The following is a 173,469-nucleotide window of genomic DNA, read 5'->3' on the forward strand; positions in this document are numbered from 1 at the left end:
TTGAGCTTTGATCAAAGTGAAGCAATCTACTTTATAATCAAGGGAGCATTCAAGATTGCTTCAACGCTCCACTCACTTACGACTTTCGCAATGACGGCATCCTGAGGGGCGTGAATTTTCCGAAACATGTACCACATCGTCATTGCGAACATTTGAGCTTTGCTCAAAGTGAAGCAATCTACTATATAATCAACAAAGCATTCAAGATTGCTTCAACGCTCCACTCACTCACGCCTTTCGCAATGACGGCATGCTGAGGGGCGTAAATTTTCCGAAACATATACCACATCGTCATTACGAATATTTGAGCTTTGCTCAAAGTGAAACAATCTACTTTATAATCAACGAAGCATTCAAGATTGGTTCAACACTCCACTCAGTTACGCCTTTCGCAATGACGGTATCCTGAGGGGCGTAAATTTTCCGAAACATGTACCACATCGTCATTGCGAACATTTGAGCTTTGCTCAAAGTGAAGCAATCTACTTTATAATCAACGAAGCATTCAAGATTGCTTCAGCGCTTCACTTCGTTACTTGTTTCGAAACGTGTGGGCTGTGGTATATGACCACATTCTATAGAGACGAAAAAGCCACTTGGTTAAAAGTGGCTTTTTCGATAAAGTATTAAATTTAATCTTGAATATCAAATACTGCTTTGATGGTTGTAATATCATTTTTATCAACATTCTTATTAGCTAACGCTTTCGCATCAATCATAGTGAACTTGAAATAATATACATCCTTATCGATAATGGGTACGTTGGTAGTCCCTTCACTAAACATAGATACTGTAATACCTCCTGTATACTGATCAATTTCATATATCTTACCATCTAATGTAGCTGGTAGTGTCTGCCAGGATTGTTTATTGTTGGTAGACATCTGAACAACCACAACACCATTTCCTGCGAGGTATTGGTCTATTTCTTTAATTTGAAATTCCAGGCTATAACCTTTTTTACCCGCCGCGTTTGTGAAAGCTACCCAATCACTTTTTTTAACGCTGTATGAAATTGATCTCGGTGTATAGACATCATTATTCTCAACCGTTTTAGTACACGCTGTCATAATCATAGCAATAGCGAATATGGCAATAAATCCAGATAATATTCTTTTCATAGTTTTTATTTAAATTGTTAGTAATACGATTTTATATATGTTGGTTTGATGACATCTGAAAGTAAAAGATTAATGGTTTGCAAAATATATTTTATCCGAAGAACAAATAAGCCAGCCCGATCGCCGTGCACACACCCACCAGGTCTGCCAGCAGCATAGCGCCGATTGAATACCTGGTATTCTTTATGCCAACAGCGCCAAAGTACACGGCTATTACATAAAAAGTGGTATCCGACGAACCCTGCAAAATACTCGACAACCTTCCGGCAAATGAATCTGCTCCGAATGTATTCATAGTATCAACCATCATGCCACGTGCGCCGCCGCCACTCAAAGGTTTTATTAAAGCAGTGGGGAGTCCGTCTACAAAGCGTGTATCTGTACCCAGCCAGGAGAACAACGTCTTGAAGCCGTCAATAACAAAATCAAATGTGCCGCTGGTACGCAACATGCTGATAGCAACCAACATACCAACCAGGTAGGGAATAATTTTTACCGACACATCAAAGCCCCCTTTAGCGCCTTCAATGAAATTATCAAAAATATCTACTTTCTTATAGATGCCTCCAAGCAGTATCAGCAGAAAGATCAGCAATATCAAACCATTACTCAATATGCTGGAAAAGCTCTGCAGTTCGGTTGATGAAAGTTTGGTAAGAAACAGCACCAGCGCGCCGATCACTGCCGACAAACCGAGTATCCAGGCGATGACCACCGGTTGCAATAAATTTATTTTTTGTTTAAATGACACGATCATCAAGGCGGCCATGGTTGCGGCAAAAGTGGCTATCATGGTTGGGATAAATATTTCCGCAGGGTCGTGCGAGCCCATCATGGCCCTGATGGCAATAATACTTACCGGTATCAGTGTAAGCCCGCTGGCATGCAGGCACAAAAACATTACCTGCGCATTGGATGCACGCTCTTTGGACGGGTTCAGCTCCTGCAGGCTCTCCATAGCTTTGATGCCGAAAGGTGTTGCCGCATTATCCAGGCCTAAAAGATTGGCTGAAAAATTCATCATCATATGCCCGATGGCGGGGTGGTCTTTAGGCACTTCGGGGAATAATTTTGTAAAAAACGGGCCGATGATGCGCGATAAGAACCTGATGCCTCCCGCCTTTTCGGCTATAGCCATAAAACCCATGAACAGCGCCATGATCCCGATCAGCCCCAGGCAAAGCGTTACGGCAAACTTCGCTGTTTCTATTACACCGTCTACCGGCCGGATCCTGGCATTCAGCACCTCCTGGTAGGTCCGGCTTTTTAAGTTAGGGTTGGCAAGGGCCAGCAACCTGAGTGAATCGTCGGAAGTATTGTTTACCACCACAAAATCTGCCTGCTGCAGGTTCTCTGCTCTTTGAAAGCCATACTTTTTTACAACGTTGGAAAAGCTGTCAATCGTGGCAAAGCCCTTATCTGCCGGTATGCCAATAGGGTAGTAATGCTGCACATCTTTGCTGGTACCAGAAACCATTTTGCCGAAAACATCCTTGTTGCCGGGTACAAAAAAAGTTTTGTAGCTCGCAACAAGTATAGAAATTACTATAAAGGCAGTCCAGATTTTGCTTAATGTCATGTTGTAAATTTAATATCCTAAAGAGCCAAACGTTTACAAAAATGCTCCTGCGGAAACGATACCTCTATTTCGCGGTCAAATATAGCATAAACCGTGCTACCTGACCCGGTCATGGAAACATACAAGGCGCCGGCGTCAAGGAGTTGTTTCTTCACTGCTTTAATACCGGGATACCAATGCATTGCAGGTTCCTCAAAATCATTAACAATATTGCCCTGCCATTCTTTTAGCGGAAGTTGTATCAGCTCCCGTAAATTTTGTATTGGTTTTTGCGGCCTGATCAGTGAAAACGCTTTCCCTGTATGAATGTGAATGCCGGGATTGACCAGCACAAGATAATAACCGGACAGATCCAGGTTGATTTCTTCCATTCTTTCACCACGGCCGCTTGCATAGCATGGCTTGTTCCTGATAAAAAAAGGACAATCGCTGCCAAGCTCCAATGCCAGCTGCTCCAGTTGCTGAGAAGAAAGATTCAGCCTTAATTTTTCATTGAGCAACTTCAGTGCATAAGCCCCGTCAGCGCTGCCTCCGCCCAGGCCGGCGCCCATCGGGATGTTTTTAAGCAAATGCATTTGCAGGCTGAAATGATTTTGCATCTTATCTTTTACCAGTTCATACGCCTTGTGGCAAATATTGTCTTCCTTGTTGCCCTGTACCTCAAGCCCGGAAGTTTCTAATAAAAAAGGCGGCAACGCAGCATCTTTCGATACAATCAGCTCCAGCACATCATAAAAAGGTACAGGATAAAAAATGGTTTCCAGGTTGTGAAATCCGTCTGTACGTTTTTCAGTAATGTTTAGGCCGATATTTATTTTGCAGTTGGGGAAAGAAACCATTAGCAGTGAGTTAAAGCGCTATTTTCTTCTGTTAATTTCATCTCTGATAGCGGCTGCTTTAATATAATCTTCTTTTTCCAGCACATCGTCCAGCATTTTCTGCAGGTCTTCAAGGGAAAAGATCTGCAGGTCGTCTTTTGATGCAGTCTCTGAAGGATTTACTACCGGCCTTGGTTCCGGCTCAGTGGCTTCCATTTCTTCTTCCACAACCAAAGAAGCGCTTTCCATGATATTTTCATAGGTGTAAATAGGGCAGCCGAAACGCACGGCAAGTGCAAGCGCATCACTGGTGCGGCTGTCAATTTCCATAGTCTCTTCCTGGTTGGTGCAGATTAATTTGGAATAAAAAATACCGTCTTCCAGGTTGTGTATAATGATTTCAACTAATTCTATACTGAAAGAATGAAAAATATTTTTCATCAGGTCGTGTGTGAGCGGGCGGCTTGGATTCATTTTCTCCAATGCCACCGCAATAGCCTGTGCTTCAAAACCACCGATAACAATAGGCAGCCTCCGTTGCCCGAATACTTCGCCCAAAACTACCGCATAGGAATGCGTTTGCGTAATGCTGTGGGAAAGCGCAATGATTTCTAACTCTATCTTCTTCATAATCAATTGTGAAAATCTTGAAGTTACAAATTTAGTGATTTAAATGATTTTTTATGTGTATAATTTTTGGTGCACCGGTTTGCGGCTGTTTTTAATGGTCGCATAGAATAACCCTCTTTTTAGAATTTAATACTCATTCCTGGTTGGTCCCGTCTTAGGCGAGATGGTTATTTTATAGAAAATGTTGGGCCTATACCCATAAAATACTTCTGGGTATCACCTGTGAAAAAAAATAATATAAAAATAACAGCAGGAAACTTTTGCAACTTGAAAAGTTTCCTTAGTTTCGCACCCCGTATGAAAGAACTATCTGAGATAAAGCTAAGGATCATGAATAAAGCCAGTGAACTGTTTATGCAGTATGGGGTCCGGAATATTAGCATGGATGATATTGCTTCTTCACTGGGTATAAGTAAAAAGACCATCTACCAGAATTTTAAAGACAAAGATGCGTTAGTGATGCATACCATGGAAGGTATATTGGAGTATAATAAAACACTCTGCATACCGGAGACAACTGCTAAAAATGCTATTCATGAAGCTTTTATTGGCTTTGAATATATGATGGAAGTATTCCGGAAAATTAATTTTTCCGTTTTGAATGAACTGAAAAAATATCATCCTAAAACATACAGGAAGTTCCAGGCCTACCGGGATGAATTTTTATTAGGGGTAATCAAAGAAGGCATACAAAGGGGGATAGATGAGGGATTGTTTCGCGAAGATATCAATACAGACATCCTGGCAAGGATACGGGTGGAAACTTTATTTATTTCGTTCCGGCCGGAATTTTACAATCCCATGCAGATGGATCCATATGAAGTGAACCAACAGCTTTTTCACCTTTTCATGTACGGTATGGCTACTGCAAAGGGCTACAGATTAATAGAAAAATACAAGCAATAAAAATTAAACAGATGACAAAAAAATTGTTGACCATAGCAATCGTACTGTATTTTACCAATACCGCGCTTGCACAACAATCGCTGACACTGAAACAAAGCATCGGGTATGGATTAAACAACCATTCATCGGTATTGATAGGCAGGAATAAAATTGAAATAGCCAAAGAAAGGAAGCGGGAAGCGCTCGCCAATTACCTGCCACAGGTAAATATCAGCGGTACCGTAGATGATAACCTGAAAGTGCAGTCTACTTTTTTCCCTGCTATTCCTATTACACTGCCAAACGGAGAAACCCTCACCATGGGCGGCGGTGCAGTGGCATTCGGCCAAAAGTATAACACCAACTTCGTAGCGCAGGTAGATCAGCAGATATTTAATCAACAGGTGCTGGTAGGTATTAAAGCAGCAGAGCCAAACAACAGGCTTGCAGAACTTACTTACGAGCAAACGAGGCAAAACCTGATCTACAATATTGCCTATGCCTATTACCAGATCATCATAGCTCAAAAAAGAATAGAACTGCTGACACAGAATATCAGCCGGTACCAGGAATTGCTCAGGGTAGTAAACCTGCGTGAAGAGCAGGGAGTAGCCACCAAGGTAGATGTGTCGCAGACCAGGCTAAACCTGAATAACATTCTCTCCCAGCTGGCTGTGGCAAAGAATATTTATGAGGTTTCGCTGAACTCTTTTAAAACCAATGTGGGGCTGAGCCAGGCTACACAGATAACGCTTTCAGATACTTCTAAATGGCTGAACAAAATTCCGGGAGAAATGTTGATGCCGGATTTTGATTATACCAATAACATTGACAGGAAATTGCAGCAAACACAAATAGATCTGCTCGAGCTCAACGTGGAAAATATCAAAGCAGGCGCCTATCCTTCGCTCTCTTTTTATGCCCGCTACGGATTAAACGGTTTTGGCGATAAATTCGGTGATGCTTTCAAGCCATTGCATGATTTTTCTTCTATAGGTTTAAGGCTCGCTTGGAATCCTTTCTCCGGTTTTTCGAGGGATGCCAAAGTAAAACAGGCTATTTATGACGTGCAAAATGCTGAGGAGTCTTTAAAGTTAAGTGAGCAGTTACAGAATCTCCAGTTTCAAAACTCGAAAACACAATTGCTGTCAGCTTACAACACAATAACAGTAAACCGGCAGAACCTGGCGCTTGCACAAGAAGTGTATGACAATACCAACCTGCAATACAAACAAGGCGTGGCGCAGCTTTCAGACCTTTTGAATGTAGAAATGTCTATGTGGACGGCACAAAATAACTATATGCAGTCCTTACTGGATTTCTACATAGCAGACCTGGAGCTGAATAAGGCAAACGGTACGCTGATGAATTATTATCTAAATCTATAAAACATTTTTAAACAGAAAGTTTATGACTTCGAGAAACAGGAAAATTTTAATTTATTCACTCATAGGCCTTGCAGTGATAGCGCTGATCGTATGGAGACTGGCAGCCAACAAGAAACACCTGGATGCAGAGAAGGCCAAAACAGCAACCGTAAAAGAAGTGCTGATACCGGTAAATTACGTGGTTGCAGGTTTTCAGAACATCAATGATGAACTGATTAAAACAGGTACGCTGATACCATACCGCGAAGCCGACATCAATGCCATCACCGGTGGCAGGCTGGTGGGCGTAAACTTCCGGCTGGGATCCTACGTAAGGCAGGGTCAAATACTGGCCAGGATAGACAATGAAAACATGACATTGAACATGCGGCAGGCAGAACTGGAGCGTGACCGTGCAGCAAAAGACGTTAAGCGTTTCTCAGTGCTGGTTGCTGGCAATGCAGCTACACAAATGAACCTGGACGATGCTAAATTAAGATTAGACAATGCCAATGCACAGATCAATATCCTCAGGCGCCAGTCATCCGACAACGCCATTAAAGCGCCCATCAGTGGGGAAGTAACGCTGAAAAACAGTGAGCAGGGTGAATTTGTAGGCCCGGGTTCGGTACTGGGGCATATTGTAGATGTATCGAGGCTGAAAGCGTCGGTAATGGTAAATGAATCCGAGGTCTATTCGCTTCGTACAGGCACAAAAGTAAAGGTGACAACAGATATTTTTCCTGGTGTACAGTACGATGGTACCATCACCTACATCAGTAAGCAGGGCGACGCTGCACACAACTACCAGGTGGAAGTTACCATCAGCAACAACAGCGCAAACCCGCTTAAGGCCGGCACATTCGTTAATGTGAACTTTACAAGGCCGATGGAGAGAGCTATGCTGCTGGTACCCAGAAGCGCTTTTGTTGAAGGCCTCAAACAGCCTAAAGTTTATATCATCCGTGACAGTATAGCTATTTTACAACAGGTAGTTATTGGCAGGGATATGGGCCAGCAGGTGGAAATAGCCGGCGGCCTCAACGAAGGAGATAAGGTGATTGTAAACGGGCAAATAAACCTGAGCGACAGCACAAAAGTTAATGCGCAGCCGCTGAAAACAAACTTACAGTAAAATATATAAAAGAAGCAAATGGCAAGTGTAACCGAAATATCCTTAAAAAGGCCCTTACTGATTGTTGTAATATTCACTGTGCTGATACTGTTCGGCTCACTTTTCTATAGCCGGCTGAACTATGAACTATTACCAAAATTTGATGCAAATATTATAACCGCGCAAACCATTTATGTGGGCGCATCTGCCGAAGAGGTTGAGAACACCATTACCAAACACATTGAAGAAATGCTTTCAACGGTAGAAGGTGTAGATAAGATCACGTCATCGAGCCAGCAGAATGTATCAAGCGTACTGCTTGAGCTCAAAAACGGTGTTGATGTAGAGAAAGCTTTGGCCGATGCACAGCGAAAGCTAGATCAGATATCGAGCGTGCTGCCCGAAGACAGCGACAACCCCATACTGATGAAATTCAGTACTAGCGATTTTCCAATATTGCAGATGGGCGTTTCTTCTGACCTGGATAATGTGGCTTTGTACGACCTTATTGACAAGCAGCTTAAGCCGCAAATATCCAACGTGGAAGGGGTGGGGCAGGTGATCGTGATTGGCGGTACGGAAAGGCAGATCACTATCAATGCAGACAGGGAAAAGCTAAAAGCCTACGGCCTTACCATTGCACAACTCTCCCAGGTGGTAAATGCATCCAGCCTGTCCACACCGGCAGGGAACCTGGAAACCGAAACCAACAACTACGCCATTACATACAATGTAAAGTTCAGCAATGTGGCAGACCTTCAAAACATGGTAGTAGCTACTACACCCACCGGCGCAAAAATATACCTGCGCGATGTGGCAGATGTGCAGGAAGGCGCTAAAAAACAGGCAGCCATCAACCATACCAACGGTACGCCTTCAATAGGCATCATGGTAATGAAACAAACCGATGCAAACTCTGTATCTGTGAGCCATGGCGTGCAGGAAAAGTTGAAATCAATGGAGCAACTCTACAAAGCCAATAACCTGAAATTTGTGATTGCCGACGACCAATCCATTTATACGCTTGAATCGGCCAATGCGGTAATGTTTGATCTTTTCCTGGCTATTGTGATTGTGTCACTGGTAATGCTGTTCTTCCTGCACAGTTTCAGGAGCTCTACCTTTGTGTTGGTCGCATTGCCTGCATCCATCATTCCTACTTTCATAGCCATGTATGTGTTTGGCATGTCGCTTAACCTCATGACGCTGATGGGGCTTTCGCTGGTAGTCGGCATCCTGGTAGATGATTCTATTGTAATATTGGAAAATATTATGCGGCATATGGAGATGGGCAAAAACAAGTGGTTTGCCACGCTCGAAGGCCGTTCCGAAATTGGCTTTACGGCTGTAGCCATTACCATGGTGGATGTAGTGGTGTTCCTGCCGCTGGCGCTCTCCGGGGGCATCATCGGTTCTGTACTGCGCGAGTTTGCACTGGTGGTGGTAGTTTCCACGCTGATGAGTTTGTTTGTGTGCTTTACGCTCACGCCGTTGCTCGCCTCCCGATTTGGAAAAATTGTGCATCTCAATCCCAAAACTTTATGGGGAAAAATGAACATTGCTTTCGAGAATTTCATTACCTACATGAGAGATACCTACACGGCTGTTTTAAAGTGGGCGCTCAGGCATAAGCTGATGGTGTTTATTGGAGTGGTACTGTTGTTTGTTGCTGCATTTGCTTTGCCCTTTTTAGGTTTTATCGGTTTTTCATTCATGTCAAAAACAGATGATGGCAAGATGAGCGTAAAGATCGAAACTGCTTCGCAGTCATCATTATACCATACAAACCAGGTGACCATGGAGATTGAAAAAATCCTGTTGCGGCAACCTGAAGTGGTGCACGTTTTTTCCAATATCGGCTATTCTACGGAAAGCTTTGGGGGCAACAGCTCCAACTATGCCGAGATGACGGTACAGTTAGTGGATAAAAAAGAAAGGACGCTTTCGGTTGATGATTTCAGCGCCAGAATGCAAGACAGCGTGGCACATATACCGGGCATCAAAACCACCATGACAGGTGTTTCGTTTGCCAACGGCGGACAGGCAGATATGCAGGTTGCAGTAAAAGGCCCCGTGCGCGACGATGTCCGGGCTGCGGCTGAAAAAGTAAAACAAATCGTGGAAAGTGTAAACGGCACCCGCTATGTAGAGTTCAGCACCAAAACCCCCAGGCCGGAAATACATGTGGAGCTCGACAGGGAAAGAATGGCGCTCTTTGGGATCAATGCAGCAGAAGTGGGCGCCGGTATGGCCAGTGGTTTCAGGGGAAATGATAAAGCTAAATACACTTACCAGGGCAATGAATACGATATCATGGTAAAGCTGGATGAAGCAGATACCCGCTCAGTACGGGATGTGGAAGCGCTCACGTTCAGGAATGCGCAGGGCCTGCCCATAGAAATGTCGCAGTTTGCAAAAGTGACCGAAGTGCAGGGTGAATCTATTCTTCAGCGAATGGACAGGTTGCCTTCCATGACCATCAATGCATACACATTGGGGCGGTCTGCCGGGGAAATAGGACAGGAGATAGGCGATAAACTTGAGAACATAAAGTTGCCCGAAGGGACTTCCTGGCAGTTCGTGGGTGCACAGGAAAATATGCAGGATTCGTTCCAGAGTTTGTTCCTTGCGCTGGCCATAGCCATTTTGCTGGTTTATTTTGTAATGGTAGCCTTGTATGACAATGCCATCTATCCGTTTGTAGTATTGTTTGCTTTACCGCTCGCCTTGATAGGCGCGTTGTTTGCACTGGCTTTGACACGACAGGAGCTTACCATATTTGCCATGATCGGTTTTATTATGTTGATGGGCCTTGTGGCCAAGAACGGTATTCTTTTGGTGGACTTTGCCAATCATCGTAAAGCCCAGGGAGAGAACCTGGTGCAGGCGCTGATAGATGCAGGCAGGGAAAGGTTCCGCCCCATCATGATGACTACGCTGGCAATGGTATTCGGTATGCTGCCGATAGCTTTGGCCTCAGGTGCAGGCTCGGAGTTCAAGAACGGTATGGCCTGGGTGATCATCGGTGGCTTAACCAGCTCTTTATTCCTCACATTGCTGGTAGTGCCTTGTGTATATTATATTGTTGACAGGTTGAGAACCAAGATTTTCGCAAGGCGCTTTAAAAAGCTTAGGGTAAAAGTTGCTGAGCGTCTCCAGGATCCCGAGAAACGTATAAAATATCTTTCCGCTACAGAGCGCAAGAGAAAATTTCATTAAAAAGTTTAAATGCGTTCTGTACAAAAACTGCCGTAAGCCCAATCTCTTACGGCAGTTTTTTCTTTTAATGGTAAAGTACATTACAGCACAATCAGCCACTGACTCAGCAATAGCAAAAAAAAATTTGCGTAGTCAAATAACTACGTTTATATTTGTAGCCAAATAGCTTCCTAAATGAATTTAAGACGAGACGTTTTTCAAGCCATTGCAGACCCTACAAGGCGCACAATACTTCTTTTAGTTGTTGCGCAATCTTTGACAGCAGGAGAAATTGCATCACACTTTGATACGGCACGGCCTACTGTTTCAAAGCATTTACAAATACTTACCGAATGCGAATTGCTTACCAAAGAGCACAATGGCAGGGAAATTTATTACCACATCAACGCAGGAAAAATGAAGGAAGTAGCAGACTTCATCGAGCCTTTCCGTAAGGTGTGGGATGAGAGGTTTAACAAACTGGAAAGGGTAATGAAAAATTATAAAAACAAATAAAAATGCAACAAAAAACAATAGTAACTGCTGAAGAAGGCAAACAAGAATTGATCATAACGAGACAATTTGATCTGCCATTGGAACTGCTCTTTAAAGCTCACCAGGATCCTGAACTTGTTGAGCAATGGATGGGAACAAAAGTTTTAAAATTAGAAAATAAAAAACACGGCAGCTACCAGTTTGAAACCTCTCACAAAGGCAATGTTGTATTCAGGGCCAATGGAACGATACACGAATTTATCCCGAATGAAATAATCATACGCACATTTGAGATGGAAAACGCAGATATTGGTGTTCAACTGGAATTTCTGGAGTTTGAAAAATTGACAGATAACACAAGTAAATTGACTATCCAGATCATTTACAGGTCTGTTGAACACAGGGCAATACAATTAAAAATGCCTTTTGAGTACGGGATAAATAGGGCGCATAATCAATTACAGGAAACTTTATCTAACCTACAATAACCGCGTATGTCAACAAGAAATAAAATAATATATTGGGGTGCAACCTTATTTTTGTCATTGGGTATGCTTGCAGGCGGAATACAGCAAATGCTTCAAATCGGGGGCTATACTGAAATCGTAACACGCTTGGGCTATCCACTTTATATGTTGTCTATTATCGGCATCTGGAAAATTTTGGGAGTCATCGCCATTTTATTGCCCAAAGCACCGTTGCTGAAAGAATGGGCATATGCAGGTTTTTTCTTTACCATGACGGGAGCTGCAATTTCTCATTTAGCTATGAAAGAACCATTTGTGGAAGCAGTGCCCTCTATCATACTTCTTATTGCAGTTATTGTATCCTGGTATTTCAGGCCTGTGAGCCGGAAACTGATCATCAATCCTTCATTTAATACATTCTAAAAAACCAGACTATATGATACAGATAGTAATCGAAGAAGGCGTAGTGCATAAGGTACCTGATGATTTAAAAGAAGTCCTGCTTTCAAAAACCGAACTTCTGGAAAAATGGAACAAATTAACACCACTCGCCCGCAACGAATGGATTTGCTGGGTAACCATAGTAAAGCAGGAAAAAACACGCAAAGAACATATCCAAAGATTGAGCAAGGAAATTATCGAAGGGAAGAAACGCCCCTGTTGCTGGCCGGGATGCCCGCACCGAAGGCCAAATGCCCAAAAATGGTTTAAGTAAGGTATACCATTGAAAAAATTATACAGGCACGAAATCCGCAGAATTAAAAAATCTGCTCTACAACCCGCCTGATCACTGAAGGTTTGCCTAATGTGTAAAAATGCAGCACAGGCACACCGTATGCTTTCAGCTCACGGCATTGCTGTACCAGCCATTCTATGCCTATTTGTTCAACGGCTGCATCATCAGCAGCGTTTTTCATTTCACGTGCCAATGCTTCAGGCAGTTGCAAATTAAATATTTTAGGAATGGTAGTTAATTGTTTCTTTTTGGTCAATGGTTTCAGGCCCGGGATTATGGGTACGGTAATGCCCATGCTCCTGCATGTTTCCACAAAATCAAAGTATTTCTGATTGTCAAAAAACATCTGTGTCATGATGTATTCCGCACCCATCTCTACTTTTGCCTTCAGGTGTTGCAGGTCGGTTTCCAGCGTGGCACATTCAAAATGCCGTTCGGGGTACCCGGCAACGCCAATGCAGAAATCTGTGTGCTCACCATCCCTGATCTCTGTATCCAGGTATTTGCCGCGGTTGAGGTCTACCACCTGTTTTACCAGTTCTACGGCATACCGGTGCCCGTCTTTATGCGGCATGAACATAGTTTCGCCTTTGGCAGCGTCGCCGCGTAAGGCCAGCACATTATTAATACCAAGGAAGTTCAGGTCTATCAATGCTTCTTCTGTCTCACCTTTTGAAAAACCGCCACAGATCAGGTGGGGCACGGCATCTGTTTTATAGTGGTTCATAATAGCAGAACAAATTCCCACGGTGCCCGGGCGTTTGCGGGTAACTATTTTTTCAAAGTTGCCATCTCCTTTCGCTCTTAAGAAAGTTTCGCTGCGGTGGTAGGTCACGTTGATCCAGGATGGCTTAAATTCCATGAGCGGGTCCAGGTGATCATATATGGATTGAATATTCCTACCTTTAAGCGGTGGCAGAATTTCATAAGAGAGTAGTGTGCCTTTTGCGTACTTTAAATGTTCTGTTACTTTCATTTGCTAAGTCTCGTTGCTTCACTGGTAAAAATAAATACACCGGTTTTCATGTATTCACCTGCCAAAAATTTCAGCGAAATTAATAAATAGATATGATATATAAAGCTTGTTGTAGTTTCCTCTATCAACACTCCGCTTCTCATTTTTATCTGAGCATTATCCATTATCCATTATCCATTATCAATTCTTTCATTACCTTTAAAGCGTTTTTCAAAAAAAGCATTATGAATAGTTTCGGCAGAGTTTTCAGAGTTACCATTTTCGGGGAATCGCATGGCGCATGCGTAGGAGTGAGCATTGACGGCATTCCGGCAGGCCTGCATTTGACGGTTGAGGATTTCATGCCGGATATGGAGCGCAGAAAAGGTGGCAAGCAAAAAGGCACTACGCCCAGGCAGGAAGAAGACCTGCCCATATTTAAGAGCGGTATTTTTAATGATCAAACAACGGGAGCACCCGTAACCATACTATTTGAGAATAACAACACACGCTCAGAAGATTACCGCAGGCACCGTACGCACCCGCGTCCCGGTCATGCAGATTTTGTGGCGCACGAAAAATATGGCGGCTTTGAAGATTTCCGGGGCGGCGGCCATTTCAGCGCGCGGTTAACGGCAGGTATTGTTGCTGCCGGCGTGATCGCTAAAAAATTGCTGAAAAATATTTCTATACAGGCACAGGTTGCCCGCATCTGTGGAGAAGCCGATCTTGAAAAAGGTCTGCAAAAAGCCATTGATGCAAAAGACAGTGTTGGCGGTATTGTGGAATGTATTGTTTACGGGCTTCCCGTAGGCTTGGGTGAACCATTCTTCGACAGCGTAGAATCAGTATTGGCACACACATTATTTGCCATACCTGCCGTGAAAGGTGTTGAGTTCGGCGCCGGCTTCCGCGCAGCGGAAATGTTTGGCCTTGAACATAATGATGCTATTGAAGATGCTGCCGGTAAAACAAAAACCAATCATGCAGGCGGCATTGTTGGAGGTATTACCAACGGCAACCCAATGGTGTTCAGGCTGGCAGTAAAACCAACTTCTTCTACGCCTCAAACACAGCAGACCTGGAGCTGGCAAACCGGTACAGTCAGCGATTTTGCGGTGAAAGGCCGTCACGATCTGTGTGTGGCATTACGCGCACCCGTCATCGTGGAGGCTATGACAGCCATTGTGCTTGCAGACTTTATGATGCTGGAAAACAGGATTGCGCGAGTTGTGAAAGATGCATAGCCGCCGTGATAAGCATCCGCATATTTATAACTTTATTATTTTTAAATCAACATGAGTTACCTGAAAGCATTGTGTTTGTTGGCCTGTAGCGTTCTTATTATTTCCTGCACAACCAACAGGCATGTGGTGAAAAATTTAAATACAAACTGGCAGTTCAGCGAAAAAGGAAAGAACGGCTGGCTAAAAGCAAGCGTACCCGGAACCATTCATACAGATCTGCTGGCGCATAACCTGATCCCTGAACCTTTTTACCGGTCCAGCGAAGATTCGGTGCAATGGGTTTCCCAGAAAGACTGGGCATATAAAACCGATTTTAAAGCAGACAAAAGTATATTGCTGCGCGACAGCGTTGAGCTGGTCTTTAACGGGCTCGATACTTATGCAGATGTTTTTGTCAACGGCAGGCATGTACTCTCTGCCAACAATATGTTCCGCACCTGGCACGTTCCTGTAAAACATTTGCTCAGGCAAAACAACGAATTGCTGATTATTTTCAGGAGCGCGGAGAAATATGTAGACTCGGCCGCAAAAGCTGCATTGCCATATGTAAGGCCCAGCGAAAACAACCGGCATTACGCGCGCAAAGCTCAATACAATTTCTGGTGGGATTGGGCGCCTAAGATGATCACCAGCGGCATCTGGAAAGACATACAATTAAATGCTTACAATGGCCCTAACCCTTTGCGCATCTACGCTCCGTCAGCTGAAAACAAGGTAAGGCTTGTACAGGAAAAAGATTCTATCGGTGAGTCTTTTTATTTTACAGTGGATGGCAAGCCTACTTACATGAAAGGCGCCAACTGGGTTCCGGGTGATGTATTTCTGCCAAGAATGACGCGGGAGCGCTACCGCGATCTGCTGGTATCAGCCAAAGATGCTGGCTTTAATATGCTGCGGGTATGGGGCGGCGGCATTTATGAAAGCGATCATTTCTATGAACTCTGCGATTCGCTGAACATCTACGTTTGGCAGGATATGATGTTTGCAGGGGCTATCTACCCGTCTGCAGACAGGGGCTTTTTAGAAAATGTACGCGCCGAGATCCGCGATAATGTTTTGCGCCTGCGCAAATACAAATGCATCGTTTTGTGGTGCGGCAACAATGAGATCAAAGAAGCATTTTACAACTGGGGATGGCACAGGCAATTTAAGATCAGCAAACAGGATTCTGTAAAGCTGTATAATGAATACGTAACACTTTTTGAAAAAGTAATTCCTGAAGAAATAGCCAGGTACGATTCGCGGCAGTATATTCCTACCTCACCGCTGCATTTTGGTTACGGGCACCCTGAAAGCCTTACTCACGGCGACACACACAACTGGTGGGTATGGGTAATGGGTAAGCCCATTGAATTTTATAAACAGACTGTACCGCGCTTTGCCAGCGAGTTTGGCATGCAGGCTTTCCCCAATTGGGAAACAGTGGAAAAGTTTACCAGCGAAGAAGACAGAAACTTTCAAATGCCTGCTGACCTGATCATACAGAACCCGGCGATCCGCAGCCATGAAAAACATATAAGAGGCTTTGAAAACCTAGCTCTATACCTGAAGCAAAACGGTTTTCAGCCGAAAACATTCAGAGAATATATTGAAAATACCCAGGAAGTGCAAAGCCGCGCACTAGAAACAGCCATTAAAACCCAGATGAATTCCAACGGCAGGTGCATGGGTACGCTGTTCTGGCAGTTCAATGATTGCTGGCCTGTAGCAAGCTGGAGTGTTATTGATTATTACGGAAATAAAAAGAAAGCCTATTACACTGTAAAAAAGTTATTTTCAGCGAAGTAATTATAATTATTACTTATTAATTTTTTATTAGCATTCAGTGAAGTATTTTCGTAGTTAATGACCGAATCTCTATTATGTCTATAATTGATTTGAAAATCCCTGCCGGTTTCTTAAAGCGCATACTAAGGCCCGAAGGCGATGTGGCGAAAGAACAGCAAAAAGTTCTGAAAAAACTTTTGAAAAAGGCCAGGTTTACCGAATTTGGCCAGGCTTACGGATTTGATGATGTGCTCTTTAGTAGTGATGTTGTAAAAAAATTCAAGGAAAACGTGCCTTTGCACGACTATAATACATTGTACAACAACTGGTGGCACAAAGCGCTCGAAGGGAAACCTGATGTTTGCTGGCCAGGGAAAATAGCCTATTTCGCTTTAAGCAGCGGCACCAGTGAGGCAGCGAGCAAATACATTCCCATCACCAAAAACCTGCTCGCCGGCAATCAGGTAGCCATGATAAAGCAGTTGCTGTCTTTGAGAAATTATAAGAATCTACGGGTAAAATCACTGAGCAAAGGCTGGTTGGCTTTTTCAGGCAGCACAGACCTTCAGAAAGGCGACGGCTACTACGCAGGTGACCTGAGTGGAATTACTTCCAGGACAGTACCCATCTGGTTTCAGCCATTTTTTAAGCCGGGAAAAAAGATTGCCAGGGAAAGGGACTGGAATAAGAAAATTGAAAATATTGTAGAGCAGGCGCCAAACTGGGACATAGGCTTTATACTGGGCGTACCTTCCTGGATACAAATGTGCCTGGAAATGATCATTAAAAAATATAAGCTCAACAATATTCATGACATATGGCCAAACCTGGCGTTTTATGTGCATGGCGGCGTATGTTTTGAGCCCTATAAGAAAAAATTTGAAACGCTTTTGGGCAAACCGATCAATTATATTGAAACGTACCTGGCAAGTGAAGGCTTTATTGCTTACCAGAACCGGCAATTTTCCAACGGCGGTATGAAGCTGGTGATAGGCCAGCACTTATTCTTTGAGTTCATTCCTTTCAACAACGATAATTTCAATGACAATGGCGATTTAAAAGGTAAGCCAGAAACGCTTACGATCAGCGAGGTTGAGGAAAATAAAGATTACGCGATCGTGATAAGCTCTGCGGCAGGTGCGTGGAGGTATTTATTGGGCGATACCATAAAATTTACTGATAAAAGCAGGTCTGAGATCGTGATCACAGGCAGGATAAAACATTTCCTGAGCCTGGTAGGCGAGCACCTGAGTGTAGACAATATGAACAAGGCTATCCAGCTGGTTTGCGAAGAGCTGCAGATAGATATACCGGAATACACCGTGGCGGGCATTCCGCACGGTGACTTTTTTGCACATCACTGGTATCTTGGTACATCCGCAAACATAGATGCAGCTTTGCTTTCAAAGAAGATTGATGAGAAATTACATGTACTGAACGATGATTATGCCGTAGAAAGAAAAAGCACGCTAAAAGAAGTAATTGTAACCAAATTACCTGAAAATAAATTCATAGAGTTTTTAGAACAAAAAGGCAGGCTTGGCGCGCAAAATAAATTTCCGCGTGTTTTAAAAGGCGGCCTCCTACGTGATTGGGAGTTATTTTTAAATAATAATTAAGCATAGTTCATCATTATTATTTTACTTTTACCCATTATTTCGCACTGGAAACTTATAATATAAGTAGATGTTCATTTCAGCAATCATTAAAGGACTTACGTTGGGCTTGGTGTTGAGTATTACGGTTGGTCCCGTAATTTTTGCTATTATAAGGCAGAGCTTATCCAATGGGCACAAGGGTGGCATTGCATTTGTGCTTGGCGTTTCTTTCAGCGATATTGTGCTGGTGCTTATTTGCAATGTGTTTTCCCAATTGTTTGCCTCTGCGCTGGCTTATGAAAAAGTGATCGGCATAGGGGGCAGCACTTTCCTGATCATATTGGGTTTGTATAATTTCTTTTTTAAGAAATCAATTACGGCGGAAGAGAAAGAAATTGCGCATAAGAACTTCCGGAAGCGCGATTTTGTCACTACCTTTTTTTCCGGTTTTTTGATGAATATGCTCAACCCTGCTGTAATGCTTTTCTGGTTCGCAGTTACAGCTACTATTCTTAATGATGCCAAATCCTACGTACACCAGAATGAATACCGCTTCATTGTATTTATTACCTGCCTTGCCTTTGTACTGTTTTTTGACCTGCTGAAAGTATTTCTTGCCGGCAAGATACGCAACAAACTCACTCCGCACAATATCCACAAGATCAACCAGATTTCAGGGATTATTTTTGTGATCTTCGGACTGGTATTGATGTACGGAATGATCACAGGCAAAGCAGATGCTATTTACTAATCAATATTCCAGATATGGTAAGTGTAGAAATATTTTCTCCGGACCTTTTATTGCTGAAAGCGCACATCATCACCTATGGTAATGCTGCAACTCCGGCGCTCACTGAAATGATACGCAGTGAAATAGCCACCATGTGGAACGAACCGCAGGGCAGGGTTTCATTTAAAGGCAGAGCGTGGAACGTACGCTTTGAGATTTCCGCTGAGCTGAAGCCGCACCTGGCGCCTGAAGACATCTATTTCAATACAGATCCGTGCAACAACTATTTCAGGATAGAGGATCATGCCATGGGAAATATCTCCTTTGTGGATGATCTCGGCAGCAATACGGGTTATTTTCTTACGGAAAATCTCTATGCAGGTTCTACCACTGCTGCACATGAATTTGGGCACACACTTGGGCTGAAACATCCGTCTGACCTTGATTTGCGGGGACTGGGCGTGCCGGGCATCATGTATCCCCGAGGCACATTGACTGATCCGCAATACCAATACGACCCTTCTGTGCCTCCGGGAGAAAAAGGAGGAACCATGCATCCTATATACAGGAAAGTGACACCTGAAGATATTGCCATGCTGCGCATAGATGCATTGGTGAATGAAGCAGACAAGTACGTGATCGGCAATTTTACCAGCCTGTGGCATGAGCCGCACAGCACGGATATGGCTTAGATATTTTCTTATAACAGCAAATCATTTTCTGTGAAACAACAAGCTATGGTAAACGCGTCACTAACCCGATAAACCTTCAGAATTTTTTATGAATAAAATATGTAGCACACTTGTATTATTCTTTGCAGTAAGCTTAGCGGCTGTAGCACAGCAAAACAAGGTTCCTGTAGAACAAGAACACGATCACCGCGGCCATCATAATCATTCGCACGACCAAACTTTGCACAAAGACCTGATGGATAAAGCAGGGTGGTACTCTATGATACTTCCCGGCGCAGGCCAGGTGTACAACAGGCAATACTGGAAAGCGCCGATAGCATTTGCTGCTGTGGCTATACCCATCAAGCTGCATCTTGATTTCAGGAAGTACCGCCAGCACGCTCAGCAGGCTATTGAGATCATAGCAGACATTAAGAAAACGGGCAATGAGCAATTCGCTGATAACATGCATGCTGATTTCAGGCAAAAGTTTGATGAATTAAAAGGCAAACCCAATGGCTATGACGAATTCAGGGATATTGCTTTTCGTGTGCGGAGAGACCAGAGGCGCTACATGGATTATTCCATTGCCTGTGCGCTGCTGTTCTGGTGCGCCAACATTGCAGATGCCACTGCTTTCGGCCATTTAAGAAGCTTTGAAATAGGAGATAACATCACACTGAAAGTGTCGCCGGAATATTTTCACATGTCCAATACACCGGGCGTAAAACTGGTAATCGGCCGCAAAGATTAGAACCCGGCTTTGTGGATCTCGCTGGTAAAATGAAATTCAATCTCCGGGTTATTCGTGATCTCTGTGTTCAGGAACCATTCGCTCTGCGCGAGATAAACAGGATTGCCGTCTTTATCTTCTGCGGAGTTTTGTTGCTTAAAACGTAAGAAGTCTTCAAGCTTTTTATTATCCTTAGATGTCAGCCAGCACGCTTTATAAAAAGGCAATGCGCGAAACTCAACCGATGCGCCGTATTCCTGCAGCAGGCGGTATTGTATTACTTCGAACTGCAGCTCTCCCACACAACCAATTATTTTTTTGGTGCCGCCATATTGCGTAAACAATTGTGCCACACCTTCATCGGTCAGTTGAGAAATACCTTTGTCCATCTGCTTGGTCTTCATCGGGTCTTTGTTCACAATTTCCTTAAATATTTCAGGCGAGAAGGAAGGAATGCCGGTAAAATAAAAGTCTTCTCCCTCTGTGAGCGTATCGCCGATCTTGAAATTTCCTGTATCAAACAAGCCTACCACGTCACCGGAGTAAGCATCTTCTATCACATCCTTGCTGCGTGCCATGAAACTATAAGGGTTGCTGAAGCGCACATCTTTGTTTAGCCGCACATGATGGTAATATTTATTTCGCTCAAACTTACCGCTGCATACGCGCAGGAAAGCAATGCGGTCACGGTGTTTGGGATCCAGGTTGGCATGTATCTTAAAAATAAAGCCGCTGAATTTAGCTGCGTTAGGTTCTATCACCCTGGCTGTGGTTTCTCTCGGCAGCGGCGTAGGCGCAATGGCAATGAAAGAATCCAGCATTTCCTTGACACCAAAATTATTCACCGCGCTGCCGAAAAATAATGGAGCCACTTTGCCCTTCAGGTAATCATCTACATCCAGGTCGCCGTACACACCGCCGATCAGCTCCACGTCTTCGCGTAATATTTCTGCATCTTTATCACCTAATTTGGCATTTACTACCGGATCGCTCAGATCCGTTATTTCAATCCTGGAAGATTCATCGTCGGCCTTGGTATTGGGTGTAAAAAGCACCAGGTTTTTCTTATCCAGGTTGTATACGCCTTTAAAGTCCTTACCGCTGTTGATGGGTATGGTCATCGGGTGAAGGGTAATGTTCAGTTCCTTTTCAATTTCTTCCATCAAGTCAAAACGGTTCTTGCCATCACGGTCCAGTTTATTGATGAAAACAATCACCGGCGTATCACGCATGCGGCACACTTCCGTGAGCCGGCGTGTTTGCTCTTCCACGCCATTTACACTGTCTACCACGAGTACTACAGAGTCTACGGCAGTAAGTGTACGGTAGGTATCTTCCGCAAAGTCTTTGTGGCCGGGCGTATCCAGCAGGTTTATAAGGTAATCTTTATACTCAAACGTCATTACCGACGTAGCTACAGAAATGCCGCGCTGCCGCTCAATCTCCATAAAATCCGATGTGGCTCCTTTTTTTATCTTGTTGCTCTTTACAGCCCCCGCTGTCTGTATAGCGCCACCGAACAACAGGAACTTTTCGGTAAGGGTAGTCTTTCCCGCATCGGGGTGGGAGATAATGGCAAAACTTTTACGTCTTTTAATTTCGTTTTCGTAACTCATAATTGTGCGCAAAAGTAATAAAAATGATCAGGATTTAACCTTTAAAAATCCATATTGTCATTAAAATAAATTAGATTTGTAATGCAGCATTCATTACTTCCATCTTTTTAAAATTCAACTTTATGACATTCGGAACCATATTCTTTTACCTGCTACTGCTGATCATTTTCCTTGCCGTTTTCGGCCTGTTCTTTATTGTAAAGCAGCAAACATCTGCCGTGGTGGAAAGGCTGGGAAAATTCCAGAGCGTACGAGGCCCCGGCTTCCAGTTAAAAATCCCGTTTATTGATACCATCGCAGGCAGGCTGTCGCTTAAAATCCAGCAACTGGATGTAATGGTAGAGACAAAAACCAAGGATGATGTTTTCGTAAAAATAAAAGTATCAGTACAATACGTAGTGATACAGCAAAAAGTGTTTGAAGCATTTTACAAATTGCAAAACCCCTATGCGCAGATCACATCCTATGTGTTTGACGTGGTAAGGGCAGAAGTACCGAAACTGAGGCTGGATGATGTTTTCGAGAAAAAAGATGATATAGCTATCGCGGTAAAAGGCGAGCTGCAGGAAGCCATGAACGAGTATGGCTACGACATCATTAAAACACTGGTGACCGACATTGATCCTGATGAGCAGGTGAAGCATGCCATGAACCGCATCAACGCAGCAGAAAGAGATAAAGTTGCTGCGCAATACCAAGGTGATGCCCAACGTATCCTGATCGTGGAGAAAGCAAAGGCAGAAGCAGAAAGCAAACGCCTGCAAGGGCAGGGTATTGCCGACCAGCGCCGTGAAATTGCGCGTGGCCTGGAGGAATCAGTGAATGTTCTGAATAAAGTAGGCATTAATTCACAGGAAGCCTCTGCACTGATCGTGGTGACACAGCACTATGATACCTTGCAAGCTATCGGCAGCATGAACAAATCAAACCTGATCTTACTGCCTAACTCACCAAGTGCGGCAGGCGATATGCTCAACAATATGGTGGCATCTTTCGTTGCAGCTAACAAAATCGGTTCTGAACTGCAGCAAAATAACCACATTATAACCCCCGGCTCCGAAAACTACAGGGCTGACCAGGAAGATGAGCATACTGATTTTAATGATCTGAACCGATAAGCGCGGATTCACCACTAAGATGCTAAGGCACAAAGCTTATTAGAACTTTGTGCCTTTTTGTATATATACTGGTTAAGAAAATCTCTTAAACACATGGGCCTTAAGGATTTGCACAAAGGAGCCAAAACATGAACACTATTGTGGACATGACTTCTTACTTTTTACTCTCGCGTCTCACGCAGCTGATGCGAAATATGCACAGATTACTTCTTTGATATTATCATAAGTTTGGTGCAGGTATGCTTCTACTTTTTCTTTGCCCGCCCATTCAGCCATTTCAATATCTTCTTCTGCCTGTGGTTGCAGCTCAGGTGTTCCGGGCACAGACATTGCATACCAATGTGTTATTTTTACAACATTTTTTTGGGTAAATTTATCATCGTAATACCGGTGGCGGGTAGTTGCTATAAACCGGTCAATCTGCAGATCCTGCAATCCTGTCTCTTCCCGCACTTCCCTCAGCGCACATGCTTCAATGGTTTCGCCATCGTCTTGCTTTCCTTTGGGGAGGTCCCAGTATCCACGGCGGTAGATCATTAATATTTCCCCGTTCCTGTTCTTTACAATTCCCCCTGCTGCAATAATTGTTAAATCTTCCATGCTATTATTTTCCGGCGCAAATTAAGTAATAATTTGTTTAAGGCTAAATTCCATATTTAAGTTATCTTCGTGCGACTTAGCATTATAAAAACTATCACTACATGTCTGCTACCAATGAATCTGTTATTGCAGAAAAATTGCTCCAGGTTGGAGCTATCAAGTTAAACGTAGAAAACCCTTTTACATGGGCCAGCGGATGGAAAAGCCCTATTTATTGCGACAACCGTAAGGTTTTGTCTTTCCCGTTTATCAGGGATTTCATAAAAAGTGAAATGAGCAATGTGATCTATGAGCAATTCCCGGATACGGAAATTATCGCCGGCGTTGCTACAGCAGGCATTCCCTGGGGAGCGCTCGCGGCCGACCAACTGAAGCTGCCATTTATTTATGTGAGAGGCAAAGCTAAAGAACATGGCTTAGGCAACCAGATTGAAGGAGATTTTGAGGCCGGCAAAAAAGTAGTAGTTATCGAAGACCTTATCTCAACCGGCAAGAGCAGTATTGAAGTAGTGAAAGTATTAAAGCAGCACGGCCTGCAGGTAGATGCAATTGTATCTATTTTCAATTATGGATATGAAGTATCCAAAAATTTATTTGATCAGGAAAATATTGATTTTAAATCACTTACGAACTATGATTCATTAATTAAATTAGCAGTTGAAAAAGGTATTCTTCCTGCCGAGGCTGAGCCATCCCTGAATGAATGGAGGATGAACCCCGCTGAATGGGGAAAAAACATTTAAAATTATTTCTGTATTTAAGTTTTAATTAAAACAATACCATTTAACAATTCACAATCAATGTCATATGGGTTTTTTTGGAAAAATTTTCGGATCTAAAGAAAAACAAAGTCTCGACCAGGGGCTGGAAAAAACAAAGGAAAACTTTTTTTCTAAAGTTACCAAAGCGGTGGCCGGCAGAAGCAAAGTTGATGATGAGGTACTGGACGATCTGGAAGATGCGCTCATCATGTCAGACGTGGGCGTTGATACAACGCTTGAAATCATTAAGCGGATCGAGAAACGTGCTGAGAAAGATAAATATGTGACTACAAATGATTTAAACAACTTACTTAAGTCTGAAATTGAGGATATGCTGGTAGATGCTTTTGACCAGACATATAAAACTTTTTCGCTTCCGGCAGATAAAAAACCATACGTAATTTTGGTTGTGGGCGTAAACGGTGTAGGAAAAACAACTACCATTGGAAAGCTTGCCTATAATTATAAACGCATGGGCAATAATGTTTTGTTGGGGGCTGCGGATACTTTCCGTGCTGCAGCAGTTGATCAGCTTACTATCTGGAGCGAGCGGGTGGATGTTCCTATCGTAAAACAAGATATGGGCAGCGATCCTGCATCCGTAGCTTATGACACGGTACTGAGCGCCGTTTCCAGGAAGTCTGATGTGGTGATCATTGACACCGCAGGCCGCCTGCACAATAAAGTACACCTGATGGATGAACTCAATAAAATTAAACGTGTAATACAAAAAGTAATTCCTGACGCACCGCACGACGTGCTGCTGGTTCTCGACGGATCTACCGGCCAGAATGCCTTGGAACAGGCTAAACAATTCTCTTCTGTGACCGATGTGAGTTCTTTGGCTATCACCAAGTTAGACGGCACAGCTAAAGGAGGCGTGGTATTAGCTATTGCTCACCAGATGATGATCCCTGTAAAATTCATAGGCGTTGGGGAACGCATGGAAGACCTGCTGATATTTGATAAGCATGAGTTTGTAGACAGTTTATTTAAACAAACTTCGTAATCCATTAATCTTTAAAATATTATTTTAAAGAATATTAGCTTCAAAAGATGAGAAAATTATTGATTTCACTGCTCCGGGAACCGATAATGCGTATCAATAATAAATTTTCATCTAATCCGGATAAAACAAAGATTTACAACGCATTATCCAAATTATTCAACAATATTATCGAGGATCCCGGTAATAAGGGCCTGCAGATTGAATTTGATAATGTAAAAGATAAGTTTATTATTTTTTCCGATCAGCACAAGGGCCGCAGAAACGGCGCAGATGATTTTACTCATTCGGCTGCCAACTATATTGAAGCACTCAAATTTTACAACAGCCGCAATTTTAGTTTCATCAACCTGGGCGATTGTGAGGAGCTATGGGAAAATCATTCACTGCAAATCGTTGAACCCAACAAAGAGGTGTTTGAAGCAGAAAAACTTTTCCTCCGCCGCAATTCCTTCATCAAGATATTTGGCAACCACGACCTTTATTGGACCACCAGTCCGCTTGCCAAACTTGAACTGATCAATATTTTCGGAGCTGAGATCAAAATTTATGAAGGCGTAATTCTCACTACAGCCATCGGGGATAAAAAGTTGCATATTTTCTGCACACACGGCCACCAGGGCGATGAGAAAAGTGACGGCAACAAACTGGTTAAATTCTTTATAGCAAACATCTGGGCCCCGTTGCAGGCTTATCTTAAGATTAATCCCAACGAACCTTCTACCAACAGTTTCAAGAAAACAATACATAATGAGATCATGTATGAATGGTCTGCCACTCAGAAAGGTACTGTTTTGGTTACAGGACATACACATCAGCCTGTATTTGAGTCGCTGACACACCTGGAAAAGCTGTACCGCAATATGCAGATAGCACAAAAGAACCACGACGAAATTTTATTTGCCGATTACGATAAGCAGGTGCGTGCATTGGAGCGGGATTTTACGCTGGTTACCACAGATTACCTGACCACCAGCCCCAGCTATTTCAACACAGGTTGCTGCTGCTTTGCTGATGGAGATATTACCGGTATCGAGTTAGAAGATGGCATGATACGCCTGATTAAATGGGAGTACGATGCCTCCGGCTTATCCGTACGTAGTGTGCTGGATGAGAAGAAGTTGCAAGAGTTGTTTTAATTTTTAAATTCTTGGTTATTCGATATTCATTGAAATGCGGAGGGAAGGCACTATCTCTGTCTGAATAAACAAAATGCTGGCACAGGATTAGCGATATGATCATCCTAAAATGATTTTATATGCGAAAAAAAATATTACCGCTCTCTGCACTATTGATCTTATATTTTGCCGGCTGCAGCCAGGCACAACAAACAAGTCAAGAAGATACAGTATTAACTGCCGCTCCGGATGGTACCGGCACTTCCGCTGATACAACACTGGTTGCTCAGCCAGATGAGGTTGCGGAAGCAGTAGCTCCCCAATCATTACCCGACATTTCCGGCAAACATGCATTTACACTGCAATGGTTAGGATGGAACACGCCGGGTAGTGTGGAAATAACCAGTACAGGAAATAACACCTATACCGTAAAAGGTGCACAGAAAAGAAAAAATGAATATGTAAAAATTGATGGCAAGCTTACCATGCTTTCACCCAATGAGCTGGAGTTTGACGGTACCATTATTACCAGAACAGATATCAACTACCAGGGAAAGGAATGCGTAAAAAAAGGAAAACAAATATTTCTGTCAACTAAAAACCGGAAGTACTGGCGGCTGCAAAATATGGACAATTGTGAGGGAAACAGGGTACTGGACTATGTAGACATCTACTTTTAAAGCCATATAAAAAATGCCGCAATTTTGAAGTTTGCGGCATTGTAGTAATAAGAATATCATTTTAGGGAGAAACAAGCCTGAAGCCGTTCCCGTGGATATTCACAATTTCAAGATCAGGGTCATCCTTGATGTATTTTCTTAATTTAGCGATGTATACGTCCATACTTCTGCCATTGAAATAGGTATCGCTGCCCCAGATTTTTTTGAGCGCTTTTTCACGCGGTAGCAGATCGTTTTTATGTTCGGCCAGCATTTTCAGCAGTTCATTTTCTTTTGGAGAAAGTGTCTGTGTCTGTCCGTCGTGTGATAATTCACGCAAGCGCGGGTTGAAATGGTAGCCTCCCAAGTCGTACTCAACGTATTCATTATCTTTGTTTACTTCTTCATTTCTTTTGAGGATAGCTTTGATCTTCATCAATAAAACTTCGCTGTCAAAAGGTTTGGTTATGTAATCGTCAGCGCCGAGTTTATAACCCTGGATAATGTCTTCCTTCATGGTTTTGGCACTCAGGAAAAACAGGGGCACATCCGGATCAATATCCCTGATTTCTTCTGCCAGTGTAAATCCGTCCATGTTAGGCATCATTACATCCAGCAAACAAATATCTATATTTTCACGTTGAAATGCTGCGAGACCCAGACGACCATCGCGTTCTAACACTACATCGTAATCGTTCAGCTCAAGGTAATTTTTCAGTACCATTCCCAGATTCTGATCGTCTTCACAAAGAAGAATGCGGTATTTTTTTTGTTCCATTGTATTCTTTTTAATCTAATTAGTGAGCAAAATAGGTATTTTTCTTAAACGGAATTGTTAATATTTCCAAGAAAAATCATATATAACATAGCAATAATCATGCTAAACCATAAAAGCTCTGCATATTATGCCCACAGATTATTCGGGTAAATGCTATTTTGTACCAGTTCTTTTACTTTTTCCTGTACTACCGGGGCGTCTTCTTTATAGGTTACACCAAACCACACAGAGTCGGTTGGTATCACTTCAATTACGCCCATACCTTTTTTTATAAATATGTCAGCTACCTTGGGCATAAGGAATTCAGATTTGATGTCGCTGATGTTTTTAGAAAGAAATTCGTCAAACTCTTTCTCACAAAGGTCTATAAAGCTCTTGTCGAAGCAAAAGAAATTCATGCTCACAAAGGTTTCGGGATTCATTTCCACCTCATGCTCATTTTCATCGAGGTATACAACTTTTCCTGCGTCTTTTTTATAGATTTTCAGTCTTTCTTCAATGCCTACCAGTTCCCCTTTTTCATTAGTGATAATCTCCCCGCGGCTCACGCTGCCATTATCACTCAAAGTATTTTTGAGTTTGTAAGCGATGGAAGCGTAGGTCTGTTCATTAGCCCTGTTTTTAAGGAAATCAATTGCCTTTACAAAAGCATCTCTTCCATAAAAATCATCTGCGTTGATCACCGCAAAAGGACCGTGCACTTTTCCCTGGCAGCAGAGAATGGCCTGGGCAGTGCCGAAGGGCTTTACGCGGTCTGCAGGGATCTCGTATTTTTCAGTGCCGGTGGTCATTTTCTGGAACACATATTCCACTTCAATTTTAGGCAGCATTTTAGCCTCGAACTTGTCACGAAACTCCTGGTGAAATTCTTCGCGTATAATGAACACAACCTTCTCAAAGCCAGCCTGGATTGCATCGTAAACTGAGTATTCTAAAATTGTTTCACCGGAAGGCCCAAAAGATTCCATCTGTTTCATACTACCATAACGGCTAGCCATACCTGCAGCTAAAATCACTAATGTAGGTTTCATTGTTTTATAGTTTTATTATGTTTATTTTTATTTCGTAAAAATACTGATTTATTATTGAGTTTGTAGTAAATACGCAATAATAAAGCAAACATATTCCTAATTTTCTATTGACAAGATGTTTAAAATTACGGCAGCATTATTTGAACCACAACGTGTTGAAACACTCTGGACCAGGCAGCACAATATTTTTCTGGACATACTGCGTACAGACCTGTTGCATCCTGTTGTGAGCGGCAATAAATGGTTTAAACTGAAATACCATGTAGAGGATGCCTTTGCAAAGCATTTTGATACCATCCTTACTTTTGGCGGCTGTTTCTCCAATCACATTGTAGCTACCGCCTTTGCATGTAAACAAGCAGGATTAAAAGCCATTGGCATCATCAGGGGAGAGCTGGAGTCTGCCCAAAAGGCGCACACTTTACAGCAGGCCCTCTCTTACGGCATGCAACTGTATTTTGTAACTCGCGAGCAATTCAGGGATAAAGAAGCCATCAAAAAAGAGTTTAAAAATGTATACCCTGTAAATGAAGGAGGCTACGGCATACTCGGAGCAAAAGGTGCAGGCGAAATGCTTACCGGCATAGCAGACCATCAGAGGTATCACCACATTGTGATGGCCACAGGCACAGGCGCTACAATGGCCGGCATTGTTGATCGGGCGCTACCTTACCAGAAAATTACGGGTGTCAGCGTCATGAAAAACAACCGTTCACTGGATAGTGAAATGCGGGCACTGCTTTCAGAAAGTTCGGTACATAAAAATTATGAAATCATCCACCGGTACCATTTTGGCGGCTATGCCAGGAAAAGCGAAGATCTACTGCTGTTTATGAACGAGTTTTACATGGAGACGAAAGTGCCTACAGACTTTGTATATACAGCCAAAGCATGCTATGCTTTAAAAGAAATGATTGTGCAAGGTGACATCCCGGGCGGCTCCCGGGTACTATTTATCCATACCGGCGGATTGCAGGGAAACCTTTCTTTGCCAAAAAGCAAATTGATTTTCTAATAAACTTTTTAAAGAATATTTTGGTCTCACATATATTGTTTTCAGTTACTTTTACAGCCATGTTGAAAAGACCATTTATTTTAATAGTATTTTTTTTACTGGTAAATTTCCTGTTTGCACAAAATACGCTGCCTGATTTTTCGATTGTAAAAAATAGCAAAAACGAGAATATAATTTCCTGGCGCAACCCTTTCGGCTCTGGCCTGGTACAGTTAACTGTACAACGCTCAACCGATACGGTAAAAAATTTCAAAACAGTGAGTTCGGCAGAAATGCCTTCAGCAGCCAACGGATCATATTCCGAGCCGTCTACCGGCAAATATTATTATCGAATTGCTTACATGCTTAGTGACGGTAAATATTTTACCACACCTCCCAAAACTGTAGCATCAGGGTGGGAGACACCGGGGCTACTGAGCTATCTCGCTTCCTACGATACCATTGTAGTTTCTAACGGCAGCGCAAGGCTGAATTATCTAAAAACAGATTTTGCAAGATTCAGGGATTCCATCCTCAACAATACTGCTGATACACTGAAATTTTTATCCGGCAATGATGTGTTTCATCTATACCACAATCCGAACCCGTCAGTCAGTGTGGCTACTGCCAACAATTACAGGTTCATTTCCAATTATATGTACATCAATGTAGAAGGCAACCCTGTGATCAGGTTGCCTTTCAACGATTTTTATAACTATACTATGATCATTTACAACCGCGACGGGCGTACGATTATGTACAGGATAAACAATTTTGAAAGCAATGAACTGATATTGAGCAAAGCGAGTTTTATTTATCCAGGTTTTTACAACTATGAGCTCTTCTATAATAATGTTTTAAGAGACAAGAATAAAATTGAAATCCGTTAAACACCATTTTTTAATCAAAAAAAATAACAAGATGCATATAAAAAAATTAGCGTTACTCGCGATCCCGGTTTTATTGGCAGCCTGCGAAAGCTTAGATCAAAGCCCGGAAGTTTCCATACAGGCAAAAGACGGCAATGTAAATGTAAATTCCTCCGGCCTGGAAAAAGCTACAGATTCTACGCTGAAAGGCCCGGCAAGCATCAACATCAGCAAAGATGGCAATGTATCCGTCAACGGCAAGAATGTAGGCATAAACGTAGATTCAGGGGGCCTGAACGTGAAAATGAAAGACGGGAAAGGCGTGCAGATAGATTCAGGCAAAATCAAAGTCAATATCGGCGGTATTAAAGTAGATATACAAAAATAATTTTATTTTAAATAGAGTCTATCCCATCAGTACGCAGTTTTCATGTACTGCAGTTTGGATTGCCGGCGTTGATAGTAAAAGTATTGCCCGTGGACTGTATGTTGCTCTTGTATCTTTTCCGCTCAATTAACATATGCAGCTATTGTGGGGTCAAAGTCCTGATTAATATGTAGCACCAAAACAACTTTCTTTACCGTATCTTACCAATTTAATAAACACTTTGCGGCAGATACTTTGCAGTTTTACAAATATGTTGAGTTACACAGTTTTTCGCAACGAAAATACAACCAAGTGGGTAACATTTATTCATGGGGCCGGGGGAAGCAGTTCCATTTGGTTCCGACAGATAAAAGCCTTTAAAAAGGAATTCAATGTACTGCTGGTCGATCTTCGCGGACATGGTAACAGTAAAAATCCATCGAAACTGCAGTTGAAACAAAAGTACACTTTTGATGTTGTCACCAATGACATTGTAAAAGTTATACACCATCTGGAAATTAAAGAATCTCATTTTATAGGCATCTCACTCGGCACCATTCTGATTCGCGATCTGGCTGAGAAGCATCCTCACCTGGTGGAAAGCATGGTCATGGGCGGCGCAGTGCTGAAGTTGAATATCCGGTCAAAAATATTAATGGGCTTCGGCAATATCTTTAAATCAATAGTTCCATATATTTTTCTTTACAAACTTTTTGCTTTCATCATCATGCCGAAAAAGAATCATAAAGAGTCGCGGTTGCTTTTTGTGAGGGAAGCAAAAAAACTGTACCAGAAAGAATTCATACGGTGGTTCAGACTCACAGCCGAACTTACACCACGTTTGCGGTTTTTCAGATTGAATGACATCAGGATTCCCACCCTGTATGTAATGGGTGAGCAGGATCACTTGTTCTTACCTTCTATTAAAGAAATTGCTGCCAGGCATATACATGCACAACTTCACATCATAAAAAACTGCGGCCATGTAGTAAATGTTGAACAGCCAGTCGAATTCAATCAGCAGGTTATCTCCTTTCTGAAACTACAGCATTCGCCTTAGGAAGGACAGGCCATATTCCTAATAAGCAAAGTGCCTGTGATAATTTTACCACGATGAGGTATCTTTTAAATAAAACTGTTCAGCATGTAATAGTACGGCTTCATAAAATTGAGTACTTTTGCCTATATTAATTTAGGTGCTATGAACAGGAGATGCTTATTTCTATCAATTTTTTGTTTCAATATTTATTTTATTGCTGCGCAACCGCTTGGAAACTTTGTAAAAATTCACCCGCAGGACTCTTATGCTACCATTATTCAGAAGGCTGCGTATGTAACTCCCTCTGAAAGACAATACAAATGGCAGCAACTGGAACTCACTGGCTTTTTGCACTTTGGAGTAAATACTTTTACCGGCAGAGAGTGGGGCACAGGCCAGGAAGACCCTGCTATATTCAATCCCGCAAAGCTGGATGCAGAGCAATGGGTAAAAACTATGGCAGGTGCGGGTTTCAGGCAACTGATCATCACAGCAAAACACCACGATGGCTTTTGTTTGTGGCAAACAAAAACAACAAAGCATTCGGTGGCTGCCAGTCCCTGGAAAGCAGGGAAGGGAGACGTGGTAAAGGAAGTAGCAGACGCCTGTAAAAAATATGGCGTTGGCTTTGGAGTTTATCTTTCCCCGTGGGATATGCATTCAGCGCACTACGGCACGCCGGAATACAATAATTTTTTCATTAAACAGCTAACAGAACTCTTAACGCAGTACGGCCAGGTAGACGAAGTATGGTTCGATGGCGCAAAAGGGGAAGGTAAAAACCAGGTGTATGATTTTGACAGGTGGTATGCTTTGATCAGGAAGCTGCAGCCGCAGGCAACCATCGCTATCATGGGGCCGGATATCCGATGGGTAGGCACTGAAACAGGTGTGGGCAGAACCACAGAGTGGAGCGTGATACCCGCCGATCCGAACCTGCTGAAAAAAGTGGCAGCCGAATCGCAGAAAGATGTGGCCTTTGCCCCTGTCGGCGACAAGCGCAATGAAGACCTGGGCAGCCGCGAAAAAATAAAAAATGCAACGGGGCTGATGTGGTATCCGGCAGAAACAGATGTATCTATGCGCCCGGGATGGTTTTATCACCCTGCGGAAGATACCAAAGTAAAATCGCCTGTAAAACTCATGAACATATACTTTACCTCGGTTGGCAGAAACGGCGTACTGTTGTTGAATGTGCCGCCCGATAAAGATGGGCTCATCAGTGATGCAGACATCCAAAGCCTTTCAGGCTTCAGGAAACTCTACGATAAAACCTTTTCAAGAAACTATGCTGCAAACGCTTTCTTATATGGCATTAACGGCAAAATGACCACTGATATTTACGATGGCAGGATCGATACTTATTTCACCACCAAAGGAAAAGATACTACAACCACCATCAACATTAACCTGCGCGACCGATTCACCATTGATCTTTTATCCATACAGGAAAATATACAGGTAGGCCAGCGTATAGAAAGTTTTATCTTGGAATATTTTGATGAAAATGAAAAATGGAGCAAGCTTACAGAAGGTACCACTGTAGGCTATAAACGCATCCTGCCTTTTACACCGGTAACCACACAGTATTTAAGGCTGCGGGTTTTATCATCCAGGTCAAACCCTACGATTTCTGAAATAGGGTTGTATAAATTGCCAAAGTTGGAGGATACAGCAGGAGAAGAGTTCCTGAAAGAAAACTAAACATTAATTTATAAATAAAAAAGCGAAATCAAATTACTGATCTCGCTTTTTTGAGGGAGGATGAGGGGTTTCGAACCCCCGACCTTCGGAACCACAATCCGACGCTCTAACCAACTGAGCTACAACCTCCGTTTTGGGGATGGCAAAGATAATAAATTGGTTGATTTCAGCAAAAATAAAATTATTTTTATTGTGAAAAACAGCGTTATCTATTTATGAATACATCTATAAAACCGCGGAACAGGTTTCATGAGTACATCTAAAACAAAAAAAAGCACGTGTGCAAAATATTTCTTTATCTTTATCAGCATATCTTAGCACGATTTTAATGCAATACTAAATATATTGCACTATTATTGGAATGCGTATAACTTTGTATCAAATTTAATGTCGAAATAGTCGAATTACTGAATGTCAAAACAATATATAAACCAACTAATAATTATGATTAGCAGAAAATTGCTTCCCGTTGCGGCTGTGGTGATTATTGCAGGGCTACTTGTTTCCGGAAGCTGCAAAGGGAACAATGAAAATGATTCTCTTTACAAACAACAACAATTGCTGGTGGGAGTGGGAATATTTATGCAACGCTACCATTACGCGCCAAAAGCTTATGACGACAAGTTTTCAGAGGCTGTTTTCAATGCTTACCTGGGAAAAAGATTAGACCCTGAAAAGGCTATTCTTCTGCAAAAAGATATTGATACCCTTAATAAATATAAACTCACGCTGGACGATGAGCTGCGTGGTGAAATACCTTTGAGCTTTTATCCTAATGCAGTCAACAGTTTTAAACAACGTATAAAAGAAGCTCAGAACATTACCAATAAACTGCTGGCCAAACCATTTACTTTTACTGCTAATGAGGTATTGGAAAACAACAGGGATAGTGCAAATTTTCCTGCCAATGAAGCAGAACGCGATGAGCTGTGGAGAAAGAGGATCAAGTACCAGGTACTTACCAAATATTATGACCTGTACAGCCAGCGTGAAAAAGCCAAAGCTGATGATCCCATCAAAAAGAAGACCGATGCACAACTGGAAAAAGAAGCCCGCGAAAAAGTAAAGAGCATCATGGACAGGTACTTCAAACGCTACAATACCGGCGCTTTTGAGCAAACCAAGCAGTTCAGCAATTACCTGAATGCCATTGCAGACCAGCAGGATCCGCATACAGCCTACATGGCGCCGTTTGACAAGGCTGACTTTGACGCACAAATGAGCAATAAAATTATCGGCATAGGTGCACAGCTCAGGGAAGAGAATGGTGAAATAAAAATTGTAAGCGTGGTAGTAGGCGGCCCGGCATGGAAAACCAAAAAAGTGCATGCCAATGACATTATTACCAAAGTTTCTACCGGCAACGCACCGCTGACAGATCTGGCGGGTTACGAACTGGAAGATGCCATTAAACTCATCAGGGGTGTGAAAGGCACTAAGGTAAATATTGTACTAAAGAAAACAACCGGCGTTGTAGACACCGTGTCTATGCTGCGTGAAGAAATCAACATTGATGAAGCAGCCGCCAGGAGCGTAATCATCAACAACCAGGACAAAAAAATTGGCTACCTCTACCTGCCTGAATTTTATGCAGACTTCCAGGATCCGAAGGGCTCACGTATTGCCAGGGATGTAAAAACGGAAATTGAAAAAATGAAAGCCGAAGGAATAGACGGTATGATCGTAGACCTGCGTTTTAACCCCGGTGGTTCGTTGTATGATGTAAACCAGATCATTGGCTACTTTATCAATTCCGGCCCGGTGGTACAGGTAAAAAACAGGCAGGGAAGAACACAGGACCTGAAAAACGGCAGGGACAGCAAGCTGCTTTACGACGGGCCGCTCGCGGTAATGATCAATGAAATGAGCGCTTCTGCATCCGAGATCTTTGCAGCAGCCATACAGGATTACAAACGCGGTATTGTAGTGGGCAGCACATCTACATACGGTAAGGGCACTGTACAGCGTGCCATTCCTTTGGGTGATGAAGATCCCAAAACCGGCCAGCCGGAATTTGGCAGCCTGAAATTAACTATTGAAAAATTCTACCGTATCAATGGTACCTCTAACCAGAAAAACGGGGTAGCTTCCGATGTGGTTTTGCCGGATATTTTTGAATCTTTAAAGATCAGGGAAAAAGACCAGCCCAATGCATTGAACTGGGATAAAATTGCTCCGGCAACATTTTCACCCTGGAAAATTGATTACAATTTCCCTGCGGTAAAAGCTGCTGCCATACAACGCATCAACAACAATAAAGCTTTCGAACTCATCAAAAAAACTTCTGAATGGATGGCAGCCAACCAGGATCGTCCGTCTGACCTGAATTTTGAGAAATACAAGGCATACCAGCTTGAAAGCAAAAAGATCATGAACACCGATGATACTTTAAGTAAACTGAAAGTACCGATGAACGTAGCAGTACTGCAGGTAGACCGTCCGAAGTTTTACGAGAATAAAGACAAATCCAAGCAGGACTTTTACCAGAAATGGCTGGAAGACCTGAAGAAAGATATTTACATTGATGAAACCTCCCGCATTGTTTATGATATGATCAGGAACGCAAGGCCATTGCAGTAGAGGATAGCTGAAACACCTTAATTAAGCCCGGTGATGCCGGGTTTATTAAGGATTGAACAACTTAACATAATATAAATTATAAGACAAAATGCTTTGTAGCTATAATGTATATGTCTGCACTCGGTTGCTCTTCGCTTGCCCTGCGGGTTAAATAAAAGCTTACGTCTTCAATATCCAGCAAATAAAGTTCCCGGCTTTGCATTTTGTCTTATAATTTTGAGTTATGTGTAAATAGCCGAGCGGCCACCGCAATTTGCTTGCAAAATTTTAATTTGTCGGACTGAAAACTTAAAGCCACCGCAGAGCCTCTGCAAAAATTTATTTCTTTTTTTTCAGTGCAGATTTTTTATTCAATTTTTCCCACCCACTTGCAGCACATTTACAAGCCGCACAAAAACCTACACACAAACCAAAGTTTGCAAAGAGCGAATTTTTATCCACGGTTCTTTTTCAACAGAATAAAACTGCCAAAGAAAAAAACTTACATATTGATAACTTTTAAGTTAACTTTGCAAAATGAATACTCAGAGGCAAATCATTTTTCACGAGCACTATTTTATTGACTTCTACATAGAGCAATCCGAAAAGGTGCAGGAAAAAATTGAGTATGTTTTTAAAATTATTCGTACTGTTCAAAATGTTCCTAAAAAGTTTTTAGACCATATGACAGGAACTGACGGGATTTACGAAATACGGATAGAATTTGAGAGCAACATTTACCGGATATTTTGTTGCTTCGATAAAGGGAACTTGGTAGTTCTGTTTAATGCGTTTCAAAAGAAAACGCAAAAGACACCGAAAAAGGAAATTGATTTAGCTCTGAAACTGAAAGATGAATATTTTAAACTAAAAAAGAAAAACAATGAACACAAGTAAAATTAGAAATGCTAAAAACTTTGACGAGTTATTAGACATTAAATACGGAAAAATCGGCACTGAAAAACGTGATGAATTCGAGGAAAAGGCTCAATACTTTGTAATCAGTGAAATGCTGAAAGAAGCCCGGAAAGAAGCAAATATGACACAAGAACAACTTGCTCAAAAAGTCGGCACTAAGAAAAGCTATATTTCACGCCTTGAAAACGGAAAATGCGACATACAGCTTTCTACGCTTTACAGGATTTTCGAGTTTGGGCTTGGGAAACGTATATATCTTACAATCGGGTAACTACCATAGAGACCAACATCTATGACAAAATTTTCCCGACATTAGAACAGATGATTGATTAAAAGTAAAGCCGACAGACGAAGAACGGAAACTTCTTCATTTCAAAAATGTAAATAATCCCTTCGGAAAAAAACAAATCGGAAAATCGCCAATCGGGAACAACCAAACTTTCTACAGTTTACAGTTTCAAAGGTTGGGAAATAGCGACATTGTTTTTTGCTTGTAGAAAATGAGGGCGATAAAGAATATGAATTCACGACAGACAAGTTAATTTACACAGTAATTACACGTTGCAGACAAAACTTAATCATTATCAACATTCCTAATTACTTCCACCGCCAAGCGCCTGGTAAAGTTCTACCACTGCCTGCAACTGCTGCAGCTTGTCGTTAACGGCAGCCAATTGCGCCTGCAATAAATTTTGCTCAGACATCAGCACATCGGTGTAGTTGGTGGCAGAGCTGTATTTCAACAGTTCTTTATTGAACTCTACTGCTTTCTGCAAAGAGGCTATCTGCAAGCTCCTGGTTTGTTGTTTTTCAACACCGGTTTCATAAGCATACAATGCATCTGATACTTCTTTCCCGGCATTGAGAAAGCTTTGTTGAAATGCGTACAATGCCTGCAGTTGCTGCGATTCAGCTACTTTGAGCTGTGTCTTCAGCGCACCTCTGTTGAAAATAACCTGTGTAAGATTGCCGCCGATGTTGTAAAACAATGGCGAGTTTTTAAACAGGTTTTCAAAACGCAGGGAAGAAATTCCCAGCGCTGCGGTGATGTTGAGGTTGGGATAAAAACTCGCACGGGCAATGTTGGCGTTTTCAAAGGCAGTCCTGAAAGCAAATTCAGCCACCTGCACATCAGGCCGGTTGCTTAATAGCTGCAATGGCACACCGGTCTTCAGATCCGTTATTATTTTTTGGGCATCTAAGCTACTGCGGGCGATGGTTTCAGGTGCCTCGCCTGCCAATATACTCATCATATTTTCTATTTCGCGGATAGATCGTCTTATGTCAGGAAGACTTACCTGTGCCGCATACAGGCTGGCTTCACTTTGCACAACTGCTGCACCTGTAACTATTGCAGCTTCTTTAAGCGCCTTCATGGTTTGCACATCTTCCTGCCGGATAGCAATGGCAGCTTCTGTAATTGCGAGGTTTTGGTCTAATGCCAGCAACCGGTAATAAAACGAGGCCATGTTGGCAATAATCTGCGTCTGAACCGCCCGCTTCGCTGCATCGGTTTGCAGCAACCTTGCCAGAGCAGCCTGTTCTGCGCTTTTTAATTTACCCCAGATATCTATTTCCCAGGAAGCGTTTACACCTAATTGCACCGGAGTATTTGTGGTGTTGATGTCAAACCCTGCTGCATTTGTATTGGAACGGCTTGATCGGTTTACACCTGCGCTCAGGCTGCCATTTAATGAAGGCAGGAAAGCAAGGCCACTCTGCCTGTATAAAGCAGTTGCTTCATTAATGCGTTCTACAGCAATCTTCAGATCAAAATTATTCGCAAGCGCTTTATGAATGAGGGCCTGCAAAGCAGCATCTGTAAACAATTGCTGCCAGGGAAGATGTGCTAAAGTGGTCGTGTCGTTGGTGCTTACATCCCTGTAAAGTTCGTATTGCAGCTCCTGCTTTACTTCAGGCGGCGTGTAAGTTTGTGTAACCTTACAGGAAACCAGTAAAAGTGTAATGCTAAAAACAGCTATGTATATTTTAAAATTCTTCTTCTTCATTATATTATTAAAAAATAGTAATGCAATTACAAGGATGGCTGATGCATTTCATCATCCAAATCTTTTCTTTTTCTTTTAACCACAGGTACACCGGAAAAATGTTCCTGTATGCCCTGAAATACTACAAACAAAATGGGTATTACAAACACGCCGATCATCGTACCGATAAACATTCCTCCTATTGCGCCGATGCCAATTGACCTGTTGCCCACAGCGCCTGCTCCCTGCGAAAGCGCTAAAGGTATCAGTCCGAAAATAAGGGCAAATGAAGTCATCAATATCGGCCTTAAACGCGCCAGTGCCGCTGAAACGCCAGACTGGGCAAGGCTCATACCTGAACGACGTCTTTGTATCCCGTACTCTACAATTAGGATGGCATTCTTAGCGAGCAAGCCAATGAGCATAATAAGAGAGATCTGTACATAAATATTATCCGTTACGCCAAAAATGCCGGTGAATATGTACACCCCTGCAAGCCCGATAGGCAATGACAACAATACCGCCATTGGCAGGATGTAGCTCTCATACTGTGCTGCAAGTAGGAAATACACAAAAACCAGGCACAACAGGAAAATAAATACGGTCTGGGAACCGGCGCTCTGCTCTTCTCTGGTCATTCCTGAAAATTCATAGCCATAGCCTGTAGGAAGAAATCTTTGGGCTGTCTCCTGCACGGCAGTGATGGCATTACCGGAGCTGTAGCCCTTTTCAGGTGCACCGGTTATAGATACTGCAGTAAACAAATTAAACCGCTCGATGGTCTGCGGGCCATAAACTCTTTCCATGCTAACGAAGGTAGATAAAGGCGCCATGCTGCCGCGGTCGTTGCGCACATATACCTGGTTCAGGCTTCCTATGTTGTTCCTGTACTCCGGAGATGCCTGGTACATTACCCGGTACATTTTACCAAACAGGTTTACGTTAGAAGCATAGAAGCCTCCGTAATATCCCTGTATAGCGCTGAGTATGGCGTTTACAGAATATCCGGCAGCCTTGGCCTTCGGCACGTCAATATCTATGCGGTATTGCGGAAAGTTAGGATTGAATGATGTGGTAGCATATTGTATCTCCGGCCGTTTATTCAGCTCGGTAAGAAAGTCTCTGGCTACTTTATCCATATCCTGAATGCTGCCACCGCTTCTGTCCTGCAACTGCATCTGGAAACCGCCGGACATACCAAATCCCTGGATCGTAGGCGGTGCAAAAAATACCACTTTACCATCTTTGATACCGGAAGTATTGACAAACAATGATGATATGATGGATTGTACATCCTGGCCATTTTGCTTGCGCTCATTCCAGGGTTTCAATTTAATGATGAGCATGCCATAGTTGCTGCCGGTACCGCTGATCATGCCCCTGCCGGAGTTTTTTAGTACACTTTGTACTTCGGGAATGGTTTGCACAATTTTTTCCACCTCACTCAGAACCACACGTGTCCTCTCTTCCGATGCGCCTAACGGCAGAGAGATATCTGCCATGATAGTGCCCATATCTTCATTTGGCACAAATGCTTTTTGAGAAGTTTTCATCAATACCCCCATCAGTATACTGAATAAAACAATGGCTGCAAATGTTATCCATTTTCTGCCCATGAGAAAGGCAATAATGCGCTTGTATTTGTTGGCGCCTGCCGTAAAAGCTGTGTCAAAAGCAATGAAAAACCGGTTTAGCAGATTGTTTTTTCTCCTGCCGAATGTGCCGTCTTTTTTTTCAACAAGCAAGATATTTTCATCGGTATGTTTAGGATGGGGCTTCAGAAAGATGGCACACAGCGCAGGGCTCAGTGTTAGCGCGTTGATCGCGGAAATAACAATGGCAATGGCCAGCGTAAGGCCAAACTGTTTATAAAACACCCCGGCTGAACCGCTTATGAAACTTACAGGTATAAACACAGCCGACATCACCAGTGTAATGCTGACGATAGCTCCCCCGATTTCATCCATGGCACGCACAGATGCTTTCTTAGCGCTTTTTGCTCCCGAATCCAGCTTGGCGTGTACAGCCTCAACGACGACTATAGCATCATCCACTACAATGCCTACGGCAAGTACCAGCGCAAACAGTGTGAGCAGATTGATGGTGAAACCAAATAGATTTAAAAAGAAAAAAGTACCAATGATCGCTACCGGCACGGCAATCGCCGGGATCAGCGTAGATCGCCAGTCCTGCAGGAAAATAAATACCACAATAAACACCAGGATGAACGCTTCTATCAACGTGGTGATAACTTTTGAAATAGATGCCGACAAAAATTCATTGGCATTGATCATGGTTGTGTATTTAAGGCCGGCAGGGAAACTTTTAGATGCTTGTTCCAGCACCGCCAGCGTACCTTCTATCACTTCCTGCGCATTCGAGCCAGCGGTCTGGTTTACCGCAATGCCTACAGAAGGCAGTCCATTCAAAGTAGAATTTCCCGTATAGTTCATGGCGCCCAATTCTACTTTTGCCACATCTTTGAGTGTAAGCATCCTGCCGTCTTCCGTAGCTTTGATGATAATGTTTTCAAACTCTTCAACGGTTTTCAGCCTCCCTTTATATCTTAACGGGTATTCAAAAGATTGCTCGCCGCGCTCACCCACCTGTCCCGGAGCAGCTTCAATATTTTGCTCAGAAAGTACCGTTCCGATATCTGCGGGCATTAACTGGTAAGCCGCCATTTGAGCGGGGTTGAGCCATATCCTGATCGCATACTCCTTTGTACCGAACGCCGTAGCATCCCCCACCCCGTTAACACGTTTAATGCTGGGCACAATATTTATTTCTGAATAATTCTGGATGAAGGTCTGGTCATACGCAGGATTCTCGCTGTAGATTGAAAAGATGAGCACATTGCTGGTTTGTCTTTTCCTGGTGCTCACGCCTGCCTGTGTTACTTCGCGCGGCAACTGGCTGGATGCGGAGGATACGCGGTTCTGTACATTTACCGCTGCCAGGTCAGGATCGGTACCTAATTTAAAATAAATGGTAATGGATCCCCGGCCGTCATTTGTAGCAGAAGACGTCATGTAGCTCATGCCTTCTACCCCGTTGATTTGCTCTTCCAGTGGAATGATCACACTGTTTAAAACCGTTTCTGCATTTGCTCCCTGGTAATTGGCAGACACCATTACTGTTGGCGGAGCAATCTCCGGGTACTGTGCTACCGGAAGGGTAAGCATACCGAGGATGCCCAATATCACAATGATGATGGAGATGACTGTTGATAATACGGGACGTTCTATAAATTTTTTAAACATACTTCTTCTTAATTTGTATTCTCAAGCATTTCAGGCCGCGTTACGATTTCCAGTGTGGTTTTCGTGGGAGAAATTTTTGTGCTGTCTTTTAGAATGCTCACGCCTTCCACCACGATCCTGTCGCCCGGCTGCAGGCCTTTGTCTGCAATATAGGTTTTACCGTCTTTTAAGTCGGTAACTTCAACCGGTGCAGAGTTTACGGTGCTGTCCGGTTTTATGAGGTAAACAAATTTCCTCCCCTGTATGTCAAATGTAGCTGCCTGCGGTATCAATATAGCGTCGTATACCCTGTTAGGAATGCGTACTGTAGCGCTCACCCCGCTTCTCAGCAGGCCTGTTGGGTTGGGAAACGTTGCGCGCATGTTGAATGATCCTGTCTGCGGATCCGCCAGGCCGCTCATAGACTGTACTTTTCCTTTCTGGCCGTATTCGCTGCCGTCTGATAAAATCAGTGTAACAGCGGGAAGATTCGTAAGTTTCTGGCCGGCGGTAGCGCCCTGCGTATTTTTAAAAAATTGTAATTGTTCCTTTTCATTAATGGAGAAGTAGGCATACACATTTCCAATGCTCGAAACCGTAGTCAATGGCTGCGGGGTTGAGCTGTTTACATAGCTTCCGACACGGTAAGGCAGCGTACCCACTACCCCGCTTACAGGCGCATATACATTGGTATAGCCTACATTGATGCGTGCATTTGACACTGCTGCCTGAGCCTGTGCATAAGCAGCCTGTGCAGATCTTAAATTAAGCTCTGCAGCCTCCAGTTCATAGGCGCTGATAATATCTTTCTCAACCAACGGCTTTACCTTGGTAACCTGCATCCGGGCATTATCAATATTCGTCTGAGCGCTTCTGAGCGCTGCCTCTGCGCTCCTAAGAGTTTGTGCGTATTGAGGATTATTTATTTTAAACATTAATTTTCCCTTATTCACTACATCTCCTTCATCTACATACACGGCCTGAATGTAGCCGTCTACCATAGGCCGTATATCTATATTTTGCATGCCTTCCAGTCGTGCAGGGTAATCATTGTAAATTGTGGCTACCTGCCGCGATGCCTCTATATAGTTATAGGGAAGCACCCTTGCTGCTCCTTTTTCATTTTTTTTATCTTGTTTACAAGATGCAAGGAGAAGCACAGCACTTATAAGCAAATATGTATAATTCAGCATATTTTTCATGTGTATATATTTAGTGCGCCGCTTTGCGGCTGTTTTTAATGGTCGCATGGAATAGCCTTTATTCATTCACGGTTGGTATGCAACTTTGCTTATGGCTATTTCATGTGTATATAGTTATTTGTTTTTTCAGTTGCCACATGGAATAACCAAAACCTTAATTCTTTATTATCATTCCCGGTTGGTATAGATTCCTAATCTTTATGGTTATTTCATGTGTTAATATTTAATTTTTTTCTGTTTGCCACACGGAATAACCAAAACCTTAATACTTTATTATCATTCCCGGTTGGTATAGATTCTTAATCTTTATGGTTATTTCATGTGTATAATTTTTAGTCGCCGCTTTGCGGCTGTTTTTAATGGTCGCATGGAATAGCTTTTATTCATTCGTGGTTGGTATGCAACTTTGCTTATGGCTATTTCATGTGTATATATTTATTTGTTTTTTTAGTTGCCACATGGAATAACCATTTTTTTTAGATTCAATATTCATTCACGGTTAGTATAGATGCTTAATCTTTATGGTTATTCATGTATCAGCTAATTATTAAATAGTAAACTAAGTATGTAATTTTTCCGGTTTTTGGCGATCTCTGTAAAATCTTTATGGCTCAGTTCATATAAATTTATATACAGGTTTTTCACAATCACCGGGTAAGAAAGGAGCGAAAAAATGGTTAGCAGGAAAATGCGCGGTTCTTTGCACCTGACATTTTTTTTCTGTATTTCTACCTGTATTTCTTTGATAAAATCTTTGAGATAAGGCTGTAAAGGCCTTTTTATACACCAGTCAACCCGAGCATCTTTTTTATTCAACTCTGAAATAAAAAAGATTTCCGCATAAGGGTATTTATTCAGATAATCTGAAACTATATCAATGATGCGCTCTACCTTTTGCCTAAAAGGCATCAAAGACTCAAAAGCCATTTTCATACCGTCGAACTTTTCCTGTATAGCTTCCTGGAAAACTTTTTCAAACAATGCATCGCGTGACCTGAAATAGTAATTTAAAAGTGTACGGTTTACATTAGCAGCATCGGCTATCTCCTGAGTCGTGGCATTGAGATGGCCGTCAACAAAAAACAACTTCTTCGCAGTTTCTTTAATGTGTTGTTCTGTAGCAGTGGTCTTTTCCAATATAGTTTTGACAATTTTGTTAAACAAATTTGTCAACAAAAGTACGCTATAAGAAAATAGCTAATTGTAAATAAAAAGTAAAAAGTAAAATGCTGAAACTATTAATCGCGTTTTATATGTCGCTTTTGAAAGATGCAAGGCTAAATTACCAGACGGAACATCTCCCTGTTTTCCAAAGTTCCTCTCAGTATATCTCCCGGTACTACAGGGCCGACACCTTCGGGAGTACCTGTAAACACTACGTCTCCGGGATGCAACCTGAAGTATTGAGAAATATGTGCAATAAGCTGTTCTATGGAGAAGATCATGTCTTGAGAAAAACCCTGTTGTACCAGGTTATCATTTTTATATAACTGAAACTCAATATCAGCGCGGTTTTGAATGTCATTGACATCAATCCACCCGGCTATAAATGCTGACCCGTCAAAGCCCTTACATTTTTCCCAGGGAAGACCTTTGTCTTTAAGCTTGTCCTGCAAGTCCCTGGCAGTAAAATCCAGGCCAACGGTGATCTTATCGTAATAATGTTTTGCGTCTTCCTCAGGTATGTTCTTCCCTTCTTTGCAGATATGAAAAACCAATTCGCACTCGTAATGCACATCTTCTGAAAATGCAGGATATTCAAATTTTGACAACGATGTGGCAGGCTTCATAAACACTACAGGCTCTTTAGGCACCTCGCTGTTGAGCTCTTTGGCATGTGCTACATAATTGCGCCCGATACAAAAAATGTTCATGGTTATATCGTTTTATTATTCGCTTCCGCTGAATCTTTTTCAGGAAAGAATTTCTTTTGCCAGATCAGCAAAGCTATTACGCCTACAGAGATGTACGCATCTGCCAGGTTAAAAATATATTGAAAGAAGTTTACCGTTTCTCCGCCCCAGAACGGTATCCATGCAGGCAACCGGTAATGCTGAATAATGGGGAAGTACAGCATATCAACAACCACGCCGTGCAAAAAAGATGAGTAGCCGGGCGTAGACAAAGCCGCGACGCCTTCATAATCTGTCCACACTTTCAGTGCCGGATCAAAGACCAGGCCCTTATCGAAGATCATTCCGTAAAACATACTGTCTATGAGGTTGCCGGCTGCGCCTGCAAAGATCAGGCTTACACACAGCACAAAGCCTGGGTGCAGTTTTTTTCTGCTGATCTTTCGTATGTAAAATATACCCCAGATCACAGCGCCTAAGCGGAACAGGGTCAGCAACATTTTACCAATGCCTCCGCCAAACTGCCATCCCCACGCCATTCCGGGGTTCTCAACAAAATTGAGCCTGAACCAGTTGCCGATAATATTGTGCTCTTCTCCTAAATGATAATTCAGCTTTATGTAAAACTTGAATACCTGGTCCAATACAAGCAGCAGCACTACGATCAATGCAATATGTCTTCCTTTCAAAATATTATTTTTTGCGAAGTTAACTGAAATTTTCTCTTTTGAAAACCTCACGTTCATTAAAATAAAGTATCACTTTCCTTATCGCGAAAAAGCCTGCAAAAGCACCGATACAATCTGCCAGCATATCCCACTCATCATAGCTGCGCGGATAGGTCAATGCATATTTCTGTACAAACTCCATAGCAATGCCATACACACATGCAAGCAATGCAACGATGAATATTTTCAGTGAATTTCTTTTGAACAACTGATGCCTGTAAGGCCAGCCAAAGAGAAAAACCATGACGCAGAATACGAAAGCATGCGCCAACTTATCCAGGTGTGGAATATGAAATACAGGCGCATTGCCACGTGCAGGCATTATCAGCAAAACAAAGATCACAACTATCCACAACAGGAAAGGCAGAAATGCAAACAAAGGCTTCTTCAAAATTTACGGTTTATTGGTCAAACACTTTTTTCCACAACTGCGGTATTCTTTTGATCCATACCAGTTCGCGCCTTTTTTCAGCAGCATCGATGGCAGGATAGCCAAAGTAAACCTTATCACCTTCAAGTGAAGATGGCACCCCGCTTTGTGCGAGCACCACAGCGTTTTTACCGATCGTGAGTGTTTTGCTTACACCTACCTGTCCCCAAAGGACTACCCCATCTTCAATGGTTGTGGCGCCAGCAATTCCCACCTGTGCAGCAAAGAGGCAGTTTTTTCCTACCTGTGTATCGTGGCCGATGTGCACCAGGTTGTCTATCTTAGTGCCTGCACCGATAAAGGTAGATGCAGTCACGCCGCGGTCTATGGTACAGCCGGCGCCGATTTCAACATCATCTTCAATAACTACATTGCCACAGCTCTGCATTTTTTTATACCATATACCACGGTCTTTTTTGGTGTTGTAATAAAAAGCATCGCTGCCGACAGTAGTTCCTGCCTGTATTACCACATTGTTGCCGATCTTGGTATCATCCAATAAAGATACATTGGCATGAATGATACAGTTGTCGCCGATCTCCACATCTTTACCAATAAAAACATTCGGCATGATGAGCGTATTTTTTCCTATAACAGCGGTATCGCTTATAGCCTTATCCGCAGCCTGGAAGGGCCTGAAATGATTGATAATCGTAAGGTATGCCTCAAACGGATCAGCAACGTACAAAAGATTTTTGCCAGCGCTGCCTGCAACATCTTTAGAGTTGATGATGATGTGAGAAGCTTCGCTCTGCAAACAGGTATCGTAATATTTCGGATGGTCTACAAACACCAGGTCTCCCGGTTCCACCTTATGGATCTCATTAATACCGAAAGCTTGAGCTTGCTCATCGCCAATAATCTCTGCATTGATCAATGCTGCAATGCGGCTTAACGTTTCAGGTTGCGGAAATTTCATTTGTATAAATTTTTCTTTTATTGTTATCAGAAATATGCTTGAAAACATACAACGATGAAAAATATTTTTTCAAAAATAAATGATTTAAACGAATTGAAAAATCATTTCGCCACAAAAGCATGTATGGCCTGTAACTGTTTATTCATCAGCATCACAGCCATATAGTTTATTTTATTCTTGGCATGATCATACAGTAAGCATCTTGCCTGTATTATAGTAATACACATTTTTTATTTAAATGTGCATAAATTTTTTATCTAAAAATTTTGCGTTAGACAAAAACAGTTTTAATATTGTATTGGAAAAAATAATTTCCTACTTACTAACACACTTACATTTAAAATCTCACAGTTCTTGTGAGATTTTTTTAATGGTGTTTTCCATTCGTGATCACGTATGTCAGCGACAATTCTTCAAATAGTTTATAGTTAATCTGCATGGGAAAATATTTACCGTCTTTGCTGAAAGCCGCGTCAAACCTGCCTTCCGGCTGCAGGAAAAAAGATTGGATTAAAATATGTTCACTAAAGTCCACACCGCCGTAGCTCCACCATTTGAATACAGATTCTTTGGCCGACCAGAGTGTGGTCAGCATTTTCTTCTCATCTTCACTATATTCAACAAAGCTCACTTCTGCCTCATTTAAAAACTTATGTTTTAATTTCAATACTTTGTCCCTGAACATTTCAATGTCTATTCCTACCCTGTTTGTCTGAGACACAATGGCCGCAGCATAGTCGCCGCAATGTGAAATGGAAAAATGAAATGCATCGCTTTTAAGGTAAGGCTTGCGGGTATCAGCGATCAGGATTTCGTCATGCGGAAATTCAGGAAACAGAAAGCTCAGCAAATACCGTCCTGCCAGGTGCTGCAGTCGTTTATGAGGATGGTAAACTCTGTTTTGCAAAAGAACTTTCCCTGTGAAAAAACATTCCTCTTCCTGTATATGCCAGATGGCAAGCTTTGTATCGGTTGAAATGTTTTTTTGAAAGAAAAGAGGCATGTAATTTTTCTGAATTGAATTGTTTAAACCAGTATTTTTGCAAGCACAAAAGTAAAACATATCAACTTAAAAAAATGATATTATCTGACAGAAGGATCCTGGAAGAGATTGAGAAAGGAACCATTAAGATTGAACCCTACAACAGGGACTGCCTCGGGAGCAACAGCTACGATGTTCACCTGGGATCTACGATGGCGAAGTATAAGGATGCCGTGCTTGATGCCAGGAAACACAACGAAATTGAGTACTTTGAAATCCCTGAAGACGGGTATGTTTTACAACCCGATGATTTCTATCTTGGCGTAACTTTAGAATATACAGAAACACATGCCCACGTACCGTTCCTGGAAGGCAAATCTTCTACAGGCCGCCTGGGTATTGACATCCACGCAACAGCAGGCAAGGGCGATGTAGGTTTTTGCGGCAACTGGACACTGGAAATATCCTGCAAACAACCGGTAAGGGTTTACCGGGGCATGCCTATCGGCCAACTGATCTACTTTCCGGTGGAAGGAGAAATACAGGTGCGCTACAATCAGAAACAAACTGCCAAATACAGTCACCAGCCCAACAAGCCGGTGGAAAGCATGATGTGGAAGAATAGATTTTAATACTGCTCTGCGGTTGCCGCCAAGGTCTCATCATACCTGGCTTCCAGGCCGCAGACCTTTAATATTTTTTTTATTACCTGCTCTACGATTGAGTCCGGGCAGCTTGCACCACTGGTCACCAATATTTTCAGCAGCTCTTTTTCAGGCAGAAAATTGTGCTGATGTGTTATCTCCTTCGTCTTCCAGTTGCAGGTAACGATCTCGCTTTTGGAAATGATCTTGTCTTCTCCGTTAATAAAAAATGTAGGCATCCTTTCATCGCATAGCTCTACGAGGTGCGAAGTATTGCTGCTGTTGTACCCGCCAACTACAATCGCTACGTCGGCATCTGTTTCCAGCATGGAGCGTACAGCATTCTGGTTATCGTTGGTAGCATAGCACAATGTATCCCTGGTGTCGGCAAAATGCCTGCGCACTTCTTCTTCATTGCTACCGTATATTTTTTTGATTTCTTCTTTAAAAAAGTCAGATATAGCCTGCGTTTCAGAGGCCAGCTGTGTAGTCTGGTTGACTACACCTATCTTTTGCAGATCTTTTTCTACATCAAAGCCTTCTGAAAAACGCCCGGCAAATTCTGTATAAAATTGCTCAGCAGGTTTTTCTTTACGAATGTAAGCAGCCAGCGCTTCCGCTTCTTTCATATCATTGATCACAATGGTATGTGTGCTGGAAGATGCGTGTGAAAAAGTAGCCCGCGTTTCTTCATGCTTTGGCTTGCCATGCACAATAATGCTGTAGCCTTTTTCGGCGATCTGAGCGCTGCGGTTCCATACTTTTTCCACAAACGGGCAGGTGGTATTGTATTTCTCCGTCTGTATTCCTTTTTCCTGCAGTACCTTCTCAATCTCAAGCGTGGTGCCGAATGCAGGTATCAGCACTATATCATCACCGTTAATTTTTTCAAACGGTATCACCTGCCTGCCATACGTGTCCTGGATAAATTGCACGCCCCTTTCTTCCAGGTCCTTGTTTACCTGCGGGTTGTGGATCATTTCGCTCAATAAATAAATGTTCTTGCCCGCATTATTTTCAATGGTTTCAAAAGCAATCTCAATAGCATTTTCCACACCGTAGCAGAAACCAAAATGCCTTGCAAGGTATATTTGCACTGTACCAAAATCAAGCAGCGTTGGTGTAAAGTCTTTCTTAAGCTTATCTTCTATTCTTCTTCTTTCTTTTATTGCCGAGATCAACGGGCTTCTGTATATATTGGGTACTTTAAACTTCTTCATGAACCGGGTTAGTTTTTACAAAAATAGACAAATTTACCCGGATGATGTTTCTAAGGGGAAAAGTTAAAGTTTTGATTACCTATACAACTAAGCCACGATATTCACATCGAATATTGGAAATCAAAACGAAATTTGCATCTTTATAAAAAGTTTGAAATGAATTACAAGAAACTATCCGTGCTTCTGCTCGGAATTTTTATTACAGGACATTCCTTCGCACAGACAGAGGCACAGCTTCAGAGATGGTACCAGCTCGATTACAAAAAAGATACATTCTACGGCATCAGCCTTGACCAGGCTTATGATTTCCTGAAAAACAGGAAGCCTGTGGAAGTAGTGGTAGGCGTGGTAGATTCAGGCATTGACACTGCACACAGGGAACTAAAAAATATATTGTGGGTAAATAAGAAAGAAAAGAAAGGCAACAAAAAAGACGATGACCGGAACGGTTACGTAGATGATATTCACGGCTGGAATTTCCTGGGAAATGCCGATGGCACCAATGTAAACAAAGAGGTGGATGAGGAAACCAGGCTTTATTACCAGCTTAAAGATAAATACCTGGGCAAAACAATTGATTCATCAAAGCTAAGCCAGGCTGAAGCACATGAATATGAAATCTGGAAAATTGCTTACAAGAAATTCAGCGGCTACAATGTGGCAGAGAATGAGCGCATACTTGAAAACTTCAAAGAGTCTATGGAAGGCCTGAATTTTGGTGATAGCATTCTCAGGAACAGGCTTAATAAAGAAGAGTTTAGTGTAAAAGACCTGCGTGCAGCCGCCATTATGGATATGACCGGCTTCCAGATGAAGAACGCTTACCTCAGCTTTACTGACCAGTTTAAACTTCCTGAAGAGTTTACCAATAAACAATTACTGGCCGATTTTAAAAGTGAGAAAGAAAGGCTGGAAAAAGAGATTAAAAACCACACCGTTGCTCCCCCGCGCTACCGAGATGAGATCGTAAAAGACAACTACCGGGATTTTCAGGACAGGTACTACGGCAACAACGACCTGATGGCAGAAGAAGCTGAACATGGCACACATGTATCAGGCATTATAGCCGCCGACAGGAATAATAATTTCGGCATTAAAGGGATTGCAGACAAAGCCAGGATCATGACGCTGCGCGCTGTGCCCGATGGTGATGAATACGACAAAGATGTGGCCTTAAGCATTATCTATGCAGTGAACAACGGCGCTAAGGTTATCAACATGAGCTTTGGCAAAAGAGTTTCTCCGGAAAAATACTGGGTAGACTCAGCTTTTAATTATGCTGCCCAAAAAGATGTATTGCTGGTGCATGCAGCAGGCAACGACAATAAGAATATTGATTCCGTAGACAACTTTCCTAATGCAGACCTGAAAGCTTTTGGCAATAAGAGAGCAGCCAACCTCATTACTGTAGGCGCAAGCTCAGACCCGCGGGTAGATGGCGGCAATATGGTAGCTGTATTCAGCAATTACGGTGTAAAGAATGTAGATGTATTTGCGCCGGGCTATAAGATCTATTCAACTTTACCCGGCAAAGATTCACTGGGCTTTCAAAGCGGTACCAGTATGGCATCGCCTGTAGTTGCAGGCATTGCAGCCCTTATACGCTCCTACTTTCCCAAACTTACTGCACTGGAGGTAAAGGATGTAATAGAAAGATCGGTTTTCTATCCTGCAGATACCGTAAAGGTAAATATGCCGGGCAATGATGAAAAGAAGGTAACCTTAAAACAATTGAGCAGGACCGGTGGTATTGTAAATGCATACAACGCCGTAAAACTGGCCGCGAAACTGGAAGAAACTAAAAATATAAATTAAATGAGCATAGCAGATATTCTATTTCAGCGCAACAAGGAAAAAGCAGCTAAAAACCTGCAGGAAGGGCAGGCTTTCCTGGAAGAAAACAAAAAAAGAACAGGTGTGATAGAAACCTCCACCGGATTGCAATACGAGGTTTTGCAATATAATGAAGGCGAAAAGCCTTCAGCTGAAAGCACCGTTACCTGTCATTATCATGGCACTACGATCAACGGTGTGGTATTCGACAGCTCTGTAAAACGCAATGTGCCGGCAACCTTTCCGCTTAACCGCGTGATCAAAGGCTGGACGGAGGGCCTGCAGCTTATGCCGAAGGGCAGCAAATTCCGGTTTTTTATACCGCCGCATCTGGCATATGGCGAAAGGCACGTAAGCGCTGAGATACAGCCCAACAGCACGCTGATCTTTGATGTAGAGTTGATAGATTTTGAGATTTAATTTGAACAATTTAAGAAGTATAGATACAGTACAACTGAAGTTGGATATCAGTACAGGATCACCAATCTTAAAGAAGTACGTATAATAAAGAACTTTAACACATTTGGGATTTTGAGCAGGATAAGCATTATTAAGAACTAAGTCCTGCTCAAAAAGAAAGAATTATCCATGCCCAAAATGATAAGCTGCTGAAAGAAGAACAGGACAATAATGAAAAATTGAATCATGGCTAAAAGAAAGATAGCGTGGACGGCAACACCAAACACTGAAGATATCTGGAATATTGGCTTGAACGCAATAAACTTGCTCATTATATAATCTTTGTACACAATAGCTGCCAACCCTTCAGTAGCAGGATAACAAAATTTGAAAATATCAGGGTTAAGATCATGAGGGATTATTACTTTTTTACCAATATAATTAAACGTATATAAAAGTATTAAGCATTTGGGATGGAAGCAGAGACAAAGAATCACTGGCAATAAAATAAAGTAGCTGCTGCTGTAAACTCTGTATATCAATTTCACTTTTAAAAAGATACCGGCGGCTGACACAATTCAACGCATTTAAGCCTTACTTTTGCCGAAATTAGTAGCACATGCAGATTGATTCCATCATTGATTTTTTAGAGCCGGTAAACCTCCACCAGATTTCAGAAGATGAAGGCTTCAGGCCTACGCAATTAGGCAGCAAGGTTGATATATACCAGGAATATTTTCCCGACCTTACAGAAGCAGATGTGATCATTGCCGGCTGTGGCGAATACCGTGGCAGTGGTAATCCCAAACCGGGTTTTGACGCAGCCAACGCCGTAAGAAAACATTTCTATTCCCTTTTTCACTGGCACAAAAATGTGCACATAGCCGATATAGGCAATATAAAAACCGGTAATAAAATTGCTGATTCGCTTAGCGCCGTACAGGCTGTTTTAAGTGAAGTTTCAGCTATCGGCAAAAAAGTATTGCTCATCGGAGGCTCACACGACATTACACAAGCGCAGTCCAATGCTTTCCGCGATCAGAACCGCCTGCATGAAATTGTGTGTATCGATGCTAAAATAGACCTGGATAAAGATACAGCGCGCTACGACGAATCTTTCCTGCTGCAGCTTTTTACCCAAAACCCCAATTTCATAAAACATTACAACCACATAGGCTTTCAAAGCTATTTTGTACAGCCCGATATGCTGGAAACTATCGATAAGCTGCGCTTTGACTGCTTCCGTGTAGGCAGGGTGAAGGAACAGATTGAAGAGGTTGAGCCCATCTTCAGGAACAGCCACATGGTATCAGTTGATATTTCAGCGTTTGCCAGCGCTTATGCCCCGGCCAACAAGCTCACTCCCAATGGTTTTAATGGCGAAGAAATGTGCAGCCTGTTTAAATATGCAGGGCTTAGCAACACCGTGGAAACACTTGGCATCTATGGTTACGATTATAAAACTGACAGGGATGAGCTTACTGCCAAGCAGCTCAGCCATTGCCTCTGGTATTTTTTAGACGGTATTTATAAATCACAGCAGGAAGCGCCTTTTAACGATCCGGAAAACTACAATGAATACCACCTGGCATTTTCAGAAGTGCAGACCGTATTCCTGCAAAGCAAAAAGACCGGCCGCTGGTGGATGCAGTTGCCGAATGGCAAATATATTGCATGCAGCTATACCGATTATCACCTGGCTTCACAGGATGAGATCCCTGAAAGATGGCTCCGCGCAATTGAAAGAGAATAAGGATGGAGCCCTGTTGCGTAATGTTTTTCAGTGCAGTTCCTAATTATATATACACTGTGTTAACGGACAGAATTGTACTGCAATACTTCCGTAATTGATTTTTATTTAGTTAATTTGCAGTTAATGAATTGCAATTTTCTTTCCCTTAATTTAGATATGCTCTTTCACTGACTGAGAAATAATTTCTTAAGGCAGTGAATTATTTATTATTTAAATGAGTGAATACTATGAATACATCAACAACTGACTATTTTATTGACCTGGAACACAAATACGGCGCCCACAATTACCACCCGCTGCCTGTTGTGCTGGAAAAAGGAGAAGGGGTTTACGTATGGGACGTGGAAGGCAAAAGGTATTATGACTTTCTCAGCGGCTATTCCGCGCTGAACCAGGGACATTGCCATCCGCGCATCATCAGGGTTTTAGTAGAACAGGCTCAAAAACTCACATTAACCTCCCGAGCTTTTTACAACAATGTTTTAGGTGAATACGAAACATACATTACCTCCTATTTCGGCTATGACAAGGTATTGCCGATGAATACCGGCGTTGAAGCAGTGGAAACAGCATTGAAACTTTGCCGCAAATGGGCTTATAAAGTAAAAGGCATTAAAGAAGACAATGCCAGAATCATTACTGCGGAAGACAATTTTCACGGAAGAACCATTTCGGTAGTTTCCTTTAGTTCCGATGATAAAGCCACCGAACATTTCGGGCCGTTCACACCCGGCTATGAAACAGTGCCCTACAACGACCTTGACGCGCTGGAAACAGCTTTTAAGAATGAAAATGTAGCCGCCTTTTTATTTGAACCCATACAGGGCGAGGCGGGCGTGATTGTGCCCGATGAACTATACATAAAAAGCGTTCGGGAGCTTTGCACGCGCTACAATGTGCTGATGATTGCCGATGAGATACAAACCGGGCTGGCAAGAACCGGCAGAATGCTGGCATGCGATCATGAGGAAGTAAAACCGGATGTGCTGATCTTAGGGAAAGCGCTAAGCGGCGGCACCTTGCCTGTGAGCGCTGTATTGGCAGACGACGCTGTTATGCTGACGATACAGCCGGGTGAGCATGGCTCTACCTACGGCGGAAATCCGCTTGCGTGCAAAGTAGCTATGGAAGCCTTACAGGTGTTAAAAGATGAAAACCTTGCAGAAAACGCCGAAAAAATGGGTCAATTGCTTAGAAGAAGGCTGGTAGAATTAGAACATCCGCTTATAAAAACTGTACGCGGCAAAGGGCTGCTGAATGCTATTGAGGTGCAACATCCTGACGAGAATGCTGCATGGAATCTCTGCCTGTTGTTCAGGGAAAATGGCTTATTGGCAAAACCTACACACGGCGATAAGATTAGGTTTGCCCCACCATTGGTTATTACAGAAGCACAAATAGAAGAATGTATAAATATTATTGAAAAAAGCTTAAACGCATATCAGAAATAAAAACATGATATTAATCATAAAAAAATTAAACTCAAAATATTGTTATAATAAAAAGATTGTCAAATCTTTGTCATCTGAAATTAACTAATGGGCGTTATCATTATACTTATTATTGCAAGCATCGTGGTAGCAGGAGGTTTTCTTGTTGCATTCTTATGGAGTGTAAGGGATGGCCAATATGATGATAATTATTCTGCTGCTAACCGTATTTTATTTGAAAACAAAACCAAAACAGAAAAAAATAATACAAAACAAACAAACTAATACTTAAAGTGTACTTATGGAACTACAAAAATATACGTTCGACAATAAGATCCCGAAAATGTTCGCTATTGCCACAATCACTTGGGGGTTTGTAGGTATGTTGGTTGGTGTGCTTATAGCTTTTCAGTTGGCTTATCCGGCACTAAATTTTGAACAGCCTTACACAACCTTTGGCCGTATAAGACCTTTACATACCAATGCGGTGATCTTTGCGTTTGTGGGAAATGGTATTTTCACAGCGATCTACTACTCTATGCCCAGGTTGCTCAAAACAGAGATGTTCAGCAGGCTGTTGGGGCAAATTCATTTCTGGGGATGGCAGCTTATTATTCTGTTGGCAGCAATCACTTTGCCGCTGGGCTTATCTTCTTCTAAAGAATATGCCGAACTGGAGTGGCCGATAGACATTGCCGTAGTGATTGTATGGGTAGTGCTGGGCATCAACATGTTTGGTACTATTTTAAAAAGAAGAGAACGTCACCTGTATGTTGCTATCTGGTTTTACATTGCTTCCTGGGTAGCTATTGCCATGCTTTATATTGTAAATAATATTGAAATGCCTGTTACACTTACCAAGAGCTATTCCTGGTATGCAGGCGTGCAGGATGCACTGGTACAATGGTGGTACGGCCACAACGCGGTGGCTTTCTTCCTGACTACACCCTACCTGGGCCTCATGTATTATTTCCTTCCAAAAGCTGCCAACAGGCCGGTTTATTCTTACAGACTAAGTATTATTCACTTCTGGAGTTTAATATTCATTTACATCTGGGCAGGCCCGCACCACCTGCTATATACAGCTTTGCCTGAGTGGGCACAGAGTTTAGGTACTGCGTTCTCTGTAATGCTTATATTGCCAAGCTGGGGAGGTATGCTTAATGGTTTGTTTACCCTGCGCGGCGCCTGGGACAAAGTGAGGGTTGACCCGATATTGAAATTTATGGTGGTGGCTGTAACCGCTTATGGTATGGCTACCTTCGAAGGCCCGATGATGTCTTTGAAAAATGTAAACGCCATCTCCCACTACAGCGACTGGACAGTAGCACACGTGCACATTGGTGCATTAGGCTGGAACGGCTTTCTTACTTTCGGTATGCTTTACTGGTTGTTCCCGAGATTGTTCAATACAAAAATTTACTCTTTAAAGCTGGCCAATGCACACTTTTGGATTGGCACGCTGGGCATTGTATTGTACGCGATCCCTATGTATTGGGCAGCATTCCGTACGTACTTTATGCTGAGTGCATTTACGCCTGAAGGCCAGTTGCAATACCAGTTTATAGACGTAGTGCAAAGCATGGTTCCTTTCTTTGTTTTAAGGGCGATAGGTGGTACCATTTACCTGGTCGGTGTGATCTTAATGATCTATAATCTTTACAAAACCGCCAAGGCCGGTAAATTCGTAAGATACGAAGAACACGAAGCGCCTGCGCTGGTTAAAAATTACCAACCAACCAAACAGGACAAAAAATTCTGGCACTCCTGGATCGAGAGAAGGCCTATCACCTTACTGGTAGTAAGCCTGATAGTAGTGGGCATCGGTGGCGCCATAGAGATTATACCTACATTCCTGATCAAATCCAACGTACCTACCATCGCAAGCGTGAAGCCTTATACACCACTTGAGTTACAGGGCAGAGATATTTACATCAGAGAAGGTTGTAACAACTGCCACAGCCAGATGATTCGCCCGTTCAGGTACGAGGTAGCCCGCTATGGCGATTATTCAAAAGCAGGCGAGTTTGTGTATGACCGTCCTTTTTTGTGGGGCTCCAAGCGTACAGGCCCTGACTTGGCACGTGTAGGCGCAAAATATCCTGATAGCTGGCACTTCAACCACATGATTGATCCGGTATCGATTTCCCCGGGCTCCATCATGCCTCCTTATCCCTGGCTGGCAGAGGATGACCTGAATACCTCTACAACAAATTCAAAAATACATGCTATGCGTAAACTGGGTGTGCCTTATGCTCCCGGCTACGAAGCTATTGCAAACCAGGATCTGGAAGCCCAGGCTAAACAAATTGCCAACAGGTTAAAAGCAGATAAAATTGAAATAAGCGAGAAAAAAGAGATCATTGCGCTGATAGCTTATTTGCAAAGACTGGGCAAAGACATTAAAGCAGAGCAGGCTACTAATTAAGCTGATAAATTAATACAATGAAATTCACTTATTATCTGGAAAAAATACATGGAGTAAGCATTTATCCCATCATATCGCTTGCAGTGTTTGTACTGTTCTTCCTGATCGTGCTGGTATGGACATACAAATCAGACAGCAGAACGATAGAATACATAGAAAATCTGCCGCTGGAAGAAGAGGATATGCCTGTAGGATCTGAAAACCGGTAATAATCAGTAAAAACTTAAACATACGGATGAAACGGACATGAAAAACGCGAAGTTCCATCCGGCCATTAAGAAACAATAAAAAAGTTACGGATGAAACGAAGCAAACAGATTTTCTCCATACGTGAAAATTTAAACGCGAAGTTCCATCCGGCCATTAAGAAACAATAAAAAAGTTACGGATGAAACTAAAGTTCAGAATATCCATTTTTATTTTGATGATGATCACATCGCTGTTTGCAGTGGCGCAAACCGAAGCTACGCCTGCAGCCCCCGTTGCAGATACAAATTCTCTGCTCGCTTTTGACACCAATACAGTGATGGCAATTTGTGTAGCCGCCTTGTTATTCGTGATCATCCTGTTGGCTTTCATGCTGAAGTCCAGCATAGACCTCTACAGGGATAAATACAAACAGGAAAGGACCTCCGGCGGCAATGCCAAGGCTGCAAACATCCTGGTGGTATTTTTACTGGCTGGCTTTTCTGCCTTTGCCCAGACTGCCGAGCCGGCTGCTGCAGATGCTGTAGCTACAGCACCGTTAACCGCAGGACAGTTCAACAGCAGCATGATCACCATGATACTAGGTGTGGCAATTCTTATTGAACTGTTCATTATCTTTTACCTGATCAAATGGATCAAATTCTTTACAGGCGTACAGGCATTTGAAGACAGAAGAAGAATTGAGCTCGGCGCAGATGAAAGTGTAGTTACCAGAGGCGGCTTTAAAGCTTGGTGGTACAGGATCAATAAATTCCGTTCCAACAAAGACGAAAAAGACCTGGATATCGGCCACAGCTACGATGGTATCAGAGAGCTTGATAATGATACCCCACCTTGGTTTACCTGGTCATTTATAGCTACCATAATTATATCCTTAGCTTATATCTGGTACTACAATTCTCCTCGCGCTTTGAGCCAGGACGAAGAATATCAGCAGGAAGTGGCTATCGCCAATAAAAAACTGGAGACTTACATGGCCAGCCAGGCAAACAGCGTAGACGAAACTACCGTGCAGATGCTGGATGCTGCAGGCATTCAAAGTGGTAATGATATATTCAAAACCAAATGTGTGGCCTGCCATGGCCAGCAGGGCGAAGGCGGTATCGGCCCAAACCTTACAGACAATTTTGCCTTGCACGGCGGCACCATTCATGATGTGTTCAAAACCATTAAATATGGTGTGGTAGATAAAGGAATGCAGGCTTGGAATGCAGAGCTCTCACCAATGCAGATAGCACAGGTATCCAGTTACGTGATGTCCTTACAGGGTACAAACCCACCGAACGGAAAGGCTCCGCAAGGCACAGAATTTAATCCTTCTGCTGCTCCGGCTGCCGGTGGCGACAGCACTGCCACACCAGCAGGTGCTGCCAGTGATACGGCGAAAGTTGCTGCTTTGTAAGGCTGCGCGTCTTTCTTATAAGGAAGGTCTGTATGCGTTTTAATTAGATTTCCTGACGAAATTTAAATAATTTTGCAGACAGACCTTCTTCTTTTAAATAACCTAACTTAAGACGATGAGCGATATTGAGTATTCAAACAATTTAAAAGATCTATCCGAGACTTACGATACCATACAGGAAGCCTTCAGAAACAGGATGAGCAATACTGATGAGAAAGGAAAGTATAAGCACGTATATGCGTCTAAGCCTAAAGGAAAATTTTACAACATCAGGACCATACTTTCTTATGTATACCTGCTTTTGTTCGTAGGATTACCGTTTATTAAGGTGAATGGCCAGCCTTTGATCCTGCTCAACTTCCCTGCCGGAAAATTTATCCTCTTCAGCAAGGTGTTCTGGCCGCAGGACTTTTTCATTTTTGCTATCGGCATGATCGCGGCAATTATTTTTATTGCTTTGTTCACGGTTATCTTCGGCAGGTTGTTCTGCGGATGGATCTGCCCTCAAACCATTTTCATGGAAATGTTTTTCAGGAAAATAGAATGGGTCATTGAAGGCACTCCTGCTGAACAAAAAAGGCTGAATGCTGCTCCCTGGACGGGCAAAAAAATATTTAAGAAAACGCTGAAACATGTAGTCTTCTTTCTGTTCTCCTTTATCATAGCCAACACTTTCCTGGCTTACATTGTAGGCGTAGATGAGCTGTACGACATGATCAAACACCCTGCCGCCAACATCGGCACACTGGTAGCCCTGCTGGCTTTCACCGGTGTGTTTTATGCAGTCTTTGCCTTTGTAAGAGATATCGTCTGCACTACCATCTGCCCGTATGGCAGGTTGCAGAGCGTACTTTTTGATAAAGACACCATGCAGGTAGCCTACGATTACAAACGGGGCGAGCCACGCGGAAAAGTAAAGAAACGCGAAGAAAATAACTTGGGCGATTGTATTGATTGCAACCGTTGTGTGGTTGTGTGCCCCACTGGTATAGACATCCGCAACGGTGTACAGATGGAATGCGTGGGCTGTACAGCCTGTATTGATGCCTGTGATGAAATGATGATAAAAGTAAACAGGCCAACCGGGCTTATCAGGTATGCTTCCGAAAATGAAATTGCAGACAAAAAGAAATTCCACCTGAACTTTAAAGTAAAAGGCTATTCTTTTATTCTGCTACTTCTGCTGGGTGTGATGACCTACCTGATAGCTTCCGGAAAGTCAATAGACACCAACATTACCAGAGCGCAGGGTCAGTTGTATACAGAACAACAGGACGGTAAAATCACCAATCTGTACAATGCCAAGATCATTAACAAAACAAATAAGCCTCAATCTTATAAAATGAAGGTGGAAGGCATAGATGCAGAAGTAAAAATGGTGACAGACGACAAAGCATTGCTGAAACCAGAGGCCATCAATGAAGTTACTTTCTTCATCAACATAGATAAAAGCAAGCTCAGGGAAAGAAAAACAGATCTCCTGGTAGGCGTCTACAACGATGGGGAACTGGTAGAGACCGTAAAAACCACTTTCCTGGGGCCATTTAAATAATAATAAATATAAACAATGAGATTTAACTGGGGTTATGGCATATTGGTAGTAATCATCCTTTTCCTGATCGGGTTAGGAACAATGGTTTTTATTTCCATGAGAGAAAAGAACAGCATAGAACTGATTGAAGAAAAATATTATGAAAAGGAATTGGTATTCCAGGACCAGATAGATGCGCAAAACAACCTTGCCGCACTCTACCCTGATTCCCTGCATATTGCAGACACCAATGGCGTGGTATTCATAAAACTGCCTTCTAAAGCTGCAAGGGTAGACAGCGGATATGTAGAATTCATCAGGCCCTCAGACAAAACAAAGGACAGGCGTATAGCGTTGCATGTAAATGAAAGCGGTGAGCTTTCTTTGCCTAAATCAAACTTTGTTCCCGGGCTGTATAAGTTCCGCATAGGCTGGTCAACGGATGGCATAAATTATGTAAAGAAAAAAGACTTTATTGTAAAATAATAACCATGTGGTTTAGTGTTCTTACAGGATTGAGCATTGGCTTCCTCGGAAGTTTTCACTGTATAGGCATGTGCGGGCCTATAGCGCTTTCATTGCCTATACATAATAAACCCAAAGCAGAAAAAGCATTGGTAATTTTTTTATACAATCTGGGCAGGGCCCTCACCTATGCGGCGTTTGGCGCCATTCTTGGGTTTATCAGCAACCGTTTCTTCTTGGTGGGTTACCAGCAAACAGTTTCTGTAATTGCAGGCGCGCTGATTCTTTTATTACTGGTACTTGCCTATTTTTTCCCAAACGACAGCACTGTGTTTGGCAGGTTTCATACAGGTGTACAAAATTTATTGGGCAAAGCACTGTACGGTAAAAAAAATAATTTTTCTTACCTCACTATCGGCTTGCTGAACGGCCTGCTGCCCTGTGGGCTGGTATACCTGGCGGTTGCCACATCGCTTACTACAGGCAGTGCAATAAACGGCGCCATACTGATGTTTTTCTTTGGAATAGGTACTTTTCCACTTATGATCTCTCTGCTGGTGCTGGGAAATTACATATCTGTAAGTGCAAGAAAAAAAGTAAGAAAGCTTGTTCCCTACTTTATAGCGTTTATGGCTGTATTGTTGATTCTAAGAGGCATGAACCTTGGTATCCCCTATATTAGCCCTGCATTGGGCAATGCAGACAAGTCAGGTGCAGTACATTGTCATTAGAAAAGTCCGTATAATGCTCCCTCTACCCTGTTGATGATCTCGCCGAAATCTTCGTCATTGTCTACAAAGTTCAGCTTATCAATATCAATGATCAGCAGTTTACCTTCCTTGTAGTTCTTTGCCCATTTGTTGTACAGCTCATTGAGCTTTTTCAGGTAATCCAGGCGGATGTTCTCTTCATATTCCCTGCCCCGTTTTTGTATTCTTTCCACCAGTGCAGGCACAGAGCCTTTCAGGTAGATGACCAGGTCAGGTGGGGTGATCAGCCGCTTTAAAGTAGTATAAAAATCGTGGTAGTTTTCAAAATCGCGTGAGCTCATCAGCCCCATATCGTGCAGGTTAGGTGCAAAAATATCTGCATCTTCATAGATGGTTCTGTCCTGTATCACGGTATCTTTTCCATGCTGTATTTCCAATACTTGTTTGAGCCTGCTGTTGAGAAAATATATCTGCAGGTTAAAGCTCCACCTGGGCATATCATCGTAAAAATCATTGATATACGGGTTGTAATCGATCTCTTCAAAATGGGGGCTCCAGTTGTAATGCTTACTCAGCATTGCGGTAAGCGTAGTCTTGCCTGCCCCGATATTGCCTGCAACGGCTATGTGCTTAGGCACTTTTGTTTTAGACATAGAGAAATAGTTAGAAGGTATAAATTTAAATCTTTTTTTTAATATTTCATACCTACTCCTTCTCTCACCTTGTCAATGGTGGCGCGTGCGCTGATACGTGCTTTTTCAGCGCCTTCACGCATTACTTTTTGCAGATAAGCTTTGTCGTGTTGAATTTCCATAGCGCGAGCCCGTATAGGCGCCAGGAATGCAACCATATCTTCGGCCAGTTGTTTCTTCATATCTCCGTACCTGATTACGCAGTTATTAAAATCCGCATCAAATTTTTCAAAAGTATCTTTTGTACTCACGAGAGACATAAGCGTAAAAAGATTCTGAATATAGTCAGGCTTTTCAGAATTGTTTTCCGTTGGGCCGCTGTCAGTCTTGGCTTTCATGATCTTTTTCCTTACCAGTTCATCACTGTCTGACAGGTATATGGTAGCCATCTGGTTTTCACTTTTGCTCATCTTGCCATTTCCGTCCAGGCTCATGATCTTTACCAGGTCATTGCTGTAGTTAAATGCGTAAGGCATCGGGAAAACCTCGCCATACCTGTGGTTGAAACGTTCAGCAAAATTACGGGCCATTTCCAGGTGTTGCTCCTGGTCTTTGCCAACCGGCACTTTTACTGATCGGTGAATAAGAATATCAGCAGCCATGAGCACCGGGTATGTAAGCAGCCCGGCATTGACGTTATTCGGGTTCAGGCGCACCTTATCTTTAAAGGTAGGTACTTTTTCCAGTTCGCCTTTGTAGGCCAGCATGTTTAAATAAAGGTATAGTTCAGCAATTTCAGGCACATCGCTCTGCACATAGAGGGTTACTTTTTCGGGGTCAAGGCCGCAGGCAATATTTTCTGCAATCACGCGGTGTACGCTGTCTTTTAATTCTTTGGTGTCCGGGTGTGTCGTAAGGCTGTGCCAGTTGGCCACAAAAAAATAACAATCATACTCTTGCTGCATGCGCACAAAGTTGCGCATTGCGCCGAAATAATTTCCCAAATGCAGGAAACCTGTAGGCCTTATGCCGCTTAAAACTACTTCCTTTCTCATAGTTGGCGAAGTTAGCAAAGTGAGAGAAAAAAGGAAAATTTAAATTTGGCAGCGTATATACAACGCCAGTAAATAATACTTCATCATCCCAATGGTAAGCATCTTTCTTTATCTTTAATTGCCTTTGAAAACCTGTTGCATAATCGGCTGTATTGTACCTGCTATACCCGGAGTAGCGCTGGCTTGGGTCGACCTGCTGCTACCGGCACAGTGATGGTGTTCACAACTGTACTGGATTGTATAGTACCCGCCCGAATGGGGAACCTAAAGATTCGCTGGTACCGAATCGGGAATACAGAACTTTTTTGATAGGCAATCAATATCAAGTTTATTTATTTTAAAGTTTTCAGGAAAAAGCCTTTTCGGTTGAATACAAGGCTCTTATGTGGGTTATCAAAGATAGTCAAGTAACGATTTGGTAACGGTGCTTATTGCTTTGCTTTTCAACACGTTTCCGTTAGCTCACAGCAAATATACAAAATTTATTATTCTCAAAACCATACAAAGGATTTTAATATCCGATTATTACACTTGGTAAAACAGGACAAGAAAAAAGGGCTTTTATTAAACCCTTTTTACGCTGTACAGATATAGCAAACCCTACCTACCGTCCTGCTCGTCCATTTTTTTGATAAGGCTTTCTTTAAGGCTGTCAAGGAATTTAGTTCTGTTCATTTTTCGGGATTTGAGTTCTAAAAACGTGTGATAGAAATCTCCCAAATCAACATTAAAAGTGCTTTCAAAGACTTTGACGATAGGTTTAATATCTGCATTGGCGTTATTGAATATGCCTTGTGAATGTAGTGCGTAAATCAATTCGGTTAACGCTGTTTTGCTTTCTACCCAATTTAAAGAGGATTTGTCAAATGGATTTTTCTGACTATTATTATTAAGTTGGTCTTCAATATAAACTTGTATTAAATCGTTTGCCAATATTTTCGCCGCTTTGTAATCAGCAATAGTAGAAAATCTGTGGTCAGTTTCAAAATAAACAGTATCTAAACTCAATTTTATATCATACTTGCACCGAATAAAGAGTTTATCATCAATAAATGAGTTATTTGTCCGGTAGTATTTATAAAATTCAAGGTTATTATCAAAAAACCGTTTTAGCTTTTTCAATTCTTCGTTAAGGTATTTCCTAACTGGCTTTGCACCATTTGGTTTTTTGGTTTCGATTTTATAGATGGCATTGTAGTAAATAAGCTTAGCAACAATGATAGGTTTCTGATGTTTGAAAAAATGAATTTCCTCATCGGTATTTTTAAATCCTCTTTTTAAAACAAACTGCTTCAAATCAGACAGACTTTGGATAATAAGATGAACAGCAGTCTCTATCCGTTGAATGCAGTAATCGGTTTCAATCTCTAATTCATTGATTGCTGTTTCTAGTTTATGTAGCGTTTCATTATAAAATTTATCCATTTTATTATTTTATAATCTTAATATTTGAGTTCAATAACAGAACCAAAGTCTATTTATTTTAATTACTCATATTCTCTATTTTTATTTTAAAACTTCATCCTCTGTATCCTTACAGCATTTAAAATAGCCAACAATGCTACACCTACATCAGCAAAAACAGCTTCCCACATTGTGGCTAATCCACCTGCACCAAGTATCAATACAATGGCTTTCACTCCAAATGCTAAAGCGATATTTTGCCAAACTATTTTCTTTGTCTGTTTACCGATATTGATTGCCATTGGTATTTTACTCGGCTTATCGTCTTGTATTACTACATCGGCGGTTTCAATAGTAGCATCGCTTCCCAAACCACCCATTGCAATACCCACATCACTTAATGCTACAACAGGTGCATCATTCACACCGTCCCCGACAAAGGCAACGCTTTCATTTTTGGCTTTTATCTCTTTGACTTTGTTTACTTTGTCTTCGGGCAATAAATCTCCAAAAGCATTGTCTATCCCTAACTGCTCCGCCACATATTTTACAACGGTACTTTTATCTCCGCTAAGCATCGTTGCATTAACATTGAGCTTATGCAGTAGGGTTATGGTTTCCTGTGCATCTTCTTTGATACTGTCGGCAATCGTGATGTAACCGACAAATTTGCTGTCGTAAGCAACGGCGATAGTTGTATAAACGATGCTGTTCGGGTCTAAGTCGTATGGTATGCCGAACTTATCCATCAGTTTGAAATTCCCGACCAATAAATCCTTACCGTTTACAGTTGATTTCAAACCGTGTCCGGCGATTTCCTCCGTATTTTCCAATTGGATTTCATTATTCGGTTTCCCCACGTATTCGTGAATAGCGGTCGCTACGGGATGTGTGCTATTGCTTTCCAAAATGTTAACTAATTCCAGAATTTCGGCTTTATCAAATTCAGGATTGAAATTGACTTCCTGAACCTTAAAAACGCCCTCTGTCATTGTGCCTGTCTTATCCATCACTACGTTTTGGATATCGGAAAGAGCATCTAAAAAGTTACTCCCTTTAAACAGTATTCCGTTTTTGCTTGCAGCACCAATACCACCGAAATAACCTAACGGAATGGAAATAACCAACGCACAAGGACAAGAAATAACCAGAAATACCAAAGCCCTGTACAGCCAATCTCTAAACTCATAATTTTCTACAAAGAAATAAGGCAGTAGGCAAATAGCTATGGCTAACAGCACTACAATAGGCGTATAGATTTTTGCAAATTTCCGGATAAATAATTCCGTTGGTGCTTTTTGTGTAGTGGCATTTTGTACCAATTCCAAAATCTTGCTCAACTTACTGTCGGTGTATGCGGTCGTAACTTTTACCTGCGATACGGTGTTGAGATTAATCATCCCTGCCAAAACGGTTTCGCCTTTGTTTTTTGTATCTGGTTTGCTTTCGCCTGTTAAAGCCGATGTATTGAAAGATGCCGTTTCGGACAACAGTTCTCCGTCTAAGCCTAATTTTTCTCCCGGTTTAAGCTGTATAATTTCGCCAACGGCAACAGTTTCTGCCTTTACGGTTTGCGGTTCATTGTTTTTTAAAACGGTTACTTCATCGGGTCTTTGGTCAAGCAAAGATTTGATGTTTGATTTTGCCCTCGAAACAGCCATTGTCTGAAAAACTTCGCCAACGGCATAGAACAACATTACCGCAACGCCCTCGGGATATTCGCCAATGGCAAATGCCCCGATAGTTGCAATGCCCATCAAAAAGAACTCCGAGAAAATCTCGCCTTTGCGAATACTCTCAACGGCTTCTTTGAGTACGGGCAGTCCAACAGGAGCATAAGCCACCACGTACCAAATAATCCGTACCCAATCGGTAAACCACGTCTGCGGAAACCAATTATCCATTGCAATACCTGCAAGCAACAGCGCAAGGGAAATAATGGCGGGAAGAAACATCTTGAAAACATTGTCAGTATCTCCTGAATGCGAATGGTCGTGTCCGTCATCATCACTGTGGTCGTGATTATGCCCGTCATTTTTGTGATGCCCTTTTACCAATTCCTTAGCACCTGCTTTGGTGTAGATTTTTTCTTCCTGTGTGCAACAAGTCATTTTGCCTTGTGCATCGTAAGTATGCTTGTGATTTTTGTCTGTATTTATCATAGCCTTTAATTTTTTAGGTTCGTTACACTTTTTTATTTCTTATTCTTTCTACATTATTATTCATTATATGCCTCACGATATGCTGAAAAGCAAATCGCTTAAACGCATTTAGCTTTTGCTGATGCTTAGAATAAAATTCATCGGGTGTATCAAAAACGCCAAAGTCCCGATTGATGCCTTTATCCTGAATAAATGTATTATTGAGGTTCCATTCAATCGGCGGGTTCTCAAAATTATCGGTATAAACCCCGAAACCGCAAAAAGTGGTCTTGCAATCACTGTTCTGTTCCTGTAATTTAGTGAGGTACGGTTTATCCAAAATCACGCCCTCCAAAAAATACCATTGCTCGTTTACCCAAACTTCAACCCAGCTATGCAAGATATTCTTAGGCGATAGTCTGTACCAAATACCTGTAATAGCTCCTTTCTGCAATGCCTTGTCAATGGTAAAGCCGTGAATACGGTTAGGTACATCTGTTGCTCTTAACAAAGCCATTAATAAAGTGGCTTTTGTGTTGCATTGTCCGTACCCGTCATTCAGCACCTGCGATGCGGAAATATAATCAGAAACATTATAGCCAAACTTTATTTCGTCCCGTACAAAATTGTAAATGGCTTGAACTTTGGCAACGGTGTCCAAGTTTTCCCACCCTCTCTGCTCCAATAGCTTTTGTATGGAAGCATTGGAGTAGTCAAGGATTTTTGTTTCTTTAAGATAGGTGTCCATAACACATTTATATTTATAACAAAGTTACACAGGGAGAGCCTGCAATGCTATTGCAAACTCTCCTTTAAACAGTTTTCACAAATTCCCTTACCAAATAATTTTAGTTCGTCGATACGGTAATTCTGACTTCCATTCTGCGGTATTATAAAATCCTCCTTACAGGTTGTCTGCTTACAAATCTTACAATAGAAATGTAAGTGCCAATCCTTGTGTGTATTTTCATCACACCCATCGTGGCACAGAATATACTTGACCGTAGTGTTCTCCTGAATACTGTGTACAATGCCTTTTTCTTCAAAAGTTTTCAAAGTCCTGTAAATCGTAACCCTGTCTGCTTTGTAAAAATGGCTCTCGATTTCAGATAGGGACATTGCTGTTTGCTGTTGCTCCAAGAAATCATATACCAATATCCGCATACTGGTCGGATTGGTGTTCTTTGACAACAGCTTTTGTTCAATGTTCTTTTTCATTATCCAATGTTTTTAGTGGGCGTGTTCTCCCGAATCATTCATTTTTGCATTCACAAAAAACGCACCTTTTACCACGATATGCGTACCGTGTGGAATTTCATTGACAGGCGTTATCGCCGTGTAACCAAATTGAGAAGCACCTTTAACGACTTCCACTCTTACAAATTGAGTTCCTTTTTCCGAACCGTGATCGTGAGCCTCGTCCTCTTTGTGGTCGTGTGGTTTTTCTTCCTGCTCCTTGACCAAAAAGATGTAATATTTTCCATCTGCATTGACAATCGCATCGTTGGGTACAGCCGTACTTAATACATCATCTAAACTTACCATTCCGGTTATACTCATTCCGTCAATCAATCCTGCTTTATCTCCTGTAATCTTGCTGTGAACAGCAATAGTTTTACTCTCTCCGCTAAAGGATGAGCCGATACTATAAACTTCGGCAGAATAAGTCTTATTGGGATTGTTGGTTACGACAAAATCTATTTTCTGACCTATTTTGATTAAAGGAATATCCTTTTCATACACCTGTAAGTCCAAGTGCAGGGCTGTGTTTTCTATGATTTCAGCAATAGGCGATGACACATCTACATAGCTTCCGATTTTGGCAAAAACATTGCTGATAGTACCGCTTATCGGACTTGTAACGACCAACGAGGATTTAAGATTGGAATTTGACAGGGAAGCCGGATTAATGCCCATCATTTGAATTTGCTGGTTCAAAGAAGACTTCCGTGTTCTCAACGTGTTCAGTTCAGTAGTGGCACTTTGCAGGTTTTTCTTTGCTCCGACATTTCCGTCGTTCAGCTCTCTTTGTCTTACAAGTTCCTGTTCGGCAAACTCTATCCGGCTATTGATGCTTAGGTATTCTTCCTGCAATTGTATGAATTGCGGATTGGAAATAGTAGCGATAACCTGACCTTTCCTTACGAAATCGCCTATCTCCACATTAAGGGATTTGATAACACCACCAAACAACGAGGTTGCATTCGCCTTGTTGCTGTTGGGAACTCTTAATGCTCCATTGGCTTTCAATGTTGCGGATAATTGCTTCTGTTCAATTGAACCGATTTCAATACCCACCGCTTTCATCTGCTCATCGGTCAGCACTGCAACATTTTCTTCTTCTTCTTCGTGTTCGTCCGTTGTTGTTTCTGCTTCCGTTCCGTGATTATGCCCATCGCCCTCTTTATGATTATTTGTACAGGCGTTGAAAGCAAAGAATGCTACGAGGACAAGAACGCTAAAAACTATATTATTTATGATACGTTTCATATATTGTATTATTTACTGATTAATGAATGGATAAGCGTTACAGCCTCATTGATTTGCTGAATGCTATTTAAATAATTAAGCTGAATGTCTGCTGTTGTCTGCAAGGCAAATAGGTACTCCACATAAGAAATATCTCCGGTACTGTACCCCAGCTTTGCAGCATTGATAATCTCATCAGCATTGGGAAGTGCCTGCTCCTTGAAATAGGTAAACTGCGCTACATATTGTTCGTATTGTTTCAAGGCGTTTGCCAATTCCGTTTTAAGCTGTTGTTCCTGCCATTGCGCATTTAATTCCAATGATTGTTTCTTGTAATCAAGCGAGCGAATTTTTGCTTTGGTGGTGGTAAAAATTGGGATTGTAATACCTAAATCAACAAAACTAAACCGCTGTCCTCTGCCATAAAATTGCTCTACACCATTTTTACTGTGCATTCCTATCAGCGATATGTTATTATAGCCGAACGTAAAATCAGGCAGGCTGTTTGCCCGTTCCAATTTCTTGTTCTGTTCGGCAATTTTCGCCTCTTGGTACAATAGCTGGATGCTCGGATGATTTGCAACAGCCGAACTGTCAATGAAAGAACTTAACAGCAATGGTGTATAATCCGGTTGAGGTTCTATTAAGAAATCTTCCTGTGTCTGCATCAGATTTTTAAGGCTTTGATAGGCGTTCTGCCTTAAAACCTCGTTCTGTTGATACAAAAGACTTATTTCCCCTTTCTTGGTAGTTGCAGTATTAACGTCTAATTTACCTATATCTCCCGTTTTATACCGGAGTTCCGCAACACGGATAAAGTCTACATAAATACTATCAAGATACTTTAAAACCGAAGCATTATGCTCCAAATATTCCAACTGATAATAATAGGTTCTTACCTGTTTTTTCAGTTCGTTTTCTGTCAGAGCCTTCGCCCACTGCTGACCTTTTACCTGCTCTTTGACAAGATTTTTCTTTGCCCCAAAGAGTGTCGGAAAGGGAATGGTCTGTGAAATTTGGAAACCGTCATTATATTCAAATCCCTCATTATTCCCGTATTGGAAGTTTACATCGGTCTTCGGTAGTTCATACGCCGTCTTGCTAAGGCTTTGGGCAGATTGAATATCCATATTTTTGGAACGTAGCTGAGGGTTGGTCTCCACAGCTACTTCAATAGCTCTATCTACACTCATCGGAGTTTGTGCCTTACCGTTTTGAGAAAAACCCAAGAACACAAACAGCAACAGCACGGGTGCTATGGCTTTCGTTTTACTATTTTTCGGAGGTTTTTGGTTTCTCATAAATACGAGGTACAGCAATGGCAGGACGAACAATGTCAGGGCAGTTGCCGAAATCAGTCCACCGATAACCACGGTTGCCAACGGTTTTTGTACTTCTGCACCTGCACTTGTACTCAACGCCATTGGTAAAAAACCTAAACTTGCCACAGATGCCGTCATCAATACAGGTCTAAGCCTTGTTTTAGCTCCCTCGATAATTCTCGGAATAATCTCGTTCCAACCCTCTTTTTCCAGTCTATTGAACGTGGCAATCAGTACAATCCCATTCAGAACAGCAACACCAAACAGGGCGATAAATCCGACACCTGCTGATATGCTGAATGGCATATCCCGCAATAACAGGGCAAATACGCCTCCAATGGCACTCATCGGGATAGCTGTATATACCAAAACGGCTTCCTTAAACGAATGGAATGTGAAATACAACAGGATAAAAATCAAAAGCAATGCGATAGGTACAGCAATCAGCAATCTGTCGGTAGCTTTTTGGAGGTTCTCAAACTGACCACCATAAGTAAAATAATAACCTGTCGGTAGCTTAATCTGTTCAGCCAATTTATCCTGAATTTCATTGACAACGCTGGCTACATCCCGCCCCTGTACGTTGAAGCCGACATATATCCTGCGTTTACCGCCTTCACGGCTGATTTGTGCGGGCCCTAATTTGTAATCAATGTTTGCAACCTGTGAAAGCGGTATTTGGTCGCCGTTTGGTAGTGGGATAAACAGATTGCTCACATCCTCAATGGAACTGCGGTGGGCTTCATCAAGCCGTACCACCAAATCAAATCTTCGTTCGTTTTCATAAATCACACCTGCTGATTTACCTGCGAACGCAGTGCTGACAATATCGTTTATTTCCTGTACATTCAAGCCGTAATTGGCTATTCGGGTACGGTCATATTCGATATTGATTTGGGGAAGACCTGCTACCCGTTCTACCTGCGGAGCAGTCGCACCTTCTACTGTTTGAATAATAGCATTCGCTTTATTGGCATAAACCAACAAACTGTCGAGGTCTTCTCCGAATATCTTAACGGCTACATCTTGCCTGATACCTGTCATCAACTCATTAAAACGCATCTGTATCGGCTGATTGGCTTCAAAGAATACACCGGGAATAACTTTAAGTTTCTCCATCATTTCATTGGAAAGCTCGTCATAGGATTTTTTTGTTTTCCATTCGTCCTGCGGTTTTAGGATAATCATCAGGTCAGTGGCTTCGGGAGGCATCGGGTCTGTCGGTACTTCGGCAGCACCAGTCTTGCCTACGACCATTCTCACTTCGTCAAATTCCTTGATTATCCTTGATGCCTGCATAGAGGTTTCCAGACTTTGGCTAAGCGATGTTCCTTGTGGCAGGATACAGTGGAAAGCAAAATCGCCCTCGCCCAATTTTGGCAGGAACTCTCCGCCCATCCGTGAAAATAGAAATATACTTATGGTAAACAGCCCAACGGCAACCGCAATAATCACATATTTTATCCGAATGGCTTTTTCTAACAAAGGCTTATAAACCCCTTGAAGATAGTCCATCATTTTGTCTGAAAAATTCCTTTTGGTAATCGGTTTTTTAGACAGACACAAGGCACTCATCATCGGGATATAGGTAAAGGACAAAATCAAAGCTCCCAAAATGGCGAAACTTACAGTCTGTGCCATTGGCGTAAACATTTTACCCTCTATACCCACCAAAGTAAGGATAGGGATATAGACAATGAGGATGATAACTTCGCCAAATGCGGCACTCGTACGAATTTTCCGTGCAGATTCATATACCTCTTCATCCATTTCTGCCTGCGTAAGTCTTTGTGTGGATTTCCGCAAGCCCAAATGATGCATTGTCGCTTCAACAACAATCAGGGAACCATCTATTACCAATCCGAAATCAATAGCCCCCATACTCATCAGGTTGGCACTTACACCAAACAGCCGCATCATTCCCAACGCAAAAAGCATAGATAGCGGTATGGCTGAGGCTACAATCAGTCCTGCTCTGAAATTCCCCAGGAATAGAATTAATACAAAAATAACAATCAGTGCGCCCTCAATGAGGTTCTTTTGAACCGTACTTATCGCTCTATCAACCAAATCCATTCTGTCTAAAAATGGTTCTATGACCACGTCTTCGGGTAGAGATTGTTGGATAACCGGTATTTTTTCTTTGATACTTTTTACAACTTCAGAGGTGTTTTCTCCCTTCAACATCATTACAATCCCACCCACAGCATCTACTTCGCCATTATAGGTCAATGCTCCGTACCGGGTTGCGTGACCAAATTGTACTTCTGCCACATCTTTGATAAATACCGGAACGCTACCTGTATTTTTAACGACGATATTTCCTACATCTTCCAATGAAGTAACCAGACCAATCCCGCGAATAAAGTAAGCATTGGGCTTCTTATCGATATATGCACCTCCGGTATTTTGGTTGTTGTTTTCGAGGGCGGTAAAAATATCGGAAATACTAACGTCCATTGCCTTGATGCGGTTTGGGTCGATAGAAACTTCGTACTGTTTAAGCAAACCACCGAAACTATTGACTTCTGCAATTCCCGGAGTACCGTAAAGTTGTCTGGCAACAATCCAGTCCTGCATTGTCCGCAAATCCATTGCGGAATATTTGTCTTCACTGCCTTCTTTGGGATGAAGAATATATTGGTACACTTCGCCAAGACCTGTACTGACAGGAGCAAGTTCAGGTGTTCCAATCCCGTCAGGTATCTGGTCTTGTGCTTCTTTCAGCTGTTGGCTTACTAACTGTCGTGCAAAATAAATATCGACATTATCTTGAAAGACAACGGTTACAACAGATAATCCAAATCTTGAAACACTTCTTATCTCTTCTACTTTTGGAAGATTAACGATACTTTGCTCTACGGGAAATGTTACTAATTGTTCTACTTCTTGTCCTGCCAATGTAGGCGACAGGGTAATAATCTGAACCTGATTGTTTGTAATGTCAGGTTGGGCATCAATGGGGATTTGCTTGGCACTCCATACCCCCCAAATGATGAGAAACAAGGTCATCAATCCTATAATGAACTTATTCTTTATAGAGAATTTTATAATACTATTTAACACTTCTATTGTGATTAATGATGAATAATTAATGATAAATTGCAATGATTATGAATACGAGAAATACGAAGTATGACCCAAAACATTCAGCTTGTTGCTGTACGCAAAAAGCTATAATCATTAAAACATTAAAAATTATGCATTAATCTTTGGCGGTTGCCAAATTCCCCCCAGATAGTGGGATATAAAGGTACATTTATAATAAACTTTAGGCTTAGAAAGGTCAAAAGTCTTCGCCTTAACTAAGCTGTATACATTCCATTGAAGCACTATACCTGAAACTATTCCACAACAACCGCATAAACAAAATGGACTGCACATATCAGTTGTTTCCTGATGGTCGTGGCTTCCTTGATGGGTTAATTCTTCCGAATGGTTATGGTTTTGAAAGTTGTCCTTTTCATACATATCGGTACACGGCATTAAAAATACCGTCATCATATAAATTGCCAATATGGAGTAAAAGACTTTCATATTCTTTTGCAAAGTTAGTAAAAAAGTAATGCAATGGCATTGCATTGTTTATTGCAATCGTCTCTTTTTCTTCTTCATCCGTTTAGCAAATGTTTCTTCTTTATAATCCACGCCTTGTGCATCAGGTAAAAGGCTGAATAATCCTATATCGAAATTCTGAGAATGTTCCTCTGGGATAAACTCAAAAAGGTCTTTCGTTGGTTGGTTGTCTATTGTATTCGTTTTGGAAAGAGGGTTATCCTGTGTTTTCAGTTCGGGTTTGTTGCCGTTGTTCCACCAATCGTTAAAAACATTTGCAGACAGGTTTCTGTCTAACTGTGAACCATTCCATACACTACGGCTCTCGTGGTCAATGAAAGTTACTCCGTAAATCCGTCCGTTGTCGTTTCCATACTCACAATTCTTAATGATAAAATTAAACCTATGTGAGCTACTGAACAATATGAAAAACTATGCAGAAAGCTGAAATACAGTATTTTAAAACGATTGTTTCTAATATTTAAAAGTAACGTTTTAGTAACCTTACTTTTGCCAAACCTCGCTTTTTCCTGCTTTTTACCTCATTACCAAAAAATCACAAAACGGCTGTAAAGCCCTTATTTACAACCGTTTTGCCTGTTATTAATCTTTAATGTATTTTTACTGAAACTTTATTTTAAAATCATTACTTAAAAAATCCTCTATTTCGGGGATTGCCTGCTACTTTGTGCACCCTTATTTTTGATGCTATAATTTCATTTCTTTAATACAAAAAAATCAATTATGAAAAAACTATTTTTTTTATTTCTGTTAATCGGAAATCTGTGTTTTGCACAAACCAATGAGCAGGCAGACGCCTCCAATACTTTTGCAACCGCTTATATTTACAGACCTGGAAATTACACAGGTGCCTTAAGTGGATTCGATATTCATATAACCTATGCAGATGGTACGGAAGAAGTATTGGGAAGAGTAAAGAACAACAACAAATTTGAAGCTAAACTTACCAAAGAAGGTAAGGCTGAGATCTGGGCGAAAACTGAAAAGAAAGCATCTGTAAGTGTGAATGTGAAATTTGGTGAACGTTATTATATAAAAGCCGGTATGAAAATGGGCGTAATGCTCAACAGGCCGGAACTAACGCTTGTGTTTCCTGATCAGGGTGAAACGGATTATGCCAGCATGGGTAAAAAGAAAGAAAAAAATAAATAAACAAGCTTACCAAAAAATAATTGTAGCCGGCGTTGTCAACGCCGGCATTTTTTTTACCAAGATTAAAAAAAATTATTTTTCCCAGGCAACCAAATTACTTATTGTTGCGTCTTATAGTTATAGAAAACCGCATAAAACACTTGGACACAAATTTGCCTGGTACGGATATACGCTTATTGATTAAGGATGCCATAAAACAGCATAGTGCAGCGCAGGAAGCAATATACAACAGGTTTGCCTCCAAGATGCTCAGCGTTTGCAGGTACTATATTGCAGACATCCAATATGCTGAAGACGTGATGATCAGCGGGTTCTGTAAAGTTTTCGCCAATCTTTCAAGCTTTAAATTCGAAGGAAGCTTTGAAGGGTGGATCAGGAAGATAATGACCAGGGAAGCCATATCCTTTTTGCGCAGCCATAAGGCAATGATGTACATAGAGGATAACATGCAGGTGGAAGACAAAGAAATTATACCCGATGAATTATATGAACTGGATATAGAAGCAATACAGCTATTGATAGACAAAATGCCGGAAGGCTATAAGACCGTTTTTCTCCTGTACGTGCTGGAAGATTATTCACACAAAGAAATTGCAGCCATGCTCGGCATCTCTGAAAGCACTTCGAAGACACAATTGTTCAAAGCTAAAAAATTGCTTCAGAAAAACTTAGAAAAATTAAATCTGCAGGAAAATGTATCAAGATAACCCATATACCAACTTTAAAAATAAACTGGAAGCAAGGACCATACAGCCTTCTGGCGCCGCCTGGGGCAGGATACAGTCACAGATAAAAGCTAAACCAAAGCCACGCTCCGCACACATGAAATTCTTTTGGGCAGCAGCATCATTGCTGGCTATCATTGCCGCCTCAACACTCCTTCTCCAGAATGCACGCAACATACAAACAGCATCGCCCATAGCCTCTGCAATACAGGCCGGAGAAGGATTTCAACTAGACCCTTCACCGGTTTCCATCAGTCAGGAAGCAGAAAAAACAAATGTAGTAATAAAAGACCGGCCTATTCATGAAAAGGTTGAAAGCGTTGGCAAAACCGATCAACAACTTACGGCTTCTCAGGCCACCAATACAGCACAGCCAGCCATCCATCCGCTCCCTGAAGTGATAAATGATACGCCTGCCAGGAATCAAAAAGAAATGGTCGCATACGACAATCTCGCTGCTGCCGAAGCTGATCTGTTGCTCGCAGATGCGCAAAAAGAGCTTGCACTCAAAAAGAAAAAAAACATAGTAAAACACGCAAAAGCTACCGTATTGCTCGACGAAGTGGAAAATGATCTGCAAAAAAATAAAACCTTTAAGTCAAAAGTTTACGATGAAGTCGAAAACAGGCTCAACAAGATCAAGACTGTATTTTCAGACAGGTAGCATTTGACAGGATAAGTCACCTAATTTATTATTCTATAAAACAAAAAACTATGCAAAAGATTTGCTTTCTAACCGTATTGTTGCTTACGCTTAGCCTGCCGCATGTATTTGCCCAGAAAGATATAGTCATCCTGGAGAAAAAAAAGGAAGTCATCCGCAACGAAGAAAAAGAAAAATTAAAGAAAGAAGTATTGTCCATCAACAAGCAATACGAAGACGAAGTCATTACTTTTGAAGAGGCTGAAAAATTAAAAAAAGAAGCCGCTGCAAGGCGTGCAGAAAAAATAGAAGAGCGCATTGCCAGACTGGAAAAGGGAGATGCTTCTGAAACAGTCCGCGAAATAAAGCCTGCGCGCAGAACCGAAAGCATATTTGTATTTGCCGCCGGCATCAACAATACGCTGCAATCAGGCCGGGGTCTGAACAGCAGCGACTATAAAGTATGGGGAAGCCGTTTTGCAGAATTAGGCATTGCAGGCCAGACCAGACTGATGGAAGATAATAATTTTGCCAGGATCAATTATGGCATAAGCTTCCAGTTCAATGGGCTGAAACCTACGGACAACCGCTATTTCGTTAACAACAACAAACTTATAGAACTACAGAAATACCCAGTGGACCTTAGAAAATCAAAGCTCAATTATTACAATCTTGTATTCCCGGTACACTTTGAATTCGGGCCCTCCAGAAAGATTGAAAAAAAAGGCAGGTATGTGTATGATACAGAAAAACAATTTAAAGTGGGAATCGGCGGCTATGCAGGATTAAATATTGGTGCCAGGCAAAAATTAAAATACAATCACGAAGGGAAAATAAAAAAGGAAAAACTGAAAGGAGATTACCAGCTTAATGATTTTGTCTACGGACTCAGCGGCTACCTAGGTTTCGGTGAAACATCCTTCTATGTAAAATACGATCTGAACCCGTTATTTAAATCGCCCAACCTTCAACATAATAATATATCAGTGGGAGTACGTTTTGATTTCAAATAATCAATAAGAAACCAGCAGGCATTACTACCTGCTGGTTTTATATAAGCGCTGGCTACATCCACGGATCCAGCACTACTTTTACACAACCATCTTCTTTTTTATCAAATATCTCATAGCCTTTGGCTACGTCCTGCAAAGACAGGCGGTGCGTGATCACATCATCCAGTTTTACTTTTCCGTCTTTTACAAAATCAAACAGCTTATCAATGATTTTGTGTACAGGCGCCTGCCCGGCTTTTAGGATAATGCCTTTATCAAAGATCTGCCCCACCGGAAAATTATCGTAATGCATGGGATATACGCCCAGCACAGGCACTATGCCCCCTCTGCGCACAGCACTCAGGCAGGCTTCCAGCACTTTAGAAGAACCTTTTTCAAAATTGATTACAGATTTAGCACGGTCAATGAGGTTCCTTTCGGGCTCAAAGCCTACGGCATCAATGCAAACATCGGCGCCACGCCCGAAAGTCTTCTCACGGATCTCTGCCACGGCTTGGCTGGCGTTTTCCCACTTCACAATTTCGCATCCCGTGAGTTGCTGCACTTTATCGAGACGGTATTGCAAAGTATCGATCACTATCACCTGCCCGGCATTTTCAAGAATAGCGCTTTTAGCAGTCATAATACCTACTGGTCCTGCACCAAAGATGGCAACGCTCTGGCCGGGCTTTACTTCGCCCCACATAATACCCGTATAGCCGGTAGGAAAAATATCAGTAAGAAACAGCACCTGCTCATCGGTTAGGTTTTCAGGCACTATCCTGGGGCCGTTATTGGCGTAGGGCACCCTTACGTACTGTGCCTGCCCGCCGTCATAGCCTCCGTAAAGATCCGTGTAGCCGAATAAAGCGCCGCCTTTTTCCGTAAGGAGCCCGCCTTCAGGTCCGTAGTTTTCCGGGTTGCTGTGTTCACATGCCGTTGGCAGCTCGTTTCTGCAGAAGAAGCAACTGCCGCAGGCTACCGGAAACGGCACCACTACCCTGTCGCCTTTCTGTAATCTGGTTACGCCCTTGCCCACTTCTTCTACAACACCCATGAACTCGTGGCCCATTACCATTGGACGTGGTTGTGGTATGCCGCCTGAATACATGTGTAGGTCGCTACCACAGATAGCAGTAGCAGTCACTTTTAAAATAACGTCGTCATCTTTTTGCAATCTTGGGTCATCTACATTGTCGCAGGTAATCGTGCCTGGTTTGTGAAATACTGCTGCCTTCATAATAATTATTTTTGGTTAATAGTCTGGTATCACAAATCATGCCCCTTATAGCTGCACATTCTCCTTTTTACTGTAAGTAAGTAATGACAAGCATTCTGCAACATAGCCATAAATTGGATTGATTATTGTAGATATTTGAAAAAGATAGAAATAATTCCAGCATGCCTTTACCCAATGCGGGTAAGGATAACCATACAAACATTAAAAAATGAAAAAACTTATTGCCGGTTTCGGAGGCGCCATAGCCCTGAATATTTTACATGAAGTGATCCGTAAAAATTTTGATAATGTACCCCACATCAACGAAGTAGGCGAAGAAGCTTTACGCAAAGGGCTTGACAAGGCAGCTATCCCTCAGCCTGATGAAGACACGGGCTATCTTGCAACCTTAGCCGGAGATATCCTCTCCAACGGTGTCTATTACGCCGTTACGGCAACCAATCACACTGGCCTGTCAGGGCTGCTCGCAGGTGCGGGCGCTGTATACCTGCCTAAACAAATGGGACTGAATGAAGCGCCGGTAGCATCTACAGATAAAAAGAAATTGATGACAGTAGGATATTATCTTTTTGGCGCCATTGTTACCAAGTATATCTACAATAAGCTTAAAAAATAAAGATAATACTGTTTATCTTTTCTCTTTCTGAGTGCTGCGCGATAAAATAATCAACGCTGCAATGCCCAGTGCAGCAATGGCTGTGTACCTGGCTACCTTTTCAGGATGCCGTACCAACACCCTGCCGTGCACTTTCATCGGCCCTTTGGATGCTTCTAAAACATTACCTTCCGAAACAGGCGCTTTGTTGGCAAACTTCATTGCCAGACGCATGGCATAAGCCGAAGTAGCTCTTACCAGGCCGGGGAAGAAATCATACATTTTTTTAAAGATGTAAGATGCCGCATCCGGATAAGTTGATTGCACAGGATATTTTGCAACCTTAACCATAGACATAGCCAGACGGCGGGGATCAAATGCCGGCGGCGGCGTGCTAAGTTTGATACCTGAATAATTGCCCGCATGCTGTATGCCCGCCGATTTCTGAAAACCGGGATATAAAGCACATATATGAATATCAGGATATTCAGATACCTCGGCCTGTAAACCCTCCACCAGTCCGCGGACACCATACTTTGAAGCAGTATAGGCTGTACCATAAGGTGCAGGCATCCAGCCGCCAATGGAGATATTATTTATCAATATGCCACTGCGCTGCTCTTTAAATACCGGCAATACAGAATGTGCACTGTGTACATAGCCCAGCAGGTTTGTTTTAATGATTTGGTCGGTAACGTCTGCGGGGATCTCATCAAACTTGCCAAACGCAAGTACGCCTGCATTATTTACCCATACATCTATGCTGCCGCCAAAGTCAATAGCTTTCTGAACCAGTTTATCCACTTCTTCTATTTTGGAAACATCAGTCTGTACCGCTATGGCTTTTGCACCCAGCCGTTCACAGGTTTCAACAGTTTCTGCCAGCGCTTCTTTCCCTCTTGCTGCCAATACCAGCTTGGCACCTTCCTGGGCAAAAGCTTCAGCAGCAGCACGGCCAACACCGCTTGATGCACCTGTAATTACAATAGTTTTGTTACGTAAAGATGTATGCATAATTTTTGATTTTAATTTTAAAACCTGCGCAGCCAATATATTTAATGCACGACCTTCTGATGCTGCTGTTGTAAATATACAACAGATTTAAACCCTACATGGCGAATCCTGTATAAAAACTTTTCTGGCATTATCAGCAGTAATGCTATAATTATGTCATCGCGGGAGACAACTATCTGTTTTATAGTAGTAAACCTTTTATAGTAGTAAACCAGATAACTGCTACAACATATGCCAGGTTTCGGAAGCATTATTTCCCGTTGATATTTAAATCAACATTATTAAGCCGCAGAGAATTTAAAATCACGGAAACAGAACTAAAACTCATGGCAGCCGCTGCTATCATCGGGCTTAATAAAATACCAAAGAAAGGATACAGCAAACCTGCCGCAAGCGGTATGCCCAGTGTGTTGTAGACAAATGCAAAGAACAGGTTCTGCTTAATATTCTTCAGCAACCGCTCGCTGAGTATTTTTGCTTTTACCACACCAAGGATGTCTCCGCGCAGCAAAGTAATTTCAGCATTTTCAATAGCCACATCCGTACCCGTGCCCATGGCAATACCCACATCGGATTGCGCAAGTGCAGGTGCATCATTGATGCCGTCACCGGCCATTGCTACTACCTTACCATCGCTTTGCAGGTTCTTTATTTCCTGCATTTTGTCCTGCGGCAATGCACCGGCCTTGTAATGTTTTATGCCAAGCTCTCCGGCAACGGCACGGGCAGTATGTTCATTATCGCCGGTGATCATCATTACATCTATGTGATGCTTCTGCAGGTATGCTACTGCCTGGCTCGCTGTGGGTTTTATTCTATCTGAGAAGGCCAAAAAGCCAAGAACTTTATTCCCTTTAGCCAGATAAGAAATCGTTTTTGCTGCATTGCGGCTTTGTACAACTTTTTCATGTAGTACATCCGGAATAGGAATATCAAACTGCTGCATTAAGGCTTCATTACCCAGCAATACCTGCTGTCCTTCAATATTTGCCACGATGCCTTTGCCGGAAATGTTTTCGAAATGCTGGGTTTTCAGGAATGGGCGGTTTTGGGCTTTATATTTTACTACAACCGCGCCTGAAAGCGGATGTTCAGAGTTCTGGTTCAGAGAGGCAGCCAACTGTAACATCTCTTCCGTGTCAGCATTTTCATAAGGCTCAATACTGTCCAGGCCGGGCTTTCCTTCAGTGAGGGTACCGGTTTTATCGGTGATGAGCACATTTACCTTGTGCATTTCTTCCAAAGCTTCTGCATTTTTGATAAGTATACCATTTTTTGCGCCCTTACCAATGCCCACCATCAAACTCACAGGTGTGGCTAAGCCCAAAGCACAGGGACAGGCCACAATCAGCACCGCAACAGCATTTATAAAAGCATATGTGAGCCGGTTCTCGCCTCCAAACAGGTACCAGGCGATGAAGGTAACAACCGAAACAGCAATAACCGCAGGCACAAAGATCCTGGCAATCTTATCGGCCAGTTTCTGAATGGGCGCTTTACTGCGGCTGGCATCATTCACCATTTTTATGATTTGCGCAAGTAATGTATCCTGTCCAACTTTCTCAGCGATCATTAAGAAGGTACCGTTGCCGTTGATGGTGCCGGAAGTAACCGGGTCTCCTTTACCTTTTTCTGCAGGCAATGGCTCTCCCGTGATCATACTTTCATCCACCGAAGAGTTCCCTTCCGTGATCTTACCGTCCACGGGAATTTTTTCACCGGGTTTTACGCGTAAAACATCACCGGCCTTCACCTCAGCAAGCGCCACTTTCTTTTCGCTGCCGTTCACAATTAAATTCGCAGTGTCCGGGGAAAGATTCATCAGTTCTTTGATAGCATTGCCCGTTTTCATGTGTGCTTTGGCTTCGAGCATTTGCCCCAAGATCACCAGCGTTAAAATCACGCAGACGGCTTCAAAATACAAAGCTGTTGCACCCCCGTGAGACATCTCATGCGGCAAAATATGAGGAAAGAATAAAGCAACAATACTGAATATAAAGGCTGCCGCCACACCTAAGGCGATGAGGCTGAACATGTTTAAATTGCGTGTTTTAAAAGATGTCCAACCCCGCTTCATAACAAACCAACCGGCATAAAACAACACCGGCAACGTCAATAGCAGTTCCAGCGCCCCCTGTACCCGGTGCGAAAAGGGCCAGCTGACAAACATACTACCCATCGACAAAATGAATACAGGAACCGTGAAGGCCAAAGCCAGCCAGAATTTATTTTTTAATTTAAGATAGGTGGCATTTTCACCGCTCTGTTCTTTAGCAACCAACGGAACGAGGTCCATACCGCAGAGCGGGCAGCTTCCCGGCTTATCGCTGACTACTTCAGGGTGCATTGAGCAGGTGTATTGTACGGCAGTCCTGAAGGGTATTTGTACTAAGTCCATGCCGCAAACAGGACAGCCTGTATTGCTGTCGTACACCTTATCTCCTTCGCAATACATAGGACAATAATATTTCCCTGCATGCTTTTCCATAAAACCTCCCGAAAGCTTTGGCTGATCGTGTTCCGGGAGGTTGTGCCTGTGCTGTTCGTGGTAAGCCTTACCGTCAAAATCTTCTGTCTTGATAAAATAATTTCCTTTAGCAGAAAGCGCATCCTGCAATTGTTGTACTGTGATAGGTTTATCGGATGTGATGCGCGCTTCCCCGGGCTTTAGGGCCACTTCAGCCTGTACACCATTCACCGTATTAAGCGCCTGCTCCACATTTCTGCGGCATCCATCGCAGGTCATTCCTTCTACTTTGTATGTATATTGCATTGAAATAGTTTTGATATTGCAAAGTTGCATTATTTGCAAAGCAAACGGTTATACTATTTTGAAAAATAGTTATACTTATTTTACCTTGTCAAGCGGTTTTCTATCGTTCCTTTTCAACGATTTGAGTTGTGTGGGTGTAAGGCCGGTGACTTTTTTAAACTGTGCCGATAAATGTTGCACGCTGCTGTAACCCAGCATCCATGCTATTTCCGAAAGGTTGCGTTCTCCGTACATCAACAGTTCTTTTACTTTTTCTATTTTTTGTAAAATAAAAAACTGTTCAATTGTGATGCCTTCTACTTCTGAAAATAACCTGGAGATGTAGGAATAATCTTTGTGCAACAGTTGTGTAAAATAATCTGTAAGGCTGAAGTGTTCAGCGATATCGCCCGATTGAATCAGCGTGATCAGTGAAGTCTTGATTTTTTCTATAAGTTTTGTGTGCTGGTTGCCGAGTATTTCAAAGCCTATGTTTTTCAATTTGGCATCCAGTTGTTGTAACTGTTTAGAGGTAAGCTTTTGCGGCAGTTTTACTTCCCCGAGCTCTATGTGTACTGGTTGAATATTTAACCCGGCAAATACTTCTCTAACCGCCATTATGCAACGGCTGCAAACCATATTTTTAATATACAGGTTCATTATAAGGCGAAGGTAATATTAAGCGCCAATATGCCAAACTTACAACAATTCAATGTATCCGAGCTTTACAAGGTCTTCAACAAAGATATCTATGCTGTCGGTGCGTATATAGTGCCCGTTGAAAAGCTCTTTTCGCTTTGCATAAGCCTGCATGTAATCTTCATTAGTTTCAAGCTGTTCGCTATCGTGTGTGCGCAGCCAGTTGATTAATGCAGTATTATTCTTTACAGATATAATTTTCTCCCTGCTTTTAATCTTTATTTTCATTCTTATATGTTTTGTTTGCCGTAAGACGGCCGGTTGTCCTATAGGATTAACCCAGATGTCCGGGGGTTATCTCATGTTCAACTGTTGGTTTTTCAGTTAGTCAAAAAAAATCACCAAAAACGATGAATGATACTATCGCCGGGTGTATGTAAATTTTTATTCTTCATTATTAAAAATAAAAAATCAGGCAGTTATGTCTTACAAAGATAATGATATCTGTTAATGGTGAAATAGTTTCTGTATTAAATATAAATTATGATTTGTGCCTGGAAGATATGATGTGATTAGCCTGTGGTTATAAAGACGGTAAAAATAATATTTATTATTATAATTAAAAAACCTAATTTTATGCTTATAAAAAACTGTAATCATGGAAATCCTAAACGAATTAAAGCATGAGTTGGAATATGAATACAAAGTGACCCGGAAGTTTTTTGAAAGATTCCCGGATGGGAAAAATGATTATAAGCCTCATGAGAAGAGCACCGGACTTCTACACCTGGCTATCCACATCACTGAAATCTTTAGCTGGCCTAAAGTGATACTGGAAACAGATAACCTTGATTTCGGTGCAAATGGTTACCAGCCTTTGGCGCTAAATACGAAGGAAGGACTTGTAAATGCACTGGAGGAGAATTACCATGCCGGGAAGACGGCTTTGGAAAGCGCAACTACAGAGGCGCTTGACGGCAACTGGTCAATATCTAATGCAGATACTGTGCTTGCAGCATGGTCAAAGTATGGCGCTATCCGCCATGCATTAAACCAGATTACGCACCATCGGGCACAATTGGGTATTTATTACAGGCTGCTGAATATACCTCTTCCTGCAAGTTATGGCCCCAGCGCGGATGAGCAAAGCTTTTAATGCAGTATCTTTTTTGCCGGCATATCCATATCATCAAATACAAAACTGTTGGAAACGGCTATGGACAGAACGGTTGTGATCAGCGAAGAAACCAGTATGGTGATCATGATCATGGTCTGGTATTTGATGGCAACAGCCGGATCACTGCCGCCAAGTATCTGACCAGTCATCATACCCGGTAATGATATAAGCCCCACAACAGAAGTGGTGGCTATGGTAGGATTGAGCGACTTCCGCAAAGCCTCTGCTATAAACGGCCTGAGCGCTTCACCGCGTGCAGCGCCGTTGGCCAGCGCAAAACGGTACTGTGCCTGTGCCCTGTCAAGGCTTTTGTAAAAAGTGTTCAGAGCAATAATGATGTTAGACATACAATTTCCGATCAGCATGCCGGTAATGGGAATAAAATACCTGGCATCGAATAAATAGTCAAGCTTTAGCACCACGCCCAGAAAATACATATCAATCGCAAACACACTTAACAGCATAGCAGCCAATATCGGCAGTAAAAATAATTTCCAGCTAAGGCCGCTTCTGCTGATGGCTGTAAGGGATGCAATAACAATCATAATTAGCACCCAACCGATATTTATCCAGTGGCTGTTGAGGTCAAAGATGTACTGAAGATAGAGCCCCACCAGGTACAACTGAATGCTCATGCGTAATACAGCGATCAGCGTGGAGCGTATCATGCCTGTTTGATAGTAACGGAATACCAAAATAGGTATAAGCAGTAAAAGATAACCAGTCGCCAGGTCCATCCAGCTTATGTCCTGAACGCCGTTCATGTGTGTTGTATTTTTTTAAGGTTAATGATGCGGTCCATATTTTCTACCCATAACCTGTCGTGCGATGTGCTCAGGACTGTAAGCTCTGTGTGTGTAAAAATCAATGCCAGCAAGGCTTTTACAGATTCGGCATCCAGTGCAGATGTAGGTTCATCCAACAACAAAACAGGTTTTTTCAACAGCAGCATAGAAGCTAACAATATGCGTTGTTTCTGTCCGCCTGAAATTTCATTGGTGTTCTTTTTCAGGATACCGGGAGGAAGCAATAGGGCCTGCAACGTACTATTCATCTCGCTTTCAGCGGGTATAAGCTGCTGGTTGGCTGTGTAGGTAAATGGCAGGTAAGCAAGCTGCTTGTTATTTTTTACATTAAAGGATATATCCTGCGGCAGCCATGCAATCTGCTTCCTTATTTCGCGTATATGCTCCGCATCAACGGTGTGGCCGTTTACTGATATGTTTCCCGAAGCAGGTTTTACAAACCCCATGATTGCATGCAGTAAGGTAGATTTGCCGGCTCCTGACGGCCCGGCCAGCACTGCTTTCTCACCTTTGGCTATGTGCATAGAAAAATCTTTAAACACCGTTTCTCTTCCATAGCTTACAGACACAGCATCAAATACAATCATGAACACATCAATTTAATTCCCGCATTTTTCAGTTCTGCTTAACTTTTTGGTGGTAGCGCAAAGGCTTTTGCATCATGCTCAAAATGCCCTTTATGAGAGCCGTCACAGAAGGGTTTGTTTTGCGATTTGCCGCAACGGCAAAGCGACACAACAGTTCTGCCGCCCAGGTCATACAGGTTTCCTTCTTTGTCCACGATTTCAAAGTCTCCTTCTACGCGAAGCGAGCCGTTGCTCAAAACAGTAATTTTAGTTGCCATTGGTTTTTTTATATGGTAATGAGTTTTTGTTCTTTATTGCTCTGCAATGCCGCATCAATGATGCGCATGGTTAAAACGGCATCCGCTGCCGGAACCGGGTTGGGTGCGCCGTTTACTATGGCATTGTACACATCTTCGTAATAGTTCATATAATTTCCCGGGATAGTTCTGCCGGCGCGACGTACTGTTTCGCCGTTTATCGTAGCATGCAACATGTTGTCGGTTTCCTGCGGTGTTTCTATCCACTGGTCCAGCGAAGGTATAACATCTTTGAGTAATTGCTGTTCCTGTAGGTCTGAACGGTGTTGAAGGAAGCTTCCGTTTTCACCATGCAAAATATATGAATAATATGTCTCCCGGGCAAATACGGTACCCTTAATACGTACGCGTAGTGGCTTGGAATAATAAAGCAGCAATTCAAAATAATCGTTGGCTTCCACGTCTTTTCTCATGGCAAATACATCTGCAAATACCGCTTGCGGAAAACCAAAAAGCTGGATAGCCTGGTCTATGAGATGTGAACCAAGATCGTGCAGGCCCCCGGCGCCCGGTAATGTACCTTCCTTATGCGCTTTGCCTGAATGACCGGGACGGTAACGGTCGAAGCGGAGCTCGGCTTCTTTTAATTCACCTAAAAGCTGGTGATCAACAATTTCCTTCAGTGCCAGGAAATCGCCATCGTATCGGCGGTTTTGATAAACACTCAGGAACAAACTTTTTTCAGCAGCCAGTGCGCCAAGTGCGGATGCTTCTTCCGCATTGACGGTGAAAGGTTTTTCAACAATTACTTTTTTACCGGCGTTCAGGGCTGCCTTTGCGTATTCGAAATGTGTTTGTACCGGCGTGTTCACAACTACCAGTTCAATATCATCATCACATAGCATCTCCTCAAACGAACGGTACAACCGTGATTTCGGATACTTCTCCCGCGATTCATTTTTATGCCTTTCTACAATCGCTGTTAACTGATAGTGTGGATTGGCCTCAATGAAAGGGGCATGGAAAAGTTTACCACTCATACCATAAGACGCAATGCCCGTATTGATTACTCTGCTCATAGCTATTTTTTGAGCGATAAAGATAGAAAATTAACGGCTGATGCGCGCGTGCTGAGATAAGGAGATAAGTAAAATTAAAAATTACAATACTAACTTCTCTGCCTATGCAAAAGACAATAAATATCTAATTACAACGGTTGGCGGTACTATGGAAGAATTGAAAGCAAATTTATGAGCTGCTGTAAATTCATACTTTGAAATGAACAATGAACCGGCAGTACAATTGATAATATAAATATTCAAATAGATCTGCCACGGTTTTTTTGATTTCTACAAGGAAATTGAATTTGCGTGATTAGCGCGTTTAGTTTATTTTCCTGTATTGACTTACAAAATAAGTAACAGGAAATATCATATAATTTGATCATCCAATCCTTCTTCATGAAAGGTAGTCAGGCTCAGCGCTTTCCTCTTATCAAACTGCCGGCTCACACCGGCAGTTTTAGAATTAAAGTATTAAGCTTCCTGCAATTCCTGTTTGTGTTTTTTCATGATTTCTTCCTGTACGTTGGACGCTACAGGTGTGAAGCCATCAAACCTGGAAGTGAAGGTGGCTCTACCCTGCGTAAGCGAGCGCAGGCTGCTGGAAAAGCCTGTAAGGTTGGCTTGCGGCACTTTGGCTGTGATCTTTTGGTATTTACCCAGCGCATCCATTCCCATGATCATGCCTTTGCGGGTTTGCAACTCACTCATTACATCGCCGGATAAAGCTTCTGGAACCGTGATCTCAAGCTGGTCTACAGGCTCCATGAGTTTGGGTTGTGCATCTAAAATGCCATCGCTGAAAGCGCGTGCTCCTGCTATTTTAAAGGAAATATCATTGGAGTCTACGGGATGCATTTTACCGTCGTACAACATTACCCGCACATCACGCACATAGGATCCGCTGATAGGCCCGTTGGCCATAGATTCCATTATACCTTTCAGCACAGAAGGCACATACCGTGCATCAATTACTCCACCTACGATACAATTGTAAAATACCAGCTTTCCGCCCCATTCCAGGTCAATCTCTTCCTTGCCCCGCAGGCTGAAACCTTCGGGCTCAGGCATACCTTCATAATAAGGTTCTACCTTCATGTGTACTTCTGCGAACTGCCCGGCGCCGCCTGACTGTTTTTTATGCCGGTAAGAAGTATTAGCTGATTTCTGGATAGTTTCGCGGTAGGCAACTTTCAGATCTTCGAACCGTACTTCCATGCCGTACTCTTTCAGCAGGTATTCAAATACGGACAAATGCAGGTCGCCCTGGCAAGCAAGCACCCACTGATTTAATTCCTTAGAGAAGGATACTTCAAATGTAGGATCCTGGGAAGTAATCTTTCGCATTACCTCGCTAAGCTTATCTTCCACGGCTTTGTTTGCAGCGTAAATTGCTTTTTTCATTTTAGCCTGCGGATAATCCATTGGTATGATCTGTACATCAAAATCCGGTGCGTGCAGCGTGGTATTGGTTTCCACATCGCGCAGCTTGATGACAGCGCCTATATCGCCTGCCACCAGTTGATCTACATTGTTTCGTTTAGCGCCGTCTATGATGAATAAGTTATTGATATTTTCTTCCTTGCGTGTATTAAAATCCGTAACGGTAATGCCTGCTTTTAACTTGCCCGTCATGATCTTTACAAAATTTATCTTCCCGAGATTGGGTTCATACTGCGTTTTAAACACATAGGCAGATACAGGTAAAGATTCGTCGTAGCTGATTTCTTTTCCGTTAGCTGTTGAGAACGGCGGCTTATCAACTGCAGATGGCGCCACATTGTCTATAAAGCCCATCAGGCGGCCACTGCCCATATTCTTCTCGGCAGACAGGCAGAACAGGGGATAGAAAGAGTTGTTCATCATGCCTATCTTAATACCCTGTTTCAGTTCGTCTTCTGTAAGCGTACCTTTATCAAAAAAAACTTCCATCAGTGTTTCTTCATTCTCGGCAGCTTTTTCTACCAGCTCATTTAAAAGTGTGTTTACTTTTTCCTGCTCCTCTTCGGGTATCGATTTTTTATCCGGTTTGCCTCCTTCGTCTTTAAACACATACATTTTCATGGTAAGCACATCTATGATCGCGCGGCTTCCCTGGTACATAATGGGGTATTGTATTTGCACCACATTACTTCCATATGATTCTTTGATACTCTGTAAGGCTCTGTCGTAATCGGCCAGTTCGTGGTCTACCTGGTTGATGGCAAAAATCGTGGGCTTGCGATAGCGGTTGATGTAGTTCCAGATCACCTCTGTACCTGACTCTACGCCGTGTTGGGCGCTTACTACCATTACGATGGTGTCTGCAGCCTTTACGCCGGCAATGATCTCACCTATGAAATCGTCCAGGCCGGGCGTATCGAAAATATTGATCTTATAATTTCTCCATTCGGTATGCAAAGGTGTGGTAAAGATGCTCATTTGCTTTTCCTTTTCTATCTTATGATAGTCGGATACAGTATTGCCCTCGCCGGTACTACCTCTGCGGTTTATAAGTCCTGCTTCAAAAAGCATACATTCTGTGAGCGTTGTTTTACCAACGCCATGCGCCCCCACGAATGCCACATTTTTAATGTGTTTCTGATCAAAGTTCTGCATATGAAAATGTTTTTAAATGAAAAAAAATAAAGTGGTATAAAGTTAATAACAAATCAATGTAAGTTTTATGTTTTATATCATGTTTTTATGTAATAGAAATTGGATTAACATTTAAAATGATTTATTAATTTTATAAATCAGTTCACGTGGGAATTCAATAAAATTTTCGAAATAATTTCACTACAAACATTTTTACAATGAAATAGCCATAAGAATGCTGCATACCCACTGTTGATGAATAAAGGCTATTCCATGTGGCAACTGAAAAACAAATAAATATATATACACTCATGAAAAAAATTATTTTAAGCCTACTGCTATCTGCCGTAATCTACGGCGCCATAGCACAGGCTACCCAGGAATATAGATTAGACACTACAGCAACACCTGTGTCAAACAGTTATTACAGCCATCTCACCGTAATTGATGGAAGAATGAATCCGGCCCTGGGATATATACAGACAGGCGCATTCAATACATACAGAATACTCACAGAAAATATTTCATTAAAAGAACAAATGACAGAACTGTTCCTGAAAACAATTGATAACACTGCAAAGGATGGAAACCTGATCCTGTACCTGCGCAACTTTAGTTTTGCAGAAATAACAAAAGCAACTTCGGAAAAAGGTTATTTTTCTTTTGCTGCTGACCTCTACGGAAGCATTGGAACCGGTTATGTACTGATTGAAAAAATGGATACTGTGGTGGTAGTAAAAGGACTTGATGTAACCAAAAAAATGCTGGCCGAATCCAGTAATTTTTATAAACATTTTATTGCTTCAGCACTTAGCAAACTGCCCGCGGGCAGTGAAATTCTTTCTACTGAAGATATAGCAAATACGGTAACAAGGGAAAAAAGAAAATTACCCCTGTACAATGTAGATACATTCACCAATGGTATATATTATAGTTATGAAACATTCAAACATCAACAACCCGACTATACTAATTTTGAACTGAAATATGCTGGTGACATGCCTATGCGCATTTCAGATAAAACGACCAACAAAAAAATAACCAATACCAAAAATATATATGCTATTGTTGACAATAACCGTATCTTCTTAAATACAGTCAAAGGTTTCGTACCGGCATCGAAAGTAAATGATGACATTGTGTTTAAAGGATATGTAAATGTAAATGCTGATCAGAAAGATGCGCTTGTAACCAGCATAATGTTCGGAGCCATTGGGGCCATAATAGCCTCATCCAATAATGTAGAATTGCACGATCTTATGCTTGACTACAATACCGGAAAATTTATCAGCGCAAAAAAATAAATCATATCCATTGCTACAAAAATAAAATAGCCGCAACCCGGAAGCTGCGGCTATTCTGTCTACCACTGTATATAATTATTTCAGGTTCATATCCTCGATAATGGTGTCTATCTTCCTGTTAAGCTCAGCATGCTTTTCATCAAACTGTTCCTTTGAAGGAAGCGTTGTTTTTACACTGAAATAAAATTTTATCTTCGGCTCGGTTCCTGAAGGGCGGGCAGAGATCTTTGCCCCGTCTTCCGTGATAAACTGTAGTACATTACTCTTTGGCAATTCTATTTTCCAGCTTTCGCCCGTAGCCGGGTTCCTGCCCTCGCCTCTTTCATAATCCAGCAACTGCACTACCTTAGAGCCTGCAATTTCCGCAGGCGGATTGTTGCGGTAAGATTCCATCATGTCTGCGATCTGTTTCTGGCCGTCAAGCCCTTTTTTGGTAAGGCTTATCAGTTTCTCATAATAAAAACCGTACTGCACATACAGGTCTATGAGTTTATCGTACAACGAATTTCCTTTGTCTTTTTCTACGGCTGCCATTTCGCAGAGGAAAGCAACAGCAGACACAGCATCCTTATCCCTGATCTGGTCGCCTATCATTAAGCCAAAGCTTTCCTCACCACCAATAATGTAATGTTCTTTGCCCTCCTTTTCCTTGATCATAGAAGCTATCCATTTAAAGCCTGTAAGTACGTTGTAACACGCTACATCATTAGCTTTGGCGATATCGTCTATCATGTTTGTAGTAACAATGGTTTTAATTACCATATCGTTTGGCCGGGCTATAGCCTTTGCTTTACGCGCTTCTATCATGTAGGCACAGGCAAGCACAGCGGTTTGATTACCGTTCATTAAAACCCATTCGCCTTTGTGATTTTTAATGGCAATGCCTACCCTGTCTGCATCCGGGTCGGTACCCAGCAAAATATCGGCATCCATTTCCCTGGCCTTTTGCAAACCAATGCTCATGGCTTCGGCCTCTTCAGGGTTCGGGTATACTACAGTAGGGAAATTACCATCGGGCACAGACTGCTCTTCCACAATAGTTACATTCCTGAAGCCAAATGCTTCCAATGCTCTTGGCACCAGCGTGATGCCGCTTCCGTGGATTGGTGTATAAACAATTGTAAGATCTTTTTGCTTTTCGATTATTTCAGGATATACACTCAGGCTTTTGAGCATATTGATGTATGCATCGTCTAAATCTTTTCCTATCAGCGAGATGTTTGCTTCTCCCCCGCTCCATTTAACATCATCGGTAGACTGTATTTGCTCTACTTCCTTGATCACGTTCACGTCATGAGGGCCTACAAGCTGTGCGCCGTCGTCCCAGTAAGCTTTATAACCATTGTATTCTTTAGGATTATGAGATGCAGTACAAACTACGCCTGCCTGGCATCCGAGATGGCGGATAGCGAAAGACAATTCCGGCGTTGGCCTTAATTCTTCAAATAAAAAAACCTTGATGCCGTTGGCTGCGAAAACATTGGCCGTAGTCTCGGCAAAGAAACGGCTGTTGTTTCTGCAATCGTGTGCTATAGCCACTTTCACTTCCTTATCGCCATAAGTTTTCCTGAGGTAATTAGCAAATCCCTGGGTAGCCATACCTACCGTATATTTATTCATACGGTTGGTGCCGGGGCCCATGATGCCTCTCAATCCGCCGGTACCAAACTCAAGGTTTTTGTAAAAAGCTTCTGTCAGTGCATTTGTGTCTTCCTGCTGCAGCCGAAGTATTTCATCTTTGGTTTCACGGTCAAAATTGCCATTCAGCCAATTGTCTACCCTGGCTTGTATTTGTGCATCCATGTGTAAATATTTTAGATTTTTTTTAGTTTGATTGAATCTTATAACCTGTCTACATAAGCCCCTGTAACCTCCTGGCCTTCTATCACTACCACAATATTTTCATTACCCGGTGTTGCTACAGACATGCCTACATAGTCCGGCTTTACCGGAAAATGCCTGTGCATTCTTTCAATGACCACCAATGTCTGTATGCGCTTGGGAATGAATGACAGCAAGGGTTTCACGGCATACAACAAAGTTCTTCCTGAATTGGTAACGTCGTCTACCACGATGATATTTTTGTCCGTAGCGTCTATATCTTTACTGAAAGTAACTTCTTTTGGCGCACGCTTATTTAGCTGTACCGTCAGTATTTCTATTGTGCCGGAAATATATTTTTGTAAATAAGCATGTAATTTTTCTGCAATGATGGTGCCTGCATGGGCTACTCCGATCAACACCACAGGAGCATTATCACCTTTAAGTCTTTCCGCGATCTGCAGGGCCATGCGCTCCAACTTATGATTGGCTTCCTCGCGGCTGAGAATAAAATTTTCCTTGATCATCTATCCTTTTTTAATGCAGAACAAATTTACAATAAAGATAATTGATAACGATTAATATTTATTGGTTAATAAAAGTTAATTTAGCGTGCAAAATATTTGCTTTTTGTACATGATCTCACAAGTAATATTCATACTGGTTACGGCGGTTGCTGTTTTTTTATTTGTAAAAAAATGGAAGGAAATTTACAGGAACATCCATCTGGGCAGGAAAGAAAAAATCAAAGGTAATGGTGCACAGAGATGGCGGAATGTGTTGCTACTGGCGTTTGGCCAGAAGAAGATGTTTAAAAAGCCAACCGTAGGCCTCCTGCACTTTGTAGTATATGCCGGTTTCATCATTGTAAACATTGAGCTGCTGGAAATAATACTGGACGGGGCATTGGGCACGCACAGGCTGTTTGCACAAGCCGGATATTTGTATACATTGCTGATAAATGCTTTTGAAATGCTTGCCTTGCTGGTGATAGTTGCCTGTGCCCTGTTCCTGGTGAGGAGAAATATTTTACGGGTAAAAAGACTTGCATCTTCAGAACTGGATGGCTGGCCAAAAACCGATGCCAACCTGATCCTGGTTACAGAGATATTACTGATGTCTGCTTTCCTGAAAATGAATGCTGCCGACACTTTGCTGCAAGCGCGCGGCGTGCCCGGATATGCAGAAGTGCATTCAGGCAGTTTCCTGGTTTCGCAATGGCTGCATCCTGTATTGAGCGCATTCAGCAATGCAACACTTATGTTTACCGAGCGCTTTTGCTGGTGGTTTCATATAACCGGTATTTATGCTTTTGCTATCTACCTGGCTTATTCCAAGCACCTGCATATTATACTTGCTTTCCCCAATGCATATTATGCAAGGCTGCATCCACAGGGGGAAATGAAAAACATGCCCGAAATACAGCAGGAAGTTCTGTACGCCATGGAACCCTATAGAGTTCCAGCAGACGCTGAAACCACCGGGAACAAAGCATTTGGAGCAAAAGATATTTTTGACCTGAGCTGGAAAAATCTATTAGACGCTTATAGCTGTACAGAATGCGGCAGATGTACTGCGGTATGCCCAGCAAGCATTACGGGTAAAAAATTAAGCCCGAGGCTGATCATGATGAAAACGCGTGACCGTGCGGAAGAAGTGGGAAGAAATATCAATCACAACAAAAACTTTACACAGGATAACAGAAGCCTGCTGCACGATTATATAACTGAAGAAGAGTTACTTGCCTGCACCACCTGCAGCGCTTGCGTGGAAGCATGCCCTGTGAGCATTGAGCCTCTTGACATCATAGTGCAATTGCGCCGCTACCTGATTATGGAAGAAAGCAAAGCGCCTGTTGAATGGAATGCTATGAATACCAATATTGAAAATAATTTTGCGCCCTGGCAGTTCTCACCCGAGGACAGGGATGCGTGGGTAGGTTAACTTAATCTGCAGCTTCCTGCTTACTATAAGTATATTATATTGTTCTTTTTGCGTAAACATTTGGGGACTCTTTGCATGAAATAAATATTGTTCTTTCGCCATTGCCGGAACCATCCATACAGTATATAAAGCTATTCAGATAGCTTTTTGGTCCGCCTCAACAAATGATATAACTGCACCAAACCTACCAGGCCGTTAGAAATGATCACAGGCCAGAGCACTCCCAGCAATATCCCGTAAATAACAAAGAATATACAAGCCACGAGATTAATGATCCTGATGCTTGTAACCTGTTTGGGTATAAAAGATATAACCAAAAGCGTCATAGCTATGTACCCGGTGAGCTCAGCGTAATTCATATAATATTTTCCTATAAAAATAATAAAAAAACGGCAGTGTTTTCGCTGCCGTTTATCCTATAATAAATTTCATTCTCAGAATCCTAAGGAAAGACCTACATTAAAGTTGAAACCAGCCTGGGGATAGTATCCGTTTGTAGTATACAGCACATTATCTGTTGCACTTTTGGAACTATACGTAAAACCATTGCTTTCGTATTGCTTATCTAAGATATTATTCAGCATAACAATTATGCTAAGATTCTTTATCCATGAAGGTTTCAGGTCATACCTTAAACGTGCGTCGAATAAACTGTATGGATTTATGCTTTTCATTATATTAGATGAATTATCAAGATATTGCCTGCCGACGTGTTTCCCTAATAACTCAATAAAGAAATGATTGTTTGATTGATACGCATAGAATGGCTCAAACGTGACTGCAGCGCTTGCGACTACATTCGGAGAAAATGCAATATTTGTATTGCTATAAGTTTTTGATTCTTCTCCAACAGGATCCCAATTTTCATTCACTATGTAATAATACTCAGTAAAATCTTTCAATTTATTTTTACTGAATGCTGCACTGGCATTGATGTTCAGCCACGCCACAGGTTGATATCCTGCAGTAAGTTCTATACCGCTTCTGTAGCTCTTATCTACATTCGCACGCGTAGCTTCACCCACATCATTTATTTTACCTGTCAGAATGAGCTGATTTTTATAATCCATGTAATACAGGTTAATGCCTGCATTTAAAACTGTACCGTTGTAGAGGTAGCCCAGTTCATAGTCATACAAAGTTTCGTGCTGAGGCAGGGAATTTTTTTGTGCTGCTTCAAAATCGTTACGATTGGGTTCTTTGTTTGCCACGGCAAATGATCCATACACTTTACTCTGCCCGTTCAGATGCCTGATCAGGTAGCTTAACCCGGCCTTTGGATTGAAGAAGTTATACTGTTGGTTGACCCGTAAAGAAGCGTCTTTCCTGGAACCGTTTATATGATACTGTACATTCCTGTATTGCAGGTCTACATAGCCATACAAGCCATCAGTGATCATTTGCTGCCATTTTGCAAACATATTGAAATCATTTTTATCAGCAGGGTGATTGTACCACCTGTAATCCGGCTCAATAGCATGTTGTGCCCATTTGACAAAACCGTAATGTTTACCATCGTACATGGTGTAAGCGCCGCCAATATTTACATCTGTAGCTTCTGTCTGGTAGTTTGCAGAAAAAACGCTTCCGTAATAATGATTGTCGAGCCATAACTGGCGAATAAGATCGGTCTTAAAAAGCGTATCGCCAACAGCTTTCACAAATGGCTTCAGGCCGTAGCTGCTGTACTTTTGTCCTGATTTATACTCATTGTAAAATCCTCTTCCGCGTGTCAGGAAGCCGGCAACGTTTGCTGACCAGTTGCTGTTGAATTTATGATTGAAAAATAACTGGTAATAGTCCTGCTGATAGTTGTCTGTCTGATCCTTGTAGTACTCTCCATTTGCCATTTTACCAATGGTATTGGTTCTTCTTCCCATTTTACTCAATGTGTCTGCGTAGTTAAATGAGTGCGGTGAGTCTGTGCCGGTAAAACTAACTTCTAATCCGTTCCAAGCCTGCCCCGTTCTTTCTTTACCGGTAAATAAATTAAATTTTAGGGAAGTATTTTCATCCTTAGATGTCCAGCTGGAAATAAACTGCAACGATTTTAAATCAGAAAAAGCGCGCTGAATATATCCATCGGAACTGATTTTAGACAGGCGCACGTCGAACTGAAATCCGCCTTTCAATTTGCCTGTACCCGCGCGAACCGTGTGTTTCCAGGTATTGAAAGATCCGGAAGAATTATCAACTTTAGCATACGGCACCCGCCCTTGCTCCAGGTTGGATATATTTACCGATGCACCAAATGCACCCGGGCCGTTTGTGGAAGAGCCAACGCCTCTTTGCAACTGGATAGAGTTTACCGAAGAAGCAAGGTCGCCAAAGTTTACAAATACTACCACCTGGGATTCAGGATCATTTACAGGTATACCATTAATGGTATAGTTTGTACGCGTAAGGTCCGTGCCGCGTACGCGCATACCTGTATAGCCTACTCCCACTCCATCGTCTGAACTGACAACAACCGAGGGGAGCTGGTTTAAGAAGTAAGGCAGGTTTTGCGCAAGATTCTGTTTGCCTATTTCTTTCTGGTAAATGTTAGCCACGGCAAATGGCGCTTTTGTTCCCGCACGTATGGCACGTACTTCTACAGGCGCTAATACATCTACGGTGTCTGAAATGTCGTATTGCTGTACTTGCTGGGCTTTTACAAAAACCAACGACATGGAAAAAACAAAACTCAATAAGACTTTCTGCATTGTTTAAAAATTTTATTTTAAATGAATAAATTTTTAAACAGGGAAAATAAAACGCGAAGAAACAGTACGAAACTCATACTCCTTCCCTTCGCAGGCATTACCCTGTTCAGGTTCTACGGGTACTATCTCAGCCGAATTGAATCAGCGCCCCGAGGATTTTCAGCCGCGAAGGTATAAGAATTAGCTTTACGCGCAAACTTATTTGCTCAAAACTTTTTCAAAGCGCCTCACGTCTGCAAGCAGCTCTATCTCCTTTGCGTAGAGCACGTGATGCGCCAGTTGATATGCGAAGTATGGCGCCAATGAACACCCCTTACTACCCATACCATTTAAAATGCCTATGGATGAGTAAACAGGATGCAAGCCTGCAAACGGCCTGCGCTCTACGTTAGCCGGCCGCACAGAAGCAATATGATCTTTCACTTCAAAAGGCAGTTTCAGCCAGTGGTTTAAATAGTTTTCTGTATTTGTCCTGAAAAACCGGGATGGAAGCTCGTCTTCGTAAGTCCACTGGTAATTGGAACCTACCCAGAATAAATCTTTTTGCTGCAAAGGCACAATGGTCATGGCCATCTTATAAATATTATTTTGAGGCAATCCCGGAATAGAAACTATCAAGGCTTCACCTTTGTTGAAGGCATATGGCAGTTGCTGAAAGTAAGGATTGGCACCGCCTTCAACGCCTTCACAGCATAATATTTTTTTAGCAACGATGTCCTTGTAAAAAACTTTGCTATCTGCAAGGATGCAATTATCCCAGTTAAAATGCTCTTCCAGCAACATGCTATTTTCCTGGAGACGCTGCCTGTAAGCTGCAAGCAATTCCCACAAAGCAATGTTGTAAGAAGACCTGATCTCACCGATCTTCAGGGGGAAATTAAAGTATTCACGCATGCCATTTTCATCAGCTGAAAAGCTTATGTAGTCAGCATTTTCATCAACTCTTTTGGTGAATGCATCCAACATTTGTTGTGTCGGTACAAAATCTAAAACCGGGCAGGACTGCATCACATCCTTCATGCCGGCATACTCCCCGATTTCGTTGTATACTTTTTCTGCAAAAGGCAATATGTCGTCTATCATCCAGGTCTTTACAACACGCCTGCCTGTAACGGGGTTGATCACGGCGCTCGCCACACGCGATGCTGAGTTAGCTTTCATTGCATCTATCACTAAAACAGATGCGCCCTGCTGCATTAGAAAATAACTGAGGAATGTACCTGAAATGCCCTGCCCAAGCACGATATAATCGACCTGCATAAAGAATAATTTAGGGCAAAGATAAAAGAAAAACAGGCACCACTGTAATAGCGTTTTGCCTGTTTATCTGCCGGATGCGGCAATAAGATTTTTTATACGCTCATTAAATAGTTCATGTTTCATCAGGTCTTCCACAGCAATGTGTGACCTGTAACGCCAGTAATGGTGCGGGTTCTCAGGATGATTGATGCGCTCTGTGTCCGGATCTTCTACACGCGTATTTTCATCCATAGCAAAGAGGTCCTGCAACAGGAATATGCTCCACATAGACCAGGAGTGAAGGTGCTGCTCAATGATGGCTTCTGCAAGCCATGGCGGGCAATCATCCTCTACCGTTGCATGCCTGCGTAGCTGATCGTAAATAAAGCGTTGTTTTTTATCGTAAGGAATTTCTTTCCACCATCCCCTGATTGTACTGGTATCGTGCGTAGAAGGAGATACAACTGCCAGGTAAGGTGTGCGCGAAGGATCGTCAAATTCTGATTGGGCGTTCTTGGACATCCTTTGCACTTCCAGGCTCAGTAACTGCAGGTGCTGCATTACATTTTTTACACATTTGGGCACCATGCCAAGGTCTTCACCGCAAACAAGCATCGGCGAGGCCTGAATGATAGCCGGCAACTTATCATAAGCCTCCTGCTGCCATATCCCTTCCTGCCTTTGGAAGTAATAATCTTCATACAACCTGCAAAGAATTGATTTGGTTACATCATCCAGGCTGCGGTACGATGATGTGGACTGCATATTGAACCGGAAATGAAAAGCATCTTTTTCCTTAGTTGGGATCAGTATAATATTCGCCAGCAAATCATACAATTTTTTCTTAATGCAATTGTTGTAGTCATTGTTTTCAAACGCCCTGAAGTACTCCTCAATCTTTCGCTGAGTAGAATATTCCTGTTTGAAACGAATATTCCCATGGTTTTTTGTCAGGAAAGTTTCTTTGACATAAGCAGCTTCCTTATCAAAAATTTCTGACAACAGATCGTCTGTAATATACGGCATCATCAGCCTTTCCGTAGATGCGTTCATGCCGTAAAGCTCGTTAAGGCGCACAGGTATAGCGGGTTCAAAGTGACCCAGTATACCCTGGATGGCATGGTAAGGTATAGTCCAGATGCGGAAAAAACCTAGGATATGGTCTATTCTTATCACATCAAAATAGCGGCTCATATGCTGCAACCGTTGCCGCCACCAGGTAAAGTTATCTGTTTTAATCGCTTCCCAGTTGTAGGTAGGAAATCCCCAGTTCTGGCCGCTAACAGCAAAATCGTCAGGCGGTGCGCCGGCTTGCGTGTCCATATGAAACCATTGCGGATACTGCCATGCATCTACACTGTGCCTGTATACACCAATGGCTATATCCCCTTTCAGCACCACATTGTTTGTATGTGCATAAGCAACTGCTTCTTTTAGCTGCAGGTGCAAATAATACTGCACAAAATAATGAATCTTTATTTCATCTTCATTCTCCTGCAACAGAGACGTAGCAATGGTTTCATCATAAACGGCAAATGAATCCCACTGCGTAAAATCTGCTGTTTTGTATGTATCTCTCAGGCAGCAAAAGGCAGCATAGGGTTCCAGCCATACTTTATTTTTCAAAAAGAATTTTTCATATTCGGTTTCAGCAAATGTCTGCGCCTTCAGCAACGGGTAAACTTCCCTGATAAATTCCCACTTGGCCTTATTCACTCTTTCATAGTCTACCTGGCTCAATAGATTTAATTCCTGCCGCTTTGCTTCATATTTTTCCAGCAAGGAGGCATACTGCTCGCCTGCCACTGCAGGCAGGTGCAGATACATCGGATGCAATGCTGATACGGAGATGGCGGCATAGGGATAAGAATCGTGCCAGTCTTTACGGGCAGTAGTATCGTTTACCGGCAGCACTTGTATAAGCCTGATGCCTACAGCATTTGCCCAGTCAGAATATTTTTTTACATCATTAAATTCACCGACACCGAAACTGTCGTGAGAACGCAGACTAAAGACGGGCGAGATGACACCGGCTGCTCTTCAAGCGTTCTCCGCAAGGTTAATGAGTCCCTCGTTTATAAAGACTTTGCCGTCTTTGATGGCAGGAAGTGCGCAACAACGATTTTCGTATCCTTCAAGTATCAAGGGTTTCTTTGTTTTGGTATTTAAGAGCCCGAACTTATAGTGAATGGGAAAAACCGATTTTGAAAGATCCAGTTCTATTTGCCAGTTGCCATTGCCCACAGGATAAAGCTTCAGCGCCTTTTTTACTTCCCAGCTTCCAAGTCTTTTATCATCACCAAGCATGCATACAACCTGGTCGTTTGAAACTACCGGCGCTTTAACTGTAAATACATGGGTTGAGTTTTTTGTTTTCTTGGTTGGTTCTGCAGCTCCTGCATTGTTTAATAAAATAAGAAAAGGTTTTGTTTCAAACAAGCCGGCCGGAAATCCTGAAAAACTCCAGAAGTCAGAAACATAAATATTTTTGCCAGCCGATGCCGACAGGTCAATGCTTTTATTTGCCAGGCTCTCTTCAATTATAGAACCGTCAACGTTTTTAACGAAGTAGCGATAATTAATTACCCGGGGCGTGTTGCCTTCGTGCAGTTCTATAGTTGCGCTCCAGGCTTTATCGTTCAGATACTGTAATGGCAAGGCAAATTCCAGGTCGTCATTGCCCAACAATTCATGGTCCCCCACCACGAATAAGTTCTGGCCATACTCTGTACTGAAACGCACTTCAAAAGTTAACCGTGTATTTTTGTTATCTTCAGCGGTTAATGAAGAAATCTTTGATGCGATTTTTTTCACCGTTTTTTCCACTGTACTTTTAACCTCACCCTCTTTCTTTACGGTTCTTTTTCCCTTAGCTTTTTGCGGCTTAGTGTTTTCAAAACCTTCAACAGGATTTATATCTTCAGCTTTAATTGTTTTTTTTGCTGCCATTGTGGTAGTTATTGATTTAAAACAAAATTAACTCAAAAAATTAAAAACAGGTGTAACATTAATTGATCAGTTCAGAAATTTCTATGGTTGACCTGGCGGGTATTTTTTCATTTCCCATCAATACTACTCCTTCGAAAGACAGAGTCATTTTACGGGATTGCACCATGCCTGTATTTACATTGACTTCAAGCGTACCTGTCTGCGTTCCGGCAAAGTCTGTGTTGTATTTCTTAGAATTGCTCTCTATTACTCCAGAGTAAAACACATTTGCATGGACCTCTAAAATTACCCTGTCCCTGAAAAAATTTTTAACCGTATAGGTGTATAAGCTCCGGCTGTTTTTGTTTATAGCAGAATCTTTCCATTGGTCGCCAATTGCAGGTTGGTCAGCAAGTGGAAAAGTAAGCGAAAATTTATTTCCAACCGATATATTTTCATTACCAGAATAAAGCATTGAGATCACTTCGCTTAACCGTCCGCCGACACCTGAAGTATCTACCCCTGTAATTACGCCTGCATGGTTTATCTTTACGTGTAATGGCTTACCCACAGCATCATAAAGTTCCCTGGCAAAAGAAACAGATGCAGAATCAGGCAATGTGCTGTCTGAGCTGAAATGCATCTGCACACCCATAGTATTAACTTCTGTATTGAGCTTATCAACCGAAATAGCTATTGTATAAATGTTATCAGCCGTATCAATAACAGCATAATTGGCAATAAAATCAGCAATGGTTTTATAAGATACTTTTTGTTGAAGCACGCTAAGCTCTGTATACGAAATGATCTTAGCTGTTTTGCTGTAATGCAGTTTATTGAATGAAATTTTTTTGTGTAATGGTGGTTTTTTTTCACTGTCTGCAATATCATTGTTATTAAGCGTGTGGGCAATGCTGCCACTATCAGTAACAATAACACCCGCTGTATCAGCTATGCGTACAAGGGCGGCAGTATCCATCTTCACAGGGGCAATAGTGTCGACATGTACGGATGCAATGGTGTCAATTGCAGTTTGAGCGTTAACACCTGGCATAAAAAACGATAGCAATAAAAACGACATAAGTCTATAGATCGGCTTCATGGATAATTGTTGGGGCTTTGGCAAATATGCCTATTTTTTCTGTAATGTGCCCGGAAATTAGATGTAAAAATCGGCGGGGGTTTAGTGTTTATCAAAAATATTGTGATCAATAAATAATACACAATTAATTATAGCTTAATAATTAATTTATATGAAAGTATAAACTTTGATAAACCAATTTCAGACTTATGAACCGGAGGCATTTGCCATTGATTGTAATCAGCGATGTACACTTAGGTACTTACGGCTGCCACGCAACAGAACTGTTGCTTTATCTCAAAAGCGTACAACCGGGCACACTTATCCTGAACGGAGATATTATTGACGGGTGGCAATTTTCCAAAAGCTATTTCCCACCTGCACATTTTGCAGTAATAAGGGAAATTTTTAAGCTCATAACGCTGGGCACCAAAGTAATATACCTTACCGGTAACCATGATGAATTTTTGAGGAAATATACCGACCTTGAAATAGGCAACATCCATCTGGCCAATAAATACCTGCTCAACATTGATGATAAAAAAATGTGGTTTTTCCACGGCGATGTGTTTGATAACAGCACCAAAGGCTTCGCCAAAATACTGGCCAGGCTGGGTGGTAAAGGATACGACCTGCTGATATTGATGAACCGGGCAGTGAATTATCTTTTAAAGCTCACCGGCAGAGAAAGAGTTTCATTTTCTAAAAAAATAAAAAACAGCGTAAAACAGGCCATAGCATTCATCAATGATTTTGAACAAACCATTGCAGCGCTGGCTATTGAAAAGCAGTACGACTATGTAGTGTGTGGGCACATTCACCAGCCTACCAAAAAAGTAATTGAAACTGAAACCGGCTTTGTAAATTATCTTAATTCTGGCGACTGGATTGAAAACCTTACTGCGCTTGAATACGACAATAAGGAATGGAAAATATTCCAATACAACGATGCAGATTTTATACTGGAAAGAGCCATGCTTCCATCCTTTAAAAACAAAAAAGCTGTTGATACGGAAACTGAAATCAGTTTTTTATACAACCTTAAAAATTATTGATACATGCGCATATTCTATGCTGTACAGGCAACAGGCAACGGACACATCAGCCGCGCCATGGAACTGCTGCCCTACTTAGAGAAATTCGGTACTGTAGATTTCTTTTTAAGCGGCAATAACAGTACACTTAAGCTGGATGCACACGTGCCGTACAGAAGCAAAGGGTTAAGCTTTCAGTATACTTCCAATGGAGGATTGCACTATCCTAAGACATTCAAAGAAATTATCTCTACAAGCATCTGGAAAGAAGCCAGGCACCTTCCCATAGATAAATATGATATGGTGATCAACGACTTTGAACCCGTAACATCACTTGCGTGCAAAATGCGCAGGATTAAGTCCGTACACTTCGGGCACCAGGCCAGTTTTAAATCGTACAGAACGCCCCGCCCGAGAAACAGGAACCTGCTTGGAGAACTGATCCTGACAAATTATGTAAGCGCCACAACCAACGTGGGCCTTCACTTTCAGCCCTATGACGATTTTATATTGCCACCCGTGATCAAAACACAAATATGGCAGGCCCTGCCGCGCGATTTTGGCCACATCAGCGTTTACCTGCCTTCTTATGATGATAAAACACTGATAGGCATTTTTACAAATTTCAAAGATCACAGGTTCGAAATTTTTTCACGCGAGGTTAAAGACGAGCAAACCAATGGAAATATAACACTGTTGCCGGTAAGTAAACAGCTGTTCAACAATAGCCTGATCAACTGCCATGGAATTATTACCAGCGGAGGCTTTGAAACGCCTGCCGAAGCGCTGTACCTGAAAAAGAAACTGTTGGTAATCCCGATCAAAGGACAATACGAACAGCTTTGCAATGCTGCAGCACTGGCCAGGATGGGTTATTCTGTTTTGCAAAACCTGAAACCAGACAACTTATCTATTGTACAACGATGGCTGGAGAATGAGAAGGTGCACAGCCTGAAAACCTACAATAAACCTACAGCAGAAATTGTTGAGCAATTTATGGAAATAGCAATAACAAAGATGCGTGAAACAGAAACAATAAAAGCTGCTAATACTTACCTACCGATAACATAACAAGGGTGCAGGCGTATTCTACGTCAATATTTTTATCAGCTGCCAGCTTGGCCAATTCAGGATTTTCAGTGCCCGGATTAAAAATAATTCTCTTCGGCTGAAGGCTTAAAATATAATCATACAATTTTTTCTGGTTCGCAGGATTAACGTATAAGGTAATGGTATCAAGGTTTTCAACAGCTTTCTGATCTTTAAAGATCTCCACGTCTCCAACTTTTCCTTTTCTCAGGCCAAAAGCTTTTACTTCATGCCCATGCTGCCTTAAAGAACGGATAGCCATATTAGAATATCTTTCTGATTTTTCAGATGCGCCAATGACTAAAGTTTTTTTACTCATGATTGTATGTATTGGCTTCAAATCTACATATTTTTATTATTCCAATCAAGAACACCGGCTAAATTGTGCAGATGAAACAATTTCCTGAATGATCTCTTAATTTTGCAGATACATTATTTTATATATTGGATTAACTACTATATTTGAAGATTAAAAATTTCAACATTTATCTATGAAGTATTTTTCTTTAATAGCCTTGGGCTTTTGTCTGTTTGTAAGCTGTAATAACGGTTCTGGCAATAATAATGACACCGGGGATTCTGCCGGAATAGCCCCTAAAACTACAGCAACCGATACGACAACTTCCGCCCGCACTATGAATACACCCGAGCAGATCATGGCAAAAACACAGGTACCGGTGCTGTGCTATCACAGAATTGCCGATGGCCGAAAAGATGAATACACTGTAAGCCCGGCGGCATTCGAAGCACAGATGAAAATACTGAAAGACAGTGGTTACACATCCATTAGCCCTGACCAGTTGTATAATTACCTGGCATATAATGAATCAATCCCTGAAAAGCCTGTGCTCATTACGTTTGATGATTCACGCGTGGAGCATTCTGCTATAGCTGCGCCGGTTATGGAAAAATACGGGCACCGAGGCACATTCTTTATAATGACCATCACCTACAATAAAAAAAACTATATGACCAAAGACCAGATTGCCGATCTGGCAAAGAGGGGCCATAATGTAGGCTTACACAGTTGGGATCATCATATGGTGACCAAGTACAACGATTCAGACTGGGTAAAACAAGTGGCAGATCCACAAAAAGGATTACAGGAAATCACCGGAAAGCCTGTTGAATACTGGGCATATCCTTACGGTATCAACGACCATAAGGCAGCAGTGGAATTAGCAAAATATATGAAGCTTTCATTTATTCTTTCCACTAAGCGTGATTCTACTATGCCATTACAAATGGTTCGCCGCATGATAGTGCCTTACGGCTGGACACCACAAGGCATGCTGAAAGCCATGCATTCTACTTTTAAAAGCAGTTAATAAAATTTTAATCAGTAAACATGAGGCCCTTGCAATCGTGAGGGCTTTTTTGTCATGAGAAATAAGACGGGCATAGTTAAGACATTACCAATTCCCGGCAAGCAACCATAAAATATATTTACTGCTCTTCATTTTTTTGATACGGCGCTCTTCGGCTATTGCTTCTTGTTCTGCAGTAAAAGCTTTAAAACCACGCAGCACATAAGGCCGGCAGTTTCTTGTCGCTGTGACATAACCTGCATTATGCCGCGACAAACGTGCATCCACATCTGCTGCATAGCCAACATAATGACGGCCACATTTTTCAGAATAAAGAATATAGACAAAATACATAATACAAAAAAGCGACCGAAGTCGCTTTATGCCCCAGCCCCGATTTAATCGGGGACAAACATTGCTGCAAGAGCATCTAGCGACTATAAAAAAAAGCGACCGAAGTCGCTTTGTGCCCCAGGCGGGAATTGAACCCGCACGGACATTGCTGCCCACAGGATTTTAAGTCCTGCGTGTCTACCAGTTCCACCACCAGGGCAATATTTTATTTTAAGAACTATCCTGATCAAGGATTGCTGCCATCCCGATTTAATCGGGACGTGTCTACCATCCCGATAGTTATCGGGACACCAGGGCAATATTTTATTTTAAGAACTATCCTGATCAGGCATTGCGGCCATCCCGATTTAATCGGGACGTGTCTACCATCCCGATAGTTATCGGGACACCAGGGCAATATTTTTATTTTAAGAACTATCCTGATCAAGCATTGCGGCCATCCCGATTTAATCGGGACGTGTCTACCATCCCGATAGTTATCGGGACACCAGGGCAATATTTTTATTTTAAGAACTATCCTGATCAAGCATTGCGGCCATCCCGGTTTTGATCGGGATCATCAGGGCAACTCATTAAAAAAAATCCTGCTTATTGCAGGATTTTTTAAGAGCGGAAGACCGGGCTCGAACCGGCCACCCCAACCTTGGCAAGGTTGTGCTCTACCAAATGAGCTACTTCCGCTTGTATATTAAGAACTGTTTTCTTTCGGATTGCAAAGATAAAAATCTTACACAAATAACCAAATATTTTTTAGAATTTATTTGTACTCAGGCACATATTTCGTGCTAGGCTGAATTTCTATATCAGGTTTGCCCTTGTAGCGGTTTTTATAAAGCTGAAAGCATCCTGCAAATAAAAAAGCAACCAATGCAAAAACAGAAATATAGAAAAGGAAACGCGAAGTACTCACGCGGTTATACCTGATATCGGTTTCCAATTGTTCCTGGCGCTCTTTCTCAAAAGTGCTTAGCTGGTTATCCTGATGTACTGCCATAATAAACTTTTAACCCTACAAAAATATGCAACCTGATTCAAAATTAAAAATATCAATCTACTATTTCTGAAAAATATTTTTTGCCTTTGATAAAATGTTCCCAAACAATTGATTTATTCACCCCGCCTTTCAATTGTGAAAACGGAAGACGTTTCGTACCGGTATCATTTTCCCGGGAAAATGCCCATTTGTAGAAATCAATATGCGCAAAAAAAACTGCTTTGATTGATTCCGTATCTCCCTCGAGTAATGTCTTGATAGCAAACACGCCATCGAGCGACAAGCGTATGAACAGCTTCCAGTATTTTTCTCTCCAATGCAGGTTACGGGATAGCATGACGAGGTTGTTACGAAAATTAAGATATGTTTTCCTGTATTGGCCCTTAGGCAATGTGCCGCCGCCAATATGATATATCGTAGACGCTCCGCAATACATAACCCTGTAACCCTGTATCTGTGCGCGCCAGCAAAGATCTATCTCTTCCTGGTGAGCAAAGAAATAGGCATATAAACCCCCTAAAGCGTGATAAACACTGGCTTTAATGTACAATGTAGCGCCACTGGCCCAGAAAATATCTGTATTATCGTTGTACTGGCCGTTATCTTTTTCCAGAACTTCAAATATCCTGCCTCTTGCCAAAGGATAACCTAAATGATCTAATAATCCACCACCCGCGCCCGCATACTCAAAGCTGTTTTTATCATGGTAAGATAAAACTTTGGGCTGGCAAATTGCAATGTTTTCTGCTGATTGCATCAGGCTGATCACCGGCTCTATCCAACCAGGAGTGACTTCAACATCAGAATTGAGCAATACATAATAATCTGCTGAAACCTGCTTCAGCGCTTGATTATAACCTTCTGCGAACCCATAATTTTTTTGATTGAGGATAATTTCCACTTCAGGGAAATGTGTTCTAAGTATCGAGACAGAATCATCAGTAGAGGCATTGTCCGCAACAATAACACGTTTGTTGATATATGTTGAAGCCAAAACATTTGGCAGAAATTTTTCCAGAAATTTTCTCCCATTATAATTTAAAATCACAATAGCTACGGAAGGCTGCATATACTACGGCTCAATAATGTGAACAAAAATACATAAACTATATGAGTAAAAATCTAATTACCAGAATCCGGTGATTTACCCCTGTTAAACAGATAATGGCAATGCGCGCGTAGCAGTTTTAATTCATCAAAGGTAAAGTTATCGGGCAGGCCGTTTTTATATTCAGATAGTGTAAGCATTGATTTCTTGCTGAATGTCTGTTCAAATACAGCTACTTTTTCTTCAGGAATAATTTGCCTCACATCAACTATACCGGTTTCAACAAACTTACTGAGATGCGTATAAATAGTACCTTTCGAGAGATTACGCGTTTTCATTATTTCCTCTATTGATTTGCCGGCCTCATACAATTGATAAGATATTACATGCGTTGGTATCTTATCCACTTTGGCGCTGATTTCTACATCCAGATTCTTATCGAACAAGGCAACATCAAGTAAATGCAATGTTTTCAGGCTTTTTAAGTAATCTTCTACGTCATCAATAAAAGCTTTGAACAATTCATTGTACTGCTTTAGTCCCTTCTCACCTTTAGAGGTAGCGTACAGTTCCTTTAAAGGAGAAAATATCTTCTCATATACATTTTTAAAAAAGAAACTCACGGCGCCTTTAGACTTTTCTTGTATGTCTTGCCAGGTGTTTTGCTGTTTTACAAACTGCAGGGTTTTAGCCTTGATGATCTTATCAAACTTATTATATACCTCTGCGAGATCAGCAATTAAAGGCGACAATTGTTGATAAAGGCCTGTAGCCTTTTCCTTATCTAAAAACCTGCTCTCTTTTACTGCAATCTGCCATTCTTCTAAAGAAGCTTTCATCCAGCTCATATCCACATAACGCAGTATTTTACGGATGCTGTAATCATATTTTTCATCATGCAGAATGCGCTCAATCTGTTCATTAGCGTTTGTAGATTCATGGAAGGAGCTTATTCTTCTATCGCTGAAAATTACATCGCGCGTGATCTGCGACTTTAAAACAATACCTTCCAACGTACGGCAACGGCTCAATGCCACATATACCTGGCCGGATGCAAACGACCTGCCCGCATCAATGATCAACCTGTCAAAAGTAAGGCCCTGGCTCTTGTGTATAGTCACTGCCCATGCGAGTTTCACGGGAAACTGCACAAAACTTCCCAACACGTCTTCCCGAATATTTCTATCTTTATCCAGTGAATATTTTTTCTGCTCCCATGTTTCTTTCCCAAGGATAATTTCCTTGTCTGTACCATCAATCACCACACCTATCTCGTTGTGTGTAAGTGAAGTAACTTCCGCCAGCTTGCCGTTAAAATATTTTTTATCCGCAGTAGTGTCGTTGCGTATAAACATGATCTGTGCGCCAACCTTCAATTCCAGCGTTTCATCATTAGGGTATTGGCTTTCCTTGAAATCGCCTTTAATTTCGGCATTGTAAAAGAAAGATCTTCCAGGCAGCTCATCAAGTTTTTTACGGTTGATAGCATCTGCCATCCTGTTGTGTGAGCAGAGATATACGTACGCTTCCTCGCCTGGTTCAAACTCAGTGTTTACGCGCTTGTTCAATACCTGCAGGTCATTTGCCGTGACCTGTGCATCTCGGATGTGATTCAGTATTTCCAGGAAATCTTTATCCTTTTGCCGGTATACATGTTTCAGTTCAATAGTTATCAGGCTTACCTCCTGCAGCGATTTTGCATCAAAGAAAAAAGGTGAATTGTAGTATTGCAAGAGAATGCTTTCATTCTCTTGCCGGACAACAGGAGGCAGTTGATAAAGATCGCCGATGAACAGCATTTGCACACCGCCGAATTTTGCAGGATTACGCCTGATGTGTTGCAAAGATAAATCCATCATATCGAGCACATCTGCCCGAAGCATTGACACTTCATCGATGATTATAATCTCAACCTCCCTCAATAACTTTAACTTATCTCTTCGGTATTTAAAGTGTGGCAGCAGATCTGGGATATTCATGGCATAATCGCGGTCTATCTCATCAAAAGTGGGCACGAATGTACGCAATGGCAAACCAAACATAGAGTGAATGGTAACGCCGCCGGCATTGATTGCTGCAATTCCCGTAGGCGCTACCACAATATGCTTCTTACGGGTTTTTTTTACAAATTCATTGAGAAAAGTTGTCTTACCCGTACCCGCCTTTCCTGTAAGAAAGATGGTGCGGTGCGTATGTTCTATGAGATCAAACAGATTATTCAACTTTCACAATTTTATCAAAAATAAAAAATCTGCCACACTTCTCCGCTGATATTGCGAAATTGTGCGACAGATTTGATTAATACTGGGTGTTTCGAAAATCCTGGCTGCTACCGGCAACGGTTATTTTTCATTTCTGAATACTACTACCCCATCGAACACATCAACAAGCACGGGGTGGTCCCTGTCAATATCACCGCCAAGTATTTTTTTACTTAACGGATTGATGATCGTTTTTTGAATCAATCTTTTCAATGGCCTTGCACCATAGTTCACATCATAGCCATTTTCTGCCAGGAAATCTATGGCATAATCACTAAACTCAAGCGCTACACCATTTTGAGCCAATTGACGCTGCAAATTTCTAAGCTGTATATCCACGATGCTCCTGATGTTGTTCCTGCTTAATGGATGGAACATAATGATGTCGTCTATCCTGTTTAAAAATTCAGGACGTATAGTATCCTTCAACAACCCCATTACTTCACTCTTAGCCACTTCTTCAGCTCGTTCGAGGTCGTTTGTATATTTATCAAAAGCATCCTGTATCAGGTGGCTGCCGATATTACTCGTCATGATGATGAGTGTATTCTTAAAGTTTACAACGCGCCCTTTATTATCTGTCAAATGTCCATCGTCCAAAACCTGCAATAAAGTGTTGAACACGTCGGGGTGTGCTTTCTCTATTTCATCAAACAATACAACACTGTAAGGTTTGCGGCGAACTGCTTCCGTAAGCTGGCCGCCTTCGTCATAGCCCACGTATCCGGGAGGTGCGCCGACAAGGCGGGAAACACTATGCTTTTCCTGGTATTCGCTCATGTCAATCCGCGTCATCATAGACTCGTCATCAAATAAGAACTCCGCCAGCGCTTTAGCAAGCTCAGTCTTACCAACGCCGGTAGTTCCCAGGAAAATAAATGAACCGATCGGCCGCTTAGGATCGCTCAAACCCGCACGGCTTCTGCGTATGGCGTCAGCAACAGCTACAATTGCTTCATCCTGCCCTATCACTCTTTCATGCAGGTGGTCTTCCAGTTGCAAAAGCTTTTCCCTTTCCGACTGCAGCATTTTGCTCACCGGTATGCCTGTAGATTTTGAAATAGTTTCGGCAATATCTTCTGCATCAACTTCTTCTTTCAGTATTCTTTTTTCGGTAAGGTTTTTAAGCTCTTCGCTTGATTGTGCAATGATCTCTTCCTGCTCCTTTACCTTGCCGTAACGTATTTCGGCTACTTTGCCATAGTCACCTTCACGCTCGGCTTTTTCTGCCTGTGATTTAAGCGACTCAATTTCAGCTTTGGCATTCTGCACTTTTTCCACTATCTCCTTCTCCTGTTGCCACTTGGCTTTATAGGTATCCCTGTCTACCATTAAATTGCTGATGGTAGTGTTCAATTCTTTGAGTTTTGCTTCATCATTTTCGCGTTTAATGGCTTCTCTCTCAATCTCCAGCTGGCGGATCCTCCTTTCCAGCTCGTCCAGCTCCTCAGGCATTGAATTCATCTCTAACCTAAGCTTGGCGGCGCTTTCATCAATCAGGTCAATAGCTTTATCGGGCAAAAAACGGTCAGTAATGTAGCGGTGGGAAAGTTCTACCGCAGCAATGATCGCCTCGTCCTTGATGCGTACATGGTGGTGAGATTCATACCTGTCTTTTAGCCCACGCAAAATCGATATGGCATCTTCCACGTTTGGCTCGTCTACCATCACTTTCTGGAAGCGGCGCTCCAAAGCCTTATCTTTTTCAAAGTATTGCTGGTATTCATTTAAAGTTGTTGCACCAATGGCTCTTAGTTCACCTCGTGCTAAAGCAGGCTTCAGTATATTGGCTGCGTCCATAGCTCCTTCGCCGCCACCTGCACCTACAAGTGTATGTATCTCATCAATAAATAAAATGATCTCTCCGTTGCTGTCGCCTACATCTTTTATTACACCCTTTAATCTTTCTTCAAACTCGCCTTTGTACTTAGCGCCCGCGATCAGTTGACCCATATCGAGTGCAAAAATGATCTTTGATTTCAGGTTTTCAGGCACATCGCCATTCACGATCCTGTGCGCCAAACCTTCTACTATCGCGGTTTTACCCACACCCGGTTCACCAACCAATATAGGATTGTTCTTGGTCCTGCGAGACAGGATATGCAACGTTCTCCTGATCTCCTCATCGCGCCCGATCACAGGATCAAGCTTACCCGATTGAGCCAGGTCGTTCAGATTCTTGGCATATTTCTCCAGTGCATTGTATTGCTGGGAAGCAGTCTGCGAATTCACGGTATCGCCTTTGCGTAATTCTTTGATGGCAGCGACCAGGCCTTTTTCTGTAAGGCCTGCATCTTTTAATATTTTGGCTGTTTCATCACTGCCCTGTACTAAGGCCAGAAGCATGTGCTCCGGTGTGATAAATTCATCACCAAATTCCTTAAGGCTGGTACTTGCACGCATCAGCGCTGTATTCATTTCGCGCGAAACCTGTTGTGCAGGGTCGCCGCCTGATATTTTCGGGAGCCGGGCCATTGCTTCATCCAGCTTTGTTTCTACAAGATTGATAGTGACATTGTTCTTCTTGAGTAAAAACTCAATAGAACTGTCTTTGTCGTTGAGCAAAGCTTTCAGTAAATGTTCGGTGTCGATATTTACATTGCCTCTCTCAAAAGCTATATGTTGCGCTGCAGCAATAAGCTCCTGTGCTTTGATCGTATATTTATTTGGGTTCATAGTTCATGTATTTATTCTTATGTAATTTATTGAACAAAAAACATACAACCATAATTATTCCTGAAAAAATGACGTTAAATATTGATTGAAACTGACGGAAATGCAGCAAACATAAGGGTTCCAGGAAAATTTGGCTTAAATAAATTAAGTTTATTTTATTTACTTATTTTTGCGCCAAACAAAAAAAGTATGAGCAATAGTACATTTACCATGATCAAACCCGATGCTACCAACAACGGGCATACCGGGGCAATTTTAGATCAGATCATAAAAGGCGGTTTTAAAATCAAGGCCATGAAGTGGATACAACTTTCCATTGAGCAGGCAGGCAAATTTTATGAAGTACATAAAGAACGCCCCTTTTATGGTGAGCTGGTAGAATTTATGAGTAGCGGGCCGATTGTTGCTGCTATCTTGGAAAAGGAAAATGCAGTAGCTGATTTCAGAACGCTCATCGGCGCTACGGACCCGGCGAAAGCAGAAGAAGGAACCATCCGTAAAAAATTTGCAACTTCACTGGGACAAAATGCTGTTCATGGCAGCGATAGCGATGAGAACGCAAAAATTGAAGGCGACTTTTTCTTCTCCGGTTTAGAAAGATTTTAATTGGAAAAATAACAGATGGTCTGCTACATTCAAAAGATGTGGCAGATTTTTATTTTGCTGAAACGATGCGCCTGCCTACGTTACAATCCAGGCAGCGACGCACATCGCAATATTGCTTTTTCAACTCAAGCAATGCCTGGGTTTCCAGAGCATTATTTGCCTGCACATGAAACCTTTTCCATGATTTGATAACGGTATTATTTTCAGCGGCAGTCTGTTCCAGCCAGCGCAATGCTTTGTCTTTGAAATATTGAAGCTGATTAAATACTCCGTAAGCAAACAATGCAGGCACAACAGTATTAATAAAAATATTGTTTACCATAGACCTGCCTGTTTTTTTGGGCTTATAGTCGCCCGGATCATCTCCCATGCTGTAATGATAGTGCCAGTAATCGTTGGCCGTGATTTCGAAATAATTGTACACTTCGCGGAAATCTTCCGTATCCCTGATCTTTGAAAACAGGTTGGATGATGCATGTATCAAAGCTGCTAACTGCGCTAAACGTATACTGGGAAAGCTGGCAGGCCTCATCCTTAGAAATAATGGGGCTGCTTCTGTTTTCCTGAGATTGAATTTCCTGGCAAGAAAAGCATATTCTCTTTTTAAAATAGCCGTATAGTCATCGGGGGTTGCTGCCGGCAATAAATTTAATGTACCAAAAAGCAAAGCCTCTACCTGGTGTATCTGGTATTTATGCTTGGCCAGGATATTGATGGATATTAGCTTTGCCATGTCCATAAAAATTTCTGCATTTACTTTTATACCAAAATTTGCAGCTATCAGTTGCCAGAAAGTCTCCTCCCAATGGCCGTTATTGGTATGTAACAAATCAATGATTTGCTGCGACTTTCTTTGCAACCTGCTGGTAGCGAGCCTTTCTTTCCAGTTTAGCCATTCGATTTCATTCAGCACAGGCAAATAGCTTTCACAAGGCACAAAAGCTTTGCTGTGCATCAGTTCTTCGTATTTTTTGAGCATGATAGAAGAAACATGCGGCTGAATGCATAAAGTCTGAAACTTCTGGTTTATGAAATCCGGTTTGTCATTTTCCCAAACTACATGCAATATTACATTGTTGTAGTTCTGATCTAAATGATGTTTGTGGAGGTGCCAGTCTGATGTTTTAATGTGTATTTCCACACTGCCTGCAAGCAGTGTACTACCGATCCTGATCCTAGCTTCCAGGAAATCAGGTCCCTGGTGGATATTGGCTATGCCGGGGTGGATAATCTGAATAGGCTCACCACTCTCCGCTGTTAGCTGGTGATGATTGAAGTATTGAAATTGCCAGATAAAATGAAGCAGTTTTTCATTCATATCATTTCAATTTTTCTACACTAAATCTACCTGAAATATTCAATCCCTGCAAGTGCTCTGGTAAAGTTACTCTAATTTTCCTGATTTTTTTCCTGTACAGCTACCAGGTCGTTTAATTCCACGTTGATCGGCAATTGACCGATCTGAACGATGGCGCGCTTTCCGCGCAGCTCTTTTACTTCACCCACCTGGTGGTTTTTCTTAATTTTTACCTTTGTACCTACAATAATTTCCGCTGCGGTTTCTTTGTACCTGGCATCAATCTTTTTCGCCATCTTGCCCGTAATGATCTTCTCATTCTTTGGAAAAAGAACAGCGCTGATGTTTTTTACAACCGTATTTTTATCATCGGCTTTCCTCCATTCTACCACCATTTGCCGGAGCTTTCTTTCCGTATCTTTCAAATAAGCTATGCGGTCTTCTGTAATCTTATTCTGTTGTTTTAAAATTTCTACCTGCTGTTTGTGTTTTTCTTTATGCAGCACGGTTTCCATTTCTTTTTTCAGTTTTTCATTTTCACGTATCAGCTTGTGCAGTTGCTTTTTTTCCTTATCTATTTGCTGCATGTCCTGTTCGGTAGAGTTCAGCAATTTATCCAGCCTGAAATGATCTTCATCGACCAATTTTTTTGCACGGTTTATCAATGGTTTAGGCAGGCCGATCCTTTCTGCAATTGAGAAGGTGTAAGAGCTGCCGGGCTTTCCCACGATCAGCTTATACAAAGGTTGCAGCCTTACTTCGTCAAACGCCATAGCGCCGTTGAATAATCCCGGTGTACGATTGGCCATGACTTTTAGATTGAGATAATGGGTAGTTACTATACCCACTGAATGTTTCCTGGAAAGCTCTTCCAGGATCACTTCGGCAAAGGCTCCGCCCAGATTAGGATCGGATCCGCCACCCAATTCATCAATAAAAAATAATGTTTTACCATTAGCATTTTCAATGAAATATTTCATAGCATTGAGCTGTGCAGAGTAAGTGCTTAACTCAAATTCTATGCTTTGTGTATCACCTATATGAATAAACAGTTGCTTAAATATTCCCATCTGCGAATCTGGCTTTACCGGAACAAGCAGGCCGCTCTGCATCATCATCTGGTTGAGGCCGATTGTTTTCATGGCAACTGTTTTCCCGCCCGCATTGGGGCCGCTGATCACCAGTATCCTGTCTTTCTCATCAAAACTAATATTTAAAGGAATGGTGGGTTTTGATAGTTTTTTATTGTACAGGTATAACAGTGGATGATAGGCATCTTTGAGATCAACGTACACTTTATCTGAAACGCTTGGGAAGTTGCCGTTCATGTCAAGTGCCAGTTTGGCCTTTGCCCGGATAAAGTCAAAAATACCTAAAATATCATGATAGCTTTTCAGCAGAGGCGCATAAACACTCAGCTTGGAGGTTAGTGCACGTAATATGCGCAACACCTCTTTGCGTTCATCATTCTCCAGGGAATACACATCGTTGTTTAATTCTATGGTTTCTTCGGGCTCAATAAAAGTAGTTTTCCTACTGTCGCTTTCACCGTGCAATATTCCTTTTATTTGTCTTTTGTGCTCTGAAAAAACAGCAACTACGCGCCTGCCATTGCTAAAGCTTTCGGCAATATCTGTAGTATAGCCTGCCTTGCTAAGTTTAGCAACAACCCGCTCAAATGCCCTGCGCAGCTCATTGCGCTTCTTGTAAAGGTTCATACGAATACGTTGCAGGTCTTCAGATGCTGTGTCCTTTACATTGCCGCTTTCGTCAAGAACTTCATCAATCATTTCAACAATTGCTTTCTCATAATATGTATCAGCAATTACCAGCGCTAGTGAAGTAAAAGCAAGCCTTCTCTCCTGGTTAAACCATCGGAAAATATTTTCAATAGCCATACAAAGCCGCTTTACCTGCATCCATTGTTCGCCTACGATAGTACTTCCCGTGATGCCTAATAATTTCAGGTCTTTCTGAATATTGAGCACTACGTCGTTTGGAAATAAAAGGTTTTGTTCCGTGATCAATTTGTACTCATAAGTTTGTGATAGCTCTTTTATTATGTAATCTTTTCTGGTGTGAATGCGCAAATGCTGCGCTTTCTCCACAGCAAACTCGGTCCTGCAATGCTCTAATAGCAATGCTTTGACCTTATCGAACTCTAACTGGTTTTCTGCTGCTTCCGGATATAATTTCATTCGCTCAATATCTTATAGTAAAATGTTGCTTTACCTTAAATTCTTTTTTGAAAAATACTATGCCTATAAAAAACAGGTCGATGCTTAAAGTTACATCATCATCGTTTTTAATTTTTTCCCAGGCCCGTTCCATACCTTCAGACCAGTGTATATCATCAAAAACTACAATGGAATCCTTATGCAATAAAGGCTTTAAGGCGTGGAAGTAAGACACAGTGGGCGCTTCACGGTGATTGCCGTCAATAAATGCGAAATCAAGCCCTTCATGCTGTTTGCTGAAATTTTCTATAAATGCAGGCAACGTATCATCGAAATTGCCTTCAGTTATTTGTATATTATCCAGCGATTGCTTTTTAAAAATGTCCTTTGCTACCTGCGCCACCTCATGTGCGCCTTCCATAGTATGCACTGCAGCCCATTTATTGGCCGATGCAAGATAAGAAGTGGTAATACCCAGGCAGGTACCAAGCTCAAGGATTGTTTTAGGCTGGTAATATTTTACAATTTTGTAAATCAGCTGTGCACATTTTTCAGACTTAAGAGAGTTTTTTGCAATTGATGAAACCCTTCTCTGTTTTATATTTTCAATAGAAGATCCGGCGCCAAAATCCTGTAAGGTCAGCAATCGATTATCTTCCTGTAACGAATGCCTGATCTGCTCAATACCTCCTACGTCACTTTGATGAGGTTTTTTATTTAAAACGTTTTTTATAAAATCAAAAACAAATGGCGAGTGGGTACCATGGCCCTTGCCATTGCTTGCTTTCAGCCAATATGTTATGTATTTTTTGGCAAGTTGTACTGATGAATACATGTTTAAAATTGTATCATGTTGCTTACAATAAAAAAAACGACAAGCCGTAAACGCCTGCCGTCATTATGTAATATTGTATTATAGTTTATTCCGGTTTTTTCTCTTCCACTTTTTTCTCTGTTTTAGACCTGGCCGGTTTAGCAGGACGAACCTTTCCGTAAGATCCTAAGAATATTTTTCCTTTCTTGGTTTTTTTATCACCTCTACCCATTTTTATTAGTTGTTTTTGTTGAATAATATTTAACTACGCAAAGTTAACAAAGATTTGCATGAAAAATAAAAAAGCAGAAGAAAATCTTCTGCTCAATGATTTGGAATAAAGAATTAGATTTTAGAAGATAATTCTTTACCAGCTTTGAATTTAGCAACTTTCTTTGCTTTGATTTTCAAAGGAGCGCCTGTGCGCGGATTACGTCCTGTGCGGGCTGCACGTTTTGTTACAGAAAAAGTCCCGAAGCCTACCAAAGTAACTTTGTCGCCGCTTTTTAAAGTTTTCTGTACTGTGGTGGTGAATGCATCTAATGCATCATTAGCCTGAGTTTTAGTAATGCCGGCCTGATCTGCAATCTTAGCAACTAATTCCGCTTTGTTCATAGTTTTATTTTTTAATAGTTACAATTAATACTACAAATTTATAGTGTTTTCGAATATATCAAAATTTATTTACTTTATCTTCCAAGTATACAGCACGCTGTGTATGATAGATAGAGCGTGCGTTTCAGCATATTACGAATTATATGATCTGTAAATAAACATGCAAAACAATGCTCAAACTCAATCACAGCAATGGTTTCAGCGATTTTATAATGCATAGAACTGCCTTAAACGTACAGGGCATGCGAACTGTAGAGCATCATAAAAAATGATATACACAATTAATCCACAATTTCCATTAGCGTAGAAAAAGAGAAGACTTCCATACCCCAGAACCGCTGTTCGATGGTAGCAACCTCGTTGGCATGCAGCTCTATGTAACGGTTATAATCTGCTTTGGAATCAGCAAACAATTGCAACGCATAAGTGGCCCCATCACTTTCATCCAGGTTATGAAGCTTCAGTAGTTTATGTGCTGAAAAAGAATTATACTCCATGATGGCCGGAATATGATACGACCTTAGCCATTCAAGCCATTTATCATGAGCGTTCCAGCTCACTTTAAATGTAACATTGTATATAAACATATTTAAAATTTTAATTCTATGGAAACAGGGCAATGATCGCTGTGTTTAGCATCCGGATGTATTTCTGCCGCTGCAATGTTGTGTGCAAGATTCTCTGAAACGCTGATGTAGTCTATTCTCCAGCCTTTATTATTCAGCCGTGCAGAAGGAAAACGCTGGCTCCACCATGAGTACGCGCCGGCTCTTTCGGGGTGCAGGTACCTGAAAGTATCTATGTAACCGGCAGCAAAAAATTTTCCCAGCCATTCCCTTTCTTCCGGTAAAAAGCCCGATGAATTCCTGTTGCCTACAGGATCGTGAATATCTATAGGTTTATGGCAGATATTATAATCTCCTGTTATCACCAGCCCTCTTTTCTGTGTGCGCAGCTCATTGATATAATCGTAAAATTCATCCAGCCATTGATACTTGTATGCCTGTCGGATATCACCGCTTGTGCCGGAAGGAAAATAGGCATTTACTAAAGAAAAATGCTCAAAGTCAAGCTGTATAACTCTGCCTTCAAAATCGCTTTGCTCAATTTGTGTACCGTGTACAACATGTAAAGGTTCAACTTTGGTAAAAACAGCTACACCACTATAGCCTTTCTTTTGCGCTGAAAACCAGTAAGTCTGATAGCCTAATTCTTCAAAAAGGCAACAATTTACATTATCCTTCATGGCTTTAGTTTCCTGCAGGCAAACAATATCAAACGGATTTTCAGCAAGCCATTCTACAAATCCTTTTTTTATGGCAGCCCTGATGCCATTTACATTATACGAAGCAATTTTCAATTCATTCATTTTAATAGGATGCAATTTATAATAGTTTATTAAAATTAAAAATTGGCATGAAGTTTTTTGTAATTTAGAAACACAAATTTTTATTTATGGAAGAAAGAATCAGTGAAGAAGAAAGGAAAATACCCGCGAAACGGATTTTATATCTTAACGCCGCCACAGAATCACCGGAAGATGAGCTGTTTGCACAGCGCGTGAAAGAACAGATTGTTGAAAGTATGGAAGTGCTGCGGTATGTAGGTCCGGGCATCAGTGTATTTGGTTCAGCCAGATTTGACGACACACATCAATTTTATGCAGACGCTGTAGAGTTTGGTAAGAGGATTGCCAAAATGAATTTTACCACTATTACCGGCGGCGGGCCAGGCATTATGGAAGCGGCTAACCGAGGGGCTTTTGAGGCAGGCGGACGATCTGTAGGCCTGAACATTGTACTGCCACATGAACAACACATCAATCCCTACCTTACAGATACTTATACATTTGATTTCTTTTTTGTGCGGAAAGTGATGCTGGTAAAATATTCCTATGCCTTCATTATTATGCCCGGCGGATTTGGTACTATGGATGAATTCTTTGAGACACTAACCTTGGTACAAACCAAGACAATTGAACAATTTCCGATTGTGTTATTCGGTAAAGATTACTATAAAGAGATTGTTGATACAATGGAAAGTATGGCAGAAGATAAAACCATTTCGCCCTACGACTTAGACCTGGTGCTGATTACAGACAGCCATGATGAAGCAATGGAGCACATAAAGAAATACATTAACCAAAACTACATTATTGTGCAAAACCGTAAGAAAGGAAAATGGTGGAACCTGGATACCAATAAAAGAAAGGAAAAAAGAAATTAAAGTATGGGAGCAGTTGCTCCTCTCTTTATTTTTTCCTGTTCTTTTCACGCCACATTTCATTAAAGGTTTTGGGAGCAAAATCCAGGTGGCCGCGGTACTGTGTCCATGCTTTAAAAAACCTGTTTACGAAAGCGTTCTTTAAAACACCACTACCCATATTGTATGTTTTCCTCCTGAGTGTTGCCATCTTCCAAACCTTCCACATAGCGCGTTCTGAGAAATCAGTATATCCTTCAGACACTGATTCTGCGCGGTTTTCGAGCAACAACTCATGCAGGTTTATGCGCACAGGGCATACCTCGGTACAGTTGCCGCAAAGCGATGAGGCATAACTTAAATGCTTAAATTCTTTCATACCACGCAAGTGCGGCGTAATGATGCTGCCGATGGGGCCGCTGTAGGTAGTCTCATAACTATGGCCGCCGATATTTTTATACACCGGGCATGCATTCAGGCAGGCGCCGCAGCGGATACAATACAGCGCCTCTCTTACTTTTTCATTGGCAAGCAGATTGGTTCTGCCATTGTCCAATAAAATTACATACATTTCTGCCGGCCCGTCTGCTTCTTTCTTTTGTTTAGGACCGGTGATTATAGTATTATAAGCTGTAACAAATTGCCCTGTTCCAAAGGTAGAAAGCAATGGCCAGAACAGTTCCAGATCATCCATAGATGGGATCACTTTCTCAATGCCTGCAACTACAATGGTTGTTTCAGGCAATGAAACACTAAGCCTGGCGTTGCCTTCGTTTTCCGTAATGGCAATGCCGCCTATATCTGAGACTATAAAATTTGCACCCGTAATGCCAACAGAAGCTTCGGCAAATTTTTTTCTTAAAACATTTCTGGCCACAAGTGTAAGTTCAGATGGAGGCAGGTTCTCTTCCACGCCTAATTTTTCAGCAAACAATGCAGCAATTTCTTCCTTGCTTTTGTGCATTGCCGGCGTTACGATGTGGTAAGGAGGTTCATCGTCCATCTGCTGGATGTACTCTCCCAAATCGGTCTCTACGCTCTCAATGCCATTCTCTTCCAGGAATTTATTCAGGTGAATTTCTTCCGTGACCATGCTCTTGCTTTTCACGATCGTCCGGCATTCCTTCTCCCGGCATATTTTACCGATTTCCTGTAAAGCTTCTTCTGCATCTTCTGCCCATATGACCTTTGCACCGTTTTCAGTGATTTTTTTTTCAAACTCAAGGAGCATAGCATCTAAATGTTCTATAGCATTCCACTTGGCATTCTTGGCCATTTGCCTGGCAAGCTCAATATCCTGAAACTGCGATTTACCGCGGGGTACAGCAAGATTATACTTACCAATATTGAAATTAATGGTTGCCCTGTGTTTGAGGTCAAACGCTTTTTCTTTACTTCTTGCTATAAATGAAGATGCTGATGGGTGCATGTTCAAAAGTACGTTATTCATTTTACAATAAAACTTTTCGAATCCTTAAAACTTTGAAACAAATGCGCTAATTAAAGAGACATTTTGCATATTGTATTTCCATGAAATCCATGAACTTTGGAGAGTTTTAAATAGTCGTTCAACATAAACAATCTCTTATACATGAAATAATAAAAATTAAGAATCTATACCAACCGGAATGAGTATTAAATCTAAAAAGCTGGTTATTCCATGTGGCAACTGAAAAAATTAAATATTAACACATGCAATGGCATAAAAATTTTGAATTAGGCTATACAACGAGCGACAATTTTATGCGGAATTGCATATGCCGATTTCTCCCAATAACTACCGGACACAATTAAAAACTTTAAAAGATATACGAATGAAAAAAACATTGTTATTACTGATCCTTTTTACTGCGGGTATTTATTCTTTCGCACAATGGAAACCTGCGGGAAATAAAATTCAAACAAAATGGGCAGCACAAATCAACGTCAATAACGTATTGCCGGAATACCCGCGTCCTATTATGGAACGAAAGGAATGGATCAATCTGAACGGGTTGTGGGATTTTGCAATTGCTCCGGTAGGGAAAGCCGGTTCGCAATTGTATAATGGCAAAATCCTTGTACCCTTTGCCATAGAGTCAGGCTTATCGGGTGTGGGGAAAAAATTAGGTAAAGAAAATGAATTATGGTACCACCGTGAATTTTCAATTCCCAAAAAATGGAGCGGCCATAAGGTATTGCTTCATTTCGGCGCTGTGGACTGGAAGGCTGATGTATGGGTAAATGATATAAAAGTAGGGCAACATACCGGTGGTTATACGCCATTCTCCTTTGACATAACACCAGCTTTAAAAAGCGGCAACAATAAACTGACCGTTAAAGTATGGGATCCCACAGACCACGGATACCAGCCCAGAGGTAAGCAGGTAAACAATCCTGAAGGTATCTGGTATACTCCTGTAAGCGGTATCTGGCAAACGGTATGGCTGGAGCCTGTAAACGAAAAACACATTGAGGCACTAAAAATAACGCCTGATATAGATAGAAATATTTTGCAGGTGAAAGCACTGACCAATAATCTGCCTGCGAACTACCGGATTGAAGTAAAAGTATTTGACGGTAAGCAGCTTGCAGCAAAAGCTCAATCCATCAACAATCAGCCGATAGAAATTAATATGCCCGCAAATACCAAATACTGGTCGCCGGACAACCCATTCCTGTATACTTTGGAAGTAAGCTTGTGGAATGGAAGCCAACAGCTTGATAAAGTGCACAGCTATGCTGCTATGAGAAAATACTCTATGAAACGCGATGCTAAAGGAATCGTGCGCCTGCAATTGAACAATAAAGACCTCTTTCAGTTTGGCCCGCTTGACCAGGGATGGTGGCCGGATGGCTTGTATACAGCTCCCAGTGATGAAGCTTTACGATATGATATCGAAAAAACAAAAGATCTTGGGTTTAATATGATCCGTAAACATGTAAAAGTAGAGCCTGCACGCTGGTATACACACTGTGATAAATTAGGCATGATCGTATGGCAGGATATGCCCAATGGAGATGCCAGCCCGCAATGGCAGGCAAGGCAATACTTTGACGGTTCTGAAAAGATCAGGTCAGCAGAATCTGAAGCTAACTTTAAAAAAGAATGGAAAGAGATCATGGATTATCTCTATTCCTATCCTTCAGTCGGCGTATGGGTGCCTTTCAATGAAGCATGGGGACAATTCAAAACTAAAGAAATTGTGGAATGGACCAAAGCTTATGACCCGTCAAGACTTGTAAATCCTGCAAGCGGCGGAAACCATTATCCTGTTGGCGATATGCTGGATCTGCACCACTATCCTCAACCGGATCTTTTTCTTTATGATGCACAGCGCGCAACAGTGCTGGGAGAATACGGCGGCATAGGCCTGGTGATGAAAGAACACTTGTGGGAACCCAACCGCAACTGGGGATATGTACAATTCAACAGCGCCAAGGAGGTGACTGATGAATATGTGAAATATGCTGAACAACTAAAACAATTGATCAGGCAGGGCTTCTCTGCAGCTGTGTACACACAAACTACAGATGTGGAGATTGAAGTAAACGGCTTAATGACTTACGATCGTGAAAAAATTAAGGTTGAAGAAGACAGAGTAAGAAAAGTAAACCGGGAAATTGTACACATACTTGACTAATTGACAACCAAATTTTATAAAAGGAATAAGCAAAAAATGCTTGTTCCTTTTTTATTGTATGGATAATCAGCGTTGCCAGATGCGGCAGTTATTGTGCATAGTAATTTACCGGGCCGGATATTAATTTTTCTTGTTTATAATACTAAGCAGCTACAACAACAATTATAAACCGATTGTAGGTTGATTGAACACCCTAACAGGCAGAAATTTTACAAATGTTGCTGGAACACAGGACACTCTTCGAGGTATAAAAGCGCTATGCTGATTTTTAATTATAGAAAAAAATGCATTCAGATATTTCAATACAGCATAGATGCTGTTTATGTTTGCGGGCATGTACAATAAAAAACACCGGCGGAATTGCCGGTGTTCTTAGTATAAGAAACATTTTATTTCTTTTTAGCTGCAACCTTTTTTACAGCCGCTTTTTTAGCTGAAGTTTTTGCAGGCGCTTTTTTAGCTGAAGTTTTTGCAGGCGCTTTTTTGGCAACAGCAGCAGTCTTTTTAACAGCAGCTTTCTTGGTTACCGTTTTTTTTGCGGCTGCGGATCTTGCTGCTTTTTTCTCTGCTTCCTCTTCCAAAGCAGCTTGTGCAGCGGCCAGGCGGGAAATAGGAACGCGGAAGGGAGAACAGCTCACGTAGTTCAGGCCGATTCTGTGGCAGAATTTCACGCTTTCTGCATCACCACCGTGCTCACCACAAATACCTACTTTTAATTTTGGCCTTACAGCTCTTCCGTTTTGAACAGCGTGCTCTACAAGTTTACCAACACCTTTCTGGTCTATGGTCTGGAACGGATCATCATCAAGGATTTTAGCCTCCAGGTAAGCTGGTAAGAAGCTGCCAATATCATCACGGCTAAAGCCGAATGTCATCTGGGTAAGGTCGTTTGTACCGAAGCTGAAGAATTCCGCTACTTCTGCCATACGGTCTGCGCGCATAGCAGCACGGGGAATCTCGATCATGGTACCGTACATATTGGGTATTGATTTCACTTTCAGTTTAGCCAATACTTCAGCATACACTCTGTCATAAATCTCTCTCTGGCTTTTCAGTTCATTGATGCTCATGGTAACAGGTATCATGATCTCAACAAAAACTTTTTTGTTTGCCTTATGCAATTCACCGGCAGCCTCAAGAATAGCCCTGATCTGCATTTCAGAAATTTCAGGGTAAGTAATGCCTAAACGTACACCGCGGTGGCCAAGCATCGGGTTGTTTTCTTTCAGGTTTTCTGTTACTTTCAACAGCTCATCCAAAGATTCGTTTAATTCATTAGCCAGTTCCTGTAATTTATCTTTATCGTGCGGAACGAATTCGTGTAAAGGAGGGTCAAGTAAGCGGAATGTTACCGGCAGGCCTTTCATAGTTTGCAGCGTAGCTTTCACATCTTTCTTTACAAATCCAGCCAGTTCTTCCAAAGCTGCTTTTCTCTGTGCAAGCGTTGAGCTCATGATCATTTTTCTCAACAGGAACAGTGGCTTTTCACTTCCCTCGCCATAGAACATGTGCTCTGTACGGAACAATCCAATACCTTCTGCACCAAACTCAAGCGCCTGTTTTGCGTCGGCAGGGGTATCAGCGTTGGCGCGCACATTCATTACCTTATACTTATCTACCAACTTCATTAGGTCGGCATAAGATTTATTTTTCTTCGGATCAATAGAAGTCAATGGCAATTCTCCTTCGTAAACCAATCCTTTGGTACCATTCAAAGTAAGCCAGTCGCCTTCGTTTACAGTGTGGCCGCTTTTGGTTTTGAATGATTTGCCGTCGTTAGCAATAACAATATCGCTACAACCTACGATACAACATTTACCCCAACCGCGTGCAACCAGGGCAGCGTGCGAGGTCATACCTCCTTTACTTGTGAGGATAGCTTCTGCTTTGTGCATACCATCAACATCTTCAGGGGAAGTTTCTTCTCTTACCAGGATTACTTTTTCTCCATTGGCAGCAGCTGCAATTGCAGCGTTTGAAGAGAATACCACTTTACCCAATGCGCCGCCAGGTCCTGCCGGCAAGCCCTTCGCAATTGGTTTGGTAGTGGCTTCTGCCTTCGGATCGATCATTGGCAATAACAATTCTACCAGCTGGTTAGGCGCCACGCGCATCAACGCAGTTTTTTCGTCGATCATTTTAGACTTCACCATTTCGGTAGCCATTCTTACAGCAGCCACACCGTTTCTTTTACCTACGCGGCACTGCAACATCCATAATTTACCTTTTTCAATTGTAAATTCAATGTCCTGCATATCTCCGTAGTGTTGCTCAAGTCTTTTTTGTATTTCGTTCAGTTCCCTGTACGGCTTTGGCATTGTTTTTTCCAAAGTAGGGAATTGCTGGTTTTGTGCATTTTTTGAGTAGCTGTTGATAGGCCCGGGAGTGCGTATACCTGCAACAACGTCTTCACCTTGTGCATTGATAAGATACTCGCCATAGAAATGATTTTCACCTGTGCCCGGGTTTCTTGTAAAGGCCACACCTGTAGCGCTATCATCACCCATGTTTCCAAACACCATTGCCTGAACGTTTACGGCTGTACCCCACTCGTCAGGAATTCTTTCAATTCTTCTGTATTCAACGGCACGCTTACCATTCCAGCTTGCAAATACAGCGCCTATACCGCCCATTAACTGGTCCATAGCGTTGTCAGGGAATGGCTGTCCTAATAATTCTTTTACTAATTTTTTAAACTCTATGGAAAGGTATTTAAGGTCTTCTACACCAAGATCCGTATCATTGGCAACGCCGTTTTTGTGTTTTACTTCTTCAAGCAATTCATCCATTATTTTCCTGATACCTTTACCTTTTGCGGGCTCCATACCGCCGGCTTTCTCCATCACCACATCGGCATACATCATGATCAGCCTCCTGTAGGCATCGTAAGCAAACCTTTCGTCGCCGGTTTTTTCAATAAGACCTTTTAATGTTTCTTCGGTTAAACCTATATTCAATACTGTATCCATCATACCGGGCATTGATTTTCTTGCACCGGAACGAACAGACAGCAATAACGGATCTTTTACATCGCCAAACTTTTTACCCATCACTTTCTCTATGGCGCCTATCGCTGTTTTGATCTGCTTGTTTAGAGCAGCAGGATATTTTCTTCCATGATCATAGTAGTATGTACAAACTTCAGTAGTGATGGTAAATCCGGGAGGTACCGGTAATTTCAATTTCGGATTTCCGGCCATCTCCGCCAGATTAGCTCCTTTACCTCCAAGCAGGTTCTTCATGGATTCGTTGCCATCGGCTTTGCCGCCACCAAACGAATAAACATATTTCTTGTCTTTTGTTTTCGTTGCCATTTTAATATTTATTGTGTTTAAAAATGTTTTGCAAAATTAAGATATTTCATAGTATTTAGATATGATATATATCATAGTATGGGTTAACAAATTTACTAAATAATGCGCGCCATAGCTAATAAAAAATCATAAAAAGCAGAAATAGTTTGTTATATCGCTTTCATTTATTGATGTTGGCTAAATATCTGCAAAATGTTCTGCCGCTTCAACTATGCAAACTGTATCTTTGCGCAGCACCGGAGAGGTGTGCAAAAAAATCCAAGCAAATAAAAAATGAAAGTTTTCAAATTTGGCGGCGCAAGCATAAAAGATGTGGACCACATAAGGCACGTAGCGAATATTGTACGCGAGTACAGCACAGAGTCTCCGCTTTTGCTGATAATGTCCGCCTCAGGAAAGACCACCAACGCACTGGAGAAGGTAGTTGAAAACTTCTATAACGGCAACAGTATTGAAGCGCTGAAATTGTTTGACGACATCAAAAGGCAACACCTGGATATAGCCAAATACCTGCTGGTGCTCAACTTCAATGTATGTCTTGAAAAAATGGTTGATCTGTTTACAGAGGTAGAATGGTTGCTGCATGATAAGCCCGTTTGGTCATACGATTATTATTACGACCAGGTTGTATGTATCGGAGAATTGCTAAGCACAACCATCATCAGCGCTTACTTCAACGAGGCAAAAATCGGCAACACCTTGGTAGATGTGCGCGACGTTTTAAGAACCGACAATAATTTTCGTGATGCAGTCATAGACTGGCAGTATACTGCTCATAAAACTGCGGAAATAATTTTACCTGCCATAGAAAAAAACGGCATTGTTATTACCCAGGGGTTCATCGGCAGCACAGATGAAAATGAAAGTACCACATTGGGCCGTGAAGGCAGCGATTACAGCGCAGCAGTTTTCTCTAACATCTTAAATGCGCAGGAATTGGTAATATGGAAAGATGTGGAAGGCGTCATGAATGCAGACCCCCGAAAGTTCCCTTCGGCGCAATATTTACAACACCTCAGTTATGCCGAAGCTATTGAGATGGCGTACTACGGCGCACAGGTGATACATCCTAAAACCATCAAACCCCTGCAGAATAAAAATATACCGTTGTATGTAAAATGTTTCCTGGATACGGGCCTGCCGGGCACACTGATCAATAGCGAGCCTGTACGAGACCTGCCCGCCATACTGATATCCAAAGAAAATCAAGCGCTGGTTTATTTTAAAACAATAGACTTTTCATTTATCAGCGGCCACCCGATGAACAGCATTCAGCAAATACTGGAGAAGTTACAGATAAAACCCAACCTGGTACAGACCGAAGCTATCAGTATGGAGATGTGTTTTGATGACAATGCCAAACTGGATACCCTGGCGCAGGAGGCAAGCGTTTTCCTGGAGGTGCAGCTGGAGAAAGGTTTACGATTGATTACACTGAGGCACTACCAACAACACGACCTGGATAATCATATACAAGATAAAGATGTAATATTACTACAAAGAACACAAAACACCGTTCAGGCTGTTGTGAGATAAAGTTTGCGTATTCCGCATGTAATAAAAAAACAGTCACCCCATAGACATGGGGCGACTGTAAATCTAAACTATAAAAACACTTAAAACTAAAACACTAACTTAAACTAACTATATTATGGGGAGTTTAATCTTTTCTTCCTTTTAATTCTTTTTTCAGCATATCTCTGAACCTGCTTTCCGCGTTATACACCTTTTCTGCTCTTTGCTCTGATCCAAGAACTTTTTGAAACGAAGGCTGATATTCTTTCTGCAATTCTTTTTTCTTGCCTTCAAATGAATTTTTATCCTCTCTGTTTTCTGACCACAGTTTATTCAACGCTTCTTCGTACCTGTTATAAATCAACCAAAACTCGCTATATTCTTCATTTTTCAGCTCCAGTTCTTTTGCCATGTACACATTCTTAAGCTGCTTTATCTTTTCTGCGCCCTTCACCCCTTTCGTGTCCTGGGTAGACTGGCTGAATGATGAAGTCATCAAACTATTATTGCTTCTAAACTGAGCTTCTACAGAAAATGAGAAAGAAAATAAAAATATGCTACATATCAACAATAACTTTTTCACTACTTAAATTCTTTTATCTTATTAATTAATTGCAGGCGTACTATTTAAATATTCTTCCAGATCCTGGCTGCTTATGGTATTGATTTCGTTAGATACATCTATTACCTTAATATCCTGCGGTACCACGATCTTTGCATCTTTGACTTCATTTTTTCCGGAAGGATTATTCAGGTAGGCGCCTAAATTTTGAGCATTGGGTTTTCCGCTATCCCTGCTTACGCCCTCCACAGATGCATAAGCTGTATTGGATTGAGAAAGAGACGCTGTATTTTCTTCCTTATTGACCAGAAGACCCAACGTAAGCACGGCGCCTAACAAAGAGGCGGCTACTGCCAGGCCTCTCCAGGTATTTTTTTTGCTCTTGTTGGAATCTATGGAAACAACTTTACTCTTAGCTCCGGTATTTACCGTAAATTTCTCAAAATAATTCGCAGGCACTGTATACATATTTTCCCTGCTGATGGTTGTCAGCAACGGAGCAATATCTCTTAACTCTTCCAGCACCTCATTTTCTTCGGCAGGTTCGTTTTTAATCCTGTTTAAAACATTGTAGGCAAAACTTTCAAAATATCCGGGAGGTACAGCAAATATTTCTTCTTTTGAATAGCTTTGTATTTGTACCTGTGCTAAAATATCATCAGCTAACCCATCGAAATAACCGTTCGGCAGCTGGTAAGGCATGGCTGTTTTTCCAAAGCTTGGTAAAACTTCCTGTAGGTCTTCGTGGTTCATATTTTCATTTGCGTGTGTCATAACTTATTTTTTTGACTTGGGTTAGTAAAATAAGTTTACTCTTACGGATGATTTCTTATATAATCCTCTACCTTCTTGGCTGCATGGTGATAGCTGGCTTTTAAAGCTCCTTCGCTGGTGTCCAGTACGCGGCTCATTTCTTCATAAGGCATTTCATCGTAATAGCGCAGGTTGAAAACAAGTCGTTGTTTTTCAGGAAGCTGTTGTATGGCTACCTGTAATTTCCATTCAAGTTTTTCAGCGTCAAAATTGGCTTCTGCCTTTACCTTATTCACCAAAGTATATTCTATATCATCTAAGCTCACGGCTGATCTTTTTTTCTGTTGTTCAATAAACGTCAGGCTTTCATTGGTGGCTATGCGGTAGAGCCAGGTGTATAAACGGCTGTCTTCCCGAAAATTGTCCAATGCCTTCCAGACTTTAATAAAAACATTTTGCAATACATCATTGGCATCTTCATGATCTACCACCATCCTTCTCACATGCCAATACAGTTTTTCCTGGTATTTTTTAATTATGGCGGTATAGGCTTTTTCTCTTGTTGGTTCTTCCCTGAATAACCGCAATAACTCACTGTCTTCTAAATGCTGCATTTATTAGATTTTATATTTTTAGGTATCTCAAAATATAAAAACTTGCTATTAGGACAAGTCGTTATAAATCAAGTTTAATATTTTTATTTTTTTGCCAGCACACGCTCTGCTGCTTCAGCAATTTTTTCTTTGGTAAGGCCGTATTTTTCAAATAGTTCTTCCGGCGTGCCGCTTTCACCGAATGTATCCTGTGTGCCGATAAACTCCATAGGCACCGGGCAATGAGCTGCTGCTACTGCGGCAATGCTTTCACCAAGCCCGCCGATAATGTTGTGTTCTTCACAGCTAACCGCACATTTTGTTTTAGAAATGGATTGAATGATGGCTTCCTTATCCAGCGGCTTAATGGTGTGTATGTTTATTACCTCTACGCTATATCCTTTCTGCTCAATGATTTTTGCAGCTTCAATAGCTGTCCACACCATATGGCCGCAGGCAAAAAAGGTAATATCTGTGCCTTCATTCAATACCTGTGCTTTGCCTATAACAAAATCACTACCGTCTTCTTGAGTAAAGTTGGGCCATTTCGGACGGCCAAAACGCAGGTATACCGGCCCGTCCAGCTCAGCAATCGCTTTTGTGGCTATCTTTGTCTGGTTAAAATCACAAGGGTTTATTACGGTCATTCCGGGCAACATTTTCATCATACCCAGGTCTTCCAATATCTGGTGTGTAGCCCCGTCTTCGCCCAGAGAAAGGCCTGCGTGGCTCGCACAAATTTTTACATTTTTCCCACTATAGGCTATGCTCTGCCTTATCTGGTCGTAAACACGCCCTGTACTAAAGTTGGCAAAAGTAGTTGTGTAAGGAATTTTACCACCGATGGTAAGCCCTGCTGCTATGCCCATCATATTGGCTTCCGCAATGCCTACCTGTATAAACCTGTCCGGAAAGTCCTTGATATAAGGCCCTAATTTAAAAGAACCTGCAAGATCTGCGGTTAATACAATTACATCTTTATTTTCCTGTGCTAATTCGTAAATTCCCTCTCCAAAACCCGCGCGCGTTTCTTTCTCATTTTGCGGCTTGATATCATTTATCATAGTTTAATTTTCCTTAATTTATAAATATGCACAAATATAGTCAAGTTTTTTTGTTATGATAAAAAACGCGCTGAAAAAAGCGCGTAAAAAAAGAGGCGTTTTTGCGCCTCTCTGATTCTTTAAATGAAAAACTACTTTATTTCAATAGTGGTCTGCACTTGTTTTTCCTCTTCCATCTTAGGCAAGGTCAACACCAGAATTCCATCTTCATATTTCGCTTCTATCCTGTTGATGTCAATGGTTTTTTCCACGTTAAAGCTGCGCCTGAAACTGTTGAGCGCATAATCTTTTTTGTGGTACTTTTTCCCTGTTTGTTCTTGTGACTTCTTTTCATAGGAAACTACCAGCAAACCTTTTTCTACTTTTACACCGAAATCTGATTTCTGCAAACCCGGGGCTACTACTTCAATATAGTAAGCATTGTCGTCTTCTGCTATATTTACCAATGGAAGTAAACCTTCTGACTTTGTCCAGTTAGGTGAAGTATTGCCAAAAATTTCTTCAAACAGATTGTTGAGTGTGCCGAAGTTTGTCTTTACTTGTGTCATATTGAATATTTTTATCTTTTATAAATAAGGTACCTGTATAAAGGTTTTCAAATCCTGTTCCAACAGGTATTTTAACAATTTAGGCTACCATTCAGTCATTAAACAAACATTTTAAGAGACAAAATGTCATATGCATCGTTTATTATTTACAGTAAACTAACGCAGAAATAGTTTTATTGATGTAGATTTGCATTTTACCAAACTAATCAAGAAAAAATTTTAAAGATATGTATCCAGCAGAGATAGTTTTACCCATGAAAGCAGAGCTGACCGAAAACGGTTTTACAGACTTGCAAACTCCACAGGACGTAGAAAAAGCCATCAGCCAACCCGGAACAACTCTTGTGGTTATTAATTCAGTTTGCGGCTGTTCAGCAGGTAGTGCACGCCCGGCTGCATTGATGGCTGTAAATAATTCCCCTAAAAAGCCGGACCACCTGGCTACCTCTTTTGCAGGTTTTGATATGGAAGCCGTGGAAACTTTACGGGAAAAATTATTGCCTTACCCACCCTCATCCCCATCCATAGCCTTGTTTAAAGACGGGGAGCTTGTAGCATTTATAGAACGCCACATGATCGAAGGCAGGCCAGCGCAGGTAATTGCCAACGGCCTTATACAGATCTTTGACGAACATTGCTAAAAACATTTTTAAATGAACTATAGAAATCCTTACTGCTTTCGGTAAGGATTTTTTTGATTTGTATATTTGCAAAAATCTTAGGCAAAGGCATGGAACAAAACATCAGGGAGTATGCGTTGACCGCTATCGGCATTGAAACGAAAGCAGTGAAAGCTCTTACAAACAGCATTAACCAAGAATTTGTAAGCACAGTGAAAGCGTTGTACAACTGTAGCGGGCGCGTGATCATCAGCGGTATTGGCAAAAGCGGCATTATTGCACAGAAAATGTGCGCTACTTTTAACTCTACCGGCACTCCTGCCCTGTTTATGCATGCATCTGACGCTATTCACGGCGACCTGGGAATGGTGCAGAAAAATGATATAGTAATCATTATAAGCAAAAGCGGTGAAAGCCCTGAGATTAAAGTGCTTATACCATTGGTAAAAAGCCTGGGAGTGGAAGTGATAGCCATTACCGGCAATACAGCTTCTTACCTGGCGCAGCATGCAGACTATTGCCTGGACACCACGGTAGAGAAAGAAGCCTGTCCCAACAACCTGGCGCCTACCAGCAGTACTACAGCGCAAGTAGTGATGGGCGATGTATTAGCCATATGCCTGATACAGTTAAAACATTTCACCAAAGAAGATTTTGGTAAATACCACCCGGGAGGCAATATCGGCAAACGTTTATTTATGAGCATAGCAGACCTCTATCCAGCCAACGAAAAACCAAGCGTACAGCCCGGTACCGTTTTAAAGGATGTAATTTTCTCCATTACAAAAGGCAGGCTGGGCGCTACTGCCGTCACAGACCAGGATAATTATTTATTAGGGATCATTACAGACGGCGATGTGCGCAGGATGCTGGAAACAACAGACGTACTCAGCGGGATGACAGCCAAAGATATTTACTCCAAAAATCCGAAAAGCGTGCAGCCGGGCACCCTGGCGCTGGATGCTATGGAAATACTGAAAACCTATAATGTGAATCAACTACTCGTTGCCGACGAAGAAAACAGGTATCTTGGCATCGTTCACCTGCACGACCTGATCAGGGAAGGCTTTAAATAACAGGTAAGCTATTACCGGTTTATTAAAATCTATTATTCGCAATTAATATTTACCTTTGCCAATCATTTTTTTATAATTAAAATTAAATGTAATAACACTGCTGCATTTGCTGCCGGGGTTATTCCATTTCACAGAAAAGAAAAAGCTACATACACAGATGAAAGGAGATAAAAATACCATCATTGGTTTTGTGTTAATGGGAATTTTGTTTATAGGATTTTTTTATTACAACAATAAACAACAAAGCGAATATTTACAGCAGCAACAACATATCAAAGACTCAATAGCCAAAGTGGAACTGGCTAATAAGCCGGTGATTGATTCTGCAACTTTAGTTTCGGATTCGCTCACAGCCGATTCAGTCGCAAGATCCGCTACAGCCGGTGATTTTGTGAATAATGCCCTTGGAACAGAAACCATTACCTCCATAGAAAATGAAGTAATAAAAGTAGACCTGAGCAATAAAGGCGGCCAGGTAAAAAGTGTTACTTTAAAGAAATACAATAACAGCCTGTTTAATAAACCGGTAGTCCTTGGCGGCGAAAAAAATTCTATAGAATATGCCATTAATACGGCGCCAAACCAGGCTGCACAAACCGGCAACCTCTACTTTACTGCCTCACCCGTAGAAAAAAAAGCAGACGGAAGCCAGCTGGTGACTTATACATTGAATTCGCCAAACGGTACAAAAGTGTTGCACCAGTTTGTGTTGCGCCCGGATGATTATATGGTTGACTGGAATATTTCCATGAACGGAGCAGACAAGTTATTAACTCAAAACACCATCAACCTTAACTGGACCACTGAACTTCACCAACAGGAACTAAACAGCAAATATGAAGGCGACCAGTCACGCATCAATTACTACAGCGCTGAAGAGGGCTATGACTTTAAGCGGACCGGCAACAGCGGCAGTGTAACGCTGAAGGATCCCATGGAATGGGTAGGCTTTAAACAACAATTCTTCAGCCAGCACCTGCTCTCTAAATCTGCAAATTTTGCAACCGGCAGCACATTGGAAATGAAACGTATACAGGACACTACTACCCGCCAGTTGTTTGAGTCGAAAGCTAACCTTTCGTTGAAAATTCCGGCAGCAAGCATTGCTACCATACCGCTGCAACTTTACTATGGCCCGAATGATTACAAAGTTTTGAAACAATACGATAACGGTATGTTCGAAACAGTAGATCTTGGCTCTGGCATTTACTCATTTGTAAGGCCTATCAACAGGTACATCATCATTCCTGTATTTGATTTCTTTGCAAAATTTATTGCCAATTATGGTTGGGTAATTATGCTGCTGACTATTGTGATCCGCCTGATCACTTCGCCTTTCATGTTTAAGAGCTATCTCAGCAGCGCTAAAATGCGCGTACTTCGCCCCGAACTGGATGAACTTAAAAAGAAATATCCTGAGCAGCAGAAATTTGCCATGGAGCAGATGAACCTGTTTCGCCAGGCAGGTGTAAACCCTATGGGCGGATGCCTGCCGGCTTTGATACAGTTACCGATATTCGTAGCCCTGTATAGTTTCTTTAACTCCGCTATACAGTTGCGCGGCGAACCTTTCCTTTGGGCAAAAGACTTGTCAACTTACGATGTATTATTCCGCTTTCCGTTTCATGTGCCTTTATTGGGTGATCACCTGAGCCTGTTTACTTTGCTGGCTTGTGCCACCATGATGGTGAGCTCCATTTACAGCATGAGCCTTACGCCTACCACTGGTATGGAAGACAACCCTCAAATGAAAATGATGAAGTACATGCCATACATCATGCCTGTAATGATGTTGTTTATCTTCAACAACCAGCCGGCGGCGCTTTCGTGGTATTATACTGTGAGCAACGTAATCACCTTCCTGATACAATTTGTGATTCTGACATTTATTATTGATCATGATAAAATACTGGCTAAAATAAATGAGAAGCGCAAGCAGCCAAAGAAGAAAAGCAGGTGGCAGGAACAGATGGAAGCCATGCAGGCTCAGCAAAGGAAAATGGAGGAAATGAAGAAAAAAGCACAGAAATAAAATTAGGAACGCGCCGCTGGCGCGTTCCTAATTTGTGGATAATTATCATTAGTTATGAAAAGTTATACAACATTGATTTTCTTAGATAAAGTCGGCCTAAATTTGATTGTTCTATAGAACCAAACAGAAGCAAACACAGAGACGGCGGAATTCTTTCCGCCGTCTCGTTTTACCGGATCACCGGCGTAATTCCATCGTACTTCCCGGTATAGGTAAACGTCTTCTTCAGCACAGCAGAGGCTGCATCGTAGAGGTACACATAGTTATTATTGCCGGATATATCACGGGCAACCACAATTACAGCATCTATATTTTTATCATACCTAAAGCCTGCACCGCTTAATCTCTGGCCTGCAGGCAGTGTTACAAACGGCTGATTAATTGAAGCAGATGAATCTGCCTTAAACCTGTAAACCGCTGTATGACCATCTTGTGATGCACTTTGCGTTGTGAAGAACACATAATTGCCTTTTGAAGATGCTGATAACATAGCAGGATATTTTGCCTGCACGGCTATAGAATCTTTTATTTGCGTTGTTGTTACACCTAAAGTTTTACCGTCAACAGCTACCAGTGTTTTCCCAAAACCGCACCATACTTTGTTATCAGGCGTTCTGGCAAATCCTGTGGCAATACTGTCAATAGTTTTAATTACTGCGAAATCGCTTGCGCGCAACAGTTTCGCACAACTATCCATAAGTACGAAAATTTGATTGTCAACTTTGCAGATGTCGCGTACGGGTTTATTGGCAAAACTATCAAGCCTGTTGGTAGCAGCCACGTCCGCAAAACCAAACTGGTATAAGCCGTGATTGCTGCTTGCCAGTCCAAAATCATCTGTGATAAAAGCCAGCGAATGCCATTGCTGAGCGGTATAGAATTGTGAAGACTGCTCCTGGTTGAATTTTTTGTTGTTCAATTTTACTACTCTTCCATTACCTTGTGTAAGCAGGTAAAATTTATCTTTATGCATAGCGCCATTTGCCAATACTGAACCAAGCGTATCAATATCTTTTCCGCTTTCTTTAAAATATATATTCTCAAATAAAGAATCAGTATTGTAGCGCACAAAGTGAACAGTGGAGCGCGTTTCAGAAGACCCTGCATTTATGAGAAAAAAACCATTTTCGTATTTATCAACAAAAGGTTTGGGTGGTTCAGGCTTGGTTTCTTCCGCCACATCAATTTTGCTGCAGGCAGTGCTACTTAATAACAAAGCGCAAATAACTCCTGTAAAGATATTTTTTTTCGCAATCATAATTTTTGAACATCAGTGAATGATACAAAGATACTGCATCAAAAAATAAGGCTGCAAACTTCTATAAGTTGCAGCCCTTTCTTTGCATAGATACAGCATTGTAAATTGTGCTGTAAAGATTGGTTATAAAAATTGTTGTCGCTTTATTATCTTACAAATAAAACTTTGTTCGGCAGATAACCCTGTGGCGCCAGTGATATAGAAAATTTCTTTTTACCTGACTGGTCAAAACAATACACCACACCAGGCTGGCCAGACGCTACAAGGTCGCAAATATACACGTTGCCATTACTTTCGTCTATATCTATGCCATAAGGAATTTTTATTTCTGTACCGTCAGTGATGAAATTATCTTTCAGCAGTTTGTCGACTTTTGTATCTATAACATAAATTTCATTCTTCTGGGTTGTATAGCTATAATTGTAAGAATACAAATTATTTTTATAGATTGCCATTTTAGAACCTATGCGGTCTATTGTTTTTGCCACGCTGTTGTTTTTGCTATCAATTACCGTAATTTTAGGAACATAGTCTTTAATTACCCAACCAGCTTCTCTTGCGGTTACATACAGCTTACCATTGTCTTCAGCGATCATGTAAGGATTAATGCCCACAACAATCTTTTTAATTTCTTCGCCTTTGTTTAAGTCAACTACAGATACCGTAGAGTCAGGTACAGGATTACGTCCGCCCGAGTTTACCACGTAAGCCATATGGCCAACTGTAGCCACACCTTCAGGATACGGGCCCACGCTGATTGTCTTTTCTACCTTCCATGTGGCCGTATCAATTACGGAAAGTTTTCCATTATATCCTGTAACCAACACTTTGCCCTGATAAGGCACAATATGCCTTGGTTGCCAATTATTACCTGATGTGATTTTAGTTATCAGCTTCACTGTTTGTTTATCTACCACTGCAACCAGGTTAGAGTTGTTAACTACAATGTACATTTTACTGCCATAAATAATTGCATCGTTGCCGGTATCCCCGAGCTTTTCACCGTTTGCCATCTTGTAAAACTCATTAGTTACTTTCGCAGATGAAAAGTCGTAGTAAGATAAACTGGCATTGTTGCCAAAATACGCACCCTCATTTAATACATACAATCCTTGTGCAGGTTTTACAGGGTCGGGCGTTGGCGGAAAATCATTCTTGTTACAGGAAACTGCCAGCAGTAGTGCCGACGCGATAAGCATACTTAGTTTGTTTTTGTGTATCATATGTTTTGTTTTAATTGAATGAAAATTATTTTGACCAGTGAATTGCCAGTCTGAAATGCCTCCCGGGCATGGGATAATAGTTTACGATGGCGTATTGATGATCCCAGATATTGTTAAGCTCAAATACCAGCTTGTACGTGCCTGCGCTTTTTAAACTCCACTTCCTTGAAACACTGATGTCATGCGTATTCCAGGCGGGCAGGTAAGTAAATGCGCTGTTCATTCCCGCTGTATAGCGGTAGCCGGAAAACAAGGCATTGTATGCCATACTCAGCTTGCCGTACACCGCAGAAAAATTGCAGGAGCCGCTATGCAATGGCGTATAGGCTATCTGGTTTTTGTATAATGCAGAAGTGGCGTCCGTTATGTCAAGCGACTGTTGCCAGGTATAACTTCCCATCAAAGAAAGGAGCCAGTCTCCTATTGGTTTAAGGTGCATATATGCCTGAATATCTGCTCCTTTAACTGATACTTGCCCTATATTCTGCATGCTCCACTGGGCAATATTAGCTGATGGAATGGCTATGATCTTATCGCGTATGTGGTTGTAATATACATCAGCAGTAACAGAAATATTATTGACGAATGCTTTGTGCAAATGCTTATTCCACAACAGTCCTGCGTTGTACTGATGCGTATATTCGGGTCCCAGCCTTGTATTGCCAATGTGTGTATAATACAAGTCATTGAAAGTAGGCATGCGGAATATGTTCTTATAAAAAGCACGCACAATCAAAGGATTTCTTTGCGAAACAGTATAATTCACCGCGACTGTAGGTGTAAGCTCCTGGGTATGGCCTGTGAATTCTAAGCGTTTATCCTTGACAGTTGTGCTTAAAATATTACCGGCAAAACTCCAGCGCTGTTTCGAGAAATGTACACTTATATTATTAAGCCAGGTATGGCGCATGGGCCCGCCCAATGCAGTATCATTGCTTCGCAAATTGTTTATAAAATAATCTGATGCATAGCTGATCTTTAAAAAATCAAAAGGCTTGTACACAAGAACTGCAGTAGTGTACAGTTCATCCTGGTAAAATATATTTTCCAGGATCCTCTCATCATAAAAAAATGCGGTATCTATATACCTGTAATAGCTGGTATTGTATTTAGCGCCTATCAAAAACTGCAGGTTTCTATGTATGGATTTATTCCAGGTAGCCTGGGCGAAAAATTGTTTGTCCCACAAACGCTGAGACCCTTGTTGGGTGTAGAGAATGATAGAACCCGGCAACCCGCGTTGTCCATCGTAGTAATAAAGGTTTGCTTGTATAGCATTGCTGTCGTTCAGCTTGAAATGCGCAGTGTATGCCATGTTTAGCGCTGCCACATCACTGTTGACCCTTCTGTCGTGTACGGTTTTATCTCCGTTCTTGTATGAAAAATTATAATTACCGGTTGCCTTTAAATAATCAGTATGGAACGATGAACTGAATCTTCCGGATTTATTTTTAATAGTTAACGACGGGTGCAGCAAGCCAAAAGAACCGGTTTTGAATGAAGCAGCGTATTGCCAGTGCCTCTCCCCGGGAATTACTGTACTTAATGTTTGCAGCCGGATCAATGATGCATAGGAATAAATGCGGGCCGGTTGCAACAGATCACCGGCATAGCCATTGTATAAGCTGACAGCATCTATATTTTCAAGCGTAAATTTTCCAAGGTCAACCTGTGCGTTTTGTGCATCATTTAAAACAATACCGTCATAGGTTATACCTGTGTGGTTTGCGCCCAGGCTGCGGACTGATATAGTTTTCAAACCTCCTATGCCTCCATAATCCTTTAGTTGTACGCCTGCAAAATACCTGGCGGCCTCGGCTACGGAAGCTGCGTTGAGATTGTTTAAACGGTTGCGGGATAAAATCTGCGTTGGAGTTAGCGAAGATGAATCTGCCCTGCTGTTGCGTGTATAGAAATGCAGCGTCTCCAGATCTGATAAAGTATCCTGCTGCGAAGAAGCCGCGCAGGCGATACACATGAACACAGTAAGAAGTAAAATACGCATTTCCTTTTTCATACACGGCACAAAAACATACAGTGCATGACGGAGAAGCTCTCCGAAGGACTACTGTACATCAACTTTTCGCACCGAAAGTTTTTTGTTTATGATGAATAAAGGCAGGTCTTCCGGCTTTGCGACTTTCAAGCGCCTTCCCATCCGGTAAAGACAGTGGCTATTTGCTGAAAGTGGGCATATATGCCCTTAAACACATACGGCTACGGGGATAGCGAAGGATTTGCACCTTCTTCCCTATTAATCCTGGTACACAGGAACCTTTTTCCGGCGGCAAATATAATATAATGTACTGATGTTAGCTAAAGAAATTTACTTCTTCAGATCTCTTTGCACCACATCGGGGAGGAATGCACTGGCATCGCCATTATTGCGGATTACGTCGCGCACGAGCGTAGAAGCCACGGAAGAATATTCCGGAAGGCAGGTAAGAAAGATGGTTTCAATGGAATGATCCAGGCTTCGGTTCATGTCGGCGATTGTTTTCTCATATTCAAAATCACTTACAAAGCGAATACCGCGAACTATGTATTTGGCATTAACTTGCTGGCAGAAGCTTACAGTAAGGCCTTCGTAGATGGCAGCTGATACCCTGGGTTCGTCTTTATAAATTTCTTCGATCCACTCAACACGTCTTTCCGCAGAAAACATAGGTGTTTTATTCACATTGGTACCAATACCTATTACAATTTTATCAAACAAATCCAGTGAACGGTTGATGATATCCACGTGTCCTAAAGTAATGGGATCAAAGGTTCCCGGGAATAAAGCTATGCGCATGTAGGGTAAAGTTTTTTGAGTTCAATATTATCAGTCATTCTTGCCGGAAAGCAAATATAGACAAGCCATTCTCACGGCCACGCCGTTTTCTACCTGGTTTAAAATAATGGAGTACGGCCCGTCAGCAACATCACTATCCAGCTCTACGCCACGGTTTATCGGCCCCGGGTGCATGATCACGATCTCTTTGCCCAGGCTGTCAAGTACACTCCTGCTGATGCCGTATACAAGATTGTATTCTCTCAAAGATGAGAATAAGGGCTGGTTCTGCCTTTCGAGCTGTATGCGCAGCACGTTGGCCACATCGCACCACTGTAAGGCTTTCTTAATATGGTATTCCACACGCACATTCAGCGCTTCTTCAATATATTTCGGTATCAGTGTGGGAGGACCGGCTATGGTTACTTCCGCACCCATTTTTGTAAGCAGGTAAATGTTGCTTAGCGCTACCCTGCTATGCATAATATCACCTAAAATCGCCACCTTAAGCCCTTGCAAGGAACCAAATTTTTCCATCATGGAATAAGCATCCAGCAACGCTTGTGTAGGATGCTCATTAATGCCGTCTCCAGCATTGATCACTGCTGCATTTATGTGCCGTGCGAGAAAGTGAGGTGCACCGCTGGCGCTGTGCCGCATTACTACCATATCAACCTTCATGCTGAGGATGTTGTTAACCGTATCCAGCAGTGTTTCTCCTTTCTTTACCGAGGATGCGCTGGCTGAGAAGTTGAGAGTATCGGCAGAAAGCCTTTTTTCGGCTAACTCAAAAGACATGCGGGTCCTGGTAGAATTTTCAAAAAACAAATTCACCACGGTCACGTCCCTTAACGAAGGAACTTTTTTAACCGGCCGCTGTAAAACTTCTTTAAATTGCTGAGCTGTAGAAAGAATTAATTCAATGTCTTCCCGCGTAAGATCTTTAATACCTAAAAGATGCCTGGTAGATAGTTTCATTAAAAAACAAAGCTACTGCATTTTTAAATAATTTGAATTAGAAAATAAAATTTAAAATAAATTTATGACAAATGACGAAATTTTCAGGACAAATGACATAACTTTGTAGAGACAAAAATATAAGGAGCGCATGAAATACAACACCAGCCATAACCAGGAAGTAAATGAAGAGGCTATGGTTTACAATGCCATCGAAAACCGCAATGCTTTTTCGCTTATCAATCTTATCAGAAGCGGCATTCGCTTTACCATGTTTAAATCAATTGCAGACAAAAGCCCGTTTTCTTTTGCTGAATGGTCAGACTTTCTGCATCTTTCAGAGCGCACCATGCAACGCTACCAGAAAGAAAAAAAATCTTTCGATCCTATTTATTCTGAAAAGATCATAGAGATCACTATGCTCTACAATTATGGCAAGGAGGTGTTTGGCGATAAAAAGAACTTTGACCACTGGCTGCAAACAGAAAATATAGCGTTAGGCAAGCGTACGCCTAAAGAACTCCTGGACAGTACATTTGGAATACGTCTTGTAAAAGACGAACTCACCCGCATAGAGCACGGAGTGCTCGCTTAATTTTTTTATGATAGTCTACAGGCTGGCGAAAGAAAAATATAAACATGACCTTTCCGGCAAAGGCGCTGAAATTGCCGGCGGCAGGTGGAACAGCGCCGGTCATGCCATGCTATATACCAGTGAATCACGTGCCTTGTGTACAGCCGAGATTGCAGTACATAGCCCGTTGGGGATCTTGCCTAAAGATTATTGCCTGATATCCATAGAAATTCCAGATAGTATAGATATAAAAGATCTTACGGCTGCTCAATTGCCTGAAGACTGGGCATCAGTGCCGCACGCTGTCAGCACCCAATTGATCGGTGATAAATTTCTAAAAGAAGGGAAATATGCAGTGATGAAAGTGCCCTCTGTTGTAGTCCCGGGTGATTACAACTATCTTGTAAACCCTCTGCATGATGCTTTTGCCAGAGTAAAGGTGAAGAAAACGGAGCGATTTAGTTTTGACAAGCGGCTGTTTGTGCGGTAGGATGAATATTACAACTCATCAAACATTGACAAGAAAACCATAATTGAGATTATGCGAGCCGGACGTATAATTTAAGAAAATGTATGTTTAAAGAATTTGGACTCCTACTGATCCTGATATTATATTAAAACCAACAGGTGTACAAGACTTAGAAAGGCTAGAATAAATCTTACCCTTATTGTGAAATTTATAAATTTCCGGTAAAACCTACAGGCACCTAGCTAATTTTAGGGCCAATATTCAATATTTTAATCATAATATCTTAACTTTGCACTCCCGAATTAAAACCATCGGGATTTTTATTATGAGTGATAACAATATTGTTAACCCAAACGCTGAAGCACAGGAGAATGCACCGGTAGAACAAACCGAAGCAACTACAGCGACAACAAATGCACCTGAGCAAACACCAGAGGCAACCGCTGCTGAACAACCAACTGAAGAAGCTGCACAACAGGAAGCTCCGCAACAGGATATTCCTCAGGAAGAAGCTCCGAAAGAAGAAGTTCAACAGGAATCTGCACACGATGATTTCGACTGGTCTGTGGACAAACGCAACGTATCAAGCTATTCTAAAGAAGATCAGCAGAAATACGACCAGGTTTACGAAAGCACTTTTGTACAGGTTGATGATGGCACCGTAGTAGATGCCACTATTGTTGGCCTCACTAAAACCGACGCAGTTTTAAACATTGGATTTAAAAGCGACGGCCTTGTTTCCCTCAACGAATTCCGCGATATGCCGGGTTTAAAAATCGGCGATGTTGTGGAAGTAATGGTTGTGGAAAAAGAAGACAGGCAGGGTCACCTGAACCTTAGCCGTAAATCTGCCCGCACCACACGTGCATGGGAGAAAATCGTGGAAGTTCACAAAACAGGCGAAATTGTTACCGGTCTTGTTACCAGCAAAACAAAAGGTGGCCTGATTGTAGACATTTTCGGAATGGAAACATTCCTGCCCGGCTCTCAAATTGATGTAAAACCTGTAACGGATTACGATCAGTTTGTAGGCAAAACAATGGAATTCAAAGTGGTGAAAGTAAACGAAACCATCAAGAATGCCGTAGTTTCTCACAAAGCGCTTATTGAAAGTGATATTGAAGCACAACGTGCTCAAATCATCAGCCAGCTTGAAAAAGGCCAGGTGCTGGAAGGAACTGTAAAAAATATTACAGACTTCGGAGCATTTATGGATCTTGGCGGATTAGACGGCTTGTTGTACATCACTGACATTTCATGGGGACGTATCAATCATCCGCAGGAAGTGTTGCAATTAGACCAGAAATTACAGGTAGTTGTATTGGATTTCGATGATGATAAGAGACGTATCAGCCTTGGCCTGAAACAACTGACTCCGCACCCTTGGGATATTCTTCCTGAAGGATTGCAGGAGGGTTCTGTTGTAAAAGGCAAAGTTGTAAACATTGAAGATTACGGTGCATTCCTTGAAATTCAGCCTGGTGTTGAAGGCCTTGTTCACGTAAGTGAGATCACATGGGCTAATACACCGATCAATGCAAAAGAATTCTTCACCATGGGCGAAGAGTACGAAGCAAAAGTGGTAACGCTGGATAAGGATACTCGCAAGATGAGCCTTTCCATCAAACAACTCACAGACGATCCGTGGAACACAATTGAAAATAAATTCCCTGAAGACAGCAAGCACAAAGGTTCTGTAAAAAACATTACTCCTTACGGCGTATTCGTAGAATTAGAACCCGGTATCGGCGGTATGATCCATATCAGCGACCTTAGCTGGTTGAAGCGTTTCAACCACCCTTCCGAATATGTGAAAGTTGGCGAGGAAATAGATACCATTATTCTTTCTATAGATAAGGACAACCGCAAACTGCAATTAGGACACAAGCAACTGGAAGAAGATCCATGGAATGCGCTTGAAGACACATTCGCAGTAGGCACTGTACATGAAGCAACCGTTACCCGCAGGGACGACAAGGGCGCTCTGGTACAATTGCCATATGGCCTGGAAGGCTTTGTTCCAAACCGTCATTTAGGTAAAGAAGACGGCAAGTCTATAGAAATGGATGAAACAAACAAATTCGTAGTGATAGAGTTCGATAGGAACGAAAAACGCATCGTTCTCAGCCACGCACGCATTTGGGAACAAGAGCAGGCAGACGCAAAAGAAGCTGTGAAGAAAGAAGCGAGAGCTGAAGCTGAAACTGCAAGAAAAACTGTTAAGAACATCCAGAGCAAAGTAGAGAAATCTACACTTGGCGATCTTGGCGCATTAGCAGACATTAAAGCCAAACTGAAAGAAGAAGAAAAGAACAACGAGAATAAATAATCTTCTTTGAAACTATAAACACCTCACATTTTTTGTGGGGTGTTTTTTATTGCAAAAATGGTGAGGCTCTTAATCCAAGCGGATTACAGGCGATCGCTAAAAATAATTATTTACAAAAAAAGAGGCTGCCTCAAAAGTCCGAGACAGTCTCTTTTTATTCGGGTAGGTGATGGAGAATGAAATCAAATACGCAATTCTCAGAGCCTTCAAAAACCTTTTGAGACAGCCTCTCATACAAACGTACAAGCAATATTAAGATGCTGTTGTGATGTATAAATTGGGTGATGCGTTTTCTTCTGTGTGATGCTCAACCTCTTCGTGATCATTTTTCAGCGCTTCAATCAACTGGTCTATTTGTTCTTTTTTAATGCCGGGTACACAGATCACATGGCTGATATTTTCATCAGATGCCAACTGGAACCTGTTCCTGATCTTTAAGGAAGGCTTTGGGAAAACTACGGTAAGGCCATCATTATTGCGCCAGGCTTTAATGCCGATTTTATTCATTTCATCTTCCGTATATTTTGCCAGCGCCTGAGATTCTTTGGTTCTTTTGATCAGCCCTTCCACACCCTGCTTTTGAATAAAATCCCAGATAAAAAGCGGTGTCATACCATTTCTTGAACCGGTAATGGTTGTATCCAGCGTATCTACATACGATATGGAATGCGCCACCCGGTCCCTGTGATTTCTTTTCACCAGCACAAGCCCGCATGGAATGGGGCTCCCGAGAAATTTGTGCCCTGAAATTGAAATGCTGTCTACACCTTCAGAAAAATCAAATTTTGGCCCGCCCTCAATAAACGGCGCCAGCGCTCCTAAAAATGCTGCATCGCAATGAATATAAAAATCTTTGATCGCATATTTTTTAATGATCTTTTTTATTTCATCCAGCTTATCTACAGCTTCGGTCATAGTAGTGCCGATGTTCAGGAAAAATATAGCAGGATGATCTCTCTTTAGCGCGATGGTGCTGTCAAGATCATCATAATCCATCTCGCCGTTTTCGCGGGCCCGGATCACGATGTTGGGAATCTGTAAAAGATGCAGGTTTTTCTTTACGCTGTAGTGCGTACTTTCCGAATAATAAACTATCGCGTGCGGAAAAGCTTCCCTGGCTACATACAACCCATAGAGGTTACCTTCCGTACCGCCATTGGTTACATATCCCCAGACTTTTTTTGGGTCGCCTTTTAGTATTCTGGTAAAGAATTGCACGCACTTGATCTCGATATCTTTTGTATCAATTGCCAGTGTAGAGGGCGACTCCGGGTCTCCGACATTGTTGATGACATAATTTAAAAACGGCGCAAAATCTTCATAGGAGAAATCTTTTGCCAACGGGTAGCCTAAGAAAGCATTGGATGCCTGTTTTATCCTTTGAAATACGTCTAATTTCCAGTCGTTGTTCATGGTTATAAATTTCCTACGAAATTAACAGCAAAATGTAATTATTTTGGTAATAAGGAAATAATAAGATAATATTTGCCATATGGTTTACCTTTAGAGAATATTATTCTCCAAAGCTGCAACCAGCATATGCTTTACAGCATAAAATTGTTCAGGAAAATTTCAAATATTGTTTATGATACATATTGATGCTACAGACAAGCTGATCTTAAAAGAACTTGTAAAAAATGGCAAACAAAGCATGAAAGAGATTTCAGCTAAAGTAAACCTCTCTCCTACACCTGTGTATGACAGGATAAAAAAACTGGAGAATGAAGGTATTATAGAAAAATACGCAGCAATCATTGACCCGGAAAAATTAGGCTTTGAGCTGGTTGTTTACATGCAGATAAAACTCATCAGGCACCAGGAAGAATTGTTCAAGCAATTTGCAGAGCATATCATGCAATTTGAAGAAGTGGTAGAGGTAGTGATGGTCTCCGGTGAATACGATGCTTTGATGAAGCTTTATCTTAAAGATATGACTGAATACAATGATTTTGTGCTGAAGAAAATTTCTAAAATAGACATCATATCTCATGTTATCAGTAGTTTTGTACTCAGCAGTATCTCGGGCAATATTCAGGCAATTATGCCGAGGTAGTAACTGCACATTGTTTTAAAACAGAATTTAATTGTCAATATACATTCATATACCTTATTGCAGAAAGGCGTGCCATTATTGCAATTTTCATTTTTCTACAACCAGACATCAGCTTAAAGCTATGATTGATGCGGTTTGTAATGAAATAAAGCTGCAAAGAAATTATGTTGCGCAACCTTTGGAAACCATTTATTTCGGCGGCGGAACTCCATCCATACTGGATACGGATGATATTGATAAGATCTTTACAGCCATACATCAAAACTTTTCTGTTGCTGCTGATCCGGAAATAACTATAGAAACAAATCCTGACGATATCACTGTTGAAAACCTAAAAGCATGGAAGCTGAATGGCATCAACCGTTTGAGCATGGGCATACAATCTTTTTTCAATGATGATCTGCAATGGATGAACAGGGCACACAATGCATCTCAGGCTGTCAATGCCATAAAACTTGCCCAGGATGCCGGCTTCTGCAATATCACCATTGACCTGATCTATGGTACACCCACCCTGCCGGATCATAAATGGATACAAAATTTAACCACAGCCATTTCGCTGCACATTCCTCATTTATCCTGCTATGCACTAACGGTTGAACATAAAACCGCACTTCATAAATTTATAGAAAAAGGAAAAATTAACAACATCAGTGCGGAGCAGCAGGCAAGGCAATTTGAACTATTGATGAAAGCCGCCCGTACAGCAGGATACGAGCATTACGAAATATCAAATTTTGCCAAACCCGGTTTCAGAAGCAGGCATAACAGCAACTACTGGTCAGGCAAAGAATACCTGGGCATTGGCCCCTCTGCACATTCATTCAATGGTAGTGAAAGAAGATGGAATATTGCCAACAATGCACTGTATATACAATCGCTGGAAAAAAATATTGTGCCGTTTGAGGTTGAAATACTTTCCGAAGAAAACAAGATGAATGAGTACATCATGACTAGCCTGCGTACCTCGGAAGGGTTTGATCTTAACTACTTCTCCAGGCGTTTTGGCGAGCAAAAAGCACAAACCATAAAGGCAAGCGCTCAGAGGTGGATGAAACAGCAATGGCTTGTGCAGCGGGAAGCACATTTTATTTTAACGGATGCCGGAAAGCTAATGGCAGACGGCATTGCAGCCGATCTCTTTTTCTGATTACACCAGGTTTTGTTCCAGCTTCCTGAATACTTCCCTGGCAGGCGCATTAGTCCACAACACGTCATAAACGGCTTTCGCAATTGGTATATCGCAACCAAAACTTTTATTGATATTGTGGATGCACTTGCTGGCATTGTAGCCTTCTGCTTCCATATTCAGCTCAAGCCTGGTTGCTTTTACAGAATAGCCTTTGCCGATCATGGTACCAAACATCCTGTTGCGGCTGTACAGAGAATAACAGGTAACCAGCAGGTCTCCCAAGTATACGGATACTGCATATTTCACTTCATCTTTATTGGGCGATACTTTATTAAGGAAGCGCTCCATTTCATTGGCGCAATTAGCAATAAAAACGCTCAGAAAGTTATCGCCATATTCCAGGCCGGTTGCAATTCCTGCACCAAGTGCATAGATATTTTTCAAGACGGCTGCGTATTGAACTCCGTATAAATCTTTATTGGTACGGGCATTGATATAATCATTCTGAAAAGTGGCTGCAATTTTAGCAGTAAATTCTTCATCAACACCCGAAAACGTAAGATACGAGAGCTTTTCAGAGGCTACCTCTTCTGCATGGCAAGGCCCGAGCAGCGTAAAATAGTCTGCTATATCCACATCAAATTTCCTGATGAGATAATCTAACAGCAGTTCATCGGCCCCGGGCAAAATACCTTTCACTGCAGAAACAACCTTTTTATTTTTCAGTGCATCCGCAGGCAGGCAATCAAAAGCTTTTTCCACGTAAGCAGACGGAACTACTACAATTAACACAGTGCAGGCATTTACCACATCTTCTATATTTTCTTTCAGCTCAAGCTGAGCTGTATTAAAAACCGTCTTAGACAAATAATTGGGATTTATACCTTTGCTGCGGATTTCCTTAATGTTATCTGCATTGCGAAACCACCAGTAAATTTTATTACCATTGTCCGTAAGAATTTTAGCAATAGCTGTAGCCCAGCTACCACTGCCCATAACGCCTATCTGCATAGTGTTTGTTTAAAAATTATACTTTACCTGTCTACGATTTTCATTTCTTTCAGCAACCATTTAGCATCGGCGAACTTATCAACGATGAATAGGATGTAACGCACGTCAACCATAATGTTCCTGCATATTTCCGGGTCGTAATTAAGATCAGACATAGTACCTTCCCACTGCCTGTCGAAGTTCAGGCCTACCAGGTTGCCGTTGGCATCTATTGCCGGGCTTCCCGAATTACCGCCCGTAGTATGGCTCGTGGAAGTAAATGCCAGCGGCACATCGCCTGTGCGGTCTTTATATTTTCCAAAATCTTTTTTATTGTACAATGTTATCAGCTTTGCCGGCACATCAAACTCATAGTCACCTGCTACGTATTTTTCCATTACGCCTTTCAGGTAGGTTTGGGGTAAATATTCAACTGCATCACGCGGCCTGGAACCTTTTACTTTTCCATAGGTAACACGCAATGTGGAGTTGGCATCAGGAAAGAAAACCTTATTTTTATCTGTCTGCATTTGCAGCGCCATGTATTCTTTTTGAAGATCGTCTATCTCATCCTGGATATCGTTGTATTTACCTGCTACACGATCATTGAAATGATCGCGCAGTTGGCGCGCCAGCATTATAAGTCTATCTTTTTTTAAAGTAGCTATCAATTGTTCTTCATCTGCGAATACTTTCTCCAGATTGCTGTTCACGGTTTCGCCGTTGAACCTGGCAAGGCCCGATACCAGAGAGGTTTTATACATCTCTGTAATCACCGGCAGGTTTTGAGCTGCGTCTTTGAAACCATTTGCTTTAGCGGGTAAAAACTGCTGCGGAATTTTAGCGGCTGTTAAAGCCAGCAGCTCCGAAGTGATCTGCGCATCAAGCATAGGATCGAAATCTACATAAATGCCCTGTAAGGTAGAGAGGTAGCGGCTTTTTGTTTCCGGCTTCCATCTTCCTGTTGCATACAGATCCATGAAATTGTTGTAATGCATGGCAAGCTTTAAGCCTTCGGCATTCCTGATCAGCTCATCGTAATAGGCTTTGGTTAATCCATAGGGAGCCTGCTGATTGTACAGGTTTATAAAAGAACTTAATACTGCAGCGATCCTTGGATTCTTGGCAGACAGCGCCTGCTCGTATGTTTTTCTTTTTTCAACTGCATTACTTTTCCGCAATCCCTGGTTCTCTCCTATCCATTTTTTCCAGTAGTTGGCAATGGAAGCAAATTTAGAGGCATACTTAATGCGGGTAGCCTCATCGGTACGCATCTTTTCTCCCATGATTTTCAAGGCAGCGTCACGCACTTCTATACGTGCCGGGTTTGTTTCTTTTTGCAATTTTTCCAATGCAATTGCAGGCAGGTATTCATCTGTAGATCCAGGGAAGCCGTAGACAAACACAAAGTCATTTTCTTTAATGCCTTTGGAAGAAACAGGCAGGAAATATTTGGGCTTGTAAGGCACATTGCTTTCTGCATATTCGGCAGGTTTATTATTCTTATCCGCATAAACGCGGAACAGGGCAAAATCGCCTGTATGTCGCGGCCACACCCAATTATCAGTATCTGCACCAAACTTACCAATGGCTTCCGGAGGTGTGCCTACCAGGCGCACATCTTTGAAGGTTTCCTGTACAATCAGGTAGTATTTGTTGCCTTTGTAAAAGGGCCTGATAAAAGCAGTCTGATAAGTATCCGGTTTATAATTAGCAAGATAGGTATCCACATTTTTTTTGATCATGTTCCTGCGCGCTTCGCCGCTCAACGCCTGGGCGCCTGCTACAACTGCTGAAGTTACATCTTTTACATCTACGATAAATGTTGCCGTAAGACCCGGATTTGGAAGTTCTTCCTTCATATTTTTTGCCCAGAAACCATTTTTCAGCAGATCATTTTCTATTGACGAATGGCGCTGGATGCTTCCGTAACCGCAATGGTGATTGGTTAGCAACAGTCCCTTACCGGAAATGATCTCACCGGTGCAGCCTCCGCCGAAATGTACCACTGCATCCTTGATACTGGGAACGGTGGCGCTAAAAATATCTTTGGCAGATATTTTCATGCCCATCTGTTTCATTTCTTTTTCATTGAGCTCGTTGGGGATCCACATACCGCCGGACTGCTGAGCCAATGAGGCTAAGGACACAGAGAGAAAAAAGATAAGTAATTGTAGTTGTTTCATTATTTTTATTTAATTACAGATTTCAAATTGCAGAGTGCAAAATTGCTTTAGTCTTTTAAAATATTTTCTATTGTATTTAATTCTTCACTATCAAAATCAACGTTGTTGAGGCATTGCAGGGAATCAAGCAACTGAGCGGAACTGCTGGCGCCTACAAGTACAGAGGTCACCCGCTTATCTTTCAGTATCCAGCTCAAAGCCATTTGTGCCAATGATTGTCCGCGTTGCAGCGCAAGCGTATTCAGGCGTGTGATCTTCGATAATACAGATTGTGTAATGGCTTCCCGCTTTAAAAAACCGTGTACTTTACCGGCACGTGAATCTGATGGAATGCCTTGTAAATATTTGTTGGTGAGCAACCCCTGCGCCAGCGGGGAGAAAGGAATGCAGCCAACACCTTCTGCTTCCAGCAGATCAAGCAAACCTTCTTCCACCCATCTTTCAAACATAGAATATTTGGGTTGATGAATAATACACGGTGTGCCCAACGAACGTAAAATATCAATAGCCTTTTTAGCTTCTTCAGGGCGATAGTTTGAAATACCTATGTACAAAGCCTTTCCGCGGCGTACGATCAAATCCAGCGCAGACATGGTTTCTTCCAGCGGCGTATCCGGATCTGGGCGATGGTGGTAAAAAATATCCACGTATTCCAGGCGCATCCGTTTCAGGCTCTGGTCAAGGCTCGATACTATATATTTTTTAGAGCCCCAGTTGCCGTAAGGCCCATCCCACATCAGGTAGCCGGCTTTGGTAGAGATGATCATTTCATCGCGGTGGGTGTAAAAGTCTTCGTGCAATATTTTACCGAAATTAATTTCTGCACTGCCCGGAGGCGGGCCGTAATTATTGGCCAGGTCAAAATGAGTGATGCCGTTATCAAACGCGGTATGCAGCGTTTTCCTGTATACCTCACTATCATCCACATCACCGAAGTTGTGCCATAAACCCAGTGATAGTGCGGGCAACAGCAAACCGCTGTTACCACAACGGCGATACTGCATCCGGTTGTATTTGTCTGCCGTGTATTGCATGGAATTATTTTTATAATAATGCTTTGACTGTTTCAATAACCTTTGCCAGATTTGTAACATCGTGCCCGCCTGCGGTAGCAAGCGCCTTCTGGCCACCGCCACCGCCTTTGATCAACGGAGCGATTTGTTGTTTAATGATCTTTCCTGCATCCAGTGATTTTTCTTCGGCAAGCTTTTCATCCAATAAAACCGCTACTGCTGCCTTGCCTGCAATATTTGCCGTAAGCACCACCAGGTAGTTCTCCTTCAGCAACGGCTTCATATCAAAACAAATCTTCTTTAAGGCCTCGGCGCTACTTGCTTCTATCTGCTGACCAACAAAGTTTACACCATTAACAATTTCAACTTTCGATGCCAGTTCTTTAGAAACAGCCGCCATTTCCCTGGCTTCATAGGCTTCTATTTTCTTTTCCAGCGCTGCTTTATCCTCTATTAACTTTTCTACAGACTTTACCGGGTCTTTGGTTTTCAAAATCTCGGTGATGGCTTTGCTTTCATGCATTTTTTGTGTACAGAAACGCACCGCTGCTGCGCCTGTCAGCGCTTCTATGCGGCGCACACCGGCAGCTACAGCCGTTTCGGAAGTAATCACAAATGTGCCGATCTCGCCTGTGTGGTGTACATGCGTGCCGCCGCAAAGCTCTATTGAGAATATGCCGCCAATAGTTACCACGCGAACTATATCACCGTATTTTTCCCCGAAAAGCGCCATAGCTCCTGATTCCAGCGCGGACTCTTTAGACTTTTCTTCTATTACCACAGAGAGGTTTTCCCTGATCTTTTTATTGACTATATCCGTGATGGCGTCCAGTTCTTGATCAGAGATTTTTGCAAAGTGCGATACATCAAAGCGCAATACCTCTTCATTTACCAGCGATCCTTTTTGATTTACATGATTGCCCAGTACCTGCTTCAGCGCGGCATGCAACAAGTGTGTAGCTGTGTGGTTGTAAGCCGTGTGTAATCTTTTATCTGCGCTTACTTCTGCCCTGATCTCAGCAGACATGTCGGTAAACAATTTATCAGTAAAATGAATGATCAGGTCATTTTCTTTTTTGGTATCGGTCACATAAATGCTTTCATCGCCAGCTTTCAATACGCCCCTGTCTCCTGCCTGCCCGCCGCTTTCTGCATAGAATGGTGTGGCTTCCAGCACTACCTGGTATTGCTCTTTATTTTTCGCTTTTACTTTCCTGTACTTAATGATCCTGGTCTGTACAGATAGACGGTCATATCCTACAAATGAAGAACGTTCTGCCTCATTCACCACAGTCCAATCACCCGCATCTATTGCTGTTGCCTGCCTTGAACGGTTTTTTTGCTGTTGCATCTCTGCTTCAAAGCCTGTCTCGTCTACAGCCAGGTTATTTTCTGTTGCAATCAGTCGTGTCAGGTCAATGGGAAAGCCGTATGTATCGTATAATTCAAAAGCTTCCTTACCGCCGATAATTTCAGCGCTGCCTGCTTTTGAAATAATATCGTCTATTCTCTTCAGACCCTTTTCCAATGTTCTCAGGAAAGCCTCTTCTTCTTCTTTGATAACCTTTGCTACAAAATCCTGCTGGTTTTTTAATTCCGGGAAAACATGCTGAAACTGGCCGGCAATAAATAAAACCAACTGGTACAACAGCGGTTGTTTATAATCCAGGTACGAATAGTAATACCTCACAGCGCGGCGAAGTATACGGCGTACAACATAGCCTGCACCTGTGTTTGAGGGCAGCTGGCCATCGGCAATGGTGAAACAGATGGCACGTATGTGATCTGAAATTACACGGAAAGCAACAGAGGTTTTTGAGTCATCATTGTCGTATTCTTTGTCAACAATTTTTCCGATTGCTTTTATGGTTCCGGTGAAAACATCTGTATCGTAGTTGGATGTTTTGCTTTGCAACACACGCACCAGCCTTTCAAAGCCCATTCCTGTATCTACATGCCGTGCGGGTAGTTTCTGCAATGTACCGTCTTTTAAACGGTTAAATTCCATGAATACATTATTCCAGATCTCTATCACTTGCGGATGATCGGCATTTACCAGTGTTTTACCTTCCATGCTTTTGCGCTCTTCCTCTGTACGGCAGTCCACGTGTATCTCAGAGCAGGGGCCGCATGGGCCGGTATCGCCCATTTCCCAAAAATTATCTTTCTTCTTTCCACGGATGATGCGGTCTTCTGCAATCCAGTTTTTCCATTCGTTGTACGCCTCTTCATCAAAAGGCAGGCCTTCCTTTTCATCACCTTCAAAAACAGAAACGTACAGGCGGTCTTTATCAATTTTAAACACCTTTGTAAGCAATTCCCAGCTCCAGGCTATGGCTTCCTTTTTGAAGTAGCCAGCCTGCGGGTTGCCCGGATCGCCAAAGCTCCAGTTGCCCAGCATTTCAAACATGGTATGATGATACGTGTCTACGCCTACTTCCTCCAGGTCGTTGTGCTTGCCGCTAACGCGTAAACATTTCTGGGTATCTGCCACGCGCGGGTACGCCGGCTTTCTGTTGCCTAAAAAATAATCTTTGAACTGGTTCATACCTGCATTGGTAAAAAGCAATGTAGGATCGTTCTTAACCACAATGGGTGCAGAAGGTACTATATGATGTTCTTTTGATTTAAAAAAATCCAGGAATTGCTGACGTATCTCCGATGATGTCATAGTAAACTTTGCGTTATAAATTACGAATTATATGCGGCGAAGTTAAGAAAAATAAGCGCGCTATGGCTATATCAATGCTACTTTTCAGTGGCTTGATTTGTAATGGATAGACAATAGCTTACGGCTCAGTTGCAGGAAATACCAAACTACGGAGACAGCATTTTTCGGCACGAAATTTAATGCTATTACTTCTACAACACTCACCCATGACAGAGGTAGAAAGCATAATTGAAAAAATAACGCCGAAGAAAATAGAAAAAATACTACGCGATCCCAGGCAGACAGCAAAGGCAGTAAATCTCGTTTACGTAAATGACTCAGAGCAGCCGGGAATTAACCGCAGGAAGAAAGGTAAAAAGTTTGCCTATTATTTTAATGAAAAAGAAGTAAAAGACCAGGCACAGGTGGACCGCATTAAAAAGCTGGTGATACCTCCTGCCTGGGAAAACGTATGGATATGCGCATTGGAAAACGGCCACCTGCAGGCTACCGGCTTGGATGCTAAAAACCGCAAGCAATACCGTTACCATCCTGTATGGAATGCATTGAGAAACCATACCAAATTTTACAGGATGCTGCAGTTCGGCCAGGCATTGCCCGCTATCCGCCTGCAACTGGAAAAAGACCTTTCGCTGCCGGGGCTGCAACAAAGAAAAGTTTTAGCTGCCGTAGTAAGCCTGATGGAACGTACCAACATTCGCGTGGGCAACAATATCTATGAAAAACTCTACGGTTCGTTTGGCCTCACAACACTGAAAGACAAGCATGTAAACGTATCAGGCACGCATGTAAAGTTTGTCTTTAAAGGTAAAAAGGGCGTGATGCATGATGTGGAGCTGAAACACAGGAAACTGGCCAAGATCGTACAGGCCTGCAAGGAAATCCCGGGTAAAGAGCTCTTTCAATACTACGATGAAAACAACAACCGCCAATGCATAGACTCCGGCATGGTAAATAATTACATTAAAGAGATCAGTGGCGACGACTTTACCGCGAAAGATTTCAGGACCTGGGCAGGCACGGTAAATGCTTTCCTGGCATTTAAAGAATTAGGACTGGCAGAAACTGATACTGAAACAAAAAAGAAGATCGTGGAAGCGTTGGATTGTGTAGCCAAACATTTGGGCAATACACGTACAGTATGCAAAAAATATTATGTACACCCGCTCATCATCAGCCTGTATGAAAATAAAAGCATTCAAAAATATATGGATGAGCTGGATACCATTGAAATAGACGACAACAAGGCAGATCTGACCAAAGAGGAAAAAATAATCATGAAAATACTGGAAGGTAAGTAGCCGCAAAACCGCTGCGCACCATGCAACCTTGAAAACCGCAAGTATCGGGCTATTTTTTTGGCAGCTAACAGGTATTTTTGTAAAAAAAGTGCAACAGAAACCATCTATAGATTATGAGCGCGTAGCAGAAGCTATCAACTATTTAAAGCTGCATTTTAAAGACCAGCCACGGCTCAGTGAGTTGGCATCCATTGTGCATTTAAGCCCTTATCATTTTCAAAGAATATTCACCGAATGGGCCGGCACCAGCCCCAAGAAATTCCTGCAGTACATAACAGTGGAACACGCTAAAAAAATGTTAGCTGAGCAGGCAACTTTACTGGAAACTGCTTATGAAACCGGGCTTTCAGGCACCGGACGCTTGCATGATCTCTTTGTAAATATTGAAGGCATGACGCCGGCAGAATATAAAAACGGCGGCGCTAACCTGCATATTCATTATGAATTTTACAGCACTGTTTTTGGTAAACTGTTTGTAGCATCTACACCGAAAGGTATATGCTATGCTGCATTCGTAGAGAACAATCACCCGCTCAAAGCGCTGCAGTCAATATTCCCAAATGCCATGTTTTTTCAGTCAAAAGATCCGTTGCACGAGAAAGCTTTGGCCATATTTACGCATAACCACAATCATCTTGCGCAAATAAAATTACATTTGAAGGGTACTGACTTTCAATTAAAAGTATGGAATGCTCTGCTTGGTATTCCTGCAGGTAAATTAACTACTTACAGCGCCATAGCCGACCGTGTCAGTAAGCCAAATGCGGCAAGAGCAGTGGGCACAGCTATAGGCAGTAACCCGGTAGCTTATCTGATTCCCTGCCACCGGGTAATCAGGTCTAACGGCATTTTCGGTGAGTACATGTGGGGCAATACCCGCAAAACCGCGATGATAGGCTGGGAAATGAGTAAGGTTAATGTTGGTGATAATCTTCCCAGAAATGCGTTATGTACAAACTGCATTGATCAAAGATGAATGATAGCGAACACAATCATTTTTGTACAATAAAAGTCAGCAGCCGTTTTTTATTTTAAAAAATGTTTTAAATTTGCACTGCACTGTCCAATGGTGTAATTGGCAACACAACTGACTCTGGATCAGTAGAGTCCAGGTTCGACCCCTGGTTGGACAACACGAAAGCCGCATAAACAGTACGTTTGGCGGCTTTTCTATTATAGCCAATAACAAATCATCACATATTTATCAATTTCTATAATTATTTTTGGTAGTTTTATGCCTCAAAAAAGCCTCACACTATCCCTCAAAAAATAAATACTCGCTATCTTTTATGATTGGCAACCCAGACTTATTAGGCTTGAGCCAAATTTACCTACAGCGAGATCATTTTGTGGAGATAAATTACTACTAAAAAATACCGGTTATTGCTTTCTTTACCGGCTTTGGAATGCAGCCTGTTAGATGGAACTTCAATTGAAGCAAACCCAAATTCTAGGAAAGGCATGGGAAAAGCTGAGTGTACCGGAAGAAAGAATTGCCGCAATTTTTACGATAAAATGAAGAAACCAACATAATAAACTAAATTTATAAATATTTGTTTATTTTTATTATAACGTGAAAAATATACAGGTAAAAATCAGTAACTACATGTAATAAATTATAACTTCGTAGTAGACATTAAACATAATATCATGCAACTAAAAATTAATATTTCCTTAGAGCCGGTTTTTTTGCATGACAAAAAGACAAATGGTTATACTTCATACTTTAGACAATATCCTAATGCTGTTGGAGATGGAGATACTAAAGAAAATTCTTTGGACAACTTAGCCAATGTTTTCCTTATCATGCTGGCGAATGAACCTGAATTAGTAAAAGAAATAATAAAGGATCAGCCAGAAATTAAACTTGATAAAAACCAAAATTTTGAAATTGCATGACAGATATAGCAAATAATTTTAGGTTTTACCTATTCAAGTTGAAAGACGTTCTGGAATCAAAACAATATATTTTAAAGGAAGCACTCGCAAGACCTCGATACAGGTGTTCGGGCAATTTATGAATTTCAAACACTTTTATTGAAAGAGTTAATGATTCTGATTCTTCATGAGTTGATTGTTCGTTGCATACGAGCCAAAAAACTTTCACCAACAGCTTTGCAAAAATCAAGTTTAAAAAAATCACAGCAACAACGCACATACATGTGAATTTATTTTGAAACCATAGTACGAACGATCTTGCACCGTCTATCCGGGTACCGCAGCTCACTTCGCAGTACAGATAACATAGATATTTAGTCTATTGCCTTTCTGAAGTTTATACCATCCTATGAAGTCAATCTTTCAGCCAAATCCCTTGCACCATTACTCAAAATTACCCTTTAATCATCCTGTAATTATACACACCTGTTGATAATTGCTTAAAGCTGCGTCAATAAAGGACTTGTGTATCTTTTTCACACCATGTGTAAAACAATCACTTTCTTTTCTAATTAATTACCTGGATATTTGTCTTACAGCAAAGGAAAAATCACACACAGGAATAGTTTGACACACCACAACGTAGCATTTACAGTACTTGCAGCCAAACCATTCCCAATAAAAGCTTTATAAATATGGAAAGATATGTCATCAAAAGAAACGGCGAATACCAGCCGCTGGAACCCTTTAAAATAGAAGATGCTATTAAAAAAGGATTTTATAGTGTGCAGAAAGAATATAGCCCGGCAATATTTGAAAGCGTAATGCATGCGCTGGACAGCAAAACCACCTGGGCTGTGGAAGAAATACAGGATACTATAGAGAAGGAGCTGTATGATAACAACTATTTTGATGTGATGCGCTCCTTTATGCTGTACAGGCATACAAGAAAGATGCAACGTGAACATATCGGCGGGTTAAACGAAGACACCACCTATGTTGACAGCACGCAAACTATTGAAGAGTATATACATGAAACCGACTGGCGCATCAATGCGAATGCCAACACATCTTATTCAAATGCCGGGCTGGTGAACAATGTGGCAGGAAAAATCATTGCCAACTACTGGCTCGATAAAGTTTATTCCAGGGAAGAAGGCTACGCACACCGCAACGGCGATTATCACATCCATGACCTGGACTGCCTCACCGGCTATTGTGCCGGCTGGAGCCTGCGCGTACTGCTGAATGATGGCTTCAACGGTGTACGCGGACGTGTTGAAAGCCGCCCGCCATCGCACTTTCGCGAGGCGCTGGGACAAATGGCCAACTTCCTCGGCATACTGCAAAGCGAATGGGCCGGCGCACAGGCATTCAGCTCTTTCGACACTTACCTGGCGCCTTATGTTTTTAAGGACAACCTGAGCTTTAATGATGTTTTAAAGGCCGTAAGGAGTTTTGTGTACAACCTCAATGTGCCCGCACGCTGGGGACAGTCGCCATTCACCAATATTACACTCGACTGGATAGTGCCCGCAGACCTCAAAGAGCAGATGCCTACCAAAAACAATCACCACCTGTTTACAGGCATACAGGACGAAGCCCTGTTGAATAAAGCAATTGCGAGAGGAGCAGATCAACTGGTAGACCTGAGATACGAGCATTTCCAGGAAGAGATGAACATGATCAACAAGGCCTACTACACCGTAATGACAGAGGGAGATGCCAACGGACAGCCATTCACTTTCCCGATACCCACGGTAAACATTACCGAAGAATTTGACTGGCATGGTGAAAACACAGACATACTGTTTGAGAACACGGCTAAAATAGGCTCATCTTATTTCCAGAATTTTATAGGCAGCCAGTATATTTTAGATGACAACGGCAATCGCGTAGAAAACCCTGAAGCTTATAAGCCAAATGCTGTAAGGAGCATGTGTTGCAGGTTGCAGCTTGACCTGAGGGAATTGCTCAAAAGAGGCAACGGGCTGTTTGGCAGCGCTGAAATGACAGGAAGCATCGGCGTAGTTACCATCAACATGGCGCGCCTCGGCTACCTGTACAAAGGCAATAAGAAAGGGCTGTTCGAAAGGCTGGATCAGTTACTGTTGCTGGGAAAATCTACCCTGGAAAAGAAAAGGGTGTTTATACAGGATATGTACGAAAGAGGTTTGTACCCTTACACAAAAAGGTACCTGCCGCATTTCAGGAACCACTTTTCTACCATTGGCGTAAATGGTATCAATGAAATGATCGTGAACTACAGCCAGCAGCAGGACAGCATTACAACCGAGACAGGTATTGAGTTTGCTGCCGAAATACTCGATTACATCCGCAACAGGATGAAAGAGTTCCAGGCTGAAACGGGCAACCTCTACAACCTGGAAGCTACCCCGGCGGAAGGCACCACTTACCGGTTTGCCAAGGAAGACAAGAAGCGCTACCCCGACATTATCCAGGCAGGCTTCGATGAAAATATTTATTACACCAACAGTTCACAGATACCTGCAGACCATACCGATGATCCGTTTGAAGCGCTGAGCCTGCAGGACCAGCTGCAATGCAAATATACAGGCGGCACGGTGCTGCATTTGTACATGCGCGAAAAAATAAGCACGGCCGAAGCCTGCCGCAACCTGGTAAAAAAAGTATTGAGCAACTTCCGTCTGCCATACATCACGGTAACGCCTGTGTTCAGTATATGTCCCAAACATGGATACCTGGCAGGCGAACATGAATATTGCCCGAAATGCGATAAAGAATTATTGAATGAATTAAACCAAAATAACAAAAAAAATGAACACTACTAAAACCAAAGAAGCGTTACTACTTGACAGTAACACCGAGAAGCGTACAAAATGCCTTGTGTACACCCGTGTAATGGGCTACCACAGGCCTGTTGAAAGTTTCAATATCGGCAAAAAAGGCGAGCACAAACAAAGAACACTATTCGTGGAAAAGGGCTGTTGCAATTAAGCAAATTCCCGGATGGCCAAGCCTATTTACGATATCACGCCTTTTACACTGATTGACTACCCGGATAAAACAGCCTGCATCATCTGGTTTGCAGGCTGCAATATGCGGTGTGTGTACTGTTACAATCCTGATATTGTTTTAGGCAAAGGAAAAATGTCTTTTGAAGATGTTTGTTTATTTCTGCAAAAAAGGAAAAATCTGCTTGACGGCGTGGTGCTTAGCGGCGGCGAATGCACGATGCACAAACATCTGAAAGAGTTTATAATGCAGATAAAGTCAATGGGATTTCTTGTAAAGATTGATACCAACGGAAGCAACCCTGCCTTGATGCGCTTATTGATTCAAGAGGAATTGGTTGACTACGTATCGCTTGATTTTAAAGCTCCCCCACATCTGTTTAAAGAGATCACACAGTCTGATTTATATAAACCGTTTGAAGAAACGCTGGATATACTTTCCGGCGCTGCCCTGCCCTTTGAAGTAAGGACTACCGTGCATTCGGGCCTATTGCAAAAGAGCGATCTGCACGAGATGATCAGCTACCTGTACGGTAAAAATTACAAGCATATATTTTACATTCAGCAGCACATCAACAATACACGTACACTCGGCAATTTAGCTGCTTCTGACAATGATTTAGACTCCGCAATGTTCGCTGATGAATTGCTGGAAGTAGTGGTAAGAAACTGAAAGAGTAGTTGATGAGCAAAAATCGTCACTACGAAACTTCCGAAAGATGCCGTCGCTGCGAACGAGGTACGAGTGAAGCAATCACAAACCCAACGCATTCCAATAAAGAGATTGCTTCTAAACTTTCGCTATGCTACAGTTTATCGCAATGACGGATAACCAAGATGCCGTCACTGCGAACGAGCTACGAGTGAAGCAGTCTCAAAACACAAACCCATTGCATTCCAATACAGAGATTGCTTCTAAACTTTCGCTATGCTACAGTTTATCGCAATGACGAACTTCCAGGAATGTTGTCACTCAAGAAAAGATAATATACTACAATCAACTAAAAAACCCGCCGAAGCGGGTTTGATAGTATATAGGTTGCAGAAAATTAGAAAGTATATTTCAGTCCCATTTGCATGCTCCATGTACTGTATGTAGACAGGTTTGGTGTAAATGGATTTGTAACCAACGCACCGCCATATTCTCTCATATTGAAAGTTGGAGCACCGTTTACAACACCTTTGAACTGTAAAGGATCTGTAAGTGTTGTGGTCTGACGATATCCCCAGTTTTTCCATTTGCTGTTCAGCATATTTCCGATATTGAATATATCCATGCTGAACTGTAATACTCTTGCAGTTTTGCCAAATTCATTTTTTCTAACCAGCAAATCCTGCAGGAAACGGAAATCAATCTGGTTGTACCATGCAGATGTAGCTCCATAACGGTTTACGTACTGGCCTCTCTTACTGTTTAAGTATTTACTGTTGGATATGAACTCATCATAAGCTGCTTGTTGCTGAGCGACCGTATATTTAGTCGAAGCTATAAATGGCACATCTGCTCCTGAAGGGTAAACGTACATTAATTCAGTATTGCCATCTCCTACAATAGAGCCATTAACATTATAACTGATCAAACCCTGGTGTGCACCTTCATAGAATAACGATAGAGTTGTAGGAAAATTAAATATACCATGCTCTATCCTGTAAGAAGCGTTTGCAATTATCCTATGCGGTATCGCATACTGAGAATTATCCAGCACCTTGTCATTCGGACCATTTACATTATATATAGATTGCCATGCGGAAGTAGCCCTCGAACCCGGATTGGGGCTCACTTCTTTAGCAGCAGAATATGTATAGGCTACTGAACCAAAAAAGCCATTTTCAAATGTTTTAGATAATTGGGCAGTGGCAGAAAACGCACTTCCTTTATTCACGTTCTCTAAAATAATAGGTGTGCCGACTGTGGCTGCCGGATAATAGGTGTCAGCAGTGGTTATACCGTTAGGGTAATAAAATCTTGTATCAGCACCGGTGTATTGAGTAGTAGGCGCTTTCAAATTCGGATTGCGCATTACTACTGCGTTGATATCTTTTGTGTAAATAAGATCAACTGTAGCTATATACCCATTACCAAGCCTTTTGTCTGCACCAAAATTAGTTCTCCATATTTGTGGAAACCTGAAATCCGGATCAATTAAAACAAAATCTCTGGGAACAGTAGTACCTGCTGTTCTTACAAATGCGGGAGACTCTGCATACGCATCAGGATTAGGATCAAACTTTGTAACACCTGCAGCAAGCAAGTCTGCAGCGGTATTAAGCCTTACAGCATTTTGATACATGCCGCTTCCCGAAGGCATATTGGTTAAAAATACAAATGGTATGCGTCCTGTAAATATACCTGTACCACCTCTTAAAGTCAATGACTTGTCACCCATTGCATCCCAGTTAAATCCAACTCTTGGAGAGAACAACGGCCTGTTTTTGGGCCACTTACCGGTGCTGAAAGACTTTATATTTCCGTCTTTATCAGGGAACTGAAGTTCATCTATTTTCGGATTAGCTATGGGCTTCTCGCCATAAATAGGCATGTCCATTCTTATACCGTAAGTCAGTTTAAACTTATCAGTAATATTGTACTCATCCTGCAAGTACGCTCCAAGCTGGCCTAATTTCAATTCAGCAGAAAATACAGCCGGTTTATTTGGCACGAGTGAATAAGTATAACCATAATAAGCAGGAGCTTTTTCATTGAGGAAATCATCTAATGAATTAAAAGCATAGTGTCCCTGAGAACCGCCCATAAACATATTACCTATCTTCTGATGCTCATAGGTGATACCGCCTGTAACTGTATGCCTGCCTGCGTAATAAGTAATGTTGTTGGTAAAATTGATGACATCGTTCACCAATTGGTTATTATTTGTAAAAGGATCGGTACCAAAGCTGATAAAGTTTTGCCCGGCTCCGTTAAAAATATCTACAGTCGGAAAAACTGTTTTGTTGCCATAAGGCTCCCTGATATCGCTTACTTTAGTATAAGTAGCTAAAAACTGGTTGGATAATTCCGGGCTGAACCTGCTGTTCAACTCTAAGGTACCGCTCCTAACAATTCTGTTTGTAGCATAGTTAGAGCTTGAAAATGCCATAGAGTTAGCGCTGAACCTGTTGTTAGGTAAACGTGTTACACCTTTAGCCTGGCCCGTTACTATAATTGGCCCGTTTTGAGGCACACTACTTCCGTTCAACGGACTTACCTGGTAACCTTTATAGTCAGAAAATTTGAGCGTTAGTTTATGGCTGTTATCAATATTCCAGTCAAGTTTAGCTAAAATCTTGCGGTTGTTCTCATCAAAATTCGGAAAATTCTGATATGCACCCAGATCGTAATTGTATTTAGATTTTACAAAATCATATACCTTTTTCAAATCTTCCACCTTAGTGTTTGAAGGATTTCCTACAAATGAAGAGCCAGCAGGAGTGAAGTTAATTCCTGGTCTTGAACTTTTTTCATATTCACCACTTACAAAAAAGAATAATTTATTCTTGATAATTGGCCCGCCCAAAGTAGCACCTACAATAGTATTGCTATTAGCCGTCTTAGTAAGCTCTGTACCATTTACTTTATAACCGTATGAATTCTGATTCCTTAAATAAGTGTAGGCAGAACCATGAAATTGATTAGCACCACTCTTAGTAACTACGTTGATGCCCGCTCCTGTGAAGCCAGACTGGCGCACGTCGAATGGAGCTATGCTTACAGAAACTTCATCAAAGGCATCTAAAGATATTGGAGAACCGCCGCCCGGAGCAAGGTCGCTGCTAAGGCCAAAGTTGTTATTCAAGTTCGCGCCATCAACTCTTAAGTTGTTGTAACGGCCGTCTCTGCCTCCGAAACTATTGCCATTAGCTTGTGGAGTAAGGCGTGTAAAATCATTGATAGAACGTGATATTGTAGGCATAGCTGTTATCTGTGCATTTGTCAGAATGGTTGCAGCTCCTGTCTTCACACTCGCTGCCGTCCTGCTTCTTACGCTTGTAACAACTACTTCATTGCCCGCGTTGACTGTAGATTCATCCATATCCACAACGAGGTCTAAAGGCTGACCCAACAGTAATTGTATATCATCAATTTTTTGAACATTAAACCCAACATAAGACACTTCTAAAACATAAGGGCCACCGATTCTCAATCCTGGGAGATCGAATAAACCGCCGGTACGCGTAATTGTTTTATATACACTACCAGTGGGAAGGTGAGTAGCTGTAACAGAAGCGCCAGTCAACGGATTACCGCTCGGGCCTACAACTGTTCCCGTAATACTACTCGTAGTTACCTGCGCAAACAGTACCGCCGGCAGTAACAACATTAAAAATAATTGTAATGATTTTTTGAATGACATATTAGTTTCATTTGATTCTTGCTGCAAAAGAAACACTTTTATTTATCTTAACAAACTATCGCAATGCCTGTTAATGATAAATTAATAATATGGTACAAAATTGTGGATAAGTTTGGGTAGAGAAAAAATAAAATTGATAGTTAACAGAGACACAATAGGATAATTGGAAAGTGGCAAGTGGAAAATAATAACTGAATTGACAGGTAATCAATTATAAAGCGGTATAACAGATCTTTACGCCTCCCTTGTAAGAAGAGCACGCACCGGAACCTATAAAATATTAAATTGTGAGCTGTATGAAATTTCGTGGCCCATACTACTTTAAAAATAAGGCCATACCTTCTTCTGGCGAAATTGATTTCATTATCAACTTTCAAATTTTCAACTATCCATTATCAACTATCCATTGTCAATTTTCCACTAATAATTACATTCTTTCAGGTACCTGTATGCCCAATAAGCTCATGCCATGCCTGATGGTTTCTGCTGTTTGCCTGGCAAGTTTTACACGAAGGCTTTTTTCGTCCTGTTTTTCTGCATTGGCAATGGAACATTCGGTATAAAAGGCATTGAACTTTTTAGCCAGCTCAAAAATATAAATGGCTATTTTCGATGGATCGTATAATTCAAAAGCTTCCAGGCACACAGCACTATATTGCTCTAAATGCAACAGCACATCTTTCTCGTAACTGTTGAGTGCATAATTCTCGATATGAGAAAAAGTGAAATCGCTTTCGGCTATTTTTCTTAGAATGCTCTTTATCCTGGCATGGGTATATTGTATAAATGGCCCTGTAAAGCCGTGAAAATCTATGCTCTCCTCGGGGTTGAAGATCATTTTCTTTTTAGGATCTACCCTCAGCAGGAAAAACTTCAATGCACCCAGGCCAATTGTGGCGTACAGGTTTTCCAGCTCTTCACCGGTAAAATCTTTTACCTTGCCCAATTCTTCTGTTTTATTGCGTGCAATGCTGATCATTTCTTCCACCAGGTCGTCTGCATCTACTACCGTGCCTTCACGGCTTTTCATTTTACCGGTAGGTAGTTCCACCATACCATAGCTGAGATGGTAAATGCCGTCTGCCGATGCCAGGCCCAGTTTCTGGCAGATCAGTTTCAGTACTTTAAAATGGTAGTTTTGCTCATCGCCTACCACATAAATATTTTTATCAATACCGTATTCCTGCTGCTTGAGCACTGCCAGTGCAATATCCTGGGTGATGTATACCGAGGTGCCGTCTTTGCGTTGCACCAGCTTTTCATCAAGTCCCTCGGAGGTAAGGTCTATCCATACGCTGCCATCTTCTTTCTGAAAAAACACTCCTTTTTGCAGGCCGTCCTCCACCAGGTTTTTACCAAGCAGGTATATTTCACTTTCATAATAAATTTTGTCGAATTTACTGCCTATCGCTTCATAGGTTTTATCAAATCCTTTGTACACCCAGCCGTTCATTTCTTTCCAAAGGCTGATCACCTCAGGCTTTCCGGCTTCCCAGTCGATGAGCATCTGCTGAGCTTCTTTCATAATGGGCGCTTCTTTTTCGGCTTCTGCCTCGCTCATGCCCTGTGCTATCAGCTCGTTTATTTCCTGCTTGTAGGCATCATTGAATTTTACATAATAGTCGCCGACGAAATGATCGCCTTTCTGTGCTGTAGATTGCGGTGTGGCGCCTTTGGCAAACCGCTGCCATGCTACCATGCTTTTACAGATATGTATGCCGCGATCATTGACTACACAGGTTTTTATCACTTCATTGCCGTTGGCTTCAGCAATCTTTGCGATGCTCCATCCAAGAAAGTTGTTCCTTAAATGGCCCAGGTGCAATGGCTTATTGGTATTGGGCGAAGAGTACTCCACCATTATTTTCCGGCCTGTCGGCTGTTGATGCCGGTCTTCATCCAGGAAGTTTATAAAATAGCTGTCTGCTATTTCCAGGTTCAGGAAACCTTTGATAACGTTGTATGAAGTAAAGATCGCCGGATACTTATCCTTGAGATACGTTCCTATCTCATTGCCAACGACTTCCGGAGCTTTTTTTATTTGTTTAATAAAAGAAAATAACACCAGTGTATAATCTCCTTCAAACTCGGGCTTTGTTTCATTGATCAATACTTCATTGACCGGCACGGCCAACTGGTACAATTCTTCCAACGCTTGTGCTGATTTTTCTTTAATTTCACTTACAATATTCATCTCTTTATCTTTTTCCCGAAACAATGCTGCGGCAATCCGGTATTATTTTAAATTAATATACAGGCAGGTAGGTTTTTTACTGATTTTACGATTATTTCATGTAAACTTCATGTTGCCGCTCTAACTTGCCATTAAATTCAGAAATGCAAAAATATGTTTCATTCATTCTTTTTACAAATAAATAAAAATGCATGGTGAAACAAAACCAAAGGAGGAACAGAGATTATGAATAAATTATTTTTCACAGGCGTCATGCTGGCAGTTGCGATTAGCTTTTCAGCCTGTGCCACTTACAATGACGGATACGGCTACAACAACGGCTATGGTTACAACAGGGCTGACGGATATTATCGCAACGGGCATTATTACCGCTACCAGAATGGAAGGTACTATGCAAACCGCGGATATTATTACGATGGCAGGTTTTACCGAGAAAGGCGTTTACCACCCGGACAGGCAAAAAAACTCTACGGCAGCACAAGCGCCAAGCCGTATGCCTACGGCCAGCAAAAAAAATACAACAAAAGGTATGACCAATATGACAGATATGACCGTTATGAAAGAGAGGATAAAAAATACAGGAATAAATATAAGAGATACAAAGACAGAGATTAATTACTATAAATTCTATTAATTAAAAAACACAACAAAAAATAGTCATAAGTAAAGTTGCATACCAACCGCAATGATTATGGCGAAACCAAGTTCACTGCAAGTAATTCTATTTGACGATTAAAAAACAGCCGCAAAGCGGCGAACTAAAATATAGATATATGAAATAGTCATAAGAGTTGCATACCAACTGGTAATGAATAAAACCTATTCCATGTGACCATTGAAAACAGCCGCAAAGCGGCGAACTAAAATATAGATATATGAAAAACCTTAAAATTTCAGCCTTAGCAATATTAGTGAGCGGTGCATTATTGTTTACAGCCACAGACGCTCAGGCACAGAACAGAGGCAACGGCCACAAAGCAAAAAACAACAAAGTGTACGCGCAAAAAAACCGCGACCACGATATGTATGACCGCAACGGCAGGTATGGCCGCAATGACAGGTACCATCGCCGAAGCATTAGGTACGGCACCAATACAGACCTGCCTCCGGGCCAGGCTAAAAAGGTGTACGGCGGAAAAGCTACAGACTATGCTCCTGGCCAGCTTAACAAAAATGAAGGTACCAGGTACGACCGCAGAAGCAGAACTGTATGGGATGATATTTTCGGCACAAGGAGAAGATAATTCACAAACCATATAGAACAATTTTGCTAACTTCGCCACAGTAATGAGGAAGTTGCATCTTTGGTCAAAAAATACGATCTTGCAAACGGTGGATTTCTTTTATCCGCCGTTTCGTCGTTTTTTACCTTTACAGTTATTCCGATATGCTGTATGCGGCGGCGCAAATATGGCGCTGGGCATGTTGCTTTATCCCCTGCTATACAATTTTGTTTTTAAACAATACGCTTTTGTAGAAACTTCTCTGTGGGGTATAAACCTGGCAATCAAGCCTGAGAACGCAGCCCTGCTCTGCAACTTCCTGGTGACCCTGCCTCTGGGTTTTTACCTGAGCATGTACGTGGTGTTTCCGGGCTCTCACCTGCGCAGAAGAATACAGTTTATACGCTATTTTATTGTAGCAATTATTAACCTGGCGCTGAACTACCTGCTGATGAAACTTTTTGTCAGGGTATTCGGCTGGTTCCCCACTCCTTCTTATTGGACTACGGTGGTGATTGTGGTTGCCTTCACTTATTTTGTGCAGAGAAGTTTTACATTCAGGCAGAAGAAAGCAGAGCTAACGCCTTATGAACAGCCTATAGAATAAGATCAGCAAGGCTATCAGGAACAGGATAATGGATACCCTGTTCATCCAATGCATGGCACGCGTGTCAAAGTTGTGCGGAGTTTCCCTTTTCCTGATAAATAAATATTCCAGTATCTGGTTCCAGATCTTTTGCATCTGATAGGTTTTATTTGGTTTGTACAGCAGCCTGTTGTAAAAGTAAGTTTTTTGGCGGTGTTTCCAGATTTTATTTTGCGATTTAATGAAATACTTATTACTTTTGTCGGCCTTTAGCAACCGTATGGCAGCAATGCCGGAAAGTTTAAAAGATATGAGGGGAATTAGCTCAGTTGGCTAGAGCGCTTGCCTGGCAGGCAAGAGGCCACCGGTTCGAATCCGGTATTCTCCACAAGCCAAAAGCCTTGTAAACAGTACGTTTCAGGGCTTTTGTGTTTAAGGACTCTAATTTGTTTTACAAATTGCCCACAAAATTCATTTTCTCTTCTTTTTAGTTGAAAAACCTTAAAATCAATTATTCACACATATTTGTTTGAACTTACACACAACAGGCTATAGATTTTTTGGAATTGCACACAATAGAAGTTAGGATTTACGCACAATCATCCCGGTAAAGCTATATTTGCTCACACCAAACGCCCGCCTGTCAGTGAGAGGAAGCAATGCACAGAAGGTGATTGATTCGCCCGAAAGAGGTTATAGACTTTAG

151 protein-coding genes, 5 tRNA genes and 2 riboswitches are annotated in these 173,469 nt (G+C 41.9%); of the genes, 73 read left to right on the plus strand and 83 right to left on the minus strand.

Annotation, left to right across the window (positions count from 1 at the left end; all coding sequences use genetic code 11):
- Positions 1 to 632: 632 nt before the first annotated feature.
- From OD355_RS05665 to OD355_RS05680, 4 genes are all read right to left on the minus strand, one after another.
- Positions 633 to 1,121, minus strand: coding sequence for a hypothetical protein (locus tag OD355_RS05665; RefSeq protein WP_263037490.1), 489 nt, complete (start codon positions 1,119 to 1,121; stop codon positions 633 to 635).
- Positions 1,122 to 1,212: 91 nt separating this feature from the next.
- A complete protein-coding gene (locus OD355_RS05670; RefSeq protein ID WP_263037491.1) occupies positions 1,213 to 2,700 on the minus strand; it encodes a nucleoside recognition domain-containing protein in 1,488 nt (495 codons plus the stop codon).
- A gap of 17 nt (positions 2,701 to 2,717) precedes the next feature.
- On the minus strand, positions 2,718 to 3,539 hold the full coding sequence (gene ispE / locus OD355_RS05675) for a 4-(cytidine 5'-diphospho)-2-C-methyl-D-erythritol kinase (RefSeq protein WP_263037492.1): 822 nt from the start codon (positions 3,537 to 3,539) through the stop codon (positions 2,718 to 2,720).
- A gap of 18 nt (positions 3,540 to 3,557) precedes the next feature.
- Positions 3,558 to 4,148 (minus strand): bifunctional nuclease family protein, encoded by a 591-nt coding sequence (locus OD355_RS05680; RefSeq protein ID WP_263037493.1) that lies wholly within the window; start codon positions 4,146 to 4,148, stop codon positions 3,558 to 3,560.
- A 297-nt stretch (positions 4,149 to 4,445) separates the two neighbouring features.
- Between OD355_RS05680 and OD355_RS05685 the strand changes: the two genes are divergently transcribed.
- From OD355_RS05685 to OD355_RS05720, 8 genes are all read left to right on the plus strand, one after another.
- Complete coding sequence (locus OD355_RS05685) at positions 4,446 to 5,054, plus strand: TetR/AcrR family transcriptional regulator (RefSeq protein WP_263037494.1); 609 nt, start codon at positions 4,446 to 4,448, stop codon at positions 5,052 to 5,054.
- 11 nt (positions 5,055 to 5,065) lie between these two features.
- Positions 5,066 to 6,421 (plus strand): TolC family protein, encoded by a 1,356-nt coding sequence (locus tag OD355_RS05690; RefSeq protein WP_263037495.1) that lies wholly within the window; start codon positions 5,066 to 5,068, stop codon positions 6,419 to 6,421.
- Between the two features lie 22 nt (positions 6,422 to 6,443).
- Complete coding sequence (locus OD355_RS05695; RefSeq protein ID WP_263037496.1) at positions 6,444 to 7,535, plus strand: efflux RND transporter periplasmic adaptor subunit; 1,092 nt, start codon at positions 6,444 to 6,446, stop codon at positions 7,533 to 7,535.
- A gap of 18 nt (positions 7,536 to 7,553) precedes the next feature.
- A complete protein-coding gene (locus OD355_RS05700; RefSeq protein WP_263037497.1) occupies positions 7,554 to 10,733 on the plus strand; it encodes an efflux RND transporter permease subunit in 3,180 nt (1,059 codons plus the stop codon).
- A 174-nt stretch (positions 10,734 to 10,907) separates the two neighbouring features.
- Entirely contained in the window at positions 10,908 to 11,228 is a 321-nt protein-coding gene (locus OD355_RS05705; protein WP_263037498.1) for a metalloregulator ArsR/SmtB family transcription factor, read from the plus strand.
- Between the two features lie 2 nt (positions 11,229 to 11,230).
- Positions 11,231 to 11,695: an SRPBCC domain-containing protein gene (locus OD355_RS05710; protein WP_263037499.1), complete on the plus strand. Its 465-nt coding sequence runs from the start codon at positions 11,231 to 11,233 to the stop codon at positions 11,693 to 11,695.
- A gap of 6 nt (positions 11,696 to 11,701) precedes the next feature.
- Entirely contained in the window at positions 11,702 to 12,097 is a 396-nt protein-coding gene (locus OD355_RS05715) for a DoxX family protein (RefSeq protein ID WP_263037500.1), read from the plus strand.
- 13 nt (positions 12,098 to 12,110) lie between these two features.
- Positions 12,111 to 12,389 carry a YdeI/OmpD-associated family protein gene (locus tag OD355_RS05720; protein WP_263037501.1) on the plus strand — a complete coding sequence of 93 codons (279 nt, stop codon included), beginning with the start codon at positions 12,111 to 12,113 and terminating at the stop codon, positions 12,387 to 12,389.
- 43 nt (positions 12,390 to 12,432) lie between these two features.
- On the opposite strand, the gene metF is transcribed toward OD355_RS05720, so the two are convergent.
- The gene (metF, locus tag OD355_RS05725; RefSeq protein WP_263037502.1) at positions 12,433 to 13,386 is read right to left on the minus strand and encodes a methylenetetrahydrofolate reductase [NAD(P)H]; all 954 of its coding nucleotides are present in this window, start codon (positions 13,384 to 13,386) and stop codon (positions 12,433 to 12,435) included.
- Between the two features lie 224 nt (positions 13,387 to 13,610).
- On the opposite strand from metF, the gene OD355_RS05730 reads away from it, so the two are divergent.
- The 6 genes from OD355_RS05730 to OD355_RS05755 all read left to right on the plus strand — a co-directional run bounded on the left by OD355_RS05730 (position 13,611) and on the right by OD355_RS05755 (position 20,132).
- Positions 13,611 to 14,612: a chorismate synthase gene (locus OD355_RS05730; protein ID WP_263037503.1), complete on the plus strand. Its 1,002-nt coding sequence runs from the start codon at positions 13,611 to 13,613 to the stop codon at positions 14,610 to 14,612.
- 51 nt (positions 14,613 to 14,663) lie between these two features.
- Positions 14,664 to 16,400: a glycoside hydrolase family 2 protein gene (locus OD355_RS05735; RefSeq protein ID WP_263037504.1), complete on the plus strand. Its 1,737-nt coding sequence runs from the start codon at positions 14,664 to 14,666 to the stop codon at positions 16,398 to 16,400.
- A gap of 74 nt (positions 16,401 to 16,474) precedes the next feature.
- A complete protein-coding gene (locus tag OD355_RS05740) occupies positions 16,475 to 17,998 on the plus strand; it encodes a GH3 auxin-responsive promoter family protein (RefSeq protein WP_263037505.1) in 1,524 nt (507 codons plus the stop codon).
- 67 nt (positions 17,999 to 18,065) lie between these two features.
- Entirely contained in the window at positions 18,066 to 18,728 is a 663-nt protein-coding gene (locus OD355_RS05745) for a LysE family translocator (RefSeq protein ID WP_263037506.1), read from the plus strand.
- 14 nt (positions 18,729 to 18,742) lie between these two features.
- Complete coding sequence (locus tag OD355_RS05750) at positions 18,743 to 19,399, plus strand: zinc metalloprotease (RefSeq protein WP_263037507.1); 657 nt, start codon at positions 18,743 to 18,745, stop codon at positions 19,397 to 19,399.
- A gap of 88 nt (positions 19,400 to 19,487) precedes the next feature.
- On the plus strand, positions 19,488 to 20,132 hold the full coding sequence (locus OD355_RS05755) for a DUF5683 domain-containing protein (protein ID WP_263037508.1): 645 nt from the start codon (positions 19,488 to 19,490) through the stop codon (positions 20,130 to 20,132).
- On the opposite strand, the gene OD355_RS05760 is transcribed toward OD355_RS05755, so the two are convergent.
- The gene (locus tag OD355_RS05760) at positions 20,129 to 21,727 is read right to left on the minus strand and encodes a peptide chain release factor 3 (protein ID WP_263037509.1); all 1,599 of its coding nucleotides are present in this window, start codon (positions 21,725 to 21,727) and stop codon (positions 20,129 to 20,131) included. The two genes, OD355_RS05755 and OD355_RS05760, sit on opposite strands and share 4 nt — an antisense overlap.
- A 122-nt stretch (positions 21,728 to 21,849) precedes the next feature.
- Between OD355_RS05760 and OD355_RS05765 the strand changes: the two genes are divergently transcribed.
- Positions 21,850 to 22,845, plus strand: coding sequence for an SPFH domain-containing protein (locus tag OD355_RS05765; RefSeq protein WP_263037510.1), 996 nt, complete (start codon positions 21,850 to 21,852; stop codon positions 22,843 to 22,845).
- A 174-nt stretch (positions 22,846 to 23,019) separates the two neighbouring features.
- Here the strand turns inward: OD355_RS05765 and OD355_RS05770 are convergent, their stop codons facing one another.
- Positions 23,020 to 23,445 (minus strand): NUDIX hydrolase, encoded by a 426-nt coding sequence (locus tag OD355_RS05770; protein ID WP_263037511.1) that lies wholly within the window; start codon positions 23,443 to 23,445, stop codon positions 23,020 to 23,022.
- Between the two features lie 101 nt (positions 23,446 to 23,546).
- Between OD355_RS05770 and pyrE the strand changes: the two genes are divergently transcribed.
- The 4 genes from pyrE to OD355_RS05790 all read left to right on the plus strand — a co-directional run bounded on the left by pyrE (position 23,547) and on the right by OD355_RS05790 (position 27,010).
- Complete coding sequence (pyrE, locus tag OD355_RS05775) at positions 23,547 to 24,188, plus strand: orotate phosphoribosyltransferase (protein ID WP_263037512.1); 642 nt, start codon at positions 23,547 to 23,549, stop codon at positions 24,186 to 24,188.
- 64 nt (positions 24,189 to 24,252) lie between these two features.
- Positions 24,253 to 25,215 carry a signal recognition particle-docking protein FtsY gene (gene ftsY, locus OD355_RS05780; RefSeq protein ID WP_263037513.1) on the plus strand — a complete coding sequence of 321 codons (963 nt, stop codon included), beginning with the start codon at positions 24,253 to 24,255 and terminating at the stop codon, positions 25,213 to 25,215.
- A 47-nt stretch (positions 25,216 to 25,262) separates the two neighbouring features.
- Entirely contained in the window at positions 25,263 to 26,351 is a 1,089-nt protein-coding gene (locus OD355_RS05785) for a metallophosphoesterase (protein ID WP_263037514.1), read from the plus strand.
- A 119-nt stretch (positions 26,352 to 26,470) separates the two neighbouring features.
- Positions 26,471 to 27,010 (plus strand): hypothetical protein, encoded by a 540-nt coding sequence (locus OD355_RS05790; RefSeq protein ID WP_263037515.1) that lies wholly within the window; start codon positions 26,471 to 26,473, stop codon positions 27,008 to 27,010.
- Between the two features lie 61 nt (positions 27,011 to 27,071).
- Here OD355_RS05790 and OD355_RS05795 read toward each other — a convergent pair whose 3' ends face one another.
- Positions 27,072 to 27,767: a response regulator transcription factor gene (locus OD355_RS05795; protein ID WP_263037516.1), complete on the minus strand. Its 696-nt coding sequence runs from the start codon at positions 27,765 to 27,767 to the stop codon at positions 27,072 to 27,074.
- Between the two features lie 125 nt (positions 27,768 to 27,892).
- Positions 27,893 to 28,798 (minus strand): nucleotidyltransferase family protein, encoded by a 906-nt coding sequence (locus tag OD355_RS05800; RefSeq protein WP_263037517.1) that lies wholly within the window; start codon positions 28,796 to 28,798, stop codon positions 27,893 to 27,895.
- 115 nt (positions 28,799 to 28,913) lie between these two features.
- On the opposite strand from OD355_RS05800, the gene OD355_RS05805 reads away from it, so the two are divergent.
- The 5 genes from OD355_RS05805 to OD355_RS05825 all read left to right on the plus strand — a co-directional run bounded on the left by OD355_RS05805 (position 28,914) and on the right by OD355_RS05825 (position 33,771).
- Positions 28,914 to 29,813 carry a 1-aminocyclopropane-1-carboxylate deaminase/D-cysteine desulfhydrase gene (locus tag OD355_RS05805; protein WP_263037518.1) on the plus strand — a complete coding sequence of 300 codons (900 nt, stop codon included), beginning with the start codon at positions 28,914 to 28,916 and terminating at the stop codon, positions 29,811 to 29,813.
- A gap of 59 nt (positions 29,814 to 29,872) precedes the next feature.
- On the plus strand, positions 29,873 to 30,682 hold the full coding sequence (locus OD355_RS05810; RefSeq protein ID WP_263037519.1) for a hypothetical protein: 810 nt from the start codon (positions 29,873 to 29,875) through the stop codon (positions 30,680 to 30,682).
- A gap of 31 nt (positions 30,683 to 30,713) precedes the next feature.
- On the plus strand, positions 30,714 to 31,049 hold the full coding sequence (locus tag OD355_RS05815; protein WP_263037520.1) for a hypothetical protein: 336 nt from the start codon (positions 30,714 to 30,716) through the stop codon (positions 31,047 to 31,049).
- 250 nt (positions 31,050 to 31,299) lie between these two features.
- Positions 31,300 to 32,088, plus strand: coding sequence for an alpha/beta fold hydrolase (locus OD355_RS05820; protein ID WP_263037521.1), 789 nt, complete (start codon positions 31,300 to 31,302; stop codon positions 32,086 to 32,088).
- Between the two features lie 141 nt (positions 32,089 to 32,229).
- Entirely contained in the window at positions 32,230 to 33,771 is a 1,542-nt protein-coding gene (locus tag OD355_RS05825; protein ID WP_263037522.1) for an alpha-L-fucosidase, read from the plus strand.
- 55 nt (positions 33,772 to 33,826) lie between these two features.
- Here the strand turns inward: OD355_RS05825 and OD355_RS05830 are convergent.
- Positions 33,827 to 33,900, minus strand: a tRNA-His gene (locus OD355_RS05830).
- A gap of 315 nt (positions 33,901 to 34,215) precedes the next feature.
- Here OD355_RS05830 and OD355_RS05835 point away from each other — a divergent pair.
- The 3 genes from OD355_RS05835 (at position 34,216) to OD355_RS05840 (ending at position 37,519) form a co-directional block, all read left to right on the plus strand.
- Complete coding sequence (locus OD355_RS05835; protein ID WP_263037523.1) at positions 34,216 to 36,351, plus strand: carboxy terminal-processing peptidase; 2,136 nt, start codon at positions 34,216 to 34,218, stop codon at positions 36,349 to 36,351.
- Positions 36,352 to 36,867: 516 nt separating this feature from the next.
- The gene (locus OD355_RS13940) at positions 36,868 to 37,227 is read left to right on the plus strand and encodes a type II toxin-antitoxin system RelE/ParE family toxin (RefSeq protein ID WP_382303470.1); all 360 of its coding nucleotides are present in this window, start codon (positions 36,868 to 36,870) and stop codon (positions 37,225 to 37,227) included.
- Positions 37,214 to 37,519, plus strand: coding sequence for a helix-turn-helix domain-containing protein (locus OD355_RS05840; RefSeq protein WP_263037524.1), 306 nt, complete (start codon positions 37,214 to 37,216; stop codon positions 37,517 to 37,519). Before OD355_RS13940 ends, OD355_RS05840 begins: the two co-directional genes overlap by 14 nt.
- Before the next feature lie 322 nt (positions 37,520 to 37,841).
- Here the strand turns inward: OD355_RS05840 and OD355_RS05845 are convergent, their stop codons facing one another.
- The 9 genes from OD355_RS05845 to OD355_RS05885 all read right to left on the minus strand — a co-directional run bounded on the left by OD355_RS05845 (position 37,842) and on the right by OD355_RS05885 (position 48,613).
- Positions 37,842 to 39,257: an efflux transporter outer membrane subunit gene (locus tag OD355_RS05845; protein ID WP_263037525.1), complete on the minus strand. Its 1,416-nt coding sequence runs from the start codon at positions 39,255 to 39,257 to the stop codon at positions 37,842 to 37,844.
- 26 nt (positions 39,258 to 39,283) lie between these two features.
- A complete protein-coding gene (locus tag OD355_RS05850; protein WP_263037526.1) occupies positions 39,284 to 42,499 on the minus strand; it encodes an efflux RND transporter permease subunit in 3,216 nt (1,071 codons plus the stop codon).
- An 8-nt stretch (positions 42,500 to 42,507) separates the two neighbouring features.
- On the minus strand, positions 42,508 to 43,680 hold the full coding sequence (locus tag OD355_RS05855; protein WP_263037527.1) for an efflux RND transporter periplasmic adaptor subunit: 1,173 nt from the start codon (positions 43,678 to 43,680) through the stop codon (positions 42,508 to 42,510).
- Positions 43,681 to 44,220: 540 nt separating this feature from the next.
- Positions 44,221 to 44,817 (minus strand): TetR/AcrR family transcriptional regulator, encoded by a 597-nt coding sequence (locus OD355_RS05860; RefSeq protein ID WP_263037528.1) that lies wholly within the window; start codon positions 44,815 to 44,817, stop codon positions 44,221 to 44,223.
- Between the two features lie 140 nt (positions 44,818 to 44,957).
- Positions 44,958 to 45,554, minus strand: a complete 597-nt coding sequence (locus OD355_RS05865; RefSeq protein WP_263037529.1) for a fumarylacetoacetate hydrolase family protein — start codon at positions 45,552 to 45,554, stop codon at positions 44,958 to 44,960.
- A gap of 2 nt (positions 45,555 to 45,556) precedes the next feature.
- Positions 45,557 to 46,222 (minus strand): lipoprotein signal peptidase, encoded by a 666-nt coding sequence (locus OD355_RS05870; RefSeq protein ID WP_263037530.1) that lies wholly within the window; start codon positions 46,220 to 46,222, stop codon positions 45,557 to 45,559.
- A 19-nt stretch (positions 46,223 to 46,241) separates the two neighbouring features.
- Positions 46,242 to 46,652 (minus strand): VanZ family protein, encoded by a 411-nt coding sequence (locus OD355_RS05875; protein WP_263037531.1) that lies wholly within the window; start codon positions 46,650 to 46,652, stop codon positions 46,242 to 46,244.
- A 10-nt stretch (positions 46,653 to 46,662) separates the two neighbouring features.
- Positions 46,663 to 47,610 carry a UDP-3-O-(3-hydroxymyristoyl)glucosamine N-acyltransferase gene (locus tag OD355_RS05880; protein ID WP_263037532.1) on the minus strand — a complete coding sequence of 316 codons (948 nt, stop codon included), beginning with the start codon at positions 47,608 to 47,610 and terminating at the stop codon, positions 46,663 to 46,665.
- A 367-nt stretch (positions 47,611 to 47,977) separates the two neighbouring features.
- Complete coding sequence (locus OD355_RS05885; protein ID WP_263037533.1) at positions 47,978 to 48,613, minus strand: 4'-phosphopantetheinyl transferase family protein; 636 nt, start codon at positions 48,611 to 48,613, stop codon at positions 47,978 to 47,980.
- Positions 48,614 to 48,687: 74 nt separating this feature from the next.
- Here OD355_RS05885 and dcd point away from each other — a divergent pair, with 74 nt between their 5' ends.
- A complete protein-coding gene (dcd, locus tag OD355_RS05890; protein ID WP_263037534.1) occupies positions 48,688 to 49,224 on the plus strand; it encodes a dCTP deaminase in 537 nt (178 codons plus the stop codon).
- Here the strand turns inward: dcd and OD355_RS05895 are convergent.
- On the minus strand, positions 49,221 to 50,456 hold the full coding sequence (locus OD355_RS05895) for a 4-hydroxy-3-methylbut-2-enyl diphosphate reductase (RefSeq protein WP_263037535.1): 1,236 nt from the start codon (positions 50,454 to 50,456) through the stop codon (positions 49,221 to 49,223). The genes dcd and OD355_RS05895 overlap by 4 nt on opposite strands.
- A 156-nt stretch (positions 50,457 to 50,612) precedes the next feature.
- On the opposite strand from OD355_RS05895, the gene OD355_RS05900 reads away from it, so the two are divergent.
- From OD355_RS05900 to OD355_RS05950, 11 genes are all read left to right on the plus strand, one after another.
- Positions 50,613 to 52,271, plus strand: a complete 1,659-nt coding sequence (locus OD355_RS05900) for a S8 family serine peptidase (protein ID WP_263037536.1) — start codon at positions 50,613 to 50,615, stop codon at positions 52,269 to 52,271.
- Positions 52,272 to 52,709, plus strand: coding sequence for an FKBP-type peptidyl-prolyl cis-trans isomerase (locus OD355_RS05905; protein ID WP_263037537.1), 438 nt, complete (start codon positions 52,272 to 52,274; stop codon positions 52,707 to 52,709).
- Positions 52,710 to 53,307: 598 nt separating this feature from the next.
- Positions 53,308 to 54,441: an arginase family protein gene (locus tag OD355_RS05910; RefSeq protein WP_263037538.1), complete on the plus strand. Its 1,134-nt coding sequence runs from the start codon at positions 53,308 to 53,310 to the stop codon at positions 54,439 to 54,441.
- A gap of 227 nt (positions 54,442 to 54,668) precedes the next feature.
- Positions 54,669 to 55,892 carry an ornithine--oxo-acid transaminase gene (rocD, locus tag OD355_RS05915; protein WP_263037539.1) on the plus strand — a complete coding sequence of 408 codons (1,224 nt, stop codon included), beginning with the start codon at positions 54,669 to 54,671 and terminating at the stop codon, positions 55,890 to 55,892.
- 87 nt (positions 55,893 to 55,979) lie between these two features.
- Entirely contained in the window at positions 55,980 to 56,156 is a 177-nt protein-coding gene (gene ccoS, locus OD355_RS05920) for a cbb3-type cytochrome oxidase assembly protein CcoS (RefSeq protein WP_263037540.1), read from the plus strand.
- Positions 56,157 to 56,172: 16 nt separating this feature from the next.
- Complete coding sequence (gene ccoN / locus OD355_RS05925; protein WP_263037541.1) at positions 56,173 to 58,299, plus strand: cytochrome-c oxidase, cbb3-type subunit I; 2,127 nt, start codon at positions 56,173 to 56,175, stop codon at positions 58,297 to 58,299.
- Positions 58,300 to 58,316: 17 nt separating this feature from the next.
- Complete coding sequence (locus OD355_RS05930; protein WP_263037542.1) at positions 58,317 to 58,508, plus strand: CcoQ/FixQ family Cbb3-type cytochrome c oxidase assembly chaperone; 192 nt, start codon at positions 58,317 to 58,319, stop codon at positions 58,506 to 58,508.
- Positions 58,509 to 58,687: 179 nt separating this feature from the next.
- A complete protein-coding gene (locus OD355_RS05935; protein ID WP_263037543.1) occupies positions 58,688 to 59,908 on the plus strand; it encodes a cbb3-type cytochrome c oxidase N-terminal domain-containing protein in 1,221 nt (406 codons plus the stop codon).
- 115 nt (positions 59,909 to 60,023) lie between these two features.
- Positions 60,024 to 61,460 (plus strand): cytochrome c oxidase accessory protein CcoG, encoded by a 1,437-nt coding sequence (gene ccoG, locus OD355_RS05940; RefSeq protein WP_263037544.1) that lies wholly within the window; start codon positions 60,024 to 60,026, stop codon positions 61,458 to 61,460.
- Positions 61,461 to 61,475: 15 nt separating this feature from the next.
- Positions 61,476 to 61,925 carry a FixH family protein gene (locus OD355_RS05945; protein ID WP_263037545.1) on the plus strand — a complete coding sequence of 150 codons (450 nt, stop codon included), beginning with the start codon at positions 61,476 to 61,478 and terminating at the stop codon, positions 61,923 to 61,925.
- 5 nt (positions 61,926 to 61,930) lie between these two features.
- Positions 61,931 to 62,635: a sulfite exporter TauE/SafE family protein gene (locus tag OD355_RS05950; RefSeq protein ID WP_263037546.1), complete on the plus strand. Its 705-nt coding sequence runs from the start codon at positions 61,931 to 61,933 to the stop codon at positions 62,633 to 62,635.
- Here OD355_RS05950 and OD355_RS05955 read toward each other — a convergent pair.
- From OD355_RS05955 to OD355_RS05995, 10 genes are all read right to left on the minus strand, one after another.
- Complete coding sequence (locus OD355_RS05955; protein ID WP_263037547.1) at positions 62,632 to 63,267, minus strand: deoxynucleoside kinase; 636 nt, start codon at positions 63,265 to 63,267, stop codon at positions 62,632 to 62,634. The genes OD355_RS05950 and OD355_RS05955 overlap by 4 nt on opposite strands.
- A gap of 38 nt (positions 63,268 to 63,305) precedes the next feature.
- A complete protein-coding gene (gene trpS / locus OD355_RS05960; RefSeq protein ID WP_263037548.1) occupies positions 63,306 to 64,301 on the minus strand; it encodes a tryptophan--tRNA ligase in 996 nt (331 codons plus the stop codon).
- Between the two features lie 600 nt (positions 64,302 to 64,901).
- Complete coding sequence (locus tag OD355_RS05965; RefSeq protein WP_263037549.1) at positions 64,902 to 65,726, minus strand: RteC domain-containing protein; 825 nt, start codon at positions 65,724 to 65,726, stop codon at positions 64,902 to 64,904.
- 86 nt (positions 65,727 to 65,812) lie between these two features.
- Positions 65,813 to 67,867, minus strand: coding sequence for a heavy metal translocating P-type ATPase (locus tag OD355_RS05970; protein WP_103905103.1), 2,055 nt, complete (start codon positions 67,865 to 67,867; stop codon positions 65,813 to 65,815).
- Positions 67,868 to 67,889: 22 nt separating this feature from the next.
- Positions 67,890 to 68,594: a transglutaminase-like domain-containing protein gene (locus OD355_RS05975; protein ID WP_263037550.1), complete on the minus strand. Its 705-nt coding sequence runs from the start codon at positions 68,592 to 68,594 to the stop codon at positions 67,890 to 67,892.
- Between the two features lie 47 nt (positions 68,595 to 68,641).
- Positions 68,642 to 69,064, minus strand: coding sequence for a Fur family transcriptional regulator (locus OD355_RS05980; protein ID WP_013597180.1), 423 nt, complete (start codon positions 69,062 to 69,064; stop codon positions 68,642 to 68,644).
- Between the two features lie 12 nt (positions 69,065 to 69,076).
- Positions 69,077 to 70,336 carry an efflux RND transporter periplasmic adaptor subunit gene (locus OD355_RS05985; RefSeq protein ID WP_263037551.1) on the minus strand — a complete coding sequence of 420 codons (1,260 nt, stop codon included), beginning with the start codon at positions 70,334 to 70,336 and terminating at the stop codon, positions 69,077 to 69,079.
- An 8-nt stretch (positions 70,337 to 70,344) separates the two neighbouring features.
- Positions 70,345 to 74,745, minus strand: a complete 4,401-nt coding sequence (locus OD355_RS05990; protein WP_263037552.1) for a CusA/CzcA family heavy metal efflux RND transporter — start codon at positions 74,743 to 74,745, stop codon at positions 70,345 to 70,347.
- Positions 74,746 to 74,835: 90 nt separating this feature from the next.
- Positions 74,836 to 75,219: a DUF6660 family protein gene (locus OD355_RS13945; RefSeq protein WP_032132266.1), complete on the minus strand. Its 384-nt coding sequence runs from the start codon at positions 75,217 to 75,219 to the stop codon at positions 74,836 to 74,838.
- A gap of 3 nt (positions 75,220 to 75,222) precedes the next feature.
- Positions 75,223 to 75,615 carry a hypothetical protein gene (locus OD355_RS05995; protein ID WP_263037553.1) on the minus strand — a complete coding sequence of 131 codons (393 nt, stop codon included), beginning with the start codon at positions 75,613 to 75,615 and terminating at the stop codon, positions 75,223 to 75,225.
- Between the two features lie 321 nt (positions 75,616 to 75,936).
- Between OD355_RS05995 and OD355_RS06000 the strand changes: the two genes are divergently transcribed.
- The 4 genes from OD355_RS06000 to OD355_RS06015 all read left to right on the plus strand — a co-directional run bounded on the left by OD355_RS06000 (position 75,937) and on the right by OD355_RS06015 (position 78,746).
- Positions 75,937 to 76,365, plus strand: a complete 429-nt coding sequence (locus OD355_RS06000) for a hypothetical protein (RefSeq protein WP_263037554.1) — start codon at positions 75,937 to 75,939, stop codon at positions 76,363 to 76,365.
- Positions 76,366 to 76,505: 140 nt separating this feature from the next.
- Entirely contained in the window at positions 76,506 to 77,072 is a 567-nt protein-coding gene (locus tag OD355_RS06005; RefSeq protein ID WP_263037555.1) for an RNA polymerase sigma factor, read from the plus strand.
- The gene (locus OD355_RS06010; protein ID WP_263037556.1) at positions 77,059 to 77,754 is read left to right on the plus strand and encodes a hypothetical protein; all 696 of its coding nucleotides are present in this window, start codon (positions 77,059 to 77,061) and stop codon (positions 77,752 to 77,754) included. The genes OD355_RS06005 and OD355_RS06010 overlap by 14 nt, the downstream gene beginning before the upstream one ends.
- A 50-nt stretch (positions 77,755 to 77,804) precedes the next feature.
- Positions 77,805 to 78,746, plus strand: a complete 942-nt coding sequence (locus tag OD355_RS06015; RefSeq protein ID WP_263037557.1) for a hypothetical protein — start codon at positions 77,805 to 77,807, stop codon at positions 78,744 to 78,746.
- A 52-nt stretch (positions 78,747 to 78,798) separates the two neighbouring features.
- Here the strand turns inward: OD355_RS06015 and OD355_RS06020 are convergent, their stop codons facing one another.
- A complete protein-coding gene (locus OD355_RS06020) occupies positions 78,799 to 79,965 on the minus strand; it encodes a zinc-dependent alcohol dehydrogenase (protein ID WP_263037558.1) in 1,167 nt (388 codons plus the stop codon).
- 208 nt (positions 79,966 to 80,173) lie between these two features.
- Between OD355_RS06020 and OD355_RS06025 the strand changes: the two genes are divergently transcribed.
- A complete protein-coding gene (locus tag OD355_RS06025) occupies positions 80,174 to 80,581 on the plus strand; it encodes a hypothetical protein (RefSeq protein ID WP_263037559.1) in 408 nt (135 codons plus the stop codon).
- A 12-nt stretch (positions 80,582 to 80,593) separates the two neighbouring features.
- Here OD355_RS06025 and OD355_RS06030 read toward each other — a convergent pair whose 3' ends face one another.
- The 4 genes from OD355_RS06030 to OD355_RS06045 form a co-directional block, all read right to left on the minus strand.
- Positions 80,594 to 81,574 carry an SDR family oxidoreductase gene (locus OD355_RS06030; protein ID WP_263037560.1) on the minus strand — a complete coding sequence of 327 codons (981 nt, stop codon included), beginning with the start codon at positions 81,572 to 81,574 and terminating at the stop codon, positions 80,594 to 80,596.
- Positions 81,575 to 81,824: 250 nt separating this feature from the next.
- Positions 81,825 to 84,347, minus strand: coding sequence for a heavy metal translocating P-type ATPase (locus OD355_RS06035; RefSeq protein WP_263037561.1), 2,523 nt, complete (start codon positions 84,345 to 84,347; stop codon positions 81,825 to 81,827).
- Positions 84,348 to 84,422: 75 nt separating this feature from the next.
- Positions 84,423 to 84,986, minus strand: coding sequence for a helix-turn-helix domain-containing protein (locus OD355_RS06040; protein WP_263037562.1), 564 nt, complete (start codon positions 84,984 to 84,986; stop codon positions 84,423 to 84,425).
- A 39-nt stretch (positions 84,987 to 85,025) separates the two neighbouring features.
- Positions 85,026 to 85,253, minus strand: coding sequence for a hypothetical protein (locus OD355_RS06045; protein WP_263037563.1), 228 nt, complete (start codon positions 85,251 to 85,253; stop codon positions 85,026 to 85,028).
- Between the two features lie 370 nt (positions 85,254 to 85,623).
- On the opposite strand from OD355_RS06045, the gene OD355_RS06050 reads away from it, so the two are divergent.
- The gene (locus tag OD355_RS06050) at positions 85,624 to 86,121 is read left to right on the plus strand and encodes a DinB family protein (protein ID WP_263037564.1); all 498 of its coding nucleotides are present in this window, start codon (positions 85,624 to 85,626) and stop codon (positions 86,119 to 86,121) included.
- On the opposite strand, the gene OD355_RS06055 is transcribed toward OD355_RS06050, so the two are convergent.
- From OD355_RS06055 to OD355_RS06075, 5 genes are all read right to left on the minus strand, one after another.
- The gene (locus OD355_RS06055; RefSeq protein ID WP_263037565.1) at positions 86,118 to 86,906 is read right to left on the minus strand and encodes an ABC transporter permease; all 789 of its coding nucleotides are present in this window, start codon (positions 86,904 to 86,906) and stop codon (positions 86,118 to 86,120) included. The two genes, OD355_RS06050 and OD355_RS06055, sit on opposite strands and share 4 nt — an antisense overlap.
- A complete protein-coding gene (locus OD355_RS06060) occupies positions 86,903 to 87,535 on the minus strand; it encodes an ABC transporter ATP-binding protein (RefSeq protein WP_263037566.1) in 633 nt (210 codons plus the stop codon). Before OD355_RS06060 ends, OD355_RS06055 begins: the two co-directional genes overlap by 4 nt.
- Before the next feature lie 38 nt (positions 87,536 to 87,573).
- On the minus strand, positions 87,574 to 87,792 hold the full coding sequence (locus OD355_RS06065) for a CDGSH iron-sulfur domain-containing protein (protein ID WP_263037567.1): 219 nt from the start codon (positions 87,790 to 87,792) through the stop codon (positions 87,574 to 87,576).
- Between the two features lie 8 nt (positions 87,793 to 87,800).
- The gene (locus OD355_RS06070; RefSeq protein WP_263037568.1) at positions 87,801 to 88,850 is read right to left on the minus strand and encodes a Gfo/Idh/MocA family oxidoreductase; all 1,050 of its coding nucleotides are present in this window, start codon (positions 88,848 to 88,850) and stop codon (positions 87,801 to 87,803) included.
- A gap of 456 nt (positions 88,851 to 89,306) precedes the next feature.
- Positions 89,307 to 91,430 (minus strand): elongation factor G, encoded by a 2,124-nt coding sequence (locus OD355_RS06075; protein WP_263037569.1) that lies wholly within the window; start codon positions 91,428 to 91,430, stop codon positions 89,307 to 89,309.
- A gap of 290 nt (positions 91,431 to 91,720) precedes the next feature.
- On the opposite strand from OD355_RS06075, the gene OD355_RS06080 reads away from it, so the two are divergent.
- Complete coding sequence (locus OD355_RS06080) at positions 91,721 to 92,713, plus strand: hypothetical protein (RefSeq protein ID WP_263037570.1); 993 nt, start codon at positions 91,721 to 91,723, stop codon at positions 92,711 to 92,713.
- A gap of 75 nt (positions 92,714 to 92,788) precedes the next feature.
- Here the strand turns inward: OD355_RS06080 and OD355_RS06085 are convergent, their stop codons facing one another.
- Complete coding sequence (locus OD355_RS06085; protein ID WP_263037571.1) at positions 92,789 to 94,516, minus strand: phospho-sugar mutase; 1,728 nt, start codon at positions 94,514 to 94,516, stop codon at positions 92,789 to 92,791.
- 38 nt (positions 94,517 to 94,554) lie between these two features.
- Complete coding sequence (locus OD355_RS06090) at positions 94,555 to 95,061, minus strand: phosphoribosyltransferase family protein (protein ID WP_263037572.1); 507 nt, start codon at positions 95,059 to 95,061, stop codon at positions 94,555 to 94,557.
- Positions 95,062 to 95,170: 109 nt separating this feature from the next.
- Here OD355_RS06090 and OD355_RS06095 point away from each other — a divergent pair, with 109 nt between their 5' ends.
- Complete coding sequence (locus OD355_RS06095) at positions 95,171 to 96,478, plus strand: (Fe-S)-binding protein (RefSeq protein WP_263037573.1); 1,308 nt, start codon at positions 95,171 to 95,173, stop codon at positions 96,476 to 96,478.
- 131 nt (positions 96,479 to 96,609) lie between these two features.
- On the opposite strand, the gene OD355_RS06100 is transcribed toward OD355_RS06095, so the two are convergent.
- The 6 genes from OD355_RS06100 to OD355_RS06125 all read right to left on the minus strand — a co-directional run bounded on the left by OD355_RS06100 (position 96,610) and on the right by OD355_RS06125 (position 104,452).
- The gene (locus OD355_RS06100) at positions 96,610 to 96,837 is read right to left on the minus strand and encodes a uroporphyrinogen decarboxylase (protein WP_263037574.1); all 228 of its coding nucleotides are present in this window, start codon (positions 96,835 to 96,837) and stop codon (positions 96,610 to 96,612) included.
- Positions 96,838 to 96,912: 75 nt separating this feature from the next.
- Positions 96,913 to 99,183: a TonB-dependent receptor gene (locus tag OD355_RS06105; RefSeq protein ID WP_263037575.1), complete on the minus strand. Its 2,271-nt coding sequence runs from the start codon at positions 99,181 to 99,183 to the stop codon at positions 96,913 to 96,915.
- A gap of 66 nt (positions 99,184 to 99,249) precedes the next feature.
- Positions 99,250 to 99,345, minus strand: a riboswitch (TPP riboswitch).
- Positions 99,346 to 99,381: 36 nt separating this feature from the next.
- Positions 99,382 to 100,443: an NAD(P)/FAD-dependent oxidoreductase gene (locus OD355_RS06110; protein ID WP_263037576.1), complete on the minus strand. Its 1,062-nt coding sequence runs from the start codon at positions 100,441 to 100,443 to the stop codon at positions 99,382 to 99,384.
- Between the two features lie 63 nt (positions 100,444 to 100,506).
- Positions 100,507 to 102,447, minus strand: coding sequence for a 4-alpha-glucanotransferase (locus OD355_RS06115; RefSeq protein ID WP_317619108.1), 1,941 nt, complete (start codon positions 102,445 to 102,447; stop codon positions 100,507 to 100,509).
- 15 nt (positions 102,448 to 102,462) lie between these two features.
- On the minus strand, positions 102,463 to 103,371 hold the full coding sequence (locus OD355_RS06120; protein WP_263037577.1) for a carbohydrate-binding module family 20 domain-containing protein: 909 nt from the start codon (positions 103,369 to 103,371) through the stop codon (positions 102,463 to 102,465).
- Between the two features lie 58 nt (positions 103,372 to 103,429).
- Positions 103,430 to 104,452 carry a DUF6263 family protein gene (locus OD355_RS06125; RefSeq protein ID WP_263037578.1) on the minus strand — a complete coding sequence of 341 codons (1,023 nt, stop codon included), beginning with the start codon at positions 104,450 to 104,452 and terminating at the stop codon, positions 103,430 to 103,432.
- 188 nt (positions 104,453 to 104,640) lie between these two features.
- Here OD355_RS06125 and OD355_RS06130 point away from each other — a divergent pair, with 188 nt between their 5' ends.
- Both OD355_RS06130 and OD355_RS06135 read left to right on the plus strand, forming a co-directional pair.
- A complete protein-coding gene (locus OD355_RS06130; RefSeq protein WP_263037579.1) occupies positions 104,641 to 105,486 on the plus strand; it encodes a UDP-2,3-diacylglucosamine diphosphatase in 846 nt (281 codons plus the stop codon).
- Positions 105,487 to 105,489: 3 nt separating this feature from the next.
- On the plus strand, positions 105,490 to 106,536 hold the full coding sequence (locus OD355_RS06135; RefSeq protein ID WP_263037580.1) for a glycosyltransferase family protein: 1,047 nt from the start codon (positions 105,490 to 105,492) through the stop codon (positions 106,534 to 106,536).
- On the opposite strand, the gene OD355_RS06140 is transcribed toward OD355_RS06135, so the two are convergent.
- On the minus strand, positions 106,511 to 106,873 hold the full coding sequence (locus tag OD355_RS06140) for a CoA-binding protein (RefSeq protein WP_263037581.1): 363 nt from the start codon (positions 106,871 to 106,873) through the stop codon (positions 106,511 to 106,513). The genes OD355_RS06135 and OD355_RS06140 overlap by 26 nt on opposite strands.
- A gap of 172 nt (positions 106,874 to 107,045) precedes the next feature.
- Here OD355_RS06140 and OD355_RS06145 point away from each other — a divergent pair, with 172 nt between their 5' ends.
- Positions 107,046 to 107,882, plus strand: coding sequence for a polysaccharide deacetylase family protein (locus tag OD355_RS06145; protein WP_263037582.1), 837 nt, complete (start codon positions 107,046 to 107,048; stop codon positions 107,880 to 107,882).
- A gap of 84 nt (positions 107,883 to 107,966) precedes the next feature.
- Here OD355_RS06145 and OD355_RS06150 read toward each other — a convergent pair whose 3' ends face one another.
- From OD355_RS06150 to clpB, 7 genes are all read right to left on the minus strand, one after another.
- Entirely contained in the window at positions 107,967 to 108,215 is a 249-nt protein-coding gene (locus tag OD355_RS06150; RefSeq protein WP_263037583.1) for a GIY-YIG nuclease family protein, read from the minus strand.
- A gap of 113 nt (positions 108,216 to 108,328) precedes the next feature.
- Positions 108,329 to 108,414, minus strand: a tRNA-Leu gene (locus OD355_RS06155).
- Between the two features lie 409 nt (positions 108,415 to 108,823).
- Positions 108,824 to 108,896, minus strand: a tRNA-Gly gene (locus OD355_RS06160).
- A 76-nt stretch (positions 108,897 to 108,972) separates the two neighbouring features.
- Positions 108,973 to 109,209 (minus strand): hypothetical protein, encoded by a 237-nt coding sequence (locus tag OD355_RS06165; RefSeq protein ID WP_263037584.1) that lies wholly within the window; start codon positions 109,207 to 109,209, stop codon positions 108,973 to 108,975.
- A 52-nt stretch (positions 109,210 to 109,261) separates the two neighbouring features.
- Entirely contained in the window at positions 109,262 to 110,278 is a 1,017-nt protein-coding gene (locus tag OD355_RS06170) for a glycosyltransferase family 2 protein (protein WP_263037585.1), read from the minus strand.
- 53 nt (positions 110,279 to 110,331) lie between these two features.
- Positions 110,332 to 112,479, minus strand: coding sequence for a helix-turn-helix domain-containing protein (locus OD355_RS06175; RefSeq protein WP_263037586.1), 2,148 nt, complete (start codon positions 112,477 to 112,479; stop codon positions 110,332 to 110,334).
- A gap of 120 nt (positions 112,480 to 112,599) precedes the next feature.
- On the minus strand, positions 112,600 to 115,194 hold the full coding sequence (gene clpB / locus OD355_RS06180; RefSeq protein WP_263037587.1) for an ATP-dependent chaperone ClpB: 2,595 nt from the start codon (positions 115,192 to 115,194) through the stop codon (positions 112,600 to 112,602).
- Between the two features lie 189 nt (positions 115,195 to 115,383).
- Between clpB and OD355_RS06185 the strand changes: the two genes are divergently transcribed.
- Positions 115,384 to 115,800, plus strand: a complete 417-nt coding sequence (locus OD355_RS06185) for a nucleoside-diphosphate kinase (protein ID WP_263037588.1) — start codon at positions 115,384 to 115,386, stop codon at positions 115,798 to 115,800.
- A gap of 49 nt (positions 115,801 to 115,849) precedes the next feature.
- Here the strand turns inward: OD355_RS06185 and OD355_RS06190 are convergent, their stop codons facing one another.
- The 7 genes from OD355_RS06190 to OD355_RS06220 all read right to left on the minus strand — a co-directional run bounded on the left by OD355_RS06190 (position 115,850) and on the right by OD355_RS06220 (position 122,072).
- Positions 115,850 to 117,118 (minus strand): DUF2851 family protein, encoded by a 1,269-nt coding sequence (locus OD355_RS06190; protein ID WP_263037589.1) that lies wholly within the window; start codon positions 117,116 to 117,118, stop codon positions 115,850 to 115,852.
- 71 nt (positions 117,119 to 117,189) lie between these two features.
- A complete protein-coding gene (locus OD355_RS06195) occupies positions 117,190 to 119,295 on the minus strand; it encodes an endonuclease MutS2 (RefSeq protein ID WP_263037590.1) in 2,106 nt (701 codons plus the stop codon).
- 4 nt (positions 119,296 to 119,299) lie between these two features.
- Positions 119,300 to 120,109 carry an O-methyltransferase gene (locus tag OD355_RS06200; RefSeq protein WP_263037591.1) on the minus strand — a complete coding sequence of 270 codons (810 nt, stop codon included), beginning with the start codon at positions 120,107 to 120,109 and terminating at the stop codon, positions 119,300 to 119,302.
- An 85-nt stretch (positions 120,110 to 120,194) separates the two neighbouring features.
- Entirely contained in the window at positions 120,195 to 120,320 is a 126-nt protein-coding gene (locus tag OD355_RS06205) for a 30S ribosomal protein THX (RefSeq protein ID WP_263037592.1), read from the minus strand.
- A gap of 113 nt (positions 120,321 to 120,433) precedes the next feature.
- Positions 120,434 to 120,703: an HU family DNA-binding protein gene (locus tag OD355_RS06210; RefSeq protein ID WP_263037593.1), complete on the minus strand. Its 270-nt coding sequence runs from the start codon at positions 120,701 to 120,703 to the stop codon at positions 120,434 to 120,436.
- 281 nt (positions 120,704 to 120,984) lie between these two features.
- The gene (locus OD355_RS06215; RefSeq protein WP_263037594.1) at positions 120,985 to 121,290 is read right to left on the minus strand and encodes a DUF4286 family protein; all 306 of its coding nucleotides are present in this window, start codon (positions 121,288 to 121,290) and stop codon (positions 120,985 to 120,987) included.
- Positions 121,291 to 121,292: 2 nt separating this feature from the next.
- Positions 121,293 to 122,072, minus strand: coding sequence for an exodeoxyribonuclease III (locus OD355_RS06220; RefSeq protein WP_263037595.1), 780 nt, complete (start codon positions 122,070 to 122,072; stop codon positions 121,293 to 121,295).
- Between the two features lie 86 nt (positions 122,073 to 122,158).
- Here OD355_RS06220 and OD355_RS06225 point away from each other — a divergent pair, with 86 nt between their 5' ends.
- Entirely contained in the window at positions 122,159 to 122,929 is a 771-nt protein-coding gene (locus OD355_RS06225) for an LOG family protein (RefSeq protein WP_263037596.1), read from the plus strand.
- A 25-nt stretch (positions 122,930 to 122,954) separates the two neighbouring features.
- On the opposite strand, the gene OD355_RS06230 is transcribed toward OD355_RS06225, so the two are convergent.
- Positions 122,955 to 124,355, minus strand: a complete 1,401-nt coding sequence (locus OD355_RS06230) for a LutB/LldF family L-lactate oxidation iron-sulfur protein (RefSeq protein ID WP_263037597.1) — start codon at positions 124,353 to 124,355, stop codon at positions 122,955 to 122,957.
- A gap of 364 nt (positions 124,356 to 124,719) precedes the next feature.
- On the opposite strand from OD355_RS06230, the gene OD355_RS06235 reads away from it, so the two are divergent.
- Entirely contained in the window at positions 124,720 to 126,528 is a 1,809-nt protein-coding gene (locus OD355_RS06235; protein ID WP_263037598.1) for a glycoside hydrolase family 2 protein, read from the plus strand.
- A 389-nt stretch (positions 126,529 to 126,917) separates the two neighbouring features.
- On the opposite strand, the gene ppdK is transcribed toward OD355_RS06235, so the two are convergent.
- Positions 126,918 to 129,842, minus strand: coding sequence for a pyruvate, phosphate dikinase (gene ppdK / locus OD355_RS06240; RefSeq protein WP_263037599.1), 2,925 nt, complete (start codon positions 129,840 to 129,842; stop codon positions 126,918 to 126,920).
- A gap of 273 nt (positions 129,843 to 130,115) precedes the next feature.
- Between ppdK and OD355_RS06245 the strand changes: the two genes are divergently transcribed.
- Positions 130,116 to 131,378: an aspartate kinase gene (locus tag OD355_RS06245; RefSeq protein ID WP_263037600.1), complete on the plus strand. Its 1,263-nt coding sequence runs from the start codon at positions 130,116 to 130,118 to the stop codon at positions 131,376 to 131,378.
- Positions 131,379 to 131,502: 124 nt separating this feature from the next.
- On the opposite strand, the gene OD355_RS06250 is transcribed toward OD355_RS06245, so the two are convergent.
- From OD355_RS06250 to OD355_RS06270, 5 genes are all read right to left on the minus strand, one after another.
- Positions 131,503 to 131,853, minus strand: a complete 351-nt coding sequence (locus tag OD355_RS06250; protein WP_263037601.1) for a hypothetical protein — start codon at positions 131,851 to 131,853, stop codon at positions 131,503 to 131,505.
- A 108-nt stretch (positions 131,854 to 131,961) separates the two neighbouring features.
- A complete protein-coding gene (locus OD355_RS06255; protein ID WP_263037602.1) occupies positions 131,962 to 132,693 on the minus strand; it encodes a hypothetical protein in 732 nt (243 codons plus the stop codon).
- A gap of 41 nt (positions 132,694 to 132,734) precedes the next feature.
- A complete protein-coding gene (locus OD355_RS06260; RefSeq protein ID WP_263037603.1) occupies positions 132,735 to 133,286 on the minus strand; it encodes an RNA polymerase sigma factor in 552 nt (183 codons plus the stop codon).
- 83 nt (positions 133,287 to 133,369) lie between these two features.
- The gene (locus OD355_RS06265; protein WP_263037604.1) at positions 133,370 to 134,329 is read right to left on the minus strand and encodes a transketolase family protein; all 960 of its coding nucleotides are present in this window, start codon (positions 134,327 to 134,329) and stop codon (positions 133,370 to 133,372) included.
- A gap of 131 nt (positions 134,330 to 134,460) precedes the next feature.
- Positions 134,461 to 134,877 (minus strand): Hsp20/alpha crystallin family protein, encoded by a 417-nt coding sequence (locus OD355_RS06270; protein ID WP_263037605.1) that lies wholly within the window; start codon positions 134,875 to 134,877, stop codon positions 134,461 to 134,463.
- A gap of 227 nt (positions 134,878 to 135,104) precedes the next feature.
- Here OD355_RS06270 and OD355_RS06275 point away from each other — a divergent pair, with 227 nt between their 5' ends.
- The 3 genes from OD355_RS06275 to yidC all read left to right on the plus strand — a co-directional run bounded on the left by OD355_RS06275 (position 135,105) and on the right by yidC (position 138,605).
- Positions 135,105 to 135,518, plus strand: a complete 414-nt coding sequence (locus OD355_RS06275; RefSeq protein ID WP_263037606.1) for a BrxA/BrxB family bacilliredoxin — start codon at positions 135,105 to 135,107, stop codon at positions 135,516 to 135,518.
- Between the two features lie 89 nt (positions 135,519 to 135,607).
- Positions 135,608 to 136,573, plus strand: coding sequence for a KpsF/GutQ family sugar-phosphate isomerase (locus OD355_RS06280; RefSeq protein WP_263037607.1), 966 nt, complete (start codon positions 135,608 to 135,610; stop codon positions 136,571 to 136,573).
- 157 nt (positions 136,574 to 136,730) lie between these two features.
- A complete protein-coding gene (gene yidC / locus OD355_RS06285; RefSeq protein ID WP_263037608.1) occupies positions 136,731 to 138,605 on the plus strand; it encodes a membrane protein insertase YidC in 1,875 nt (624 codons plus the stop codon).
- A 169-nt stretch (positions 138,606 to 138,774) separates the two neighbouring features.
- Here yidC and OD355_RS06290 read toward each other — a convergent pair whose 3' ends face one another.
- The 5 genes from OD355_RS06290 to OD355_RS06310 form a co-directional block, all read right to left on the minus strand.
- On the minus strand, positions 138,775 to 139,863 hold the full coding sequence (locus OD355_RS06290) for a DUF5074 domain-containing protein (RefSeq protein WP_263037609.1): 1,089 nt from the start codon (positions 139,861 to 139,863) through the stop codon (positions 138,775 to 138,777).
- Between the two features lie 146 nt (positions 139,864 to 140,009).
- Positions 140,010 to 141,086: a YncE family protein gene (locus OD355_RS06295; protein ID WP_263037610.1), complete on the minus strand. Its 1,077-nt coding sequence runs from the start codon at positions 141,084 to 141,086 to the stop codon at positions 140,010 to 140,012.
- A 25-nt stretch (positions 141,087 to 141,111) separates the two neighbouring features.
- Complete coding sequence (locus tag OD355_RS06300; RefSeq protein ID WP_263037611.1) at positions 141,112 to 143,091, minus strand: TonB-dependent receptor plug domain-containing protein; 1,980 nt, start codon at positions 143,089 to 143,091, stop codon at positions 141,112 to 141,114.
- Positions 143,092 to 143,186: 95 nt separating this feature from the next.
- A riboswitch (cobalamin riboswitch) is annotated at positions 143,187 to 143,380 on the minus strand.
- A gap of 32 nt (positions 143,381 to 143,412) precedes the next feature.
- On the minus strand, positions 143,413 to 143,880 hold the full coding sequence (gene coaD / locus OD355_RS06305; protein WP_263037612.1) for a pantetheine-phosphate adenylyltransferase: 468 nt from the start codon (positions 143,878 to 143,880) through the stop codon (positions 143,413 to 143,415).
- Positions 143,881 to 143,910: 30 nt separating this feature from the next.
- Complete coding sequence (locus tag OD355_RS06310; RefSeq protein ID WP_263037613.1) at positions 143,911 to 144,837, minus strand: aspartate carbamoyltransferase catalytic subunit; 927 nt, start codon at positions 144,835 to 144,837, stop codon at positions 143,911 to 143,913.
- 130 nt (positions 144,838 to 144,967) lie between these two features.
- Here OD355_RS06310 and parS point away from each other — a divergent pair, with 130 nt between their 5' ends.
- The 3 genes from parS to rpsA all read left to right on the plus strand — a co-directional run bounded on the left by parS (position 144,968) and on the right by rpsA (position 148,188).
- The gene (gene parS, locus OD355_RS06315) at positions 144,968 to 145,411 is read left to right on the plus strand and encodes a type II RES/Xre toxin-antitoxin system antitoxin (RefSeq protein WP_263037614.1); all 444 of its coding nucleotides are present in this window, start codon (positions 144,968 to 144,970) and stop codon (positions 145,409 to 145,411) included.
- Between the two features lie 7 nt (positions 145,412 to 145,418).
- Positions 145,419 to 145,880 (plus strand): RES family NAD+ phosphorylase, encoded by a 462-nt coding sequence (locus OD355_RS06320; protein ID WP_263037615.1) that lies wholly within the window; start codon positions 145,419 to 145,421, stop codon positions 145,878 to 145,880.
- A gap of 304 nt (positions 145,881 to 146,184) precedes the next feature.
- On the plus strand, positions 146,185 to 148,188 hold the full coding sequence (gene rpsA, locus OD355_RS06325) for a 30S ribosomal protein S1 (RefSeq protein ID WP_263037616.1): 2,004 nt from the start codon (positions 146,185 to 146,187) through the stop codon (positions 148,186 to 148,188).
- Between the two features lie 252 nt (positions 148,189 to 148,440).
- Here the strand turns inward: rpsA and OD355_RS06330 are convergent, their stop codons facing one another.
- Positions 148,441 to 149,601: a histidine decarboxylase gene (locus tag OD355_RS06330; protein ID WP_263037617.1), complete on the minus strand. Its 1,161-nt coding sequence runs from the start codon at positions 149,599 to 149,601 to the stop codon at positions 148,441 to 148,443.
- Between the two features lie 172 nt (positions 149,602 to 149,773).
- On the opposite strand from OD355_RS06330, the gene OD355_RS06335 reads away from it, so the two are divergent.
- Together OD355_RS06335 and hemW are read left to right on the plus strand one after the other, a co-directional pair.
- Positions 149,774 to 150,241 carry an Lrp/AsnC family transcriptional regulator gene (locus OD355_RS06335; RefSeq protein ID WP_263037618.1) on the plus strand — a complete coding sequence of 156 codons (468 nt, stop codon included), beginning with the start codon at positions 149,774 to 149,776 and terminating at the stop codon, positions 150,239 to 150,241.
- Between the two features lie 31 nt (positions 150,242 to 150,272).
- Positions 150,273 to 151,391, plus strand: a complete 1,119-nt coding sequence (gene hemW / locus OD355_RS06340) for a radical SAM family heme chaperone HemW (protein WP_263037619.1) — start codon at positions 150,273 to 150,275, stop codon at positions 151,389 to 151,391.
- Here the strand turns inward: hemW and OD355_RS06345 are convergent, their stop codons facing one another.
- Genes OD355_RS06345 through alaS form a run of 4 tightly spaced genes read right to left on the minus strand, consistent with a single transcriptional unit; the run spans position 151,392 to position 158,233 of the window.
- Entirely contained in the window at positions 151,392 to 152,384 is a 993-nt protein-coding gene (locus OD355_RS06345; RefSeq protein ID WP_263037620.1) for an NAD(P)H-dependent glycerol-3-phosphate dehydrogenase, read from the minus strand.
- Positions 152,385 to 152,407: 23 nt separating this feature from the next.
- Complete coding sequence (locus OD355_RS06350) at positions 152,408 to 154,549, minus strand: S46 family peptidase (RefSeq protein WP_263037621.1); 2,142 nt, start codon at positions 154,547 to 154,549, stop codon at positions 152,408 to 152,410.
- 47 nt (positions 154,550 to 154,596) lie between these two features.
- On the minus strand, positions 154,597 to 155,583 hold the full coding sequence (gene mgrA, locus OD355_RS06355; protein ID WP_263037622.1) for an L-glyceraldehyde 3-phosphate reductase: 987 nt from the start codon (positions 155,581 to 155,583) through the stop codon (positions 154,597 to 154,599).
- Positions 155,584 to 155,593: 10 nt separating this feature from the next.
- Positions 155,594 to 158,233 carry an alanine--tRNA ligase gene (alaS, locus tag OD355_RS06360; RefSeq protein ID WP_263037623.1) on the minus strand — a complete coding sequence of 880 codons (2,640 nt, stop codon included), beginning with the start codon at positions 158,231 to 158,233 and terminating at the stop codon, positions 155,594 to 155,596.
- Positions 158,234 to 158,439: 206 nt separating this feature from the next.
- Here alaS and OD355_RS06365 point away from each other — a divergent pair, with 206 nt between their 5' ends.
- The 7 genes from OD355_RS06365 (at position 158,440) to OD355_RS06400 (ending at position 165,081) form a co-directional block, all read left to right on the plus strand.
- Positions 158,440 to 159,534 carry a DNA topoisomerase IB gene (locus OD355_RS06365; protein WP_263037624.1) on the plus strand — a complete coding sequence of 365 codons (1,095 nt, stop codon included), beginning with the start codon at positions 158,440 to 158,442 and terminating at the stop codon, positions 159,532 to 159,534.
- A gap of 88 nt (positions 159,535 to 159,622) precedes the next feature.
- Positions 159,623 to 160,510: a methylated-DNA--[protein]-cysteine S-methyltransferase gene (locus OD355_RS13890; RefSeq protein ID WP_317619107.1), complete on the plus strand. Its 888-nt coding sequence runs from the start codon at positions 159,623 to 159,625 to the stop codon at positions 160,508 to 160,510.
- Positions 160,511 to 160,594: 84 nt separating this feature from the next.
- Positions 160,595 to 160,667, plus strand: a tRNA-Gln gene (locus tag OD355_RS06380).
- Positions 160,668 to 161,184: 517 nt separating this feature from the next.
- Complete coding sequence (locus OD355_RS06385; protein ID WP_263037625.1) at positions 161,185 to 161,433, plus strand: hypothetical protein; 249 nt, start codon at positions 161,185 to 161,187, stop codon at positions 161,431 to 161,433.
- Positions 161,434 to 162,107: 674 nt separating this feature from the next.
- Positions 162,108 to 164,225, plus strand: a complete 2,118-nt coding sequence (locus OD355_RS06390; RefSeq protein ID WP_263037626.1) for a ribonucleoside triphosphate reductase — start codon at positions 162,108 to 162,110, stop codon at positions 164,223 to 164,225.
- Positions 164,212 to 164,391 carry an anaerobic ribonucleoside-triphosphate reductase gene (gene nrdD / locus OD355_RS06395; RefSeq protein WP_263037627.1) on the plus strand — a complete coding sequence of 60 codons (180 nt, stop codon included), beginning with the start codon at positions 164,212 to 164,214 and terminating at the stop codon, positions 164,389 to 164,391. Before OD355_RS06390 ends, nrdD begins: the two co-directional genes overlap by 14 nt.
- 12 nt (positions 164,392 to 164,403) lie before the next feature.
- Positions 164,404 to 165,081 (plus strand): anaerobic ribonucleoside-triphosphate reductase activating protein, encoded by a 678-nt coding sequence (locus OD355_RS06400; protein ID WP_263037628.1) that lies wholly within the window; start codon positions 164,404 to 164,406, stop codon positions 165,079 to 165,081.
- A gap of 376 nt (positions 165,082 to 165,457) precedes the next feature.
- On the opposite strand, the gene OD355_RS06405 is transcribed toward OD355_RS06400, so the two are convergent.
- Both OD355_RS06405 and argS read right to left on the minus strand, forming a co-directional pair.
- On the minus strand, positions 165,458 to 168,760 hold the full coding sequence (locus tag OD355_RS06405; RefSeq protein WP_263037629.1) for a TonB-dependent receptor: 3,303 nt from the start codon (positions 168,758 to 168,760) through the stop codon (positions 165,458 to 165,460).
- A 427-nt stretch (positions 168,761 to 169,187) separates the two neighbouring features.
- A complete protein-coding gene (argS, locus tag OD355_RS06410) occupies positions 169,188 to 170,954 on the minus strand; it encodes an arginine--tRNA ligase (protein WP_263037630.1) in 1,767 nt (588 codons plus the stop codon).
- A gap of 225 nt (positions 170,955 to 171,179) precedes the next feature.
- On the opposite strand from argS, the gene OD355_RS06415 reads away from it, so the two are divergent.
- The 3 genes from OD355_RS06415 (at position 171,180) to OD355_RS06425 (ending at position 172,784) form a co-directional block, all read left to right on the plus strand.
- The gene (locus OD355_RS06415) at positions 171,180 to 171,569 is read left to right on the plus strand and encodes a hypothetical protein (protein WP_263037631.1); all 390 of its coding nucleotides are present in this window, start codon (positions 171,180 to 171,182) and stop codon (positions 171,567 to 171,569) included.
- 260 nt (positions 171,570 to 171,829) lie between these two features.
- Positions 171,830 to 172,198 (plus strand): hypothetical protein, encoded by a 369-nt coding sequence (locus tag OD355_RS06420; protein WP_263037632.1) that lies wholly within the window; start codon positions 171,830 to 171,832, stop codon positions 172,196 to 172,198.
- Between the two features lie 88 nt (positions 172,199 to 172,286).
- Positions 172,287 to 172,784, plus strand: coding sequence for a GtrA family protein (locus OD355_RS06425; protein ID WP_263037635.1), 498 nt, complete (start codon positions 172,287 to 172,289; stop codon positions 172,782 to 172,784).
- Here the strand turns inward: OD355_RS06425 and OD355_RS06430 are convergent.
- The gene (locus OD355_RS06430) at positions 172,755 to 172,919 is read right to left on the minus strand and encodes a DUF6728 family protein (RefSeq protein ID WP_263037633.1); all 165 of its coding nucleotides are present in this window, start codon (positions 172,917 to 172,919) and stop codon (positions 172,755 to 172,757) included. The genes OD355_RS06425 and OD355_RS06430 overlap by 30 nt on opposite strands.
- Positions 172,920 to 173,077: 158 nt before the next feature.
- On the opposite strand from OD355_RS06430, the gene OD355_RS06435 reads away from it, so the two are divergent.
- Positions 173,078 to 173,151: transfer RNA gene (locus tag OD355_RS06435), tRNA-Ala, on the plus strand.
- Positions 173,152 to 173,469 lie beyond the last annotated feature (318 nt).

The organism is Haoranjiania flava (assembly GCF_025631005.1).
Classification (GTDB): Bacteria; Bacteroidota; Bacteroidia; order Chitinophagales; family Chitinophagaceae; genus Haoranjiania; species Haoranjiania flava.

Coding starts and splice junctions, on each gene's coding strand:
- OD355_RS06230 (WP_263037597.1), bottom strand. CDS start 124,355: ATGAATAACGTACTTTTGAACATGCACCCATCAGCATCTTCATTTATA.
- clpB (WP_263037587.1), bottom strand. CDS start 115,194: ATGAACCCAAATAAATATACGATCAAAGCACAGGAGCTTATTGCTGCA.
- OD355_RS06195 (WP_263037590.1), bottom strand. CDS start 119,295: ATGAAATTATATCCGGAAGCAGCAGAAAACCAGTTAGAGTTCGATAAG.
- OD355_RS05680 (WP_263037493.1), bottom strand. CDS start 4,148: ATGAAGAAGATAGAGTTAGAAATCATTGCGCTTTCCCACAGCATTACG.
- OD355_RS06150 (WP_263037583.1), bottom strand. CDS start 108,215: ATGTATTTTGTCTATATTCTTTATTCTGAAAAATGTGGCCGTCATTAT.
- yidC (WP_263037608.1), top strand. CDS start 136,731: ATGAAAGGAGATAAAAATACCATCATTGGTTTTGTGTTAATGGGAATT.
- pyrE (WP_263037512.1), top strand. CDS start 23,547: ATGTCTGCTACCAATGAATCTGTTATTGCAGAAAAATTGCTCCAGGTT.
- OD355_RS06235 (WP_263037598.1), top strand. CDS start 124,720: ATGAAAAAAACATTGTTATTACTGATCCTTTTTACTGCGGGTATTTAT.
- rpsA (WP_263037616.1), top strand. CDS start 146,185: ATGAGTGATAACAATATTGTTAACCCAAACGCTGAAGCACAGGAGAAT.
- OD355_RS06330 (WP_263037617.1), bottom strand. CDS start 149,601: ATGAACAACGACTGGAAATTAGACGTATTTCAAAGGATAAAACAGGCA.
- OD355_RS06040 (WP_263037562.1), bottom strand. CDS start 84,986: ATGAACCTGTATATTAAAAATATGGTTTGCAGCCGTTGCATAATGGCG.
- OD355_RS05805 (WP_263037518.1), top strand. CDS start 28,914: ATGTTTAAAATTACGGCAGCATTATTTGAACCACAACGTGTTGAAACA.
- OD355_RS06030 (WP_263037560.1), bottom strand. CDS start 81,574: ATGCATACATCTTTACGTAACAAAACTATTGTAATTACAGGTGCATCA.
- OD355_RS06125 (WP_263037578.1), bottom strand. CDS start 104,452: ATGAAGCCGATCTATAGACTTATGTCGTTTTTATTGCTATCGTTTTTT.
- OD355_RS05835 (WP_263037523.1), top strand. CDS start 34,216: ATGATTAGCAGAAAATTGCTTCCCGTTGCGGCTGTGGTGATTATTGCA.
- OD355_RS05970 (WP_103905103.1), bottom strand. CDS start 67,867: ATGATAAATACAGACAAAAATCACAAGCATACTTACGATGCACAAGGC.
- OD355_RS06110 (WP_263037576.1), bottom strand. CDS start 100,443: ATGCAGGTCGATTATATCGTGCTTGGGCAGGGCATTTCAGGTACATTC.
- OD355_RS06080 (WP_263037570.1), top strand. CDS start 91,721: ATGAAAAAAATTATTTTAAGCCTACTGCTATCTGCCGTAATCTACGGC.
- OD355_RS13945 (WP_032132266.1), bottom strand. CDS start 75,219: ATGCAATGCCATTGCATTACTTTTTTACTAACTTTGCAAAAGAATATG.
- OD355_RS06015 (WP_263037557.1), top strand. CDS start 77,805: ATGCAAAAGATTTGCTTTCTAACCGTATTGTTGCTTACGCTTAGCCTG.
- OD355_RS05795 (WP_263037516.1), bottom strand. CDS start 27,767: ATGGAACAAAAAAAATACCGCATTCTTCTTTGTGAAGACGATCAGAAT.
- OD355_RS05955 (WP_263037547.1), bottom strand. CDS start 63,267: ATGTCTAAAACAAAAGTGCCTAAGCACATAGCCGTTGCAGGCAATATC.
- OD355_RS05895 (WP_263037535.1), bottom strand. CDS start 50,456: ATGAAGAAGTTTAAAGTACCCAATATATACAGAAGCCCGTTGATCTCG.
- OD355_RS06400 (WP_263037628.1), top strand. CDS start 164,404: ATGGCCAAGCCTATTTACGATATCACGCCTTTTACACTGATTGACTAC.
- OD355_RS05730 (WP_263037503.1), top strand. CDS start 13,611: ATGAATAGTTTCGGCAGAGTTTTCAGAGTTACCATTTTCGGGGAATCG.
- ccoG (WP_263037544.1), top strand. CDS start 60,024: ATGAGCGATATTGAGTATTCAAACAATTTAAAAGATCTATCCGAGACT.
- OD355_RS05665 (WP_263037490.1), bottom strand. CDS start 1,121: ATGAAAAGAATATTATCTGGATTTATTGCCATATTCGCTATTGCTATG.
- OD355_RS05800 (WP_263037517.1), bottom strand. CDS start 28,798: ATGAAACCTACATTAGTGATTTTAGCTGCAGGTATGGCTAGCCGTTAT.
- argS (WP_263037630.1), bottom strand. CDS start 170,954: ATGAATATTGTAAGTGAAATTAAAGAAAAATCAGCACAAGCGTTGGAA.
- OD355_RS06045 (WP_263037563.1), bottom strand. CDS start 85,253: ATGAAAATAAAGATTAAAAGCAGGGAGAAAATTATATCTGTAAAGAAT.
- OD355_RS06035 (WP_263037561.1), bottom strand. CDS start 84,347: ATGCAATATACATACAAAGTAGAAGGAATGACCTGCGATGGATGCCGC.
- OD355_RS06095 (WP_263037573.1), top strand. CDS start 95,171: ATGATCTCACAAGTAATATTCATACTGGTTACGGCGGTTGCTGTTTTT.
- OD355_RS05770 (WP_263037511.1), bottom strand. CDS start 23,445: ATGGAAGATTTAACAATTATTGCAGCAGGGGGAATTGTAAAGAACAGG.
- OD355_RS06135 (WP_263037580.1), top strand. CDS start 105,490: ATGCGCATATTCTATGCTGTACAGGCAACAGGCAACGGACACATCAGC.
- OD355_RS05785 (WP_263037514.1), top strand. CDS start 25,263: ATGAGAAAATTATTGATTTCACTGCTCCGGGAACCGATAATGCGTATC.
- OD355_RS05840 (WP_263037524.1), top strand. CDS start 37,214: ATGAACACAAGTAAAATTAGAAATGCTAAAAACTTTGACGAGTTATTA.
- OD355_RS06055 (WP_263037565.1), bottom strand. CDS start 86,906: ATGAACGGCGTTCAGGACATAAGCTGGATGGACCTGGCGACTGGTTAT.
- OD355_RS06350 (WP_263037621.1), bottom strand. CDS start 154,549: ATGAAACAACTACAATTACTTATCTTTTTTCTCTCTGTGTCCTTAGCC.
- OD355_RS06130 (WP_263037579.1), top strand. CDS start 104,641: ATGAACCGGAGGCATTTGCCATTGATTGTAATCAGCGATGTACACTTA.
- OD355_RS06365 (WP_263037624.1), top strand. CDS start 158,440: ATGACAGAGGTAGAAAGCATAATTGAAAAAATAACGCCGAAGAAAATA.
- metF (WP_263037502.1), bottom strand. CDS start 13,386: ATGAAAGTAACAGAACATTTAAAGTACGCAAAAGGCACACTACTCTCT.
- OD355_RS06065 (WP_263037567.1), bottom strand. CDS start 87,792: ATGGCAACTAAAATTACTGTTTTGAGCAACGGCTCGCTTCGCGTAGAA.
- OD355_RS06120 (WP_263037577.1), bottom strand. CDS start 103,371: ATGGCAGCAAAAAAAACAATTAAAGCTGAAGATATAAATCCTGTTGAA.
- OD355_RS05975 (WP_263037550.1), bottom strand. CDS start 68,594: ATGGACACCTATCTTAAAGAAACAAAAATCCTTGACTACTCCAATGCT.
- OD355_RS06070 (WP_263037568.1), bottom strand. CDS start 88,850: ATGAGCAGAGTAATCAATACGGGCATTGCGTCTTATGGTATGAGTGGT.
- OD355_RS06335 (WP_263037618.1), top strand. CDS start 149,774: ATGATACATATTGATGCTACAGACAAGCTGATCTTAAAAGAACTTGTA.
- OD355_RS06165 (WP_263037584.1), bottom strand. CDS start 109,209: ATGGCAGTACATCAGGATAACCAGCTAAGCACTTTTGAGAAAGAGCGC.
- OD355_RS06320 (WP_263037615.1), top strand. CDS start 145,419: ATGATAGTCTACAGGCTGGCGAAAGAAAAATATAAACATGACCTTTCC.
- OD355_RS05750 (WP_263037507.1), top strand. CDS start 18,743: ATGGTAAGTGTAGAAATATTTTCTCCGGACCTTTTATTGCTGAAAGCG.
- dcd (WP_263037534.1), top strand. CDS start 48,688: ATGATATTATCTGACAGAAGGATCCTGGAAGAGATTGAGAAAGGAACC.
- OD355_RS05685 (WP_263037494.1), top strand. CDS start 4,446: ATGAAAGAACTATCTGAGATAAAGCTAAGGATCATGAATAAAGCCAGT.
- OD355_RS06275 (WP_263037606.1), top strand. CDS start 135,105: ATGTATCCAGCAGAGATAGTTTTACCCATGAAAGCAGAGCTGACCGAA.
- OD355_RS05715 (WP_263037500.1), top strand. CDS start 11,702: ATGTCAACAAGAAATAAAATAATATATTGGGGTGCAACCTTATTTTTG.
- OD355_RS13940 (WP_382303470.1), top strand. CDS start 36,868: ATGAATACTCAGAGGCAAATCATTTTTCACGAGCACTATTTTATTGAC.
- OD355_RS06430 (WP_263037633.1), bottom strand. CDS start 172,919: ATGCAAAAGATCTGGAACCAGATACTGGAATATTTATTTATCAGGAAA.
- OD355_RS06420 (WP_263037632.1), top strand. CDS start 171,830: ATGAAAAACCTTAAAATTTCAGCCTTAGCAATATTAGTGAGCGGTGCA.
- OD355_RS05765 (WP_263037510.1), top strand. CDS start 21,850: ATGACATTCGGAACCATATTCTTTTACCTGCTACTGCTGATCATTTTC.
- OD355_RS06220 (WP_263037595.1), bottom strand. CDS start 122,072: ATGAATGAATTGAAAATTGCTTCGTATAATGTAAATGGCATCAGGGCT.
- OD355_RS06270 (WP_263037605.1), bottom strand. CDS start 134,877: ATGACACAAGTAAAGACAAACTTCGGCACACTCAACAATCTGTTTGAA.
- OD355_RS05980 (WP_013597180.1), bottom strand. CDS start 69,064: ATGAAAAAGAACATTGAACAAAAGCTGTTGTCAAAGAACACCAATCCG.
- OD355_RS05880 (WP_263037532.1), bottom strand. CDS start 47,610: ATGAAATTTCCGCAACCTGAAACGTTAAGCCGCATTGCAGCATTGATC.
- OD355_RS05695 (WP_263037496.1), top strand. CDS start 6,444: ATGACTTCGAGAAACAGGAAAATTTTAATTTATTCACTCATAGGCCTT.
- OD355_RS06020 (WP_263037558.1), bottom strand. CDS start 79,965: ATGAAGGCAGCAGTATTTCACAAACCAGGCACGATTACCTGCGACAAT.
- OD355_RS06225 (WP_263037596.1), top strand. CDS start 122,159: ATGGAAGAAAGAATCAGTGAAGAAGAAAGGAAAATACCCGCGAAACGG.
- OD355_RS05935 (WP_263037543.1), top strand. CDS start 58,688: ATGAAACTAAAGTTCAGAATATCCATTTTTATTTTGATGATGATCACA.
- OD355_RS06295 (WP_263037610.1), bottom strand. CDS start 141,086: ATGATACACAAAAACAAACTAAGTATGCTTATCGCGTCGGCACTACTG.
- OD355_RS06205 (WP_263037592.1), bottom strand. CDS start 120,320: ATGGGTAGAGGTGATAAAAAAACCAAGAAAGGAAAAATATTCTTAGGA.
- OD355_RS06140 (WP_263037581.1), bottom strand. CDS start 106,873: ATGAGTAAAAAAACTTTAGTCATTGGCGCATCTGAAAAATCAGAAAGA.
- OD355_RS05690 (WP_263037495.1), top strand. CDS start 5,066: ATGACAAAAAAATTGTTGACCATAGCAATCGTACTGTATTTTACCAAT.
- OD355_RS05735 (WP_263037504.1), top strand. CDS start 14,664: ATGAGTTACCTGAAAGCATTGTGTTTGTTGGCCTGTAGCGTTCTTATT.
- OD355_RS05945 (WP_263037545.1), top strand. CDS start 61,476: ATGAGATTTAACTGGGGTTATGGCATATTGGTAGTAATCATCCTTTTC.
- OD355_RS05710 (WP_263037499.1), top strand. CDS start 11,231: ATGCAACAAAAAACAATAGTAACTGCTGAAGAAGGCAAACAAGAATTG.
- OD355_RS05905 (WP_263037537.1), top strand. CDS start 52,272: ATGAGCATAGCAGATATTCTATTTCAGCGCAACAAGGAAAAAGCAGCT.
- OD355_RS06260 (WP_263037603.1), bottom strand. CDS start 133,286: ATGCAGCATTTAGAAGACAGTGAGTTATTGCGGTTATTCAGGGAAGAA.
- OD355_RS06245 (WP_263037600.1), top strand. CDS start 130,116: ATGAAAGTTTTCAAATTTGGCGGCGCAAGCATAAAAGATGTGGACCAC.
- OD355_RS06210 (WP_263037593.1), bottom strand. CDS start 120,703: ATGAACAAAGCGGAATTAGTTGCTAAGATTGCAGATCAGGCCGGCATT.
- OD355_RS05740 (WP_263037505.1), top strand. CDS start 16,475: ATGTCTATAATTGATTTGAAAATCCCTGCCGGTTTCTTAAAGCGCATA.
- OD355_RS05670 (WP_263037491.1), bottom strand. CDS start 2,700: ATGACATTAAGCAAAATCTGGACTGCCTTTATAGTAATTTCTATACTT.
- OD355_RS06415 (WP_263037631.1), top strand. CDS start 171,180: ATGAATAAATTATTTTTCACAGGCGTCATGCTGGCAGTTGCGATTAGC.
- parS (WP_263037614.1), top strand. CDS start 144,968: ATGAAATACAACACCAGCCATAACCAGGAAGTAAATGAAGAGGCTATG.
- OD355_RS05745 (WP_263037506.1), top strand. CDS start 18,066: ATGTTCATTTCAGCAATCATTAAAGGACTTACGTTGGGCTTGGTGTTG.
- OD355_RS06085 (WP_263037571.1), bottom strand. CDS start 94,516: ATGGATGCACAAATACAAGCCAGGGTAGACAATTGGCTGAATGGCAAT.
- rocD (WP_263037539.1), top strand. CDS start 54,669: ATGAATACATCAACAACTGACTATTTTATTGACCTGGAACACAAATAC.
- OD355_RS06215 (WP_263037594.1), bottom strand. CDS start 121,290: ATGTTTATATACAATGTTACATTTAAAGTGAGCTGGAACGCTCATGAT.
- OD355_RS06310 (WP_263037613.1), bottom strand. CDS start 144,837: ATGAAACTATCTACCAGGCATCTTTTAGGTATTAAAGATCTTACGCGG.
- ccoN (WP_263037541.1), top strand. CDS start 56,173: ATGGAACTACAAAAATATACGTTCGACAATAAGATCCCGAAAATGTTC.
- OD355_RS05930 (WP_263037542.1), top strand. CDS start 58,317: ATGAAATTCACTTATTATCTGGAAAAAATACATGGAGTAAGCATTTAT.
- OD355_RS05855 (WP_263037527.1), bottom strand. CDS start 43,680: ATGAAAAATATGCTGAATTATACATATTTGCTTATAAGTGCTGTGCTT.
- OD355_RS06255 (WP_263037602.1), bottom strand. CDS start 132,693: ATGACACACGCAAATGAAAATATGAACCACGAAGACCTACAGGAAGTT.
- OD355_RS06250 (WP_263037601.1), bottom strand. CDS start 131,853: ATGACTTCATCATTCAGCCAGTCTACCCAGGACACGAAAGGGGTGAAG.
- OD355_RS05865 (WP_263037529.1), bottom strand. CDS start 45,554: ATGAACATTTTTTGTATCGGGCGCAATTATGTAGCACATGCCAAAGAG.
- OD355_RS05900 (WP_263037536.1), top strand. CDS start 50,613: ATGAATTACAAGAAACTATCCGTGCTTCTGCTCGGAATTTTTATTACA.
- OD355_RS06000 (WP_263037554.1), top strand. CDS start 75,937: ATGAAAAAACTATTTTTTTTATTTCTGTTAATCGGAAATCTGTGTTTT.
- OD355_RS06300 (WP_263037611.1), bottom strand. CDS start 143,091: ATGCGTATTTTACTTCTTACTGTGTTCATGTGTATCGCCTGCGCGGCT.
- OD355_RS06050 (WP_263037564.1), top strand. CDS start 85,624: ATGGAAATCCTAAACGAATTAAAGCATGAGTTGGAATATGAATACAAA.
- OD355_RS05885 (WP_263037533.1), bottom strand. CDS start 48,613: ATGCCTCTTTTCTTTCAAAAAAACATTTCAACCGATACAAAGCTTGCC.
- OD355_RS06385 (WP_263037625.1), top strand. CDS start 161,185: ATGCAACTAAAAATTAATATTTCCTTAGAGCCGGTTTTTTTGCATGAC.
- OD355_RS05985 (WP_263037551.1), bottom strand. CDS start 70,336: ATGAAACGTATCATAAATAATATAGTTTTTAGCGTTCTTGTCCTCGTA.
- ispE (WP_263037492.1), bottom strand. CDS start 3,539: ATGGTTTCTTTCCCCAACTGCAAAATAAATATCGGCCTAAACATTACT.
- OD355_RS06390 (WP_263037626.1), top strand. CDS start 162,108: ATGGAAAGATATGTCATCAAAAGAAACGGCGAATACCAGCCGCTGGAA.
- OD355_RS05760 (WP_263037509.1), bottom strand. CDS start 21,727: ATGAGTTACGAAAACGAAATTAAAAGACGTAAAAGTTTTGCCATTATC.
- OD355_RS05755 (WP_263037508.1), top strand. CDS start 19,488: ATGAATAAAATATGTAGCACACTTGTATTATTCTTTGCAGTAAGCTTA.
- OD355_RS05790 (WP_263037515.1), top strand. CDS start 26,471: ATGCGAAAAAAAATATTACCGCTCTCTGCACTATTGATCTTATATTTT.
- OD355_RS06010 (WP_263037556.1), top strand. CDS start 77,059: ATGTATCAAGATAACCCATATACCAACTTTAAAAATAAACTGGAAGCA.
- alaS (WP_263037623.1), bottom strand. CDS start 158,233: ATGACATCATCGGAGATACGTCAGCAATTCCTGGATTTTTTTAAATCA.
- OD355_RS05910 (WP_263037538.1), top strand. CDS start 53,308: ATGCAGATTGATTCCATCATTGATTTTTTAGAGCCGGTAAACCTCCAC.
- OD355_RS05810 (WP_263037519.1), top strand. CDS start 29,873: ATGTTGAAAAGACCATTTATTTTAATAGTATTTTTTTTACTGGTAAAT.
- OD355_RS06345 (WP_263037620.1), bottom strand. CDS start 152,384: ATGCAGATAGGCGTTATGGGCAGTGGTAGCTGGGCTACAGCTATTGCT.
- ftsY (WP_263037513.1), top strand. CDS start 24,253: ATGGGTTTTTTTGGAAAAATTTTCGGATCTAAAGAAAAACAAAGTCTC.
- OD355_RS06145 (WP_263037582.1), top strand. CDS start 107,046: ATGAAGTATTTTTCTTTAATAGCCTTGGGCTTTTGTCTGTTTGTAAGC.
- ppdK (WP_263037599.1), bottom strand. CDS start 129,842: ATGGCAACGAAAACAAAAGACAAGAAATATGTTTATTCGTTTGGTGGC.
- OD355_RS06060 (WP_263037566.1), bottom strand. CDS start 87,535: ATGATTGTATTTGATGCTGTGTCTGTAAGCTATGGAAGAGAAACGGTG.
- OD355_RS05950 (WP_263037546.1), top strand. CDS start 61,931: ATGTGGTTTAGTGTTCTTACAGGATTGAGCATTGGCTTCCTCGGAAGT.
- OD355_RS06405 (WP_263037629.1), bottom strand. CDS start 168,760: ATGTCATTCAAAAAATCATTACAATTATTTTTAATGTTGTTACTGCCG.
- OD355_RS06185 (WP_263037588.1), top strand. CDS start 115,384: ATGAGCAATAGTACATTTACCATGATCAAACCCGATGCTACCAACAAC.
- OD355_RS06100 (WP_263037574.1), bottom strand. CDS start 96,837: ATGAATTACGCTGAGCTCACCGGGTACATAGCTATGACGCTTTTGGTT.
- trpS (WP_263037548.1), bottom strand. CDS start 64,301: ATGAGAAAGGAAGTAGTTTTAAGCGGCATAAGGCCTACAGGTTTCCTG.
- OD355_RS05720 (WP_263037501.1), top strand. CDS start 12,111: ATGATACAGATAGTAATCGAAGAAGGCGTAGTGCATAAGGTACCTGAT.
- OD355_RS05820 (WP_263037521.1), top strand. CDS start 31,300: ATGTTGAGTTACACAGTTTTTCGCAACGAAAATACAACCAAGTGGGTA.
- OD355_RS06290 (WP_263037609.1), bottom strand. CDS start 139,863: ATGATTGCGAAAAAAAATATCTTTACAGGAGTTATTTGCGCTTTGTTA.
- OD355_RS05700 (WP_263037497.1), top strand. CDS start 7,554: ATGGCAAGTGTAACCGAAATATCCTTAAAAAGGCCCTTACTGATTGTT.
- OD355_RS05845 (WP_263037525.1), bottom strand. CDS start 39,257: ATGAAGAAGAAGAATTTTAAAATATACATAGCTGTTTTTAGCATTACA.
- OD355_RS06265 (WP_263037604.1), bottom strand. CDS start 134,329: ATGATAAATGATATCAAGCCGCAAAATGAGAAAGAAACGCGCGCGGGT.
- OD355_RS06090 (WP_263037572.1), bottom strand. CDS start 95,061: ATGATCAAGGAAAATTTTATTCTCAGCCGCGAGGAAGCCAATCATAAG.
- OD355_RS06190 (WP_263037589.1), bottom strand. CDS start 117,118: ATGAATGAAAAACTGCTTCATTTTATCTGGCAATTTCAATACTTCAAT.
- OD355_RS06025 (WP_263037559.1), top strand. CDS start 80,174: ATGAAAAAACTTATTGCCGGTTTCGGAGGCGCCATAGCCCTGAATATT.
- OD355_RS06200 (WP_263037591.1), bottom strand. CDS start 120,109: ATGTATTCATCAGTACAACTTGCCAAAAAATACATAACATATTGGCTG.
- OD355_RS06280 (WP_263037607.1), top strand. CDS start 135,608: ATGGAACAAAACATCAGGGAGTATGCGTTGACCGCTATCGGCATTGAA.
- nrdD (WP_263037627.1), top strand. CDS start 164,212: ATGAACACTACTAAAACCAAAGAAGCGTTACTACTTGACAGTAACACC.
- ccoS (WP_263037540.1), top strand. CDS start 55,980: ATGGGCGTTATCATTATACTTATTATTGCAAGCATCGTGGTAGCAGGA.
- OD355_RS06105 (WP_263037575.1), bottom strand. CDS start 99,183: ATGCAGAAAGTCTTATTGAGTTTTGTTTTTTCCATGTCGTTGGTTTTT.
- OD355_RS06170 (WP_263037585.1), bottom strand. CDS start 110,278: ATGCAGCCTTCCGTAGCTATTGTGATTTTAAATTATAATGGGAGAAAA.
- OD355_RS06075 (WP_263037569.1), bottom strand. CDS start 91,430: ATGCAGAACTTTGATCAGAAACACATTAAAAATGTGGCATTCGTGGGG.
- OD355_RS05965 (WP_263037549.1), bottom strand. CDS start 65,726: ATGGATAAATTTTATAATGAAACGCTACATAAACTAGAAACAGCAATC.
- OD355_RS05705 (WP_263037498.1), top strand. CDS start 10,908: ATGAATTTAAGACGAGACGTTTTTCAAGCCATTGCAGACCCTACAAGG.
- OD355_RS05825 (WP_263037522.1), top strand. CDS start 32,230: ATGAACAGGAGATGCTTATTTCTATCAATTTTTTGTTTCAATATTTAT.
- coaD (WP_263037612.1), bottom strand. CDS start 143,880: ATGCGCATAGCTTTATTCCCGGGAACCTTTGATCCCATTACTTTAGGA.
- OD355_RS05815 (WP_263037520.1), top strand. CDS start 30,714: ATGCATATAAAAAAATTAGCGTTACTCGCGATCCCGGTTTTATTGGCA.
- mgrA (WP_263037622.1), bottom strand. CDS start 155,583: ATGCAATACACGGCAGACAAATACAACCGGATGCAGTATCGCCGTTGT.
- OD355_RS05850 (WP_263037526.1), bottom strand. CDS start 42,499: ATGTTTAAAAAATTTATAGAACGTCCCGTATTATCAACAGTCATCTCC.